191 protein-coding genes and 1 tRNA gene (1 of these 192 cut by a window edge) are annotated in these 230,686 nt (G+C 38.2%); 87 read left to right on the plus strand and 105 right to left on the minus strand.

Annotated elements, in window-relative coordinates; translation table 11 throughout:
* Positions 1-122: 122 nt before the first annotated feature.
* The 4 genes from HDE68_RS17625 to HDE68_RS17640 all read left to right on the plus strand — a co-directional run bounded on the left by HDE68_RS17625 (position 123) and on the right by HDE68_RS17640 (position 5,888).
* Positions 123-578, plus strand: a complete 456-nt coding sequence (locus HDE68_RS17625) for a restriction endonuclease (protein ID WP_183883547.1) — start codon at positions 123-125, stop codon at positions 576-578.
* Positions 579-597: 19 nt separating this feature from the next.
* A complete protein-coding gene (locus HDE68_RS17630) occupies positions 598-1,128 on the plus strand; it encodes a hypothetical protein (RefSeq protein WP_221300786.1) in 531 nt (176 codons plus the stop codon).
* A 30-nt stretch (positions 1,129-1,158) separates the two neighbouring features.
* On the plus strand, positions 1,159-2,550 hold the full coding sequence (locus HDE68_RS17635; protein WP_183883549.1) for an HNH endonuclease: 1,392 nt from the start codon (positions 1,159-1,161) through the stop codon (positions 2,548-2,550).
* A gap of 2,117 nt (positions 2,551-4,667) precedes the next feature.
* Entirely contained in the window at positions 4,668-5,888 is a 1,221-nt protein-coding gene (locus tag HDE68_RS17640) for an alpha/beta hydrolase-fold protein (protein ID WP_183883550.1), read from the plus strand.
* Positions 5,889-5,936: 48 nt separating this feature from the next.
* On the opposite strand, the gene HDE68_RS17645 is transcribed toward HDE68_RS17640, so the two are convergent.
* The 4 genes from HDE68_RS17645 to HDE68_RS17660 all read right to left on the minus strand — a co-directional run bounded on the left by HDE68_RS17645 (position 5,937) and on the right by HDE68_RS17660 (position 8,504).
* Positions 5,937-6,743 carry a helix-turn-helix domain-containing protein gene (locus HDE68_RS17645; protein ID WP_183883551.1) on the minus strand — a complete coding sequence of 269 codons (807 nt, stop codon included), beginning with the start codon at positions 6,741-6,743 and terminating at the stop codon, positions 5,937-5,939.
* 10 nt (positions 6,744-6,753) lie between these two features.
* Positions 6,754-7,149 carry a GlcG/HbpS family heme-binding protein gene (locus HDE68_RS17650; RefSeq protein WP_183883552.1) on the minus strand — a complete coding sequence of 132 codons (396 nt, stop codon included), beginning with the start codon at positions 7,147-7,149 and terminating at the stop codon, positions 6,754-6,756.
* A gap of 59 nt (positions 7,150-7,208) precedes the next feature.
* Positions 7,209-8,000, minus strand: coding sequence for an SDR family oxidoreductase (locus tag HDE68_RS17655; RefSeq protein ID WP_183883553.1), 792 nt, complete (start codon positions 7,998-8,000; stop codon positions 7,209-7,211).
* 219 nt (positions 8,001-8,219) lie between these two features.
* Positions 8,220-8,504, minus strand: a complete 285-nt coding sequence (locus HDE68_RS17660; protein ID WP_183883554.1) for an SDR family oxidoreductase — start codon at positions 8,502-8,504, stop codon at positions 8,220-8,222.
* 122 nt (positions 8,505-8,626) lie between these two features.
* On the opposite strand from HDE68_RS17660, the gene HDE68_RS17665 reads away from it, so the two are divergent.
* The gene (locus tag HDE68_RS17665; protein ID WP_183883555.1) at positions 8,627-9,070 is read left to right on the plus strand and encodes a VOC family protein; all 444 of its coding nucleotides are present in this window, start codon (positions 8,627-8,629) and stop codon (positions 9,068-9,070) included.
* Positions 9,071-9,837: 767 nt separating this feature from the next.
* On the plus strand, positions 9,838-10,977 hold the full coding sequence (locus tag HDE68_RS17670; RefSeq protein WP_183883556.1) for a sialidase family protein: 1,140 nt from the start codon (positions 9,838-9,840) through the stop codon (positions 10,975-10,977).
* Between the two features lie 74 nt (positions 10,978-11,051).
* Here HDE68_RS17670 and HDE68_RS26715 read toward each other — a convergent pair whose 3' ends face one another.
* The 3 genes from HDE68_RS26715 to HDE68_RS17685 form a co-directional block, all read right to left on the minus strand.
* Positions 11,052-11,171, minus strand: coding sequence for a PepSY-associated TM helix domain-containing protein (locus HDE68_RS26715; protein ID WP_183883801.1), 120 nt, complete (start codon positions 11,169-11,171; stop codon positions 11,052-11,054).
* Between the two features lie 50 nt (positions 11,172-11,221).
* Positions 11,222-13,405, minus strand: coding sequence for a TonB-dependent siderophore receptor (locus tag HDE68_RS17680; RefSeq protein ID WP_183883557.1), 2,184 nt, complete (start codon positions 13,403-13,405; stop codon positions 11,222-11,224).
* 163 nt (positions 13,406-13,568) lie between these two features.
* A complete protein-coding gene (locus HDE68_RS17685) occupies positions 13,569-13,955 on the minus strand; it encodes a hypothetical protein (protein WP_183883558.1) in 387 nt (128 codons plus the stop codon).
* A 147-nt stretch (positions 13,956-14,102) separates the two neighbouring features.
* Here HDE68_RS17685 and HDE68_RS17690 point away from each other — a divergent pair, with 147 nt between their 5' ends.
* Positions 14,103-14,624 (plus strand): GNAT family N-acetyltransferase, encoded by a 522-nt coding sequence (locus tag HDE68_RS17690; protein WP_183883559.1) that lies wholly within the window; start codon positions 14,103-14,105, stop codon positions 14,622-14,624.
* Positions 14,625-14,935: 311 nt separating this feature from the next.
* Here HDE68_RS17690 and HDE68_RS17695 read toward each other — a convergent pair whose 3' ends face one another.
* On the minus strand, positions 14,936-15,865 hold the full coding sequence (locus tag HDE68_RS17695; protein WP_183883560.1) for a glycerophosphodiester phosphodiesterase family protein: 930 nt from the start codon (positions 15,863-15,865) through the stop codon (positions 14,936-14,938).
* A gap of 488 nt (positions 15,866-16,353) precedes the next feature.
* On the opposite strand from HDE68_RS17695, the gene mqo reads away from it, so the two are divergent.
* A complete protein-coding gene (gene mqo, locus HDE68_RS17700) occupies positions 16,354-17,853 on the plus strand; it encodes a malate dehydrogenase (quinone) (protein ID WP_183883561.1) in 1,500 nt (499 codons plus the stop codon).
* Between the two features lie 13 nt (positions 17,854-17,866).
* Entirely contained in the window at positions 17,867-18,724 is an 858-nt protein-coding gene (locus HDE68_RS17705; RefSeq protein WP_183883562.1) for a fumarylacetoacetate hydrolase family protein, read from the plus strand.
* A gap of 84 nt (positions 18,725-18,808) precedes the next feature.
* Here the strand turns inward: HDE68_RS17705 and HDE68_RS17710 are convergent, their stop codons facing one another.
* Positions 18,809-19,939 (minus strand): epoxide hydrolase family protein, encoded by a 1,131-nt coding sequence (locus tag HDE68_RS17710; protein ID WP_183883563.1) that lies wholly within the window; start codon positions 19,937-19,939, stop codon positions 18,809-18,811.
* Between the two features lie 217 nt (positions 19,940-20,156).
* Between HDE68_RS17710 and HDE68_RS17715 the strand changes: the two genes are divergently transcribed.
* A complete protein-coding gene (locus HDE68_RS17715) occupies positions 20,157-21,122 on the plus strand; it encodes a GlxA family transcriptional regulator (RefSeq protein ID WP_183883564.1) in 966 nt (321 codons plus the stop codon).
* 52 nt (positions 21,123-21,174) lie between these two features.
* Here HDE68_RS17715 and HDE68_RS17720 read toward each other — a convergent pair whose 3' ends face one another.
* Positions 21,175-23,562 carry an outer membrane beta-barrel family protein gene (locus tag HDE68_RS17720; protein WP_183883565.1) on the minus strand — a complete coding sequence of 796 codons (2,388 nt, stop codon included), beginning with the start codon at positions 23,560-23,562 and terminating at the stop codon, positions 21,175-21,177.
* A 123-nt stretch (positions 23,563-23,685) separates the two neighbouring features.
* On the opposite strand from HDE68_RS17720, the gene HDE68_RS17725 reads away from it, so the two are divergent.
* Together HDE68_RS17725 and HDE68_RS17730 are read left to right on the plus strand one after the other, a co-directional pair.
* Positions 23,686-25,137, plus strand: a complete 1,452-nt coding sequence (locus HDE68_RS17725; protein ID WP_183883566.1) for a sensor histidine kinase — start codon at positions 23,686-23,688, stop codon at positions 25,135-25,137.
* Complete coding sequence (locus tag HDE68_RS17730; RefSeq protein ID WP_183883567.1) at positions 25,134-25,826, plus strand: response regulator transcription factor; 693 nt, start codon at positions 25,134-25,136, stop codon at positions 25,824-25,826. The genes HDE68_RS17725 and HDE68_RS17730 overlap by 4 nt, the downstream gene beginning before the upstream one ends.
* Positions 25,827-25,835: 9 nt before the next feature.
* Here HDE68_RS17730 and HDE68_RS17735 read toward each other — a convergent pair whose 3' ends face one another.
* From HDE68_RS17735 to HDE68_RS17750, 4 genes are all read right to left on the minus strand, one after another.
* Positions 25,836-26,459 carry a carbonic anhydrase family protein gene (locus tag HDE68_RS17735; protein ID WP_183883568.1) on the minus strand — a complete coding sequence of 208 codons (624 nt, stop codon included), beginning with the start codon at positions 26,457-26,459 and terminating at the stop codon, positions 25,836-25,838.
* 54 nt (positions 26,460-26,513) lie between these two features.
* Positions 26,514-27,389, minus strand: coding sequence for a glycosyl hydrolase (locus tag HDE68_RS17740; protein ID WP_183883569.1), 876 nt, complete (start codon positions 27,387-27,389; stop codon positions 26,514-26,516).
* Between the two features lie 9 nt (positions 27,390-27,398).
* Positions 27,399-28,844, minus strand: coding sequence for an adenosine deaminase (locus HDE68_RS17745; protein ID WP_183883570.1), 1,446 nt, complete (start codon positions 28,842-28,844; stop codon positions 27,399-27,401).
* Between the two features lie 90 nt (positions 28,845-28,934).
* Complete coding sequence (locus tag HDE68_RS17750) at positions 28,935-29,840, minus strand: aldo/keto reductase (RefSeq protein WP_183883571.1); 906 nt, start codon at positions 29,838-29,840, stop codon at positions 28,935-28,937.
* A gap of 171 nt (positions 29,841-30,011) precedes the next feature.
* Between HDE68_RS17750 and mug the strand changes: the two genes are divergently transcribed.
* Positions 30,012-30,512 (plus strand): G/U mismatch-specific DNA glycosylase, encoded by a 501-nt coding sequence (gene mug, locus HDE68_RS17755; protein ID WP_183883572.1) that lies wholly within the window; start codon positions 30,012-30,014, stop codon positions 30,510-30,512.
* Here mug and HDE68_RS17760 read toward each other — a convergent pair.
* Together HDE68_RS17760 and HDE68_RS17765 are read right to left on the minus strand one after the other, a co-directional pair.
* Positions 30,499-31,125: a class I SAM-dependent methyltransferase gene (locus HDE68_RS17760; RefSeq protein ID WP_183883573.1), complete on the minus strand. Its 627-nt coding sequence runs from the start codon at positions 31,123-31,125 to the stop codon at positions 30,499-30,501. The two genes, mug and HDE68_RS17760, sit on opposite strands and share 14 nt — an antisense overlap.
* A 107-nt stretch (positions 31,126-31,232) precedes the next feature.
* Positions 31,233-32,108: an AraC family transcriptional regulator gene (locus HDE68_RS17765; RefSeq protein WP_183883574.1), complete on the minus strand. Its 876-nt coding sequence runs from the start codon at positions 32,106-32,108 to the stop codon at positions 31,233-31,235.
* 207 nt (positions 32,109-32,315) lie between these two features.
* Here HDE68_RS17765 and HDE68_RS17770 point away from each other — a divergent pair, with 207 nt between their 5' ends.
* Complete coding sequence (locus HDE68_RS17770; protein WP_183883575.1) at positions 32,316-33,563, plus strand: hypothetical protein; 1,248 nt, start codon at positions 32,316-32,318, stop codon at positions 33,561-33,563.
* Positions 33,564-33,589: 26 nt separating this feature from the next.
* Here the strand turns inward: HDE68_RS17770 and HDE68_RS17775 are convergent, their stop codons facing one another.
* Both HDE68_RS17775 and HDE68_RS17780 read right to left on the minus strand, forming a co-directional pair.
* Entirely contained in the window at positions 33,590-34,144 is a 555-nt protein-coding gene (locus tag HDE68_RS17775; RefSeq protein WP_183883576.1) for a hypothetical protein, read from the minus strand.
* 17 nt (positions 34,145-34,161) lie between these two features.
* On the minus strand, positions 34,162-35,460 hold the full coding sequence (locus HDE68_RS17780; RefSeq protein WP_183883577.1) for a hypothetical protein: 1,299 nt from the start codon (positions 35,458-35,460) through the stop codon (positions 34,162-34,164).
* Between the two features lie 129 nt (positions 35,461-35,589).
* Between HDE68_RS17780 and HDE68_RS17785 the strand changes: the two genes are divergently transcribed.
* Positions 35,590-36,237 carry a hypothetical protein gene (locus HDE68_RS17785; protein WP_183883578.1) on the plus strand — a complete coding sequence of 216 codons (648 nt, stop codon included), beginning with the start codon at positions 35,590-35,592 and terminating at the stop codon, positions 36,235-36,237.
* Positions 36,238-36,487: 250 nt separating this feature from the next.
* On the opposite strand, the gene HDE68_RS17790 is transcribed toward HDE68_RS17785, so the two are convergent.
* Positions 36,488-37,285 carry a metallophosphoesterase family protein gene (locus HDE68_RS17790; RefSeq protein ID WP_183883579.1) on the minus strand — a complete coding sequence of 266 codons (798 nt, stop codon included), beginning with the start codon at positions 37,283-37,285 and terminating at the stop codon, positions 36,488-36,490.
* Between the two features lie 34 nt (positions 37,286-37,319).
* The gene (locus HDE68_RS17795) at positions 37,320-38,000 is read right to left on the minus strand and encodes an ArsR/SmtB family transcription factor (protein WP_183883580.1); all 681 of its coding nucleotides are present in this window, start codon (positions 37,998-38,000) and stop codon (positions 37,320-37,322) included.
* Positions 38,001-38,159: 159 nt separating this feature from the next.
* On the opposite strand from HDE68_RS17795, the gene HDE68_RS17800 reads away from it, so the two are divergent.
* Entirely contained in the window at positions 38,160-38,495 is a 336-nt protein-coding gene (locus HDE68_RS17800) for a hypothetical protein (RefSeq protein ID WP_183883581.1), read from the plus strand.
* Positions 38,496-38,515: 20 nt separating this feature from the next.
* Here HDE68_RS17800 and HDE68_RS17805 read toward each other — a convergent pair whose 3' ends face one another.
* Together HDE68_RS17805 and HDE68_RS17810 are read right to left on the minus strand one after the other, a co-directional pair.
* Positions 38,516-40,210 (minus strand): patatin-like phospholipase family protein, encoded by a 1,695-nt coding sequence (locus HDE68_RS17805; RefSeq protein ID WP_183883582.1) that lies wholly within the window; start codon positions 40,208-40,210, stop codon positions 38,516-38,518.
* An 84-nt stretch (positions 40,211-40,294) separates the two neighbouring features.
* Positions 40,295-42,178, minus strand: coding sequence for a gamma-glutamyltransferase family protein (locus HDE68_RS17810; protein ID WP_183883583.1), 1,884 nt, complete (start codon positions 42,176-42,178; stop codon positions 40,295-40,297).
* A gap of 87 nt (positions 42,179-42,265) precedes the next feature.
* On the opposite strand from HDE68_RS17810, the gene HDE68_RS17815 reads away from it, so the two are divergent.
* Positions 42,266-42,850 (plus strand): PhnA domain-containing protein, encoded by a 585-nt coding sequence (locus HDE68_RS17815; protein ID WP_183883584.1) that lies wholly within the window; start codon positions 42,266-42,268, stop codon positions 42,848-42,850.
* 23 nt (positions 42,851-42,873) lie between these two features.
* Here HDE68_RS17815 and HDE68_RS17820 read toward each other — a convergent pair whose 3' ends face one another.
* Positions 42,874-44,205, minus strand: a complete 1,332-nt coding sequence (locus HDE68_RS17820; protein WP_183883585.1) for an FKBP-type peptidyl-prolyl cis-trans isomerase — start codon at positions 44,203-44,205, stop codon at positions 42,874-42,876.
* 144 nt (positions 44,206-44,349) lie between these two features.
* On the opposite strand from HDE68_RS17820, the gene HDE68_RS17825 reads away from it, so the two are divergent.
* On the plus strand, positions 44,350-45,075 hold the full coding sequence (locus HDE68_RS17825) for an IclR family transcriptional regulator (RefSeq protein ID WP_183883586.1): 726 nt from the start codon (positions 44,350-44,352) through the stop codon (positions 45,073-45,075).
* Positions 45,076-45,159: 84 nt separating this feature from the next.
* Here HDE68_RS17825 and HDE68_RS17830 read toward each other — a convergent pair whose 3' ends face one another.
* Positions 45,160-46,113, minus strand: coding sequence for an aldo/keto reductase (locus tag HDE68_RS17830; protein WP_221300787.1), 954 nt, complete (start codon positions 46,111-46,113; stop codon positions 45,160-45,162).
* A 483-nt stretch (positions 46,114-46,596) separates the two neighbouring features.
* A complete protein-coding gene (locus tag HDE68_RS17835; RefSeq protein ID WP_183883587.1) occupies positions 46,597-47,430 on the minus strand; it encodes an AraC family transcriptional regulator in 834 nt (277 codons plus the stop codon).
* Between the two features lie 88 nt (positions 47,431-47,518).
* On the opposite strand from HDE68_RS17835, the gene HDE68_RS17840 reads away from it, so the two are divergent.
* The 4 genes from HDE68_RS17840 (at position 47,519) to HDE68_RS17855 (ending at position 51,327) form a co-directional block, all read left to right on the plus strand.
* Entirely contained in the window at positions 47,519-48,691 is a 1,173-nt protein-coding gene (locus tag HDE68_RS17840; protein WP_183883588.1) for an MFS transporter, read from the plus strand.
* Entirely contained in the window at positions 48,688-49,431 is a 744-nt protein-coding gene (locus HDE68_RS17845) for a metallophosphoesterase family protein (RefSeq protein ID WP_183883589.1), read from the plus strand. Before HDE68_RS17840 ends, HDE68_RS17845 begins: the two co-directional genes overlap by 4 nt.
* Positions 49,432-49,517: 86 nt before the next feature.
* The gene (locus tag HDE68_RS17850) at positions 49,518-50,666 is read left to right on the plus strand and encodes a helix-turn-helix domain-containing protein (protein WP_183883590.1); all 1,149 of its coding nucleotides are present in this window, start codon (positions 49,518-49,520) and stop codon (positions 50,664-50,666) included.
* 268 nt (positions 50,667-50,934) lie between these two features.
* On the plus strand, positions 50,935-51,327 hold the full coding sequence (locus HDE68_RS17855; protein ID WP_183883591.1) for a nuclear transport factor 2 family protein: 393 nt from the start codon (positions 50,935-50,937) through the stop codon (positions 51,325-51,327).
* 45 nt (positions 51,328-51,372) lie between these two features.
* Here the strand turns inward: HDE68_RS17855 and HDE68_RS17860 are convergent, their stop codons facing one another.
* Together HDE68_RS17860 and HDE68_RS17865 are read right to left on the minus strand one after the other, a co-directional pair.
* Positions 51,373-51,891, minus strand: coding sequence for an N-acetyltransferase (locus tag HDE68_RS17860; RefSeq protein WP_183883592.1), 519 nt, complete (start codon positions 51,889-51,891; stop codon positions 51,373-51,375).
* A 107-nt stretch (positions 51,892-51,998) separates the two neighbouring features.
* Positions 51,999-53,408: a PLP-dependent aminotransferase family protein gene (locus HDE68_RS17865; RefSeq protein WP_183883593.1), complete on the minus strand. Its 1,410-nt coding sequence runs from the start codon at positions 53,406-53,408 to the stop codon at positions 51,999-52,001.
* A 148-nt stretch (positions 53,409-53,556) separates the two neighbouring features.
* Between HDE68_RS17865 and HDE68_RS17870 the strand changes: the two genes are divergently transcribed.
* Positions 53,557-54,774: a BamA/TamA family outer membrane protein gene (locus HDE68_RS17870; protein ID WP_183883594.1), complete on the plus strand. Its 1,218-nt coding sequence runs from the start codon at positions 53,557-53,559 to the stop codon at positions 54,772-54,774.
* A 30-nt stretch (positions 54,775-54,804) separates the two neighbouring features.
* On the opposite strand, the gene HDE68_RS17875 is transcribed toward HDE68_RS17870, so the two are convergent.
* The 3 genes from HDE68_RS17875 to HDE68_RS17885 are packed head-to-tail and all read right to left on the minus strand — an operon-like array spanning position 54,805 to position 57,241.
* Positions 54,805-55,278, minus strand: coding sequence for a hypothetical protein (locus HDE68_RS17875; protein WP_183883595.1), 474 nt, complete (start codon positions 55,276-55,278; stop codon positions 54,805-54,807).
* Entirely contained in the window at positions 55,275-56,936 is a 1,662-nt protein-coding gene (locus HDE68_RS17880) for an ATP-binding protein (RefSeq protein WP_183883596.1), read from the minus strand. The genes HDE68_RS17875 and HDE68_RS17880 overlap by 4 nt, the downstream gene beginning before the upstream one ends.
* The gene (locus HDE68_RS17885; RefSeq protein WP_183883597.1) at positions 56,933-57,241 is read right to left on the minus strand and encodes a circadian clock KaiB family protein; all 309 of its coding nucleotides are present in this window, start codon (positions 57,239-57,241) and stop codon (positions 56,933-56,935) included. The genes HDE68_RS17880 and HDE68_RS17885 overlap by 4 nt, the downstream gene beginning before the upstream one ends.
* A 263-nt stretch (positions 57,242-57,504) precedes the next feature.
* Between HDE68_RS17885 and HDE68_RS17890 the strand changes: the two genes are divergently transcribed.
* From HDE68_RS17890 to HDE68_RS17900, 3 genes are all read left to right on the plus strand, one after another.
* Positions 57,505-58,914 carry a DNA/RNA non-specific endonuclease gene (locus tag HDE68_RS17890; RefSeq protein ID WP_183883598.1) on the plus strand — a complete coding sequence of 470 codons (1,410 nt, stop codon included), beginning with the start codon at positions 57,505-57,507 and terminating at the stop codon, positions 58,912-58,914.
* A gap of 109 nt (positions 58,915-59,023) precedes the next feature.
* Entirely contained in the window at positions 59,024-59,878 is an 855-nt protein-coding gene (gene thiD, locus HDE68_RS17895) for a bifunctional hydroxymethylpyrimidine kinase/phosphomethylpyrimidine kinase (protein WP_183883599.1), read from the plus strand.
* Between the two features lie 12 nt (positions 59,879-59,890).
* Positions 59,891-60,124, plus strand: a complete 234-nt coding sequence (locus HDE68_RS17900; protein ID WP_183883600.1) for a hypothetical protein — start codon at positions 59,891-59,893, stop codon at positions 60,122-60,124.
* Here the strand turns inward: HDE68_RS17900 and HDE68_RS17905 are convergent.
* A complete protein-coding gene (locus tag HDE68_RS17905) occupies positions 60,121-62,559 on the minus strand; it encodes an AsmA-like C-terminal region-containing protein (protein ID WP_183883601.1) in 2,439 nt (812 codons plus the stop codon). The two genes, HDE68_RS17900 and HDE68_RS17905, sit on opposite strands and share 4 nt — an antisense overlap.
* Before the next feature lie 104 nt (positions 62,560-62,663).
* Between HDE68_RS17905 and HDE68_RS17910 the strand changes: the two genes are divergently transcribed.
* The 3 genes from HDE68_RS17910 (at position 62,664) to HDE68_RS17920 (ending at position 64,772) form a co-directional block, all read left to right on the plus strand.
* Complete coding sequence (locus HDE68_RS17910; RefSeq protein ID WP_183883602.1) at positions 62,664-63,584, plus strand: hypothetical protein; 921 nt, start codon at positions 62,664-62,666, stop codon at positions 63,582-63,584.
* Positions 63,585-63,675: 91 nt separating this feature from the next.
* On the plus strand, positions 63,676-64,092 hold the full coding sequence (locus tag HDE68_RS17915; protein ID WP_183883603.1) for an RrF2 family transcriptional regulator: 417 nt from the start codon (positions 63,676-63,678) through the stop codon (positions 64,090-64,092).
* 26 nt (positions 64,093-64,118) lie between these two features.
* Positions 64,119-64,772, plus strand: coding sequence for an NAD(P)-dependent oxidoreductase (locus tag HDE68_RS17920; RefSeq protein ID WP_183883604.1), 654 nt, complete (start codon positions 64,119-64,121; stop codon positions 64,770-64,772).
* Positions 64,773-64,875: 103 nt separating this feature from the next.
* On the opposite strand, the gene HDE68_RS17925 is transcribed toward HDE68_RS17920, so the two are convergent.
* Both HDE68_RS17925 and HDE68_RS17930 read right to left on the minus strand, forming a co-directional pair.
* Positions 64,876-65,463: a pentapeptide repeat-containing protein gene (locus HDE68_RS17925; protein ID WP_183883605.1), complete on the minus strand. Its 588-nt coding sequence runs from the start codon at positions 65,461-65,463 to the stop codon at positions 64,876-64,878.
* Positions 65,460-66,044 carry an outer membrane beta-barrel protein gene (locus HDE68_RS17930; protein ID WP_183883606.1) on the minus strand — a complete coding sequence of 195 codons (585 nt, stop codon included), beginning with the start codon at positions 66,042-66,044 and terminating at the stop codon, positions 65,460-65,462. Before HDE68_RS17930 ends, HDE68_RS17925 begins: the two co-directional genes overlap by 4 nt.
* A 342-nt stretch (positions 66,045-66,386) precedes the next feature.
* Between HDE68_RS17930 and HDE68_RS17935 the strand changes: the two genes are divergently transcribed.
* From HDE68_RS17935 to HDE68_RS17945, 3 genes are all read left to right on the plus strand, one after another.
* Complete coding sequence (locus tag HDE68_RS17935) at positions 66,387-67,535, plus strand: PepSY-associated TM helix domain-containing protein (protein WP_183883607.1); 1,149 nt, start codon at positions 66,387-66,389, stop codon at positions 67,533-67,535.
* Positions 67,536-67,587: 52 nt separating this feature from the next.
* Positions 67,588-67,661 (plus strand) — tRNA-Asp (locus HDE68_RS17940).
* Positions 67,662-68,482: 821 nt separating this feature from the next.
* Positions 68,483-69,061, plus strand: coding sequence for a zeta toxin family protein (locus HDE68_RS17945; RefSeq protein WP_183883608.1), 579 nt, complete (start codon positions 68,483-68,485; stop codon positions 69,059-69,061).
* Here HDE68_RS17945 and HDE68_RS17950 read toward each other — a convergent pair.
* Positions 69,015-70,025 (minus strand): phytanoyl-CoA dioxygenase family protein, encoded by a 1,011-nt coding sequence (locus tag HDE68_RS17950; RefSeq protein ID WP_183883609.1) that lies wholly within the window; start codon positions 70,023-70,025, stop codon positions 69,015-69,017. The two genes, HDE68_RS17945 and HDE68_RS17950, sit on opposite strands and share 47 nt — an antisense overlap.
* A gap of 38 nt (positions 70,026-70,063) precedes the next feature.
* Entirely contained in the window at positions 70,064-71,254 is a 1,191-nt protein-coding gene (locus HDE68_RS17955; RefSeq protein ID WP_183883610.1) for an aspartyl/asparaginyl beta-hydroxylase domain-containing protein, read from the minus strand.
* 834 nt (positions 71,255-72,088) lie between these two features.
* Here HDE68_RS17955 and HDE68_RS17960 point away from each other — a divergent pair.
* From HDE68_RS17960 to HDE68_RS17985, 6 genes are all read left to right on the plus strand, one after another.
* The gene (locus HDE68_RS17960) at positions 72,089-72,727 is read left to right on the plus strand and encodes a phage tail protein (protein ID WP_183883611.1); all 639 of its coding nucleotides are present in this window, start codon (positions 72,089-72,091) and stop codon (positions 72,725-72,727) included.
* 7 nt (positions 72,728-72,734) lie between these two features.
* Positions 72,735-73,760, plus strand: coding sequence for a hypothetical protein (locus HDE68_RS17965; protein ID WP_183883612.1), 1,026 nt, complete (start codon positions 72,735-72,737; stop codon positions 73,758-73,760).
* Between the two features lie 10 nt (positions 73,761-73,770).
* Positions 73,771-80,688, plus strand: coding sequence for an MBG domain-containing protein (locus HDE68_RS17970; RefSeq protein WP_183883613.1), 6,918 nt, complete (start codon positions 73,771-73,773; stop codon positions 80,686-80,688).
* Between the two features lie 22 nt (positions 80,689-80,710).
* Positions 80,711-81,661 carry a type IX secretion system membrane protein PorP/SprF gene (locus HDE68_RS17975; protein WP_183883614.1) on the plus strand — a complete coding sequence of 317 codons (951 nt, stop codon included), beginning with the start codon at positions 80,711-80,713 and terminating at the stop codon, positions 81,659-81,661.
* An 89-nt stretch (positions 81,662-81,750) separates the two neighbouring features.
* Positions 81,751-82,626 (plus strand): helix-turn-helix domain-containing protein, encoded by an 876-nt coding sequence (locus HDE68_RS17980; RefSeq protein WP_183883615.1) that lies wholly within the window; start codon positions 81,751-81,753, stop codon positions 82,624-82,626.
* Positions 82,627-82,733: 107 nt separating this feature from the next.
* Complete coding sequence (locus HDE68_RS17985) at positions 82,734-83,624, plus strand: alpha/beta hydrolase (protein WP_183883616.1); 891 nt, start codon at positions 82,734-82,736, stop codon at positions 83,622-83,624.
* Positions 83,625-83,747: 123 nt separating this feature from the next.
* On the opposite strand, the gene HDE68_RS17990 is transcribed toward HDE68_RS17985, so the two are convergent.
* Both HDE68_RS17990 and HDE68_RS17995 read right to left on the minus strand, forming a co-directional pair.
* Entirely contained in the window at positions 83,748-84,632 is an 885-nt protein-coding gene (locus HDE68_RS17990) for a DMT family transporter (RefSeq protein WP_183883617.1), read from the minus strand.
* Between the two features lie 272 nt (positions 84,633-84,904).
* Entirely contained in the window at positions 84,905-99,568 is a 14,664-nt protein-coding gene (locus HDE68_RS17995) for a non-ribosomal peptide synthetase (RefSeq protein WP_183883618.1), read from the minus strand.
* A gap of 379 nt (positions 99,569-99,947) precedes the next feature.
* On the opposite strand from HDE68_RS17995, the gene HDE68_RS18000 reads away from it, so the two are divergent.
* Both HDE68_RS18000 and HDE68_RS18005 read left to right on the plus strand, forming a co-directional pair.
* The gene (locus tag HDE68_RS18000; RefSeq protein WP_183883619.1) at positions 99,948-100,136 is read left to right on the plus strand and encodes a hypothetical protein; all 189 of its coding nucleotides are present in this window, start codon (positions 99,948-99,950) and stop codon (positions 100,134-100,136) included.
* 38 nt (positions 100,137-100,174) lie between these two features.
* Positions 100,175-100,351 (plus strand): hypothetical protein, encoded by a 177-nt coding sequence (locus HDE68_RS18005; RefSeq protein WP_183883620.1) that lies wholly within the window; start codon positions 100,175-100,177, stop codon positions 100,349-100,351.
* A 56-nt stretch (positions 100,352-100,407) separates the two neighbouring features.
* Here the strand turns inward: HDE68_RS18005 and HDE68_RS18010 are convergent, their stop codons facing one another.
* Together HDE68_RS18010 and HDE68_RS18015 are read right to left on the minus strand one after the other, a co-directional pair.
* A complete protein-coding gene (locus HDE68_RS18010) occupies positions 100,408-101,781 on the minus strand; it encodes a sulfatase (RefSeq protein ID WP_183883621.1) in 1,374 nt (457 codons plus the stop codon).
* Positions 101,782-101,801: 20 nt separating this feature from the next.
* Positions 101,802-102,122, minus strand: coding sequence for a hypothetical protein (locus HDE68_RS18015; protein WP_183883622.1), 321 nt, complete (start codon positions 102,120-102,122; stop codon positions 101,802-101,804).
* Positions 102,123-102,270: 148 nt separating this feature from the next.
* Here HDE68_RS18015 and HDE68_RS18020 point away from each other — a divergent pair, with 148 nt between their 5' ends.
* Complete coding sequence (locus HDE68_RS18020; protein ID WP_183883623.1) at positions 102,271-102,600, plus strand: hypothetical protein; 330 nt, start codon at positions 102,271-102,273, stop codon at positions 102,598-102,600.
* A gap of 8 nt (positions 102,601-102,608) precedes the next feature.
* Here the strand turns inward: HDE68_RS18020 and HDE68_RS18025 are convergent, their stop codons facing one another.
* The 6 genes from HDE68_RS18025 to uxuA form a co-directional block, all read right to left on the minus strand.
* Positions 102,609-104,288 carry a sodium:solute symporter family transporter gene (locus HDE68_RS18025; protein WP_183883624.1) on the minus strand — a complete coding sequence of 560 codons (1,680 nt, stop codon included), beginning with the start codon at positions 104,286-104,288 and terminating at the stop codon, positions 102,609-102,611.
* A 101-nt stretch (positions 104,289-104,389) separates the two neighbouring features.
* On the minus strand, positions 104,390-105,271 hold the full coding sequence (locus tag HDE68_RS18030; RefSeq protein WP_183883625.1) for an inositol oxygenase family protein: 882 nt from the start codon (positions 105,269-105,271) through the stop codon (positions 104,390-104,392).
* 115 nt (positions 105,272-105,386) lie between these two features.
* On the minus strand, positions 105,387-106,763 hold the full coding sequence (locus tag HDE68_RS18035; protein ID WP_183883626.1) for an MFS transporter: 1,377 nt from the start codon (positions 106,761-106,763) through the stop codon (positions 105,387-105,389).
* Positions 106,764-106,804: 41 nt separating this feature from the next.
* Positions 106,805-107,626, minus strand: coding sequence for an SDR family oxidoreductase (locus tag HDE68_RS18040; RefSeq protein WP_183883627.1), 822 nt, complete (start codon positions 107,624-107,626; stop codon positions 106,805-106,807).
* Between the two features lie 15 nt (positions 107,627-107,641).
* On the minus strand, positions 107,642-109,054 hold the full coding sequence (uxaC, locus tag HDE68_RS18045; protein WP_183883628.1) for a glucuronate isomerase: 1,413 nt from the start codon (positions 109,052-109,054) through the stop codon (positions 107,642-107,644).
* Positions 109,055-109,105: 51 nt separating this feature from the next.
* The gene (uxuA, locus tag HDE68_RS18050; protein ID WP_260171802.1) at positions 109,106-110,311 is read right to left on the minus strand and encodes a mannonate dehydratase; all 1,206 of its coding nucleotides are present in this window, start codon (positions 110,309-110,311) and stop codon (positions 109,106-109,108) included.
* A 326-nt stretch (positions 110,312-110,637) separates the two neighbouring features.
* Here uxuA and HDE68_RS18055 point away from each other — a divergent pair, with 326 nt between their 5' ends.
* The 4 genes from HDE68_RS18055 to HDE68_RS18070 all read left to right on the plus strand — a co-directional run bounded on the left by HDE68_RS18055 (position 110,638) and on the right by HDE68_RS18070 (position 118,046).
* Complete coding sequence (locus HDE68_RS18055; RefSeq protein ID WP_183883629.1) at positions 110,638-111,654, plus strand: LacI family DNA-binding transcriptional regulator; 1,017 nt, start codon at positions 110,638-110,640, stop codon at positions 111,652-111,654.
* 470 nt (positions 111,655-112,124) lie between these two features.
* Complete coding sequence (locus HDE68_RS18060) at positions 112,125-115,256, plus strand: SusC/RagA family TonB-linked outer membrane protein (RefSeq protein ID WP_183883630.1); 3,132 nt, start codon at positions 112,125-112,127, stop codon at positions 115,254-115,256.
* A gap of 12 nt (positions 115,257-115,268) precedes the next feature.
* Positions 115,269-116,810 carry a RagB/SusD family nutrient uptake outer membrane protein gene (locus HDE68_RS18065; protein WP_183883631.1) on the plus strand — a complete coding sequence of 514 codons (1,542 nt, stop codon included), beginning with the start codon at positions 115,269-115,271 and terminating at the stop codon, positions 116,808-116,810.
* A gap of 54 nt (positions 116,811-116,864) precedes the next feature.
* Positions 116,865-118,046 (plus strand): hypothetical protein, encoded by a 1,182-nt coding sequence (locus tag HDE68_RS18070; RefSeq protein ID WP_183883632.1) that lies wholly within the window; start codon positions 116,865-116,867, stop codon positions 118,044-118,046.
* A 1-nt stretch (position 118,047) separates the two neighbouring features.
* Here HDE68_RS18070 and HDE68_RS18075 read toward each other — a convergent pair whose 3' ends face one another.
* A complete protein-coding gene (locus HDE68_RS18075) occupies positions 118,048-119,325 on the minus strand; it encodes a condensation domain-containing protein (protein WP_183883633.1) in 1,278 nt (425 codons plus the stop codon).
* A gap of 220 nt (positions 119,326-119,545) precedes the next feature.
* Here HDE68_RS18075 and HDE68_RS18080 point away from each other — a divergent pair, with 220 nt between their 5' ends.
* The 3 genes from HDE68_RS18080 (at position 119,546) to HDE68_RS18090 (ending at position 123,686) form a co-directional block, all read left to right on the plus strand.
* Entirely contained in the window at positions 119,546-120,019 is a 474-nt protein-coding gene (locus HDE68_RS18080; RefSeq protein ID WP_183883634.1) for a lipocalin-like domain-containing protein, read from the plus strand.
* Positions 120,020-120,144: 125 nt separating this feature from the next.
* Positions 120,145-120,486, plus strand: coding sequence for a PadR family transcriptional regulator (locus HDE68_RS18085; RefSeq protein ID WP_183883635.1), 342 nt, complete (start codon positions 120,145-120,147; stop codon positions 120,484-120,486).
* The gene (locus HDE68_RS18090) at positions 120,483-123,686 is read left to right on the plus strand and encodes a DUF2723 domain-containing protein (protein WP_183883636.1); all 3,204 of its coding nucleotides are present in this window, start codon (positions 120,483-120,485) and stop codon (positions 123,684-123,686) included. Before HDE68_RS18085 ends, HDE68_RS18090 begins: the two co-directional genes overlap by 4 nt.
* Positions 123,687-123,787: 101 nt before the next feature.
* Here HDE68_RS18090 and HDE68_RS18095 read toward each other — a convergent pair whose 3' ends face one another.
* Genes HDE68_RS18095 through HDE68_RS18105 form a run of 3 tightly spaced genes read right to left on the minus strand, consistent with a single transcriptional unit; the run spans position 123,788 to position 125,934 of the window.
* Positions 123,788-125,062 carry an MFS transporter gene (locus tag HDE68_RS18095; RefSeq protein WP_183883637.1) on the minus strand — a complete coding sequence of 425 codons (1,275 nt, stop codon included), beginning with the start codon at positions 125,060-125,062 and terminating at the stop codon, positions 123,788-123,790.
* A gap of 5 nt (positions 125,063-125,067) precedes the next feature.
* Positions 125,068-125,292, minus strand: a complete 225-nt coding sequence (locus HDE68_RS18100) for a hypothetical protein (RefSeq protein ID WP_183883638.1) — start codon at positions 125,290-125,292, stop codon at positions 125,068-125,070.
* A gap of 51 nt (positions 125,293-125,343) precedes the next feature.
* Positions 125,344-125,934 carry a TetR/AcrR family transcriptional regulator gene (locus tag HDE68_RS18105; RefSeq protein ID WP_183883639.1) on the minus strand — a complete coding sequence of 197 codons (591 nt, stop codon included), beginning with the start codon at positions 125,932-125,934 and terminating at the stop codon, positions 125,344-125,346.
* 102 nt (positions 125,935-126,036) lie between these two features.
* On the opposite strand from HDE68_RS18105, the gene HDE68_RS26660 reads away from it, so the two are divergent.
* Positions 126,037-129,108, plus strand: coding sequence for an AsmA family protein (locus HDE68_RS26660; protein WP_183883640.1), 3,072 nt, complete (start codon positions 126,037-126,039; stop codon positions 129,106-129,108).
* 90 nt (positions 129,109-129,198) lie between these two features.
* On the opposite strand, the gene HDE68_RS18115 is transcribed toward HDE68_RS26660, so the two are convergent.
* From HDE68_RS18115 to HDE68_RS18135, 5 genes are all read right to left on the minus strand, one after another.
* The gene (locus tag HDE68_RS18115; RefSeq protein WP_183883641.1) at positions 129,199-129,753 is read right to left on the minus strand and encodes a hypothetical protein; all 555 of its coding nucleotides are present in this window, start codon (positions 129,751-129,753) and stop codon (positions 129,199-129,201) included.
* A gap of 236 nt (positions 129,754-129,989) precedes the next feature.
* Positions 129,990-130,928, minus strand: a complete 939-nt coding sequence (gene miaA / locus HDE68_RS18120) for a tRNA (adenosine(37)-N6)-dimethylallyltransferase MiaA (RefSeq protein WP_183883642.1) — start codon at positions 130,926-130,928, stop codon at positions 129,990-129,992.
* A complete protein-coding gene (locus HDE68_RS18125) occupies positions 130,919-131,773 on the minus strand; it encodes a hypothetical protein (protein WP_183883643.1) in 855 nt (284 codons plus the stop codon). The genes miaA and HDE68_RS18125 overlap by 10 nt, the downstream gene beginning before the upstream one ends.
* A 131-nt stretch (positions 131,774-131,904) precedes the next feature.
* A complete protein-coding gene (locus tag HDE68_RS18130; RefSeq protein WP_183883644.1) occupies positions 131,905-132,237 on the minus strand; it encodes a hypothetical protein in 333 nt (110 codons plus the stop codon).
* Between the two features lie 43 nt (positions 132,238-132,280).
* Complete coding sequence (locus HDE68_RS18135) at positions 132,281-133,375, minus strand: MBL fold metallo-hydrolase (protein WP_183883645.1); 1,095 nt, start codon at positions 133,373-133,375, stop codon at positions 132,281-132,283.
* 188 nt (positions 133,376-133,563) lie between these two features.
* On the opposite strand from HDE68_RS18135, the gene HDE68_RS18140 reads away from it, so the two are divergent.
* On the plus strand, positions 133,564-134,388 hold the full coding sequence (locus tag HDE68_RS18140) for an aminotransferase class IV (protein WP_183883646.1): 825 nt from the start codon (positions 133,564-133,566) through the stop codon (positions 134,386-134,388).
* Positions 134,389-134,464: 76 nt separating this feature from the next.
* Here HDE68_RS18140 and HDE68_RS18145 read toward each other — a convergent pair whose 3' ends face one another.
* The 10 genes from HDE68_RS18145 to HDE68_RS18190 all read right to left on the minus strand — a co-directional run bounded on the left by HDE68_RS18145 (position 134,465) and on the right by HDE68_RS18190 (position 149,776).
* Positions 134,465-136,321 carry a DNA topoisomerase gene (locus HDE68_RS18145; protein WP_183883647.1) on the minus strand — a complete coding sequence of 619 codons (1,857 nt, stop codon included), beginning with the start codon at positions 136,319-136,321 and terminating at the stop codon, positions 134,465-134,467.
* Between the two features lie 137 nt (positions 136,322-136,458).
* Positions 136,459-137,367, minus strand: a complete 909-nt coding sequence (locus HDE68_RS18150; protein WP_183883648.1) for a histone deacetylase — start codon at positions 137,365-137,367, stop codon at positions 136,459-136,461.
* Entirely contained in the window at positions 137,368-138,228 is an 861-nt protein-coding gene (locus tag HDE68_RS18155; protein WP_183883649.1) for a bestrophin family protein, read from the minus strand.
* 1 nt (position 138,229) lies between these two features.
* Positions 138,230-139,513, minus strand: coding sequence for a kynureninase (kynU, locus tag HDE68_RS18160; RefSeq protein ID WP_183883650.1), 1,284 nt, complete (start codon positions 139,511-139,513; stop codon positions 138,230-138,232).
* A gap of 107 nt (positions 139,514-139,620) precedes the next feature.
* Positions 139,621-140,610, minus strand: coding sequence for a Gfo/Idh/MocA family protein (locus HDE68_RS18165; RefSeq protein WP_183883651.1), 990 nt, complete (start codon positions 140,608-140,610; stop codon positions 139,621-139,623).
* Between the two features lie 538 nt (positions 140,611-141,148).
* Entirely contained in the window at positions 141,149-142,963 is a 1,815-nt protein-coding gene (locus HDE68_RS18170) for an IucA/IucC family protein (RefSeq protein WP_183883652.1), read from the minus strand.
* Between the two features lie 11 nt (positions 142,964-142,974).
* Positions 142,975-144,345 (minus strand): lysine N(6)-hydroxylase/L-ornithine N(5)-oxygenase family protein, encoded by a 1,371-nt coding sequence (locus HDE68_RS18175; RefSeq protein ID WP_183883653.1) that lies wholly within the window; start codon positions 144,343-144,345, stop codon positions 142,975-142,977.
* A gap of 13 nt (positions 144,346-144,358) precedes the next feature.
* Positions 144,359-146,812 carry a GNAT family N-acetyltransferase gene (locus HDE68_RS18180; protein ID WP_183883654.1) on the minus strand — a complete coding sequence of 818 codons (2,454 nt, stop codon included), beginning with the start codon at positions 146,810-146,812 and terminating at the stop codon, positions 144,359-144,361.
* Positions 146,757-148,298 (minus strand): pyridoxal phosphate-dependent decarboxylase family protein, encoded by a 1,542-nt coding sequence (locus tag HDE68_RS18185; protein ID WP_183883655.1) that lies wholly within the window; start codon positions 148,296-148,298, stop codon positions 146,757-146,759. Before HDE68_RS18185 ends, HDE68_RS18180 begins: the two co-directional genes overlap by 56 nt.
* Positions 148,299-148,660: 362 nt before the next feature.
* Positions 148,661-149,776, minus strand: a complete 1,116-nt coding sequence (locus HDE68_RS18190; RefSeq protein ID WP_183883656.1) for a PepSY-associated TM helix domain-containing protein — start codon at positions 149,774-149,776, stop codon at positions 148,661-148,663.
* A gap of 97 nt (positions 149,777-149,873) precedes the next feature.
* Between HDE68_RS18190 and HDE68_RS18195 the strand changes: the two genes are divergently transcribed.
* From HDE68_RS18195 to HDE68_RS18230, 8 genes are all read left to right on the plus strand, one after another.
* Entirely contained in the window at positions 149,874-152,312 is a 2,439-nt protein-coding gene (locus tag HDE68_RS18195; RefSeq protein ID WP_183883657.1) for a TonB-dependent receptor, read from the plus strand.
* 167 nt (positions 152,313-152,479) lie between these two features.
* On the plus strand, positions 152,480-154,111 hold the full coding sequence (locus HDE68_RS18200) for a thiol-activated cytolysin family protein (RefSeq protein ID WP_183883658.1): 1,632 nt from the start codon (positions 152,480-152,482) through the stop codon (positions 154,109-154,111).
* 202 nt (positions 154,112-154,313) lie between these two features.
* The gene (locus HDE68_RS18205) at positions 154,314-155,936 is read left to right on the plus strand and encodes a thiol-activated cytolysin family protein (RefSeq protein WP_183883659.1); all 1,623 of its coding nucleotides are present in this window, start codon (positions 154,314-154,316) and stop codon (positions 155,934-155,936) included.
* A gap of 143 nt (positions 155,937-156,079) precedes the next feature.
* A complete protein-coding gene (locus tag HDE68_RS18210; protein ID WP_183883660.1) occupies positions 156,080-157,228 on the plus strand; it encodes a thiol-activated cytolysin family protein in 1,149 nt (382 codons plus the stop codon).
* Between the two features lie 5 nt (positions 157,229-157,233).
* Positions 157,234-157,656, plus strand: a complete 423-nt coding sequence (locus tag HDE68_RS18215; RefSeq protein WP_183883661.1) for a secondary thiamine-phosphate synthase enzyme YjbQ — start codon at positions 157,234-157,236, stop codon at positions 157,654-157,656.
* A 115-nt stretch (positions 157,657-157,771) separates the two neighbouring features.
* Positions 157,772-158,902, plus strand: coding sequence for a GNAT family N-acetyltransferase (locus HDE68_RS18220; RefSeq protein WP_183883662.1), 1,131 nt, complete (start codon positions 157,772-157,774; stop codon positions 158,900-158,902).
* A gap of 60 nt (positions 158,903-158,962) precedes the next feature.
* Entirely contained in the window at positions 158,963-161,275 is a 2,313-nt protein-coding gene (locus tag HDE68_RS18225) for a mechanosensitive ion channel family protein (protein WP_183883663.1), read from the plus strand.
* Between the two features lie 81 nt (positions 161,276-161,356).
* Positions 161,357-162,922, plus strand: a complete 1,566-nt coding sequence (locus HDE68_RS18230; RefSeq protein WP_183883664.1) for an MGH1-like glycoside hydrolase domain-containing protein — start codon at positions 161,357-161,359, stop codon at positions 162,920-162,922.
* Positions 162,923-162,935: 13 nt separating this feature from the next.
* On the opposite strand, the gene HDE68_RS18235 is transcribed toward HDE68_RS18230, so the two are convergent.
* A complete protein-coding gene (locus tag HDE68_RS18235; RefSeq protein ID WP_183883665.1) occupies positions 162,936-164,144 on the minus strand; it encodes a glycosyltransferase family 4 protein in 1,209 nt (402 codons plus the stop codon).
* Positions 164,145-164,384: 240 nt separating this feature from the next.
* Complete coding sequence (locus tag HDE68_RS18240) at positions 164,385-165,872, minus strand: PLP-dependent aminotransferase family protein (RefSeq protein ID WP_183883666.1); 1,488 nt, start codon at positions 165,870-165,872, stop codon at positions 164,385-164,387.
* A 67-nt stretch (positions 165,873-165,939) separates the two neighbouring features.
* Here HDE68_RS18240 and HDE68_RS18245 point away from each other — a divergent pair, with 67 nt between their 5' ends.
* Genes HDE68_RS18245 through bioA form a run of 5 tightly spaced genes read left to right on the plus strand, consistent with a single transcriptional unit; the run spans position 165,940 to position 170,606 of the window.
* Positions 165,940-166,545, plus strand: a complete 606-nt coding sequence (locus HDE68_RS18245; protein ID WP_183883667.1) for a hypothetical protein — start codon at positions 165,940-165,942, stop codon at positions 166,543-166,545.
* Position 166,546: 1 nt separating this feature from the next.
* On the plus strand, positions 166,547-167,674 hold the full coding sequence (locus HDE68_RS18250; protein ID WP_183883668.1) for an aminotransferase class I/II-fold pyridoxal phosphate-dependent enzyme: 1,128 nt from the start codon (positions 166,547-166,549) through the stop codon (positions 167,672-167,674).
* Between the two features lie 4 nt (positions 167,675-167,678).
* On the plus strand, positions 167,679-168,311 hold the full coding sequence (bioD, locus tag HDE68_RS18255) for a dethiobiotin synthase (protein ID WP_183883669.1): 633 nt from the start codon (positions 167,679-167,681) through the stop codon (positions 168,309-168,311).
* A gap of 10 nt (positions 168,312-168,321) precedes the next feature.
* Positions 168,322-169,320, plus strand: a complete 999-nt coding sequence (bioB, locus tag HDE68_RS18260) for a biotin synthase BioB (protein WP_183883670.1) — start codon at positions 168,322-168,324, stop codon at positions 169,318-169,320.
* Positions 169,317-170,606, plus strand: a complete 1,290-nt coding sequence (bioA, locus tag HDE68_RS18265) for an adenosylmethionine--8-amino-7-oxononanoate transaminase (RefSeq protein WP_183883671.1) — start codon at positions 169,317-169,319, stop codon at positions 170,604-170,606. The genes bioB and bioA overlap by 4 nt, the downstream gene beginning before the upstream one ends.
* A 42-nt stretch (positions 170,607-170,648) precedes the next feature.
* Here bioA and HDE68_RS18270 read toward each other — a convergent pair whose 3' ends face one another.
* The 5 genes from HDE68_RS18270 to HDE68_RS18290 all read right to left on the minus strand — a co-directional run bounded on the left by HDE68_RS18270 (position 170,649) and on the right by HDE68_RS18290 (position 173,613).
* Positions 170,649-171,524 carry a glycosyltransferase family 10 domain-containing protein gene (locus HDE68_RS18270; protein ID WP_183883672.1) on the minus strand — a complete coding sequence of 292 codons (876 nt, stop codon included), beginning with the start codon at positions 171,522-171,524 and terminating at the stop codon, positions 170,649-170,651.
* A 160-nt stretch (positions 171,525-171,684) separates the two neighbouring features.
* Complete coding sequence (locus HDE68_RS18275; protein WP_068396992.1) at positions 171,685-171,876, minus strand: cold-shock protein; 192 nt, start codon at positions 171,874-171,876, stop codon at positions 171,685-171,687.
* Between the two features lie 78 nt (positions 171,877-171,954).
* The gene (locus HDE68_RS18280) at positions 171,955-172,281 is read right to left on the minus strand and encodes a SnoaL-like domain-containing protein (RefSeq protein ID WP_183883673.1); all 327 of its coding nucleotides are present in this window, start codon (positions 172,279-172,281) and stop codon (positions 171,955-171,957) included.
* Positions 172,282-172,553: 272 nt separating this feature from the next.
* Complete coding sequence (locus HDE68_RS18285) at positions 172,554-173,117, minus strand: hypothetical protein (RefSeq protein ID WP_183883674.1); 564 nt, start codon at positions 173,115-173,117, stop codon at positions 172,554-172,556.
* A 10-nt stretch (positions 173,118-173,127) separates the two neighbouring features.
* On the minus strand, positions 173,128-173,613 hold the full coding sequence (locus HDE68_RS18290; RefSeq protein WP_183883675.1) for a hypothetical protein: 486 nt from the start codon (positions 173,611-173,613) through the stop codon (positions 173,128-173,130).
* A gap of 155 nt (positions 173,614-173,768) precedes the next feature.
* Here HDE68_RS18290 and HDE68_RS18295 point away from each other — a divergent pair, with 155 nt between their 5' ends.
* Both HDE68_RS18295 and HDE68_RS18300 read left to right on the plus strand, forming a co-directional pair.
* Positions 173,769-174,407: a glycosyltransferase family 2 protein gene (locus HDE68_RS18295; RefSeq protein ID WP_183883676.1), complete on the plus strand. Its 639-nt coding sequence runs from the start codon at positions 173,769-173,771 to the stop codon at positions 174,405-174,407.
* 44 nt (positions 174,408-174,451) lie between these two features.
* The gene (locus HDE68_RS18300; RefSeq protein ID WP_183883677.1) at positions 174,452-174,784 is read left to right on the plus strand and encodes a DMT family transporter; all 333 of its coding nucleotides are present in this window, start codon (positions 174,452-174,454) and stop codon (positions 174,782-174,784) included.
* Between the two features lie 8 nt (positions 174,785-174,792).
* On the opposite strand, the gene HDE68_RS18305 is transcribed toward HDE68_RS18300, so the two are convergent.
* Positions 174,793-175,518: a glycosyltransferase family 2 protein gene (locus HDE68_RS18305; RefSeq protein ID WP_183883678.1), complete on the minus strand. Its 726-nt coding sequence runs from the start codon at positions 175,516-175,518 to the stop codon at positions 174,793-174,795.
* Between the two features lie 187 nt (positions 175,519-175,705).
* Between HDE68_RS18305 and HDE68_RS18310 the strand changes: the two genes are divergently transcribed.
* The gene (locus HDE68_RS18310; RefSeq protein ID WP_183883679.1) at positions 175,706-175,846 is read left to right on the plus strand and encodes a hypothetical protein; all 141 of its coding nucleotides are present in this window, start codon (positions 175,706-175,708) and stop codon (positions 175,844-175,846) included.
* Here HDE68_RS18310 and HDE68_RS26370 read toward each other — a convergent pair.
* Positions 175,843-176,700: a glycosyltransferase family 10 domain-containing protein gene (locus HDE68_RS26370; protein WP_221300788.1), complete on the minus strand. Its 858-nt coding sequence runs from the start codon at positions 176,698-176,700 to the stop codon at positions 175,843-175,845. The two genes, HDE68_RS18310 and HDE68_RS26370, sit on opposite strands and share 4 nt — an antisense overlap.
* A gap of 135 nt (positions 176,701-176,835) precedes the next feature.
* Between HDE68_RS26370 and HDE68_RS18320 the strand changes: the two genes are divergently transcribed.
* Complete coding sequence (locus HDE68_RS18320; RefSeq protein WP_183883680.1) at positions 176,836-177,477, plus strand: glycosyltransferase family 2 protein; 642 nt, start codon at positions 176,836-176,838, stop codon at positions 177,475-177,477.
* Positions 177,474-178,196 (plus strand): glycosyltransferase family 2 protein, encoded by a 723-nt coding sequence (locus HDE68_RS18325; RefSeq protein WP_183883681.1) that lies wholly within the window; start codon positions 177,474-177,476, stop codon positions 178,194-178,196. The genes HDE68_RS18320 and HDE68_RS18325 overlap by 4 nt, the downstream gene beginning before the upstream one ends.
* A 21-nt stretch (positions 178,197-178,217) precedes the next feature.
* On the opposite strand, the gene HDE68_RS18330 is transcribed toward HDE68_RS18325, so the two are convergent.
* Positions 178,218-178,928: a hypothetical protein gene (locus HDE68_RS18330; RefSeq protein WP_183883682.1), complete on the minus strand. Its 711-nt coding sequence runs from the start codon at positions 178,926-178,928 to the stop codon at positions 178,218-178,220.
* 40 nt (positions 178,929-178,968) lie between these two features.
* The gene (locus HDE68_RS18335) at positions 178,969-179,688 is read right to left on the minus strand and encodes a glycosyltransferase family 2 protein (RefSeq protein ID WP_183883683.1); all 720 of its coding nucleotides are present in this window, start codon (positions 179,686-179,688) and stop codon (positions 178,969-178,971) included.
* A 130-nt stretch (positions 179,689-179,818) separates the two neighbouring features.
* Between HDE68_RS18335 and HDE68_RS18340 the strand changes: the two genes are divergently transcribed.
* From HDE68_RS18340 to HDE68_RS18385, 10 genes are all read left to right on the plus strand, one after another.
* Complete coding sequence (locus tag HDE68_RS18340) at positions 179,819-180,460, plus strand: glycosyltransferase family A protein (protein ID WP_183883684.1); 642 nt, start codon at positions 179,819-179,821, stop codon at positions 180,458-180,460.
* Positions 180,461-180,537: 77 nt separating this feature from the next.
* Positions 180,538-180,798: a hypothetical protein gene (locus tag HDE68_RS18345; protein WP_183883685.1), complete on the plus strand. Its 261-nt coding sequence runs from the start codon at positions 180,538-180,540 to the stop codon at positions 180,796-180,798.
* Between the two features lie 21 nt (positions 180,799-180,819).
* Entirely contained in the window at positions 180,820-181,515 is a 696-nt protein-coding gene (locus tag HDE68_RS18350) for a glycosyltransferase family 2 protein (RefSeq protein WP_183883686.1), read from the plus strand.
* A gap of 160 nt (positions 181,516-181,675) precedes the next feature.
* Positions 181,676-181,954 carry a hypothetical protein gene (locus HDE68_RS18355; RefSeq protein ID WP_183883687.1) on the plus strand — a complete coding sequence of 93 codons (279 nt, stop codon included), beginning with the start codon at positions 181,676-181,678 and terminating at the stop codon, positions 181,952-181,954.
* A gap of 38 nt (positions 181,955-181,992) precedes the next feature.
* The gene (locus tag HDE68_RS18360; protein WP_183883688.1) at positions 181,993-182,655 is read left to right on the plus strand and encodes a glycosyltransferase family 2 protein; all 663 of its coding nucleotides are present in this window, start codon (positions 181,993-181,995) and stop codon (positions 182,653-182,655) included.
* Positions 182,652-183,344, plus strand: coding sequence for a glycosyltransferase family 2 protein (locus HDE68_RS18365; protein ID WP_183883689.1), 693 nt, complete (start codon positions 182,652-182,654; stop codon positions 183,342-183,344). Before HDE68_RS18360 ends, HDE68_RS18365 begins: the two co-directional genes overlap by 4 nt.
* A gap of 10 nt (positions 183,345-183,354) precedes the next feature.
* Positions 183,355-183,666, plus strand: coding sequence for a hypothetical protein (locus HDE68_RS18370; RefSeq protein WP_183883690.1), 312 nt, complete (start codon positions 183,355-183,357; stop codon positions 183,664-183,666).
* 92 nt (positions 183,667-183,758) lie between these two features.
* Complete coding sequence (locus HDE68_RS18375) at positions 183,759-184,019, plus strand: hypothetical protein (RefSeq protein WP_183883691.1); 261 nt, start codon at positions 183,759-183,761, stop codon at positions 184,017-184,019.
* A 222-nt stretch (positions 184,020-184,241) separates the two neighbouring features.
* On the plus strand, positions 184,242-184,496 hold the full coding sequence (locus HDE68_RS18380) for a hypothetical protein (protein ID WP_183883692.1): 255 nt from the start codon (positions 184,242-184,244) through the stop codon (positions 184,494-184,496).
* 372 nt (positions 184,497-184,868) lie between these two features.
* Positions 184,869-185,123, plus strand: coding sequence for a hypothetical protein (locus tag HDE68_RS18385; protein ID WP_183883693.1), 255 nt, complete (start codon positions 184,869-184,871; stop codon positions 185,121-185,123).
* Between the two features lie 45 nt (positions 185,124-185,168).
* Here HDE68_RS18385 and HDE68_RS18390 read toward each other — a convergent pair whose 3' ends face one another.
* The 6 genes from HDE68_RS18390 to HDE68_RS18415 all read right to left on the minus strand — a co-directional run bounded on the left by HDE68_RS18390 (position 185,169) and on the right by HDE68_RS18415 (position 196,216).
* On the minus strand, positions 185,169-186,644 hold the full coding sequence (locus tag HDE68_RS18390) for a S8 family serine peptidase (protein ID WP_183883694.1): 1,476 nt from the start codon (positions 186,642-186,644) through the stop codon (positions 185,169-185,171).
* A 1-nt stretch (position 186,645) separates the two neighbouring features.
* Positions 186,646-188,391 (minus strand): FKBP-type peptidyl-prolyl cis-trans isomerase, encoded by a 1,746-nt coding sequence (locus tag HDE68_RS18395; RefSeq protein ID WP_183883695.1) that lies wholly within the window; start codon positions 188,389-188,391, stop codon positions 186,646-186,648.
* Positions 188,388-189,242 (minus strand): hypothetical protein, encoded by an 855-nt coding sequence (locus HDE68_RS18400; RefSeq protein WP_183883696.1) that lies wholly within the window; start codon positions 189,240-189,242, stop codon positions 188,388-188,390. The genes HDE68_RS18395 and HDE68_RS18400 overlap by 4 nt, the downstream gene beginning before the upstream one ends.
* A 71-nt stretch (positions 189,243-189,313) precedes the next feature.
* Positions 189,314-190,678, minus strand: a complete 1,365-nt coding sequence (locus tag HDE68_RS18405; protein WP_260171803.1) for a RagB/SusD family nutrient uptake outer membrane protein — start codon at positions 190,676-190,678, stop codon at positions 189,314-189,316.
* Between the two features lie 89 nt (positions 190,679-190,767).
* A complete protein-coding gene (locus HDE68_RS18410) occupies positions 190,768-194,439 on the minus strand; it encodes a SusC/RagA family TonB-linked outer membrane protein (RefSeq protein ID WP_183883697.1) in 3,672 nt (1,223 codons plus the stop codon).
* A 574-nt stretch (positions 194,440-195,013) separates the two neighbouring features.
* Positions 195,014-196,216: a FecR family protein gene (locus HDE68_RS18415; protein ID WP_183883698.1), complete on the minus strand. Its 1,203-nt coding sequence runs from the start codon at positions 196,214-196,216 to the stop codon at positions 195,014-195,016.
* 216 nt (positions 196,217-196,432) lie between these two features.
* Here HDE68_RS18415 and HDE68_RS18420 point away from each other — a divergent pair, with 216 nt between their 5' ends.
* Both HDE68_RS18420 and HDE68_RS18425 read left to right on the plus strand, forming a co-directional pair.
* The gene (locus HDE68_RS18420) at positions 196,433-197,752 is read left to right on the plus strand and encodes a glycosyltransferase family 2 protein (RefSeq protein ID WP_183883699.1); all 1,320 of its coding nucleotides are present in this window, start codon (positions 196,433-196,435) and stop codon (positions 197,750-197,752) included.
* Positions 197,753-198,046: 294 nt separating this feature from the next.
* Positions 198,047-200,386, plus strand: a complete 2,340-nt coding sequence (locus HDE68_RS18425; protein WP_221300789.1) for a family 78 glycoside hydrolase catalytic domain — start codon at positions 198,047-198,049, stop codon at positions 200,384-200,386.
* 21 nt (positions 200,387-200,407) lie between these two features.
* Here HDE68_RS18425 and HDE68_RS18430 read toward each other — a convergent pair whose 3' ends face one another.
* Complete coding sequence (locus HDE68_RS18430) at positions 200,408-200,599, minus strand: hypothetical protein (RefSeq protein ID WP_183883701.1); 192 nt, start codon at positions 200,597-200,599, stop codon at positions 200,408-200,410.
* A 718-nt stretch (positions 200,600-201,317) separates the two neighbouring features.
* Between HDE68_RS18430 and HDE68_RS18435 the strand changes: the two genes are divergently transcribed.
* Both HDE68_RS18435 and HDE68_RS18440 read left to right on the plus strand, forming a co-directional pair.
* A complete protein-coding gene (locus HDE68_RS18435; protein WP_183883702.1) occupies positions 201,318-201,896 on the plus strand; it encodes a Crp/Fnr family transcriptional regulator in 579 nt (192 codons plus the stop codon).
* 316 nt (positions 201,897-202,212) lie between these two features.
* The gene (locus HDE68_RS18440; RefSeq protein WP_183883703.1) at positions 202,213-202,620 is read left to right on the plus strand and encodes a MauE/DoxX family redox-associated membrane protein; all 408 of its coding nucleotides are present in this window, start codon (positions 202,213-202,215) and stop codon (positions 202,618-202,620) included.
* 4 nt (positions 202,621-202,624) lie between these two features.
* Here HDE68_RS18440 and HDE68_RS18445 read toward each other — a convergent pair whose 3' ends face one another.
* The 4 genes from HDE68_RS18445 to HDE68_RS18460 form a co-directional block, all read right to left on the minus strand.
* Positions 202,625-202,834, minus strand: a complete 210-nt coding sequence (locus HDE68_RS18445) for a DUF6965 family protein (RefSeq protein ID WP_183883704.1) — start codon at positions 202,832-202,834, stop codon at positions 202,625-202,627.
* An 82-nt stretch (positions 202,835-202,916) separates the two neighbouring features.
* A complete protein-coding gene (locus HDE68_RS18450; protein WP_260171804.1) occupies positions 202,917-203,417 on the minus strand; it encodes a DinB family protein in 501 nt (166 codons plus the stop codon).
* A gap of 62 nt (positions 203,418-203,479) precedes the next feature.
* Positions 203,480-204,511, minus strand: coding sequence for a helix-turn-helix transcriptional regulator (locus tag HDE68_RS18455; protein ID WP_260171805.1), 1,032 nt, complete (start codon positions 204,509-204,511; stop codon positions 203,480-203,482).
* Positions 204,444-205,088, minus strand: coding sequence for a DUF1269 domain-containing protein (locus HDE68_RS18460; protein ID WP_183883705.1), 645 nt, complete (start codon positions 205,086-205,088; stop codon positions 204,444-204,446). The genes HDE68_RS18455 and HDE68_RS18460 overlap by 68 nt, the downstream gene beginning before the upstream one ends.
* 145 nt (positions 205,089-205,233) lie before the next feature.
* On the opposite strand from HDE68_RS18460, the gene HDE68_RS18465 reads away from it, so the two are divergent.
* A complete protein-coding gene (locus HDE68_RS18465) occupies positions 205,234-205,464 on the plus strand; it encodes a hypothetical protein (protein WP_183883706.1) in 231 nt (76 codons plus the stop codon).
* Between the two features lie 194 nt (positions 205,465-205,658).
* Here the strand turns inward: HDE68_RS18465 and HDE68_RS18470 are convergent, their stop codons facing one another.
* Entirely contained in the window at positions 205,659-206,342 is a 684-nt protein-coding gene (locus HDE68_RS18470; RefSeq protein WP_183883707.1) for a substrate-binding periplasmic protein, read from the minus strand.
* Positions 206,343-206,530: 188 nt separating this feature from the next.
* The gene (locus HDE68_RS18475) at positions 206,531-207,247 is read right to left on the minus strand and encodes a DUF92 domain-containing protein (RefSeq protein ID WP_183883708.1); all 717 of its coding nucleotides are present in this window, start codon (positions 207,245-207,247) and stop codon (positions 206,531-206,533) included.
* A 72-nt stretch (positions 207,248-207,319) separates the two neighbouring features.
* Between HDE68_RS18475 and HDE68_RS18480 the strand changes: the two genes are divergently transcribed.
* A complete protein-coding gene (locus HDE68_RS18480; protein WP_183883709.1) occupies positions 207,320-208,537 on the plus strand; it encodes a BamA/TamA family outer membrane protein in 1,218 nt (405 codons plus the stop codon).
* On the opposite strand, the gene HDE68_RS18485 is transcribed toward HDE68_RS18480, so the two are convergent.
* The 12 genes from HDE68_RS18485 to HDE68_RS18540 form a co-directional block, all read right to left on the minus strand.
* A complete protein-coding gene (locus HDE68_RS18485) occupies positions 208,534-211,095 on the minus strand; it encodes a DUF5686 and carboxypeptidase-like regulatory domain-containing protein (RefSeq protein WP_183883710.1) in 2,562 nt (853 codons plus the stop codon). The two genes, HDE68_RS18480 and HDE68_RS18485, sit on opposite strands and share 4 nt — an antisense overlap.
* A 236-nt stretch (positions 211,096-211,331) precedes the next feature.
* Positions 211,332-212,246 (minus strand): helix-turn-helix domain-containing protein, encoded by a 915-nt coding sequence (locus HDE68_RS18490; RefSeq protein WP_183883711.1) that lies wholly within the window; start codon positions 212,244-212,246, stop codon positions 211,332-211,334.
* A 62-nt stretch (positions 212,247-212,308) separates the two neighbouring features.
* Positions 212,309-213,412 carry an efflux RND transporter periplasmic adaptor subunit gene (locus HDE68_RS18495; protein ID WP_183883712.1) on the minus strand — a complete coding sequence of 368 codons (1,104 nt, stop codon included), beginning with the start codon at positions 213,410-213,412 and terminating at the stop codon, positions 212,309-212,311.
* Positions 213,413-213,466: 54 nt separating this feature from the next.
* Positions 213,467-216,748 carry an efflux RND transporter permease subunit gene (locus HDE68_RS18500; protein WP_183883713.1) on the minus strand — a complete coding sequence of 1,094 codons (3,282 nt, stop codon included), beginning with the start codon at positions 216,746-216,748 and terminating at the stop codon, positions 213,467-213,469.
* A gap of 14 nt (positions 216,749-216,762) precedes the next feature.
* Positions 216,763-218,160, minus strand: a complete 1,398-nt coding sequence (locus HDE68_RS18505; protein WP_183883714.1) for a TolC family protein — start codon at positions 218,158-218,160, stop codon at positions 216,763-216,765.
* A gap of 318 nt (positions 218,161-218,478) precedes the next feature.
* Positions 218,479-219,111: a class I SAM-dependent methyltransferase gene (locus HDE68_RS18510; RefSeq protein WP_183883715.1), complete on the minus strand. Its 633-nt coding sequence runs from the start codon at positions 219,109-219,111 to the stop codon at positions 218,479-218,481.
* Between the two features lie 27 nt (positions 219,112-219,138).
* Positions 219,139-220,047 carry a hypothetical protein gene (locus tag HDE68_RS18515; protein WP_183883716.1) on the minus strand — a complete coding sequence of 303 codons (909 nt, stop codon included), beginning with the start codon at positions 220,045-220,047 and terminating at the stop codon, positions 219,139-219,141.
* Between the two features lie 31 nt (positions 220,048-220,078).
* A complete protein-coding gene (locus tag HDE68_RS18520) occupies positions 220,079-220,945 on the minus strand; it encodes an NAD(P)-dependent oxidoreductase (RefSeq protein ID WP_183883717.1) in 867 nt (288 codons plus the stop codon).
* 3 nt (positions 220,946-220,948) lie between these two features.
* Entirely contained in the window at positions 220,949-221,416 is a 468-nt protein-coding gene (locus HDE68_RS18525; RefSeq protein WP_183883718.1) for an RES family NAD+ phosphorylase, read from the minus strand.
* 8 nt (positions 221,417-221,424) lie between these two features.
* Complete coding sequence (locus HDE68_RS18530) at positions 221,425-221,871, minus strand: antitoxin Xre-like helix-turn-helix domain-containing protein (protein WP_221300792.1); 447 nt, start codon at positions 221,869-221,871, stop codon at positions 221,425-221,427.
* An 84-nt stretch (positions 221,872-221,955) separates the two neighbouring features.
* Positions 221,956-224,532 carry a M1 family metallopeptidase gene (locus HDE68_RS18535; RefSeq protein ID WP_183883719.1) on the minus strand — a complete coding sequence of 859 codons (2,577 nt, stop codon included), beginning with the start codon at positions 224,530-224,532 and terminating at the stop codon, positions 221,956-221,958.
* Positions 224,533-224,544: 12 nt separating this feature from the next.
* The gene (locus HDE68_RS18540) at positions 224,545-225,588 is read right to left on the minus strand and encodes a CobW family GTP-binding protein (protein WP_183883720.1); all 1,044 of its coding nucleotides are present in this window, start codon (positions 225,586-225,588) and stop codon (positions 224,545-224,547) included.
* A 224-nt stretch (positions 225,589-225,812) separates the two neighbouring features.
* On the opposite strand from HDE68_RS18540, the gene HDE68_RS18545 reads away from it, so the two are divergent.
* Complete coding sequence (locus HDE68_RS18545; protein WP_183883721.1) at positions 225,813-227,003, plus strand: aminopeptidase C; 1,191 nt, start codon at positions 225,813-225,815, stop codon at positions 227,001-227,003.
* Positions 227,004-227,077: 74 nt separating this feature from the next.
* Here the strand turns inward: HDE68_RS18545 and rpiA are convergent, their stop codons facing one another.
* On the minus strand, positions 227,078-227,809 hold the full coding sequence (gene rpiA, locus HDE68_RS18550) for a ribose 5-phosphate isomerase A (protein WP_183883722.1): 732 nt from the start codon (positions 227,807-227,809) through the stop codon (positions 227,078-227,080).
* Here rpiA and HDE68_RS18555 point away from each other — a divergent pair.
* Positions 227,808-228,824, plus strand: coding sequence for a Gfo/Idh/MocA family oxidoreductase (locus HDE68_RS18555; RefSeq protein WP_183883723.1), 1,017 nt, complete (start codon positions 227,808-227,810; stop codon positions 228,822-228,824). The two genes, rpiA and HDE68_RS18555, sit on opposite strands and share 2 nt — an antisense overlap.
* A 72-nt stretch (positions 228,825-228,896) precedes the next feature.
* Here HDE68_RS18555 and HDE68_RS18560 read toward each other — a convergent pair whose 3' ends face one another.
* From HDE68_RS18560 to HDE68_RS26375, 3 genes are read right to left on the minus strand one after another with little or no spacing between them, the layout of a single operon-like run.
* Positions 228,897-229,283: an acyl-CoA thioesterase gene (locus tag HDE68_RS18560; RefSeq protein WP_183883724.1), complete on the minus strand. Its 387-nt coding sequence runs from the start codon at positions 229,281-229,283 to the stop codon at positions 228,897-228,899.
* Positions 229,280-229,414 (minus strand): hypothetical protein, encoded by a 135-nt coding sequence (locus HDE68_RS26580; RefSeq protein ID WP_260171806.1) that lies wholly within the window; start codon positions 229,412-229,414, stop codon positions 229,280-229,282. The genes HDE68_RS18560 and HDE68_RS26580 overlap by 4 nt, the downstream gene beginning before the upstream one ends.
* 37 nt (positions 229,415-229,451) lie before the next feature.
* The gene (locus tag HDE68_RS26375; RefSeq protein WP_221300794.1) at positions 229,452-229,610 is read right to left on the minus strand and encodes a hypothetical protein; all 159 of its coding nucleotides are present in this window, start codon (positions 229,608-229,610) and stop codon (positions 229,452-229,454) included.
* A gap of 191 nt (positions 229,611-229,801) precedes the next feature.
* Here HDE68_RS26375 and HDE68_RS18570 point away from each other — a divergent pair, with 191 nt between their 5' ends.
* Entirely contained in the window at positions 229,802-230,164 is a 363-nt protein-coding gene (locus HDE68_RS18570) for a response regulator transcription factor (RefSeq protein ID WP_183883725.1), read from the plus strand.
* Here the strand turns inward: HDE68_RS18570 and HDE68_RS18575 are convergent.
* Positions 230,161-230,686 carry the 3' portion of a tetratricopeptide repeat protein gene (locus tag HDE68_RS18575; RefSeq protein WP_183883726.1) on the minus strand. It continues 389 nt past the right edge of the window, so 526 of the gene's 915 nt are visible here — the last part of the coding sequence; the start codon falls outside the window, past its right edge — the gene reads right to left on this strand; its stop codon occupies positions 230,161-230,163. The two genes, HDE68_RS18570 and HDE68_RS18575, sit on opposite strands and share 4 nt — an antisense overlap.

Consider the following 230,686-nt stretch of genomic DNA (forward strand, 5'->3'; position numbering starts at 1 on the left):
TCTGGCTTTCACTGATTACTGACTTTTTCATCTTCCTGTTTTAAAGTTACGAATTTTCGCCTTTTATACAGTCCGATTTTCTGGGAGGGTTACAAGACCAGCTTAAAAGCCTAATCGAAAAGATGAAGGCAATAGACTCAATTTCATTCGAAAAGTTATCTCCATTGGTATTCGAGGATTTGACATTGGAAATATTGAAGACATTCAACTTCGAAAACATTCAAAAAGAAAGCGTCAAGTTTGACCGAGGAATCGATTTTATGGCAAATCTATATGAAAAAGATCTTTTCGGCAGAATAAATAAACAGACCTGGTTAATAGAAAGCAAATTTTATCAGAAGGAACGCTTCAGCATAAATATCCTTAAAGAACTTGTCGATCGTTACAAATATATATTTAGAGACGACGCCAAACTTTTACTTATTACAAACAGTCTTCTGACTTCGGTTGCACGGGAGTATTTGGCAGAGATCCATCGCTCTAACTTAATCGATGTGAGGGTAATAGACGGAAGTGAACTCAAGGATATTATTACCAGCAACAAGAGTATACATTTAAAGTTTTTTGGCAATGGGTAGCATAGTTAACGCGTTCGTCATGCGACTCGATACGTGCCCAAAAGGCATCACAGGCTGGAAGACATTTGAGATTCTTTGTGTCGAAATCCTTGAGCATCTTTTTGTGCCAGCACTCAACAATAGTGGATCCCAAACTTCCAGCTTTTCAGGAATAGATAGACGTGATGCAATTTTCGCAAATAGAAATATTGCCGCTACAACGGTTCCCGAATTAAAAAACTGGCATACTTTCTATTTGGAGCTAAAAGCCAGGATGATAATCTTCGAATTTAAAAACTATGATAAAGAGGCTATCGGTAAAGAAGAAGTCAATCAAACACGAAATTATATCAAAAAGACCATGGGAAAATTAGCGGTGATAATTTCCAATAAGGTAGTTAGCAAAAGGGCAGTGATACAACGTAACATAATATTCAACGAAGATGGAAAGGTAATCCTTTTTGTTACGAAGGAAAACTTGAAGGAGATGCTTTACATGAAGGAACGTGGTGAAGAGCCATCGGATTTTCTAATGGATCTCCTTGAGCTCTTCTATATACAACATGAATAGCACCGGCGAGTTTAATAATCTGACCTACACATGAACAAAACCTGCATCTATTGCCAAAAAAAATTAGACGGTTCGGACGAACATATCATTCCCAAAAGCATAAATGGAAATCTCCATACCAAAAACCTTATTTGTTCTGACTGCAATAATAGGTTTGGTACAAAGGTGGATGCAGTTTTGAAAGAAAATTTTGCTTTTTTATTGCATCTGCTCGGAGTAGGCAGTATGAGGAGGATGATAGTAGCAACTGACGATGGCACAGAATATATCAGAGATAATAAATCTGGCCAACTAAAGCAGTCGAAACCAGATATCCAAGAAACAAAATTAGAAGATGGAAGGGTAGCATTAAAAATAAGCGGCTCCGATACGGTTGCAACGTTTAGAGCTATTGCGACAAAAGCAGTAAGGCGTTTTGGTAGAGCAGCGATGAAGGCTGAATTTACAGTAACTCGAGAGCAGAAATTCTCTCCTTCAGTTTCTTCCGAATGGAAACTTTCAGTTGACGAAACAATGATCTTGGCCATAAACAAAATAATTACCGAATTTTACTGTTACGTGGACTTGGACAGAAGTATGATCAGCCCACTGATCGAAAAAGTAGGAAACCTTGATACAGATTTTGAGAACTTGATTATCTGCAATAATTCATTTGAGGTAAGAGAGCCTGAAGAAACTGAAATATCACACCTAATTGTTATTCGGTCCGATGAAGAGAGAAAAATCATATACGCTTATCTCGAAATTTTCAATACCCTGTGTGTTTACTGCGTTCTAGTGAAAGATTACGATGGTAAAAAAATAGACAAGGTTTATCATCAGGATGCTCTGACAAAAGAAGTACTGGCCGTTAATATAACACTTAACATTGGGCAGATCGATGGCGCCAACGTAGATTATGCCCACAATCTAGGTGCCCTTTTATCTAGGTATCAGGATAAGAATCTTGTAAATGATGCGGTGCAGGTATGTAAGAAAATAAGAACCGATCTTGATGAAGAAGTTAAGCAAGACAAAGTCACGAAAGAGCAGGCCGACCAGATGTTCATCGAAAGCTCGGTCAAAGCGATGGCTCACCTAATGGTCTACGTTTATCCAGATGCAGTGGATGACTTTACAGAAGAAGAACAAAAGGGTGTAAATTATATACATTCAGTTATCAGAGAAGACAAAATTGAAGAATTCAAATTTTTCTACCAGAATTTTATCGGGCACGATTTCAAATTTGATGATGATGATGTTATATACAAAATGAACGAATTCATTTTTTCAAGATTCAAGATAAAAAATGGCGTGAAAATGATGAAGGCGTACTGTTGTTTTATTTCAACAAATGACGGATCCAAAAAATACTGGCCGGTTTCCGATGTATTCAGAACATTAAACTTGCCAACATATCCAGAAGAATTTTCTTGGCTTTAAAAAAGGTTGCAATTACTTAATTTTAATATTCTGCTAGCTCTGCTAGATCTTTCTAAGCTGAACTGACATCATCCCTTTGTTCCTCGCAAAATAAGTCGCAAAATTATCTCTTGAGTAGGTCTCAGTTCATACTAGCTCAACTTCACAGTTTCCGTATCCAAAATCTGGAATTAAGCTTCTGGGAACGCCCTATCCTGGTAAAAGGAATATTGTATATGAATTCCTTTATTCGCATCGGATTTGACCAACAAAACACCCCAGTTCGTAACTCCAACAAAGAACCCTTATCATAATTGCAAACAGTTCAAAATTCCTAAAATTCAAGTTTGCATCGCGAGTACAATCGCTAGTGGAAAACTAACTATTAATCTTTTTTTAATGATTTTTTTGCAGAATTTCCATTGCTTATTCGTGAAATTTGGTAACTTTAGGTATTAAAATTGTTCTTTCAAAACTAGTCAAATGATATCAAAATAACTGGTGCCTAATTTGGTGCCCACATTGAAATGATGATGTTATAATTTTGACAACTTGCTCATTTATAACCGATTGGATTAATAAGTTATTATCCCAGCGGGATCACTAAAGCCTCAATTTTCATTGAGGCTTTTTGCGTTAAAGAATATTTCTATCTCCTGCTACTTTCAACTTCATTCCGGATCAAGTCATAAACTTGTGGATTAGGGATTAAATTTCAAGTTTTGGGTTTGATATTTTTTGAGTTCAAAGCAGATGGTTACGATTCTTTAATAAGCTAATTACTTCCTGATTTTATAGTTCAATTTATCATTATTAAACGCCCTGATTACTTTGATCAGAGATCGGTCAACGCTTCAGCGGAATTCTTAGAGGGAGAAAAGATCCTGTTTTTTTCGGTTTCCATTGATTGTTGCATTATGCCCGGTACAGAACTTTTGAAACAACCCCTACTCCAGACTGCTGCTTTAAAAATGAAATCACCCAGGATTCCCTTTGAAAATTTACCCGTTAAACTTCCCATAATAAATACCTTTCTACCAAGGTAAGCTATTCGCGTTAAAGATTATCCTGATGCGTAAAAAATGTCCGTAATTGTCCGCAGCTGTCTGCAATTGTCCGCTTTGTCCATGTTCGGGCAAAGGATAATTATAATTTCATTAATCTTCAACGAGTTATACTTTGTTTGTGCCTGAGTGGTGGTCGGTGTAAGAACAGGTTGTAAACAGCCTTTAAACATAGTAACTCTAAGTCATTTCAACTAGTTGTTTTTACCTGGACTTGCCATGCTCTTACGTTACTTTAACACTGCTCTTACCCTAACGAGTACCCGAACAGTACTCAGGCAGTACCCGGCCGATATAGATTGATTATTTAGCTATTTTGAATCTATTTACTAACAGCACGGCCTTGTTTCGGCTGAGTCATTCCTATGCAAATTGAAAGCTTTCAGCGCAACTTCCAGAGGCATAAGAGCATCCGTGATAGCAAAGACTTTCTGTTTAGCGTGTCAAAATTTATGCTTAAAAAGAACCTGCTCCACACTTTATGACTTGATCCTTCATTCCTGTGTGATGATCTATATAAACAACAGGAAGCCTATCATAAATTTGCAGACATCTTTGGGTACCATTAAACTTGGTTATCATACCTAACTGAGATTGTGTAATTCATCGTATCTGTAAATTGCAATATAATTTAGGAGCGATATGAAAAAAGAAACTAAAAACAATCTTAACGAATTTCCAAAAACATGCGTTACCGAATTATCTGATAACGAACGTCTGCTTAAAGATATATTTTGTTCTGATTTTGGGATCACGAAAAGCCTCAATCCAAAATTGAGGCTTTTTGCGTTTATGACGTACTTAATCTACGCATCCCCCATTTAACTACCGCTGAAACTGGCAGTTCTCCTTTTAAAATATCTGGATCTCGCTGTGGTGGATTTATAGCTCTATTCCGATCGTTTAGTAATTCGATATTTCAGGCTTTCAAAATTACCAGCCTATTATTGTTTTTACTGATTCAATTATATTTCAAAAGAAATTCACTATCTTAAACAGAAAATATTACAAAACAATCATTTCCTGAAATTTACGAGTTGTATAATATTTAATAACATAAAACAATAATCTACAATGAAAAAGATAATCTTGCCAGTTCTTATTGTATTTTTCTCAATGTGTGCCCTGGCTCAAAAGGACAATAAAGTGACCATCGGAACAATTGACAGCATTCAATCGAAAATTCTGAATGAACAAAGAAAAATCTGGGTATATGTACCTGATAGTTGGACCGCTGGTTCCAAACAGCGATACCCCGTATTATATTTATTGGATGGTAATTCCCATTTTTCTTCCTCAGTAGGCGTAATTAAACACCTCAGTGAGGTAAACGGTAACACTATTTGCCCCGAAATGATTGTAGTTGGCATTCCAAACACAGATAGGATAAGAGACCTGACACCAACACATGTAAATCCTACCCCACCCTTTACCGACAGTTTAATGTTAAAAACAACAGGGGGAGGAGAACGTTTTGTCTCATTTATTGAAAAGGAATTAATGCCGCGTATTGACTCCTTATACCCAACTCAACCTTATAAAATATTAACTGGACATTCATTTGGAGGCCTGACAGTGATGAATGTTGCACTGAACCATACAAAATTGTTCAACGCCTACATTTGTATAGATCCAAGTATGTGGTGGGATCAAATGAATTTATTGAACAAAACTGAGAAGTCTCTGAGAGAAAAGAATTTTTCAGGTACTACTTTGTATTTAGGAATTGCAAATACCTTAAGAGAGGGCATGGACATAATTAAAGTCCGGAGCGACACATCTAAAGGCACAAGGCATATCCGTTCAATTCTTAACCTGGATCAATTTATTAAAGAGCAAAAGCAAAACGGGTTAAGGTATGAAAGTAAATATTATAGCAATGATGACCACGGATCTGTACCCTTAATCACAGAATATGATGCTTTGCGCTTCATTTTTAGCAATTATCATTTTAAACTTTCTCCTACAGACATTACAGATCCTACAGTAGACTTAGTCAATAAATTCGAAAAACATTATCAGGAAGTTTCAAAAATGCTGGGCTATAAGCTTTCCCCGCCCGAAGATATGGTAAACAACCTGGGGTGTGATGTTTTAGAGCGAAAACAATATGCCAAAGCTGCAGGATTACTTAAAATAAATGTTGAAAATTATCCTCAAAGTTATAATGTCTACGATTCTTATGGCGACTATTTTCTTGCAATTGGCGATAAATCAAAAGCAATTGAATACTTTAAAAAGGCTTTGTCCATAAAAGAAAACCCAGTGTCCCGGAAAAAATTGAATCAGTTATAATAATCAGGAAATAAAATCCATGATTTTGAGTATTGATAAATTTATTTTCTATTTTATTTCCGAAGTGGTTACGCCAAATTTCTGCTTAAATGAGAAATAGAAATGAGATAGATTCTCAAAACCCAAATCCAAATAAATATCAGCAGGTTTTTGTTTCTTGTGCTTAATTCTGTAATGTGCTTCATCGAGACGTTTTTCACGTAACCAGTGTTTCGGCGTAGTACCGAATATCTTAGTGAAATCCCGTTTAAACCCCGAAAGACTGCGTCCTGTGAGTTTAGCAAAAGATTCTACAGGGACATTAAACATATAATTCTGGTTCATAAATTCTTCCAGATCAATTTTATATGGCTCTGAAAAATCAAATAGAATTGATTTAAAATCAGGGTTGCATTGTAGAAGCAGCTCTATCGCTTCCCTGATTTTCAAATCTGCAAGTCTTGGTGTGGCTTCTTTTTGCTTATTGAGATATGGAGTCAATGAAATGAAATAATTCAGCAGAAAATCATTGGGTTCAAAAAACATCTTTTGTTTACCATCATATCTTTTTTCCACCACGATCTTGTTTTCAATCGCATACTGCTGCAAAGTCTCCTTGTCGAGTGTGATAGAAATAAATTGATATTTCCCAATTTTAGATGGATATTTAATAGTGCGTATCAATTGATTTTTCCTAACCAGCACAATCTTGTTTTCGGTGACTACTACATTTCCCTGTGCATGGAATGCATGTGTTTCCCCAGACAGTTGAAAACCTAAAAAATGTTCGGGTATAAACTCTTCATGACCCTGATATTTTTCAAACGCACAAGAGTAAACCAGCTTGTCGAATATTATTTCACTACTTCCTGCCATATCTTATTTTTTAAGAGAAACTGCCAACACTTGCAATTTCTTTATCCTGCTCAGGTGATCCACCTGATGAGGCTATCGCACCGATGATATTTCCATTTTTATTTTTGATAACCACACCACCTGCAATAGTTAGCAAACCTTCATTCGAATTAATCATTCCATATCCATTCAAATCAGCTCCTGCGATGATGGTTCCCATCACATCGCTGTCTATACCAAACATTACAGCTGTTCTTGCTTTCTTAACAGCAAAGTCAATAACTCCGTAAACACTGTCCAACCTTGCGAAAGAGACCAAATGTCCGCCTGTATCTACTACTGCAATACTCACCGGAATACTTAGCTCTTTTGCTTTTTCAATTGCAGTATTCATTACTTTTACTGCTTCGTTATATGTTATGTTCATCTTATTCTAATTTGTAAAAAGAATGCACAGACGAATATTCTGTGCATTTGTCATTGAATTTAGCTTTTTGCTGCCCACGCTTCCTCCTGCAGTTGTTTTACATATTCTTCCGTTTCTTTTGGGTGCACATTTCTAAAGTTTGAATTATCGTCCAATGCCACTTCTACGATTTTGTCTGCCATTGATTGCGGATCTAACTGATTTGCTAATGCTTCTGTGGTACCATCGAATACAGATGAAGGTGTAAAATTAACTTCAGGATTATACCATCGGGCGATAGAATCGACACCACGGTCGTTAAAACCAGTACCAAATACTCCCGGATTACAGGTTGCAATTTTAATATTGAAAGATGCCAGTTCAGTTCTCAAACCTTCTGCAATTGCTTCTAATGCATGTTTTGATGCACAATAAGCTGCAACATAAGGCACCGTCCACAAGCCACCCATTGAAGACGTGAACACAATTTTACCTGCTTTTTTCTCTTCTACAAATTTCTTAATGAAACCCTGCGCCAGGTTTAACGCGCCAAATACATTCACGTCAAACATGTCACGGATCAAATCCAGTGGTTGTTCTGCAATAGGTCCACCCTCCATGATTCCTGCATTACTGATTAATATATCTATATCATATCTTTCATGAATATAAGCAATATCACGGGAATTGGTGACATCAAGTTTGTCAACTGTAAGTTCTATTCCCTGTTCTTTCGCTTCCCGTATTAAGTCACTCATCTGTGGATAAACCTGTGTAGTAGCAATTACTTTATACCCTCTTCTTGCCAATTCAAATGCAGCTATTTTACCAAAACCGCTTGCAGCTCCTGTAATTAAAATTGTTTTGCTCATTTTTTATAGTTTAAATGTTATAAAGTAAAGTTGGTCGAATTAAGTATATGATTTATTGCTGAAAGGTTCAATTATATATTGGTGTAAAGTTCATTTATATAAATCTCCTAACGGCTAGTCGTTGAATTATAATACAAGTTTGCACACCAGGTTATATTTCGGATAGCTGGCCTCCTGCCTGAGGTAAATAAATTAAAATATGAGGGTAAGAAAATGGATTTAAAATGCGGATTTAATCACTCCGCCGTCGGCACGAAGCGCCGCACCATTGGTGGCAGCTGAAAGCGGACTGGCGATATACGTCACCAGATTAGCAATCTCTTCCGGTTTAATAAAACGCTTCAATAATGAAGTACCCCGCATACTAGTGAAAAATACTTCTTCCATTTCTGTATTGCTGAGGCCCTGCTGTTTAGCAGTTTCTTTCATGAAATTGGTAATGGCCTCAGTCGGTACAGGCCCGGGCAAAACGGTATTTACAGTAACTGCTGTACCAGTAGCCATTTCGGCCAGCTGGCAGCCTGTTCTGACCAGGACGCTTATTCCGGTGAAGACAGGCTAATCCAGCAAACTGCATTTATGTTTGTAATAAATTCTTTAAATTCAATTAAAAATCAAATAGAAATATGGCACAAAACCAATTGATCAGAATGGATAATGTCGGCATTGTTGTAGAATCCCTGGACAATGCCATTTCTTTTTTTACCGAAATTGGTCTGAAACTTGAAGGCAGAGCTACAGTCGAAGGAGAGTGGGCAGGCCGGGTTACCGGTCTGGGAGATCAGCGTGTAGAAATCGCAATGATGGTTACGCCTGATGGCCACAGCCGGCTTGAGATTTCACAGTTCATCTCCCCTCCCACTATCTCAGATCACCGTACAGCCCCTGTGAACTCGCTCGGATATCTCCGCGTGATGTTTACTGTTGCAGATATCGATGAACTGGTATTAAGGCTCAGAAAGCATGGTGCTCAACTTGTGGGCGAGGTAATGCGTTATGAAGACTCCTATAAATTATGCTACATCAGGGGATCAGAAGGTCTGCTTATTGGACTTGCTCAGCAACTTTAAAATAAGTTAATGACTTTATTTTCGTCTTTCTATACACCTGAAATTCTGTATAACCTTCATGTAATAGCAGTTCTTTCAAATACTTTCCTATATATTGTTACTGATATTTAATTTTACCTGACATGAATTAAGAGAAATTATTAAGAACTATAGTGCATCTAAGGAAGAATCAATCCTGGAAAACTTCAAGTTTATCCATAACGGTAAAACTGGTTATTATGAATCCCTTGATTTAAATTACGGAAAAAGAAAGAACCTGATCCCCGTATTATATGAGAATTATAGTCCTGCTGATAAAACTTTGATAAAATGGCTGTTAGCAGAGACAAATTGAAAAACAGAAAAATCCTTAAAGCAATTTCTTACTATGAGGGGAAACCCTGATGCACAGTTCAAATCAAGAGCAGAATACATTGAATATTTTGAAACCAGAAAAATAAAGGGAATCAAAATTCTTCATTACAGCTACAAATTTATCCATTTTGGTGAATTAGCAATTGCCAGATGTAAACTGCAGCCGGACACGAAATATCTATTCCGGATCTTAACTCAAAATATTTGACTTTACAGATATAATTATTTATATTTATTATCTTTAATTAAATATAAATTTCTATGAACTTAATTAATCACACCTCTATTTTAAGGGTGCTGTTAGACTAATAGAATCCATAAATCTTAAGTTTACCCTATTCAAATTAATCGCCTCTTATTTTCTGATACATGGATTACTCAGAAATATATTGAGTATAAAGAATATCTCACCTATGAAACTCTCCTCTCTCCCATTGTTATTACTTATTTTATGTTGCACTGAAAGGTTGTCCGCACAGGAAAATCAGGGCTTTAGGAATGCACCGAAAGTGATTAATGATCCCGGTAATTTTTATAAGTATGCTGAACATAGCCGGAAGTTCTCAGGTATTCCAAGTATTACCGTCACATCGAAAGGCACTTTATGGGCCACCTGGTACGCAGGCATGACATCAGGTGAAGATGCAAACAATTATGTAGTACTCGCATACAGTAAGGATCAGGGGCTTACATGGAAGGAAATACTAGTGGTAGATCCTGATGAAAAAGGGCCTGTCAGGGCCTACGATCCAGAGATCTGGATAGACCCAACAGGTAAAATCTGGTTGTTCTGGGCACAGACAATAGGCCTGGAAGGTACTGTTGCCGGAGTGTGGTCCATGACAGCTGATGATCCGGATTCAGAAAACCCACTATGGACTTCGGCAAAAAGGATTTCTGATGGAATAATGATGTGTAAACCAACAGTTTTGTCAACAGGTGAATGGCTTTTGCCAGTTTCTACCTGGAGGTTAACTGATGAGAGCGCCAAAGTAGTTGTGTCTACCGATCAGGGAGTAAACTGGGCTGTAAAAGGAGCCTGTAATGTGCCAAAAGCTGACAGAGAATTTGATGAGCATATGCTGGTAGAGCGTAAAGACGGTTCACTGTGGATGTTGCTCAGAACCAGATATGGAATAGCTGAAAGCTTTTCCATAGATAAAGGTAAAAGCTGGTCGGCTGCAAAGCCCTCAGCCCTGGTCCATACCAGTTCAAGATTTTTTATCCGCAGACTAAATTCAGGAAATTTATTACTGATAAAACATGGCCCGATAGCGGTAAAAACGGGGCGGTCCCATTTAATGGCTTTCATTTCTAAAGATGATGGTAAAACCTGGTCAAAAGGATTGTTAATTGATGAAAGAATGGGTATTTCCTATCCGGATGCACAACAGGCTGCGGATGGCAGGATTTATCTGACCTATGATTACAACCGGACTTTGGATCAGCAGATCATCATGACTGTATTTACAGAAGGTGATGTGCTATCGAAAGATTACGATGAGTGTATAGTTAAAGTATTTAAGGAGAGAAAAATTATTAGTAAGCAATAAATATTTTAAAACTTGCGGAGTCTGAGCAATCATATGATCAATACGATCTATAGAGAGCCCGGAAGATTTAGCAGTTATTGATGTAATTCAGGGTTAAAGTAACGATCAATATCCCCTCTGAAGATCAGTGCAGAACCACTAAGACTATACAGCAGGAAAAAGATTCCTGCTGCCAGTCCGAGCCATCCATGCAGCTTAAAAGCCTGTTAAGTTATCTTTACTTTAAACTTCATGGAAATAACTGCTAAAAATGATATCCCAAAGTGATCCTTACTTCTCTGGGAGGATAAGGTACATAGGCATATAAACCTGTCGCCGGCCCAACGGCTGCCGGTGCCGGGGTAACCCAAGCGCTGCCGTAATTAAAGCGGTTCAGAATGTTATTTACAATACCGGTCACTGAAAATCTGGTATTTGACCAGCCAATTCCTCCGTCTAACCTGAAAACAGGTGCAAGGTTTAAATCTGTTTCCTGTGAATATCGTCCTGCCCTGCCTGCCTGCAACTGATAACCGCCCGAAATAGAAAACCCTTTGATCCTGTTAAACGGCAATTTATAATTGAGCCAGGTATTCTGGATATGTTTTACCCGGTATGGTGAAGGCAAACCGATGTAAGCAGTTTTGGTATCTTTAGAGATATAAGAATCAGTATAGGCATAATTAATCACGGCATTCAGGCCTTTCACAATTTCGCCCTTCAAGTCAAACTCTATTCCTTTAGATTTCGTCTGTCCGATCTGCGTCTGCAAATTAGTTGACGGATCAGTAACGATTATATTATCCCGCGTAATAGCATAAACAGAAACGGTTGTATTCCATTTTCCACCCAGCCAGTCCTTTTTCAGACCAGCTTCGAGATTTTTACCTCGTAAAGGTTCAAATACACCACCTGTCGCACTGATACCGCTTTGGGGTGTATAGGTCTGGTCCCATAAAGCATAAGCTGAAAGATCATTTCTGATCGAATAACTCAGACCAATCCGGGGTGTTAGTACGACATCAGAAACGCTTGAAACAACCGGAATAGCTACACTACTTTTTGACCCGGTTAGTCTGGCTGCCACAGTCAACCTTAATTTATCATTCAACATATTCAACTCATCCTGTACATAACCTGCGTAATATTCAATCGATGATTTATTTGTTGCAATATCAGCTAATGAACCTGTTCTTTCATTCGGATCAAATGTAATACCATATACCGGGTTGTTCACGTCTAAATTGTATAAAGCCGGATTAGCTGTCTTGTCATTATAACCTGAATACGCGAGCAGGTTTTTCTTATTGAAATCAAATCCACCCAGAACCTTGTGCGTGATACTTCCTGTTTTAAATTCACCGTTTAAAAATCCCTGAAATGAATATACATTTGTTCTAAAGCGCTCATAGGTTACCCGTCTTGGTAACAGATTGGGTGTATTCTTGTTATAAGAAGAGACGAAGAAATAGTTACCATCCAGATTATCTTGTGCAAAAGTAGCTTTAGCAGTAAAATCCCAATGCTTACTGAACTGATTGTGATAAGTCAAAAAAGCATTATTTTCTGCACTATTTACCGGCTTTTTATTGGGATCGGCAATACTGAAATCTTTAGGCAAAGAAGCGAAGCCGCCTGGTGAAAAAACCGTCAGCAGATATTGCTCAAATCTTTGCTTCTGATAGAGATATTCTGCGGAAATAAAGGAATGCGCATTGATATTGTATTTAATGACCGGATCGACAAGCACCTTATCATTAAAAGCGAACTTCTGGAATGATTCAGCCTTCTGTCCCACTGCATTAAGCCTGTACTGCCATTTATTTGCGGCATCAAAATGCCCCTCAAGATCAGCTGTAATGCGATATAAATCAAAGCTTCCGGCGGTAAAGCTAATGTTATTGGAACTGACCCCGGCAGGTTGTTTAGTAACCACATTAAATGAACCTGCCGGATCTCCAATAGAATTCACAAAACCTGCAGGCCCTTTTATAAATTCCAACCGGTCAATAATTGCTGCATCTTCAGGTGCAGGCCCATAATAGATCATAGAAAGGTCAACTCCATTGCGTAGCGTGTTGATGGCTGCACCCCTCATAAAAATAAAAGGTCCGTAAAAATCTGCAGTATTGTTCCGCATTGCCCCACTTACATTCCGGGTGATACTTTCATTGATATTAATGGCTTGCTGGTCCATGATGATACTTTGATCAATCTCCTGAATATTCTGCGGCAGTTGCAGCAAAGGTGTTTTAACCTTCAGACTATTAGAAGACTTATCCAGCTTATACTTTTTATAATATCTGGAATTGATTTTCACCTCATTCAGACGATTAACTGAGGTATCAGTTTTTAATGCTATGCTATCTTTTTTAATATTTTTGTAATGCTGAGCCTTTGCAGCTGTCCCCATAAGTAACAGTGCATAGATCATCCATAATTTGTTCATTGTAATTGTAAATAAATTCGTAAGTATGGAAAGGATGATTATTATTCACAACCAATTATGTTTCATGATATAGTAATTACAGACACCAGAAAATAAGACATGGAATGATCCCAGGACATAATCTTAAGTCCGAATTTGAAAATTCAAGAAAAGAGGATGTAAATTAAGATAAATGAAAGGCAGCCGGTGGTGGATGAAGAATATCTGTATTACTCTGGGGAAGATCAAAGCGGATATTTTTGTATGTATTTCTCTTTAAAACACTAAAAAGAGGACTAAATGAGAATCTGGAATCTAAAAATACATCATTCTGAAAACTCTTTTTAAAGTTATTTTCTGCTTGTCTTTTTTCTTTCTCTTCTGCCTGCTTTAACTTTTTGGCCAGATAGCATTTCCCATTGCAGTGCATTTGGGGTTTATCCCTGTTTTCGCACAAAGTGGTAGCGATGTATTGCTGATTCAACTCAAAACTGGTATATACAAAAAGTCGTGAAAAGCCAGAGCTCATCAGCGCAATTAGTAAACCTATAGCAATAATCCGGTTGATCATCCGGCAGCAAAGATAAACATGTATAGGTGAGAATTTCAAATAAATAGTATAGTATGAACACGATTCTGTTTTTTTAATATAGCAAGATCCGGGTTTTTCAAACGCTATGACAGACCGAAATTGCGGATATAAAAAACATATAAGAATATGGAAATTAAGAATTGTTTGATAGCTGATGTTAGAGAAATTTCATCTCTCTATGAATCAGCAAGAAATTTACAAATTCAAAGGAAAATGGTAGTCTGGCCATCATTTGAAGACACTTTCATCATAAATGAAATAAAAGAAGAACGCCAATGGAAAATAGTTTCAGACAACGTCATAGCCTGCAATTGGGCGATTACTTTTGAAGACAGAGAAATTTGGGGCGAAAGGGATAAAAATGATGCGGTATATATTCACCGAATTTGTACAAATCAGACATTAAGGGATAATAGATTTATTGACGAAATTGTAACGTGGTCAAAGAAGTATGCAAATCATATAGGAAAACGATATATACGATTAGACACATTAGGCAATAACACAAAACTTATTGAACATTATACATCAGCAGGATTTGATTTCTTAGGGATGGTTAAATTGACAGATACAGCAAAGTTACCAGGTCACTATCAAAAGGAACCGAATTGCTGTCTTTTTGAAATTGACCTACAAAGTGGAGACTAAATAGTGATTAACACTAAAGTGAGAACAGTGGCGAGAAAATAGAATAACACCATCTTAAAACAGTACTAACCCGGAGTTAGAACTTCGGGTTAGTAATCCTGGCAAGAGTCCGAATTGCCGGTTTTCCTTACCTGGAAAATCATATCTCTTTTCAAAACAGGGGTTCCGCTCCAGCAGATCAGTAATCTGCTGAATATACCCGGCATTAAAATCAGCTTTTATTTATATTCAGTTTCTTGCAATATTGCCAACCGCAAAGTTATTAACTAATTAAGAATTTTAAAGATTAGCCAGTAATCAGCGGCAGCTCATTACTTCAAAAGGTCAGAAAAATAGTTTGGATAATCAGTTATAATGCCATCCACTTTCAGCTTTTTCATTTGCTGCATATCAGCCATTTCATTAACTGTCCAGGGAACAATCAACATCCCTTTGCTATGGCAGGAATCAATCAGCTCTGGAGTGACCATACCATAATAAGGATTATAAAAATCAGGGTTAAATCCCATAGCAGAGAGATTTTCAGACATACTAACTTTGCGATCACCTGTTAAAAACCCTACTGGAACTTTGGGATATTTTTGATGCATTACTTTTAATGGCCGTATATCGAAAGACTGAATGATAAACCTTTTACTTATTTTTTTAGAAGTTATTACCGCCATCATTTTATCTGCCAAAACCTCAGGAACAGGTTGCTCAAAACCATCTGTCAATGGATTAGATTTAATTTCTATCAAATAATTAACCCCGGGAAATTTATTGGTTTTGGTATATGTTTCCACTGAATCAATCAATTCGCTAAGAAGAGGTGTATAACAAGCCATTTGTTTTTGTTGCGGGAAAGACGAATATTTTTTTTCACCAATGACAAACTTGCGGATGTCTGCATAATTCATTTGGTAAAATGTATATTTCTTACGGTCTTCTTCTTTAAATTCCAAACCACCAGGTAACAGCGTATAATCAGGATTAAATGAGTTGTCATGATATACGATGACCTGTCCATCTTTGGTAATATGTATATCAATTTCAATAGTATTGCATCCCAGATCAATTGCTTTTTTCATAGCCTGAATGGTATTCTCTGGCATCAGACCGCGTGTACCACGGTGACCTACAGTATAGAATAATGTAGGTTTCAATCGCTGTGCAGTAGTTTTGAGACTAACAAATATCAGCGCTGTACCAACTGCAATAAATAAGAATAAGATAGATTTCAGATTTTTTAAGTTTCTCATATTTTTGATTTGACGGAGATCTTACTTCGTCGCAAAAGTAATCATAGATGTATTATATACTGTAGAATCGACATTAAGATATTATTAACATAGAACCAGACAGAATTTAAAGCGGATAACCGCCACTCCTGATACAACGTTTTATTGAAAAACTAACCAGTAACAACAGTAATAAAGTCTAAGTATGCAACGTTATATCAACGAATTTCAGAAACAAGTCTATCAGAAAACAACATTTTTATCCATAAAATTAAACATAGATTTGAGCTGTATATGTTCATCATTATCTCTTAAAAATTTATGAAGATGAACATCAACAGGTTTCCTGCCAGAATCAAAAACCTGAAAATAATCCGGAACGATCAGCAAACCCCGGATCTGTTCAAATTACCCGATAAATAAAACTGAAAATAAATACTTTCCGCATTACTAACGGTTCACCGCCAATTATTACGCATAAAACAGATTCAACAAAGGGAGTAAATAATATGACAAGCTTAGATCAAAACTCAAAAATTGTACTAATCGGCGCAGGAATTATGAGTGCCACACTGGGCACACTGCTTAAAGAACTGGTGCCAGGATGCAGCATCCGGATTTTCGAGCGCCTGGACCGGGTCGCCGCGGAAAGTTCCGACCCCTGGAATAATGCAGGAACAGGTCACTCTGCACTTTGTGAACTGAATTACACACCTGAAAGAGCAGATGGGTCAATTGACACCAGCAAAGCCATTCCGATTATTGAAGAGTTTGAGGTCACCAAACAGTTCTGGTCTTATCTGACAGAAGAGAAAAAAATTGCAGATCCTAAGATATTTATCAGAAGTGTCCCGCATATGAGCTTTGTTCATGGAAAGGAAAATGTAAGTTATTTAAAAAAGCGCTATGAAGCCTTACAGCAGTATGAACTCTACAAGGGAATGGAGTTTTCTGATGATCCGGAGGTGATTAAACAATGGGCACCACTATTAATTGACGGCAGAGAACAGCTGGAAGAAGTTGCAGCTACACACATCGGCCTGGGTACAGATGTAAATTTTGGCGCCCTGACCCAAACACTGATCGAAAACATGAAATCGGCCGGGCAGCTAGAAGTACATTTACAGCATGAGGTAGAAAATCTTAAAAAGACGCACGAAGGTTCATGGGAATTAGAGGTTAAAGATCTTCTTTCGGGAGAAAAACATCAGGTAACTGCAGACTTTGTATTTATAGGTGCCGGAGGAGGCGCTCTTCATCTTTTACAGGCATCTGGTATTCCAGAGGGTAAACCGTACGCGGGTTTCCCTGTAGGCGGAGAATGGTTGATTTGTAAAAATCCAGCGGTAGTGAACAGCCACAATGCTAAAGTTTACGGTCAGGCTTCTGTAGGCGCCCCGCCAATGAGTGTACCCCATATGGATACCCGGGTGATAGGCGATGAAAAGGCTATTCTGTTTGGCCCTTTTGCTACTTTCTCTACTAAATTCCTGAAAGAAGGATCTGTATTCGACCTTTTCCAATCGATTAAATACTGGAACATAGCCCCTTTGCTTAAAGTAGGACTGGAAAACTTCGCTCTGGAGAAATATTTAGTAGAACAGCTGAGTTTGTCTTTTGAAGACAGAATCAATACGCTGAAGGTATTTTATCCGGAAGTTAATCCACAGGACTGGGAACTGAGCCAGGCAGGACAAAGGGTTCAGGTTATTTTTAATGACCCTGATAAAGGTGGCGAACTAAAATTCGGGACAGAGATCATCGCTGGTGCTGACGGAAATATTGCAGCCCTGCTTGGTGCTTCTCCCGGAGCCTCTACTGCGGTTCCGATTATGCTGGATTTACTAAAAACCTGTTTCCCTGATGCTGTTTCTGGTGAATGGGGCGCAAAACTTAAAACGATGATCCCAACATACGGCCAGCAGTTAAACGGGAATATGGAACTGATTAAAAAAACACGCGACCGGACCAGTAAAACACTTCAGCTGGACTGGATTCAACCCGATTAGAAAATACACACAAATGAAATTATTCAGACATGGAGCCCGGGGTGATGAAAAACCCGGGGTCTTAATCCAGGACATTCACTACGATGTTACTGCGCTGGGAGAAGATTATACCAACGAATTTATTGGTTCGGGAGGCATTAAACGGCTGGAGCAGCTACTTTTAAAAGATAAGGGTAAGCTGAAAGCCATTGCCCCGGGAGAAAGACTAGGCACACCACTGGCCAATCCGGCAAAAATCGTATGCGTTGGACTAAATTACAAAGATCATATCAGAGAAACCGGATTTGAAGCCGCAGCCGAACCGATACTGTTTCTTAAAGCAATATCAGCATTAAACGGCCCCTTCGATGGGGTAACCATTCCTAAAGATTCCCTGCAAACGGATTATGAAACAGAGCTCGGTGTGGTGATCGGCAAAAAAGGGACTAACGTCACAATCAGTGATGCAGAAGATTATATTTTCGGCTATGTACTTCACAATGATATCAGTGAAAGGGCATACATGAAACTTCGTGGAGGAACATGGGATAAAGGTAAAGGCTGCAATACTTTTGCTCCGGTAGGGCCATACCTGGTAACCAGTGATGAATTTCCAGCAACCAACAATCTGAATGTATGGCTCAAACTGAATGGAGAATTAAAGCAGAATGGCAATACCCGAGATTTTATTTATCCTGTAAATGAACTGGTCAGTTATACCAGTGAGTTTTTCGGCTTGTTTCCTGGCGATATCATTTCTACAGGTTCTCCTTCAGGCTCTGGTATTGGCTGTAAACCACCGCGTTTTTTGCAGGAAGGTGACATTATTGAATACGGGATAGAGGGTCTTGGATCTGCGCGTCAGCAAATGCGGGCATATGTAAATGAATAACCTTGGTTTGTATAACAGCCGGCGATTTCTTCTCCGGCTGTTCTATTTTCTATGGGTAAAAATAAACCATTAATTGATGAAATCCTACGATCTTAAACCAGACAAGGCATCACGTATATCTTTCGCCAGCAGATCCGGGGTTTCTAAGGCAGGAAAGTGTCCACCCCTATCCATGTTTTTCCAGCTCTTTGTATTGAATATCCGTCTTCCAAAAGCTTCTGGAATTTGTATGCAGTCCTTTGGAAATATGGCAAAATATGTTGGCGTATCAATTTTCACCGTTCTTTCAATAGCCGGCTGATGCATAGTCTCATAATAGATTCTTGCGGCAGAACCAGCAGTTTGGCTAAACCAATAAACTGAAAGATTTGTCAATAGTTCATCTTTAGTAAAACTATGTTCAATATGACCATTATTATCACTCCAGCTGTTAAATTTTTCAATAATCCAGCCGGCTAACCCCGCAGGAGAATCGTTTAAGCCATAAGCTAATGTTTGAGGTTTAGTACCCTGTACAGCCAAATAAGCTCCTTCTGTTTTTTGCCATTTGTCAGCAGTTTGCAAATAAGCCATTTCATCTTCACCAAATTCAGCGAAATTAGCAGTGAAAAATAAATCAGGTGGTATATTGGTAAGATGTAACGCTCTTATCTTGTTATCTCCCTGCATAGCCATTTGAGCTGCTATACTCGCACCCCAATCACCTCCGTGGATAGCAAAATTATTATAGCCAAGTGTTTTTTTCATTAATTTATTGAACAGGCCAGCTATTTTTTCAGGGCCAATACCACCCTCTTTAGGAATATCGGAAAATCCAAAACCCGGAATAGATGGAATAACAACATCAAAAGCAACTCCGTTTTCATCTGGATCAGTTAAAAGTGGAATCAATTTAATAAATCTATAAAAGGAATCGGGCCAGCCATGAATAAGCAAAATAGGCAGATTCTTTGTACCCTTACCTTTTTGATAAATAAAATGCAGATTTATATCTTCCTCTTCAGTTTTAAAATGATCGAACTGATTTAATATCTTTTCCTGCTCAGGCCAGGAAAAGTCATTGCCCCAATAATTACATAATTCTTTTAGATAAGCCAGATTTGTTCCATACTCCCAGCTGCTATCTTCTATTTCATCTGGCCAACGGGTTTGAAGCAGCCTTGATTTTAGATCTTCAATCTGGCCAGGGTTAATTTCAATTTTTAAAGACTTCATTTTGATTTGATTTTATTATCAGGTATTTATTGAAGGCAAATTTATTTTGTGATCAGCATAACAACAGGGTGTACATATGGCGATTTAAGGGGTTGTTTGTGCAAAGCAATACAGGTATCTTTGAATTATAAACCCGAAATGATTCAAGTTATTACTAAACCCGCAAGGCAATATTTATTTGAATCATCAAAGGCCCTATCTGAAAAAACATAAATAGATGAAACAAATCAGTTTTTTACTGATCGGTGGGCAGTTGAAACCCTCCTCCTTATTTGGTGCCATTGAAGTATTTGAAAAAGCCAATCAGTTTTTAAAGGAAAAAGGGCAGCCTCCCTGCTACAAGATCCAATTGGTAGGAGAAGAATTTGAGCAGCCCATGCTAAACTCATTTTTTTCACTTCATTCTTTAAAGCGTACCAGCGAAATTAAAAAAACAGATTGTATCATTATTCCAGCATTTGAACCCGAGGAAAATGCTGAAATAAATTATGCAGATACCCTGAAATGGTTAGTTGACCAGTACAAGAATGGAGCAGAGATAGCAAGCCTTTGTTCTGGTGTCTTTTTACTGGCAGCCAGTGGTCTTTTAGACGGTAAACCATGTTCAACTCATTGGAGAGCAGAAGCTATTTTCAAAAAGATGTTCCCTAAATCACTACTGCTAACAGATAAAATAATTACAGACCATCAGGGGATATATACCTCAGGCGGCGCTATGTCTGCCTTTAACCTGTGCCTTTACCTGGTAGAAAAACATAATGGCCGGGAAGCGGCCCTTTTCTGTACAAAACTTATGCAGCTGGATATCGAAAGACATTCACAATCACCGTTTCAAATATTCACAGGCCTTAAAAACCATGCTGATGAAATTATCAGGGATATCCAGAATTTTATTGAACTGAATACCAGCGAAAAGATAACCGTTGATTTTCTCGCAGCCAAATGTAATATGGACAGGGTTAATTTTTCACGAAGGTTCAAAAAGGCAACCCAGCTTCCTCCTGTTGACTATATTCAGCAGATAAAGATAGAAGCTGCAAAAAGGGCATTGGAAACCGGAAGTAAAAATATTAACGAGATTATGTATTCGGTCGGCTACATTGACGCAAAAGCTTTCAGAACTATATTTAAGAAAATAACTGGTCTGAGTCCAACCGAATACAAAGCAAAATTCAGTCATTGATTTAAAATTCAAACTCATTGCTGATTATAGTTATCAATGACATCAAATTGCACTAATTTGCTCTTTTCCTCTCCTCTTCACTCGCAGTAGTCCTTTGACGTGCTGCAGTTACATTTTTACCTAGTTTATAAGAAAAACTTACCGTAAATGTGCGCGTGTCATTTTTCTGATAAATACCGTTATTCTGGCCTTCATTATGAATTGAAATCCGGTATGGGTTACTGTAAAGCAAATCTGCAGCACTAAATTTAATAGTCCCCTGTTTATTGAATACCTGTTTACTGATACCTGTACTTAAATCATAAGTTTTAGCAATCCGCAATGTCCCTTGTTCTACTGCACTATTATACCAGGCACTTAACTCGGCTTTCAACCCGCTGTTTTTATCAATTGTAAAAGCATGATCAGTTCTCAGATAAAAATAAAACTGGCGGTTATTATAAGTATTTCCTGGTTGATCTGAATTTTGAGTCCTCAAATATCCCTGTGCCGTATTATTAATTTCCCACCACGATGCAGGATGGTGAATTGAAGAAAGTTCCGTACCGAGATCTTTGATACTGCCAATATTTTGCTGCGTATCATAAAAAGTCTTGTTTACATTATCCTGAACAGTCACATTACTTGCAAGGTCATTAATTTGAGTATACACCCCAGAGAAAGTATAATTCTGGTGTAAAGTATAACTCAACTGAAAGCTATTGATAATAGCAGGTCTCAGGAATGGATTGCCACTCCAGTAATTATATGGACTTGAATAACTTTTTGCAGGGTTTAACTGTCTGTAATCCGGGCGGAATATCCTTTTTGAATAGTTAAAACCAAACTCGCTGTTTTCTGAAGCTTTATAAGTCACAAATGCAGTAGGAAATATCCGCAGATACTTGTTGACGTTGATAGAATCCAGAGAAAGAGATAATCCTTTGGTTGTTGTATACTCTGCACGTAAACCTCCTTTAAAATTCCACTTACCAAAAGCCCCTGTTATACTCGTATAACCCGCAGCTGTATTTTCAGTATATTTGAACTGGTCACTTTTAGAAGGGTCCAATACGGGAACAGCCCCTGCATTATTGTAAAAATCAAACTGATTTTCACTCACAGTACTTGTATATTTGAGACCAGATTCCATCGACCATATTTTACCGGGTTTATACTCATAATCTATCTTTCCAGACCATATATTTATCTTTTGAGTAGCCGGAAAAGAGGTATGATAAGGAGCAGAACCTAAACTTCCATCTGGCAGATAAGTCAGGTTATTCAGCAGCTGGGTATTATTTCTGGTATAAGGAGAATAATCCATATCCACATTCAAACTTTTGCCAGAACTATCCAGTTTAGCTTTATAGTTCAGGTTAAAACTGTACTGATTGGCATTTCCACCATTGGTACTATTGGTATGGAGTACAGAATCAGGGCTATTATGATAATTATTATAAATATTGGTTAGCGCGGTACTGCTACCAGTATTTACAGAATTATTACCGGTAACCAACACACCAACCACCTGGTTATCTGTTAGATTATAATCTGCACCAGCAGTATAATTATTTACTTTACTACCGGATATACTGATTTTGTTCATATCCCAGTACGCATAAGAAGATGGCGTCTGAAAAATAGTATACTGACTTAAATCGCGTTTAATATCTCTGTCACTATAACTATAAGTACCAAAAATATTCAGCTTATTTTTACGGTAATTAAATATTCCACTACCTGTATACCTGTTTAACTGGCCACGGGTGTAACCAGTATTTAAGCCCGCATTAAACCCATCTGATTTTATTTTTTTAGAAATAATATCGATCACTGCACCACCCTGTGCCTCATATTTGGAAGATGGATTAGGCATTACCTCTATTTTTGAAATATTATCTGAAGGAATACTTTGCAGATAAGCAGCAAGGTCATCCCCGGATAATCTTACTGGTTTACCATCCAGATAAACCGTAACACCTTTATTATTGGCTGTAACCCCACCGTCATTCGTTGTCTTTACACCCGGTGCCTTATTTAAAGCATCCCATGCGGTTCCACCACTGGCTATAATGCTATTTTCTACATTAAAAACAACCCGGTCTATTTTTCGTTCAACTGTGGGTTTGGTATAAGTAATTGCAACTTCTTTCAGTTGCTTGCTATCGCTCAGCAGCATGATATTAAGGCTATCTTTTGGCAGATTAAAAGTACGTAAAGCAGGTTTATACCCCAGCAGTGAAACCGAAAGCTGATATGGGGATTGATTCAGACCGGTTAGTATAAACTTACCCAGATCAGCCAGCTGACTACTGATTACCTGGCCATTCTGCGAAATTGTTATCGTTGCTGCATCCAGCGGTTTACCTTGTTCATCATTGACTATTCCGCTTAATTTCTGCTGGGCAGAAAGCTGAAAAGGAAGGAACATCAGTAAAATATAAAGTATATTTTTCATGGTTATATAATTATACCACAAACCTACCCCAGCGCTTCCTAAACGGAAGTTAAGTTGAGTTAAATAGAGTTAAATCGTATCTTAACAGGACCGTAGCAGATAAATTATGAGGAACTTCACCCTATGAAATGGCTCAAAGCAAAATATACTTATATACTGATCGTACTTTCATTACTGTTGAGTGCCGGGCTTCAGGTCGTATGGCTGCAACAACTTTTTGATGCACAGCAGAAACAACTCAAAGATGAAATAGAACACCTGGTCAGCAGAACTGCACAGACCAATATGTATTACAGTCTCACTATATTTAAAGATCCGGGTAACCTTTTGCTGGCTAAACAACTCTTTCTTTCCCCGCAATGGGAGCAATTGCGTATGGCCTTTGACAACATGAAAATCCAGGGGATGCGTACGTCTACCAGTATCATTGTAGACAGTGACAGCACAGCAGTAGTGATGAGCTTAAACTTAAAAGACAGCATTCCAAAAAATCGCAAAAGGCCTGTAGTAACCAGTACAGGAAGAACTCCGGCAGAACTGAGATTAATTGATAGTCTGTCTCTGGTAGAAATGAAAAAAAACGTGAACACTGGTTTAAAAAAAATTGGGATCAGCTCCAAAGCTTATTATAACATCTATTCCTACAACAAGACAAAAGTATTTCGGAGTGATGTCCCGCCAGGGTTTAAACCAGTATTTACCAGCCGGAGTTATCTCTACAATATCCAGGACATCTATAGATGCCAGTTGAGCCTGGCTTCTATCAATACTGTAGTATGGTATAGAATGCGATACTATTTAGCCTCTTCTATTCTCATGGTATTGCTTACCTGCACAGCTTTCTATTTTATAATAAGACTATTGCGAAGTCAGGAATTATATGCGGCGGCAAAAGCGGATTTTACCAGTAACATGACTCATGAACTTAAAACACCTATTGCAACTGTGCTGGTAGCCATGGAATCGATCAAGAAATACAACCTGATCAATAATCCTGAAACCCTGCAAAGCTACCTTGACATCAGTCAGCATGAAATGCGAAGACTAGATCTGATGGTTGAAAAAGCGTTGAATAGCAATAGTGAAAGTGAATCAGAACAGCCCCTTAACCTGGAACTATATGATGTACAATCCGGATTACAGCAAGTGATCAATTCTATGCAGCTGCAGTTACAAAACAGCAGTGCAAATATCCGGTTCAGTCTTTTAGAAGAACCTTGCTTTGTTTATGGCGACCCGGTTCATCTGACTAATATATTTTATAACCTGATTGATAATGCCTTTAAATATTCCGGAAAGGACCTTCTTTTAGAAATCAATTGTAAATATGACGCTGAAAAAGTAACGTTGAGTTTCAAAGATAACGGACCTGGTATTGACAAAATATATCATAAAAAGATCTTTGAAAGATTTTTCAGAGTTCCGGAACAGGGCAATATACATAACATCAAAGGGTCGGGTTTAGGACTTCATTATGTGAAACAAATCATCGAAAAACATAACGGGACAATCAAAGTTAAAAGCGAACCCGGACATGGAACCAGTTTTATCATTACCCTACCCTTAGCATCATGAGTTTTAAAGTATTATACGTAGAAGACGAACCTTTTTTATCACATATTGTTAGTGATGGACTAAAAAGCAGTGGTTATACAGTTCAGGTTATTGCAGATGGCGATCTGGTGATGGATGCCTACTTTTCTTTAAAACCTGACATCTGTATTCTGGATATCATGCTGCCATCTAAAGACGGCTATACACTTGCAAAAGAACTCAGAAAGGTCCAGGCCGATCTGCCTATCATCTTTTTAAGCGCAAAACTACTTCCCGAAGATGTAGTAAAAGGCTTTAAATCGGGTGGTAATGACTATCTCAAAAAGCCTTTCAGCATGGACGAATTACTGATACGGATGGAAGCCTTATTACAGCGCTTCGGAAAAGACACAATTGGTGAACCAGTTGAAAATAATAACATCTATTCCTTTGCAGGTTGCCGGCTGGATACCGTGCTGCAAAGACTAACTACTTCATCTGGTGAGCATGCGCTTTCTTTTAAAGAATGTGCTTTACTGGAGATGATGATCCTGCGCAAGAATGATGTTTTAGAGCGGCAGGAGGCACTAATCAAAATCTGGGGGGATGATAATTATTACAATACCAGAAGTATGGATGTATTTATGACACACCTAAGGAAATTACTAAAGGATGAACCCGGTATCCAGATCATGAACTTAAGAAGTATCGGGTACAAGTTAATCTGTTAAATCATTGTGCTATTCAAAAAAGTCTACTTTTCCATTGTCCACATCATAAACGGCCCCTATGATTTTAATATCCTTTTGCTGCTCCAAATCAGCTACAATCTGACTCTCATTTCTAATGCGTTCAATTGTTAATTGTACATTTAGTTTAGTGACATTATTTACAAATGAAGGATTTGACCCATTTCTGTCTTCCTTTGTAATTTGCTCACTTTCGATTGCCGGGATTATCTTGTTCAGTAAACCAGTAAGATTTCCCATTTTTACGTGATTACAAGCCCCAACGATAGCACCACATTTAGTATGGCCCAGCACAATGATTATTTTCGTACCAACCACCCTGGTGGCAAATTCCATACTGCCTAAAATATCCTCATTCAGAATGTTTCCTGCAATCCGGATGCTGAAGATATCACCAAGCCCCTGATCGAAAATCAACTCTGCAGAAGTACGGCTATCCATACAACTTAAAATAGTTGCAAAAGGGAACTGTCCGGCAGAAGTCTCATTGACCTGCTGTAAAAGGTTTCGGTTTGCTTTCAGATTATTCACGAATCTCTGGTTTCCTTCTTTTAAAATGTCAAGTGCCAGATCAGGTGTTAAACTACTTTGTGTTTCTTTTGAATGTGTACGCATAATGTTGTCAAAGATTATATCGGGTAAAATAAATATGGACTGATAGGAGCAAGATTATTTTTTGATAGCTGTATTAGGTTTATAAGATGAATACCATTTACCCAATGCTGTCAGATTGCCATTCGCGTCTACCAAAGCAGAAGACCACAGTCTGGCACTGGTTGGTGAGCCCGAAAACCAGCTGTAACGCTGTACATAATCCAGTGCTTCAAGTTTAGGCAATAACCTTTGCATAAAAGCCAGGACCATTTCTGGTGTATATGGGTTCTGGGCCATAGTATTCGCATCATTTGCCGCAGTAGCAAATTCAGTGATCCAGATTGGTTTTTTATACTTATCATGCAGATCCTGCAGGACTTTAACAAATGCTACATCGTCTGTACCTACATACATATGTACACAGATAAAATCAACACGTTTATTTTGTGCAATCGCCTGATCCAGAAAATCGTACATCCATTGTCTGGTTGGCCAGGCCGTTGCCGGACTGCCTAAAGGCAAGCCTATGGACTCTAGTTTAGGCCATGCAGCAAGGGCATCCTGTACAGACATATTTGACTGATCACCCAGATCAGGCTCGTTAAATCCCAGGATAAACTTTGCTTTTCCCTGTACACCAAGCTGTTTCGCATAAGCGATATTGGCATCACTGACATTTGATTTACCCCAGAACATAGGTACAAATTCACAATTTTGAGGGGCAGACTGTAACGGAAGATCTGTACCCCAGGTGTAATACCAGTGGCTTTGAAGATTAATAATATTCCCCCACCACGTACCGTTCTGGTTATTCACATTGAAATCAGCTCCTTTTTTACCACCAGCTACAACGACATTGTCCGGAGTATCCGGCGCTGAATTATTATTTTTACTACATCCCGCAGCCAATGTACAAAACAGAAGAAGTCCGATCTTTAATTGCTTTACCATGAAGCGAAATTAGTGATTATTTTTCTTCGTGTGCTGTGTATTGATAATGAGTTTTTCAAATGCTGTAAAATCACGGTCCAGCTTAACCAGTAATTTTTTCTTCACTGCTGGTTCCTTGATAAAAGAATAATTGATACTGTTATAAATGATTTTTTTAATATCATCATAAGTAAATTCCGGATACCTGCCGGCCAGCAAAACATATTGATCAGTCAGATTAGTTCTCAGCACCCCGGCATCGTCCGAACTGATGACGATAGGTACATTAAATTCATTATAAAGCGTTACCGGATGACGGTTACCCTTCACTTTCAAAATAAATTCGTTACTGAACAGGTTTATCTCTACAGCTATCCCCTTTTCTCTCATGTAGTTCATTAGCGCATAACTATTTGCTTCATAGGGCATATCTACCCCATGCCCGATACGCGAAGCACCTGCATCATAAACAGCCGAACTAATATGCCAGGTTAATTCTTCGGGCTTAACCAGCCCCAATGTAAGTTCGCCTGCATGCATGGTATATTTAACCGCTGGGTACTTTTTGTGACAATAGTTGAACATCTGCATATGCAACCAGTAGTCTCGCATGGCTACGTCATTATTTTCTGGAGAAAGGATGTTCACACCAACTATAAGCGGGTTTTTACTCGCGGCGTCAAAAGCCAGCAACAATCTTTTGAAAACTTCACTGGCTTCTAAAATTCTTACCGTATAGGTCTGGTAGCGCATCACAAATGAATCATCATCGATATGCAGGGAATTATGTAATTTGTTAATCGTGTTTACACTGAAGTTGTCTGCACAGGCAATGATGTTTTTTTTCATGAGCTGACCATAGAGTGTATCCAGCAGCGCCTGACAGTGCCGTTCATCTTTCTGCAGAAGAACGGTGTGAAATTTCGGATCAAACTGTAAACTCAGGTCATCTGTACGCTCACACTTCACAGAGGCAAGCATAGTTTCTATATAGCTGACATGCTCTTTGACTGCTCTGTTTTTTATTTCCAGTAGCCCAGAGTCTAAATCCTTCTCACTTGCAATATCAAAATTCTGGAAAGTCTCAAAGAATTGCTTGTCGGAAGGAATACTCACGTTATCATAGTCTTTAACAGACCACTTCTTTAAAAGTCTGAATTTATATTCACCCGATTGCCCATCTTTTTCCAGAGAACTGAATTTAGTCCAGTTTTTATCATTTGATGGTTTCTTTTCAGCTATTTCCAGTGTTTCCCGGTTTATGAAATAGTCTTTTTTAATAATATAATCAATGAAGCTTTCTGCATAAACGGAGCCGCTGTAATGATGGTGAAGATCGCCCCCCTTTGGCATCTGTGAAAAGAAGGCAGTAAGCTTTGCAGGGTTACTCCTGATTTTTTCCAGATAGTTACTTACCGATTGCGCATGGGCCTGAAATAAAAAAAAGACTAAAAATAATGTTAAACACTTTCTCATTCACATGGATTGTTAGCAGATAAAAACAGTTCGTATCAAATTATTTTCAAACATACTATAGATATTTCAAAAATCCTTTGATTTTCAAGTTCAATTACCTTTTGCAATGAATCCCGGTACACCAGTTTTTACCACTTCATTGAATCTCTTTCTGGTTTGAATCTGATTGATTTCATTAAAGGCGTCTTCCGGCAGGAAAGAAATATCAAAATTCTCCCTTGCGCGGTCCGCAGTTTTGGGGGTAGTCAGTAAAGCCGTTCCCCGTTGTAATGCCCAGGCTAAAAGCACCTGAGCGGGTGTCTTTCCAACTCGTGCGGCTATTGACAAAATAACCGGATCTTCAAGCGGTCCGGATTTTATTCCATGACCTAGTGGTGCAAAAGCCAAAAAAACAATACCTTTCTCTTTGCAGAATTCCAAAAGCTCTGTTTCTGGCAGATAAGGATGTGATTCGACCTGAACAACAGCTGGTTTGATTCTCGCCGATTCATAGATAGGCAACAATTCTTTCAGGCTGATGTCAGATAAACCGATAGCCCGGCATTTGCCACTATCTACCAGGCGCTCCATCGCGTTCCAGGTTTCAGATAAAGTCACCTCCCGGTCGTAAATTACATTGCCATCCTGATCTCTGGGGTCCTGCTCTTCTCCCGGCTGAAATGCAAATGGAGTGTGAATGAGATAAAGGTCCAGATAAGTTAGCCCTAATCTGTTCAGACTTGCGTCAAAAGCTGCTTCGACACGCTCGGGACGATGATTGGAATTCCATAATTTGGTGGTCACAAAGATGTCTTCACGGGTAAGGCCTTCAGCTGCAAGCCCAGCCTGTAAGGCCTCTCCTACCTCACGCTCGTTTCTATATCTTTCTGCACAATCAAAATGTCTGAATCCAGCTTTTAGTGCGTTTCTGGTAGCGTTTATTGTTGCAGCAGCATCGGGAATCAATGTTCCGAACCCAAGCGCGGGCATATTGATGGGATTATCTGTCGTTTTCATTTTTATGATATATTTTAATTTACATCACAAATTACGACAGGAAATTTCAGGTGATTAGGTGACCTGTATCACATTTTTTATCCTGACTCCATTTCTTTATCAATTCACCTCAAAACTCTATTACCTTTACAGTGTCAATCAAAGATTCACTTATAAAAATACCCCTCATCCATGTTAACTGATTTGATTAGCACAGACCTGAAAGTCATTTTTTGCGGGATCAATCCTGGCTTAAAATCAGCTTCAGACGGACATCATTTCTCCGGACGCAGCAATCGCTTCTGGAAAGTTTTACATCAGGCAGGCTTTACGCCTTCTCAAATTGAACCTGTAAATGAGACCACTATTCTGGATTTAGGTTATGGCCTGACTACAGCTGTAGCCAGGGCAACAGCGCGGGCTGACGAGCTTTCAAAAGATGAGTTTAATAATTCTATTGAAATATTTAAAACCAAAATAACCCATTTCAAACCTAGATATATTGCATTCCTGGGTAAAGCTGCCTATATGGCTTTTTCTGGAAAAAAGCAGGTTTCATGGGGCTATCAGCCCGACGATTTTTGCGGAGCGATAGTTTGGATCTTGCCTAACCCAAGTGGCTTAAACCGTGGATTTACACTGAATGACCTGATTAGCCATTATCGGGAATTATACCAGACTATGGAATCCTGATTCCGGCTTTTCGTCCCGCAAACCTGATTACAGAACCTCTTCCAATATGATACTTACCTTCATTTAAAAGAATTTCTTCTTCCTCCAGCATTAATACTTCATAATTTTTAAAGTCAGCCATTATTTCTGATTTGGAGTACAGCATATCTATCTCTCCCGGACCTCCAACTTTTGGATTAAGCTCAATATACTCCAGATGTTTTTTGCTAAAAGCTTCAAAAATAACCAGCCCACCTGGCTTAAGATATGTATGTAATTTGCTGTGAAATGCAGATTTATCTTCTGCTGAAAAATGTGCATATATCATTCCTATAGCATCAAATGCTTCCTTTTCGAACTGAATATTTTTTAAATCAACAACAATATAATCCAGAGTAACACTGTTTTCTTTGGCAAGCTGCAATGCTTTGGTGCGTCCTTGTACACTCAGATCAAATGAGGTAACCTTCCATCCAAGCCGCGCTGCGAATACCCCATTACGCCCTTCTCCATCGGCTGGCATCAATATAGATCCAGGTTCAGATTTTTCCAGCCACTCTTTAAAAAACACATTCGGATCTTTACCGTAAGCAAATTCCTGATTCTGATACCTTTCATCCCATTTCTGACTCATATTTAATAAGATTTAAATGATAATTAATTAAACTGTTATTGAGTTCAAAAATACCCTCCGCAGCAAAATCAGAATAGGACAAAAATGTAGTTTAACAGGATAATATCTCAATTATTTCTAAATGCCTCTGGTGAGTATCCAGTATGTTTTTTGAAAAACCTGATAAAATAAGATACATCTTCAAACCCCAAATGATATGCCAGCTGATTCACCTGATCAGATGTAGCAAGAATGTACCTTTTCGATTCCAGAATAACATATTCATTGATAAGCTGTGAACACGTTTTCCCAAGAGTAGTTTTAGTGATCGTGTTCAACTGATAATTGGACAGGTTTAACATCTCTGCATATTGAGATACCTGCTTATGACTAAGGATATGAGTTTCTAAAAGTTGCAGAAATTCATCAAGTCGTTCCTGCATATAAGGGCTGGATTCTTTAAAAGGAACCTTACTGTACTGCTGCTGCCGCACCATTTCGATAAAAAAAATATTCAGACCAGCTTTTATGACCTCCTGATATCCTTCCTGTTTACTCATATATTCCTGAAAAATATAATTTAACACAACTTGTATCTTTGATGTGCTATCCGCACTGAGCGGGTAACAATTCAGCTTACTTGCTTTACGTAATAACTGATTTGATAACTTATCACCAGAATTATAGAAATCAGGCACGAATTGTATCAGGTATCCGGTACTTTCTGCTTTGAGCAAGAGCGAATGTACCTGGCCAGGGCGCATAACAAAAACGGAATGGTCACAGATTGTATAAGAATTAAAGTCTATAATGTGATCACCTTTCCCTTTCTCTAAAAAAAGAATGTAAAAAAAATCATGTCTGTGAAGTTCCTGGAGCATATCGCCCTCAGCTAATAAACCGCCAATATCACGTATGCTGAAGTTGTCAGAAAAAACCGGTTCTTTCTGGGTTAAATTAACTTTCCGGGTTACATTAATCTGTCTTACTGGAACTTTCCCCATTCACACTTATTCATATTGATGGTTTAATTAAAAATACAGGCGAATTCAGCTTCATCCTATTCAACATGGCATAAATGTACTAAAAAGGACTATACAAAGATTGAAATGCCAGTATGCATAAACTACTGCTTAAAATATAATTTATAAAAATTTTGTAACCTATGACCCTTTTTACGCCAGGTATTAATAGGTAATTTCATCAGATATATGGAAAATGACAGCACGTTAGAAAAGATAATATTCGAAATTGAGCATACTGAATCTCAAACTATAGAGAAGAAATCTGAATATGAAACATTTGAACTATGGCGTGATCCGGTTTTACAATCAAACCTGTCAGGAAATATTGGAATACTCTTTATCAGGTCTATTCTAAAGAAATTGAATATCGATGAGCATCGCGTTTTTCAATGGAGGCTTGAGCACAAATACTGGCAATATCAGGTCTTAAATTACTATATTCCTGGCTGTATGGCTAAAACTATTAGTCTTTCTAAACTATTAAATGAACCTGATGGAGTCCAAAAAATTAAAGAAATATGTGAAGCTGGCTTTTTTATTAAGTCTGCCCTGGGGGATAGCTCCGGCCGGGATAATAATTTTGACAGAACATCAGAATTAAATGAGATTATCAATTTCTATCATAAAAAACATGATCATGATGAGGAATGGATTCTGCAGAAAAGATTAAACTTTAAAAAAGAATTCAGAATTCACACATTCCAGAAAGATCTGATACCTGGTCTTACTTCTATAACTGAAGGCCAGGATTTATCAGGTAGCTATCCTGCAGAAGAGTTTGTAAAAATGATTCTGAAAAAACTACCCAATGCCATTATGAATGGTACTTTAATGGGATGGGATATTGGTCTGACTGATAAAAATGAACATTATGTGATTGAAACCAATATCACAGGATTTCATCCAAAATCTAATCGTGGATTTCAAACAAGCGGATATTTTGGAGATCCTGATTATGGAACAATTATGTCTGCCTGGCTTAATAATTACTTTAGAAATAAGTACAACATTTCTATTGATTCTGTTGAGAATGACTTATCTCTAAGTGATAAGTTTTATACAGATTTTATATTTTATTCCTCAATTTTCAATGATGAACAGTTGCACATTCTCGATAAGGGAACAAAAGATATCAATAATTCAGCTATCATATACTTAGGGGATCATACCGATAGTCGTTTACTTATGGTAGTGAACTATATATGTCTGGCAAATTTCGCCAAAACATCTTACTTAATAGTAAGTGAGAAAAATTTCACAACAATAAGTGATATATTCAAATGGAACAAACTTATTAAAATTTTAGCAGAGCATACATTATTCACAGATGAACAGTACAAATTAATCAAACACCTGAGTTACGAAAGAAGGAAAAAAATCTGTCATTACCACACGCTTCGGCTAATTAAAGAGAATGACTGCTTTACCATATAGTATTTAACCGGAACCAGGATTAATTATTACCTGGTCAATTCCTTTCTGATCTGTTTGACTTTTGCATAAAATCCGATACTTTCTTTATCAATGAGGAAATCCATTGTTTGAGTCAGTTCATCTTTAATCCAGCTATGCTGTATACTTAGATTAGCTAAAATATTCAAACAATGTGATTTGATTGCGACAGGAACCTGCTTGTCAATAAGCCAGCTAAAAGCAATCTCTGCCAGAATTCCAGTATTGGAATCTATTATGATATTTTTTATCTCTAAGGATGCATTTTTTTTGGTCATCAACGCCAAAATCTTACTGTAATGCCTGCGTGCTGACATATTATTTTGCAGGGGAAACTTAGTTAGAAAATATCCGGCAGACAGTAAGAACCTTTCCTGATGTAAAGTATATATATTTTCTAATATCCATGCTGCCCTGAACCCCATTTGCTTATCCTCATGAAAAGTTAAATCAATTAATTCTTCAACTGAAAAGGTTTTACAGGCTGCAATTTCAGCTAGCTTTTCTACCTTACTTTTTTGAAGCGTTGTTTTGATCATTTCGGGCAGCGCACTGTATTGCATAATTTAAAATAGTTATTTTATTTAAACTGTTCTTGATAGCGCTTCGCACCAGGTGTTTCCAATTCGATATTTTTCACCTCGCCAGCACCTTCAAATTCTACACGGAGCCCCACAATCTCTTTCAAATCCTGTTCTTGTGAGGTACTGAAAATCTGTTTATCATTCAAATATATTGTTATTTTTTTATGCTTAACCTCACATCTCAGGTCTTGAAAACTTCCAAAATCACATCCAAAAGCACTCATATCGGTAGTTTTGCCAGTAATCCATTTTTCACCCGCCAGTAATCCAATATCAGCAGTACACCCTATATTAGCCAATGGTATTATAATTGCCTTTCCTTTACCTAAAATAACAATATTTGTTCTTCGGCAAACAGCCTGTTCCAGCGCAGATGTATTTCTCAGTCTTGCACTTAAGGTGAAATTTCTGGCATCAATACCTTCATATTCTTTAACGTTTGAGAATTTCACCCAGGTATTATTAAAGACTACTGTTCCGGTTTTCTGTGCTAATAAAGTACCTGTTACCCCCATATATCCAGGATGCCTGATTTCTTTATCTGATAAATAAACAGGAACCGGATTTTTATCAATAATGCCTTTCCAGCCTTTGGTTTTGATAAAAACAGCTGTTTCTTTTTGAATAGAATCATTCACTATTAATTTAGCTAAAAAATAGCCTGGATGATAGTAAATAGAAGTGTGTACACTATCATTAGAGGATATTTTTTCACGGCGTGCCGGGTCCCATGATTGCTGGATGTAAATACTGTCTTTATCTGAAGCTGAAATATGAAAATTAAATACAACGGAATTGGGCAAATCGTCCGTTAATTTTCTACTTGCAAAAGTGCTGACCCTGGTACTATTTTTATTGCTCAGGCCCCAGAAAAGAACCGTACAAAAAATCAAAAGACCGGCAATACCTAATAGATTTTTATAAGAATAGCTGAATAATGGCCTCAATACACTTTCTTTATTCAATGCAGGCAACGGTGCTTCATTGCTAGCAGTCACCAGTGCTTCACTGATAGGATGATTTAAAACATGGTGTAATTTGAAATCTCTCCAACTCTTATAATCGGCGTAACGTGCCAATGCATTTAAGGTAACCATAGCAGGGAAACTCTGATACCTTACTTTCCCCCAGATCCTTTTCAAGGTGGATATGCTTAATTGTACCTGAGTCTTTTCGAATATTTTAGCTCTAAGTTCCTCATATTCTTCGCTTCCCCAGGAATCACTGTCACCCCAATTTACTAATTGTTCAATTTGTTGTCTGCATAAATGCAAATACTCTTTTTCTTCTTTCATTTAATTTACAGGATAGAACAATTCGGGATAAAAAACATCATTGAATGAACTTGAACCAAGTTGAACGCCTATTCCGCTTCTTTTGTCAATGATTTTCCCAGTTTTGGCTAAAGTTAAAAATCAACACCTATGAACGGAAATTATTACTTCAAAATCTTCTTTATCTTTTTCTTCTCTGCAGGAACTTGTGTTGCGCAGCAAAATATTAATTATGATTTAAGTACAGCACTCAAACAGCATAAATTACTGTTTGATGCTAAACAAAGTGTAACTCTTATTGAAGATCATCCTATGCACGGCGTATCTGCTAATGGAATTGTCTGGCTGGGCGACACTGAGTTTTCAACCGGAACAATTGATATAGATTTAAGGGGCAAAGATATTTTTCAGCAAAGTTTTTTAGGTATAGCTATCGGGCCTGATACCACGACATATGAGGCTGTATATTTTCGTCCGTTCAATTTTCAGTCAACAGATGAGATCAGACGAAATCACACGGTACAATATATTAGTCATCCTGATTATCCCTGGGAAAAACTCAGAGATGAATTTCCTTTGGTTTATGAGCATGCAACCAAACCTTTTCCATTGGCAAAGGACTGGTTCCACGCAAAAATTGTAATTGACAAAGATGAGATTTCAGTATATGTAAATCATTCTTCAGCAATATCTCTCCATGTTAAAAGACTAAATAAGATACAAAAAGGTATGCTCGGATTATGGACATATGGCTTGAAAGGTGATTTCGTCAATTTGAAAATAACTAATACAGAATAATATTATTCTATAAATATTTTTTATGTTTGCTATCTAATAAAAAAAAGACATGAAAGATAACGCAATACCAGCCCTTTTAGGCTTCTTCTACATTGGTGTATGGGCATTCATCGTTTTGGGCGTTTTATTCTGCTCTTAATCTGATAAATTATCCATTTGTAACAACTCGCTTTCCGCTTACAATAGTATTTATATTTAATATTGTAAGCGTATTCAGCAATTGTTAATGTTTATCGGGCAACTCCCCTGCTCAGTTGTTTTGTGCTGATCCGACCGGATTTTCAGTTAAATTATTTCGTGTAAATAACTTTACATCAGTGCTTAGCGCATTGCCGTCAATCCTGATCAATCTATATCCGAATACTGAACTATCAATTTCAATGACATCAGATTCTTTCTCTATCTGATAGGAACATGCCGGGGACGAATACTGCCGGATATTTCCCACTGTTAATTCATCAGTCATATGATAGTGTCCGCAGAAAATGATAATTTCTTTTTCTAATCCCAATAAAACATCCCGTATTTCTGCTCTCCCATTTAAAGCAGCACCAATGCTATCCAGCGGAGTCTTTATTTCCAGAATGGGATGATGTATAAAAATGACTAGCTTTTTTGTGCTACTCAGTTCTTGTTTTAACCAGTTAAACTGACTTTTACTAACAGAATTAGACGAAGAATCAAGATATAGATATTTAAAATAATCGTCTTCCAGTGTATAATACAATTCGTTAGTATGGTTATGTCTATAATATTTGCTGACCTCTGCATAGGTATCATGATTTCCTAAAACCATTAATAAATTGATATCAAAAGAATTAACAACATCAAAGAACCATTGATTCATTTCTTTAGTACCAATATCACCTCCAAATACGAGTTCATTAATTCCATTTTTCGCTATATCTTCCAAAATAAAAGTCAAATGGTCTTTATTTTCCTTTGAATTATTATCGTATCGCATAGTTTGCGAATGAGTGTCCTTTTCGAAAATAATTCTCTGGCCCAAATGGGCATCTGTTAAATAAGCAATTGTTTTAGCAGCCATATATTTTATAAAAATCCCTCTTTCTATATTATTCTTAAATTTTTATCCCTAAAGCCTCATATAAGGCTAATTGCCCTTTTGAAGTAATTGTCAAAACACGTGAATTCCCGACTTTCCGCATCCAGTCTTCTGCAATTGCCTTTTTTAAAATAGCAGTAGCCAATGACCCTGCCAAATGAGATCTACGCTCACTCCAGTCAAGACATGGTCTTGCAAAAGGGCGTTTTTGCCGGAGCAATACATCAGTATCAATACCAAATGCCTTAAAAAAAACAACACCTTTATCTGTTAAATCATAAACCTGATCTTTTTCAACAAGGTATCCGGATATTAATAAGCTGTCCATTATAACCACACCTGCTGTCCCTGCAATATGATCATAGCAGGTTCTGCAATATTCAAAAGGAATATCTTTAATAAGCGGTACTATCTTTTCTTTTTGCAGCGGAACCAGATTTGATATCGCTTCTACTGCATAAGCGACTTCGTCCCTTCCATAACTAAAATACTTATGTCTGCCCTGACAGCTAACCTTCAACAGATTAGCCTGCACCATCTTGCTCAGATGTGCACTTGCACTTTGAGGAGATACATCTGCAAATAAAGATAATTCTGTTGCGGTATACGCCCTGCCATCTAATAATACCCACAACATTTTGATCCGTGCAGGCTCACCTATCAATCCGGCTATATGCACCAGGTTTTCGAGTTCCATTTCCAAAGATAATCTATTGATAAAACACATATTTCATTTTAAAATGAAATATGTGTTTTATTCCATAAGCATATAAAACCTGTCAGAAAAGAACAAGAATTAACAGACAGTTAGCTAATTAAAAATTAAATAATTATCTTTGTTATTTAAGACTATCCAATGATTAAGCTACTGCCCATTTTTTTAATTTGTTCCCTGTTTAGTTCCTGTATAAAAGTAACCGACGGCCCTTATTCTGATTATAGATTTGAAGTTTCCTGCGACAATTGCCTGATTAAGATTCAAAGTGGGTTTGATTTTCAAAGTTACCATGTACGAGGATTTCAGTCAATACCTTATAATCACACTCTTCCTTTAATTACAGTATCATTATGGACTGATAATAATATAGACTATACTACTGTAAAATTTGTAGGCAGCGGTTATAACAGAATCGTGTTTGATGATGATCTTTACTATGATGATCCTGCAGTTGTAGTTGATCTGCGTTTGTAGCACAAAAAAACTTATTGTGATTATTTAAGCAGTTGCCAGCGGTTCAGCTCATCTCTGATCGTTCCCAGCACTGCTTTGGTAATCATTCCTCTGAGCAAAATCCTTGTTCCTATCCATAAAAAGAATTTGTGAACTGGTTTATACCTGACCAGATTAAGAATAAGAGACTGTACTCTTTTTTTCATTGCAGTATTAAATCTGTGAATTACAGACCAGTCTAATGCAGGCCAGTTACTGCCAGAACTGAACGTAAATTCTGGAAAAGTATAATCAACTTCATTTACTATTGGGATAATCTGCCAGTTACGATCTACCCGGGAACGATATTTATCGGCATCAATCCCTTCATAACCGGCCTTAAAAATTGGGTTCTCATTTTTAGCACTATCAGGAATTGTAAAATAATCACGCAAGAATATTTTACAATTATACCGGCCCAGAAAATAATCATGTACTCTGAACTCCTTATTCAAAAAACCGCTGAATCCACCTAATGCACCACATGCAATTGCTTTTTCGCCCTGAGCATGTATGATAGTACCATCGGCTTTCCTGAATTCCCGCGAAGGATCAATCAGGTACTGTCCCGCACAATTTTCATTCATTGCATCCACAACCTGATCAGGTTTTGACCGCATCTGACTGATCATAGCAGATAATGTCAGCCCAATTACATGCATTAGCCGGTCAATTAACTTAATATCCACCGGTTTACTGCCAGGAAAAGGTGCGATCATCAGTACAGTAGAATTAAAAGTATTGAAATTATTATACAATTCGGGCTCTGCCTGTCCGCAGGCTTCACTCAGCACATCTCTGACCTTATCAAAAGGATCATTGTTGATCATCCCCCCATCAATATTTAAAGATTGATAAGGATCAGTATTGATCTGAATCGCATGCAGCATCTTTTGATCAAACAATGGATTATTATTGACGATATCTTTAGGCCGGGTTACCCTTCTGGCTTTAAAGCCTACAGGAAAGGCGCCTGTTGCCATAGCTGCTTCTATAGCCGTCTGCGCATTGATTCCGGCTCTAAAGTTAAGCGGCATCCAGCCAGACTGCTTGTTTGCTGCAGATTTACCATCAGTCAGTTCAAAGCAGGCATAATCCTGATGAACCTGCATATAATAAGGACGCTTTGAGCCTTGCGCATTAAAATTCACATTATAGGTAAAACCGCCAAGATTGGTCAGTGTAGTAAATAATTTCAGCTTTCCTGGAAAATAAGATGGCAATGGCTTCCAGGAGATTGTTTCTGGATTTTCAGGCTTCAGGACCCTTTCTGCTATCTGATCAATAAACGCGCAATTCAGTGCAGATACTACGGTGTTTTTGATATCCTCTGTATCCAGCATTTTAGAAAACATATCCTTGCTGGTCAGGTCTACCCACGAATGATATAAAATATGATCTTTATGTTCTTTCAAAAGATCAGTTCCAGGTTTATCAATCGCATACATCTTCTGCTGTAAGGCAGCAGCAGTAATCAAGGCTGTCATTCCTCCCGCCGAAGCACCTCCCATGACCGGCACCTCCACTTTATGTTTTGGAATTCCAGGCTGCCCTCTAACCTTCTCATACGCTTCCAGGGCTTCTAGTAAATAATCCATGACTCCTGCTGTATAGGCACCTGCAGATACTGCCCCTGCCATACAAATACCCAGATGAAAATGACCAGGTTCTTTTGGTAAATTCCTGTTATCGTCCATAATTGAAATCAGTATATTTTTACACGCTATAACAAAGATAATGAAGACATTACAACAATCATCCTTTACAATCTCTTATTAAAATTACCAGCCTATTCCATAATCTTCTCCATGGTTACTGGACCCTCCCCATAAACTCTGGTGTTTCCAGTCAAAATAAACAGCATTGACCGGCCCGCTGGTACGGGCTCCAAAACTTAAAATATAACCCATTTTCTTCAGCTCATTTCTGGTCGCCTCTGTCGTATTATCATTTAATAATATCTGTCCTGGTTTAGGCTGGCGATCGGTGGTTTTAGTTCCCCCTAATGATAACCAAAGTTGATTTGTATTGAAGTTAGCTGCTTCTGTAGCCTGCTGTACATTCATTCCAAATTCTGTAACATTTAAAAAGAACTGTAAAAGATTCTGATCCTGTGTATCTCCGCCCTGTACAGCAGAAGCTAAAAATGGTTTACCATCTTTTAAAGCCATAGAAGGCGATAATGTTACCCTTGGTCTTTTGCCGGGCGCTACGACGTTAAAAGGGTTTAAAGCAGAGTCTAATACAAAACTTTGCATACGCTGACTCATCCCTATGCCAGTTTTTCCTGCAATACAGGCTGGCAGCCAGCCGCCACTTGGCGTTACAGAAACGACCCAGCCCTCTTTATCAGCCGCCTCTATCGAAGTAGTGCCTAACCAAAGTCTATCCTGATAAGCTGCATCCGGAGAGTTATTGGTCATATCATGCTGAGGAGCAAAATTTCGCCTGCTCAGATCCGGTTCGTAACCCCTGTCCTTAAGCAATTTGATATATGGATTTTTCTTTCCTTCGAATGGATATGGGTCACCAGGGCCAATATTAGGATCATTTTTCTCGTATTGTATGAGTTTGGCCCTTTGTTTTGCATACTCCTTACTTAGCAAACCTTTCATAGGTTCATCGGGTTTAGCATAAGAATCACCATAGTAAAAATCACGGTCTGCAAATGCAAGGTTCATTGCCTGATACAGCGTATGGATATATTTCGGGCTATTATAACCCATACTTTTCAGGTCAAAATTCTCCAGAATATTCAAAGCCTGCAACATCACCGGCCCCTGTGTCCACTGCTGCAATTTATAAACGTCAATTCCTTTATAATTTACCTGCAATGGCTCTTCTTCCAGCGGTTTCCATTTCGCCAGGTCATCCATTGTAATTAATCCACCCTGCTCTTTACCGCTGCGTACAAATTCTTCAGCGATATCACCCTTATAAAAACGATTATATGCAGCCATTATAGCCTGTTTCCTGGTTTTACCTTGCTTTAAAGCTTCCTTTTCTGAGGAAACCATTTTCCGGAGTGTCTCCAGCAAATCTTTTTGAACAAAGATTTCACCTGCCTCAGGGGCTTCACGTTTTTCACCGGGATGTGTCAGAAATACTTTTTTACTATAAGGCCATTTTTCAATATTAGATTTTCCACGTTCTATACTATTCGCGGCCTGCGCTTCTATAGGATAACCAGCAGCCATTTCCATTGCAGGCGATAATACCTGCTCCAGACTTAGTGTTCCATAATTTGCCAGCATATATAAAAGTCCGCCGGGTGTACCCGGGGTTGTTGCTGCCAAAGGCCCATATTCAGGAGGAAAATTATATCCCTTACTTTTAAAGAAATCTACAGTAGCACCGGTTGGTGCAACGCCCATTGCATTAATGGCAATCACTTTTTTAGTTTTTGGATTATAGATCAACGCCTGAGTTTCACCTCCCCAGCTTAATGTGTCCCACATCGTACAGGTAGCTGCCAGCATAGCACAGGCAGCATCAACAGCATTTCCACCTTTTTGAAAAGTCATAGCACCCGCTGTTGCGGCTAAAGGTTTACCGGTAATAGCCATCCAGTTGCGACCATGTAATATAGGTTTTTGTGTTTGCTGTGCTGCTAAAGGCAATACAGAAACTGCAGAGAGAAATAACGCCGATACAAAATGCTTCATAAGGATCTATTAACAGGTAAAACAGGCAATTTTAAAAGAAGCCGCATAAAATATTTATCTTCGCGCTCTTTACTATAACTGAAAGATATGAAATTGGAAGAACAACTATTAAAAAGAAGCGAAAACAAATGTGAATTATGCGAATCTGCTGAAAATCTTACAGTATATGAAGTACCGCCTCAATCAAGCAGCAATGATGATAACTGCATCATAATTTGCGATAAATGTCTGGCGCAAATTGAGAAGAAAGAGACACTGGACAACAAGCACTGGGGTTGTTTAACAACTAGTATGTGGAGTGAAGTACCGGGTGTACAGGTAGTTTCATGGCGCATGCTCAACCGCCTTAGTAACGAAAGCTGGGCAGCTGACAGTCTTGATATGATGTATCTTGATGATGAAAGAATGGCCTGGGCCAAAGCTGCTGGTGGTTTGGATAACGATACTGATACTGTTGAATTCCACAAAGATAGTCTTGGCGCTTTGCTTCAAACAGGCGATACTGTAGTTTTAACAAAATCGTTAGATGTAAAAGGTTCTCAATTGAATGCTAAGATGGGCACAGTTGTAAAAAACATCCGTTTAGTAGATAACAATACTGATCAGATTGAAGGTAAAATCGAAGGACAGGTTATCGTAATCCTTACCAAATACGTAAGAAAACAAGGATAATTTCCGCTATATATTGATATGAATCAGGAGGGATCTGACTCCAGGACCTCCACTTCATAAACCAATGCTGCTCCGGCAGGAACATCCTGGTCCCCTGCATTTCCAAAAGCTAATGAGGCTGGAATATACAATATCCATTTAGAGCCTTGCGGCATCAGCATTACGCCTTCCTGCAACCCGGCAAAGGCTTTATCCAAATGATGTACCCACGGCTTTTTATGCGCATAAGTACTCCATATTTCTTTCCCACTGATCAGTTTTGCCGTATATTGAAGCGTTACTCTGTCTTGCATAGTTGGCTTAGGCCCCTTCCCCTGCCTGATAATTTTATATTGTAAACCTGAAGGCATGACAACCACACCAGGCTGTTTTTTATTTTTCTCCAAAAAAGCAATACTTTCCTGTTTTATCTTTTCGCCAGGATCTTGCCTATTGAAAGCATCATGATAAGATAGATTAGGCTTTAAATAGATTTTTTTATTCGCGTAATCAAGAATAACATTAAAGCGTTTAATAACCTCAATACCTAAAATCCCCAGATAACCATCCTTAGGTTCAGCTTTATCATTGATAGTTAACCTGATGGGCATTTCCCCAAAACTAAACCCATTGAATGACATAGACTTAATCCCAGCCAGCTGATCTTGTGTTGTAAAACTTAATCCTCTGCTCATATTCGTCGTAGTTTCACCCAGTTTACTGTTAAAGTCATGAAATTTACTGAATGGAGGGCTCACAATTAATGTAAAAATACTTCCCGTATCAAACATGACCCGTCCGGTAAAGGTCTCTCCGTTTGCTAAAGTAATTGAGATAGGAAAACGCGGAATCAGCACACCTCTGTTAAATTCAAAAGGAATGCCTGTATATCCAGTGGTATCAACTGCTTTAATCTGATCATAAAGCAATATCTTTTTATGATCAAAATCCAGTTTTGTGACATATTTGTTTAAAACTTCGTATCCTATTATCCCTTCTATCTTTGAGCCGGTTGAGGTAGAAAGCGAAGCAAAATTAATCAAAACCATATCTATGTTTTTAAGCTCAACATCACCCAGTTTTATATTTTGATTTAAAGCCATCACATATTTCTGGACTCCGCCCGATCCTGCAATAGATGCAACTTGCCTGTTATTCTTGCTTATGCCCGCATGTGCTGCAGCCAAAGAATCTATGGTCATGCCCGTAGCTCCGGAATCAAAAACAAAGTTTAAGCTATCATGTTGATTGACTTGTACTTTAATAAAAAGATGTGTTCCGTTAAATTCAAAAGGAATTTGTGCAACCTGTGCCTTTAACCCGGTTTTAACTGTTAATATTAAACAGATCATTAGTATCCTTTTCGCAAATTTCATCTGATTGTTTTTATGTTACCGCGAAGGTATTGAAGGGATAGGGTTCCACTATCCTCAACTGTCTGTTAGCATTACCTTTAAAAAAAGAAACAAATGACGCTATAAAGGATTTAAACCGTAAATTTATTCCATATTAATGAACTTATGATTCAGTCTGTTAAGAGAACTTTTGATATCCTTGAATATATCGCTAAAAATGGCAATATGGTAAGGCTTAATGATATTGCGCAGGCACTTGACCTCAATAAAACTACTGTACACAATTTTTTAGACTCCTTAAAACAACTGGGTTATCTGGAACAGGATGATCTTAGCCCCCGTTATCAGATTACTCCAAAACTGCAATGTCTTTACGCACCTGACATTTCATCAGCTAAATTAAAGAAAGAATTGCGTCCTGTACTGGAAAATATCACTGCCGCTACAAAGGAATCCTCTTATCTGGCCATTCAAATGGGTGCATTTTACAGACATGAACTAAAATGTGAACCCAACAGAGCAGTAAAGATTTCTTTAAAAATGGGTAAGCCTTATGAAATGACTAAGACCGCAATTGGAAAAGTATTTCTGACCTATTCTGCTTATTTACAAGCTAATCAGATCAAATATCACGGCAAAGAACATTTTTCGGGAATGCTGCAGGAAATTAAAGCCATAGAAGATTCAGGTTATGCTTTAGATGTGCAGCAGTATGACCAGGATTTAAACTGTGTAGCGGTACCTTTATTCTATCAGCGTAAAATTATAGCTGTTATTTGTGTCTCAGGGCCATCTTACCGTTTCCAAAAACCTCAATTTGCCGAAGCTATACGGATAATCAATGATGCTTTGAAAGATTTGAGCAAATACACAACCTGTCTACCTGCTTAAAGATAATTAACTGCTTTAAAAATAAATCCTGCCCTTTTAAAAAAGACAGGATTTTATTTGTGTGATAAACTTCTCCTGTTATGTTTAGAAGGCACCTGCTGCATTGAGCAGATCTACAGATGCCTGGTCCAGTGTCAGTTGTGTAGCTCTGATTAAATCATCCAGCTGCCCGATATTTGTTGCACTTGCAATTGGAGCAGTGATAGCCTGATTTGCTAAAAGCCATGCAATGGATACTGCTGCAGGGTTTGTCTTAAATTTTGAAGAGACTTCATCCAGTGCATTTAATATTTTGAACCCACGGTTAGTCATATATCTTTCGACAAAACCACTCCTTTTACTGTTTTGTAAATCTTCAACCTTTCTATATTTACCGGTCAAAAACCCACTGGCCAATGAGAAGTAATTAATTACACTGATAGAATTTGCTGTAGTAACCGGCTTAATATTTTCTTCAAAACCAGCGCGGTCAAACAGATTATATTCTGGCTGAAAGGTTTGATACTGTGGTAAACCATTTGTTTTACTGATTTCCAGTGAAGCTTTCAATCGCTCTGCCGTAAAATTTGAAGCCCCGATAATACGGACTTTGCCTGCTTTAATTAATGTTTCATAGGCTTCCAGAGTTTCTTCAATTGGTGTTTCCAGATCGTCATAATGAGACTGATACAAGTCGATATAATCCGTTTGTAAACGATTTAATGACCCTTCAACAGCCTTAATTATATAAGTTTTACTTAAACCCTTTTTGTCTGCACTCAGTTCTGCCCCTACTTTTGTCGCCAATACGATCTGATTCCTTTTTCCTGACTTTTTCAGCCATCTCCCGATTGCTTTTTCAGATTCTCCGCCTTCCAGGCCATCAACCCATGCAGAATATACGTCGGCTGTATCAATTGCATTAAAACCATTAGCAGTAAAATGGTCCAGCAGTTTGAAAGTCATCTGATCATCGGCCGTCCAGCCAAATATGTTAGTTCCAAATACCAAAGGAGCAATACTAATATCTGAGGCACCTAATTTTCTTTTTTGTATCATGATTAATCATTTATATCTACAGGCCAAATTATAACATTAATAAACAAATGAAGACACAATAAATAGAAAACACACATTTGTTCTGCATTATTGAACTTATTACAAACTGAATGATTATATATAGTATAATTTCAATAACAGATTTTGACCAGATTTTGCTAAAAGGTATTAAAAACACCTGTTAATGAGTCGCTTGTTTCCTGAAAAGTCACTTTATATATTGGCTCAGATTTTCAAAAAAATCATCCTTTTCTTAATATAAATAAAGATTGCATATGGTTAAAAAACTACCAATCCATCTCCTTAAAGGACTCATCAAATTCACCCCCGAACAACTTGAAAAGCATCTCAAAGAACAAGAAGGAAAATTCTTTGACTTAGGTAAATGGAATAGCGAGAGTCACAGTTCAGGTATTTTTATTGACCTTTCTCAAATCAGATAGGTAAATATCAGTGCGGCAACCATACTATTGATCATACAGCTTATTTTTTACGGGAATCCTTAGGGTTCCCGCCCCCCTGATTTTTAAAAAACTTATTGAAATGACTTAAATCTGTGAAGCCAAATTCATTACTGATCTCTTTCATCATCAGGCCGCTGAACTTTAACCTGTTTTCTATCAGTTTGAATTTATAGTCACCAATATATTTTTTAACAGAGATACCCATTTGTCTTTTAAATGAACTGCTTAAATGATTTGGCGATAGATTAAATTGTTTTGATAAGGCACTTAAACGCAAACTTTCAGGAGTTTGAATATTCACATGAATATAATTCATCATTTCAATGAACAAACTTCCGTGAGGTAAATTACCGGGAATCAGCTGATAGATAGCATTTCTTTTAATTATAGCAAAAACACTGCGGATCAAATAAAAAATAACTTCATTTGAAGTATTGTTTTCCTTCCATTCTCTAACAATCATCCATATGATATAATCAATTTTATCAATTTCATCTTCAGACTTTACCAGACGGGAATCATATGTATTACTGATTACTAATAAATGATCAATTAGTTTATTCCATTCATTTTTGACAGACTCATTAGATGTCCCGTCCAGATAAACATTGCTGAATTTTAAAACACTGAACTCTGTTTCTTTGTGAATGATTAAAGTATGGTAATCATCCGGAGCAAGCAAAAACAGACATTTACCCTCATAAGGGTTAAGTTCCCCGTTTAATTCATGGTATCCACTCCCCGAATGAATAAACATCAGCTCAAAATGATTATGGTTATGCACCGGATATGGCCAGGTGTCTGTTTTAAAATGCCTGATAAAAAGAGGCTCATGCTGGATAAATCTTTCCAATTGATATTTTTTACAAATATACTGTTTAAATGTACAATTTGTAATCCCCCACTAAACGTACGTTTGTATTAAGAATCAGAAAAAAAACATGACATCGGAAAAACCAAACTTACATCCTGCTATCATTCCATTAATGGCAGTATCAGCGGGAGTTATAGTTGCAAATATTTATTATAATCAACCTATCTTAAATGAAATCGGACAATCCTTACATGTAAGTGAGAGTCAGATAGGCAGAATATCTATGCTTTCACAGCTCGGATACGGTCTTGGTATGTTTTTTTTACTGCCATTGGGCGATAAACTAAACCGCAAAAATCTGATCCTCCTGCTTTGCGGTTTGCTCATACTCACTCTTGTACTTTTTGCTTATTCATCCAGCCTTACCGTAATATGTTTACTCAGCTTTCTCGTTGGGCTTTTCTCTACACCTGCTCAGATTATTTTACCGATGGCGGCAACATTGGGTAAAGAAAACAGGGGTAAAAATGTAGGAAAGGTCTTTAGTGGTATACTGGTTGGTATTCTCGGTGCAAGAGTATTAAGTGGTCTGATCACTGAGTGGCTCGGATGGAGATATGTATATGGCATCTCAGCTTTTATGGTTTTGACAATGAGTATATTGTTAAAGCTATATCTACCAGAAGTAACACCCAGATTTAAAGGAAGTTATTTAAGTCTTTTAAAATCTACCCTGGCACTGGTCAAAGAATACAGGGTTTTAAGACAGGCCGCCTTATTAGGAGCTTTTACTTTTGGTGTGTTCTGCTCTTTCTGGACCACGTTAACCTTCCATTTAAGTAGTCCTCCATTAAATTACCATACCGGAACTATAGGTTTATTTGGTCTGATAGCTATTGGCGGTGCATTGGTAGCACCCTATTTTGGTAAACTGGCAGATAAAGGGAATGTTTATGGTTCTTTACTGCTAACTGTTTCAATGATTATCGGAAGTATCATTCTGATCAAGATTTTCCCTTATTCCATACCAGTTTTGATTGTCAGTGTTTTCTTTTTAGATATTGGTGTTCAAGCCACACAAATCACCAATTTTACCCGCATTTATAGTCTTCATGAAGATGCACACAGCCGGTTAAATACGATTTACATGACCACATACTTTATTGGTGCGGCCGTGGGTACTTTTTTTGGTCTGTTAAGCTGGAAATTAGGACAATGGAGTCTTTCAACTTCTCAGATGTTGTTATGGAGTTGTATTGCATTGTTGATCGTAATGGTGTCTAAACGTTATAAATCATGAGCCTGATAGCTATTTTTAGTGATGTTCATGGAAATCTGCCTGCACTTCAGGCTGTTTTAAAGGATATTGAAAAAAGAAAAGCCGATCAGGTATATTGCCTTGGAGACCTGGTAGATTTTGCTCCCTGGACCAATGAAGTGATTGAAACCATCAGAGCGCTGCAAATTCCGTGTCTGATGGGCAACCATGATGAAAGAATAGCTTTTGACTATGAAATTATTCCACTGCAGAAACATAATCAGCAAGAGACTAAAGCAAGGGCAGCAGCAATTAATTATACAAAACGTACAATTAAGGAAGAGTGCAAAGCCTATCTGGCAGGCCTTCCGCGTCAGATGAAATTAACTTATAACATTAAAGGAATTCCTGTTAATCTAAGGCTAGTACATGGCAGTACCAGAAGTAACGAAGAATACATTTATGAAAATCACGATCTGAATGATATCTATGAAATGTTAGGTGAGCAGCAGACAGATATACTTGTTATGGGGCATACACATGAGTCTTATATCAGAACAATTGCTTCCAGAACCAGAAATATGGATCAGATAATTATCAATTGTGGCTCTGCCGGCAGATCGAAAGAAGGAAAACCACTGGCAACTTATCTTTTAATAGCTATCAGTGAAGAAGGTATAAAACCAGAACTTATCAAATTAGCATATCCGGTAAATAAAGTGATCAATGGAATTTTAGAAAGTGATATTCCCGACTTTTATGCTGATTTCTTAAAGAGTTAGCTATTATTTCTGGCGGGCTTATATAATATTGCGGGCTGCTCAAATAATATAACTATTTTAGTGATGTTAAAACCAATAACCGGTAAATGAGCAATAATAATTTAATAAGTATCATCAGTCTGATTGCAGTTTTTGTCTCCTTACTTTTAGCATTTTTCCTTTTAACAGTCTCAACAAAAAATAAATTAGCTAACATCCTTCTAGCATCTTTTATCATTCTCAATGCAATTGATCTAAGCGGCTGGTTTATATTTTATATCACAAAAGACTATCCGAATATAGAAGTATTCAGATGGTCAACATCCTGGCTGATCAATCCCCTGTTCTATTTATATGCTTTATCTATCTGCTTTTCTGATTTCAGGTTAAAGATTAAACATCTTCTGCATGCTATTCCTTTCCTGCTTGACAACCTGGTTTTACTGTTCAAAGTTTACGTGGTAGATTTAGCTTCAAAAATCCATTTTCTTGAAAATTACCGGGATAGTGCTATGCGCCAAATCCTTCTTATTGGAGGGCATCTTCAATTTGCATACTATATTATCGCGATTTTTTTTATATTAAGAAGGTATAAAAAGATCTATCAGGAAAACTATACTGATAATACTACGATTACTTATAAATGGTTATTTCAGCTTACTGTAGTCATTGTTATCGTCCATTCTATTGTTATGTTCAAAGACTTTCTAATGTTTAACGGAAGCAATGATGTTTTTAACAAGGCACAAATTATTGTCGGGATTAACGCCGTATTTATTTTATGCTGGTTTGTTTTAAAAGCTTTATATAGTCCGGATTTGTTCAGAGGTATAGATTCAAGAATTCAGCCCGCAGGAAATCTGGCGACCGAAACTGCTGTAAACACCCAAATTGTAAAAGGGATTGTAAGTTTAGAAAACAAAGAAGATATTTTAAGGATTAAGGAATATATGGTTCAGCATGAGCCATATTTAGAACCGTCTCTTACGATACAGGATCTTGCTGATCAAATCAATGTACCTGTCCGGGATTTATCAATCTTAATTAACAACCAGCTTGGCCAGCACTTTTTCGATTTTGTAAATGAATACCGAATCGAAAAAGCAATGAAAATCCTGAAAGATCCCGCAAGAAGTAATCTGACTATTCTTGAAGTTCTGTATGAAATAGGCTTTAATTCAAAATCCTCTTTTAATACTTCATTCAAGAAGCATACAAATCTGACGCCAACAGCATATCGGCAAAAACACTCCTGATAATTTAGGACTGTTTATTATAAATACTGAACAATCAACTCTGAATCTCAGTAACCAAAAAACTATTTTTCTCCAGAAACAGATATAAAATCAAGTATAACCGGTATAAAACAAATAGCATTTTTGGCTGGGTTTTGTAGGGGTACTGTAGGGGTTGTGTTATCTTGAATGATGTAACCTGCTCCAGTGAATAGTCCAAAATTTGCCATTGATCATCTATTGTACGGCCATTTATCCATTGATAGTTTTGCAGGATAAAAAAACAATAATGAAAGATTACAAATCACGCTTAAAAGAGGTTTTCTCAGAGGTACTTGAAAGTTCAGTTTACAATGAGATTCTTGTCAGAAAACACTTTAGTCAGGACTACATTCAGCATGTGGATGGCAAAACATTGCATTTTGATAGCTTCCTTCAACATATGAAAGCTTTAAAACAAGACGGATCAGAATTACTGATTGATATTAAAACATTAGTCCAGGAAGGCAATACAGTCTTTTCAAATCATCTGGTTAACGTAACTACCATAGAGAACAGGAAAACCCAGATACAGGTAATCGGCGAATTTCGTTTTCAGGGAGACCAAATATGCTATTGCGATGAGCTCACTCATTTAATTAGCGGGGACCCTAAAGACAAGGACCTCGGATCAAGAGTTTAGATTTTAAGGGGTTGACTACAAAAAAGTTAACCCCTTAAAAATCTATTAATTTTCTTTTATCATATATACCATTTGTATATCCAGGTCAATTAAATTATTCCCCTCAACCCCTCCGGTAAATCCATTATCCTCAAAAAAAGATAACATCGGGCTCTCTGTCTGTTCAGTTAGCCATAGTGCTTCATATCCCTTTCCAATCGATAAGCATTTATCCAGTAAAGATTGTTTAGCCGCACCTGCAAGGTCAGATTTTAGAATACAAAAATCTGCAATACAGACTGCCTTTTTATCCTTCAGCGGCTCTGGTCTTTTTCCCTGAGTAGTCACAAATGCATATCCGACGGCTTTTTCATCTGCATAAACAACTAACCATTGATTGCCAAAACTATTCATTTCATCAATGATATGTTTAGGGTTATAAATGGTTGAAATATAATTTTCAATCGCCTCATCAGAAACCAGATGAGCGTATTTTTCTATCGTAATCGTCCTGGTAAGGTGTAATAATTCATCAATTGCATCTTCGGTTGCTACTTTGAATTTAGTGATAATCTTATGACTCATAATCTGAAATTTAAAAGCTCAAAGGTAAACCAGGCCATAAATAAATACAGATACACTTTTTTGCTAAATAACAGATACAGCTTTATATCCGGCAATTATTAAAATATTTATTCCAGGTTTTTTCCCGCAAGTTGTAATCTTTCAATTCGTTTTGCAGAATACTGATCAGCAAAAACTATTCTGAAAAATCTTTTAAAGCTATTAGAGAAAGAGAAGGTTACCCCAGGCGTAAATTTCACACCTACCTGTTCGCAATGCAGATAAAAATCATTAGTATTTATACGCTCAGGCAGCTGTACCCAGATATTATATCCTCCCGCAGGTACAATAACCTTTGTCCCTGACGGGAAAAAGGTATTGAGCAAATTAATTGTCCGGTAAGCATTCTTTGATAACTGTGTCCGGAATGTCCTGAGATGTCTGTCATAACTATCTGTGCTTAAAAGCTTGTTCACTGTTTCCTGATAGACAGGAGAAACTGTGCTGCCTGTTGAAAATTTCACCTGCTCTGCTTTCTGAAGAAACTGTCCCGCAGACAACCAGCCAAGGCGTATTCCAGCAGCGAGTGTTTTAGCATAAGAAGAATAAGTCATCACTAAACCACTCTCATCAAATGATTTGATATTAGAAGGTCTTTGTCCATTAAAATATAAATCGCCATAAATATCATTTTCAATCAAAGCTATTCCATATTGCTGTGCAACAGCAAGCAATTCTTTCTTTTGAGCATCAGTTAATAACAGACCTGTAGGATTCTGAAAATTCGGGGTAACAACAATTGCTTTAATAGCTGTTCCGGTGCATGCTTTTTTCAGATAAGCTATATCAAATCCGGTCTGAAAATCCATAGGAATTTCTATCACTTTTAATTGTAAAGTCTTAATCACCTGCAACACAGAAAACACACAGGGACTTTCTACTGCAACAATATCACCAGCAGCACAGACTGATACCAGGGCGATATAAAGGGCCTGAAGGGCCCCATCAGTAATAATTAACTCTCCGGCATTTAAATTCGTATTATAAGGAGCAGCATGTCTGCATATATTGTCTTTCAACTCTACAGATCCCCCGGAAGGATAATATCTTAATAATTTGGCTCCTTGTTCTCTGATGATCTGCTGCATGGTTCGCAGGATCAGTTTTTGGGGTATCAATAAATCCCCCGGAGCAGCAACATTAAATTCAGTCAGGGAATTCCGGCCAGCGCGCAACGAAGTAGTCAATGACAGGTTATGCTCAAATACAGCATCCCTGATGATCACTTTTTTCTCTGCCCCGGGAACACTGATCTGATTTTCAGGCAAATTGGAAACGTAATAGCCGGATTTATGAATACTTTCCACCAAACCTCTGATCATCAGATACTCATAACCTTGCTGAACAGTTCCTGTACTCATAGAAAACTCTTTCATCAATGTTCTTACCGAGGGAAGTTTATGCCCTGATTTATAAATCCCCCCTCTTATTTTTGCTTCAATTGCAGCAGTAAATTTTTCGTACCGGTATGGTTTCATAAACGACCTGTATCTGTCAATTTTCCAATAATCAACAATTATTCAAATGTAGTTAAATAATAGAAATGAACTTTTTTAATAATTATATAAACAATACGGCACGGCATTTGGTTAAGCTATTATTAAATACTAATCATTTTCGCTTATAATGCATAAAACTATATTCCTGCTCTCCTTCTTATTCATTACTTACAAAGCTAGTGCACAAAATGCAAGTGACGCGGTTCTTGTAAAGACTCCTGTCCGTGACACTTCTAATAAACGGGATTTAATAGATATTGCTAAAGTATTATTCAAAATAAAACCTGGTACCAAGACCAGAGAAAAACCTAAGAAAGTTTTCTTTTCCCTGCTCCCTATCGGTGCTAATGTACCCGGTGGTGGCCGTGCGCTGATTACTTCAACCAGTGCAGGCTTCTATTTAGGAGACCGCAAAACAACCAATATTTCCAATGTAACTTTTACGCCTTACTGGAATTTTCAGGGCCGTTTCGGACTTCCTTTAAGGTCTACGATCTGGCTTAAAGATAACTCATGGACTATTCAGGGAGACACACGTTTTCTGGTTTATCCGCAGTATACCTGGGGTTTAGGAAGTGGGCATGAAGACCAGAAGACCCTGGTTAATTATAAATATGTAAGGTTTTATCAAAGTGCATTAAAACAAATCAGACCTTATTTTTATGCAGGTTTTGGTTATAACCTCGATTATTTTGTTAATGTAAGAACACCAGATGCAGGACTCCAAAAGTTTACAGGTTATAATGTTGGAACCGAAGAGGGAAGCAATTCTTTTTCTTCAGGGATCTCCTTCAATTTACTTTATGATACCCGTAACAATTCTATCAATCCATTGCCTGGAAGTTATTTGAATATGACTTTAAGAACTAACCCCAAATTTATGGGAAGTCAGACCAGCTGGAAATCTCTTTATCTTGATGCCCGGAAATATATCTCTTTAAACACTAAACCTCATCAGCAGAATACACTGGCATTGTGGTCTTATTTCTGGACAGGTTTGAACAGCGGCATCCCTTATCTTAACTTACCAAGTATTGGCTGGGATCCATATAACAGATCTGGCAGAGGTATGGATCAGAACAGATATAGAGGAAAAGGTCTGTTTTATATAGAAAGTGAATATAGAAGAGACATTACTGATAATGGTTTACTGGGTTTTGTCGTTTTTGCAAATGCGACTTCTGTAACTGAGCCGGAAAATAATATGTTTAAGAAAATTCATCCGGCAGTTGGAGCTGGTATGCGTATTAAATTTAATAAAGGCTCTAATACAAATATTGCTGTCGACTATGGAGTAAGTAAAGGGTATTCCGGGTTTCAGATTGGCCTTGGCGAAGCATTTTAAGAGTCTTCTGAATTCCGGAAGGCCCCAATTTTACGGCTGTGTATTAGGCATGACCATAACTGTATAACTATCGGCACCTGTTATTGTTTGAAAGATATAATCAATTGATAAATAATAGGTGTTGATTTGCTTATTCTCGATATCCTGTATATCTTTCTTTTCTGTTCCGGACTCTTTAATTTCTTTTAAAATCAAATTATAGGCCTCAGCACCATTAAGTTGATAGTATAACTGATTAACAACTTCATCATCTGCCTGGATTCTGAACCAGGACAATGCTTTTGACTGTTCAGACTGATGTGTTCCATAAGAAAAAGTTTTGTATAACTGTCTTCCCTGTACCCCCGATAATTCAGGTCTCACTCTCCATTCACCATGGATCAAACTATCAGTAACAGAGGAAACCGGCTGACCAATAAATGATTTAAGCTGGCTCAATTTTAAACTCTGGCCTTTGCTGAATAATATAGTAAAACAAAACAGGAAGGTTAGTACATATTTCATAGCAGCAAAGGTAATAAAATGTAAAAAGTAGAGCCCTTATTAATTCTACTTTGTACCCCTATTGTACCTTTGTGGTTTTTAATAATATCCATTGATATATACAGCCCCATTCCTAAACCGCTGGCCATAAAATTCTGCTCATCGACCCGATAAAAACGTTCAAATATTTTATCCTTCTGACTTGCTGAAAGACCAATACCATAATCAGTTACTGAAATTCTAAGCTGCGAAGCTTCTTTAGTAACAGACAATATAATATCCTTATGTAAAGGAGAATATTTAACTGCATTGTTAATTAAATTCATCAATACCTGCTCCAGCCGTTCTACATTTCCGTTTACCTTTGCATCAGTACCGGCTTTATAAATAATATTATAATCCGGAAACATATAAGCGGCATTTTCAGCACAGGTGGAAATCAATGCGTCAACATTCAGCGGACACTGTCTGAAATGTAATTTACCTGCCTGTATCTTACTGACATCCAGCAAATCATTGACAAGAATGTGTAACCTGTTTATTGAACTTTCTGCTTTTACAATAAAAGTTTTTACCTGCTCAGGAATAGTCTCTTTCTTATAATTTGATATCAACTGTAAATAAGCACTCAGACTTGTAAGCGGAGTTTTAAGTTCATGGCTTGCCATACCAATAAATTCATCTTTTTTATCAATAGATTTACGCTGATCATCGATATCAGTTGCCGTCCCCACCCAAAACAAAAGTTCTCCGGTTTCATTTTTTAAAGGAACACTCCGGTTAAGATGCCAGCGATAAATACCATCATTCCGTTTGTAACGATTTTCAATCTCAAATACTTGCCCTGTTTTTATACAAGAGTTGAATTTTTCTCTGGTAGCAGGAAGATCTTCAGGATGAACTATATGCTCCCAGCCTTCTTCAAATGTTGGATCAAATGATAAACCCGTATAGTCATACCAGCGTTTATTAAAAAAATTCAATTGTCCGGATGGTAAATTTGTCCAGGTAATTTGTGGAATACTATCGGCCAGTAACATAAAATGTTCCCTGCTTACTGAAAGATCTTTTGTTCTTTCATTTACTGTATCTTCTAGTATATTATTTAATTCCAGAGCTTCATTTCTTGCTTTTTCAAGCTCTTCATTCTTAATTCTTAAAACTTGCTGTGTCTCTTTCTGATGCGTTAAATCTGTTAAAAGAATACTAAAGGCAGTCCCTTCTTCAAGGTTCAGATTAGTTATAGACATTAAAACAGACATCCCCGAAAAATCAGAACTGATTAAAGTCTCTTCTGTTTTATAATCCGAGACATTACCACTGGCTATGATATGATTAAGTTTATCTGCTGTATACTGATTAATAAACTGATCAAAACGCTGACCAATCACCCTATTTAACGAGAGACCTGCCATTTCAGCAAAACGGGAGTTACAATATAAGATTATTCCATTTTTATTCAGTGTAACCGCCCCCTCTCTCATCTTTTCGACCAGCACCCTAAAGGTCTGATCCGCAGTAGTAAGGGTGTATAATTGATGTCCCTCTTCTCCTTTTACTACGAAAGCATCGGCTAATCCCATCCTAATGGCTTCTATACTGGCATTCGCTTCTTTCAATTGAAGATGCAGCTCTTTGATTTCAGTCATTAATTGTGCTGTTGTATTTTGAGTACTCATTCCTTATCCATAAAGTTAATCCCAAGTCCTCTTAATACCCATTGTATATCTGACAGATCACCAATCAACCTCTGATGAGGTTCTGTCCCTTTATTAATCAATGCCGGTAATACAGTAATTTTCTCCTGATAAGCTATTTCAGGAAATTGATAGACATCAACAATCTCCAGTATATAATTTCCCTGCAAATATTTTTCACAAATAAATTTAATCGTATTGATAGCTCTCACCGAATTGTGCGAAGCACCGGTAATGAAAAGCGTAAGCTGATATTCGCTATTCCTTTTTATCGGTATTTTGCTCATTGATCTGAAATTAAAAATCGTTCTGCAGCATTAATAGCTCTGCTATACATCCATTAACAAAAAAACGACCAAGATTCATTTTATCATTTTAAGATTGATAACAATTCTCTTTAAGATGATATCATTTATTTGTGTAATTATACACTATCTCCCCATAGAGCAATTAAAACGATATTTAAGCATAAAGTAAAACGATAAATTAATATCTTATTAATATTAATAGCCCATATTTGAAGTCCAAAACAATTTTCAAATTTTACAATATGATTTTTAAAAGATTACTAATCTACAGCAGCGTTGCAATTGTCTTAGCAAGCTGTTCAAAGAAAACTACAGAAGAAACTATTATCACAGATCCTGTCGTTCCACCGGCAGTATATTCAATAACTGAGGGTTTTGAAAGTTCCAATAAAGCACCTTATGCAATTGGAAATATCACTTCTACAACTGGAAGCTGGTCACTGGACGATGCACTTGTAGGTGCAACTGATGCCGATTTAAAAAACGGAACAAGAAGTATCAGACTAAGAACAGGAAATGTCACTATGAATTTTGATGTTAAAGGTATGACTATGCTTTATATCAAACATGGTAAATACGGTAAAGACTTAGCATCTACCTGGCAGTTAATGATGTCTACTGATGCAGGTGCAACCTACAAACAAGTTGGTGCTGATATTGTAGATGACAATGCTACGTTAAAACTTGATTCATTTAAAGTTTCTGTGACTACGCCTGTCCGTTTTCAGATTAAAAAAATTGGTACAACCAGGATCAACCTTGATGATATAACTTTCAAAGGAATTGGTGAGTCTGGTATCATTATCGGTACACCGGATACAAATCCTGTAGATACTGCAAATAATATTGTAGCTGCTACCCCACGTGGTATCACCGCTGGTCCAGATGCTCAGCCAGCTGCTGGTGACAACAGTAACTTATTATTCGGTAACCCTTCTAATGCAACTATGGTTAGCGCTGATAACTTCCTGCTTAACCAATCTTACTATGTAGAATCGTACAACAGTACTAAAGGTACACCAAACTGGGTGAGCTGGCATTTAGATGCCAATGATTTCACTGGCGTATCTCCAAGATTAGATAATTTTGCAGGTTTTACAGGTTTACCAGCTGGTGCATTCCAGGTGCAGAGCAATAGCTATGTAGGTTCTGGATTTGACCGTGGCCACAACATTCCTTCGGCCGACCGTACAAGCTCTTCAAATGCTAACAGTTCTACTTTCTTAATGTCGAACATGATTCCACAGGCTCCACAGAACAACCAAAAAACCTGGGCCAACATGGAAAATTATCTTCGTACAATTGCATCACAAGGCAATGAAGTATATATCATTATGGGTAGTTACGGAACTGGTGGTGTTGGTAGCAAAGGATCTGCGAATACAATTGCAAACGGTAAAGTTAATGTTCCATCAAATGTGTGGAAGGTAGCAATTGTTCTTCCGGTTGGTAACGGTGATTTAAGCAGAGTTTCAGCAACAACACGTGTAATTGCGGTTAATACTCCAAATATCAATGATATCAAAGAAGACTGGAAAACATACCGTGTTTCAGTAAGAGATATTGAAAAAGCAACAGGTTATGATTTATTCTCATCATTACCTAAAAACATCCAGGACGCTATAGAAACAACAGTAGATAAAGCGAACTAAAAATTGTATTGACATTAATGTCTATATTGATATTTTTACCTGAATTAATATTCATCTAAAATTATTCAATGAGATCATTAATCAAATCTTTAATAAGATCCGGCAAACCATGGTAAGTACTGAGCGTAAATATATTTACCCTTCAGTACTTACCATTGCAGGATCTGATAGCGGTGGCGGTGCAGGCATCCAGGCCGACCTGAAAACTATATCAGCTTTAGGTTGTTATGGAACTTCTGCAATTACCGTTGTCACGGCCCAGAATACTTTGGGTGTAACAGATCTCCATCATCTTCCTGCAGTTATAGTGACCAGCCAGATCAGTGCTGTATTAAATGATATCAAGCCGCATGCTATCAAAATTGGTATGATAGGTAAATCAGAATTAGTACAGGCTATATCTGATACTTTAAATCAGTCTCTCCCCGTCCCCATAATTCTCGATCCTGTTATGATTTCAACCAGTGGCCACAGGTTAACTGATGAAAATACGATTGGGCTAATGAAAACATTACTCTTCCCTATAACAACTTTGCTCACTCCAAATCTGGATGAGGCAGCAGCGTTAGCCGGAATTGAAATTTCTACGGTGGCACAGATGAAAACCGCTGCAAAAAAGATCCTTGATTTTGGCTGTAGTGCGGTACTGATCAAAGGCGGACATTTGAACGGGAACAAACTCTGTGATATTTATCTGGATAAAACCGGAAGAGAATTCAGCTATGAAAATGATAAGATATTCAGTCAGAATACGCATGGTACAGGTTGTACACTATCATCTGCTATTGCTGCATTTATAGCCAGAGGCCTGGAAATCACTGTGGCCATACAAAACGCAGAATCCTATGTTCATCAGGCTATAGACCAGGGGATGAATGTCTTTACCGGACAAGGGAAAGGTCCTTTAAATCATTTTCACGACCCTATCCCATTAATCAAACTTAATCCGGATCTGAAAAATTAATATATTTGAACCATGGCAGATTTAAAAACAGAATTTTCAGTAGAATTCGAAGGCGAAGAAATTCCGGTGATCATTACCGAGGTTGAAAATGATGAAGATTCAATCTTCATGGTTGATATACCAGGTCATGAGAATTTCGAAATATTTCTCTCGGAGGATGACATGTGGGTAACCAACGATGAAGTAACTGTGGATGAAGATTTTATCTTTCTTATAGGAGATAAATTTGAAAGTCTGCAACCTTAACTTTCTTTATTTTTCTTCCCTACCAGTTTAAATTTAATTTTACCATCCTCTCCATCTGTGGCGAGGATGTGTATAACAATACCTTTCATCCGCCTTTCTTTAATCTCCTGTTTGTCGGTAATATCTTTATCCTTTTTCGGATTTCTAAGCGGTACATCCATCAGGATACTTGTTCCTTTTCCAGTAGTTGCATATACTCCTGACAGGTTAACATTGAGCACACTGGAGTTAATCATCATCGGATTAATAGTAACCAGTTTGCCTCTGACATCAAATTTACCTTTAAGATTATCAAAAGTAATATTATCAAGATTTCTGAACGGGAATGCGAACCTGCCTATATTTTTTACGGCATCAAAACTTACCAGGGCTCCTTTCTTAATATCAAAATCAATGTTTCCATTCATTGACCCCGGGATTAGTTTACCCTGCCCATTAACACTTCCGGTAACATTTGTCCGGGTAGAAAAAACACCTCTCAGGTTTTTATAGCTCGGGGTTTCTATACCAAAGTTATCAAATGAATAAAAGAAATCCCTGATATTTACATTAGAAACTACAGTATTTAACGCAAAGCCATTCAAGCGGCCATTTTGTTTTAAACTTCCATTAAGCCTAATACCTCCACTTCCATATTTTAAACTAATATTCTTCAAATTCAAACCATTTTCAGAGAGAAAAATATCAGCAGTTGCATTGGTACCTGTAAATTTATTATAATATACTTTATCGACTCTGAGGTTAATCTCAGCACTTCCTTTCTCCAGCATGGTATTGATTTGCGTGGCAAAACTGTTGCTTTTACTTTTTGATTTAACAGGGATACTATTTTTTCTATCCCCCAAAAAAGCAAGGAATTCACCCAGGTAAATACTTGGACTGTGCATGCTCCATTTCAATAATATCTTTTCTGGCGCATTATAATAAAGATTAAGAAAATTCTTAACACTTCCATCCATAAAAACAACACTTTTACCACTTTGAAGCCTGATATCTCTGATCAATAAATCAGGTCCCTTAAAATCAAGGGTAATCGATGTATTCTTAAAATTAACACCTCTTGGTACATAACTTACGTCTGCATTTTTAACGCTGATCAGACCTGTTAAAATAGGTTTGTTAAATCTAAAATCTACAATATCTGCACTGTATTGCAATTTTAAATCGGCTGTACCTTTGGTGAAGTTTAAAACATCAGTGCCTAGTACTTTACTGAGTCTGGCTACATCAAATCTGGATTTAAATATACCAGTGGCTACCGGCTTGTCAAGATTATGAATAAATACGGTATCAGCAGTAAAAGGAAGATCTTTATAACTGCCAGAAAAATGATAAAGCTTGATAGCAGAGTTCTCATCTGTATATCCCTTTCCATTAATGAAGTTATTCGTATAAATACCAGCAAAATTGCAACTATCTATTACTCCGCCAAATCCGGTCAGTACATTATCTTTTACACCTGCTTTTACAAAAATGGAAGGGTCACCCCCCGCCCCCATATTACCTTCTATAATTGCTTTGGCTGAAATTGGTTTGTCCAGATTAAACATATTCAGCTTAGAGGTAATATTAGAAGATAGCAAAGCCGATGCGCTTTTCCATAGAATATTCGGGGCATTGATGCTGATTGAAAAATCAACCGGATCTTTTGATATTTTAAATTTTGCACCAATGATAAAAGGATCAGCACCTATGTTTAGCACATTCGGCTTCACCTCAATGATCCCTGCTTTATCACTATAAACAATCTCCATTTTTCCTTCAATGACTTTATCTTTAGCAAAACTTCCTTTTTTAGTATTAAAGGCAAGACTGCGCACCAGCGTTTTTAAATTAACAGCTGCATTCCAGCCAGATGAAGGATAATCTACCTTACCGCTAAAATCTTCAATTGCAAACAAAAACAGTTTATTACCTTTTCTGTTATCCAGGATAAAACGGACATTATTCAGATCAAAACGTCTTATTTCGGCGGGTGCTGAACTTTTATCCTTATTTACAGAATCCTTTTGAGGTTTCTTTTTGAAAATAGAAGTATTGCTGTAACCATTACTATCTGTAAACAGATAAATTTCAGCATCATTTATCGTAACTTTTTTAATTTCAATAGTTCCTCTTAACAGCGCCATTGTATTCACTGCAATATCAAATTTACTTGCTGTAAGTAACGAATGATGATGGACATTCCATAAGCTATCTTTTATCTCTACTTTTTTTAAGGACACTGATACATTAGGAAAGCCCTGAAGGAAAGTCGGTTCAATATTATCAATTGTCAGATTCCCGTTAAGATTTTTATTCAGTTCTTTGGTTATAGAAGCTTGTAATTTCTTTTTATTCGCATTTACATAGATTGCAAGGCCGATAAAAATTAAAATGATTAATAATATAACAGAAGAGAGTATCTGAATTGAGCGTTTTAACCAAAGGGACATATGAAAATATAGTTTCGTAGTAAACGTTTAAAATATGGAAATTGTTTAAAGGTGGTTTTGTTCTATTAAATTGATTATTTTTATACCAATAAATACATACGACAATGAGCACCATAAAATCACGCTATACAACAGCTTTAAGGTTCATTTTTACAGCAGTCGGTATCACTGCTATTTGCTGTACTTCTTCACAGCACGCAAATGCACAATCATCTGCAATTACTAAGATAACTTTTCAAAAGGACAAGTACAACAGAATATTTATACCAGTTAAGATAGACAGGGACAGTATGTCTTTATTATTTGGTACTTACGCGAAACCTTTAAGGTTAGCCCCCTATTTTCAAAGTACCAGGGCACTTTATCCTAGCGGAGATATGCTGACCTTAACTGCTCCAAATGGCCGGCCTCATCAAAGATTATTGTTCTATTCTCCGAAAATTACTGTTGGCGGTCTCAAATTCCGCAGCGAAGAAGCTATAGTCAATTATGCTTTTCCTGACTCTATTATTGCTGGCTCTACAGGAACCGAAATGGTTTATCGTTATAACTGGAAAATTAATAATGATAAGAATGAGATCTCTATTTCTAAACTTCCTTTTAGTCCTTCACAGGCATTTACAACTATCAATTATAAAAACGATTCTTATCCTAAAGTAGCTGTTGAAATTGCTGGTGTCAAAACCAATTTTGCACTTGACTTCGGGTCTGGTGTATGTTTTCAGCTCAATTCAAGATCTGATCTTGGGCAGAAGTTAATTGCCACTTACAATCTTAAACCCATTAAAAGAATCATCTCTGATATCCATGCCAGAAAACTAGCAGATACTATTTACGAAGTTAAAGTCCCTGCCCTCCTGTTTAATGGAATTCAATTAAATGATCAAAAGATACAATTAAGCTCAGCATTTCCCCAGAATATAGTTGGAACAGGGTTTTTAGGCGACTATAATGTGATCCTTAATAATTCAAGAAAACGCAAAATCGGGAATACTGTAATTCTGGAGAAGAGACTTTCAAAATAGCCTTTCCATTCTATTTTACAAAAACAAGATAGAAAAATTCTGCTAAGGAATTCTTTTACATATATTTGTACTGTAACAATTATTATTACAGATGAATAATGCAAGATTTGCCACTGCACTCCATATACTAACCTTACTTGATTTAAGTAAGGGAGAAAGACTGTCTTCAGAAATGATCGCGGGCAGTATCAATCTAAACCCCGCCCTTGTACGTAAAGAGATCAGCAATCTGCGAAAACTGGGTTTCATTTCCAGTAAAGAAGGAAATGGCGGAGGTTGTACCCTGGCCCGTCAATCAGCAGATATTTTATTAGCAGATATTTACAGAGCAGTGAATCAGACTCCTTTTCTTGGACGTACCAATACACCAAATCCCGCTTGTGCTATAGGCAGACAAATTAATCAGCATCTTGATGAACTATATACTGAAGCAGAGCTTGCGCTAACCAGCAAATTAGAGAAAAGCACATTGAAAGAATTCGGTGAAAAATTTCAGTCAGAATTATAAAATACAGGACATAAAATAAGAATCATATGAACATAGCATTAATTGGAGCTTCAGGATTTGTAGGCTCAGCAATATTAAAAGAAGCATTAGACAGAGGTCATGAAGTAACTGCAATTGTCAGACACCCCGAGAAAATCACTCTGCATCATGATCATCTTACCCTTGAAAAAGCCGATGTACTTGATGTTGAGCAGGTAAAAAATGCTGTAAATGGAAAGGATGCAGTAATTAGCGCTTATAACTCAGGATGGGCTAATCCGGATATGTATGCTGAATTTATAGCAGGATCAAAAGCGATTCAGGCTGGTATCAAAGCTTCAGATGTAAAAAGATACATTGTTATTGGCGGTGCAGGAAGTTTAGAGGTTGCCCCAGGGATACAGGCAGTTGACACGCCGGATTTTCCTGCAGCTTATAAAGCAGGTGCTACTGCTGCAAGAGACTATCTGAACATTCTTAAAGAAGAAAAAGAGCTGGACTGGACTTTCTTTAGCCCTGCTTTTGAAATGGGGCCTCATACTTCAGGATTACGTAAAGGGACTTACAGAACAAGCCTGGATACTCCGGTATTTGATGCCGAAGGCAAGAGTATATTATCAGTAGAAGATCTGGCAGTTGCTATTATTGATGAGCTGGAAAATGCAAAACATGTGAAACAACGTTTTACAGCAGCTTATTAAGTATTAAATAAAAATATCCGCTCTCAGATCAGGATGAAATACCCTGGAATTATCTAAATTCCCGATGTATTTCATCCTGGTAAAGAGGCAGATATTTTTATATTTAATCGACTATTTTGATACCCAGGCTATCCAGAAAAGAGATTGCAGCTGGTAATTGAAAAATAGCGCCTTTAATTTTATTACCGGCGGGATCAATCTGATAATTCAGGGCCTCTTTAAAATTGGCAAGCCTGAGATCTGTATTTGAAAATGTAGATCCCATAAAATCCGTACCGCTAAAATCTGCATTGCCCATATTGCATTCTGAAAAATCAACTTCTCTTGCAGTACAGTTAATCAGTTTTATCTTTTTCAGGTTCTTTCCAAAAAAACTGGAATAACTCAGAATACTATTCTTTGCAATGATAGAAAATGGATTCAGTGCATCATACCATAATATACCTATAGCTTTACAGTTTACTAAAGATAGATTATTGATAAAAGTATCTTTAAATTTGATTAACGAGATATCGCTTTCTTCGAAAACGCAGTTATTAAACGTACAATCCTCAAATAAACAACCTTTTATAGTTGACTTGTAAAAAGTGCAGTTATCAAAATAACGGCTAACCAGATGTTTATCTTCGTAGTTTATATTTTCAAAGCGTTTATTGTAATGCGCTATCTGCTGTTCATCGGAATTACTCAAAACCGCACACCAACCTGGAATGTTACACCATGAGGGTTGATATCAAGATCATTTGTACTCATGTGATATCCTTTAAAACCTGCAGCGATATAAGGTGCAATACGTTTCGTAACGGCATATCTCACACCGAAACCACCATAAACATATAATCCATTTTCATTGACATGGGTTGTGACAAGTGGCTGCTCATCAGTCGCTCTGTCGTATTTCACAAAAGAAATACCAATTGAGGTTTCTGCAAAAGGTTCAAACTTCGATTTAGTAGGAATATCGTAGGTTAAATTCGCATATACAGGTAGCACCTTCATTTTATAAAGTACATAACCATTGTCATGGTGTTTGCTGGTAGTTGCATATCCGATCCCGATTCCAGGTTTAAATCCACCTAAAAAATTCCTGGTCACTTTGAACGAAGGTCCATTAAAGAAATTCGAATGGGTAGAACGCAAAAATTCAAAAGCCGGAGAGAAATTATACAAAGGCTCCTTATCTTGAGTTTTAGTTTCTTCTTGTGCCTGTGCAGCAATTGAAAAACCGCACGCCAGCAGGAGTGCTAAGTTAAAAGTTATAATCCGTTTCATATTGTACCACAAATCTAATATATTTTGAAATGCAGCGATATATAATATCCGATTAAATTATCTCTGATGGAAAGGATTTGTTTTCTCATAACTCAAATTCTAATCTGTTTACAGCAGCAAATCTAAAGGATCATTTATTCAAAAATCTTATCCTATCGTAAGTAATTGACCAAGCAACCGCCTTTTTTAATGGTTCCATGCGCTTTCAACCGTTATTCAGAGTCTTTTTATTAAAAAGAGTTGTTAAAAAGTTTGATGTTAAGAGCAAAAATCTGTTGATTTGCGTATTCTTAATGAGTCTAAATAATAAAAATCAGCCTTGCCCTTTGTTTATAAATTCCAATGACCAGATTTCGTAAAATAATTGGCCAGATACATCTCTGGCTTGGGTTGATAACCGGATTGATTGTATTAATTGTAAGTATCACGGGCTGCCTGTTTGTTTTTCAAAAAGAAATATCAGATCTCATCCATCAGAAAACATTTTTTGTTGAACCTCCGGCAGCCGCAGCAACTCTCCCGTATAGTACACTTTTCAAGAAAGCTGAACAGACATTAGGGAAAGATCGTCCAATCAACTTTTCTACAACTTATAAGGACCCGGATCATGCCTGGGAGTTTATGACCTATAAAGCCGGAGATCCAAAAGCATTAACTTATTTTGGAACAATTGATTATTATGAATCAGTTTTCATTAATCCGTATACCGGCGCCGTTACAGGCAAATATGATTATAAATATGACTTCTTTAATGTGGTCAAGTTTATTCATTGGGGCTTATTGCTGAATGATACCTATGGGCAGCCAATTGTAGGATACAGCACATTAATTTTTGTCATCATGCTAATCACGGGTATGATCATGTGGTGGCCTAAAAAATGGAGTAAAACCAACATCAATAAAAGTTTTAAGATTAAATGGAAAGCAGGGTTCAAAAGGGTGGTTTATGATTTACATAATGTATCTGGATTCTATGTTATGCTGTTTACTTTGATTCTGGCTTTAACGGGTATGGTATTCGCCATGAAATGGTTTCAAACTACTGTTTATGTAATTGCTTCCCGTTCTATAACCCCACCTGACTTTAAGCAGGAAAAATCACAAAAGTCTATAGTCACATTCAATCCGATGGATAAAGCTTTTGATACAGCAAAAATACTGCTGAAAACTGCAGATAGAATTGCATTCTCCCCTGCCTCTGGGGCAGACGGTGTAATTTATGTCAATGGGATTATAGGTAAAGAGACTTATTATCATGCTGATGCTTTGCAATTTGATCAATACTCCGGGAAACTGCTTCATAGAAAAAATTACAGCGAACAGAATGCTGGTGAAAAGTTAATAGGAATGAATTATGATATTCATGTGGGTGCAATCTTAGGCTTGCCTGGAAAAATCATTGCTTTTATAGCGAGTTTAGTCGCAGCCAGCCTTCCAATAACAGGTTTTATGATCTGGTTAAACAGGAAAAAGAAAAAAAGTAAAAAATAGATTTGGTTTCTATTTTTTGTTTTCTATCTTTGCAGCCCCGCAAGGGAGAAACGGACCGGTAGTTCAGCTGGTTAGAATGCCGCCCTGTCACGGCGGAGGTCGCGGGTTCGAGTCCCGTCCGGTCCGCAAAAAGCCTTAACTTGAAAAAGTTAAGGCTTTTTTGTTTTTGGGTTCGATCCCCAAATTCCACCTATAGTTGGGAAAAGTGTTTAAGTATAAATTTTGGCAAGCTAAACAGAAAGTCGTTGATGTCACGGATGCTCTTATACCTCTGAAAGTTGCTCTGAAAGGTTTCAATTTGCATGGGAATGACTCAGGCGAAACAAGGCCGTGCTGTTAGTAAATAGATTCAAAATAGCTAAATAATCAATCTATACCGGCCGGGTACTGTCCGGGTACTGTTCGGGTACTCGTTAGGGTAAGAGCAATGCTAAAGTAACGTGAGAGCATGGCAAGTCCAGGTAAAAACAACTAGTTGAAATGACTTAGAGTTACTATGCTTAAAGCCTGTTCTCAACGTGGTGTCACCCCGATCTCTATTCAGGCACAACCAAATCATAACCGGATGAAGATTAATGAAATTATAATTTTCCCTTTGACTAACCCATGGACAATTGCGGACAATTGCAGACAGCCGCAGACAATTACGGACATTTTTTACTCATCAGGATAATCTTTAACGCTAATAGCTTACATTGGTGGAAAAGCATTTATTTATTATGGGAAGTTTAAAGGGTAAATTTTCAAAGGGAATCCTGGGCGGTTTCATTTTTAAAGCAGCAGTTTGGAGTACAGGTTGTTTCAAAAGTTCTGTATCGGGCACAAGAACAAACTTTGTATCCAGCCTAACTTCTTTATCCATCAATATCCCAATGGAAAGAAATACCTTATTTCCCAGGATCAGGAAAATTCTAAAGAGAATATCTTAAGAGAACTAGCCTGACCCTATGGATAACTTAAGGCTTTTTATAGTTGCAGGGCCAAATGGATCTGGCAAAAGTCTTTTTTCCAGCAAACTTACGGAATCAGACTATACAGTCTTTGATGGGGATAAACACTTGACCGAGTTTGCTAAAAAGTATCCAGAAACTGGAAGCGACTTGTTGTCAAATTCGGTCAACGAACAGGTTTTTAAAGTAGAAAAATTGAAAGCCATTACCGAACGGAAAAGCTACGCATTTGAGACGAATTTCAGTGCAGCGAATCCAATGGAAACTGCAAATGAGTTTCGTCATGCAGGATATGAAATACATCTCATTTTTATGGGCCTTAATTCAATCGGGGAATCTATCCAGCGTGTCCAGCATAGAGTCAGGCTAGGAGGTCATAAAGTTGCTGAACCTTCCATCCGATATAATTATGAACATGGCTTCAAAAATCTCTATAAACATTTTCATCAATTCGATTCTGTCACTTTGTATGACAATGCAATTGCCGATATTGCCGAACCCGTCATTTCAGGGGAAAAGAATCCGGCTATTAAATCCATTCCTCAGCCTCAAAAAAACTTAAAGGCTCATATTTAATATACTGCACAAACCTTGGCTTTTGTGAAGTATTAGGACTACTGCCATGTGGTAAAGCCTGGTGCCAGATAATAAAATCGCCGGCATTGGCTGCAATAGGGAAACTACCCAGCGCATGCAGGTCTTCCTGCCTTGCATTAACACCCGCCGGCAGTTCACCGATCCAGCTGTCTATCCTGTTCTGAAACCCAGGAACAACTGTTAAAGCGCCCTGATTCGCTGCCGTATCGGCAAGATAAAGTATCCCCTGTAAACCAAATGGAATAGGTAAACTTAAACTCACATCCCAATGCAGATCGGGTCCTGGAAATCGCCATTCAACTGTTTCTGGCGGATTAAAACCTACCCGATCAGCCGTACACCATAAATCAGTACGTTTCCATAACTGTTCATATGCCTGACGGATCATAGCCGACTCCCTGTTCTTTTGAATTACAGGGTGCTGAAACAACTGCACCATAATTCCCTGTCTGGAAACATGATGCTGATACCATGTTTCGGGCTCCTCCCTCTTTACTTTTATGGACTGGCAGATGATCTCAATCGTTTCATCACAGTCTTTCTTAGAAACAGCATTCTTTAAAATAAGGTATCCGTTCTGATCCCAGAATTTAAGCTGTTCATCACTCAGCACATCCGGGATATCTTTATTTAATAAACCCCTGCCATCAAATTCATGATTATAACGGGCAATATTTTCCGGTGAGGGCATACCAGCTGTCTCAACAATCCAGTCTTCAAACTCTTCAAAACCAGGTGCGGTTTCAAATAGGTAAACAGTAGTCTGCTCCAGCCCCAGTCCTAACGCATACATCAGGATTTTATCAAACCTCCATTCTCCTTTAGGCTCATCAACAATTATTTTCCCTTCTCTTTTAAGTAAAGACTTTTCCCAAAACCTCTTCAGGTGCATGATCTTTAATTTTCCTGTTTCCTGTGATGGCGTTAGTGCAATAGAAAGCATGGTGACTAATTTAAAATATGATTTAGAAATTGTATCATTTATACTGCCTGGGATTCAAAAGTCTGTTTTGTACAAGTCCAGCTTATCATATGCGGAAAAGGTTTATCTCCGGATGCCTCCGCTGTTGACTGATCATAACTCATACCGGACCATTGTAACAATGGTAAACCAATAATATTCCCTGCATTAAAGTTCTGAATTAGATTTTGTCCTGCACCTTTATAGCCATCCTGATGAAATACAATTTCAGGATCTATTTTAAGAAAGACACAGGCTGCATATGACCAGGCCAGAGCCATCATCTCTCCACCCCTGTGCATATCACAATCTTCCAGATTATCATTCATATTTTGTCTGATACTGGGCGGCATACAGGCCAGATGCCCGGCCTCATGCAACACATCGCCAGGATAAAGTAATCGCCTCTTATCGATCACCAAAGCCCCATTCCGTAATTTAAGGCCAGGCAGAAAGGTATCTTCTTCAATTGCTTCCAGCTGATAGGCCAGTCCGATCTTTTGCAAGAAAGCAAGAATCTGGTCTAAAGGCTGGTACTGATTATATTGTCTTTCAAACTCATCTGCCAGCTGATTCGTTGTCATTGTATTCTGTTCTCTTAATCCACAAATCATATCAAGTAACTGCTGCTGGCTATAATCTGGTATACTGCTCATGCAATCTGCAGAATTTATCAATCCCGCTAACCAGGTATTTACCTCACAATCTATGACCAGATGTATCCGCTCTGTTTTCCCTCCATTTGTAACATGATGCCGCAGATTGGCATTCATATACCAGCATTCTCCAGGCAGCATGGTTACGCGCTGATCCTGAACATAAAATGCGACATCCGGATTTGTGATCAGCGGAATATGCAGTCTTGCTTCTCCCTGTTCAAAAGAAAGTTCATGATCGCAATGCGGTTTAATTACTGCCCCGGCAGCCAGATTTAATAACCTTACAGATTTTACCTTACACTGAAAAGTGGCCAGGAATTTCCGGATAGACGGAAACATATCCATATTCGGATGATCCGCGAAAATATCATTTGCTGTCAAACCTGGAATAATAGTATCCAGCCCCTCAACTGACCTTAGTGGTAATACTGTCCAGCTACCCTTATAATTACCGCTATTAAAATGATTATCCCAATGCAGCGAAGCAGATTTAAGCTCCTGCTTCATCAAAGCATACTCCGGGAATACCGATACTTTAGCGTAAACAATCATAGTACATTAACAATTAACCAATGAAATTATAGCTACCAGTTGTGTGCGTACAAGTTAATATTGAAATACAACAATTGAAAATATTATTTCAATATTGTTTATCCTTCATTCAAAAAAACGAATTAACTGTAGGTATTAACCGGATTCCTGTAAAACACAGCTAAAAACACGAACACAAGTCAATGATTACCAGCACAATTCGTTTATTTTGACACATAATGATGTTACATTACCGGATTTATGTGCCAATCGGGCGAAAATAAATATTAAATAATTTGCACTTAACATTGTAAAAATTATATTTGCTTAACTAAACAAGTCGCTCTCAAATGACAATAGTTTTACATAACCATCACACGGGTGTACTCCCGTCTATTGATTGCTACTATCCAAACAGATGGTTTAAGGCAACTATATCTATCCATAGGTTTATTTCGAAAAAACTACGACTAGAAAAAATTTCCAGACAAAACCACTCCTCTTTTGACAAGGTTACACGAAATGAATTAAATAAAGATGTTAATACATTATTCAATCATTTTAGCTTTACCTGCTTAAAACAACTGCGCGCCCATTTCCTGGAAGATAAAAAATTGGAATAAATATTTTTATTGCTGAGGTAACTTTGATATCCCTGTCCCGGTTGAGTGATTTACAGACAAATTGTTTGTGCAGTTTATGTACAGGCAGATTTTAAAGATAAATATTCAACATTTTTTAAAAGCACGATCCCCGATTTTATTATGCTGCCATAAATCTTCTAAAAGAAGACAGATTCGAAACATCATTTTCAAAATAAAACACATTAATTAACAATCTAAAGAACAGAACATTATGGATCCAATGTTAGGAACAATTATTTTATGGCCAATCCCATTTGCACCGGTAGGTTATGCATTATGTAATGGCGCTACATTAGCAGTTCAGCAAAATGCAGCATTATTTTCTTTACTCGGAACAAGGTATGGAGGAGACGGACAAACTACCTTTAAACTTCCAGATCTTAGAAACAGAGTTCCACGCGGGCTGAATAATCCAACCGATGCTACTGCATTAGGTGGAAGTGATGTTTATACTGGAAGTGCGAGTGGGGCAGCTAGTATTACATTGACTACAGCGAATTTACCTGCACATAACCATCCTACAAATGCAGGAACTTTGAGCATTAGCATCCCTGTAAGCATAGACAGCTCAAATAACACAGATACTCCCGGTCCAACTACAGTACTTACCAAAGGAGTAGTTAGTTCAGGTATCAGTTCTAATCCTTCAAAGCAGTATACAACATTGGCTCCAACCACAAACCTGCTTCCTTTCAATACGACAATTCCAGCAGGTAATACAGGTAATACAGGAACAGGAACTCCATTAGTTGCACCGGTTACAATTCCATTAACTATACCTACCCTTCCGGCTTATTGTCCGGTAAACTTTATTATAGCAACACAAGGAACATATCCTTCAAGAAACTAACCAGATTGTGAAGAAAAAAATAGGTCTATTAATACCTTTTTCAGGAGAGTACCCGTATTTAAAACGGGTACTACTGAAACCTTTTGCAGCATATGCAGAGGATAATGGTTGCGAAATCATTAAAGAATTTATTGATAAAGGCACAGATAAAGATGTTTCCAAAGCCATTGATAAATTATTTTATCATGATGATGCAGACATAATTGTCGGATATGTAGGCTACAGGGTAGCCATCCAAATGTTTGACAAGCTCAGAAATAATCCTGAAAAATTATTTATCAATCTGAGTATGGGCGAAATTATTCCCTACACCCAATCCATAATTAATTACCCCCCTAATTATTACCTGGTAAGTTCTAATGCCTGGAAATCTATCGCATTTTTAGGCAACTGGGTAGCAAATGAGTTACCTGCTGAAAACTGCCTGATCTGTACTTCTCTGTACGACGCAGGATATAGCCTCAATGAATCATTCAGAATTGGCTATCACAGCCAGCTGGCTAAATCACTCCAGAGCTGTACTTTAAATAACCCACCCGATGTAATAGATGTATCAGTTTTATATAGTGAAATTATAAGGCTACGCCCAGAGCATCTTCATATCACATTGTGCGGCAAAGAATTATACACTTTCATTAATAATTTTTCCACCTATATCGATCCGGATTATACACCATCTATATCTTTTGCATTCCCTGTAGGTCTAAATGAGGTTAATTCCTTACACCCCTCTTTCAGACATACCTATACCTGTTTAATTGATCATATATATGACAACAACATACAGGATTTAGCAAAAGACCCAATTGCTATAATCTTTAATAACCTTGCAGAAAAAGCCATTTCTATATTAAGAAATGATCCATATAATAATGAATCTGAAATCATTTCTATTCTGGAAATGAATATGACTCAAAGCAATATCAGCAAAAATGCTTTCTCAGGATCAATCTCTGAGTCTCTTTACCCACAGTTTAATTATTCAGCAGAACAGACCTTATCAGCCTGGCAAAACCCTTATTTGTGTATTTAATCATTAACCTATGAAAAAAATTCTACTATTATCGTTCTTCTTTTGCTGTTTCTATTTTGCCAGCAACAAAGTATCCGCACAAATAGGGTATAAATTTACCGGCTCTCAGGCAAGTAACGCAAAATCGGGAGATTTAAAAAATGTGGTCTCTAACCTTAACAGTTTCACTTATGAATTCTGGGCAAACCGCTCAAATATCAGCGGAGCCACTATATTTACCTCTATTGTTTCCAATAATACAGAAGCGGGAGGATTCGGAATATTTAACGGTCAACTGGTTGTTTCATTATCCTCAAATTTTGGAATAGGTTATACAGCATCGACCACTCTGCCTGGCAATAGTGCAAACGTATGGCACCATTATGCTTTTGTTTTCAATGCAGGGAACTGGAGCTTTTATTTTGATGGTGTCCTGGTAGGTGGTAATCTTCCGGATCAGGAAGGATTAGCGCAAACCCCCGCTTACTCAGGTATAGGTGCTACATTCTTTAATGCAGGCAGCCAGCAGAGTGGAGTGTTACCCAACTTTGATGGCAGCATGGATGACATCCGTGTCTGGAATACTGCCCGCACTGCAACTCAGATTAACAATAGCAGACTGACTGAATTAACAGGATCAGAACCTGGCTTGGTGGCATATTATAAACTTAATGAACAATCCGGACAAATTGTTACCGATAGCGGACCAAACGGTTTAAATGGGGTTTTAGGTAGTACTACAGGTGTTGAACCAATAGACCCTGCAATCAATGTAGCAGGCAGAGTTGCTGGTTACCCTTTGGCTACTACCACTGGTGCTACAGCTATAACCGGAACAGGTGCTACATTGAGTGGTACTATTAATGATAATGGAAATGCAACTACTACAAGTTTTGATTACGGCACAAGTGCTACATTAGCTGGTGCAAGTTCTATAAATGCAGCTCCCGCTACTGTGACCGCAGGCACCGGCAATACTGTCGTAAGTGCAACTCCTGCCGGACTCAATCCATCAACTACTTATTATTACAGAAGTAAAGGTGTGAATAGCGCAGGTACAACTTTAGGTAGTATTCTGAATTTTACTACAACGGCACCGACACCAGTCATTACGCTTGTAACCAACGGAGTAACATCCCCTTTCTTTACCTCCTATGGTACAGCATCGGGTTCGAAATATTTTATACTTAGTGGAACTAATTTAACAGCAGGCGTACTTATTACACCACCGGCAGGAGGTTTTGAGGTGAGTACTGATAATGTTAACTTTTCTCCTACTTTAACAGTGGGTGGAGCAGGGAGTTTTGGTCCTTCGGTGGTTTATATCAGAATTGCAGCCAGCGCTCCTGTCGCAGCCTCTATTACTGGAAATATACAATTTTCAAGTCCTGGGGCCACTTCTCCTCCTACTATTGCATTACCTATAAATACACTGGTCACCAAAGCACCTCTAACCATTACAGTAAATGCTCAGACTAAAGTATATGGTGCTTCATTACCTACTTTAACAGCCAGTTATAGTGGTTTTGTGAATGGTGATACTCCAGCCAGTTTAACCACTCCAACTACACTGACCACTACCGCTACAGCAGCTTCTGCAGTTGCAGGAAGTCCATATGCAATCACAGCAAGCGGCGCAGCCGGTGCAAATTATACCATCAGTTACGTGCAGGGTAACTTAACCGTAACTCCTGCACCGCTGACTATTACCGCAACTAACCAGACAAAAGCATATGGTGCCGCGGTACCTGCTTTAGTAGCCAGTTATACTGGTTTTGTGAATGGGGATACACCAATCAGCTTAACAACACTACCTACCCTGACCACTACAGCTACAGCAGCTTCTGCTGTGGCAGGAAGTCCATATGCAATTACGGCCAGTGGTGCGGTAAACACAAACTATAGCATCAGCTATGTGCCAGGGAATTTAACCATAACCACTGTACCACTGACGATTACAGTAAACAATCAGACTAAAACCTATGGCGCTGCTGTACCAGCCTTAACAGCCAGTTATACTGGTTTTGTGAATGGGGATACACCAATCAGCTTCACAACACTACCTACCCTGACCACTACCGCTACTGCAGCTTCTTCTGTAGCAGGAAGTCCTTATGCAATCACAGCCAGTGGCGCAGTTAATACGAACTATACCATTAGTTATGTGCCAGGTACCTTAGCTGTAACTGCCGCACCGCTGACGATCACAGTAAACAACCAGACTAAAACTTATGGCGCTGCGCTACCTACTTTAACAGCCAGTTATACTGGTTTTGTGAATGGAGATACACCAGTCAGCTTAACTACGCTGCCTACCCTGACCACTACAGCCACAGCAGCTTCTTCTGTTGCAGGAAGTCCATATGCGATCACCGCCAGTGGCGCAGTCAGTGCAAATTACACAATCAGTTATGTGCCGGGTATCTTAGCTGTAACTGCGGCTCCTTTAACCATTACCGCAAGTAACAAAACTAAAGCCTATGGCGCTGCTGTACCAGCTTTAACAGCCACTTATGCTGGTTTTGTGAACGGGGATACCCCGGCCGGTTTGATTACGCCACCTACACTAACCACTACGGCTACTGCAGCTTCTTCTGTTGCAGGAGGCCCTTATGCAATAACCGCCAGTGGCGCAGCCAGTGCAAATTACTCCATCAGTTATGTACCGGGTAGCTTAGCTGTAACTGCAGCTCCTTTAACCATTACCGCAAGTAACAAAACTAAAGCCTATGGCGCTGCTGTACCAGCTTTAACAGCCACTTATGCTGGTTTTGTAAATGGGGATACACCAGCCGGTATGTTTACGCCGCCAACATTAACAACTACAGCCACAGCAGCTTCTTCTGTTGCAGGTAGTCCATATGCAATCACTGCCAGTGGCGCAGTCAATACGAATTACGCTATCAGTTATGTGCCGGGTAGCTTAGCGATCACCGCTGCACCACTAACCATCACCGCAGACAATCAAACTAAAGCCTATGGTGCTGCGGTACCTGCTTTAACAGCAAGTTATACTGGTTTTGTGAACGGGGATACCCCGGCCGGTTTGATTACGCCACCCATATTAACAACTACAGCCACAGCAGCCTCTTCTGTTGCAGGAAGTCCGTATGCGATCACGGCCAGTGGAGCAATCAGTGCAAATTATACCATTAGTTATGTGCCGGGTATCTTAGCGATCACCGCCGCACCACTGACCATCACCGCAGACAATCAAACTAAAGCCTATGGTGCTGCGGTACCTGCTTTAACAGCAAGTTATACTGGTTTTGTAAATGGAGATACGCCAATCAGCTTAATCACGCTACCTACACTGACCACTACGGCTACCGCAGCTTCTTCTGTTGCAGGAAGCCCGTATGCAATCACTGCCAGCGGCGCAGTCAGTGCAAATTATGCCATCAGTTATGTGCCGGGTAACTTAGCGATCACCGCTGCACCTCTGACAATTACTGTAAATAACCAGACTAAAGTATATGGTGCTTCGATACCTACTTTAACAGCTAGTTATACTGGTTTTGTGAATGGGGATACGCCAATCAGCTTAACAACACTACCTACGCTGAGCACTACTGCTACTGCAGCTTCTTCTGTTGCAGGCAGCCCATATGCAATCACTGCCAGCGGCGCAGTTAACACAAATTATACCATCAGTTATGTACCGGGTAACTTAACTATAACCGCTGCACTATTAACGATCACCGCAGATAACCAGACCAAGGCTTACGGTGCTGCATTACCTGCTTTAACCGCAAGTTACACAGGTTTTGTAAACGGTGATACTCAGGCTAGTTTAGCGACTGCACCTACACTGACCACTACAGCTACTGCAGCTTCTTCTGTTGCAGGAAGCCCATATGCAATCACGGCCAGCGGCGCAGTAACTGCAGATTACACCATCAGTTATGTGCCGGGTAGCTTAACCATAACTGCTGCACCTCTGACGATCACTGCAGACAACCAGACCAAGGCTTACGGTGCTGCATTACCTGCTTTAACCGCAAGTTATACAGGTTTTGTGAACGGAGATACTCAGGCTGGTTTAGCGACTGCACCTACACTGACCACTACAGCTACTGCAGCTTCTTCTGTTGCAGGAAGCCCATATGCAATCACGGCCAGCGGCGCATTTAGTGCAGATTATACCATCAGTTATGTGCCAGGCAATTTAACTATAACTGCTGCACCTCTGACAATCACCGCAGATAACCAGACCAAGGCTTACGGTGCTGCACTACCTGCTTTAACTGCAAGTTATACAGGTTTTGTGAACGGGGATACCCAGGCTGGTTTAGCCACTGCTCCTACACTGACTACTACGGCTACTGCAGCTTCTTCTGTTGCAGGAAGCCCATATGCAATCACCGCCAGCGGCGCAGTTAGTGCAGATTATACCATCAGTTATGTGCCAGGCAATTTAACTATAACTGCTGCACCTCTGACAATCACCGCAGACAACCAGACCAAGGCTTACGGTGCTGCATTACCTGCTTTAACCGCAAGTTATACAGGTTTTGTGAACGGAGACACTCAGGCTAGTTTAGCGACTGCACCTACACTGACCACTACAGCTACTGCAGCTTCTTCTGTTGCAGGAAGCCCATATGCAATCACCGCCAGCGGCGCAGTAACTGCAGATTATACCATCAGTTATGTACCGGGCAACTTAACCATAACCGCTGCACCATTAACAATTACCGCAGATAACCAGACTAAGGCCTACGGTGCTGCATTACCTGCTTTAACCGCAAGTTATACAGGTTTTGTAAACGGGGATACTCAGGCTAGTTTAGCGACTGCACCTACACTGACTACTACAGCTACTGCAGCTTCTTCTGTTGCAGGAAGCCCATATGCAATCACCGCCAGCGGCGCAGTAACTGCAGATTACACCATCAGTTATGTGCCGGGTAACTTAACCATAACTGCTGCCCCATTAACAATCACCGCAGACAACCAGACCAAAGCTTACGGTGCTGCATTACCTGCTTTAACCGCAAGTTATACAGGTTTTGTAAACGGTGATACTCAGGCTGGTTTAGCGTCTGCACCTACACTGACTACTACAGCTACTGCAGCTTCTTCTGTTGCAGGAAGCCCGTATGCAATCACGGCCAGCGGCGCAGTTAGTGCAGATTACACCATCAGTTATGTACCAGGCAACCTGACCATAACTACCGTACCATTAACGATCACCGCAGATAACCAGACTAAGGCCTACGGTGCTCCACTACCTGCCTTAACAGCAAGTTATACAGGTTTTGTAAACGGTGATAACCAGGCTAGTTTAACAAATCTACCTACATTGACTACCACCGCTACAGCGACATCTCCTGTTGCAGGAAGTCCATATGTAATCACTGCCAGTGGCGCAGTTAGTGCAGATTACACCATAAATTATGTTCCGGGTAACCTGACTATTAATACCTTAGCTGTTACAGTTACAGCAGATACAAAAAGTAAAACTTACGGCGATGCAGATCCTGCTTTAACCTACCAGATTACCTCTGGTACCTTAGCTCCGTCTGACAGTTTTACCGGTACGCTAACCCGTGCATCTGGTGAAAACGTTAATACTTATGCCATCACACAGGGCACATTAACATTAAACAACAACTACGTATTAACTTATGTTCCGGCAAACCTGACCATTGGTACAAAAGCGGTTACAGTAACGGCCAATGCACAAACCAAAGCTTATGGCACTGCTGATCCGGCATTAACTTATCAGATCACTTCAGGTAACCTGGTCGGTTCTGACAGCTTTACCGGCTCACTAACCCGTGCTCCTGGTGAAAGTGTAAATACTTATGCAATCACTCAAGGCACACTGGCGTTAAACAGCAATTATGTATTAAACTATACAGGTGCTAACCTTACTATTACTAAAAGAGTCCTGACTATTACAGCTAACAATCAGAATAAAGTTTATGGTTCGGCCAACCCTTCATTTACAGTAAGCTACAGTGGTTTCTTAGGTGGAGATAATCCGTCTATCCTAACTTCACAACCAGTAATCAGTACAACTGCTTCAACGGGTTCAGGAGTCAACACCTACCCGATCACAGTGAGCGGAGCTGCTGTTGCAAACTATGATATCGTCTATGTACCAGGCACTTTAACTGTAAGCAAAGCAGTTCTGACCATTACAGCAGATAACAAAAGCAGAAGTTATGGTTTAAACAATCCACCATTCACTCTGGCTTACAGCGGATTTGTAAACGGCGATGATATGAATGCATTGTCAGCGCAGCCAGCGGCTACAAGTACAGCCACCACAACAACTGCTCCAGGCAATTATCCAATCACAGTAAATGGAGCTGCTTCAGCTAATTACAGTTTCAATTATGTGAATGGAAATCTAACCATCATTGCAGTAAGCGGTACCAATGTTTCGAATCTAACGACAAGTTCAGGAACACTGTCACCAGCCTTTACACCGGCAAATCACAGTTATACAACATCAGTAGATAACGGATCTGACAACATTCGCTTTACGGTAACTTTCGATCCAACTGCTACAGTGAAGATCAACGGATCAACGGCACCTAACGGCAGTTCTTCGGCAGGCGTTCCGCTGAGTGTAGGAAATAATACGATTACCATCGTGGTAACCGCGCAGGATGGGGTGACAACAAACACCTACACCGTAACGGTATACAGAGGCGAACCGGCAACATCTATTACAGCGACAAATATCCTTACACCAAATGGAGATGGCAAGAATGATACATGGGTTATAGAGGATATCCAGCTCTACCCTAAAAACTCAGTAACTGTTTATGACCGTGCTGGCAGAAAAGTATACTTCAAGCAAGGCTATACCAATGACTGGGACGGTACACTAAATGGGGCACCGCTAGTTCAGGGCACTTATTATTACACAGTAGATCTTGGCCCGGGCTTACCTAAGTTCAGAGGATTTATCACACTACTTAGAGGTAATTAAAAACTTTTGTACAGCGAAAAAGATGAAAAGAATTAAGACCGTTATGAAGAATCAGACTCCACATAAATCAAATAAAACAGCAAAAATCCTGCTGCTAACGCTATTCCTGTTGGGAACAACCTTATACAGTAAAGCACAGTTAACTCCTTTCCAGAACATGTATTTTCAAAATAAATACATCTATAACCCGGCCATGGCCGGGTTAAGCGAAGGCTTAAACATCAATGCAAATTATCGCCAGCAATGGAGCAACTTCCCTGGAACTCCAAAAACAGGGCTGCTAACTGCAGATCTTCATGCCACCGATAAAGTAGGCCTTGGTCTTAATGTAACAGCTGATGAAGCAGGATTAATCAAATCTACCCGCGTAATGGGTACCTATGCCTATCACTTAAAGCTGGCAGGCGAAAACAGGCATTTAAGTTTTGGTTTGTCTTTAGGCGTAAGTGATTCCAGGGTAAAATACAGCTTGATCAATGGCGATCCTACCGACCCGGAGATTGCCCGCTATAACCAGCTTAAAGCTTATCTGGATGGTGATTTCGGAGCAGCCTATACCAGTAACAACCTGTATATCGGCGCAGCATTACCTAATATGAAAAGCACTTTTTTCAAGAATTCTGATGAACGCTTAGACGTAAATAAACCTTTATTTATTGGTATTGTAAGTTATAAAATCCCTGTCGGTGATGGTGGTAATTTTAAACTGGAGCCTCTTGCAGGGCTACGTGTCATCAAAGGGAATACCGATATTGTTGACGTAGGTGCGAACTTCAATATGGACGAGTATGGTTTATTTTTCCAGACTATTTACCATAGCAGCCAGAGCCTTGGATTTGGTGCAGGACTGGATCAGCAAAACTTTGGCCTCAATATTTCTTATAATATTGAAACCGGCCCGCTGACTACTTATACCAACGGAACTTTTGAAGTCGGTATTAAGCTGAAGCTATTTAATAAAAAGGCAAATTAACCCCCCGGTTAAAAACACCCGTTCCTGAAAAGGAGCGGGTGTTTTTTTATTCAATTGCTTATGTTTGCATGATTATCTGATGCCATATCATGATCCCAACCTATAAAATTGAAGACTTCCCTTCTAATAAAGCAATTGAGAATTTATTTAAACTCGAACGATTTGAAGAGCTATGCTGGCCAAAAAATTTAGAGTGGCCCCATAAGCACAATTTTTATCAGCTCATCTGGTTAACTGAAGGCGCATTTACCCATACCATAGATTACCACGATATTGCGGTTCAAACAGATACCCTGCTCATTACTTCTCCCGGTCAGATCCACCTCTTAAATTCGCCAGAAAAGGTGAAAGGTTATAGCATTTCCTTTACAGAACAATTCCTGCTTGCCCACCATACCCAGGAATCAGTTTTTGAATTAACCTTTCTGGATGAAAGTCTGGCTGCCCCCTATTTATGTTTAGATGAAAATGCAAGAAAAGAACTCAAAGCCATTATTGATCCGATCATCGAAGAGCTGAACAGAGGGCAAAAAGCTCCAATAATTATCAATGCACTCCTTTTCGCCCTGCTCAACCGCATCCAGAGATTAATGGCCAAAGCAAAACCAGCAGTTACAGATTCTTTTCAGGTAGTAGTATATAAGAAGTTTAAAAAACTGGTAGAACAATATTATAAAGAAGAATCTGACTTAGCGTTCTATGCTGGCAGGCTGAGTATTTCCTCCAATTATCTGAATAAGATCATTAAAAATGTAACAGGTAAAACTGCCGGGTTGATGATTCGTGACCGGGGTTTGATTGAAGCAAAACGGATGCTGGTCTACTGTAATCTCTCCATAGGTGAAATTAGTGATCTGCTCGGGTTTAAAGACTTTTCTTATTTTTCCCGCCACTTTAAAAAACAAGAAGGGTTTACTCCGGCCGGATACCGCAAACTCATGCACAAAAAATATATCAACAAATAAACCATCCCGGATATCCGGCACAGAAAGTACCAATCCTGAACACTAATGTGCTAACAGATCTGTTAATCTAACCTGAAATTTGCTTCTATTATATGACTAATAAAAGCATGGATAAAAATTTAAAGATTGCCAGGGATTATTTTAAAACTTACCTGGACTTACAAGCCCCTATTCCTGAATTGCGGGTTCAGGCAGATAAAATGTATGCGACATTACCAGTAGCAGATGATATTAAATATGAAACAGTATCCTTATCGGCAGGAAATTTAAAAGGGGAATGGACAATTTCTCCTGAAGCCAGGGACACCCATGTTCTGTATTATATACATGGCGGTGCATTTTTAATTGGCAGTCCGGCCACGCACCGCGGAGAAATCAGTGAACTTGGAAGAGCGGGAAAAATGAGAACATTTGCCCTGGATTACCGTCTTGCACCTGAACATCCATTTCCTAAGCCTTTAGAAGATATTCTGGAAGGATATATATGGCTGCTAGATCAGGGGGTTGCTCCACAAAACATCATCATTTCTGGTGATTCTGCGGGTGGAAATGCAACAATTAATCTATTTATTTCTTTGCGTGATCAGCGCATACCTATGCCAGCAGGCGGAGTAATTATCTCTCCCTGGATTGACTTAGGTCAAAGTGGCGAAACTTATAAGACAAAGGAAGGCATAGATCCAATTGTAAATCTTGCAGCCATTAAAGCACAGACAGCAGCTTATTTAGGTGGTGCAGATCCTAATCTCCCGCTGGCCTCTCCTATTTATGCAAATCTTCATGGTATTCCCCCAACTTATGTAATTGCAGGAGAAGCCGAAGAGATGTTAAGTGAAGCTTTAACTTTCACTCATCATGCAGCGATGGCAGGAGTTCATGTCAGATTTGAAGTATGGCCGCAAATGATCCACAATTTCCCTTTATGGCATTCCATACTCCCCGAAGGGAAAGATGCGATAAAAAAAGCTGGTGAATTTATGATTTCTTTAACTTCATAAGCCTGATAAAATGCCCCAATTATCAAATGGCAATATTTCCAGATTCAAACAATCCGGGAGTTTTGCAGCTGATAAACGGGGCATTATTTAATTAACAGGCCTGTATTTTACCGCTACAAAAACCTATAGCAAAACAGGCTCACTATTTTTGGCTTTAACCCGGTACATCTGAAGGCCCAGGGAAATTAAAATAAATGATAATCCAATATAGAACCCTGTTGAAAGTACTTTATTCTCCTTGTATACTATAATCGCCAACGCTATTGTATATAAAGGCTCCAGATTATAAGTCAGACTGACTGTAAATGAAGATATCTTTTTTAATGCACTGGTAATCAAAAAATACATAAGCACAGTACAGAATACGGAAAGCACTACTAACCAGCCAAAATCATTCATAGACGGAACCAGATATGCTGCCGGAGAAAACAATAAAAATACAGGTAGTATAAAAGTCAGTCCCAGGCAACCACCTATCATTTGATTCAATATAATGGTATTGCTTTCATATTCCTGAACAAGTCTTTCATTGAATATGGTATAAAGGGCAGAAAAGATGGCCGATATGATTCCCAGAACTATTCCTAATCTGAAACTTGCATCCATACCAAAGATTAAAGCAATACCGCAAAGGGTCAGACTGCTTAAAGCTATCTCCTGAAAGGACAATCTCTTTTTATTGATTAAAGGAGCCAGAATAGCATTAAAAAAACTGGTTAATGCAAAACAGACCACACCCACCGAGATATTGGAGTATTTTATGCTCCCATAAAAGAAAATCCAGTGAATTCCCAGAATAAAACCTATGGACCCGATTCTAAATCTCTCTTTAAGCGGCAGATTTTGTTTTTTACCAGTGACTGATAAGTAGATCCACATCACCAGACCCGATATTAATAACCTGTACCAGCTAATCAATCCTTCGTTTAAATTTATCAACCGACCAAAAAGGCCCGTAAAACCAGCTAATAAAACTGCAATATGTAATTGTATATAAGACTTTTTCATTTGAATGAATTATGCAATTTGTTATTTCAAATTGCAAATAGATGAATATTTACTTGCTTGCCGAATTGGCATAATCGTTCCATCCGGATAATATATTATCATCCGTTCCGAAACTTATCTGAGTAAATTTAAGGTGCTGGAGGAGGAAGGCAGCCTTTATTCATCATAACTTTAATCCATTAGTGGAGCCCGAAAATAGGAAATAAAAATTAAAACGCCACTACAAAAATGCAGTGGCGTTTTAATTCATTATGATTCATCAGTCAGTATCATTATGATTCATCAATCAATGTCTCTTCTGCTGACACGAACACTCCTTTTAGTGTAAGCGCAAGCGCTTTGACAAATGGTTCACGAAGCATGCTAAAGTGATCTCCCGGTGTTGTCATCACTTTTACCTGGCGGGAATGCTCTTGCCACCCCAATGCATCATTACTATGCAGCAATGGATTCACAGTTGCCTTCACAATAGTCAATGGCACCTTTACTTTCCCCAAAACACGATAAGGCATTAGCATATTGGTAATATGCAAATCCATAATCCTGAAAATCAAATCCGTATCTTCTCTTTGCGTCACTACTTTATTTCTCAGCAGATCCGTCATACAAGGGATGATATTTTGTTGCATCAGGGTTTCAACTTCCATTTGCAATTCATCAGAAAATGAAGGGCTCATCAATCCCTGCATATTATATTTCCTGATGGCTGTCTGTACAAACTCCATTACCTGGGCCGCTTCAAAAATTTCCTGATCACCCTCCCCTTTCAGATTCGTCGCTGCATCCAGAATAACGGCAATCCCGACATCCTCACCAGACTGCTCCAGCTGTCTTATCATTTCATATAAAACATGTCCTCCAAAAGAGTGACCAATTAAATGATAAGGACCTTTGGGTTGTATTTCCCTTATCCAGGAAACTTGTAATGCAGCGATTTCCTCCATGCTATGCAGTGGCTTTTCGTTTTCCAGCGCGCCCATCATCTGTATTCCGTATAACTTTGCCCAATCTGAAAGTGCATTGGCCAGTTCATCATAACCTTCACTGGTACCATTCGATCCAGGAAGTAAAAAGACCTGCTGCTGCTTCCCGCTATGATTTAATAACAATACGTGTGCATTGACAGATTTTCTCAAAGAAAGCACCTGTTCATCAACCTTACGGTCTTCAAGCAAAAGGGCCAGTCTGATAATTGTACTGTGGCTCAGAATTTCCTGCAATTGAATATCATACCCTGCCTGGCGGATTCTGCCCAGCAAACGCAGTGTGCTGAGCGAGTGACCTCCAAGTACAAAAAAATCATCAGCAGTACTGATCTGTTTGATGCCAAGCAGCTGCTGCCATATCCCAAGCAGCATCCTTTCTATTTCATTAGCTGGTGCAACAGGTTCAGCTATGCCCGGCAAAGGTAATCCCAGGCTGATCAGCGAACGGCGATCGATCTTACCAGACAGGGTTAAAGGCAGTTCATCCATCAAAAACAGATGAGAAGGTACCATATAAGCAGGCAGGCGCTCCCGCAGCGCAGCCTCTATGGCCTCCACTGCCGTACTGGCTGCCGGTACCAGGTAAGCCAGTAATCTTTTATCTCCGAGCTCATCGGTATGTACTACTACAGCAGCCTGCTTCAGATCATCCTGCAATAACAAAACCGCCTCTACCTCAGCAGGCTCTACACGATAACCCCTTATTTTAACCTGATCATCTGCTCTTCCCAGATATTCAAGCTGACCATCAGAACGCCATCTGCCGATATCCCCGGTCCGGTACATCTTTGCTGCAGGGTCCCAGTTAAACTGGTCCGGGATAAAGCGTTCCAGGTTCTGCTCCGGGCGATTCAAATATCCCGGAGACAAACCTTCACCACTGATACATATTTCTCCCGCAACACCGGCTGGCAATAACTGCAGGTCTTCATCAAGAATATAAATCCTGAGGTTAGGAATTGGCTTTCCAATAGGCAAACGCCTGCCCTGTTCTCCTGCAGCATACCGGTAACGGGTAGCTACCACAGTACTTTCTGTAGGTCCATACTCATTGTTAAAATCAAGCCGTTTTCCCCAGAAAGCAGCCAGCTCCGGTGGACATTCTTCACCGCCAACTACAATTCGCTTCACGCTCTCAGCCAAAGAAGACTGTCCAAGGCTTTGAAGGAAACCAGGAGTAAGATCCAGATGGCTGATACTTTTTTCCTGCAATAGCAATCTGAACTTATCAGGGTCCTGTAAAGCTTCTTTTTCTGGTATAACCAGTGTTGCCCCATGAATCAGAGGTAAAAACACAAGCTGTACAGAGGCATCAAAGCTGAAACTGTAGAACTGCAATACGCGTTCTTCTGTAGTAAAACCAATTTCAGGGGCATAATACCAGATCAGGTTCAACACAGAGCGGTGTTTTACAGGTACGCCTTTGGGCATTCCCGTAGACCCCGAAGTATAAATCACATAAGCATTTGAAGAAGGTGAAGGAACAGGAAATGAAGAGGCTATCGGTGTATCGGTCATTGCTGTACTGATCCAGCAGGTTTTATCCGCCAGAAGCAGAGAATCAGGTTGCGCATGACCTACCATAAAACCCGCACCAGTATCTTCCAGTATTCCATTGATTCTCGCTACAGACATATCTGGCTCTACAGGTACATAAGCTGCCCCGGCTTTCATAATCGCCAGCATTCCGGCTACCGTATCTGCCAGCCTGTCTGCCAGCAATAAAACGAACATCCCGGGTGAAACCCCTGCTGCTATTAAACAAGTCGCCAGCTGGTCTGCCCATGTTTTTAATTCTTTGTAAGTATAATTTTTCCCTTCTGCAATCAAAGCTATGTTTTCGGGATAAAGTAAAACAGCCTCCTCAAAACAAGAAATCAATGTAGCATCAGAAGGCAATGCGGCATCCGTATCATTATATTCACGCAAGAGCAATCGCTGTTCCCTGTCCGAAAGGAAAGACTGCTTGCTGATCCTGTCAGTTAACCGGTGCAGGAAACAGTCCAGCACCTGATCAAAATAATGCTGCAGATCTTTTAGTGTTTTATCACTTTGCAGTGTCCGGCCCTGAGAGAATACAACAGCCATCGTATCGCCTGTAAGACTCACAGAACAGTCCAGAAAGGTATTCGAAAGCCCATAACTTACATTAGCAAGCCAGCGCTGATCAATAGATACATCCATCAGGTCCTCTTCCAGTTCATCATAGATATGGAAATTGATAAAATTGAAGATGATGTCAAAAAATGGGTTTTCCTGCGGAGCAGATGCGCCGTTGATCCTTGCAATTTCTGAAAGTGAAGTCAAATCATATGATTTCAGCAATTGCAGCTTATCTTCTACCTTTCTGAAATAACTTAACCAGGTATCTGTCCCATCAGGCATATCAAATACAAAAGGAACGGTATTCAGGAAACAGCCCAATAGCTGGTCCCCATCCTCTACCACCGGCCGGTTATTTGTCACCAGCCCAATGGTCAGCCTGCGGTGATAACTCAACATTCCAATCGTGTAAAGTGTGGCCCCCAGAAATATCCCTTTCAGAGAAAGCCGCTGTTCTTTAGCCAGGTTTTTCAAACTGTTCAGCATCTCTTTGCTATAACCAGCTACTAAATCATTATGATTTTCGGTTGCGGTAAACAAATCCAGCCGCTGATGGTCTTCCATTTCCATTTTCCAGAAATCATGGTTCAGACTGGCTTTACGGCCTACCATATTCTGCACTACAAAATCACGGTAACTTCCTTTAAGGCGTTGCATTGAAGGAATTGCGTTTCCCTTTTCGAGTTGCAGATACAGGTTAAAAAGTTCCGTATTAAAAGCCGCTACACTCCAGCCATCCAGGATAGCATGATGAAATTGCAGGACAAATACAGTTCCTTCCTGCCAGTTTACAAGAGTCGCACGCCATAAAGGCCCATTCTCCAGGTCAAAAGGTTTTTCACGTTCTTTCTCCAGATAGGCTCTTAGATAAGACCGCAGTTCTTCTGCATTGCTGCTGGTCCTATCCAGCAGGATTACTTTTACCGGCATATTTCTGCGTACTGTTTGCAATCCCTGTTCATGCAGATCAGGCTGAAACGTAGTTCTTAAAATTTCATGTTTAGCAACCACCATGCTCAGCGCCTGTTCAAATAGCGCAACATTCATATAACGGGCTACAGGATAAAGAAACTGATCGTGATAAACCGCCGATTCAGGATCACGCAGCGAAGCGTAAATCATACCACATTGAATATCACTCATTGGATAAATAGCATCCAATGGTTCCCTGCCAGATAATAATGGCATAAACCAGGCTTCCAGTTGCTGAAGTTCCTGTTCAACGGCAACCATTTCCCCGCCGTTTCCGCTATAGGAAGCCAGCAATTCTGCAAGTTCCAGAATCGTCCGGGAACGGTAAATATCAGCCACACTCACCTCCATGCCGGTCAGTTTCCGGATTCTTGCAGCTACTTTAACTACCCGGATAGAATCACCTCCAAGTTCAAAGAAATTATCTTTCACCCCTACACGGTCCAGGCCCAGTATTTCCATCCAGATATCAGCCAGCAGTTCTTCTCTTTCAGTTGCCGGGGCCTGATATTCTGCATGATGTTTCCATTGCTGATCTTCCAGACGGGAAAGAAAACCCCGGTCTGTTTTCCCGTTACCGGTCACAGGCATACGCTGTAAGGCAATCAGGTCTGCAGGTACCATATAATCTGGAATAGCAGCCGATAATTCCTGCCTGATCTGTTTCTGCAAAATCGCAGTAATATCCGGGAACAAAGGTATATTGGTAAAAGGAAGTTCAGGGTTTGCCTGGTATAAAGGAGCGATCAAATCCCCTTTAGGCTCCAGTTCCAAAAGCAGTTCCATCTGCAAAGGATCATTTGCAGGCATCATTCTAATCTGGTAACCTTTTTCTACCGCTGTATTCAATAAGAGCATAACTTTTTCGTTCTCTGCACCGGGCTGTTCCGTCGCACGGATAAAATCTCTTACGTTTATTGCGCTATGATTGTTTAAAGCATGAAGCAACTGACGCTCCTTCCATAAACGGGGATTTGGGATTCCGCTGATCGCAATTTCTGCCGGCAAATCTTCAAATAACTGTTCAGTCTTCGCTTTTATCCCATCCCATGCTAACCATGGAACCTCTCTCACCTCTTTTTTCAAGCCTATATGCAAAATAACTGTAAAACGGTAAAGACTGAGTTCGTTCACATAATCTCCTCCCTTCCACCTGATCTCTACATGGCTGATTTCCGGAAATTGAAGCCCAAGCTGATAAAAATAATCAGGAGTAAAACAAAGCTCCTCTTCTTTCATCATTTCCTGATCAACCAGCCATTGGAACTCAGCTACATCTGCGCGTTCCTGTATTTTTGCCAGAGAAAGACGCGATTTGAAGGCATATAGCAATCGGTAATCCCTGACATCGCCTAAAATAATACGTCCGCTGCCCTCCAGACGACTAATATTCGCTGCTATAATTCTGGTCAGATAATCCTCTCCGGGGAAATACTGAATCACGGAATTCATAATTACCGTATCCGTTTTTTCCATTTCACCGGCTTTCACTTCATGCGCTCCGCAAGCGCGTAAATGGGTAACCGGAAACTGTGCTGCATGCTGGCTCACGTGATGCCTGATTTGTGCGATAGAAACTTCTGAAAGGTCTACCCCCGCATAACTTTTGATATGAGGTGCCAGCTGATAATAAATCATCCCTGTACCACAACCAATCTCCAGAACATTTTCTGGTTGCTGAGATAAAATTACCCCGGCAATATCATTCAGCCAGGCTTCCATATCTGCTGCCGGAATCGCCCCTCCGGTGAAAGAATCATTCCAGCCTGCAATATTAAATTCCTCATCGCCGGTATCGGATGCAGAATTTCCATAAGTATCTTCATAGAGTATTTTCCAGTTATTCACCTGATCCTCATACAAGCTCTGCTCCAGTTCTTTAACAATCTCATGATCTGGCACATAATAACAAACAAGCTTTTTATCGTGTGCAGCATCGGCTTTAAGCACAACACAGTTTTCTGCCACCTGAGACAATCTGTTCAGGGCATGTTCTATCTCTCCGGGTTCAATCCTGTAACCCCGTATTTTAACCTGCGTATCAATCCGGCCAAGATATTCAATACTGCCATCTTCCATCCATCTGCCCAGATCTCCTGTTCTATAGATTTTTTCTTCCGGATCAGCGCTAAAAGGATGAGGGATGAAACGCTCCCGGGTTAATTCTTCCCTGTTCAGATATCCGCTGGCCACACCAGCACCTGCAACAAAAAGCTCACCCGGAACACCAATTGGCACAGGCTGAAGTCTGGCATCAAGGATATAAGCATATAATGTAGGGATCGGCTTTCCAATTTTACTACCTCCGCTGTTCATTTCCTGCTCACCAATCTCCTGGTAAGTTACATGCACAGTGGTTTCTGTAATGCCATACATATTGATCAGCTTACATTCAGGATACCACTGGTGCCATCCTTTTAAACGTGAAGGATGTAAAGCTTCCCCGCCAAAAATCACATAACGGAGCGAAAGTGGCTGCGGACTGCCGGATACATATTCCTGCAACACATAAAATGCAGAAGGGGTCTGATTAAGTACAGTCACTTTTTCAGTGCTGAGCAGAGAAGCAAAAGCGATGGTATCTTTTGCTATAGCGCGTGGCACAATCACTATTCTGCCACCATAAAATAAAGCCCCGTACATTTCCCAAACTGAGAAATCGAAACAATACGAGTGGAACATTGTCCAGACATCCTGTTCATTAAAATCATATAAAGGCACAGAAGTCATAAAAAGACGAACCACATTCCGGTGAGGAATAATCACTCCTTTAGGTCTTCCGGTAGAACCAGAGGTATATATAATATAGGCAGGATGTTCTGGCTCAACTGCCGGCAGCAGTTCAGTACTTTCCACATCCTCCAATTGATCAGATAAACAAATCAGTCTGGCAGTGGTCAGACTTTCCAGCACCGGAACGGTATGTTCCAGAACCAGAATTAAAGTAGCTTTAGTATCTTCCAGCATGAAGCGGATTCTGTCCTGCGGATATTCCGGGTCTACCGGAACATAAACACCGCCAGCTTTTAAAACCCCCATAATACCAATCATCATCTCCAGAGCATGACCTGTACAAATTGGTACCAGGCTGCCCTGAGTAACCCCTTCTCTGCGAAGTCTTACTGCCAGTGCATCAGAACGTTTTTCAAGCTGCAGATAACTCAGTCCCTGTGTTTCAAAAGTTAAAGCAATGCGGTCTGGTGTACGAAGAACTTGTTTTTGAAATAAGCTCACAATCGTTTCTTCCACAGGATAATCTGCTTCAGCTCCACTAAAATCCTGTAACAGCTGCCTGCTTTCTTCCGCTCCCAGCATTGGAATATCAGCTATTTTAACCGCTGGATTCAGGACAATTGCATGCAGTAATGCTTCAAAATGTTCCGTTAACCTGCGGATAGTAGACGCCCTGAAAAGGTCACTGCAATAAGCCACATCAGCATATAATCCATCCGCAGTTTCAAACACAGAAAAATGGAGATCAAACTGACTGGTCCGGTAATGACCGGCCGTTCTTTCCATCACTGCATCACCCATTTTCATAGCTGGCATCTCAGGTGCATTCTGTAAAACAAATACGACCTGAAATAAAGGATTACGGCTCGTATCCCGCTCCCCCATCACCAGTTTAACCACTTTCTCAAAAGGTGCTTCCTGATGATCATACGCTTCGAGCGTGGTTGCTTTAACCCTTTGTAAAACCTCAGAAAAATCCGGATCACCACTTAAATCTGTACGTAATGCCAATGTATTGACAAAAAATCCGATCAATCCTTCCAGCTCCTGCTGCATCCTTCCCGAAATGGCACCGCCCACACAGATATCATCCTGCGAACAATAACGATTTAATAAAACTTTAAATGCAGCAAGAAGTGTCATATATAAAGTTACATCCTGTTGTACCGAAAACTGTTTCAGCTGTGCTGTCAGCGTTTTGCTAAGCTTCAGCTTCATCGTTTCGCCACGTACGCTTTGCATGGCCGAACGTGCAAAATCTACTGGTAAATTCAACAAAGCTGTTCCAGCCAGTTTTCTCTGCCAGTAATCCAGTTTTGTTGCTAATGAGGCTTCTCTATTACGCTGCCAGCGGGCATAGTCACCATATTGAACCGGTAATACAGGCAATACTGGTATTTTACCGGCTGCATAAGCATGATAACTTTCTTCAAGTTCTTTAGCCAGGATAGACATAGACCAACCGTCTGCGGCAATATGATGAATATTGGCAACCAGTATATGTGTTGTTGAATTCATGCGGATAATATGTGCACGCAACATATGTTCTTCGGAAAGGATAAAAGGCCGGGTCACCAGCTCATCAATCAATCCGTGTAGTTTTTCGGGGTCCGAAGCTGCAGGATGATCATTTAAAACCTCAGCTTTCCAGGTATCTTTCTCCAGGATATGCTGGTATGGCAATCCGTCTTCCTGCCTGATTACCGTTCTTAAAACCTCATGCCTGTTTACGATATGATTGAAAGCACTGATTAAAGCATTCAGATCAAATACACCGTTGATCTTGAAAGTCACAATGATATGATACTGTATAGAACCATGAAGACGGTCGATAAACCAAAGGCGTTCCTGTCCGAAAGACACAGGAAGATGCCCTTCAGCCGAAGCATCCGGGCTAATGACTTCCAGCAATTGCACTTCATTTCCCTGCAGTCCATTGATATGTGCTGCCAGTCTGGCGATAGTTTTACAACTGAATAACACAGTAGGTGCTACCTCCAGGCCCCATTCATTTCTAATAAAAGCACTTACGCGCATAACCATCAGTGAATGCCCGCCCAATCTGAAAAAGTCATCATGGATACTAACCAAAGATATCTGCAACAGTTCCATCCAGATTTCTGACAACCTTTGTTCAGTTTGGTTACGTGGCATTTCCAATGGTCTGTCTTTAGTTTGTTCAGGGGCAGGTAATGCCTGTTTATCAACTTTACCATTTGCTGTAAGCGGGATCTCATCCAGCACCAGGATATGTGCCGGAATCATATAGGCAGGCAATTGTGTCTCCAGCCAGGTATAGACTGTTTCCTGTTCAAAATCAGGCTCAGCAACAACATAAGCCAATAACTGTAAAACACCTGTTGCATCCGTTCTGGTCAATACAACTGCCTGTTTAATCCATGAAGACTGCAATAAAGCAGCTTCTGTTTCTCCGGGTTCGACACGGAAACCTCTGATTTTCACCTGATCATCCTTCCGGCCTTCAAATGTAATATTCCCATCAGGGAGCCAGCGTGCAAGATCTCCCGTCCGGTATAAACGTTCATTGGTATCCTTTAAAAAAGGATGAGGAATAAAAAACTGAGCAGTCAATTCCGGCTGATGAAAATATCCATCAGCCAGGCCTGCACCACCAACATATAATTCTCCGGTTATCCCTATGGATACAGGGGATTGATTTTTATCCAGAATATAAGCACTGCGGAAACTCAGCGGTTTGCCTACAGGTACCTCTGCAGCCCCAGGTTCATTAAGCTGATAACTTAAAGAAAAGGTCGTATTTTCTGTAGGTCCATACCCATTAAATAATTGTAAATGCGGATAACGTGTCCTGACCATTTTTGCACGCGCAGGAGAGAAACGTTCCCCTCCAACAATCACCGCAGACAAAGTTTCAAACACAGTAATATCTGTATCTGCCAATAAATTAAACCAGCCTGTAGTGAAAAACATCTTGTTCACCTGTTGCTGACGAATAATCTTTTTTAGCTGTGTACTGTCCATCAGCACTGATTTTTCGGCCAGAATAAGCCGGGCACCATTCAATAAAGCGGACCAGTATTCAAAAGTAGCAGCATCAAAAGCAGGAGATCCGGCTGCCAGTATCCGGTCGCCTGGTTCAAAAGGGAAAAAACTCTTTGCTTTGACCAGACTGACTACATTCCGGTGAGAAACCAGTACTCCTTTCGGTTTACCTGTAGAACCAGAAGTATACATAATATAAGCCGGAGAATCAGCACTCAAACTAACTTTAGCTGCTGCTTGTGGCAGGATGATTTCATCTATCAGCACCAATTCAGCAAGATCAAACAGTGCCGCATAATTACGCGTTACTACTGCTACCGGACTATTCAGATCAGCCAGCAGAAACCTGATCCGCTCTAAAGGATAATCCGGATCTACCGGTACATAAGCGCACCCTGCTTTGAGTAAAGCAAGAATAGAAATGATCAGTTCCGGAGAACGGTCTATACAAACTGGCACAGGCATTCCGGGTTTTACACCTTTCTCTATAAGATAAGCGGCAAGACGTCCTGACTGCTCATCCAGCTGTCTGAAAGTCAATGAAGTGACAGCTGTTTGCAGTGCGATATGTTCAGGGTAAAGGGCTGCCTGATCCTTAAACAGAGAAACAATAGTTTCCTGGCCAGTGTACCGCTCCTGCTCATTACTAAAATGCCTGATTTCCTGTATTTCTTCAGCAGACATCAGATTTATTGCTGCAATCTTTGCCCCGGGCTCAAGAACAATTGCTTGTAAAAGATTTTCAAAATGACCTGTTAACCTGCGGATCGCAGACTCCATAAACAGGTCAGTACAATAAGATACTTCTGCAATCAGACCACCAGGGGTTTCAGTGAAAGAAAAATGAAGATCAAACTGACTTGTCCGGTAATTTGGCGAAATACTTTCCAGCCGGGCTGAACCTAGCTTCATCTCAGGCATCTCCGGGGTATTCTGCAATATAAATGCCACTTGAAATAAAGGGCTGCGGCTAGTGTCACGGTCTCCGGTTACGAGTTTAACTACTTTTTCAAATGGCGCCTCCTGGTGGTCATACGCTTCGAGCGTTGTTGCTTTAACCCTTTGTAATACCTCCAGAAAATCAGGGTCAGCACTCAAATCTGTTCTTAAAGCCAGCGTATTTACAAAGAACCCAATCAAACCCTCCAGATCCTGTTGTACCCTTCCTGAAACAGCAGTGCCCACACAAATATCATCCTGGGCACAATAACGATGCATCAGGACTTTAAATGCGGACAGCAAAGTCATGTATAAAGTCACGTCCTGCTGCGCAGAAAGCTGTTTCAGCTGTGCTGTTAAGAGCTCACTAACCTTAAAATTAATAGCGTTACCATTTACACTCTGTACCGCAGGGCGGTTAAAATCCAAAGGCAGGTTTAATGCTGTCGTTCCCGACAACTTTTGCTGCCAGTAATCCAGCTGGGGCTTCAAAGCAGTTTCATGCTTGCGCTGCCAGCGGGCATAATCCCCATATTGTATATTTAATACTGGTAATTCAGGTTCCTGATCTCCCGCATAAGCATGATAAGCAGCCATAAGCTCCTGATAAAAAATCGACAGCGACCAGCCATCCGCAGCAATGTGATGAATATTTGTCACTAACAGCTGTTCTGTTTCGCTGATCCGAATAATATGCACACGTAAAAGATGTTCCTCTGAAAGCATAAAAGGCTTACTCAGCAAGCTGTCCACCAGCTCCTGCAATTTTTCAGGATCACTTGCTGCTGCATGCTCATTTAAGACTTCCGCTTTCCAGGTATTTTTTTCCAGGATATACTGGTATGGCAATCCATTTTCCTGCCTGATCACCGTTCTTAAAACCTCATGCCTGTTTACAATGTGATTGAAAGAACTGAGCAAAGCATCCAGATCAAATACTCCCCTGATCTTAAAAATCAGCGGAATATGATATTGTACAGAACCATAAACACGGTCGATAAACCAAAGGCGCTCCTGCCCGAAAGAAACAGGAAGATTTCCAGCAGCAGCGGCATCCGGACTGATCATTTCAAGTACCTTCACTTCCTTCCCCTGCAGTCCATTGATATGTACTGCAAGTCTGGCGATAGTTTTACAATGGAATAATACAGTTGGAGCTACCTCCAGGCCCCACTCATTCCTGATAAAAGCACTTACCCGCATAACCATCAATGAATGTCCGCCCAGTTTAAAAAAGTCATCATGAATACCAATTAAAGGTCTTTGCAATAGCTCCATCCAGATTTCTGACAAACGTTGTTCAGTTGGATTACGTGGCATCTCTACCTGTTTATCTTTGGTTTGCTCAGGAGCTGGCAATGCCTTTTTATCTGTTTTACCATTAGCTGTTAGCGGAATCTGATCAAGTACCACCACATGTGAAGGGATCATATAGACAGGCAATTGTGTTTCCAGCCAGCCCAGCAGGGCTTCCTGTTCAAAATCAGATTCAGGAACTACATAGGCGATCATTTGCAGCACACCTGTAGCGTCTGCTCTGGTAAGCACTACTGCCTGTTTAATCAGTTCTGATCTGAGTAATACAGCTTCTGTTTCTGCGGGTTCCACCCTAAACCCCCTGATTTTAACCTGATCATCCTTACGTCCTGCAAAAGCGATATTACCATCAGGAAGCCAGCTGGCAAGATCCCCTGTCCGGTATAAACGTTCTCCACTATCTTTAACAAAAACATGAGGGATAAAAGCTTTCGCTGTAAGTTCTGGCTGGTGGAAATAGCCACTGGCCAGACCTGCACCTCCAAGATATAATTCGCCGGTCACACCTATAGGCAACAGCTCCAGGTTCTCATCCATAATATAAGCACTCCGGTAGTTTAAAGGCCGGCCTATCGGAATTTCAGCAAACTGATCATCCTGTTTAAGCTGATAGCTTAAAGAAAATGTGGTATTCTCTGTAGGCCCATACCCGTTATATAGCTTCAAATCCGGATAATCTGCTAAAACCCTGGCTGCACGCTGCATAGAAAATCTTTCCCCCCCAACAATCACAGCCGAAAGATTTTCAAAGACGGCAAGATCCGTATCCGCTAATAAGTTAAACCAGCCGGTAGTAAAAAACATTTTATTCACGCCATAATTGCTGATGATCTTTTTCAGCTCTGTGCTGTCCATCAGCCTGGCTTTATTGGCCAGAATCAACTGACCTCCATTCAATAAGGCAGACCAGTATTCAAAAGTTGTCGCATCAAAAGCCGGAGAACCTGCTGCCAGTACCCGGTCCCCAGGATTAAAAGGAAAATAACTTTTCGCTTTAACCAGACTGACCACATTCTGGTGTGATACAATTACTCCTTTTGGCGTACCTGTAGAACCGGAAGTATACATAATATAGGCTGCTGAATCAGCTGCAATGCTGACCTCCTGTATCAGGGCATGAGACAACCTGAGTTTATCCATTAAAATTAATTCCGGAACATCAAACAACGAAACATAATTTGCTGTTGTAATTGCTATCGGACTATCCAGGTCAGCAATTAGTATTTTAACCCTTTCCAGGGGGTACTCCGGATCTATCGGCACATAAGCTGCACCACACTTCAACAGGGCTAGTATGGAAATAATCAACGCCGGTGAACGGTCTATTCCTACCGGAACCGGTACCCCCGGTTTTACACCTCTTTCCTGCAAATGATAAGCCAGGCGGTCAGACTCCTGATCCAGCTCTGCAAAAGTATATGAAAGGGCCTCTGATTGTAAAGCTACTGCATCCGGACGAATTACTGCCTGCTCCTTAAACAAAGATACTATAGTATCTGCGGAAGCATATTTCTCCTGTTCATTACTAAAATTTTTAAGCAGTTGTAATTCCTCGTCTGGCAGGAGCTGAATACCGGAAACCGGAAGATCTAAGGCACCAGGGAATTGCTCCAGAATGGAGATAAACCTTTTCGCAAACCAGGCGATCTCTTCCGGATTGAAATAAGCATGGTTATAAATAAATTCAATCTGTGCCGGATGGCCTTCTCCAAATTCCTGCCAGAATATTTCCAGTGGTACCCTTTTATGGTTATTTCTGATCAAACAGAAATCAGCCTGAGTATCTGTACCAAAATCTGGTGTAAAATCAAGTCTTCCATAGTTTACAATCACATCGAAAAGGGGCGTTTCCTCACCCGAATTACCAGTTAATGTTTTCAGCTCACTTGGCAGATAATGATAATGCGGGTAATCTTCTCTCCATGTATTTGATAACCGGGCCATCAGTTCAGATAGTGTCTGCTCAGGAATATAATGACCACAAAAAGGTAATAATCCAGAAAACATGCCTACACATTTTCTTTCCTCCCTTGTGCCTCTTTTATGCAGTGAAACCCCTAAAACAGGCTGATGCTGACCTGTTGTCCTTGCAAAATATATAGTCAGTGCTGCAAGCATCAGTTTCTGGATTCCTGCAGTACTACTGGTATTTAAAGTTTTGATGATGGCGTCCTGCGCCGGATTCAGGGTAAGCAGATGTATACCACTGCTCTGCTGTTCTACTGGTTTATATTTTTTATTCAGCAGAACCGGAAAAGCACCCTGAATTTTCTGCTCCCAGTATTTCTTTGTTGCCGCATAAGCTGATGACTGATAATAGTCAGCTGTGGTTTTCATCAGGCTGAGATAAGAATGGTTTTTAGTATTTATCGCCTTCTTATCCGCTCTGAAATACTCACCTAAACTATTCAGCCAGTTTGAAAGACCAAAACCATCCATGACCAAATGATGAAATCTCGAAAAATACCAATAGCTGCCTTCATCGATTTTTAACAAATAATGTTCATGAGCCAGAACATCAGGTTTCAGCCGCATAGGTTTGTCCAGCAGTTCCTGCATCCATACCCGCGCATTTTCTTCGGGATTTGGCCGGGTACTAAAATCTTTTTCTGTTAAAACATCTTTGTAGTCCTGATCTGATGCCAGGGCAATAGGTTCCGGATAATCAAAATCAAACCTGAGCCGGAACACATCATGTGCAGCTAATGCATTCTCCAGTGCAGAAGAAAACCAGGCTTTGTCTAAATGACCTGTCAAAATCAGATAAAAACCCAGATTGTAATCCGGACTATAATGATGCATGAGCTGATCAATATAAATATCTTGCTGAGCGGGATGCAGGGGAAACTTTTTTTCAGTCATAAATTTATTTTTAAAAACTTAGAAATTTCAGGATTAAATAACAGAAGTTTAATACCCCACAAACGCACACATTATCTATAATAGCAACAAATGATTAAACAACGATATTCATAAAGATATATTTATTAATATAGCCACAAAAATTATTTTCACTGAAAACAACCACTATTTGTAATTTAATATTTTATGTAATAATATAATTACATTTTACAGCCATAACAGATAACCAAAATCCTATCTTTTATGTTAAAATGTTATTTCCAGGAGAATCAGATAAAGAAAGGAACTTCAAAATCTCAGAGGATAAATTGTATGGATAAAATTATGACAAACCATTTATACGAACGCTTGTTATAGCGGCAAATCAATATAGGCTGTTATGAAAGTAAAAATTAAAGACAAAGACAAATTTGATCCTGTTAAAGGATTCTCTTATCGCAAACGCGGATATTATTTCCATGCAGATGAAGATTTCAGAGAAGATTGGGATTGGGGAAAAACAAAAACTGAAGGATTAGCTAAAGATCATTTGGTAGAAAAAAAGACTACCGATAGCCTTATCTCTTAATTGATGTCCCTGTAACTAAGAATTATATATAAATCATCATGGAAAAGAAAAGAAAAAAACCATCAGAAATTGATACGCATAAAGCAATGACAAAGGCTGGAGGTTCAAAACCAGAAAAGCCAAAAACAGATGAGCCGCTTGCTGAGAAAGACGAAGTAAAACAAGCTGAAGAAAACATGCGTAAACATGTTACAAATGAGCATAAAGCGCGTTAAGGTAAAGGTGCCAACCTACCTTTATACGATTACAAGAAGATAGGTTGACTATTCCGTTAATTCTCTGTTTGACCAGGATATCGATCAAAAAGCAATTTCATTTGCTCTGCTATTTTCGGATTCTCTTCAATTACATTCACCTTTTCACCCGGATCATAAGCCAGATTAAATAATTCAAATTTACCTGCGGTAATTTTATCCGAAATACCATTGGTTGACTGACCGCCTTTAACTTCTCTGTATTTCCAGTTGTCTTTTCGTACAGCCTCACAAATACCGCTGTTAACTATATAAATCTCCCGGTGTGGAGGATGTTTAATGCCTTTTTGCAGCAGCACATCAGCAATAGCCTCTCCATCAAGTGTTCTGCCTTCAGGCAATGGCGTACCAGCCCATTTAGCCAATGTAGGCAGCACATCCAGATTACTGATCATATCAGTAACAACTGCCCCTTCAGGAGTATGATTTTTCCAGTAGACGATAAAAGGCTCACGCACCCCACCTTCATAACTTTCACCTTTACTTCCGCGAAAGATCCCTGCTGTACCGGCATGCCAGCGTTTTGTAGCCCCATCAGCAGACATCCGGTCTGGAAAATCTATCCACGGTCCGTTATCACTGGAAAAAATAAATATAGTCTGTTCCGCTAAACCCTGCTGCTCTACAGCGGCCCATACTTCTGCCAGACTCGCATCCAATTGTTCTACCACATCTCCAAGCGGCCCGCCTTCAGAACGTCCCCGGTTCTTTTTCGAAGAGGCAAATGCAACTGGTAAATGCGGCATATTGTGCGCCAGATATAAGAAAAATGGCTTATTCTTCTGCTGTTTCTTAATATAGCTTACTGCCTCATTTTTATACAACTCAGTAAGAGATGAATCAGCAGGTCTGATAATTTCAGGTTTACGGTTCCTGAAAATCTTTAAAGTCGTATCTGTTTTCACATAAGGTGCGTGATAATCATGACTGTATAACATCCCATAATAAGAATCAAATCCCTGCGCATTTGGATGGTTATAAACTTCATGATCTCCAAGGTGCCACTTCCCTATCATTGCCGTATTATAGCCCCCTTTTTTCAGCATTTCTGCAATGGTGACCTCCTGATCATGTAATCCTTGCGATGATCCTGGCCCGATGACAACAGGCAAATCCATTCGGGTAGCATATCTTCCAGTTAATAATGATGCCCTGGAAGGTGTGCAGGAAGGACTGGTCACTACATAATTAGTAGCCCTGATTCCTTTCTGAGCCATCTTATCTAAAAATGGGGTCATTATAACCGGATTACCATAACAACTGAGATCAGAATATCCCATATCATCGGCTAATACAAAGATAATATTAGGCTGTTGTTTCTGCTGTGCATAAATATTTCCTGAAATAAACAGGAAAATATAAAGAAAGACATATTTAATTAGCGAATTCATATCATTTTTTGAGGCAGGTTTTAATCTTTTAAATCAGAAATGCTGTAAAGTCCTATATAGAGTATAAAAAACAAAGCAACTAACCCCATCAGCACAAGACCAATAATTGCAATCACTTTACTTGCTCTTAAAATTGAAATAGAACTGCTTGTATATAAGTTTGGATTGGCTTTGTAAATCGCATTCGATTTATTATTTAAAACTACCGCAATAATCCCCAGTACAAAACCTGGCAGCAGATAAAAGAAATAGCCGAAAAGAGACATAATTGACAGTGCAAATATCAATGCGCTATCGTTAATGGGCTTTTTGAAATAGGGTGGTTCAGTATTTAAATACATAGGAACAATGCTTACAGATTAAATATAATTATATATCCTGATAAACTGGCTTAATTGCCCCCTGAAATTGCCGTATTCACCCCCTTATTTTCAAAATTAAAGCGTCTAAATTTAATAAGCAGTAAAAAGACAAATTAAAACAAAGGCTATGAAACCAGTTAGTGACAGAATGTATTCAATTATCGTGTTATATGATATGTATACGAGTTTTTTTTCCAGAGTAATTGATGGAATTTCTGATCAGGATGCTCAGAACAGACTAAACACTAAAGCAAAGATTAAAATCAGTCCGCTATTAAAAGAGATATTATTAAATATCACCGATGAAAAACTTGACAGTCTATTTGAAATGATGCCAGGACAAACCTTCTCCATTTATGAACTCATTACTTTCACCACCTACCGGGAAGCGAGTTGTATCGGACAAATTGCTTTATGGCGCAGACTGTTAAATTATCCAGCTATGAAATACGATTAATTAATTAATTACCAGAAACGTGCATAAATAGCAATAAGCAGCAGCATAATTGAAACAATCAATATAATCGAAGATGGTTTGAGCTTAAACATAGCTGCATCCAGTTCAAAAGCTTTTGGATTGAGACGCGGACCTAATAAACTTGTGCCCACCATCACCAATACAGTAATAATAAATGACCAGCTCAGACAGATAAAAAATGGGATTTCATACCGGCCATCCATATTTGGAAAAGCAGTGTATAAAAGCGTTTCAGGACCAAATACCCGCACGGCAAACTCATTAAAGAAAACGGAGATGATAAAGCCAAAAATAATTCCGGTAAAGGCAGCCAGACTGTTAGTCCTTTTCCAGAACATGCCCAAAATGAAAGTCGCAAAAACACCGGGACTGATATAGCTCGTATATTTCTGAACAAAAGTATAACCTCCTGCCCTGCCAATTCCCAGTAAATCATTCCAGGTAAATAAAACCGCCACGATCATTGATATCACAATCGCTATCCGTCCTATCCATACCATACGCTGCTCGCTTGATACTTCATTGATATGTTTCTTATAAATATCAAGCGTAAAAATCGTAGATATACTATTACATTTTCCAGCTAAAGAAGCGACAATAGCGGCAGTCAGAGCAGCCGCAGCCAAACCTTTTAATTCAGGAGGTAAAAGTCCCAGAATAGCCGAATAAGCACTATCCTTTCCACCTGTTAACTGCAAATGTCCTCCTTTATACAGTACATAAGCAATAATTCCCGGCAGCATGACAATAACAGGCATTAATATTTTAAGTAAACTGGCAAATAAAATCCCCGTACGGGCTGTTTGTAAATCAGCACCCAATGCACGCTGAGTGATATACTGATTACAGCCCCAGTAATTCAGGTTACTAATCCACTGCCCGGCCGCATACATACCTACTGCCGGAAGAATCAAATATTTATTAATATCCACCTGCGAAGCGCCTGCTTTGGGTTTGGCCAGCATCAAATGAAAATGTTCAGGAGCTTCTTTCAGCAACACTTTAAAACCAGCTATAGCATCACTTCCAACGCCAAATTTTTCACCCACAATAGTTAAGGTCATATAAGTGGTTGCCAATCCCCCAATAATTAAAACCCCTACCTGAATTACATCCGTATAACCAATTACGCGCATTCCGCCAAGTGTGATTATAATAGCAAATACAGCCAGGCAGATCATAACGATATGAAAATAATCCCCTCCTATAAGTCCATTAATCGCTAATGCACCTAAATATAGAATTGAGGTTAAATTAATAAAAACATAGAGAAAGATCCAGAAAACACTCATAATCAAAGCCACACTTCCATTATACCTGTTTTTCAGGAACTGAGGCATCGTATATATTTTGTTCCTGATATATACAGGCATAAAGAACACAGCCACAATGATTAGAACAGCCGCGCCAAGCCATTCATATACTGAAACAGCAATCCCGGCGAAGAAACCTTCACCACTCATTCCAATAAATTGTTCTGCAGAAATATTAGAAGCTATAATTGATGCCCCTATAGCCCACCAGGTCAGAGAACCCTCGGCCAGAAAGAAATTCTTTGAATCATTAACCTTACTTTTTTTTCTGTAAACGTAGTATCCATATAAAGCGACAATGACAAAATAAATTACAAAGACGCTAATACCCCCCAGTGAGAGTTTCGAGTTCATAGCTAATAATTAAGAGTTGAGGGCAATCGGATTCATTACATTTATAAAAATCGTTGAAGTAAATGTAATGAATCTAAAAGAAAGGAGCTGTATCAGCTGATTTAAAACCGCAATTTTGCTGGCAGATATTTAGCCACCAGCTGTTCATAATAAGGTTTTAGCTCTTTCCAGTCTGGCGGAACCGGGCTTTTAGAATACAGATCAAATGGATTAAATAAGTTTACCCATTTAAACATTTCCTGATCATGTTCACTCATTAAATGTTCATAGGCATGCTCCCGGTGCTGCGGATAAAATGAATGATAACGAAGCATATATAAAGCTGGTTCCGGCAAATAATCCTTTAATAAATGATAAACATACTCATCATGTCCCCAGGTCATGATGACCTTATCCAGACCACAATTCGGTTCATAGATACCATATTTTGTATTATATAACGGGTTATTAAGATCAGGGTTTTCTGCAAAAAATTCAGAAAAGACTATTTTTTCAGAAAAAGCACAGCCTACCGGATAACTATCTCCCACTACTGCCCACTGCGGTTCACCAAATAAACAAAGGACCTTTCCCATATCATGGAAAAGACCAGCCAAAACCATCCAGTCGGGATGGCCCTGACTGCGAATTGCTTCACTGGTTTGCAGTAAATGCTGAAACTGGTCAAGATCAGTATCCGGGTCTGAATCGTCAACCAGCTTGTTAAGGAAATCAAAAGCTTCCCATACAGACATTTCCATTTTGTCAAACTTTAGATATTCAGTTTTTTTCTGCTGTACAAAGTCAAAAGTCTGGTTGATATGCTGCAACCGGTAAAACTCTTTTACAGATGCCTTTTCAGCATTTTCATAATCTCTGAATTCGGCTGCATCTTTTGCCTGAGAAATAGCATTTGGGTCTGGATAACGTTCTAATAAATCGTCCTCCCATGCCTCAAGCGAACTTAATGGATTTTCCTGATCTGATTTGATTACTTCTTTCATTTTTTCTTTAATAAATATGAAACAAACTCTATCTGCAACTCAGCTGACTATGAAACAATTACAGCAACTGTCTTTTCCCTAATTTAATAAAAATCGGGGAATTATTTAGTTTAAATTACAAATCTGTAATCACTTTATACCTGGGTACTAAGAATTTCATTACCGTCCAGGCTACCACATAAGTCACCGCACAGATCGTAAACATAATGGTATAACCTGTTTGTATATGTCCTAAAGATTTATAATAATCAAAAAGTCCGCCTCCCAGTTTAGACATAAATACCCCGCCTAAACCACCGGCCATACTGCCTATACCAATAACAGAACCTATACATTTCTTAGGAAACATGTCAGAAACTGTTGTGAAAATATTAGCAGACCAGGCCTGGTGAGCAGAAGCACCAATTCCGATCAAAATCACAGGTGCCCAGACACTCAGGTGTCCTAAAGGCTGTGCCAGCAAGACGACCAGTGGAAAAAGGGCAATAATAAACATCGCTTTCATCCTCCCGTCATAAGGCGTATACCCCTTTTTTATAAAATACATAGGAAACCAGCCGCCGCCAACACTTCCGATCATAGTCATACTATACAGCACGGCTAGAGGGACCATAATATCCGTATTGTCCATTCCATATTGAACTTTCAGATAAGAAGGAAGCCAGAACAGGAAAAACCACCATACCCCATCTGTCATAAACTTTCCAAAAGTAAATGCCCAGGTTTGCTTATATCCTAAAAGTTTAAACCAGGAAACTTTCTGATGATCAGCAACATGCTCAGCAACAGGCAGAGCAGATTGCTCATCCGGTTCAAACTGAATATATTCCAGTTCCGGTTTAGCTAAACGTTTCTGTTGCTCAGGTTTCTCATAAAAAATGAACCAGAAAAACAGCCATATAAAACCAATGGCACCGATAATCATAAATGCAGATTCCCAGCCCCATTTTTCAGCAATCCAGGGAACAGTTAAAGGAGCCAGAATGGCCCCTACATTAGCACCCGAATTGAAAATACCTGTAGCCAGTGAACGTTCCTTTTTAGGGAAATACTCTGCTGTCGCTTTAATTGCGGCAGGAAAATTTCCCGATTCACCAAAAGCCAATACAGCCCTTGCACACATAAATCCGAGTACGGAAACAGAAATACCTGTAATGCCCAATACCGCCAGTGCAGCAGACAATCCTTCCCCTAAAAAAATAGCTTTTGCATGCAGGATAGCTCCTAAACACCAGATAATTAAGGCTACTGCATAACCCCATTTAGTTCCAAGGCGGTCAACTATTCTACCCGCAAAGAGCATTGAAATCGCATATACCAGTTGGAAAGCCGAAGTAATATTTGCATAATCACTATTTGTCCAGTTAAATTCTGCCTCCAGCCTGGTATGCAGGAGACTCAGAACCTGTCTGTCAAGATAATTTACTGTTGTAGCAAAAAACAGCAAGGCACAGATTGTCCAGCGGTAATTACCCACTTTTGTTTGGTTCATTATATTTGGTTATTGGTTTAGGTTTAGGTTAATTATATTGATCAGACACCTCCAAAAACAGAGAATCCTCCATCTACACAGATCATTGCTCCGGTAACAAATTGAGAAGCATCACTTAAAAGCCATACCAGGGCACCCTTTAGCTCATCAGGATGACCAAAACGTTTAAAAGGAGTTTGTGTAATGACCAAACCGCCCCTATCTGTATAACCACCATCAGGTTTAGTTAACAAATCACGATTTTGTTCTGTAAGGAAAAAACCTGGTGCAATCGCATTCATTCTGATCCGGTCACCAAAACGATTAGCCATTTCAACAGCAAACCACTGGTTATAGTAATCCACTGCTGCTTTACCCATATTATATCCAAGAACCCTTGTAATAGCCCTTTTGGAATTCATAGAAGAAATATTCACGATACTGCCTTTACCTGTTTCAGCGATAGCAGCACCAAATATTTGCGAAGGAATAATTGTCCCCCATAAGTTCAGGTCCATCACTTTTTTCATGCCCTGCAGGTTCATCTCAAAAATATCTTCTTCCGGCTTTAGTACTCCTTCAGGCTGATTACCGCCCGCAGCATTTACCAAACCATCTATTTTACCAAAATGAGCCAATACTTGCGCTTTACATTCCAGCAGCTGGCTTTCATCCATCACATCGGCTACAAGGGCCAAAGCTTTCCCTCCCGATTGATTAATTGCATCAGCACGTTCGTGGGCAACCTGGGCATTTCTGCCCAAAATACCTACCGAAGCCCCTGCTTCGACTATTGCATTTACAAATGCACCACCTAAAATTCCGGTACCCCCGGTTACTACAATCACCTTATCTTTTAAGGAGAACGAATTTTCTACTGACATATAATTTGATTAGTCTTAATTATTTAATCCAAAATAGTTTTTAGCATTATAATAACAGATGTCCTGGATCATTTTACCTACCCACTTTTCATCATCAGGTAATAAGCCCATTTCCATCTCCGAGCCAAAAAGATTACATAATATCCTTCTGAAATACTCGTGGCGGGAGTAAGATAAAAAGCTTCGTGAATCGGTCAGCATTCCAATAAATGTACTGATTACCCCCATATTGGACAGCGCATTTAACTGCTTCTCGATACCATCCTTCTGATCCAGAAACCACCAGCCAGATCCAAACTGCATTTTACCTTTTACCCTGCCATCTGCAAAATTCCCCATCATCGTTGCGATCATCTCATTATCGGCAGGATTCAGATTATAAACCACTGTCTGAGCCAACTGATCGGTTAAACTCAAATGATTTAAAAATGCCGTTAAACTTTCTGCATGTTTATAGTCACCAATAGAATCAAAACCAGTATCAGGACCTAATTTATGAAGCATCCCCTTATTGTTATTTCTGAGTGCGCCAATATGAAATTGCTGTACCCATCCCTTTTCATGGTACATTTTGCAAAGTTCAGTTAAGACAAAACCAATAAAAGCATCCGGATTGGAAAATACCGCCTGATCCGATTTCAAGAAGATTTTGAATTCTTCTTCCTCCTTTGGGCTCAAAATAAAATGGTTTGGTAAGGTGCTTAAACCATGATCAGATATAGAACACTGATGCAGGTCGAAAAAATCAACCCTATTTTTTAAGGCTGCCAGAAGAGAAGAAATATCTGTAATCTCTACTCCGGATTTCTCAGTCAGTAACTGAAGATATGCTTTAAATGAACCAGGTTTCCCAATAGCAAAAACCTGATCAGGTCTGAAAGATGGTTTTACCTTAATTTCAAAACCATCTTTGTTTAATTGCTGATGATAAATTAAATGATCACATGGATCATCAGTTGTACTGAGCATCTCTACTTTAAATTTTTTCAGTAATCCACGGGAAGAAAACCCGTCCTGGCTCAAAAGCTCATTTGCCTGCTCATAGATCCTGCCTGCAGAATCTGTATTTAAGTATTCCTGGATACCAAATGGATTTTTAAGCTCCATATGTGTCCAGTGAAATAATGGATTTCTCAATGTCGAAGGCACAATATTTGCCCAGGCTTTAAACTTTTCATAATCAGCAGCACTGCCAGTAATCAGATTTTCATCTACACCCAATGCCCGCATTGCCCTCCATTTATAATGATCACCTTTTAACCAGATATCTGTCAGATTAGCAAATTTTTTGTCTTCTGCAATTTGCGAAGGTGATAAATGATTATGGAAATCAATTACAGGCAAATGTTTTGCATATTCATGATAAAGCAAAACAGCCTTTTTATTAGTCAGTAAAAAATCATCAGTAATGATAGTACCTGCTGTCATATCAATTAGTTTTCTGTTTAATATTTGGTTAAAACAAAATATCTTTTAAAGTTATTTATTACTGATTAAGTATTCATTAAGAATACCAAATTCAAGCCCTCTGAGCTCTGCCAAACCCTTTAACCGGCCAATAGCAGAATATCCCGGGTTAGTTTTCTTACGCAGATCGTCCAGCATCTGATGACCATGATCCGGGCGTACAGGTATACTCAATCGTCTTTGCTGCTGCTGATTAAAGATTTCTTTAACCACCTGATACATATCAACGTCGCCTTCCAAATGATTATCTTCAAAAAAATCACCGTCCGGATTTCTTTTAGTACTGCGCAAATGAATAAAATTAATACGTGCTGCAAACTCTCTTATCATTCCCGGAAGATCATTATCTTCACGCACACCGAATGAACCTGTACAAAAACATAAGCCATTGTTCAAAGATGGCACAGCCGAAAATATTTTCCTTAAATGTACAGCAGTACTGACTACACGGGGCAAACCAAAAATTGCATAAGGCGGATCATCAGGATGCACAACCATTTTAATTCCGCAGGCATCAGCTACAGGCATAATTTCTGAAAGGAAACAGATCAGATGAGCAATCAGTTTTTCTTCATCAATTCCCTCATATTGATCCAAAGCCAATTGGAATTGTTCCAGCGTAAAGCTTTCTTCACTACCCGGTAACCCGGCTATAATATTACGCTGCAACAGCTTTCTCTGCGCATCATCAGCATTTTCAAACCATGCTTTTCCTTTTGCTATTTCTTCTTCCGTATAACTATTTGAAGCCCCGGGTCTTTTTAAGATAAAAACATCAAAAGCACATACAGCAGCTTTTTCGAACTTTAATGCCTTAGCCCCACCTGGCAGTTCAAAAGCCAGGTTGGTACGTGTCCAGTCTAAAACAGGCATAAAATTATAAGTCACCGTAGTTATGCCACAAACAGCCAGGTTTTCTAATGACTTTTTATAATTACTGATATAAAGTTCAAAATTTTCAGACTGTGTTTTGATCGCTTCATGCACTGGCAGGCTTTCTACAACATCCCAGCGCAAACCTGCATTCTCTATCAGTTGCTGATGTTTTTTGATCTCCTGAATTTCCCAGACTACCCCATTTGGGATATGATGTAAAGCACTAACAATACCACTGCAGCCGGCCTGTAAAATATCCGGCAAACTCACCGGGTCATTCGGGCCAAACCAGCGCATGGTCTGGGTCATTTTATATATTACTGGTTTTTCTACTCCACTCATTATTTAATACTTTCAATAAAATTATTCTTAAAATCCTTTGTTAGGCTATCGCAATTTATAAAAGGCTAAATGTATATTTCCTATAAAATCTCTGACAATAGCCTGTCAAACGTTTAGTTCTACGTTTCAAACGTTTGAAATAAATCAGGTTTTATACCCCTTTTAATCGCATTTAATATATTATTCAATATCAGATTTATTTAATAATTAAGATCCGGGAATAGATTTTAATTGTTAGATTTTTATCAGAAGACACCTCTATCAGCTATATCAAACGTTTGATATTGTTTATTATCTTTATATTTAGAGGATCGTTAACTATCCTAATGAGTACAAAAACACCAGTCACACTAAAACTTTTAGCTCAAAAGCTTAAAATATCGATCTCTACAGTATCAAAAGCTCTTAACGACTATCCTACAATTAACGCTTATACTAAAGAGAGAGTAAAGCAAATGGCAGCAGAGCTGCATTTTACGCCAAACAAATCGGCACTTAATCTGCAGATCCAGAAATCCTATACTATTGGTATCATTTTACCCGATTTAATGGATCATTACTTTACAAGAAGTATTTTCGGGATCGAGCAGTATGCACGCCAATATGGTTATAATGTAATTATCGGTCAATCTTATGACGACTTAAAGAAAGAAGTTGATCTGGCTAATATGTTATTGAAAAGCCGTATTGATGGATTAATTATTGCAATTTCCAAAAACACCCAGAATTTTGATCATTTAGATATGTTTGAAAATTTGGGATTACCTATTATATACTATGGCAGAAACCCAAGTTTTAATTTAAGCTGCCATAAGGTATTAAGCAATACTTATCAGGGCTGCTACAAAGCAACAGATTTTTTAATTAAGCGTGGACATAAAAGGGTAGCTTATCTGGGCGGGCCAAAAATGATCAGTTTTACGCATGATAGATTTAAAGGTTACATCAATGCACTAAATGATAACCATACTCCTTTTGATGCCAGTCTTGTTGCCTATACAGATTTTGATAAGACAAATACCAATGCTGCAATCAAAGAGCTGTTCTACAATAGTGAAAACCCACCTACTGCATTGGTTGCTTTTAAAGAACAAATCCTTTTTGATGCCATGAAATATCTTCGTTCCAATAAATATGAGAAAATGGACCAAACCGAATTTATTGGTTTCGGTAACATGCCATTTATCAGATACCTGGACAATCCACCTCTTGCATCAATTGAAGAAAATCCAGAATCCATGGGCGAAAATGCGATTAAACTGCTTCTTAAACTAATAGATCAGAAAACAGAAGCTACAGAATACCAGGAAGTCATGGTAGACTGTGAGTTGGTGATGCATTAATACCAATCAGTCAAATATTTTTCAAATCAAGGTTTACAATTTATTTTCTTAACAAAAAATAAATTGTAAACCGTCACGTCCCCGAATTTCGTTTACGAGGTCAATCCAGACCATCATCTTTACCCATACAGGCTTTCATCATACAGCGAAACGCAGGACTCCCAAAGCCATTTAAAAGAGGGTAAGCTTCATTAAGAAGCACTTAAAAGCCTGATTTATTTCAAACGTTTGAAATCAGGAAAAAAGCGTATAACAACCCTATTCTGATAAATTCTATCCATAGGATAATCCATCCTTTTATAAATTGCGATGATGTATCGGATTGTTTTTTATTTATAAACCTTAAATGATTAACATTTTTGAAATCAAATAACCAAATAATGACAATCAAAATCACTAAAAAACAAAACTGCCTCATCTAAACGCGCAATCATTAACTAATCAAATATTAATTTTAAATCCCAAAATGTATGAAAGGAAGATTTACTCTAATTTTCTTAATCACCTGTCTGCTATTTTTCCCCGCAGTATTATTTGCGCAGGAAATTAAAGTAGCAGGAAAAGTAACAGACCAGTCAGACGGGCAGCCGCTTCCTGGTGTTACAATTACTATAGATGGCACCAATAAGGCCACCTCAACAGACTCTTATGGAAAATTTACTATATCCGCTCCTATAGGTGCAAAATTAGTTTTCAAATTAGTTGGAATGTCTAATAAAACAGTGACCATCACAGACAACGGCCTCATCAACGTATCCTTAGCAGATGATACAAGAGCTTTATCGGAAGTTGTAGTGGTAGGTTACGGTGTACAGAAAAAAAGTGTAGTAACCGGAGCTATCTCTGGTGTAAAAGCTTCTGATCTGGAAAACCAGCCTGTTACCCGTATTGAACAATCTTTACAAGGAAGAACATCTGGGATCACCATTGCGAGCAGTTCAGGCCAGCCTGGCGCTGCAGCAACAGTAAGAGTGAGAGGGATCAGTTCTTTCAACAGAGATGGTAATGGTGACAACAATCAACCTTTATGGGTTGTAGACGGTGTTGTGATAGATAACGGAGGGATTGGTTTCATTAACCAGTCTGATATAGAATCTATTGAAGTACTGAAAGATGCAGCTTCACAGGCAATTTATGGTGCAAGAGCTGCAGCCGGTGTAATCCTTGTGACTACAAAAAAAGGTAAATCGGGTGCTATCAAGATAAATTATAACGGATATTATGGCTTATCGGGACCATCTAAAAAACTAAAACTACTGGATGCAAGTCAATATGCCACCATTCAGAATGAGCTCAAAACAAATGCAGGCAAACCGGCTACTTATGCAGATCCGCAATCTTTAGGTAAAGGTACAGACTGGCAGGACCTGATATTTAACAATAGTGCAAAAAGACAATCACAGGAATTCAGTCTGAGCGGAGGTAACGATGTATCTACCTTCTATACCTCTGTTGGATATCTGCAACAGGACGGAATCGTAGCTACGGACATTTCTAAATACAAAAGAACAAGTATCCGTTTGAATTCTACTCATAAATTAGCCAAATGGTTAACCCTGGGACAGAACCTTGGTTTTTCACATGACAAATCATTAGGATTGGGAAATACCAATTCCGAATTCGGAGGCCCACTAAGTTCGGCAATCAACCTGGATCCTATTACGCAAGCAGTAATCACTGATCCTGCAGCAGCAGCTCTATCGCCATACAATAGAACTGATATTGTAAGAGATGCACTGGGCCGTCCTTATGGGATCTCTCAGTCTGTCGTACAGGAAATGACTAATCCGCTTGCCTACATGCAAACCAGACAAGGTAATAACAACTGGAGTGACAATATCGTAGGAAACGTTTATGCGGAATTAAAACCAATCGCAGGCTTAACCTTAAGATCTACCCTGGGTACCAAATTAGCTTATTATGGCAATGATACCTTCACGCCACAGTTTTATCTTAACTCTTCATCAATTAGTACTCAAACTTCCTTTAACCGTAAACTTAACCGCGGTATCAGCTGGAATTTAGAAAATACAGCTTCCTATACCAAGGCCTTTGACAAACATAATTTCAATGTTTTGGTAGGTCAGGGTTTATATTCTGACAATAACAATATCGGTACAGATATAACTTATTTTGGAATTCCAGTAACTACATTTAAAGAAGCATCCTTAAATTTTAAAGTTCCTAACGAAAAGAAAGTATCCTATGGTTCTGAAGGAAACATACATAGAGTAGCTTCCCTATTTGCCCGTTTAAATTATAATTATGATGAAAAGTACATCATTGAAGGTGTAGTCCGCAGAGATGGTTCAACACGTTTTGGTTCCAACTACAAATTTGGGGTTTTCCCATCAGTTTCAGCTGGCTGGGTAGTCTCAAAGGAAGACTTCTTCCCTAAAAATGACGTCATTAACAGTTTGAAATTCAGAGGTGGATATGGTGTGGTAGGTAATGATAACATTGATGATTTCCAATATGTTCAGCTTATAGGTGACGGACGTGATTACACTTTCGGTAGTGATCAGGTTTATAACATTGGCTACAGCCCTCAGACCGCATATGCGAGTCCTAATTTGAAATGGGAAGAGACAAGAGCAACCAATATTGGTATGGACTTAACCCTTTTCAAAAACTTCACTTTAACAGTAGAATGGTATAATAAATTTACTAAAGATATCCTTCAGAAACCACGTATCCCATCTTACCTGGGTTCTGCAAACAATCCTGCTGCAAATATTGCAGACATGAAAAATAGTGGAATAGAGATCGAATTAGGCTATCGTAAAAAAATCGGAGAGGTAAATTTCAGTGCAAATGGTAATTTCTCTTACCTGAAAAACGTAGTAACTAATTTGGGGGATGGTATCGAATTCTTATCAGGAGGCCAATCTTTCAAAGCAACTACCTATCCTATTACCCGTACTATTGTAGGACAAGCATATAATTCATTCTATGGTTTCAAAACCGCAGGCATTTTCCAGACTCAGGCAGAAGTAGATAGTTATGTAGGTCCAAAAGGAAAAATCCAGCCGAATGCAAAACCAGGGGATTTCCGCTGGGTTGATACAGACGGAGATGGTGTAATCAGTGAAAATGACCGTCAGGTTATTGGTAACCCTACTCCTAAATATTCATTTGGAATCACACTGAATGCATCCTATAAAGCATTTGATATCAGCATATTCGGACAAGGGGTTGCAGGAAATAAAATTTTTCAGGGATTACGTCGCCTGGATATCAGTAATGCAAATTACCAGACTAGTGTCTTAAACCGCTGGACAGGACCAGGAACAAGCAATACTTATCCAAGAATTGTAGACGGAGACCCGAATAAGAACTTCACTAATCCTTCTGATTTCTACCTGGAAAAAGGAGATTATTTCAGAATAAAAGTTGTTCAGATAGGTTATAACCTGCCAAAAACTACCATCAGTAAAATAGGAATGCAACGTGCCCGTGTTTACGTCATGAGCGAAAACCTGGTTACCTTCACTGGATACTCAGGATATGACCCGGAAATTGGTGGCGGCGTATTAAGCATTGACAGAGGTATCTATCCTCAGGCAAGATCATTTATGCTTGGTTTAAATATTGGATTTTAATAAAACACAGAAATGAAAAGATATATAAAATATACAGCAGGGTTTTCAATTGTACTTTCTTTATTCAGCTCCTGCAAAAAATTTGTAGAGAGTGATCCGAGAGGCCAGTTTACACAAGAAAATTATTATAGAAATCAGGCAGAGGTATTCAATGGTTTAGTTGCTGCTTATGACCCGCTTGGTTTTCAGGGAGGCGATTATGTAACTAAAGTATCCGCAATGAGTGCAGGTTCAGATGATAATCTTGCTGGTGGCGGAGGTTCCAGTGATTTTGTTCCGTTACAAGCGATCTCCAATTATTCACTGATTCCTGCAAATGGCCCTCAGGACGCATTATGGAAAGGTGGATTTTTAGGTGTATACAGAGTAAATATCCTGCTGTCAAAAATAGATGCAGCAACTATGCCCGACGATATCAGACTAAGATATAAAGCTGAACTTAAAGCACTAAGAGCGTATTATTATTTTGATCTTGTACGTCTTTTCAAGAACATCCCGCTCATGCTTACGCCAGTTGACCCTAAAGATGCTTATAATATATTACAGGTTGCACCAGAGGTTGTTTATGCACAGATAGAAAAAGACCTGAAAGAAGCTATCGCAGAAGACAAATTGCCTAATACTGTTCCAAAAGCGACTGAAGCAGGAAGAATGACTAAAGGTATTGCACATGCCCTGTTAGGTAAAGTATATCTTTATGAGAAAAAGTTCACAGAAGCCGCCACTGAACTTGCTTTAGTGAATGGAGTTCCGGGGCAAATGAATTCAGTTTACGGTTATAAATTGTTAGATGACTTTGCTGCGCTTTGGAAAACTGCGAACAAGTTTAATACAGAGTCAATATTGGAAATTGCCCATACTTCTAAAGGTAATGGAGGCTGGTCTTGTATTGAATGTACAGAAGGAAATTTATTGAATATTATGCTTGCCCCAAGAGCTTATACTGGTTTATTACCAGGAGCACCGGACTATATATCCGGATACGGTGCATTGATAGTTACTAAAAACTTTTTTGATTTTATCCATTTTGACCCACGTAATAAAGCTTCTGTGGCCAACCTGGACAGCTTGAAAAAAGCAGGAATTGCCAAATACGACAACAGTTATGAAAACACAGGTTTTTTCGTCGAAAAATTTGCAGGCAGAGCATCAGACAAATCAACAGGAGGAGGACCTTCAGAATTAAACTACCCGCAAAACACCTATGAAATCAGATTAGCAGATACTTACCTGCTGGAAGCTGAAGCCCTGGTACGTGGTGGCGGAGATCTTTCCAGAGCAAGAGCTTTAATTGCAGCTGTAAGAAACCGTGCTTACAAAGATGGAGCAGATCATTCTGTTGACGCTACACTGGATAATATAATTACAGAAAGACGCCTTGAACTTGCTTTTGAAGGCCACAGATGGTTTGATTTGATCAGATGGGGCAAAGCGGGTACAGTGCTCGCCTTTAAAGGCTTTATAACAGGTAAACATGAAATTTTGCCTATTCCTCTGAAAGAACTTGAAAATACTCAACTTGTTCAAAGTAAAGAATGGGGCGGGACAAAATAAGCAGATTTTAAATATTAAAGCTTGACATAAGGTGAATGTAAAAACATTCACCTTATGCATTTAATACAGATGAAAAAACGGTTATTCTTCACATTGAGTATCATAGGGCTGATTGTAGTTTTCCTGACGCAATGTATGGACTTTAGGAAAGCCGCTCCCGCAAATGAGAAAACATTCGCGGGAGCGGCAACCTGCAGAACATGTCATCAGCAGATCTCGGATTCTTATCTTCAGAACCCGCATCAGCAAACTACCCATTCTATCGGTATTCAAACATTGGGCACACCAACACCTGATACTTATTCTTTTAATGACCATTTACAGGTGAAAATAGAAAAGCAGGGTGACGCCATGTATCAGGTAGCCTATATGGATGGTAAACAAACTACAACCCGCCGCATCGATATCTCAATTGGTTCAGGAGAAAAAGCAATTACCTACGGTACCTGGGAAGGAAATCAGCTAAAGCAACTCCCTCTCTCCTATTTTAAACAAATCAAAGGATGGGCAAACAGCCCTGGCTTCCCACAGCATACTGCATATTTTGGCCGGATCATCGATGCCCGCTGTCTGGAGTGTCACAGTTCTTTTGTTGACCGCAAAATAATCCAGGATGACCCGTTAAAAGTAAAAGAAGAACTGGTTAGCGGATCTCTCGTTTATGGGATAGATTGTGAACGCTGTCATGGCCCGGCAGGAAAACATGTAGAATTTCATTTGGACCATCCTCAGGAAAAAGCGGCAAAGTATATTGCACTTTATCAAACACTCACAAAGAAACAGAAAATGGATGCCTGCGCGGTTTGTCACGGAGGAAACGATATGGAAATATTAAAATCTGTTTTCGCTTTTAAACCAGGTGATGATCTGCGTAGTTATTATACAAATGCATCAGGGAATACGGCTAAAAAAGCACCGGATGTACATGGTAACCAAAGTGATATGTTAGCCGAAAGCAAATGTTTTATTCAAAGCAAAACGATGGATTGCACTAACTGTCACCAGACACATGAAAATTTAAAAGGAAATCTGACCAGCTATTCCAAACGCTGTATCAGCTGCCATGCAACGATTAAACATACGGCCATCACTTTGAAAAATGCTGTAGTCAAAACAAATTGTATTGATTGTCATATGCCTAAACAGAGCTCAGGTGTAATTTCCTTTCAGCAGGCAGGAAAAACCGGTACTTCAGCTTATCAGTTAAGGACGCATAAAATTGGGATCTATCACTAATTCAGCAGTAGATTTCAGGCACACCAGTCATCTCCTTTAAAATACGCATTGCCTGCTCTTTAAGTCCTGTGGCTTCTTCATACTTTAAAAAATATTCATCAGACGTAATTATAAAATCAAGCTGTCCTTTAAAGGCTGAGGCAAATAATGCAGATGGATTTCCAAAAGGAAATATCGTCACAGGCGAATACAATTTCTCAATTTCAATTGGACCATATCTTTCTTTAATACCTACATGCCCCATATTCGAGAAAGTAAAATCATGAGCCCCGGCATCCGATTTAGCATATTTTGCAAGTTTAGGCCCTAAAGATGAAAGGTAGTCGCTAAGCATAAAGATTCTGTTGACATTTATTTTGTTGATTTCCAGCGTCAGTTTATCTTTAAATAAACGTACCTGATCCCAAAAAACAAGCTTACCCTTCTTTTTAAAGCTTAATCCAATTGTTGCGGGAAAAGCAAATAACATATCATTTTGAATTTCCGGAACAAATTTCCGTATATCTGCAGCACAATAAAGCTTGCCATATGATTTGAAAGATGTAATACTATCAAATGCTTTTAAAAACACAATACTTAAAAAAGCATTTATAGAAGCGGCCTCTTCTTTACATTTCTCAAAAATCAGCGCAGAGATTTTCTGATCTAATTTCCACTGGAGTAAATATGGTTTGGTCCTTTCTATCTCTTTTTTTGAAGATATGATCAATAACATCAGTTTTGTCAATTTCTTAACCGCAAAGACTATCAATAGATTTTTTTTACTGCGTTTGGCAGCATCAGGGATAAATTCGTGCAATGAATTAAATGATTCATATGTACCAATCTCTAATTGGGGCTGTGCTAATAAACGAAATGTTTCATCCAAAAGGTTTAATATCCCTCTTCCATCACATATACAATGGTGGCAAACCATAATCAAATCTGAAGCAGCAGGAGAATTAAGATAAACAACCCGCATCAATGGTCCATTTTTCGCATTAAAAGCAGTAATACATTCAAATGTTGTTTCTTTTTTCCAATCCTCATCCGTATACCTTTCAGCAACCCTGACTGGTATCCCGCTTATATTTTCGGATGTCATAAAATAAGGAACGCCAGCAGCATCTTCTAAAACATTAACTTTCAGCAAAGGATGTCTGGCTTGTATTTTACACAAAGCAATATGCAGTTCATCCAGCCGAATATTACCTTTAATTTTAACTGCGGCAACAGCATTTACAGCCGTCTTTCCATCGCCATACATAGTCCCTTCAACTAAGGTCAGCTTTCTCTTCATTCTGTTTATATCTGGTTTGATAAAATTACCCGATATGACTTCAGATTATCAAGCGTGCAACTACGCAATAATTAGCAGAATCAGCACAGTAAAACTACCCTGCATAACGCTTAGTTTAATTTAAATTCAGGATCTACAATTAGATTTACTAGATTGTATCTGATTTAACCAATCAATTAAAAACCTCTTAAATAATAAATTAACCCCTTAACCAAACAACATGAAATTTCAATTATTACTTCTGGCAGGACTAACAGGTCTGGTCGCCTGCAAAGACAAGTCATCAACGATTCCTTTATCCCCGACAGAATTAACTAATCAATCTATTAATGGTACATGGAAACTGGTTTCCAGTAAAGTGACCACAGGTGAAAAAACAGAAGTTACCTATCCTGTAAAAGGCCAGGAAATGATTAAATTATTCAATGGCTCACACTTCGCTTTTTTCAAACATGATTTAGTAAAAGGTGCTACTCCTACCCCCGTTTATGATACAGGTGCAGGGACTTATACACTTAAAGGTGATCAGTACCAGGAACACTTAGACTATTGTAACTATCGTGACTGGGAGAACAGAGATTTTAAATTCACATTGACCCTGAAAAATGATACAATCACACAAAAAGGTATAGAGAAAATTGACAGTCTGAATATCAATCAGGAAATCGTTGAAATATATACCAGAATAAAATAATCTGCTGCTTAAAAAGGCTGCCTTTAAATCATTTTTTTCGGAAACCCCGAAAAGTGTCTGTTAAACGATTAAAAATCAACATACATAATTTTCCTATGTATATAAGAAAATTATATATTTGTATCATGAGTACAGCAAACGGAATGTTAAAAGGCAGCCTTCAAACTATCATTTTGAAACTGCTTCAGGGAAATGATAAAATGTATGGTTATGAAATCACACAGAAGGTAAAAGAAATCACCAGTGGAGAAATTAAACTTACAGAAGGTGCAATGTATCCCTGCTTACATAAAATGGAAGCAGATGGTTTATTATCAACCAGTACAGAGCTGGTAGATAACCGGGTCCGTAAATACTATACGCTTACTACAGCGGGTAAAAAAGAAGTAGAAAATAAGCTGCAGGAAGCGGAGAGCTTTATTGGAAATCTGCAATTACTGCTTAACCTGAAATCTAAACTCTCATGAAGCTAACCGCACAGCAGCATTTAGAGATCCGTCAGCATCTTCTGGGTTTATCACTGACAGAAGATACGCTTGATGAATTATATGATCATCTCATTACTTCACTGGAACAAAAACCAGCCTCCGCAAAATTCAATATGACGCAGGTGCGTGAACTGATTGATACAGAATTCAGTGTGCTCATTAACACACCCGAAGAAAAAAAGAAATACCGTCGTATCAATACGATTGCCGGCTTTATACTTTTTGGCATTGCACTGCTTACTTACTGGTTAACAATGGAGCCTACTGCCAGCTTTTATGACTGCGGAGAATTCATTGCTACTGCCAACAGATTACAGGTTGGCCATCAGCCAGGGGCACCGCTCTTTTTGATGATTGGTAAATTATTCAGTCTGCTTGCGCTGGGCAACACTGCTAAAATTGCTTACTGGATTAATTTCAGTGCTGTTCTTGCCAGTGCTGCCACCATCATGTTTCTTTTCTGGACAATTACAGCCCTTGCCTCAAAAGTCTACAGGAAAGAACGGGTCGGGACAAAGACATTCAGTATTATAGCTGCCGGAGCTATAGGTGCCCTGGCCTATACTTTTTCCGATACTTTTTGGTTTTCTGCTGTGGAATCAGAGGTTTACGCCCTTTCTTCATTGTTTACCGCCGTGACCTTCTGGGCTATCCTCAGATGGGAAAGTGAGACCAATGACCGCTGGCTGGTTTTTATTTCTTTTATAGTAGGCCTTTCTATTGGGGTGCATTTACTGAGCCTGCTCACAATTCCTGCGGTGACCCTGGTCTATTACTTTAAAAAAGCAGCGAAACCAACAATTGCAGGTACCATCAAAGCCTTCCTGATTGGCTGTGTGATCGTTGGAATTGTACAATTTGTACTCATCCAGTATTTTGTTCTTTTTGCAGCACAGGCCGATTTACTGTTTGTCAATACTTTTGGCCTTTTCTTCGGCTCAGGGGCAATTACTTTTATTTTACTTTTTTTCACCGCAATCTGCTGGACCATAAATTATTCGATACGCAAACGCAGATATAACCTGAATATGGGACTGCTATGCCTTGTATTTATACTATTTGGTTTCAGTTCCTATTTAATGATCCTGATCAGGGCAGATGCAAAAACCAATATTAATTTAAGTAACCCGGATATGCCCTTTTCTCTTTATGACTACCTGGGAAGAACAAATTACGGGTCTGCTCCATTGATTTACGGGAATACTTTTGATGCTAAAGCCATAGAAAACAAGGAAACCGGAAATACTTACCGAAAAGGGGCTACAAAATATGAAGTGTCCGGAAAAACCTATAAAACTACTTATGATAAAAACCTTTTCTTTCCAAGGACTTTCAGTCAGAAACAGGGCCATGATAAATATTATCAGCAATGGCTAAACCTGAATGAAGGACAAACACCAACTTTTACCCAGAATCTGAGCTTTTTCACTTCATGGCAGCTAGGGTTCATGTACTGGCGTTATTTCTTATGGAATTTTGTGGGCAGACAAAACGATGTTCAGGGCAATGGAGGTATAGACAATGGGAACTGGATCTCTGGTATAAAACCATTGGATGCCATACGTTTAGGAAACCAATCTGCATTACCTGCAACCATCACCACTAATGCAGCCCACAATGTTTATTACGGGTTTCCGCTGATTCTTGGAATAGCTGGCCTGATTTGGTTATACCGCAAAAATAAGATGGATGGAATAGTCGTATTGACTTTATTTTTCTTTACCGGAATTGCGATCATTCTTTATCTCAACCAGGACCCGTTGCAACCAAGAGAAAGAGATTATGCCTATGCAGGTTCATTCTATGCTTTTGCCATATTTATTGGCTTCGGTGTACTGGCCTTCAAAGAATTACTCTCCAAAATTGCAAAACAGAAAGTCAGTCTGATGCTGGCTACAGGTATATCTTTACTGGCTGTTCCTGTATTAATGGGGATACAGGGATGGGATGACCATAACCGTTCCCAGAAATACACCGCTACAGACTGGGCAAAAAACTATTTAAACTCCTGTGCCCCAAACGCTATTCTTTTCACGAATGCAGATAACGATACTTTTCCGCTTTGGTATGCCCAGGAAGTTGAAGGTTTCAGAACTGATGTCAGGGTAATTTGTGTACAATTTTTACCTGATGCCTCTTTTATCAATCAATTGAAAAAACAGGTCAATAAATCTGCCCCCCTACCGGTTACTATGGGTGAAGAGAAATATGTATCTGGTGTCAGGGACTATCTTCCTTATGTAGATTACGGATTAACTGATAGCGTAGAGCTGAAAGATCTGTTTGCAGTCATGACTTCTGATGCTCAGGAAGACAAAGTACAAATGAACGATGGATCATTTATGAATTTTCTACCCACTAAAAAGTTAAAACTAACCGTCGATTCCGAACAGCTGGTCAAAACACATACCATTACCCCTGCTCAAAAGGCTAATGTTGCCCGGGAGATGGAATGGAATTTTAACAAATCATATGTCAGTAAAGGCGATCTGGCTTTATTTGATATCCTGATCCATAATAACTGGGAAAGACCGGTATATTTTGCTACCTCAGTATCAGATGATACTTATGCAGGTCTTGACAAATATCTTTACCTGGAAGGTTATGCTTATCGCCTGCTTCCATTTAAAACCACGGCAGACGATGTACGGGATAAAAGTGAGAAAACCAATTCGGATGTCATGTATGCCAATGTGATGAACAAAATAGATTACTCCGCATTTAATAAAGCGTCCTTTCTTGATCCTGAATCTAAAAGAATTGTATTTTCTACCTGGGGATTCAATAATACACTGGCAGCCAATCTGATTATGGAAGGCAAGCCTGTACAGGCAAATCATGTGATGCAGAAATGTTTAAAGGACTTGCCGCTAACCAATTATTCTGTCAGGGATACCCTGAACAGGATTTATACCATTCAGAATTTATATGCACTGAACCATATCAAACAAGCGAATCAGCTTACTAAAGAAACTTCTGATTTTCTTGCTCAGGAATTCAATTATGTGTGTACCCTTAACCCCGAATTTCAAAGGACCTATTTACAAAATACCAGGTTAAGCTTATATATTTTAGGCGAACTCAATAAACTGACAGCAGGCTATAAACAGCAAGAAATGAACCGGCTGATTCAAGGTGTATTCAATCATATGATTGATAAATCAGGGATCAGAAGTTAAATATCATTGATTTAAACTGGTCTGATCAGGGATCAGCTTTCCTATCAAAAAAGGGGTTTATCACTATGATAAACCCCTTTTATTTAATGAATACCGTTTGATTAAAACTCAGCCAGCATCACTTCCGGCTCTTCAGCCAAAGGAGCCTTCACTGGTTTCTTTTTAGCCAGTTGATTCACCCTGTACATCAGAAAAATACTGACCAGGGTAACCCCTACTACCACAAAACCTACGATATCGTAATGTTCTATAGGACTGAATTTAGTTTGCTGTACAACGATCATACCTGATACTGCCGCAGCTACCCCACCGGCTATCTGCTGCATGGAAGAGTTGATACTCATAAATGCACCTCTGTCTTCCACATCAGGAATTGCACTCGTCAGCGCAGAAGACGGCACCATTCTGCTCATAATTCCTATCATCATCAATACATTCAGAATAATTACAATCCAGAATGGTGTCGCTGACAGATTCGTATAGGCCACACAAATCAGCATAGTCCAGACCGAAGCAAGACTAAAGATCCTGAATTTACTCACCGTATCACTTAAACGGCCTATCAATGGCATAATTACCAATGAACTTACTCCGGAAACCATAAATAGGACCGGCAATTCTTCGGCTGTTACATGAAGGTTATTCACAGCAAACACACTCCCGAAAGGCATCATCATAAAACCGCCAATGGAAAGTGCTGCTGTTGCAGCGAAACCCACTCTGTAGTTTTTTTTTGCAATAGTATGCCACAAATGCTTAAATGCAGACTTATCCTGTTGTAAACCAAGGTGTTTATTGATTGGCTTGAGCACCGTTACAATTAAAGCAGCTATAATTACCGCCACCGCTGCAACCATAATAAAAGGAGATTCCCAACCCCATTTATTAGCGATATACAAACCTATTGGAATACCCAATACCTGGCTTGCACCAAAGCCCATCTGTATAAAGCCCATTACCCTTCCCCTTTGCTGCAAACTAAAAAGATCGGTAATAATAGCCATAGAGATAGAGCTGATTACCCCACCAAACAGACCAGTGATAATACGTGCAGCCACCAGCAGTTCAAAAGAATTTGCCAGGCTGCATAAAAAGGTTCCGGCGATGAAACCTGTATAAAAGAATAAAAGCAGTTTTTTACGATCAAAACGATCAGCAAAACCTGCAGTTAATAAACCTGAAATACCCGCACTAAAGGCATAAGCAGAAACCGCAATCCCAAATGAGGAGGGCTTCATGCTTAATGATTTGATCAGCATATCTCCAAGTGGAGACATCACCATAAAGTCTAGTATAACAGTAAATTGAGTCATTGCCAGCATAAAGATTACAATCTTTTGATAGCCTGAAAAAGGTGTTGTTCCTTCTGGTTTCATAAAATTTAAGTTAATTCATAGCACATATAGCCATGATTCCGGACCAGTTCGATAACCTGATGATGCTTTAAGCTATAAGAAACAATTCTTAAAACATAATCTTCATCGTCCAGGTCCACATTCCATTGTTCAATACATTTGTTTTCATCCAATAATGGCTGTAGAGCCTGTCTATCCTCTTCAGATTTTATATCTGTTCTAAAAAGCAGGATATGATTGAAATTTTCCATTTTTTGTCATTCTTAAATCTGTTTAAATACATAAATAAAATCATCTGACTTTTATTTCTTCAATCCTTTAACAACCAGATCAAAGGCCTCCCATAACATTTCATCCGTCAAACTGAATGGTTTACCAGCAAGGCTCTGACCTTCATTACTAAATTTAATCAGCGCGTAAAGCGGTGCAAAGGCAACTGACCAGTATACCTCAAAAGGCATCTCCTTTACCTCCCCGCGAGAGATAATATTGTCGTTAAATCTTTTGAATTTGCCCAGCGCATCTTCCATTAGAGTTGAGAGAAACAGGTCCTGGTAAACCGAAGCTCTCAGCTGCTCATTAAACTTACCCAATACCGGGTTATTGATCAGATCCCGATAACGGTTTTTCCATTGCTGGCGCAGCCCATCTTCAAAAGAAGCTTCAGGATCAAAATTGTGCAACATTGACTTCCCCATCATTTTACCATGTTCTACGGCAAGCTGTGAAAGCAGGTCATCCTTGTCCTTGTAATAAATATAAAGCGTGGCTACGGAAATGCTACAGGCTTTAGCGAGCTTATTCATACTAAAACTTTCAAAACCGCCATTTGCGATAGTTTCTAAGGCGATTTTTTTTACCAGATTCTCTTTCTCAATATCTCTTGTACGCATAATTATCAAATGATCCGTCAAATATAAGTGAATATTCATTCATTAATGAAATAATAAATAAAATATATCTTTGCACAACACAAATTTTAATAACCTATCAGAGTGAAAAAAGCACTAAAGATCACAGGAATAAGTATTACCTCTCTCATCCTGCTGATATTACTAGTCCCCTATTTAATACCTGGCACAATATCTCAGGAAATAGAAACCCGGATCAATCAAAACATTAATGGTAAAGCTGAATTTGAAAGTACCAGTTTATCTTTTTTTACCCATTTTCCTTCCTTAACACTGAGTCTTAATAATTTCACTTTAAAAGGATCTGCACCATTTGAAAAAGAGACGCTAATCCACGCTAAACAATTATCTTTTCGTTTAGACCTGAGTACTATATTTTCAAAACAAGTCAAAATTAACCAGATATTTTTAGACCAGGCTAATATTAATGTTCAGGTAGATGAGAAAGGAAATCCTAACTATAATGTCTACAAAAGCAGTAACAGCACTCCAAACCAGTCAGATGGAGCTTCCACAGCCATAAAAATTGAGGGGATCTTTATCAATAAGAGTAATCTGACATATAATGATCAGTCAATCCCAATGAAAGTTAGTGCCAAAGGTTTAAATTATGCAGGTAAAGGCGATCTGAGCCAGGCAATTTTTGATTTAAAAAGTAATGCCAGAATTGACTCACTTGATTTATATTATAACAATTCACCTTATCTCCTGAATAAAAAGATAGACGCAAAACTGGTTACTAAAATCAATACCAACTCGCTCGATCTGATGTTCAATGAAAACGACTTAAAGATAAATACTTTGCCAATTCTGTTTGTTGGTAAATTTTCATTTCTTAAAGACGGTTATGATATCAATTTCAAGACTACTGCCAAAGAAACTGATCTTCACAACATTTTCACTGTTTTACCTCCCTCTATTGCAAACCGGATGGAAAAAACAACAATTAAAGGTTATGCTGAAATTAAAGCTTCTTTAATAGGGAAATATCTGGCAAAACAGCAAATTATGCCTACCCTATCCTTTAATATCAAAGTACGTGACGGAAATATCACAAATCCAAAGGCACCGGAAGCAATCAGTAACCTCTATCTGAATTTACAGATGAAACTGCCCGGCTTAAATCCTGACAGTTTATATATAGATATGGATAGCCTGTATTTTAATATGGGCAAAGATTATATCAATTCTGTGGTTAAGCTAAATGGTTTAAAAAAGCCCACAGTCCATATCAATACCAGGGGATCAATAGATTTAACTAAATGGGCTGAGATTTTTGAGGTAAGTAACCTCAAAGGTATTTACACTATAGATCTGAAAGCAGACGGTCAATTCACTAAAAAAGTAGTTAGAAGTGGTATAAGAAAAGTAGATACGGTAAACGTCATTCCAAAATTTACATTAAAATCTTCACTGCGTGGCGGTTACTTTAAATACCCTTCACTAAATGCCTCAATCGATCAGATCAATTTCAATATAAACGGACATAATACGGACGGAAATTATAAACATACACAGCTTGACATAACTGACATCAATTTGCAGGCATTAAGTAATTATATCAGGGGATCAGCCAGCATACAACCCGGTCAAATGGCCATTGATGTCAAACTGAAATCAATGGTTAATCTTGCTGAAATTAAGCAATTCTACCCTTTAAAAGACCTGGAGCTTAATGGAGAGCTCAATATGGATCTGCAATCCAAAGGTATTTACAACAAGGCAAGAAAAACTTTCCCGGTAACAGCCGCATCTTTCAAGCTGGCAAACGGACGGATTAAAACTGCTCATTTTGATCAGCCTTTAACGCAAATTGTTGTAGACGGGACTCTGACCAATAAAAATGGGACTTTGAGAGGTACACAGGTTAATATCAAACCGATCTCTTTTGTCATGGCAGGCCAGCCCTTTATGCTAAAGGCAGCAGTCCGGAACTTTGAAAATGTTGCTTATAATATCACCTCAAAAGGGACGATAGATATTGGCAAAATGTATCAGTTCTTTGCTGTTAAAGGTTATAATGTCAAGGGTACAATATTTACTGACCTCTCTTTAAAAGGATTGCAGAGTGATGCTACAGCTGGAAATTATCAAAAACTAAATAACAGGGGCCGTCTGATCGTAAATCAGATTAACCTGCAATCAGATCTTTTCCCAAAACCATTCCTCATCAAAAACGGCGTCTTTTCTTTTGCTCAGGACCAGATGAAATTTGAGAAATTCAAAGCCAGTTATGGTCAGTCAGATTTCACTATGGATGGTCAGCTGGGTAATATCATTAATTATGTGCTTAGCCCAAAAGCCAAATTAACAGGAAACTTCAATTTCCAAAGCAAGCGCATATTTGCAGATGAGTTAATGGTTTATAATACACCTAAACCCATACCAGGTGCACCTGCAGGAAGTAATGGTGTCATTCTGATTCCTTCAAACCTGGACGTAACTTTATCTGCCAATGCAGGAACTGTATATTATAATGAGCTGCAGATCAAAAACGCAAAAGGTAACTTAGCTTTAAAAGATGGTACTTTGACCCTGAACCAAACCAGTTTTAACCTGATAGACGCTGCAGTTAATATGGATGCTACTTATAAAAGTATAACTCCTAAATCAGCTTTCTTTGATTATCATATTACAGCAAAAGAATTTGATATAGCCAAAGCCTATAAAGAAATAAAAACGTTCAGAACACTGGCCACTTCAGCATCAAAAGTTAAAGGTATTGTAGGCCTCGATTATCAGTTAACCGGAAAACTTAACCAGGATATGATGCCGGTTTACCCCTCGTTGAAAGGCGCCGGTGTATTGTCACTAAAGAAAGTGAGCCTGAGCGGATTTAAAATGATGAATGCAGTGAGTAAGGCAACCCGCAGAGATAGCCTGAACAATCCTGATTTACGCGATGTAGAGATTAAATCTACGATCAATAAAAACATCATTACTATAGAAAGATTTAAAATGCGTATTGCCGGATTCAGACCCCGTTTCGAAGGACAGGTCAGCTTTGATGGCCATCTGAATATGAGCGGGAGATTAGGTCTGCCCCCATTTGGTTTGATTGGTATACCTTTGACTATTACCGGTACACAGGATAAACCAATTATTAAGCTTAAAAGAAACAAAGAGGCTAAACTGGAAGAAAAAGAGGAAGAATAATTTCATTAAAAAAGGCCGGTATCTTTTTCAGATACCGGCCTTTTTTAATATTTACTTATCTTCTTTTAAAAGATTCTGAGTCTTTTACGATTAAAGTTTAAAACCGTAAGCAATACGTAAAGCAACCTGACCTACGCTTTTATTATCATAAGTATTTGAATAACGTAATGCATCACCTTTACCTGTATTTTCGTATTTAATACCTAAATCCAAACCATTACTCCATGAGTAACCCAGGGTTGGTGCATATAGGAAAGTTGTTTTTGAGTTTTTAGATACGCCAAAAGCAGCACCTACTTCACCCATTGCATATATACCTGAACCAGTTGCATCAAAGAAATACTTTAGACCAGTTTTCACAGGGATGTAAGCATAATCAGGAACAGAGATGTTATTTACAGGACCAACACTGTAAACGCGGTCTTTTGCAAAATAGTGGTTATAACCAGTTGCAATCGGTACAGATAATTGTTTAGTTACGTCAAACTGTGCACGTACATCAATACCTGCAGCTACACTGTAATTGTTATTTGTAGGGATACCGATATTTGCACCAACACCTATTTTTTGAGCACTAACATTCGTTGTGAAGAATATTGCCACAGCAGCTACTGCCGAAGCAAGATATTTAGTAGAATTTTTCATTTGTTGTTTATTATTTTTTAATTGTTATGAAGCTTGTATGAAACATCCAGGCTTCAGCGGGATAAATACAAAATGCATGCCATTCCGGGAGCTCTGCCCTTCACGTCGATACAAAACAGCCCTGAAACCTGTATAAATGGTGTTTTTCAAAACCCAGAATTTTCAGGAGGAATAAAGAAGTCCAAATCGCAATTGTCCGCAGTAAGGAATCATCGGGAAGCTTATGTAACAGCTATTTACCGGAGGAATGACTCGTTATATAATTTGATAACTTGCCTGGTTAAATGTTCTGTTCCCATAGCTGAGTCCAGCCAGTTTATCATAATACCGTCTTTTTCCATTTTTCTGAAAAAGGTCATTTGTCTTTTCGCAAATTGACGGATTGCAATGTACAATTTCTCTTTCAAGTCCGGTAAACTGATCTTATTTTGGAGATATTCAGTGATAAATTTATATTCCATACCATAAAACAAGAGCATTTCTGCGCTTACCCCACGTTTTAAAAGCCCTTGAACTTCTTCGATTAAGCCATGCTCAAAACGTTCATTCAACCTTTTATAGATTCTTGCTCTGCGGGTTTCTACCTCTGCATCTAAACCAATCACTAAAGACCTGAACTGCGGCCGCTCCTGTTCTACTAAAGTATGATCTTGTAAATATGCAGCAATCTCAATCGCTCTAACCAGTCTTTTAGCAGAAGAAAGATCTGCATGTCCGGTAAATCCGGCCGGATAACCTGCCAACAATATCCTTAGCGCATGAATATCATGAACCGGAAGGCCCATTCTCAATTCTTCATTTACAGGAACTGCCGTATACTGATGATTTTGTAATATACTATGAATATACATTCCGGTTCCTCCACATAATACAGGAATTTTATGCTGAGCAGTTAGCTTTCCGAACACCTCATAGAAATCATCCTTAAATGAATTGACATTATAACTTTCACCTGCTTCTCTGATATTAATCAAATGATAAGGAATAGTTTTCTCACCTATCCTGTATTCATGCAGGTCTTTTCCGGTACCCAAATCCATATCTTTAAATACCTGTCTGCTGTCGGCACTAATTACCTCACCATTTAAAGCATCAGCAACGCTGACAGCAAGTTTAGTTTTTCCGGAGGCTGTGGGGCCCAGTATAATTAAAAGAGGGTTCTCGTTTATTGGCATAGTAAGATATACTTCAGGTTTCCGGTATTAAAAACACTGATATAATGTAAAGAATTTAAATATACTATTTTCTCAGAAGTTGCTAATGGAGCAAGATCAGCAATAATTTCTGCCGGCAGGCGATGCGGAAAATAACGGATATTAGTACTCTGATCCAGCCATATTTCTGCAGGTGGCATTTGTGAGACCATTTCAAAACCGAGTTTTGTATATCCTTTCCCATAAGACCAGTCCAGATCTGCGTAAGTCATGACATCACTGGGAAGAATCGTTTTGATTAAATGTTTAATCAGTTTACTCAACCCGCCCTGCACAGTAAAACCATCAGCAGTTGCAAACCTGATCAATTCTACAGAAGTATAATCTGCATGTTTTCTTGTCATTTTACGCTTAGCACTAAAAGTAGCCACAGCCACAAATTGTCCTTCTAAAACCAAAGCATACCTATGTCTTGCCTTAGCGGATCCCTGGAGATGATTTTCCTGAAGAAATCTATCAGCCTCAGGCTGAGTGATCGTAATGATACTTGTTTTTCGACCGTGAATCCTTTTGTTTTTTCCAAGTAGTGCACTGATACGACTTAGAATTTGCACTGGTTTAGTATACCAGATGTCTTCCCAGAGCTGAATTAATTGTTTTTCGGAAGCACTATATTGCTGTTGCAACAATAATGTTTCTGCTGAATCTGGATGTTTTGCAATACTTAGCAAATTAAGATGCAGCTCTTCATTATCCTGAAACTTCAATAAAAGAAAAGAGTCAGAAGTATATAATTCTGACTCAATGCCTATAGCTTGTAATGCTTGTTTAAGCTCTTGTTGCCAGCTTATTTTTTTTATACTCAACTTATTTTTTATTTACAGCTTTCCTGCTCTTTATCTATCTATCCCGGTTTTTATAGTTATGCCAGCTTCCCTGTACCAGATCCTTAACCGCTTCCCTATCGCCCTCTATATGCTTTGCTGCATCAATTTCTCTACACCCAGCCCTGCTCCTTAAATATTTTATATCCTGCAGCGACCTTCTCTTCTATTAAATTCAAAGTTACATCATCTAATTCTTTAATATACATTGTTCTTTCATGCTGAGGAACAGAATCAGGGAGCAGATCAAATGCTACATGATCATCTTTAACTTCCATACTGAGAAAAAACACCTCTGGTTTGTTCTGATCTTTCGCCTCCAATGCCGGAGCAGCCCAAAGATCATATTTTTGATCGCTGTTTGCACCATCATTAAAGCCTAAAGTAGTATAAGGTTGTAAAGTTGCCCTGATAGTTTGAAAAATTTCTATAAGATCCGTTTTCATATGTTTGGTATTTTGAAGTCATAGCTATAACAAGGATTAAAACCTATTGTTTCCTATTCTCTATATTTAACCACCATTTTGTATTTGGATAATCTACTCCTACTTGAAACGTTTCCCCAAGCATAGGCGTCACCATCAACTGTTTAGACTCATCTGCACTTTTTGAAACGCGCAAAATAGAATCATCCCAATCATGCAAAGCTAAAGTAAACTTTCCCCAGTGTACAGGTAAAAGCAGCCTGGCCTTCAAATCTTTTGCAGCTGTTACCGTTTGTTCCGGGAACATATGGATTAAAGGCCATAATTCATTGTACTGTCCGCATTCTAAGATAGCCAGATCAAAAGGCCCATGCTGTTCACCAATAACTTTAAAATGATTATCATAACCTGAATCACCGCCCAAAAACAATTTATGGTCACCAGATTCCAGAATAAAGGAAGACCATAACGTTCTATTCCGTTTAAATAATCTGCCGGTAAAATGTCTTGCTGGCTGGGCGGTAAACTGAAGTCCGCATAAAACAGCCTGTTCATCCCAGGCCAGTTCTGTAATTTTCTCTGCCGGAATTCCCCAGCGAATTAGATGTGACCCTGCCCCTGCAGAAGTTAAAAAATGTTTAGCCCTGTCTTTTAGCTTTAATATACTTTGATAATCCATATGATCATAATGATCATGTGTGATCAGGATAATATCGATTGAAGGAAAATCCTCAGCCCTGATAAAATCAGTGCCTTCATATTGTTTTTTACCAATAAAAGAAAATGGAGAAGGTGTTTTACTGAATACAGGATCAACCAGTATCTTTAAGGCATCTAGCTGTAATAAATAAGAAGAATGTCCAAACCAGGTGACTTTTAAACCTGATATAGAATCCATTACAGGTTTAACATGCGGCAAAATGGCCAAAGGTCTGCTATTTGGATTTCCTTTCAGCATAGCTTTAAAAATAGCTGAATACCCTTCCTCTGGTTCCATAGGGGTTAAAGACTGATTTTGCAGTACATCATCTTTAACATTAGGCAAACGCCTGATCCGGTCTAATCTTGCGCCTTCGGGCAAACGGCCAAAAACCGGTAAATTTAAAATGATATAAAACAGCAAAATTAATGCGCAGATAATAAATAAGGTGATGTACATATATAACGTAGCTAATGATAACAGGTATATAAAAAAATAGCAGGAATCAGCTTAAAAGCTAAGATTCCACAACGAATATAACAATTGGATGAAGTATCAAGCCCAGTAAATTCATTAATATTGCAAAAGCCTGTTTAAATAACAGCTCCTGTAAAATTAAATGATTCCCTGACCTCCAACAGCAAGCAATGCGTACTAATACCGTTTTTATAAACAATACCTTTATAGATGCCGCTCAAGCCTCGATATTAATTACAGATCTTTCCATACAAAGAGGCTATGGAATATTTGATTTCTTTAAAACAGTCAATGGGAAACCTATTTTTCTGGATGATCATATAGAACGTTTTTATAACTCTGCAAAAAAAATGCATCTGCATATTGATCAAAGCCCTGCAGAACTAAAAAATATCATTACTGAACTGATGTTAAAAAATGATTTACCAGATTCAGGAATTAAAATGACCCTGACAGGAGGGTATTCTGCGGATGCTTATGGCCTGCCCGCTACGCAAAACCTGATTATCACTCAATATCCTTTAACCATACCCCAGGGTTTTCAAACTCAGGGAATAAATCTGGTCACTTATCCTTATCAAAGACAATTATCAGAAATGAAAACGCTGGATTATTCTATGGCAATCTGGCTGCAACCCTTTATCAAAGAACACAATGCTGATGAAGTGTTATATCAATATGATAATTTAGTTAAAGAAACCCCGAGAGCAAATTTTTTCATGGTCACTGCTGAAGGTGAAGTCATCACTGCTAAAAATGATGTTTTGAGTGGGGTTATTCGTAAAAACATCCTTCATCTTAAAGATTCAGGTTTCCGGATCACAGCACGTGATTTTACTTTAGAAGAAATGAGCCAGGCCAGCGAAGCTTTTATTACCAGCACAACCAGGAACATCCTGCCAGTTTTAAATATAGACGGCAAAAAGGTTGGTAATGGAAAAGCAGGAGAAATTACAGCAAAATTATATGCCTTACTGCTTGAAAAAATAGGATAAGATTAGTCGTGAAAGAATAAAAAAAAGCCTTATTTACTTTTAAAAGGAGCAAATAAGGCTTGAATTCAATAACAGGTTATACTACAGCCGGATCTTCTTTCTTTGGTACTAATTTTTCAGCAAGACCAGCTCCCGCAGCCAGCAATTCATTGGTAATTGCCCTGGTATACTCTGATATCTCCGCTTTAAAATCTGCAACTGAAGCACCCGAACGGATTTCTTCCAGTCTTTTTTCCCAGGAACCTGTTAATTCTGCCTGGGCAATTTTCTGATCTTTCACTACATCATAAACAGCAAGACCTTTAAAAGTCGGAACAAGGTTACGTTTTTCACGCAGAATGTAATCTCTGGTAATTAAGGTCTCAATAATTGAAGCCCTGGTAGCCGGGGTACCCAGTCCACTGTCTTTCATGGCATAGCGCAATTCTTCATCTTCTATTTCTTTACCAGAAGTTTCCAGTGCTTTCAGTAAAGAGGCTTCATTGTATAAAGGTTTAGGTTTAGTCTGTTTTTCCAGTAAAGCCTTTTCTACAATTGGTAATGATTCACCTTTTTTAACTTTTGGAAGAGAAGGGTTATCTTCATCTTTCTTATCCTCTTCCTTGTCATTTAATACTGATCGCCATCCCGCAGAGCGGATAACGGTTCCATTTGCAATAAACAGAGACCCTGACTCGATCGTTATTTTAGTTACTTCCTTCACACATTCCTGGTGAAAAGCTTCGAGCATACGCCCTACAACCATATCATAAACCGCTTGCTTATCTGCGCTTAAATGATAAGGTGCCTCCCCTGTTGGTAATATAGCATGGTGATCCGTGACTTTCTTTGCATTCACACTCCTTTTATTCAAAGGTACAGTCATCAGAAATTCTGCCTGTTTTCCAAAATCAGGATGCGTAGTTAACTGTGTGATTAGTTGAGGGACACCCGCAAAAACATCATCTCCAATATACCGGCTGCCCGTACGCGGATAAGAGACCAGTTTACTTTCATATAAATTCTGTAACAGGTTAAGCGTCTGATCTGCAGTATAACCTTTACGCTTATTGGCTTCCTGCTGTAAACTACTCAGGTCATGCAATAGCGGCGGCGGTTCTTTACGGGGTTTAGCTTCCACATCAAGGATCTTTCCTCCGGTTGGAAATCCGGAGCCGACATCTTCAATTTTATCAAATAAAGCCTGAGCTTCTTCTTTGACATTGAAATTCACTGTAGAAACAGCTTTAAAAAGCTGTCCGTCTTTATCCAGCTGTATACCCAACTGATAATATAATTGTGGTACGAAATTCTTGATTTCAATAAACCTTGAACAGATCATGGCTAAAGTGGGGGTCTGTACCCTGCCCAGCGAAAGTACCGATCTTGCACCGGCCGAAATACTTAATGCCTGGGTGGCGTTCATTCCTACCAGCCAGTCAGATTCTGACCTGCAATGTGCAGAATTAAACAGCGTATCATAATCAGTACCCGGTTTAAGATTTCTGAAACCTTCTTTAATAGCTTCATCAGTCTGTGAAGAAATCCAAAGCCTTTTAAAAGGTTTTTTACATTTCAGAAAATAATAGATATAGCGGAAAATGAGTTCACCTTCCCGCCCGGCATCCGTTGCTACGATAATCTCTGTAGCTTCATCAAAAAGCTTTTTAATAATATCAAGCTGCTTTCTTACGCCGGGATCTTCGACCAGTCCATCTTTAGTTTTAATTTTCCGGATGGCCAGTTTAAATTTAGCCGGCAGCATCGGCAGATGCTGTCTTCTCCAGCCTATAAAGCCGTATTCCTGTGGAGGTGCCAATTGCAGCAGATGTCCGAATGCCCAGGTAAAAGAGTAACCTTTCCCCTCAATGTATCCGTCTTTTTTACCCGTTGCGCCAAACACTTTAGCTAATTCACGTGCAACGGATGGTTTTTCTGCAATTACAATCTTCATCTATTATCCTTTATTTAGAGACCCTAAATTTCATCAAAATACTTCACATTAAAAAACCAGGAAGCTTCTTTCCTGGTTTTTTAAACGGATAATACCGCCTATAAATCCTGTTTTCTGATAGAAAGCAATCAATTTTCCTATAGGGAGCCTAATAGATCGAGTCCCGTTTTGAACGTATTGCAATGTGCCTCTACAATGTCTTTAATTAATGGAGAATAGCCCCCCCCCATACTTACCTGTACAGGTAAACCATGTTCTTTACAAAACTGAAAGACCATTTTATCCCGCTCTTTACATCCCGCCTTAGTCATTGCTAATTTACCTAACTTATCACTTGATAAGACATCTACCCCTGATAAATAAAAAACGAAATCAGGCAGGTGCTTTTCATATAAATCAGGCAGTGTGTGGGCTAAAAGCGAAAGATAAACCTCATCTCCGGTTCCCACATCCAAACCGATATCAAGATCAGAAACTTCTTTGCGAAAAGGAAAGTTCTTCTCCCCATGCATAGAAAAAGTAAAGATTGCCGGCTCATTTTCCAGAATCTGAGCAGTCCCGTTTCCCTGGTGTACATCTAAATCTATAATCAGGATACGTTTACAAAAACCTCTTTTCAAAAGATAATTGGCCGCTATAGCCTGATCATTCAGTAAACAAAAACCCTCACCCCAGTTAGAACCTGCATGATGTGTACCACCCGCCACATTAAAAGCAAGACCATGCTCTTTTGCAAACAAAGCACCGTCAATGGTTCCCTGGGTAATCCTCAGTTCCCTCTCCAGCAGCTGCGCATTTAGTGGAAAACCAATCCGGCGCTGTTCTCTTTGAGGCAAAGTGAAATCCCTCAACTGAGCCCAGTAAGCAAGCTCATGGGATAACAGGACAATCTCTTCATCAACCCGGTCAGGTTCAAAAAGATAATCAGGGGTGATCACCCCTTCATGTAATAATTGTTCAGGTATCAACTCATACTTTAACATCGGGAAACGATGTCCCTCCGGTAAAGGATGCGCATATAAAGGATGATATGCTATTTTTATCATTTAATTTAAGATCTCTCCCACGTGTTTTTCAATATTATTACAGATCTCATCTACAGGCAGATCATTCGCATCCTCACCAAAAGGGTTTTCTATTTCTTCTGCAATCAGTTCCAGACTGGCCAGAACATATAAAATAAAAGGTACAATTGGGACTACAAAATAACCCAGACTGAATACCCAGCCAAAAGGAAGGGTAATCACGTAGATAAAAAGAAATTTTTTGATAAAAGCACTATAAGAAAAAGGAATAGGTGTTTTCTTAATTCTCTCACATCCACCGCAAATATCTGTGAAACGGTTCAGATCACCACTCAGTACGATCAGCTGCTCACCCGAAATCTTACCCGCTGCTTCCAGGTCAAAAACTCTGGCCGAAAGACTGGCCGCAACCTGATTAGGAATATGTTTACCTCCATCCACTTCAACTAAAAAACTGTTTTTCCCGAAATACTGTTTTTCCCGCAAATGCTCTTTTAAAGCAAAAGCATATTTAGGAATTGCATAACTGAAATATTCATATTCCTCTTCACCCAGTTTAAGCGATTTGATCTTAATGGCCAGGTTACGGCTGATGTTAGTCAGCTCCCCTAATAATCGCCTGCCTTCCCACCAGCGGTCATAAGAAGTATTGGTCCGGAATACCAGTAACATGGAAATCACAAATCCCAGCAAGCTATGCATCATGCCAATATTTTTGACCGTTGCTGTTTGTGATAATTTGAGAAAATGAAGTTCCAAAAAAGCGATTAAACCAGAAAAAACAGCGACACTAATCATCAGCGGCCACAGTTTTCTGAAAGTATCTGCCTTATGGATATGAAAAATAAAGGTGAACCAATCTTTAGGATTGTAATTTATCATATTATATCTCTTTGCTAATTTTTAATAGTAACTCACCTGTCAAAAAAACATCCTCAAAAGAATTGTATAAAGGAACAGGACTTAAACGGATAACATTTGGTTCTCTCCAGTCCCCTAATATATTATTGGCAACCAGTTTTTCAAAAACACCTTTGGCATTGCCCGATGCAATTATAGAAACCTGGGTACCACGGTCATTTTCATTTTCGGGCGTAATGACCTGATACTGCTGATAACCTATTGCTTTATTGACCTGAGCTATGGTCTCTATCAAATAAGCAGTTAACATTTTACTTTTTTCTCTGACCGGTCCCATAAACCCTGCAGATTCAAAGATTTGCAGGGAAGCATGGTATAAAGCCATTGGCATAACCTGCGAACAGCTGATCTGCCAGCCATCAGCCCCCGGTTCAGCTACAAAGCCTTTTTCCATTTTAAAACGGGTAGATTCTTTATAACCCCACCATCCTGCGAAGCGGTCCAATGTATCATCTTTAAAATGTTTTTCATGGACAAATATGCCTCCTATTCCCCCAGGACCACTATTCTGATATTTATAGGAGCACCAGCAGGCAAAGTCAATATCCCAGTCATGTAATTGCACAGGCACATTACCAGCAGCATGTGCAAGATCGAATCCGACAATTGCACCCGCAGCATGACCTGCTTTTGTAATCGCCTCCATGTCAAACCACTGACCAGTGAAATAATTTATTCCACCAAATAAAACCAAAGCCAGTTCATCTGCATTTTCAGCAATACGGGCTACAATATCTTCTGTTCTTAAAGTATACTCACCAGTTCTGGGTGCCACTTCAATGATTGCTGTTGCCGGATCATAACCATGAAAACGCACCTGACTTTCAAGCGCATACTGATCTGAAGGGAAAGCACCAGCTTCCATAATGATCTTAAATCTTTTTTGATTGGGGCGATAGAAACTCACCATCAGTAAATGAAGGTTTACTGTCAGTGTATTCATTGGACAAACCTCGGCAGCAAGTGCACCCACAATCGGAGCCATCAGCTTTTTAAGCTCTTTATGGTAAAACATCCAGGGACTATCGCCTTCAAACCAGCCTTCTACTGCCAGATTTTGCCAGTTATCCAGTTGTTTTCCAAGCACAGACCGCGCAGATTTAGGTTGAAGCCCCAGGGAATTGCCACACAGATATATAAATGGTTTACCATTTTGCTGTGGAAATAGAAATTCTTCACGGAATTTCGCCAATGGGTCTTGTGAATCCATTGTCCTTGCAAATGATAATGTATTTTCAAAGTTCATATTTTTTGTAATTATGCTGATCAGGATAACGCTTTTTACAATTTTAATAAAAAAATGGAGAATCAGACAATCTTATAGCTGTTGTATTACCAATTATCAGCTTAGTTTTAATCCTCTTTTTTTGTAAACTGATCTATAATTTCCATCACAGTAAGCCCGTCTTCACCGATACATGGGTTTGCTGTTTCATTTAAAAAATACCGTACCGTGGCGCCGATCATAGGCTGCTGAACATGCTCAAGTGCATCAAAATTAAACACTTCTGTTTTTCCATCTCTGATTAGTTCTATTTTACCAGGACCAAAAACAGGAAATGAGATCGTGCCTTTCGAGCCAGTAATGATACAAAGATCTTTTTGTGTTCCAGCTGGCATATCAAAACACCAGGTCCCATTGAAAAATACATTATTTTTGAATTTCAGAACTCCTGTAACCAAATCATCAGCCTGATAAAGACCACCCTGATTACCTGAAATACCTATAGATTTTTCAATTGGGCCGAAAAAATATAACATCAGATCTAACTGGTGAGGAGCGATATCATGGAAAAGTCCACCTCCGGCAATTACCGGATCCAAACGCCATTGTATTTTTGGATCAGCAAGTTCTTTGGGACTAAGTGAAGGCTGTAAATATTCTAATGTAACAAATTTTACAGCTCCGATGGCCTGTTCGTCGATTAAAGCTCTGATCTTTTTAAATACAGGTTGTTCTCTGCGATAATGTGCGATGGTTAATTTCCCATTACTTCGCGCAGCAGCTTCAACCATTTGCTGACCTGCAGCTGCATGTATAGCCATTGGTTTTTCAACATAAACCGACTTACCAGCCTTTAATGCTGCAATAGTCAGTTCCTGATGTGATAATGGCGGAGTAGCAATATAAATGGCGTTGATTTCAGGATCATCGATCAATGCCTGAGTATCGCTATACCATTTCGGTACCCGATGTCTTCTGGCATAATCTTCTGCTTTGAAAGCATTTCTACTCATTACAGCTATAAGAGCTGAATTTGGCACTTTATTAAAAGCAGGGCCGCTTTTCACTTCGGTTACATCCCCGCATCCGATCATACCCCATTTTATAGTATTCTGCATCGTAATTCATTTAAGCTGGTAAATATGGTTAAAATCCTGATCCTTATTCAGTGCTATAGTTTAAGTTAATTTCAAAACTATTCATTCTCATGATTACCCTTACCTGAAAACAGCGTAATCCTTATCAGAAACAAGTTGACAGCGTATCAGATTATTTAGTTTAAAACGGGTTTTAAATAGCTTATACAAGCATTATTCAGCAAATCATGGACAAAACCTGAATGAGTCCTGAACAAGTACTGAACAATGTCTGGACAAAGACCTTATAAGACACTTATTACCATCAAGTTAGATAAGATCTAAATCACCTGATTTTTCAGACTGGAATCAATTTTAAAAATAACCAGAAAAGATATTTGAGGATTCAATAAGCGATATAAATATCATTAAAAACAAATCATTTTTATGATTAAGAAATATCAATTTACTCATTTAAAACGATGGTCATCCTTTATATGAAAAAAAATTATAATTAAAAAAGCGCGCTTAACAATCAAAACTGAAGGTTAAGCACGCTATGTTTTTACGGATAGCGATGTTAAACAGTTTGTACTGAATCCTGCATCGCCAATGCTACCGGATTAACCAACGTTCCAATAAATTCTGGTACCGGAACATCTGTACTTTCACTATATCCATGCGTTAGTAAGCGAACACGATTAATACAAACACGCGTAAATTCAGGAATAAATAAGTCAAATTTCTCAAATTTAGCCGCCATTTCAGGATTTTCTTCCTGGAACTCTATAATGACATTGGCTACGTTTTTCCAGAAATATTCTTCGTTCAGGCCAACATAAGAATGGAAAATATTACTCAGGTATCTGAATACAGCATCAAACACCCCTGACAAAATAAATAACGGAGCTAATTCATCCTCAATTTCTCTTAAGACATGAACCAGATCTTCTGGTAATTTTGCTTTCGATTCTTCTGTTAAGACGATTTCTTCCACAAAGTCTTTAATGATAATTCTTTGTGGTATATAATCCTTCATCACTAAAATTGTATTCTCTCCATGTGGGCTAAAAAAAAAGGCATGTTTGTAAAAAATCCTTAAAATAGGTTTAAGGTATGCCTTTAAATAAGCTTTAAGCCATTCATCAGGGGCAATTCCGGATTTTTCAATCATTGCCCCTACCAGGCTTTTGCCATGATCATCTACATAAAGTAAGCTTGCCATGGTCATCATCTTTTCTCCCGGTTGCAGATAATTCTCTGCACTTTCTCTCCAGATGACGCCTAAAAACTCCTGGTACTGATAGGGAGATTGTGGAATTGTACTGTATTGTGGATGGGTATAAGCGGCAGTAGCCACTTCTCCCAATAAAACAACACCGGTATTTTTCAGATAAATATCACCCTCCAGCATATCCTTTGCCCATTGGGTTACTCTTGGTGCAATAGCCAGTTTTTTTGGGGATAAACCTCTGAAAATTGAGGTATTTAATATAGAAATAGCCGTTTTAACATAATGTTTATGCGGATGACTGATATTAAAGAAAGTACGGATACTTTGCTGACACATATACTGATCATTTCCCAAAGCCAGGGGTACAATATATTGATTGGCGATATCATGCGCAAGCTGCAAAACAATCTTATTATTCCATTGCCATTCGTGGACAGGTATAAAAAGATAGTCATCCGGGTTTAAGTTTTTTCCACTTAATATTTCATTAAACTGGTTAATCTGCTCAAAACCTAATTCATCTTTATAAAAAGCCGCCATCTCTATAGATGCCAGAGACTTAAAATCTGCACGTGAACGATGTACTCCTAACCAGGCCAACTGTATGGATTGTCCCGCTTCTGGCGCATATTTACCCTGGTCGGTATGGTTAAACCCGATACGGCCCTTGTTAATGGTAGCCCAGGGATGTCCGTCCATCTGGTGTTCGATGGTCTGATAATCAGCATCGGCAAGCTGATCTGCTGTTAAACGTCCTTTTTCGTGAATAAACGCATCAGCATATAAAGTATTTAATGTTTCTTCTACGAAATGTGCCATTGTAAATGATTTCACACCGAAAGTCTGCTGTGTTTCAGTGAAAAATGCCGGTGCATTATCTAAAGGTACAGCAATTTCATCCACGTATTTACGCAAGGATGCTTTCTGTATATGCCAGTAATCCAGTGCCCGGTAACCCGCAGAAAAAGTATAATAAATATTTTGATGATCTGTATTTAAGCGGAAATACGTCAGTCCGGACTCGTCAGTTCCTGTAATCTCGGGTTCTGCCAGCTTTTCGTGCATTAATTCTACAATGGCTTTAGCGATATAGTTTAAATTCACTTTATCCCAAACTGCCTTTTGAAGTGGTTTGATATGATTAAATTGATTGTAGTTCATAGCAGGTAATTTTATATATTGATATTTGCTGATAGGATGCCCGTCTCAGTTTCAAGAATTTCTTTAAGCGGGTTATTGATTTCATCGGCGGCTGCCATACCAAAAGACTGGAAAGCAATCTTCTTTTCAACCCGGTAGGCTTCTCTGCCCAAAACAGTATTGATGATAGAAGAATTCCGGTAAGCACCCATCCCTAAATCGGGGGTTACAAAACCATGGGTATGCAATTCTGCGTTTTGAACAAAGACCTCATTGTTGTTGATGTCAATAGCGTAATTGCGTCCCACACTATATAAGTTATCTTTGTTACGGGAAATCCGGTGATTGATACCTTTTAAGAAGGCAGGTTCTTTATATTTATAACCTGTAGCTACGACAACAAAATCAGTTTGCTGCACAAATTCTTTTTCTATTTCTGTATGGTAAAAATGAAGATCAGAACGGCCATCTGCGGTGGTGGTGATTCCATTAAGCTGACAATTAGGGCTTAGTTTCACATTTGGCTCCTCACCATCAACACTTAATTCATATAACTTATCAAAAATCTGATTGATCAGATCATAATTGATACCCTTGAACAATGAATTTTGTTTACTTAAAACCTGCTTGCGTTTTTCATCAGGCAGGTTATAGAAATGATCCACATATTCAGGAGAAGTCAGTTCGAGTGTCAGTTTTGAATATTCCATAGGGAAGAAACGATCTGGACGGGTAAACCATTTCAGTTCCAGTCCGTTTTCAGTTTCAGGTAACAGATCACTGAAAATTTCTGCGGCACTTTGTCCCGATCCGATAATACTTACACTTTGCTGCTTTAACAGTTCATTCTTATAATTCAGGTATTCAGAAGTATGAATTACCTTCGGATGTTTTCCCGGGGTTATAAAATCTGGCATTTTAGGGATTGTACCTGTACCTAAAACAAGTTTACGGGTATAAAAGGTTTGTTTTTCCAGATTCCGCTGATCTTCTACAATCAATTTATAATATTGTTCTGCTTCATCATAAGCTGTACTTAATACTTTCTGATTGAACTGGCAGGAAGGCAGCTTATCAATTACCCATTTGCAATAGGCATTATACTCTTTGCGTAAAATATAAAAGTCTTCTCTGATATAGAATTTGTACAAACGATCTGTTTGTTTCATAAAATTCAGAAAGCTATAAGGACTGGTTGGATCGGCAAGCGTAACCAGGTCTGCCATAAAAGGGACCTGTAAAGTAACATCGCTCAGCATCATACCAGGATGCCAGTTAAACACTGGTGCCTGATCGAAAAATATAGCCGACAAATCTTCTAATGGTGCTGCCAGAGCGGCCATCCCTAAATTAAAGGGACCGATACCAATACCGATGATGTCGTAGATTTTTTGTGTTTTCATTTGTTTTAAGAATTTAAATTCCGGCCATCTGACCTGATAGTGCGATCTCTTTACTTGCTGGAAACTTCTCCCAGTACCATTCTCTGTAGCAGAAAGTTAAAGTGGCATCTTTATGCGGCATTTTGATTACATGCTGATATCTATAGCCCAGGCGTGTACCAAACATATGCATGGCCCTGGATTCTACTGCCGCTTCACCGATACATTTGCCTACTACAGGCTGGGCAAAAACAAAGTCAAGCATAGTCTGTCCGGTAGGGAAACTGAATTTCTTATCTTTATCTGTAGGTGCAATCAGTAAATGCGACCCATAATCTGTGGCAAGGGCATCATAATAAGCACCCATCACATCACGCATAGGCCAATAAGGCTCTATCGTGAAATTTGGTTCTCCATTCACCTCTCCTATAAAACTATGGGAAAGATCACCTGGTATTAACGTGCGGTAAAAAGTCTCTAATCCTCTGATCGGCCCATCCATTTTCCAGATAGGTTTAGCATGTTCCTGGTTAAACCAGTCATGCACCATTTCCAGATCCCGGTCAATATCAAAAGGACGCAGGCTGATTGTGACATCTTCTTCAGGGAAATACCTGCTATACATGACCTCTTTAGTTTGCGGCCGGATCAGGTGCTCACAGAAAAAGTATTTGTTTAAAGGATTGGGATAAGCTCTGAAAATTGCAGGGTTTTCACTCGTCGCACTTGCTTCATCTATATTATATAAATTAGTTAACAGGTTACCTTTAACTTCCCAGCTTCTGCTATTGATGATATAATCTACAAAACCAGTGGTATCTGATTCTTCAAATTGTTTAAACTCCAGATATATCAGGTCTATCAATACCCTTTCGTCAGCCAGTCCATTACTGCCTAATGCATTAACAACACCTAAGATATTGTTGAGCAGAAGATAATAAGTATATTTTGGTATAATGAACGATGAAGGTGCAATCGCACCGCTTTGAGCGGCCAGATCTGGCAAATGTTTCAATAAATCTTCGCATTTACCTTCCAGAAAAAAGAAGCCCTGGTTATCTCTGAAATAAAGTTTTGCCGGAAAATTCTGACTATCCAGTTCAACCAGCACATTTTGCTGATGAAATTCAAAAGCCATTCCGTATTTGTTCAGAAATCCAACTATAGGGCCTGCACAGATATGCAGGTATTGTTTAAACCAGTTAACTGCTGTCTGCTGTATAGATTTGTTCTTATATTTTGCAGCCTGTTCAATGAGATGAACGATTCTTGGTTTTTCACCTAATAAACTATCCTGACATAATGCGGCCAGTAAAGTCACATTTTTATCCCCTGCCTCTCCCTTAAATGTATTGTGACGGATGCTGGTATTGAAACCGTCAATGGTCTTTCCTTTATAACTGACCGCAAAAAATGCAGGGTCAGTGATAAATTCTATTTCCGGAAATTCCTTTTTCAGCGATTTCCCGAGGTCTGTTTTTAATAAACGGCTGATATCATATCCCCGGTGCAGCTCGGGGGTTAAATTGATCCTTTCAGAATTGGTAATTTTCACGTGCAGTGAGAACTTATACATCCAGTCACTTTCGCGGTTATATACGGTACGGACAGACGAAGTTGGGGTATAAACAGCTCCCCAGTCTCCTAAACTATATAACAAACCTTCGCTAATCATTTCTTTAACTTCGGGCAGGGTCAGTAGATACTGAGCTTCCCATGGATGCATTGGCAAAACCTTCCAGCTTGCAAGACTTTCTATTATTGCACTAATCTGGTGATCTGCAGGAATAGCAGACAGTAATTCTGCTTTAAAAGTATCCGTAATATCAAATCCTTCTGCATTTTGCTCAATAACGTGTTCAGGAGCGATCAGAAAATAAGATAATTGAAATTCCCCGGCAGTTTCAGGAGAATACCGGAATAACTCTTCATCATTTTTAAAACCGAGCCTTCCTTTGGTCAGCGGATGTGAGTTATGTCCAAGCGCTAAAGATTGCTCTGTTTCAATAAAACTCATCCGCTGCTGATTGACAAGCTTGCCGGTACGGTTAAAATACGCCTGATATTTAGTTAAATTATCAATACTATTTAAAAGACGGGATTTCACGAGATCAGCATTGATATACGGAAATTCATCTTTAGCGAATAAGATAATCAATTCCATAAAACGCAGTGCATCTATAGACCTGATCTCGTCTGTTTCCAGATCACGTTCTATAACCGGAAAATGGAATACGTGTCTTCCACTTTCTGCATAATGTTTAAGAGGGGCAAATACTTCAATTCCAAACTCAGAAAAATCGAAACGCAAGTGTAATTCGTGACCTGTTAGTTTCAGATAGCTGGCTAATGGCTGATCGTATTTAGGGATTCCAAGATAACGGCTCCAGTTACTAAATTCTCTGCAATAGCTATTCAGGAGCGCATTGAAATTAATTTCTCCAGAATTCTGTTGTAGTTTTATTAAACTGTAGGTATTCGTTTCCATGTTTTTTTATGATGTTGAAGATGTTTTTAACGTGATCGACTGTAGTAAGCGGGTTAAGCAATGTAAATTTGAGATAGAACTGTTTGTTGATTTTAGTACCGGCAACCAGTGCTTCTCCTCCGTTAAACATGCTTTTTTTGATAAACTGATTCATTGCACACAGGTCTGCCTTACCTTCTCTTGGATTGTAGCGGAAAACCAGTGCGCTGATATCAGATTCATTCATCAGTTCAAATGATGGATCTGCCTGAAGCATGGCTGCAATTTGTGAAGCAGTTTCAATGATTGTTTCAAAATAGCTGCCCAGTTTTTCTTTCCCCATCATTCTCAGGGTAAACCAGAGCTTCAAAGCGTCGAAACGACGGGTGGTTTGTATAGATTTATTAACTTGATTGGGTAAACCATCAAGGTCATGGTCTTTAGGGTTCAGGTAATCTGCATGGTGCGTGATCAGTCCGAAAAATCTTTTGTCTTTGATTAAAAAGGCCCCGCTGCTTACCGGCTGGAAGAACGATTTGTGATAATCTACGGTTACTGAATGTGCCAGTTCGATCCCATTGATTAATCTGCGGGATTTACTGGTTAATAATAACCCGCAGCCATAAGCTGCATCTACATGGAACCATAAGTCATATTTGTTAGTTAAACGGCCTATTTCCTGTAAAGGGTCAATATTACCAAAATCGGTAGTCCCTGCTGTACCGACTATGGCGATTGGGATATTACCGAGTGATATTTCATGCTGTATTGCATCTTCAAGCAATACGGAGTTCATTCTGAAACTACGGTCTGTTTTAATTTTCACTACCGCTTTTTCACCAAGGCCTAAAAGAGAGGCATTTTTCTGGATGCTGAAGTGGGCCATTTCTGAGACAAAAATCCTGAAACGGGAAGCTTCGACCGGCAAACCGTCTTCTTTAATATTATGGTTTAAATATTTCATGGCGTAATGATCTCTGGCCAGCAGTAAACCCATGAGATTACTCTGTGTACCGCCACTGGTAAAAATACCATCAGACTGAGGACCAAAACCAATCTGAGTATTAGTCCACTCGATTAGTTTCTGTTCCATTAATGTTCCGCCAGCACTTTGATCCCAGGTATCTAAAGAGGAGTTGATCGAAGAGATCATAACTTCTGCTGCAATTGCCGGGATAACCAGCGGACAGTTTAAATGGGCAATATACTCCGGGTGATGAAAGGCAACAGCGTGATTGGTGTACAAAAGCTCCACTTCATCGAGCAAACTGTCATAGTCGGCCAAAGGGGTTTCAAAATTTACATTGGCAAATAAAGGGCGCAATTGTGCGGGGCTCACCCCACTGAATGGTTTTTTGTTATTATCAAGGAAACGTTTGACAGCCAGACTTACTTTGCCTATTGCATCCAGGTATTCTTCTTGATTGTCATGATGGAAAATATCCTTTTGAGGGCTATCTCCAAACAAAACTGATAGTTGTTCTTCTTGTAGGTTGATTGTAAGCATATTGATCTTTAATTATTCATGGTTTTTGTATAATAAGGGTTATTAATAGACGTGTTTGATTTTTTGCCCAAAATTTTAGGTTTGAGCGTTTTTAAATCAGCAGAGAGGAATCAATGAGAGCGAAAACAAAGGGTAAAATCCTCTACTTTATGATGATTTAAATTTCTATACGAAGTAAGATGTTATTTAGAACAATTACAAATTATATTTAGACTAATTATGATTAGTTAGCCAATTTACTGGTTATCAGACATAATTTTAGTATTAAATTTCAAATATTTTGTTAATATTTCTTTAACATAGCAGTGCCATTCAACGAAATCGTTGTTAGATTTTTCAAAAGAAAGGAGTTTAATTGGATGCTATATTGTTTTTGCCAATGCTTTTCTTTTATCCCTCCTTTTCCCTCTCCAGAAAAGGAAACCTGTTACTGGTAAGGTAGCACAAACTAAACTGGACATGAAGGCAATAATCTTCCCCGTAGTCCCTAAAATCTGGCCGGTATGCAGGTCATAGGACATTTCGTTTAATTTTAACCCGTTGCTTTTATCCCGGTGAGCCAGTTCTTTAACCAATGCCCCATTATTGGCATCAAAATAATACCGGTCACTTCTGTAATAAAACAGGGCTTTTTCATAAACGGTGATATGGAGTACTGCCGAACCTTTGGGTACCGGTGCAATCAGGAACATATCTGAGCCCGGTGATCTTTTTACGCTTTCTAAGAAACTATGATCCAGCAATTTGCTGGCGTCTGATAAACTAACAGCCTTTACTGCAGGGACCTTTTCTTCGGATGCATATTGACTGCCCAGGTTTACGGCCTGGTTCACCCCTTTTTTTAACCAGTCATAACTGATGGACAAACCTGTAAAGGCTACAATAAAAGCAATTACACAGGCATAAATTCCAAGTACACTGTGCAGATCGTAATTTACTCTGCGCCATTTACCGTTCAGCCTGATCGTGAGCGCCCTTTTGATTTGCGTTTTACGTTTTGGCCACCAGATGCAGACTCCGGTCATGAGTAAAGCCAGGAAGATAAAGACAGATACACCAACAACCATTTTTCCAATTGGTGCCGGTAGTAAAAGATAGATATGTATAAACTGGACTATGGTGAAAAAATCTTTGCGTAAATTCTGATCATGCAGCACCACTCCGGTATATGGATTGATATGAACGGTATAGAATTGCCCCTTTCCGACCAGAAAAATTATGGCAGCCCTGTCTTTGCTCACATAAACGATCCTGCCAATCTGAAGATCAGGATGTACTTTCTGTGCGATCTGACTAAGCCGGGATGGTAAAATTACAGGTTTGTGCTGAACTTCAATTTTGCGCCAGGGTTCTGTAGCATCCTTTATTTCATCCTGAAACACATATAAACAACCGGTTACACTTACAATAAATACAACCAGTCCGGAAGTCAGGCCAAGCCATCTGTGAACAAGGCGGGCAATCTTTTTAAAGTTCATTTCTGTGATTTGCGTCAAAAATATAAAAATAAAGTATTGTTTGGAATTAATCCAAATAAATCATTGCTTTGCGCTGTAATTATCTAAAAAACAACATATGAGAAGAAATCTATACTTAATTTTACTGCTTACGATTGCTTTTACAGCAGGGGTTAAAGCCCAGACTGTAAGTGGAACTGTAAGTAATGACACCGAGCCATTAAGCGGTGCAAATATCAAAATTGAAGGTAAGAGACTCGAAACCAGTACTGACAAAGACGGACACTTTGAATTAAAACTTGAAGCAGGCAGCTATAACCTGATTATCAGCTACATTGGTTATAACCAGTTTACAAGAAAAATAAGTTTGACCAAAGATCAGCAGCTGAACCTGGAAACGGTACTTAAAGCAACCAATACGATGGATGAAGTGGCAGTGGTTTCTTCACGTAAGCCAGGTAAAATCAGTGAAATCCCTGGAACAGTCTGGATTATCGATAATGCCCGTTTACAAGAACAGATTAAAGGTGGGGTCAGCTTAAAAGAAGCTTTAGGAAAACTTATTCCTGGTCTTGATGCGGGTTCTGAAGGACGAAGCAGTTTTGGTCAGAACCTGAGAGGAAGAAATGTACTGGTGATGATTGATGGCGTTTCTTTAAACAGTACAAGGGCCAATGCAAGACAGTTTGATTCAGTAGACCCTTTTAATATTGAAAGGATTGAAGTGCTTTCTGGAGCAAGTTCTCTGTACGGTGGTGGTGCAACAGGTGGTATTATCAATATTATCACTAAAAAAGGACAGGAAGGCCCGTTAGCCTTCACATCTGAGGCAGGTGTGCGCAGTGGTTTACAACAGAAATCGGATCATGATGTTCGTTTTGCTCAATCAATTTCCGGAGGGAGTGACAACTTCAAAGGAAGAATTGGTATTGCTTATCAAAAAAACAATGCTGCCTTTGATGCAACGAACAAACAGATCTTTACTGATATCACACAAACTGATTTACAGTATAACCAGTCTTTTGATATTTTTGCGAATACAGAATTCAAATTGACCCCCAAACAGACTTTAAAGGTTAATGCACAATATTATAATTCTGGTTATACAGGTACAAGAGATCTTTTCCTGGGTACTAATTATTCTATTTTCACCCCGGGAACCAATCCAAATGTTTTGGAAATGAGAGATGGTTTTACTTCTTCTGTTAAACCGCAATCATCACGTGCATCTATCAATGCAGATTATCATGCTGCTGACATCCTTGGCGGACAGGATTTATATATTCAGGTCTCAAGCAGAAATGAAAAATTCAGCTTCCACCCTTTCCCCGCACAAGTTAGAGACAATATTGTAAAAAGTAATCAGTTCCTTTATAATGGTTCTACGGTTCAAAGTACAAGATACAGTGCTTTAAAATTAGTATTGGCAAAGCAATGGTCAGCGTTTAATTTAACGTATGGTGTTGATGCTGATAATGAAAAATTCAATGGTGATCAAACTATGTTTGATCTGCCTTCATCTTTTGCAAGCGGAGGGCTGACCAATAATGGTATAGCAACCGTTCCACGTTATCCTGGTGTGAATATTAATAGTCTTTCTGGTTTTATGCAGGCACAATGGAACCTAACGACCAGGTTGACTTTGTCCGGAGGTATCAGACAACAAAGAATGTATGTAAATGTCGGTGATATTGTCGGTATTAATGCTCAGGCATCTATTGTATATGGTCGCGGCAAAACGGCAACACCAATACCCGGAGGTAAAAGTCACTATGATGTCAACCTGTTAAATGGCGGATTGGTTTATAAAATCTCTGCTCCGGAACAAATATGGGTTAATTTTGCGCAAGGTTTTAATTTAGCTGATCCAGCGAAATATTATGGCCAGGGTACTTATAAATTAAATGGCACACACTGGGATTTGGTTCAGGGAACGAGTGTAGCGAATTCTCCTTTAACTGGCTTAAAAACAAATCAGTTAGAAACAGGATGGCGTCACCGCAGTAAGATTATCAATGCGCAGGTTGCAGCATTCTATACCTGGTCTGATAAAGATATGCAAACAGATCTTACAACTTTCTCCGTACAGGTAATTGATCGTAAACAACGTAATTTTGGTGCTGAGGGTTCTTTATCTGTGAATTTGTCAAATGGCTTTGAGATCGGTGGAAATGGTCTGTATATTAAATCACAGTTTAAACAGGATAATTCCTGGAAATTACAGACTATTGGCAATATCAGTACCTCAAAGGCGGTAGCTTTTGTTGGATGGAATAGTAAAATTATAGGGTTTAAAGCTCAGGTTTTCCGTTCATTTGATACTAAAGATTATTTAGACAATAAATTTAAAGGGTACACTACATTAGATTTGTTGGGTAATGTTAAATTACCTCTTGGAAGATTATCTTTTGGAGTACAGAACTTATTAAATAAGGAATACCAGACTATCTGGAGTCAACGTGCACAGTTTTTATATAAAGGTTTAGGAGATCCTGCACTTTATTATTACAATGGCAGAGGACGTACTTATAACTTAACTTATACGATTAACTACTAATAAGTATTCTAATCTTTAGAAATTTAAAAGGGAGCTTTAGCTCCCTTTTGTTTTGCTATATTTTTTTTTCATATAAGATAAAAAAACATCAAACACAAAAAAAATAGTTAATGATTAACAATTAAATTATTCATTTTCGCTTTAATCAAACTTAATGAAAAATTAAAATGAAAAGATTTAGTGCATTGCTATTGTTAGTTATAATGATTTCTTCTTCTTGTAAGAAGGAAATTATACAAAGTAAAAGTACTCCGCGTACTTATGATGATTTGAAATCTCCTGAAGGAGGACATATCATGATCACACAGGGAACGATTTCATCCTTTAAACGCTTTTTTAAAGAATCTGATCTATCATCACCCCAACAAAATTCACAAAGATCAAGTACTATAACCAGCAATTTGATTTCTTTTACAGCGATGAATGATAAAGAAACAAATTCTGTGCATTTAGAAAAGGACAGTTCATGGGTTGGAGATAACGCTGGTAGAACATTTTCTGGTTATACAGATGAATTTTTAATGTTACCTGCCTGGTCAGGACAAAGAGATAATTTCTACCTGGGGTCACTGATTAAAGGAAATAGTATTGCTTCTCTTGAGATGATTCCACTTTCTGAACGCCTGGGGCATTATGAATCAAGGCCAATAAGCGCTTCTATTTCTTTACCTGGAAAAGTTGTGACAGGCATACTCAATCCAAATGAACTGACTACAACAGAATTTTACAGCAAACTATTAGTAAACAATGGTTTATCAAACACTCAAAATGCTGCATTTAGCTTTAATTACCAGGAATTTACTTACTATGATGAATTGAAACAAATCTTCGGTTCCAATGCAAATGTGGGTTTACTATTTTTTGGTTCTGAGACATCTAATGGAAATGATCTTCATAAAATATCAAAGAATTCCGGACTTGCCGTGAAATTCACACAAAAGAATTTTTCATTAGACATGGACATTCCAGAAAAGGGAGAGTTATACGAGAATTTAAATTTAGGTGCAGTAGATGGCTACTGGCCTGCCTATGTTAGCACTATTACCTATGGGTCGACTGGCATGCTGGTTATTGAGAGTGCCGAAAATAGTACAATACTAAAAAGCACCTATACTAAGGCTTTCTCGGTACTTGGCGGGGTTATTTCAGGAGGATCAAACCTCAGTTCAGCAGAGATAAACACAATCAATAATTCAACTATGAAAATCTACTTCATAGGTATCAATGGAGCTGAAGCGATTAAGACTATTTACTCTTTTGACGAATTAGTCGCATTTGTTAAAAGGGGGGCTACTTTTACTGCACAATCTCCGGGAGTACCTATATCATTTAAGATGAAATCATTAAAGGACAACAAAACAATAAATAATACTTTTAAAATTGATGTTCCTGTAAAAATAATTTATCCCGCACTTGACTTTGAGATAAATACTTCTGCAAAAACAAACGATCTGTATGTCAAATTCTATGCTGATCGTGAATTGAAAATTCCAGTTGTGGCACCTGCAAGAATAACTTTTAACATTGCAGGTATCGCCAGAAACCTAGTAATGCCCGGAGACATTGAATCAGAAGGAATTTCATGGGCCCCATTTACAATAAACAATACTTCACATAAGACCAGAACTCTTGTTTTTTCAAATAGCGGAATAGGCTCTCCAATGTATAACCCTGCATTTGATACACATGCTTATCTACTAAGAGGGACTGATTATTTTGGAGGAAATGATCCCCAGGTATTGTCCAGATCGATCAATTACTATAGTAATCTGGCTTCTGAGATAATGAAAAAATGGTAAGCATTTTCAACTAAAAAAATTATATCAGAAAAAAAAGGAGCCCCGGCTCCTTTTATGTTTAAAAAAATTTCCAAAAGAGATAAGAACAAGTTCACAATCTGACATTAAACACCAATAAAAGAAATAAAACAATCAAAGATTAACATTAAATAATAATATAATTATCTATTTTCGCTTTAATTAAACCTAATGAAAAATTAAAATGAAAAGATTTAGCGTATTGCTATTGTTAGTTATGATGATTTCTTCTTCCTGTAAGAAGGAAATCATCCAGGGTAAAGGTACCACAGGTACTTCTGGTGATCTAAAGTCCCCTGAAGGCGGACATATTACTATTGCTCAGGGAACCCTTTCGGCTTTCGAGCCCTATTCAGGAAAGTATGATGCTTCAAAAGCTCATCCGAATTCACAGAAATTAAGCGATCTGAATGGGGGCATCTCTATACATGACAGAGAAATTGGCTCTATTCACCGGAATAATGATGTTTTCTGGCTTGGAGACGACGCAGGTATAACATATAGTGGTTATACAGATGAGTTCCTCATGCTGCCCAGCTGGTCAGGACAAAGGGATAATTTTTATCTGGGCTCAATGATCAGAGGAAATAGTATTGCCTCACTGGATATGATCCCGCTATCTGAACGCTTAGGGCATTATGAATCCAGACCCATAAGTGCTTCTATTTCCTTCCCGGGAAAAACTGTGAGCAGTGTCCTCAATCCAAATGAGATGACTACCACACAATTCTATAGCAACCTATTAATAAATAATGGCGTGACTGGTCTTCAAAAGGCAGCTTATAGTTTTGTTTACCAGGATTTCACCTATTATGATGAATTGAAACAAATTTTCGGTTCCAATGCAAATGTAGGAGCCTTATTCTGGAGTTCAGGAACCTCAACAGGGACTGATACCCAGAAAATATCAAAGAATTCCGGCCTCGCTATTAAGTTCACACAAAAGAACTTTTCACTGGACATGGATATCCCGGAAAAGGGAGAATTGTATGAAAATTTAAATTTAAGTGCTCTGGATGGTTACTGGCCTGCCTATGTTAGCAATATTACTTATGGATCGACAGGTGTACTCATTATAGAGAGCACCGAAAATAGTACAGTGCTGAAAAATACTTTTACCAAAGCATTTTCTATACTGGGCGGGCTGGCTTCCGGAGGATCAAACCTGAATTCTACTGAGATCAGTATGATTAACAATTCAACCATGAAAATCTATTTTGTAGGCGTGAATGGGGCTGAAGCCATCAAAAGCATTTTCTCTTTCGATGAATTGAGTGCTTTTGTTAAAAGAGGAAATACTTTTACCCCACAAACACCAGGGGTACCTATTTCATTCAAACTGAAATCATTAAAAGACAATAAGGTAATCAACAATACCTTTAAAATTGATGTGCCTGTGAAAATGATTTATCCTGCTTTTGATATCACATTAAACAAATCGACTAATCTTGAAGATCTGAACCTCAGATTTTTTGCGGATCAGGCTTTAACAATTCCGGTTGTAGCCCCTGCAAGAATAACTTTCAATATTGCCGGACTTAATAAGTACTTCGTCCTGCCACAGGATATTGACATGGGACTATCATGGGGTAACCCACGTTTAAACAATACTTTACACCAAACCTATATCGTTGTGGGGTCAAGACCAATAGAAGATATGCCTGATGCCTGGAGAAACTTTGCAGGATATTCATTTTTCTATTTGCTAAAGGGCACTGATTATTATGGAGGCAATGATTTCCAGGGTCTTGTCAGATCAACAACTTATTCTTCTCCCCTGTCTACAGAAATCATGAAACGCTGGTAAACAGGTTAAATGTAAAAATAGATTTCAATTTGTTAAATAATAACGGGCATTCTGATGGATGCCCGTTATTATTTAAAATTAATTCTGATGTCACCACTTTTAGCTTATATAATTATTATCTTCGGAATATATCTAACTTAACCATGAGAAAATTCAACATACCTTCTGTTATTTTATTTTTACTTATTATAATATCTGCGTGCAGTAAAACAGATCCGCCACCTGTTACCCCAAACCCACCGGTAGTGGTGCCCCCTGTTGTTGTACCACCAGTAACACCAGGTGAGCCTGCAGATCCATATATCAAATTACAGGGACTAGCTGCAACAAGCGGACTTAATTTTTTAAGAGACAGTGTATGGTCCGATAAGGTAAGCCATACGATTGTGTTATCATTCTCCGGTGGAAATACACTCGCCGTTTTACCCTCTTTTGAGAAAAATATTTATCCTGGGGCAATTGTTAAAGGGAGATATCTGGGCAGTAAAATTGAGCCGGAAAAAATCAGTGATTACCTTTTAAATCCAATCACAGTATTAACCAGTATAGTAACTGATGAAACTGACGGTACAATTAAGACCCCGTCTTATAACGCTAACCTGAATTATCTGCAGAAAGTCCTGACCGCAAAATCTAATTTTACCCAAATCAATAGTTTTCTTTACGACAGTTACGAATTTACACATACCAATGAACTGAATCTTTTTTTTGGAGGTAATGTGGACATCAATACCTTATTTGGCATTCCTAAAAGCAATGGAGCCGCTGTGACTAAAATCAAAAGTGGAATCGTAGTGAGGTCCATACAGCTGAATTTCACTGTTTATATGGACCCTTCTTTACCAATTGAATTTAAACAGGCTGTGGATCAGAACCTGTTTAAAAGTGAGAAAATCTCTTTTGTTAACAGTGTAGATTACGGCAGAATGGGTCTGCTGACTATACAGACTGATGCTGAAAAAAATGAACTGAATGTAATTATCAATAAGGTAAGTAAGAGTGAGGCTTTAGATGAAAGACAGACTAAGCTGATCGCAACGGCAGAGATACATACTTACCTGAATGGTTACAGTGCTGCAGGAAAACAGAGTGTAGAAGTAGCATCCGGACTGGATAAAATTCAAAAATTCTATAAACTAATTTCAGGTGAGGGCACATTTTCGGCATCAAATTATGGCAGCCCTTTGTATTATTCTTTACAAAATGCCGTTAGTGATTATGCAGATTATCCTGAACGTGGCCATCTGTTCAGAGTGCATGTAGAAAGAGATAAAATTACCAGTACAAAATAGATTCAATGAAGATTTACCAGCATTCGATCCTTCTTAAAGAAAGAAAAAGAGGTTTCCACCTGATTACGTCAGATATCCTTGATGCCTTTCCTGAGATCAGGCAGATAAAAACAGGGATTTGCCAGGTTTTCATTCAGCATACCTCTGCTTCACTCACAATTAATGAGAATGCAGACCCAACGGTAAGGCATGATTTCGAAATATTTTTCAACAAGGCAGTCCCTGAAAATGATCCGGATTATCTGCATGATGAGGAAGGTTCTGATGATATGCCTGCGCACTTAAAAACTGCTTTGCTGGACACTTCTTTGATGATTCCAATTCGGAACGGCAGATTAGCTCTGGGCACATGGCAGGGAATTTATCTGTGTGAGCATCGTAATTACGGTGGATCGAGAGCTGTTATGCTGACTGCCTGGGGAGAATGATCTGATCAAAATACGGATGAATCATACAATCTATTATGCATTTGAATATATTTGGAGACCGAAAAATAAGATCGGGTTATAAACAGATATCAACCTGTCCATTCAAATTGTTCATATGAAAAAAATAATTGCGGTAAAATCAAAAAAAGAACTTAAAACGTTTATTGATTTTCCCCATGAGCTGTATCAGCATGATCCGAACTATGTTCCGGAATTGTTTATTGCACAAAAAGACTTGTTAACCACACACCCATTTCACAAACACTCTTCTTTACAAGCTTTTTTATTGTATGATGGGGATAAGGTTACCGGCCGGATTGCAGCTATATTAAATAATAACCACAATATTGCTAATCATACTAATGATGGCTTCTTTGGTTTCTTTGATTGTATCAACGATAATGAGAGTGCTTCATTACTGATTCAGGAAGCAGAAAAATGGTTAACAGAAAAAGGTGTGGAAACCATTATCGGCCCTGTCAATTTTTCTACAAATGAATCTTGTGGTTTGCTGATCGAAGGTTTTGATTCTCCGCCGGTAGTGATGATGCCTTATAATGCATCTTATTACCCGGCTTTGCTGGAACAGACAGGACTTTCAAAAAAGGTGGACCTGATTGCATGGAAATGGAATGGTGATAACTATGATGACCGTTCTGTTCAATTGCTTGAAAAACTACAGGAACGTTTAAAACGCAGCAATATCACGATCCGTAAGATCAATATGAAAAAATTCAAGGAGGAAGCAGAAAGCCTTCGTGAAGTTTACAATAAAGCATGGGACAAAAATATGGGCTTTGTACCGCTTAATGATGAAGAGTATGACTACCAGGCAAAAGATCTGAAAATGATTCTGGACCCTGATTTCTGTCTTGTTGCTGAACAGGATGGAAAGATTGTAGGTTTCGGTGCAGCTATACCTGATATTAATGAAATCCTGATTAAAATCAAGAGAGGAAGGTTATTTCCTACGGGGCTTTTTAAATTGCTGATGGGCAAAAAGAAGGTATCCGGAATCAGGATTTTACTATTGGGCGTAGTAGAAGGTTACCGCAAAATGGGTATCGAGGCTTGTTTATACGGCAATATCATCAAGGCTTACAAAGCTAAAGGATTAAAGTATGCAGAGGCATCCTGGACACTGGAACACAATGACCTGGTGAATAATGCAATTCGTGCAATTAAAGGAGATCCGTATAAAAAATACAGGATTTACGAAAAACCTATTCAAACTCAAAAGACATAAATGAACATAGGCAGCTCTTTTTCAACCGCAAAGCGTCCAGGGTTTTTAATCCTGCTGGTGATGCTATTTTTTAATAGTACACAGATTTTGGCGCAGCAGAAAAAGACTGCTAAGAATACCAGTGACCTCTCCTATCTGACAGACTCTACAGTACTGAGCAAGAGTGATTATTTACTCCGGTTAGGGAAAGTGTTTGAGACAATCAACCAGGTAGAGGTCACCACTTCTTCTTTTTATTTGCTGGAGCCGATAGCCGGACATTTAAAACAGGATGAAGCGGCAATAGCCCTAATGAAAAAGCGCTTGTCACAAGGAGACAGGACGCTGAATGTGCAGAATCTGCAAATGTACCAGACCCTGCTTGATGAACTGGAAAACAACAATGTCCGTTGTCTTGCCGACCTGCAGGGTTATGAGAAGAAATTAAATTCGCTTAAAACACAGATCCTTGGTCTCCGTAAGGATACTGTATTGATGAAAATCTTCCGTACAGATTCTTTAAAGAGAATGTTTAAGACGGAATTTGTTGAACTTGGCAAGAAGCGTATTGTCATGGACAGCCTGATTAAATCTAATACAAGTTTAATCAATAGCTTACAGGCACGTACATCGGCCAATATTATCAATATCAGAGAACTGACTTATACGGCAGGTAATCAGTTGTCATCTGTCAGCATCAAAGCTTTTAGTAAAGAAAGACGATATCTATGGGAATCTGTAGATAAGCCGGCAAATAAGAAAGTAGGCTTTCAGCGTTTCATGGAAAGTGAACAGCAGATTTCCACTTATTATTTTGAATATACTCAGGGTACCCGGTTTTTATTGTTATTGCTTGGTTTTGCCTTTTTCTTTTGGGTGTACTTTAACTTTAAGAGTTTAAAGCAAAGAGATAGATTAGAGTCTGTTAAGGGACTAAATCTAGTATTCATCAGGCCAAAACCTTACCTGGCAACCGTAATTTTCATCCTGACGCTGGCCCCCGTTTTCGATCTTTTAGCACCTGCACTTTATATAGAATCCATACATGTACTGCTGGCATTAAGTATTACAGCTTTATTTTTCAAAAGGCTGCCAAGGGACATTTTTTACAAGTGGTGCATTTTTGTCGTGTTATTAATTTTCCCTGTAATTCTTCGCTCTTTAGGCATGCCTGCCCGTTATCAGCGCTGGCTGCTAATTATATTCAGCACTGCGTCATTGGTCTATGGACTGTACAGTTATAAAATTTTAAAAGCTAAGGCAGTAAAATACAGATTACTGAAAAGTGTTGGGATCATTTATATTATATTCAACGCCCTTGCAATCATTTGTAATTTATTTGGCCGTTTTACTTTAACCCAGATTTTTTATAGCAGTGCGGTAAGTTCATTATTACATGCAATATCATTGATAGTCATTGCAGGAATGATCACTGAGGCATTTTTACTTCAGATTAAAAGCAGCAGGATCAGAAAAAATTACCCTGAACATTTTGACTGGGAAACAGTTGTAAAGAGTTTACGTGGCTTATTGGGCATCGGGGTATTTCTGATCTGGTTAACGCTATTGCTGGTGAACCTAAACATATTTGATGGCTTGTACACGTTGCTGGTCTCTATTTTTACGGAGAAACGTAAAATCGGAACGCTTGTATTCACGTTATGGGGCATTGCTTTGTTCCTGATGATTATCTGGGTGGCGAACTTCCTGCAGAAATATATTGCTTACTTTTTTGGTGATACGGGTGATGATTCTCTGGATGACAATAAAGGCGAGCGTTCTAAACTGATAGTAACCAAACTGGTATTGCTTATAGGGGGCTTTTTACTGGCTGTAGCAGCGTCGGGACTTCCGATTGATAAGATTACCGTGGTATTAGGTGCGCTGGGCGTAGGTATCGGTTTAGGGCTTCAAAACATTGTGAGTAATTTTGTATCGGGTATTATCCTGATTTTTGATAAGACTGTGCGTATTGGTGATGTAGTTGAAATCAGTGATAAGAAAGGTAAAGTTAAGGAAATAGGCATCCGTGCAAGCACATTGCTTACGGATGACGGTGCAGAAATTATTATTCCGAATGGTGCTATTTTATCTAATAATATTATCAACTGGACGCTGACTAATAATCAGATGCGTGCAGTGATCGAATTTTCAGTGGGCAATCCATTTCAAAGAGAGGAAATTACGGAACTGATTAAAGGAGTGATCATTTCGCATGATAATGTTTTTACAGGTAAAGAGCCTAAAGTTATTATTGTTCCAAAAAATAAGACCAGCAGCGCGATTAAGGTTTATTTTTGGTGTAAGGACATCTCTATGTCGGAAAATACCAAGAGCAGTATCAATTCAATTATTTTTGACGAGCTGGAAGTAAAAGGGATAGAGATATTGTAGCAGGTAGCTTATAAGACTGTTGAGGATAGTTGCTAAAGATCAGTTTAGTTACTTTAAAAAAAAAACATAATCCTTATTCTTATGAAACCTGTAAGTACATTGTTATTTACTTTAGGCATTTTATTGCTTTCTAAAGTAGTCTGCGCTCAGAACTATGCAAATACTTTAATTCCCAACCGGTTGGTTGAGCAAAATATATTTCTAAAGAAAAAGGCTGATCAAACCCTTCCACCAACATTTGAAAATATTAAGACAAAGCTCCCTGAGCCCTCATGGCCAAACCGACAGGATGTTGTCCGTTGTTACTGGAAGGCCTGGGAAACCGCTTTTTCAAATCTACATGGAGTTACACCAGAGAATCGTTTTCTATCCCCTTATATTGATCCTGCATTTAATCAGCATATTTTTATGTGGGATACTGGTTTTATGGTTTTATTTGGCCGTTATGGACAGCACGCCTTTAATTTTCAATCCAGTATAGATAATTTTTACGGCAGACAAGAAAAAGATGGTTATATCTGCCGTGAGATTTCAGAATTGAATGGGAATAAGCTCTTTGAAAAGTTTGACGCATCAAGTACAGGCCCGAATATTTTACCCTGGGCAGAATGGCAATATTACCTCAATCTTAATGATACAGAGCGATTAAAAAGTGTCTTTGCCCCTCTTCTGGCATACTATCAATGGTTCAGAACTAATCGTTCCTGGCCAGATGGCTCTTATTTTTCTACAGGATGGGGTTGCGGAATGGACAATCAGCCGCGTGTACCAACCGGTTATTCTAATCAATTCAGTACAGCTTTCATGTCGTGGATAGACACAACACTTCAACAGATTTTTGCAGGTAAAACACTGATAGCCATGGCTAAAAAATTAAACCGTCAGGATGAAGTGAAAGATGTAATAGCAGAAGTTGAACTGCTAACCAATTATGTCCAGAATAAGATGTGGTCTGATCAGGATAATTTTTTTTACGACCGTTATCGTGATGGAAAACTCTCGGATGTGAAAAGCATAGCATCTTATTGGGCATTATTAGCAGAAGTAGTTCCAAAAGACAAATTACTTGGTTTTATCGGCCATCTCGAAAATCCTAATGAATTTGCACGTTTACATCGCGTCCCAACGCTTTCTGCAGATAATGCTGGCTTTGATCCCGAAGGCGGCTACTGGCGTGGCGGTGTCTGGGCACCCACCTCATATATGGTGTTAAGCGGTCTGACTAAGTATAAACAGGATTCTATTGCGTATATAATAGCCATGAATCATTTAGATAATGTGGTCAAAGTATTTAATCAGACAGGGTCTTTATGGGAAAATTATGCTCCCGATAAAGTGAAAGGCAAAGACCAGAAGGATCTGGTCGGCTGGACTGGTCTTGTGCCTATTTCAGTACTTTTTGAATATGTATTCGGTCTCAGACCGGATGTACCCGAAAATACAGTCATCTGGGATGTACGTTTAACGGATAAATTTGGTGTTAAAAAGTATCCTTTTAAAGAGAGTGGCCTTATTGATTTCTGGTGTAACTCAAGAAAGAAAAATACAGACAGACCTAAAATCAAAGTTCATTCCAATGTACCTTTTGTATTAAAACTGATCTGGAATGGAGGAAGCGAGATCATAAATATTAAGCCTGATAAATAATTAAGATGTGGTTCTAACTTTCGGACCTGATCTCCGGCTCCCATAAGTCGGAACATCTATTGATATAATCATTTACCATCCCCTGTGAGTAATCTAATATTAAAGACTTCTCACGGGGTTCTATAGGTATATTTAAATGATTATAGATCAATAACTCCAGGCTTCTGACGATTTTATCAGCTCTATAATCTTTTGCCACCTTCCGTTTTGCTGATTCGCCTAAGATTTCTCTTATCTTTTCATCTTCATACAGGAAAGCAAGTACATTGGCAATTTTATTTTTATTACGTTCTACAACAAAGCCAGTCTGCCCATTATCAACTAACTCAATCTGGGCATTATCCCTGTCTGGAGTACTGATGGTTACAACCGGAACCCCGGCTGCCATTGCTTCAGCGATGACCATTCCAAAGCTTTCCCCAATTTTGCTCGCAGCGAGAAAAACGTCTATAGCGCCGTAATACCACATTAATTTATCCAGGTCAGGCGTAGTGTCGAAAACAATTAGTTTGTCGCTTATATCAAGGCTTTTTGCGTGTAGCAGAATTTCTGTTGTAGCTCCAACCAGCAAAAATCTGGCATTACTTACTTTTTTTGCAAATTCTGCAAATCCGTCAAGCGTAATCAAGTCAAACTTTGCGTTATCCACGCGGCCAATTCTTCCCACAATAAAGAAATCCTGTAAATTATTTTTCCGTTTAAACGCCTTCACCTGATTTACTGATGGCAGAAAACTGTTAATATGCTTTACATCTACCGGATATGGAAGTACTTTTCTTTTTGAGGCGAAATTATCTTTCAGATACCGGTCAGCATACATCCGGCGAACCAGAATCATCTTTGATATAAACAGATCATAATCTATAAGGTCATAGAATTCTGAATGATCATATAACCCAAAGACATTCGTCATCAAAACAAGTTTCGGCTTGTTAGCTTTGACTATATTAAAAACAGCTGGATTCAGGGAGCCATCCCCATGCCAATGGAACACATCAGCACCCTGAAGTAACGCTGCAAATCTGGTCAGATCTCCATTTAAAACGACAACATTGATCCCTAAATCCTGAATCAGTTTAACCCTGGCCCCGCCTTCTTTTATGCCCAAAACTGTTACTTCGAAATTCTCCTTGTTTAGAAATTTACTGATCAGCTGAATGGTATATTCAGTTCCCCCCAAGCCTAATTCATTTCCGGCTTCAATGATTTTTATCTTTTTCATCTGGATATTTTTCAGAACAATTTACAGAATTCGAATTGCCCAAAAAGGGTCAGATGTCCCAAAAAAATCATTCAGATTTAACGTCAATCAGAAAGGAGAATATGCTTAATGCGAATAAAACCTTAAAAACATCAATTATACTTTTAAATAAATAAAAATTTTATATAAATCTCATAAATTTATTGATAAATAAATACTTACAAAAGTAATATTATCAAATGATAAGTTCATTAATTATCATTAAAAACTCTCCTTAACTGCCTGAGATAATATACCTACTGCCTCTTCAAGTTCTTGCGAAGTCAGGTTTCCGAAGCCTAACCTCATTGCGGTAAAGCTGTCCGTCTGGTACAATAATTCTTGTGGCAGATGAAGATTTCTTTTCAAACAATTCTTACTGATCCGCATCAGGTTTAATTGCGGATTCCATTTGGTCCACACTGATAATCCGCCGGGCGGCGAAGAAAAACTCAACTCTTCCCCCAACTGTTCTTGCAGCAAATTCACAAAAGTATCCCGGCGCTCCTGATAGATTTTTACTGCTTTTTTGAGGTGACGCTGGATCTCCTTTTCTTCGAGCAATTCTGCCAGTGCCTGCTCCATCAGCATGTCCCCCTGCCTGTCTACCAGCCTGCGGAATTTGGCCATTTCCCGGATCAGATTTTCAGGGGCAATCAGGTATCCGGAACGAAAACCAGGAGCCAGTGATTTACAGAATGACCCTATATAAACCACCATCCCATTGGTATCTGCACTGGCCAGCGGCAATACTGAATTACCGTTATAATGGAAATCATAATCGTAATCATCTTCCAGAATAATGAAACCATAAGTTTGTGCCAGCTGCAATAGTTCTACCCTTCTCTCAGCACTCAGTGTTACTGTAGTAGGATAATGATGATGTGGTGTCAGATATAACATCCTTATCTTTTTCTTCTTGCAGAGTTCACGGATCGCTTCTACGGAGATCCCATCTGCATCCACAGGAACAGAAATAATCCTGCCCCCTGATTGCTGAAAACACATATTTGCAAGATAATAACTCAAATCCCCTACAATAACCAGATCCCCTGGCTCAATCAGCATACTGGACGCCATATAAATACTCATATGTATCCCTCTGGTGGTCAGAATATTATTCTTATTAATATGCAATCCCCGGGTATTATTGAGATATGAAGCCAGTGTTTCCCTGAAATATTCATTTCCTTCTACGTGCGAGTACCCGAAATGCTTATAATTGGTTTTACTTTTCAGAATCCCCCCATAAACCTTTGATAATCTGTCCAGAGGAAGTAATCTGATATCCGGAAGACCATCATTAAATTCGAGCCCTGCGGCCGAACCCACTGTTAATACATCCAATAGAATACTTTGTTTAAAACGATAGCCTGTTTCAGCAGGATAACTGGTTAGAAATTTCTCATCATAAGATTGCAGGGCGATATTCTCCTGTGGCCCCTTATTTCTTACAAAAGTGCCCTTATTTGGTCTGATTTCAGTCCATCCCTGGGCGTCAAGCTCATCATATGCTGCAATAATTGTTTTTCTATGCAATTTCAGATCTTCTGCCAGGCTACGCGTACCGGGAAGCTGAACTCCTGCCAAAAGTACCCCCCGTTGTATGGCATTGATCATTTGATGGGCGATTTGGAGATATACCGGACGATCTAACGATCTGTCGATATGAATAACACTTTGAAAAGGGATTTGAACCGGACTACTCATAAACTTAAAACTGGTACATATTAACTATCCGGCAAGGTAATACTTTTGGCCCAAACAAATGAAATCAATGGAATTAGAAGAGCTTCTTCAACATATAGTAAGCGATGATCACCTGCATGCACGCTTCCTCAATACCCTCTCTTTACAGGAGAATATCGGTGCCAGAAAGATCTCAGCGAATGAACAGCCTGAAACATCTACCTATATGGTTTTAAAACATGCGGCCGAAGAACACCGTCATGCCTTCTATCTGAAAAAACAAATAGCTAAACTCAGCATATCGGCCTGCCCTACTTATGAACCGGACTACCTTCTTGCTCCCTACAGCAGTAAGTACTATCTGAACAAACTGGATTTAATGACCAGCCGCTATTTAAGGGACACCCTCCAATTAGGCGGCTCTGAGCTGAAATTTGCAGCTTATCTCCTGGTAACTTATGCTATCGAAGTACGTGCAGACCTGATCTATCCGGTTTACCAGGGAGTACTGGACCAGAACAAGAGCAAAGTAAGTGTCCGTTCTATCATCCTGGAAGAGCAGGGCCACCTGGAAGAGATGACTGCACAGCTTAAAAATTTCTCCACAGTCTGGGAGACACATGCCGAAAACATAACTACTATAGAGGCCGTATTATATAAAAACTGGATCGATGATTTAGCTAAAACTATATAAGATGAAACACGGCGCTAACGACATGATGTTAGGGAAACTAAACACAAGAAGAGCTGAATATACATTCCGTAGTTTACAGTATGACAATAACTTATACGATTTCAGCTCAAATGATTATTTAGGCTTTGCACGTTCTCAGGAACTGCGCCAAATTACTAATACTGAACTGGAAAAACATCCAAAAATCAGGTCGGGCGCTACAGGCTCAAGGTTACTGAGCGGTAATTCTGAATTTGCAGAACAACTGGAAGAGGAGATTGCCGGCTATCATCATGCCGCAAACGGATTGATTTTTAATTCTGGCTATGCTGCCAATTCAGCTATCTTCTCCTGCCTGCCCCAAAAGGATGATACAATTATTCATGATGAGCTGATCCATGCTTCAATAATTGATGGTTCAAGATTGAGTTATGCCACAAGGTTAAAATTCAGACATAATAACCTGGAAGACCTGGAGAAGAAACTAAAAAAAACTACTGGTATTTGTTACGTAGCAGTTGAAAGCATTTATTCGATGGATGGTGACATGGCTGACCTGGCTGGAATTTCATCGCTTTGTCAGCAGTACAATGCGCATTTAATCGTGGATGAGGCTCATGCTTTTGGTGTAATAGGAACCGGTCTTGTGGATTTACTGGGAATCCAGGAAGCTGTATTCGCGAGAATCGTCACTTTCGGAAAAGCGCTTGGCCTGCATGGTGCAATTATATTAGGAACTGATTTACTGAGAGATTACCTGATTAACTTCGCGCGTCCCTTCATATATACTACTGCCCTGCCCTACCCGCAGCTTATAGCCCTGAAAATTGCTTATAAACACTTTTTATCTCATCCAGAACTACAAAGCACACTAAAACATAAATCGTCACTCCTGAAGGCTAATTTAGCGCCTAAATATCAATTACACTGTAAGGATAACCTGGCCGCTATACATTGCATATTCCTTTCGGGTAATGATGAAGCGATTAAATTTAGTCGTACACTACAAAGAGAAGGCTTTGATGTCCGCCCTATCCTGAGCCCTACTGTCCCAAAAGGGAAAGAGAGATTACGCATTTGCGTACATGTCCATAATACTGATGCGGAAATACTTGAATTATGTCACCACATTAACCTATTGAGTCAATAATTATATGGACAATAAGCCCCTATTTATTACTGGTATCGGTACTGAAGTCGGAAAAACTATCGTTTCGGCCGTGCTAACTGAACAATTACAAGCTGATTACTGGAAACCGGTACAGGCTGGCGACCTTGATCACACAGACAGTGACAAAGTTAAAAAACTGATTAGTAACAGCAGAAGTATATTTCACCCTGAAGCTTTTAAGCTCAGCATGGCTGCTTCTCCTCATCGTGCAGCAAAAAATGAGGGCATTGAAATACGCCCTCAGGATTTTTCCCTTCCGGAAACAAAGAATCAGTTATTGATCGAAGGTGCAGGAGGGCTATTTGTCCCGCTTTCCTACCGCTTTCTGATGATTGATCTTATCCGCCTTTTAGGTGCTGATGCAGTATTAGTGGTTAGAAATTACCTCGGCTGCATCAATCATACTTTACTGAGTATTCACGCATTGTTGAGCAAAGGTATCCCATTGAAGCACGTTGTACTGAATGGAGATTTCGATTTTGATACACTTAATGTCCTGCTTTACCATATTCCAAAAGATTGTACATGGAGCAAATTACCTGAATTCACCATAATTAATAAAGAGTCCATTGCGGATGCTCCCTTTCAACTTAATCCTATTCCGATCACATATTAAATTTTATAGCATGAATAATAATACGACTATACGCAATGACTGGTCTATCCAGGAAATCGAAAATATTTATCATCAGCCTCTGCTGGAACTTGTTTATGAAGCGGCAACAGTACATCGCCAATGGCATAAAGCGAGTGAAGTACAGGTTTGTACTTTGTTATCAGTTAAAACAGGCGGCTGCCCTGAAGATTGCTCTTATTGCGGCCAGGCAGCACGTTACCATACCGGTATTACAGTCAAAGCATTAATGTCTAAAGACGATGTGGTAGCAATTGCACAAAGAGCTAAAGACGCTGGTTCTTCCCGTTTCTGTATGGCTGCTGCATGGCGCGAAGTGCGTGACAACCGCGATTTCGAAAACATTCTTGAAATGGTACAGGGCGTAAACGAGATCGGCCTGGAAGTTTGCTGTACACTGGGCATGATTAATGAATCTCAGGCCGCAAGATTACAGGAAGCAGGATTATACGCCTACAATCATAACCTGGATACTTCTAAAGATTACTATCAGGAAATTATCAATACACGTACCTATGACGACCGGTTATCCACACTGAACAATGTCAGAAAAGCTGGAATTTCTGTTTGTTCGGGTGGCATTATCGGATTGGGCGAAACACATGCAGACAGAATTAATATGCTGCATACTTTATCCACTTTAGCACAGCACCCGGAATCTGTTCCGGTAAATGCACTGGCAAGGGTAAAGGGAACACCTCTGGCTGATTTACCAAAAGTAGACTCGTGGGAAATGGTCAGAATGATCGCTACTGCGAGAATCTTAATGCCTAAATCTATGGTTAGATTAAGTGCAGGCCGTGCCGAAATGACGACCGAAGAACAGTCCTGGTGTTTCATGGCCGGAGCGAATTCTATCTTCACGAGCGAAAGTGAAGAACTGCTGGTTACCCCAAATCCAAGGTTGGATGATGACCGGAAAATGTTTGACCTGCTAGGCCTGAAACCTATGCAAAGAGAAAAATCAAAAAACACAACTACCTTATCATGAGTTCAATAGAACAGGATATATTAAGTTTAACTGAAAGAGATGCAAGAGTTATATGGCATCCTTACACGCAAATGCTTCATGCTATAGTTCCTACAGCAATAGTCAGCGCATCAGGAAGTGATCTGTTTGATGAAGACGGCAAACGCTATATAGATGCGATATCTTCGTGGTGGGTAATTATTCATGGGCACTCCCATCCTTATATTGCAGACCGGGTATCTGCACAAATTAGAAAACTTGATCAGGTAATTTTTGCAGGTTTTACCCATCAGCCTGCTGTTGAACTTGCAGAGAAGTTGTTGGATTTGTTACCAGAAAATCAGCAGAAGGTATTTTATACAGACAACGGATCTACAGCTGTAGAGGTTGCCTTAAAGATGTGTATGCAGTATTGGCATAACCAGGGACAATCCAGAAAAATGGTGCTTGCTTTTCATAATGGTTATCATGGGGATACTTTCGGCGCTATGTCGGTTAGCGGCCGCAGTGCATGGACAGCCCCCTTTGATGCTTATTTATTTGAGGTGATTTATATAGACACCCCTACTGCTGAAAATATAGCTGACCTGAAAAAACAGATATCAGCTATGAGTGATCAGCTGGCTTGTTTTGTTTACGAACCTCTTGTCCAGGGATCTGCAGGAATGCTGATGTATGGCGCTAAAGAGCTTGACGAACTGATGAAACATTGCCGCAAGGAACAGGTATTAATGATACAGGATGAGGTTTTCACCGGTTTTGGAAGAACAGGGAAACATTTTGCGGCTAACCATTTAAATGAAGCACCTGATGTGATGTGTTTTTCGAAAGGTCTGACCGGAGGAACAATGCCTTTAGGGGTAACTACTTGCTCTGAAGACATCTATAATGCCTTTTTATCAAAGGATAAGTTAAAGACTTTGTTTCACGGACATTCTTTTACGGCTAATCCATTGGCCTGCACGGCTGCTTCAGCAAGTATTGACCTGTTATTGATGGAGGATACACAGCGAAATATAGAAAGGATTTGCCGCAGACATGCCGGTTTTATCCATAGAATTGGTGAACATATGCGTGTTGAATCGGCAAGACAGACCGGGACAATTCTTGCCATTGAATGGCGTACTGAGACTGGCACTTCTTATTTTGATGACCTCAGGAACTTATTGTATGATTACTTTTTGAACAAAGGTATTTTAATGCGTCCGCTGGGAAATGTGATTTACATTTTACCGCCGTACTGTATTAGTGACGAGGACCTGGATTATGTTTATGAAGAAATAGAAGGGGCTTTAGAGCTTTATTAGTGATTTAGGGGGAAGTATGTTCAGGCAACCCCCTTTATTATTTTATGAATCATATCGTTTATCAATGATAATTTCTTTCAATTTTTTATAAAGATTATAATTGTTGTAATAAATACCTTTATTAATTTCAGAAACGGGTGCCGGCTCTTCGATAATCTTTTTGATATCTTCTATAACAGTTGGACTATCAAGGTTTATTATCCTGAAATAACGTTCATCATAGATGTCACCGATATTGGGCGCACCGTTGTATATGGGTATGGTATTACACAAAACACAGTCTACAAATTTTTCGGTCACATAATTTCTTTCATTTGAATTTTCGATAGCAACCGAATATTCATAAGGCAGCAAACCCGTGAATTTATACTCAATAGCACCTTTAAACCTCCGGTCATCAATTTCCAATCGCTTTCCATAAATATCAATATCCAGGTCTGAGGCTAATATTTTATTTAAAAGACCAATCCTTTTGTTATAATTTCCTACCGGCTTGTTCAGATAAGAAACAATCATAGATATTTTCTTCTCCTTTTTTGTGTTTGCCACAGTCTCAAAAAAAGCATGGGGCACATGATCATGATAAAACATATAGGATGGAGAAGCGATTACATCACCTCCTATATGAAGATTATGGGTTTTCTCAAATAACTCAGGATCATGTACAATTACATAGTCACTATGCAATAGAAAGTCGATATACTCATGTGCTTTACTCCATGAGGGCTCCTGTATGACGGTGATCACTTTCGCTTTTTTGTTAATTGGTTCGTCAGTACGGTTAAATACCACGGCATAGTCGTAATCATTAGCAATGGTGAAGTCCAGATCATGATCGTAAATGGCATAATTTGCTTTGAATCTTCTTAAAAGATTTTCTGAGCCATCGTAGTTGGAGAGAAATTTGATCTTTATCATAGGTATCTTTTTTGTAGATAACTAAGATAAAGAATGGGAAAAGCAGATAATAATCTCCGCTCATTTTGGGACTTCTGACCTTGTTGCATCAAATTAACTGCATAAAAAAAACCGGTCCGAGAACTCGGACCGGTCTAGGTCAATTATATAGTTAATAAACTTAAACTAACTGAACATTAATTGCGTTAAGACCTTTACGGCCTTCTTCTACATCATAAGTAACTTTATCGTTCTCACGGATGCTAGCCATAAGGCCTGTTGAATGAACAAAGATTTCACTGTCACCATTAGCTGGTACGATAAATCCGAAACCTTTAGTCTCATTAAAAAATTTTACTACTCCTTCTTGCATTGTATTATTATTATAAATATTCACAAATATAATTATATATTTTTAAATATACTCAAAAAGACAAATTATATTTTTTTTCTAAACTAAAATTTGTTTTGTATTACAATTAAAAAAGCGTTCATATACAATCTTGTTTTTCTGAACTTCAAATACCCACGATTCATTTAAAGCGCTTTCTCCTATATCTTTAAGGATAACATTCATTTTTAATCTGAAACAGAAAAATTCGCCTATAACCAGGGGATCTGAAATCTCCATGCCATTTTTGTGCTTCATTTCTCTGGTATATAAGAAACCAGGGACATGATTACTTTTTGTGTCCGGGTAAAATTCTTTGATAGCTTCATCATTCCTACCCTCCCGCCAAAGTTGAATGAATTTGAGCGCAACTTCCTGAGTGTTCATTAGTGATTAATTTAGATAAATTTTTAGTTGACGAATTGAAATTACAAAAGAATTCTGAAGCAACAAATAAATTTATAAATAATAGATAATCAAACAGATACAACATTTTTAGTGTTAGAAAAACGAAGCTTATGCTATTACGTTTTAGAAGTGTTTAAACATGCGGCATATTGTTTTATAGTAATTTTTAAGATTACGTTTTGCACATAATTTTATGTAATAATTCCGACACCTGTTATATCTCCCGTAGTTGAATTTGTTGATATATCCCATTAATATAATCCTAAAGCTACTTCTACCTGATTGTCCTTAATTAAATCCAGACTGTTCAATTGCTGAGCCATGTAAATACTAGTTAATCTTCCTGTTCCTTCTACTGCAACGTATGGACCTACTTTATCTACAGCCAGCAGTGTAATACCCTGCAGTTTAACTTCTTTCTGTTTTAACGAATGATAAATACCACTTACCCTGGGATCCAGATAGGGCATTTCATTAATGTTTTTAGCCGCATCTGCAACCAGGTAAGAGCCATCGGTATTTCTTTCCCAACCCGGTAATTGCAGCGTGTAGATCATATCGAGGTCAGATTTATTAATTTCTAATATGGCCTTATACCATTTGACATATAGAGAGATGGAGTCTACTAAGCTTTGTTTGAATTCCAATACCATATCTATTCCTTCTTTTTCCAAATACCGGTTGCCAGATAAGAGCATTTTCATGGTTTCTTCTCTCCTGGCCTCATAAAGAGGATTGAAGAATTCGGAATATACCTCTCCTATTGCCCATCTTCTGAGGACCTCATGCCTGTCAATTTTTTCTATTAATTTCATTTTGTGTGTTTTACCAGTTAAAATCTACCTTTTCAAAAAGTTTGGGTGTTCCCATTGTAGAGGGTAGCTCAACCACGTTAATAAAGAAATTAGTTTCCCCTATATAAAAGGGTACTCTGAATATGGTTTGCTCTTCAGGCTCTTGCCCCTGCTGAGTTACAGAAGTCACATCAAAAGTTATCCTGCAATAGCTGAGTTGAAATAATCTCCGGTCCCTGCCATAGCCTGCCGGGACGTAATCCAATGAATGTATCCGCTCTGCCAGATCAGGAAGGATCCACCGTATCGGGTTAAAATACAGTACATAAAAGATATCCGGAAGATATAAGAACTGTTGTTCAAAAAAACTGCTGAGGAGCTCTCCTTCTGCTAAGGTTTTTGGCATAAAATATACATATTGAGGAATAGCATTTTCCTCAAAGGGAAACATAATTATACCGTCAATACACTCTAAAATACGGTTTTTGGCTTCTGCATATGCTAAAAAGGATGTCATACTACACATAGATGATCTTTAGTTTACGGTTGGATTTTTCGGTCAGTTCCAAGTTACAAAGAAATCGAAAGGGTAATCTGCTGATTAGTTTTTTGGGACTTTTGACCCTGCAATGAGGGACTAATGATTTTTAAATTGACATCAAATAAATCACCATGGAACAACCTTTAGTTAGCTGTGTTATGCCTACTGCGAACAGGCAGAAATATATTCCCTTTGCTATAGATTATTTTCTGCAGCAGGATTATCACAACGCCGAATTAGTAATTATTGATGATGGAAAAGAGTCAATAGAACCTTTATTGCCAAAGATCCCGAACATCAGGTATTTTTATACAAAACCACTTGGTACAATAGGTATGAAACGCAATTATGCTTGTGAGAAAGCAGCAGGTGAGATTATTGTGCACTGGGATGATGATGACTGGTATGCTTATGACTGGGTCAGTAATCAGGTCAATTTCCTGATCACTTCAGGGGCAGATATCTGCGGGATCAGGCATATTCATCATTATGCTGCAATTACAAATAATTTCTGGCAGGGCGATGCAAATAACAGGAACAATCCGGATTCAAAGCCATTTCTGGCAGGCGCAACAATGGTTTACTGGAAATCTTTTTGGGAAAAACATCCTTTTAAAGACTTGCAAAAAGGCGAAGATGAAGGCTTTGTAGAGACACCCGGGGCTAAGATATTTGCGCATGATTATATTGATGGTTTTATTGCGATGTTACATCCTGATAACACCACAATTAAGCCCTTTGAAAATCAAAATCACAAAAAAAACCATTAATCAAAAGATAAAATCCTTAGGATCTGCGGATAATTAAAGCCTTTATGAAAACATATATCTATTTATTCCTTGCCATTATTTCTGAGATTATCGCAACAACAGCCTTAAAGGCTTCAAATGAGTTTACAAAATTCCTGCCTTCTACAATTGTTGTTTTTGGTTATGCTACAGCTTTTTATCTTTTGAGCCTTACTTTGAGAAGGATGGATTTAGGGATCGCTTATGCAATTTGGTCGGGTGTTGGAATAGTGTTAGTTACAGCAGTGGGTGCTGTGTTTTACAAACAAAAACCTGATATACCTGCAGTTGTAGGTATTCTATTAATTATAGTCGGGGTATTGATAATTAATATGTTATCAAAAAATACGGGACAATAACCAATGGATCACATATTAGTCCAGCCAGCCATGGTGCGGTGGTTCCACTTTTTCTCCAGATAAAAGAACTCAGAGGAGGCAATTGCTGTCTCCTCTGCCTGATTATCAAGCGTACAACTGTCTAAATGATCTACTACAGCTGAAGAAACAAGCGCATGTCTGAGTTTAAGCGCGGCTAAGGTATTTGCATAATCGTTATCGGCACACCAGAACTGATAGTTTTCATCCAGCTTTCCGGTAAGCCTGAAAACATCGCGTTTTAAAAAGAGACACCAACCCGCAACTTCATACCTGCTCCGGTACCCGGTATATATTCCATTATTTATTTCAAATCCAAGTCTCGGATGATGAAGTGAACAAAAAGGGGAAGCGCTGGACAAATCGTAATACTTATGGAAGGCTTTTAATATTTCTGAGGCCCATCCGGTATGAAAACGCAAATCATTATTACACAGACAAACATATTTTGAATAAGTCGAGTCAATCCCTATGTTCATATACCGGTGATAGCCAAATTCTTCATCAGGATAAATAGTAGTCGTTCCTGGATATTGAAAAGGACTCATTTCTTTCTGTGATTCAATAATAACTACGTTGAATTTGATCTCTTCTTTATTTTCTGAAGCTATTAAAGAGCTGATGCACTCTTCAGTAATCAGTTTTAATTCTTCGTTATGCGCAAAACTTAGGATGATCACATCAACTTCTGTTTTGCTTTTTATAAATAATTCCATTTGACTTCTTTTCACAGTTTCTGATTAAGATGATACCTGTATTGATTATAACAAGTTACAAACAAAATTAAAGGGTAATCTACATTCTTGAATTTCGGGACATTTGACCCTAAATATTTAGTTTTTGAGGCCATTATGGTACTTTTGACCCACCCAGCCAAGCGTTCTGTTCCTTAAATTTACCATTATGGAAAGGCTTATAAAAATCATTCTGTATTTGTTATTATTTGCTTTGATTGCTGATCTATGTCTTTTTGTATACAGGGTAGACCGGCAGCAGGCACCGCATAGAAAAGTGAACCCTCATTCTGCTTATCCTGGATATTAGCCGTATATAATTTCTTTTAGTTTCGTGTAGAGATTGTATTTTTTGAAATATATCTCTTTGTTTATACCTGCTCCGGGTGCAGGATGACGAATTATGTCGTAAAGGTCCCGGAGAATGTTTGTACTATCCAGATCTATCGTTCTGTAATAACGGGAGTCATAAACGTCCGCAAGGTTTGGTGCGCCATTATATATAGGAGTGGTATTACATAAAACACAGTCTACAAATTTTTCTGTGATATAGTTCTTTTCGTTAGAATTCTCTATAGCAATAGAGTATTCGTAAGGCAAAAGACCTTCATGTTTGTATTGCAGTTCACCTTTATATCTCCGGTCTTCAATATTTAAGCCTCTTCCATAGATGTCAATCTCAAAATCAGAATTGAGTATGTTCACAAGTACTTCAATCCGCTTATGATAATTTGCCCTGCTAAAATATAAACCCGAAACAATCATTGAGATTTTCTTTTCTTTCTTGATTTGTCCGGTATTGTTATAAAATGAATGGTCTACATGGTCATGGTAAAACATCAATGCGGGGGACTCGATGATTTTTCCTCCTAATTTGATATGGTTCGTTGTTTCAAACAATTCCGGGTCATGAACAATGATGTAATCACTATTTGTTAAGAAATATTTATTTTGATGTGCATCGCTCCAGGATGGTTCCTGGATTACGGTAATAATTTTAGCTCCGGATTTTATGGGGTCATTGGCCCTGTTAAACACTACAGCAAAATCATAATCATCTGCTGTGGTAAACTCCAGCAGATCATCGTCTATGATATAATTTGCTTTGAATCTTTTTAGCAGGTTTTCGGAAACTTCGTAGTCAGAGAAGAATTTAATTTTCATGGGAATAATTATTTTTCAGCTTATTCCTAAGATAAAAAATAGCTTGTTGAATTATGCCAGGAGTGGGATTATGGGACTTTTGGCCCTATCATTAAGAATGAATCCTTTATAAATTGTAATGAAAAAGACAGCAAAATGAATCTACCATTAGTATCCTGTATAATGCCCACGGCGAACAGAGAAAAGTTTATGCCTTTTGCAATTAATTACTTCATGAGCCAGAATTACCGGAATAAGGAGTTAGTTATTGTAGATGACGGAAAGGAATCTGTAGCACATCTGATACCGGAACATCCCAGCATCAGATATTTCTATACTGACCCGATCGGAACTATTGGCCTGAAGCGTAATTATGCCTGTGAAAAAGCAAGAGGCGAGATTATTATTCATCTGGATGATGATGACTGGTATGCACAGGACTGGATCACACAGCAGGTTAACTACCTTTTAAAATCCGGGGCCGATATGTGCGGTATACAACATATCCATTATTATTCTATAATTCTGGGAAAGTTATACACTGTAATCAGACAATATGAGGGCGGGGGTAATCCAATGGACTGGGTAGCTGGCGGTACGTTAGCCTATTGGAAGTCATTCTGGGAAAAACATCCTTTTAAAGATTTGCAGCAAGGAGAAGATGATGATTTCATTCAAAAGTCAGGTGGTAAACTCCTTATACATGACTATAGAGATGGTTTTGTAGCTCTTTTACATCCACACAATACAGTGGTAAGAAGTTTTGAAAATCCTAAACATAAAGCGTTAAAATCATGAAAATAAAATTAACACATCCACTAATTTCCTGTATTTGCATTACGCAAAACAGACCAGCATTCCTGCTTAAAGCAATAGTCAGCTTTGATACCCAGAATTATCCGAATAGAGAACTGGTAATTTCTTACCCAAAGCACGATTCAGAAACAAAAAAACTGATCAATGATATTTTAGAAGTATCTGACCTAAGAGTTGTACAGATAGAGCGTGAAGGAGACGAATCACTGGGAGCTGCAAGAAATCATGCTATTGCAAATTGTAATGGCGAATATATTTGTTTATGGGATGATGATGACTGGTATAATGCCAGAAGATTAGCACATCAATACAACACAATGTTAACCACTGGAAAATTCCGCGAAGCAAGTATACTGACTCGTGTCATGTTGTTTGATGCAAAGACAGAGCAAGGCTATCTCTCCTTTTATTATCTATGGTGCGGAAGTCTTTTATGCAAAAAAGACCATATTTTAAAGCATCCTTTTGAAAATACTGATGTCGCAGAAGATGCATCCGTAATTAAATACCTGGAATCCAAAAAATTGCTGCACTATATTGCTGACAGTGCTTTTCTTTACCTATATGTATATCATGGTGGAAATGCGCTGAATTATTTCCACTTTTCTTATTATTTAAAGAAAAGTGAACGGCTGGATCAGGAAAGTACAGATTGGATGCATAGTTTATTGAATGTCAAGGTGGAGGTTCTACCTTCTTAACAGATTTTATTGCCAGCTTTATCATTTAAGACGGGTTGCCCAGATTGGATAAGGCTGGCCTTCTCTGATAAAATCCAGAAAATACGTTTCGTCAGGAATAACTTCTGATTTATAAGTTTTACGAACAATGCTGAATATACTTTGATCGTGACGATGATCAATAAATTCTGAATTCTGCACAGAATTATCCTTATCATCTGTAAATAGAAGCGGGTTTTCAGATAATACAGTATACCACCTATTAACCATCATAACAGTATGAGGACATTTCTTTAACATGATCACTGTAGCCATTAATTGATTTGAATTGACAAGGTCTTCAGGGGTCTCAAAATAGTCAAAAACCTCTTGTTTAGTATACTCAATTTCTTTATGAGGCAACTCAAAGCTGATGCAACCAGTTTTAGACTTTTTTAATAAATCAATATATTCTTTAAAACGCTTTCCTCCATTGCTATTGATCATACATCCTGCATCACAATAAATCAAAATATCACCATCAGCCAAAGTTTCCAGCACCCGCTTAATAAAATATGGCTTCCAAATCCAATATCCCCCTCCTCTTCTCTGTGTAAGTATTTTTTCAAAATCTTTATTGAATTTCATTTCTATATCTTCAGGGCTGAAAATAGTTATTTCGTTAAAGAAAGAAGAAGTCAGAGCAGTTTGTTTAAAAAACTCTCTTTGTGTGGCATATCGTGCATCGCCATAACTAATCAGTTGTATTTTCATATGATCACTTTTTTATTTAAAAAATTAATAAAATACACAATTACAATAAAACCCATCCATCTCCCGTACGTGGTCTCCATTTTTTATCATAGTAAACAGTTTCATTTTCTGTCAATTCTTCTTGTCTTTCTGCCGTCTGACTCTTCAATGTCTTATTCTCCAGATGATCTACAATAGAAGAGGTCACTAAAACATGTTTTAGTTTTAACATCCATAATGTATTTGAATAATCATTATCCGCACACCAAAAAATGTAGTTTTCATCTAGTTTACCTGTCAAACGCAGAATATCACGCTTAAAAAAAATACACCAGCCAGAAATCTCTTTCCTTACTCTATAACCTAATTTTAGCCCGTCATTTAATTTAAATCCTTCTTTAGGATGATGAATAGAGCAAACTGGAGAAGCACTTGATAAATCGCTATACTGATGAAAAGGTTGAAGTATCTCTGTAGCCCAGTTTGGATGAAAAATCAGATCGTTATTGCACATACAGATAAAATCTGCCGATGTCATAGCTATACCTATGTTCATATATCTGTGATATCCGAACTCCTCTTTAGGATAAACTGTTAAGCCGTGCAAGTATTGATATGGTTTAAGTGTCTTTTCAGATTCAATAACTATAACGTTGAATTTAATTTTTTCAGGATCTTCTGAATTCATTAATGAATTAAGGCAGTTTATAGTCATATCCTTCAATTCATTAGTCTGTCCATAACTCAAAATAATAACGTCTATTTCTACTTTTTTTCCCATTGTGACTATCCGTTTCCGACAAGTTACAAAGAAATCAAAACCTAGTTAAACGATTGTTTTTTTTGGGACATCTGACCCTATTTCATGGACTTAAACGTACCTAAATTAGGTGGAATCAAAATAAAACAAAATGAATCAACCACTGGTATCCTGTATTATGCCAACAGCCAACAGACAAAAATATATCTCTTTTGCACTGAACTACTTCCTGGCTCAGGATTATCCGAATCGGGAATTAGTCATTATAGATGATGGAAATGAATCAATTGTACATTTATTACCTGATGATAAACGGATTAAATATTTCTACACTAAGCCGCTGGGAACTATTGGGGTTAAAAGAAATTTCGCCTGTAATAAGGCAAAAGGAGAAATTATTATGCATTGGGATGATGATGATTGGTATGCAAATGACTGGATCAGTAAACAGGTATATTTCCTTTCCAACTCGGAAGCTGATATTTGTGGAATAGAGCACACTCATTTTTTTTCACCTGTAACGGACACCTTATGGATGGGCACTGCAATGAATAGGAATAACCCTTCAAACCCCGAACAATGGATAAATGGCGCCACTTTAGCTTACTGGAAGTCATTTTGGCTTACTCATCCTTTTAAAGATCTGCAAACCGGAGAAGATGATCATTTTATAACCAAATCAGGAGCCAGAGTTTTTGCCCATGATTACATTGATGGCTTTATAGCTGTTCTGCATTCAAGAAATACTACAACTAAATATTTCGAAAATCCCAGGCACAAGAGGCAAATATAATATCAATTATGGGACATTTGATCCTATTTCACATTTCCTGTTTCATGTAATTTTATCTTAAACATTAAAACTTCGTTATGGCCAGATCATGGTACGCTTTTATTGGAGGTAATCCTATTGAGATCACAAATTACTATAAAGCAACAGTTAAACATAGTTGTCTTTGCGGCGATCAAATTTGCGCAATTTGCGCTGTAGATGCTGGTGCTAATAACCTGCACCCAGCGTTCCCCTTGTCAGATAACATGAAGCAATATATCCAGAATGCTTTAATTACAGGCCAGATACAACCTGAGATTCCTTATAACACAAGAAAATATGTGTATCTAAAACATTAATGTCTTATTTAACTGCTTTTTATGAAATTAACTCATCCTTTGATTTCCTGCATTTGTATTACCAATAACCGTCCTCAATTACTTAAGAGAGCAGTCGCCTGCTTTGAGTCACAAAATTATCCTAACAAGGAATTGGTAGTTTCCTATCCAAAAAAAGATGTTTTTAGCCCAAAAATCATAAGAGATGCACTTCAGAATGAGGAGCTTAAAATACTTCAAATTGAAAGGGAAGATGAGCAATCGTTAGGAAATGCAAGGAATACCGCAATTAATAAATGTTTTGGAGATTATATCTGTATATGGGATGACGATGACTGGTATCATCCCAGCCGCATTTCGTATCAGTTTAATAGTATGCAAATCTCCGGACAGAGGTATCAGGCAAGTGTATTATCGCGTATCCTTTTATATGATTCTACTACTAAAGAAGCATATTACTCATTTTCATATACCTGGGATGGGACAATATTATGCAGAAAAGAAATATTATTGCAAAATCAATATGCTGATACCAATAAAGGTGAAGATTCACATGTAATCACATTTTTATCGGGCAGAAAGCTGTTGTATGAGATTGATACTGCCCCCTTCTTATACATATATATATATCACGGAGAGAATACATGGAATTATGCTCATTTCGAAAATTTCATTAATAAGAGTCAGGTATTAGATAAAGAGGCAAATGATCGCATTCTCTTGATATTAAATAATTAAAACACAACTATAAAATTGTTTTGGAACCTTTGACCCTATTTGCACCCTTATGTTTTAATTAATTTTATTGCTATACTATGGGAGATACCGAAAACCCAAAACAGAGTAGGTGTAATTAAAGTTTTTACTTGCTTTTTGATGTATAAAAGCAAATGTTATCATGTCTAAACGAAGAGATTACAAAAACAAGGCCTGGTATGCCTATGACGGAATAGGAGATCCGTACCATGCAGCCAGTTACCGAAAGATCACGCAAAAACTAAAATGTGAAAATGGAAAACATATCTGTGCCATTTTTGCCGGGCATGGTGATATTAATCCATTTTCACCTTTATCAGCAAATATTCAGCAATATATTGCAAATGGCCTGGTTTCTGGTTTAGCTCAACCGCCTCACTATAAAAAGCATAGCCAATACTATGTTTACTTAAAATATTAATTTTCAGTCACAAGAACACAAAACCTAAACAAAACAATATGAATCAACCTCTTGTATCCTGTATTATGCCTACAGCAAACAGACAGAAATTTATTCCTTTGGCTATTGATTATTTTTTACAGCAGGATTATCCAAATGCAGAACTTGTTATTATTGACGATGGCGTTGAGTCTGCATCAAAATTAATCCCGGATAATCCAAAAATAAGATACTTCTATGAGGAGCCCATTGGTACTATTGGCGTTAAACGCAATTATGCTTGTGAAAAAGCTAAGGGTGAAATCATCATGCACTGGGACGATGATGACTGGTATGCTTCGGAATGGATCAGCCGTCAGGTTCATGCACAATTAACTTCAGGGGCAGATATTACAGGTTTAAACCGCGTAATATTTTATTCTCCTTCAGTCGAAAAAAAATGGATGTATGAGGATTCAGAATTAGACAAACCCTGGTTATGTGGCGCAACAATGGCATATAAAAAGTCATTCTGGAAAAATCATCCATTTATAGATATACAGGTAGGAGAAGATTACGATTTCGTCTGGAATTCAGGAGCTGTTATTTATGCAATGGATTATATGGAAGGCTTTGTAGCTATATTACACGCCCATAATACAAGTATTAAACCAGTAGAAAATCCTAAGCATAAAAAACAAGCCAGTGCCTGGAAAGCACCTACTCAAAATACAGAACCATGAGTAATCATCTTGTATCCTGTATTATGCCAACTGCTAACCGGCCAAATTTCGTTGCTTTAGCAATCGGTCATTTTCTGAATCAGGATTTTAGAGATGCAGAGCTGATTATTATTGATGACGGCATAGAATCAGTGCGGTCTGTTTTACCTGATCACTATCGGATTAAATATTTCCATACTGAGCCTTTAGGAAGCATTGGCTTGAAAAGAAACTATGCCTGCAATAAAGCACAAGGTGAATTCATTATGCATTGGGATGATGATGATTGGTATGCATACGACTGGATTAGCCGGCAACTTAAAGTGCTACAAAATTCTGATGCAGACATTTGCGGTTTGAATGAAATTACTTTTTTCTCTCCTCTTGCCAAAAAATTCTGGAAATATGCAGATAAAAACACAGAACGTCCCTGGCTATCTGGGGCAACAATGGCTTATAGAAAATCTTTTTGGCAAAATCATCCATTTCAAGACCTTCAGATAGGGGAAGATTATGATTATATCTGGAATAATAGTGCTAAAATACTCGCACATGATTATTCATCTGGTTTTATTGCAACTCTACATAATGCAAATACTACGCTAAAACCTTTTGAAAACACAAAACATAAAAAACATGCTGTCGCTTTGATGGATGTTCATTATAAGGGGAAAACCGAAAACCCTAAACAGAGTAGGTATTACTATTAAACTTTTTATTATGCCCTGGTATCAATTTATTAACAATGATCTGGACATTTGCGATCCGGATAGTTACGCAATTCTGGAAAAGGCACCAGATGTAACCGATGGTCCCTATTTAGCTGCCGTTTTTGCAGATGAATTTCCTAATGATCCTGAACGAAGACCGGATTTAGAAGGTACTCCAGGATTATTATTTTATCTTATCCGGGCATTAGCCAAAGGTAAAGGTCAACCTGCCTCTAAATTTCCTCCCGTCCCGTTAGAAGTTAGGATGTCTGCCGTTCCAGCCAATGGAGTTCCAAGACAAAACACTGAGTCTCCTGAGTAAAATTAACGATGATGGGCTTTGCTGAAAACTCATTAACAGACTAAGCTTTAACTTATTTTTAATACATTTCACCTATAAATTATTCTTATTTTATGGCAAGAGCATGGTATGTTTACATAGGAAATGGTCCTTTAAAAGCAACTAATTATTATAAAATCCCACCCGATTCAATAATTGGATGCTTAAATGGTGATTTAATATGCACAATTTCGGCTGTTGATACCGGTGACGAAAATCCAGAATCCCCACTCTCCCCAAATTTGCAGAAATATATTCTGGATGGGCTATCGACTCAATTAGCACAACCTGAAGGCAATAGGGATACTAAAAAATATGTTTACATGAAATATTAGTAAACGTAACTGGATTTATTTGGGTTAATTTAAGAAAACAAATGTAATTATTCTAGAAAAGGATTTAGTGTCTAATGGCCCTGTTAAAAACTCATTTTCATTTATCTTAGTATTAATAATTAGAAAATCAAATTATAACAGGGCCACGCTGAAAACGCAGAATAGAGTAGGTATTAATTAAAGTTTTATGATACTTTTTGATTTATAAAGGTATCCTTATTTATGGCAAGAGCATGGTATGCATATATCGGAACTGGTAGTCCTTTTTTAGCTGCAAATTATTTCAAAGCTACGGTGAAACCTGCTTGTATTAACGGCACTAATATTTGTGCAATTTACGCCTATAATGGTGATTTAAGTCCACAGGCTCCATTATCAATTAGATTACAAGGTTATATCTCAAATGCACTCCTAAGTAATTTAGCACAACCTCAGGATTCTGGAAGTGTTAAAAAATATGTATACCTAAAAGGTTAATGCTTTTAACTAGAAGCTCAACCTCTTTCAAAGTAGCTTTAACCTTAATTAAGAGGTTCTCTAACGGTTAAATATCAAATTATAAAATTAAATATTATGCGACTTCTGACCCTATAAGACACACAGTTTTTGAATTAACTTAGTATTATAGTTAGTTGATCAAAAGAAATTTATTATAGTTACCGGAAGCTATAATAAACAAATCTGGATTTTACGAGAGGACCTACTGTCTGCAGCAGATAGAATTATTCTCGCAAGACAATTAATTACACTACGGCAACAGTAAAAGGGGTACGCTGAAAACCCTGAATAGAGTAGGCTCGAATTTAAAGTTTTCTGATACTTTTTGATCTATAAAAGCATCCTTATATTATGGCAAGAGTATGGTATTCCTATATCGGAAGTGGTAGTCCCTTTTTAGCTGCGAATTATTTTAGAGCTGCTGTAAAGCCTGGTTGTATTAATGGTAGCAATATCTGTGCAATTTATGCCTATAATGGCGATATAAATCCACAGGCTCCATTTTCTACAAATTTGAATAATTACATTTCAAATGCACTGTTAACAAATTTACCGCAACCTCAAGATTCAGGAAACGCTAAAAGGTACGTTTATCTAAAAAGTTAATAATCTTTTTTTAAATCACAGGAGGCATGAACCTCCTGTGATTATTTAATAATAAGTACCAGCAAGCTTTAATGCTTCGTAAACATTGACAACTCCTCCTGAAATACATTTGTCTTTTAGTATTTCTCTTTTTATAACAGAATTCATAATAATATTTTTGACCTGTAACGCACTTAATTTTGGATAATAAGATCTGATTAAAGCAGCCAAACCAGAAACCATAGGAGCTGCCATACTTGTACCATTTTCAGTCGAATATTTTTCGGGCCACCAGGTAGATTTTATTTGAAGGCCAGGCGCAAATACATCTACGGTCTTTCCACCGTAATTGGAAAACCATGGAACTATAGTTTTATCATCAATAAATCCCGACGCTGCAACTTCAATCCATGCTCCTGCTTCCCCTCCACTTAAATATTGACGGCAAGGAAAAACAGTAGATACTTCAACATCCATTCCTGCATTACCTGCAGCATGTACAATCAATACATCTTTATTCATTGCATATTGTACAGCACTATCAACCACAGCTCTATCTGGAGAAGAAGCCTTTCCTGCACTAATATTAATTACTTTTGCTCCGTTATCAACTGCATAGCGAATTGCATTCGCTTCATCTTTATCTAATGCATCTCCTTCAGGTATGGCTAACAAAGGCATAATAAGAGCTTGAGCAGCCACCCCTTTAACTCCAAGTCCATTATTTCTATTTGCTGCAATAATTCCGGCAACATGGGTCCCATGTACTGGCAGTAAACCTTTAACATCTCCATTACCATAATATCTCCCCTCAAATTCAGAATTCCCAGCTCGCGGATCGTAATTTATATTCGACCAATAATTCAACTGATCTTTATATAAGTTATATTCTTCTTCGAATTTCCTCCTATAATCCGGGTACTCTTTCAAGCCCTTTATAACCATAATAAGAACATCTTCTTCCTCTGCATTATTATATTTATAATTCTCAAATTCTTTTATATCAGGATATTTTTTTCCAATCTGTTTACTAATATTATTTAATATTTTTCTCTGTCTTTCTACCACCGTCAGTCCAGATTCAAGAGGAACTCTTTTGTCATCTAACTGGTGTTGTAATTCTTTAGTCTTTGTAGAATTAGGATCTTTCATGATCTCTTTTCTCAATTCACGAACAAGATCAATATTATCAAAATGAAAGCTTCCTTTACCAGACCCCATAAAATTCCAGCCATGTATATCATCTACATAACCATTATGATCATCATCGATCTTATTATTCGGAATTTCATTTTTATTGGTCCAGATAGCCCCTTTCAAATCCTCATGTTCTATATCAACTCCACCATCAATAATAGCAACAGGTACAAACACTCCAGTTCTATTCTTGAGTAATTCAGTATAAGCTTTTTCCGTACTCATACCAAAGACACCATCTTTTTTTAAATCCAGATTCTGCCAGTTACCCTTTGGACTTATAGTTTTTTGTGCCAGTACAAAGTTCCCTGTTAGCAGTAATATCCCAATTATATACTTTCTCATGCTATTTTATAATACCTAATAATTCAATTTCAAAAATCAATGTGCTGTTTGGCGGAACAGTTCCATTTGCAGTATGATCCCTATAAGCTAATTTGGATGGAATATAAAGGATCCATCTAGATCCTACAGGCATAAGCTGTAAAGCTTCAGTCCAGCCTTTAATTACATTCGATACACTAAAGACAGCTGAATCCCCCCTCTCATATGAGCTATCGAAAATTCTTCCATTAGTTAGCATTCCGGTATAGTGAACTGACACCCTACTATTTTCCAAAGGCTTAATCCCATTTCCTTCTTTGATGATTTTATACTGTAATCCAGATGGCAGGACCTTCACGCCTGATTCTTTTTTATTCAATTCAAGAAAAGCGAGATTTTCATCTGCTGAAGGATTATCCAAATCCTTTTGCGCATCTTTTCTAGCTTTCATAGTTATTTGCATATTTGCATCAATCAGCATACCTCCATTCACTTCAGAAAATACAAGTTTATCAACTTCACGTTCTTCTGATTTCAGATCGTAACCCAATGGTCTAAGTATTATACTTAATGCATTAATATCAGCCCATGATTTAATATTTAAATTAAGCACTTCATCTGATTTACTCCCATCAAAAACATAAGGATTTTCTTCTTGCTGATTTAATTTATAAACAAGATCAGAAGGATTATATTTCTCGCCTTTGCTTTCAAGTACATTTTGGCTTCGATTGGGCTGTCCGGTTTTAATAAGGATCCATACTTTCTCATTTCTCTTTTCCCACCTTACTTTTAATCCCAATAATGCATTCAAATCTGAAATCATCTTTTTGTAAATCTGTTCATCTGTCTGCCCCGTATCTGGATTAATAGATTCATAACAAATAGCATTTGCCTTCATCCAATCCTGAAGATAACCATCAGTTTTTCTATGTATATATCTGGATGGATCTTTTACCTCCCAGATTACTTCATTTGAATTAATCAAACCAGGTTTAACCAACATGCCAGGTTTAACTACTCTATTTAATAAGAGCATATAAGAAGTAAAAATCGGTTGATTTAGAAAATAAGTCCGAATATTTTTTTTCTCTTTATTTCTTACAATCCCAGCTCCTCCAGAAGATCCTTCGGAATTAACACCTTCTTTATAATTACTTATTGCAGCATATTGAATCGATGTATTATTCGTGTCAATCTGGTCTGCATCAAAATTAAACAAGGGTTGTTTCCGAGAATCAAAAACATAAAAATCATTTTTCACCGGCCAATTTGTTTTTTCTCCGTTCAAAACTCTTTGTATATTATTCGTATCAACATACTCTGCTGTAGTTATCGCAATTACCTTTTCTTTATAAACCCACACCTCATGTGGTATAGTTTGGTGTTTAAAATATTTACTAAACATTTTGTCATCTACGACTGTTGTCAGAGTAAGATTTTTGGTATATTTATTATTCTTCCAAAAGCCAGTCACTAACTTCGCTGGTTCGTAGGTAACAGGTAAAATTTTGATTTTATCTCCAAATTTATTTTGCAGTGCTTCCATCTTTGATAGAGCTTCCACACAACCTGGACAATTCGTTGCCCAGAAATCTATAATCAATAACCGATTTTTAAAATCAGACGTTTTAATTATTTTCTGGGATGAACCAATGAATTTTGTTATTGAAAAATCAGGTAATCTATCTCCAATATTTAACGTTATATCCTGAGCGTTTGCCGTACCTACGAATAACACTACTGCGATTAATATATACCTTATCATTTATTGTTTAATTCAGTGATTACAAACATTAACACTTCACGTTTCTCTTCTTTTAAATCCAGATCATAACGGTTCAAAGCTTTCCTTACTTCAGCTAGATTAGTCCAGTCTGAAATATTAAGATCCATATCTACCGGTCCTTTGTAATCAGTTTCATCAACCACCGGCGGCATACCAGATTTGTATAAATAATCGCCAAATCTGTCATCTGCAATTGAAATGTTATTAAAATGCCCAGTTTTATCATATGTATCCACTCCTATCCCTTTCGATTTGATTTTATCTTTTTCAGAAGTACGCACCAAAACCAGTGCATTGACCAAACGTTTTTTCAGACCACATTCTACTCCAAAAATTCTTGAAAGCTCATCTAATATGATTGTATTTGAATTGAATTTTTCAATTGGAAGAGCTAGTTCAAAACAATATGCATTTTTACGTAACCATTGCCTTTCTAGTCCTTGTGTAGGATCATAGTGATAATGAGAAGGGTCTTTTACTTCAAGAACAACCCTATTAGACTGATACATACCATAAGTTAGCATATCCTGTATAGAGAGATTATACATATACAATATTCTGATCCCTGAAATTACATCTGTAGTAGAGGCAAAATTAGTAAGTCCCTTGATTGGGACCACCCCTTCACGATATCCTGTAAGTAGAGAAAAACGGAGAAAACGTTTTTTATTAATCAATTGCTCTTTATCCAGTTTAAAAGTTGGTTTAAGCGGATTAAAATCAAAAAGTGGCTTACGATAAGTAATATGAGATGTATCTGGTTCCTGTGCTAAAGTGGCTAGTACATTTATTAAAAAAAAACTCGTTAACAGAATAGTTCTGATGTACATTTTATTTTACTTATTAGAATAAAAAAAGCTATTATCCAAATCTGTTGATCAATGACTGGATAATAGAAAAATTATCGGAGATTTTGAGCAATACTGCTATTATCAATTACTGGCTGAGGAATGAGTAATACATATCTCGGGTCGTTTGGTGGTAAACTAAAAGCATCCAATCCACTTACAATCCTGGTTAAAGTTTTTGCAAACCTGCTATCCTTATTTAACCTTCGTAAATCTGTCCAGCGTAAACCACGCATGATAAGTTCCTTTCGTCTTTCCAATAATATTTTTGCCAAAGCATCATCGGCACTTGTAGCTGTCATATCCGTATAAGTGTTTGTTAACCATCTTTTTCTCAGTAAAGTATTCAAGTCATTCATTGCAGCTGAAATATTACCAGATCTGGCATAACATTCTGCTCTTATCAGATACAGCTCATCTACAGCAAGTCCATCAAAAAAGTTACCGGTAGAAGATGGTTCATAATTACCTTTGAAATGCTTACCATTAGGAATAATAATTGGATTTCCATTTTTATCCTGTCCATTCAGAACATCTACCTGAAAGAAAACCTGACTTCTTAAATCGTTCACATTATAGCTTGCTATCAGATTAGAATCTATTCTAGCTACATTTTGCATCATTGTCTGGCCATTTGACATAATAGCCTGAAAGATAACTTCTTTATTGAATCTTGGAAAAAATGGAGTGCCTGAGGAAACATTCAGAGAATTATAATCAATCAGATCACTCTTAAGCTGCAAGGCTGCATTTGCATTTACTTGTGCATTTGGATAATCTTCCATAGATAAATACACCCTGGCTAATAAGGCATAAGCGGCAACCTTATTTGGACGGGTAGCAATATTGCTGGTTACAGGCAATAATGAAACTGCTTCTTGCAAATCATTGGTAATCTGTGAATAAGTTCCAGCTATACTTCCTCTATCAGATTTACCGTTGATATCAGAATTCAACCGAAGCGGGATGCCAGGGTCCTGTCCAGCCGTAATTACAGAATAAGGTTTAGCATATAACTGAGCTAATTGCCAAAAATATAACGAACGGAGAAATAAGGCAGATCCACGTATTGTATTTTGTGTACTCTGATCAGCCCCAGATGATTTGAGTGTCGGACCGGCCTCCAGTATAAGATTAGTATAATAAACATTATAATATACATTTTTCCACTGGTCACTGGAATTACGAATTGCATTTGTTGCCCAGGTATAAATACTTCTATCTTCGGCAGTAACTGTTGTTGCCAGGAATCCAGGATTGGTTAAATAATAATCGTCAGTAGAAGCTTCTCCATCACTTGGCCCATTATTATTCAAATTATAGTTATCCAATAAAAGCTGACAATCATTAGCATTAGTAATACTTACTTTATTATCACCAGGCTGTATATCCACGTATTTCCTACAGGATGTATTCAAAATTATGAATAGAATAATAGAAACTATTAATATCATATTAATCTTAATATTCATAACTGGTACAGTATTTAATTTCATTTTCAAAAAGATTAAAAGTTAGCACTCAGACCAAATGAGTAAGTTCTTGGATTCGGGAAGTCACTTACTTCCGGGTCGAGCCCCAATTTATTGGCACGCCAGACTACGCCTAAGTTACTTACAGAAGTATAGATTCTTGGATTTTTAATGAACCAGTTCTTTTTACCAAAGGCATAAGAAAAGTTGATTTCCTGCAAGCGGATGTGATCAGCAGGCAATACATTCACTTCCGAATTAAAGTAAAAATTATCCCGATAACTTGGTGCAGGATAAACAAATGAAGGAACATTAGTTTTCAATTCATCTCCGGGTTTTTGCCATCTCTGAGCATATTCTGCACCTTGTAAAGAAACAGTATTTAAATTGCTATATAAAATAAGATCGCTTGTAGGTCTCCTGAAATAATAGCCCAGTTTATATAAAAAGTTAAACGATAATGCCATACGGCCGTAGTTAAAGGTATTACCAAAAGTCCCAAAATAAACAGGCACTGACGAACCAAAATATCGGAGATTTGATTTTGGAGCATTAAATATCGCAGCAGAAGCATCATTGCCAGCCGCATTAGATGAAATTGTTACTATCTGTCCATTTAAATATCCTCTGGGGTCTCCTGTTGCAGGATCCAACCCAGCCCACCTATATCCATATAAACGAGAAAGATCTTTTCCTACTTCATAACCATTGGGATTAGAGATTATATTACCTGCGCTTTGTGATGTATTTACATATAACTTGGTAACTTTTACCCGGTTATAACTAAATAAAAAATTACTATTCCAGCTAAATAATCCTAATTTCAGATTTTGAGAATTCAATTTCAAATCCTCACCCCAACCATGTAAATTGGCTGTATTAATAGCTTGTGTATTAAAACCTGTAGAAGGATCTAAAGTCCCCAATGATATCAAATCTGAAGTCCTTTTGTCAAAATACTCTAAACTTCCCGATAATCTGCCATTTCTTAAACCAAAATCTAAACCAAAATTTAGCATACCAGTCCGTTCAGGCCTTAGAAGACTGTTAGTTGCACCAGCAGCATCAACTGTGTTAGCATAGTAATTGTTAGTAGTAAAATCCGGATTAGTTGAATACGAAATAAGTGGTCTTGCAGAAATTGTCGGGTTTACATTCCCATTATAACCAAAAGTAGTCCGAAATCGTAAAGTAGGCAACCATCCAATATGATAAAAACTTTCATTAGCAATATTCCAACTGCCACCAACAGAATAAAATGGGGTACCACCTTTATTAGTTCCTACCCCAAACTGACTACTTACATCCTTACGCACACTTCCAGACAAAGTATACCGTCCATCATAGGTATAAGAACCATTCGCAAACAAACCATAAGTACGTAACCTTGTATAACTTTGGATAGACTGGCCTTGTATTCTTGAAAAACTCAAACCAGTCTGGTCATCTGAAAACAATAAATAATTTACCGATGAATAATCTATAACCGGGTTAAAATTGGTTGTTACTGTATTATAACCGAAGTATTGATCTTGCCTATAAGTTGTATAAGTGTCATTTGCATCAATACCCATAATTGCACTAATTACATTCTTTTCATTCCAATTCTTATTTATATTGAGTAATCCCCGTAAGGTTTGATTCTTAACTTTACTTATAAATGGCCGATAAACACCTCCTAAAGGAATACTGCTCATCATTGTAAAAGGATTAGTAAACATATCGGTCGTAAGACGCGTATAATAAGAGTCTTTGTCATCCATCTGGATCTGCTCATTATAGCCAAGGCTATAATTATAGGTAATGTTTGCTGAAAACATATCATTCAGCTTATAGTTGGCTGCAGCCTGTAGGTTTACTGTCTGCTGATTTGTCTTGAGGTATCCCTGACTTATATTAGCTAATGGATTATAACTCAAATCCATAATATTTTTACCATAAGTTGAATAAAGTAAATTTAAAAAGGAAGGTCGATAAGTATAGGGAATGGTTACGGGATTTCCATTATCATCCACTAAACGAGTATAAGGATAAAAAGATTGATTAGCCAAACCCACCACATTACTTGGTGATTGATCATTAGTACGAGTCTTGTTGTAAGTCAAATTAGTACTTATCTCTAAATTTTTTAATAGATGAAAGGAGGTGTTATAATTCAAGGAAATCCGATCCTGATTTGAATTTACCGTATTATTCAATGTATTGTTATAAGCACCAGATAGCCGGTAGGCAATTTTATCAGACCCTCCATCAACACTTAATGAATAGTTTTGATTTACAGCAGCTTTTATGACATATTTCTCAATATCCTTTCTAACATCATTTCCCCTTAAGGCATCTAACTGTGTCTTTGCCTGAGCAGCGGTGATTTGCCCCGTCTTTTGCTGATTTAATATTTCATCAACCGGTGAAATATTAAGTTGAGCAACATTTACGTTTGGATCAGGTATAAAAGAAGAAGGATCAGCTGGATTATATTTTGAATTGTAAAAAAAGACCTGAGCATCAATATAATCAGAAGTACTCATTTTCTTTTTATAAAAGAGATTGAGTTTATCAGTTACATTTACATTACTATTGAAAGAAACAGTTAACGGTTTTTTATAACCTCCTCTTTTTGTTTTGATCACAATTACACCATTAGCAGCTCTGGAACCCCATATTGAAGCAGCAGCAGCATCTTTTAAAATAGTAATATTTTCTACATCATTCGGATCAATCTGATCAATAGCATAAGGGCTTGCAACCCCATCGATTACAACTAAAGGAATGCCACCCGAATTTCCCTGCGTCACACCATTGCTTGGCACCAACGTGTTTTTTCCCCTTATAGTTAAATAATTTAAACGTGAAGGTGCATTTATTCCTCTAGAAGTCGGATCTGTAGAAAGATTGGAAACCAGCTGATTATTGAAATTAATACTTGTTGCAATTCCTTCCAAACGTTTCACAAGATTTGGATCATTATTATGTGATAACTGTTCTTTAGTTAGAACTTCAAAAGAACCTGTTGCCCGTTCTTTAGGCAGATCCTGGTAACCATTACTCACTATACCTACTTCACCAAGCAGGTTCTGCCCAGGTTTCATCGATACGATGATAGATTGATCAGGATTCAATCCTGCAAGACTAATTTCCTTCGGAAGATAACTTATATAAGAAAATTCGAGAATACCCTTTTTAAAACTATAAATAGAAAAATCACCATTATCATTGGTTTTTGTAACTTTCTTTCCTCCTTTTACACGAACTGTTGCGCCCGGCATAGGTTTTCCATTTTCATCTACTACTCTACCTTTGAAAACTACCGAGTCCTGAGGTGATGTTATATTTTTGACAGAAGAAATCTCCTTCCTTCTTCTAATTACAATAGTACGATCTTCAATATCAAAATCAAGATTTAAACCTTCAATACAAACTTTGACAACTTTATTAAGAGTAGCTTGATTGAATTCTACATCAATTTTCTTTTCAGCATTTAATTGTCCAGGCTGCCATAATATGTCATAACCCGTTTGTTTTTTTATTTGTTTAAATATTTCTTTGATTGCGATATTTTTTCCCTCAAAACTAACTTTCTGTCCATAAGCATTAGCACTTACCTGCATTACACCAGCAATCAACAAACAGACAATCATTTTCATGATCCATAACAATTTACGCAGACTATCAGGAAGGTAGTCTGGAATTTTAGTATAAAACTTCATATTTTTGTTAGCTTGGTTTAGCTACAAAGAGAGATACTTGCAAATCTGATCTCTTTGTAAGGTTAAGGTTGTTGATAATTTAAATGATTGCGCCTTCTAAAGTCCCTACTATGGATGTCCCAATGTTTATGAGCTTTTTAAAAGCATGTTTGTTATCTGTGTAGATATAAATAGGCTATAACTTCCTCCTTTCAGTTTTGGATTGAACAACTTGTATCAATCCCGATGATAAATATCTTTCATAGATAAAAGGCTCTTCGGGCTCAAAAAACATTTAGATTTGAGAAAAGCACAAAGTAAGTGACAGCGTAACTCAATTTCATTGATCTGTGTATTTAGAGATGCGTATTCAATATAACAGTATAATAAAATTGGACTCTCTCCTATATAATTGTCAAATAACTAATAATCAAAAATTTATATTCAATTATATCATTTCAAAGGCAATAAGAATAGACTTCTAATAGCCTCACCAGGCAATGAAATGGAAAAGCCTAAAATCATAAATAGATTAAAAGATTTAGTATCATTAAGTTCAGGAAGTAAATATTTCCTGAACTTATTAGCGAGAGCATTATTTAGAAGAATATGGAGTGACGATAATTTTCCTCCCTTCAGTTTTAAAATGTACAGATTGTAACAGCTCCAGTTTTTTCAGTACCTGTGAAACACTCAGGTATTTAGACAGAGTGCCACTAAATAACTGATGTTTTAATTCTTCGTTCTGATATTGTATATCAACATCATACCATCTGGATATCTTTCTTAAAACACTTTCGAGCTGTTCACTATTAAACATGAAATATCCATTTTTCCAGGCAACAGCTTCATCCATATCAACATCTTTAACTTTAATAGCCGAATTACCTGTCTTTTGAATAATTGATTGCTCTCCGGGCCGTATAATCGTCTGGGCATTTGTAGACGAATTGGTAACTTTCACACTTCCCTCCAGCAAAGTAGTTTTAATGAAAGGCTCATTTGAGTATACATTTATATTGAAATGTGTACCTAATACTTCTACAACCTGATTATTTGAATGTACTTTAAAAGGTCTGGTTTTATCTTTAGCTACCTCAAAGTATGCTTCTCCGGTTAACTCTACTTTACGCTCATTACCCTGAAACGCTAAAGGGTAACGTAATGAAGAGGCAGCGTTTAGCCAGACCTTTGTTCCGTCGGGTAAAACCAATTGATATTGTCCTCCTTTGGGAGTTTCTACAGCATTATAGGCATACTTATCTGCTGGAGATGAACCGGATTTTTGATAAACCAGCTGACTATCTTTTTTAGTAATGATAGTTCCGGATTGATTGGTTATTTCTCCATTTTTTGAATCAGCTAATATGATTTTTGAACCATTCGATAAAGTCAAGATTGCTTTGCTCCTGCCAGGGACAATTGAGGCTACCTTATATTGATTAATAGACTCAAATTTATTTTGATTTGCCTGATATATATAAACACTGGTAAAAGTCACAAAAATGGCTGCGGCAGCCATATACCAATATTTCATCGAGGAACCAGTCACGACTTCACTTTTTTTTTCCAAGTCCTCCCACCTTGTAATGTCCTGATGAATTCTGGAATGCATTAAATTACCAACATTTCTAGTTTGCATTAGATTATGATATTCCAAAATTTCTTCCAATTCCTCAAAAAGATCAAAGTATTGTTCAAGAAATAATATTTGATCCTCATCTGCAGTACCTTCCAAATAGGCTTCAACTGCTTTTAAAAATTCAGCCTTAAATTTTTTTAACTTCTTTGAATTCATTAAGATTAAGGATTTATAACACTTTAATATAACAGTATATACAAATGAGATATACTCCTATGAATTCATAATTATTTTTTTAATTATATCCATACGAATACGATTTAACCTGAAAAACGAATTTGATTTTCGCATATAACCGGGGATAGAGCTTTTGGGACATTTGTCCATCCTAAGCTCCCCTATTCCTTCTTAAATTTAAACAAACCCTTTATTATGGATTACCCACTTGTTTCCTGCATTATGCCTACGGCAAACAGGCAGATTTTTATTCCTTATGCAATCGATTATTTTCTGCATCAGGATTATCCTAACTCGGAACTAATCATCATAGATGATGGTGAAGAATCCATAGCCTCATTGATCCCCAGACATCACCGGATTCATTATTATTATTTTAAGCCTCTGGGAAGTATAGGCAATATAAGAAACCTCGCCTGCGAAACGGCCTCAGGAGAAATCATAGTGCACTGGGACGATGACGACTGGTATGCACAGGATTGGATAAGTCAACAGGTATCAGCGCTGATCGGATCAGGAGCGGATATCACTGGCCTGAACAACTTGAACTTCTTCTCTACCTTAGAAAATAAAAGATGGAATTATAAAGATATAGAAAAAGGAACATCATGGGTCTATGGTGCAACTTTAGCTTATTGGAAATCATTCTGGAAAAATCACGCGTTCAACAATTTACAAGTAGGAGAAGACAATAATTTCATCCACAACTCAGAAGCTAAGCTATATCAGCATACTTATACAGACGGTTACCTGGGTATTATACATAGGGATAATATAGTCACCAGGCTATATGAAGATCCCAAAGAAAAACTCCAATTAGAAAAATGGTTGCGTAAAATAGAAGTTCCTGAGAAATGCGGGCAGCATTCTATCTTATCAACCAGTTCTGATCTTCCATTAGTAAGCTGTATTATGCCTACTGCCAATCGGCCGGAATTTATCCCTGCTGCAATAGAAAATTTTCTAAAGCAGGATTATATGAATACTGAACTAATCATTATTGACGACGGAAAAGAATCCATAAAAGCTTTAGTTCCTGACAATCCACGTATTCATTATTTTTATTTTGAACCACTGGGCCCAATAGGAACAAAAAGAAATATTGCATGTGAGATAGCAAATGGAGAATTGATTACCCATTGGGATGACGATGACTGGTACGCTCAGGATTGGATCTCTCACCAGGTACAGGCTTTAATTAATTCGAATGCTGACATTTGCGGAATAAATCAGGTACAATTTTTTTCACCAGCACTTAATAGTTACTGGATGACTAAAAACAGTAATTCTAAAAGACCGTGGTTGACAGGTGCAAGTCTTATTTATAGAAAATCATACTGGGAGAAGCATCCTTTTAAAAATCTGCAAATAGGAGAAGATGATGATTATGTAAGAAATTCAGGAGGAAAAATCTTCGCACATGACTACTTTCAGGGATTCATTGCGACGCTGCATCCGCATAATACGAGCATTAAATTCTTTGAAGACCCAAAAGATAAACTTAAACCTGGCTAGTCACCTTTTGTTCATATTTTATTTGAATTAAGGTAAACGCTTTTAATATTTCTAAATCCGGTTTATCAACAAAAAACTATACTAAAGACTAACGTATTTACACCTATTTTTCAAACTAACTATCTAAAATATAAAGATTTATGTAAATTAGCCGCGCTGATTTTCTCATTTATATAAATGTATTGAATTGGTTTTTTACACTACTGAACCAAAACCAAATATATCCACCCGTTTGTATAAACTGAGCTTATGAAATTCAGATTAGTCATTATTATATGTATAATCTTTTGCAAAATGAACCAGGCAGCCGGCCAGGTCCCCACTAAAGTTAACCCTCAATTATTTAAAAGCTCCTGGCCAGCTTTCTGGATCACTACTAATGACGCACAACAACGCGAATACGGAATATACCATTTTCGTAAAGTCTTCCTGCTCCCTGCGTCCGTCATACCTAAATCTTTTCTGATTCATGTCACCGCAGATAATCGCTATCGCCTGTTTGTAAATGGTAAACCAGTCTGTTCAGGTCCGGCCCGCGGAGATCTGTTTAACTGGTTTTATGAAACCATAGATATTGCCCCTTATTTAACAGAAGGAGAAAATACAATTGCAGCATTAGTATGGAATATGGGCACCCTTGCACCTGTTGCACAAGTTTCCAATCAAACCGCTTTTCTGGTACAAGGCAATTCTGCAACAGAAAAAATGGTCAATACAGATGCCAGCTGGAAAGTAAAAAAGAGTACAGCCTATACCCCCTGTTCTCTGGATAACGGTGAAAGATTAAAAGCTTATATGGTGGTTGGTCCAGGAGATCAGGTAGACGGCAGGCAGTATGCCTGGGACTGGGAAAAGACAGACTATGATGACGTATCCTGGAGTAACGCAGAAGAAATCACACATCCCGAACCCATTGGTTATGGAACTGACAACCGATGGACTCTGGCACCCCGGAGTATTCCTTTATTTACAGAGCATTTATTACGTTTTCTAACTATCCGGCGCACAAACGGTATCAAAGTAAACCAAGATTTTTTAACCGGTAAAAAGCCATTAAAAGTCCCTTCGAATCAAAGGTTAAGTATTTTACTGGATCAAAAAACCATGACAGCCGCATACCCTGAATTAATAATTTCGGGTGGTAAAGGAGCCAAAATCAAACTTACCTATTCAGAAGCTTTATTTGACAAACAGGGAGATAAAGGAAACAGAAATGAAATAGACCATAAAGAGATTAAAGGAAATTATGATGTTTTTATACCAGATGGCGAAAATAATAGAAAATTCCGTCCTTTATGGTTCAGGGCATATCGTTATGTCCAGCTGGACATCATGACCGCAGATGACCCATTAATTTTAAATGATATATACGGGATGAAAACCGGCTATCCGCTACAAATGAATGCTACTTTTTCAAGTAACGAGCATTCATTACAGGAAATATGGAAAACAGCCTGGCATACGGCACAGCTTTGCGCAGGAGATCTATATTATGACACACCATATTATGAACAGCTGCAATATACAGGAGATAGCCGCATACAAGCTTTAATTTCCTTATACACTTCTGGTGATGACCGGTTAATGCGAAAAGCTATTCTCGATTTTTATCACTCCCGTACCCCTGAGGGATTAACGCAGGGCCGCTATCCAAGTAACCGTTTACAAATCATCCCTACATTTTCTTTGTTCTGGATATCTATGGTACATGATTATTGGATGCACCGTAGGGATGATGCGTTTGTAAAACAGTTCCTTCCAGCAATCAATGAAATCAATGAATGGTTTCGTTCACGTGTTGATCAAAAGAAAAAGATGCTGGGCCCGCTAACCTGGTGGAATTTTGTAGACTGGGATAATTTCAATGGCTGGGGAACCGCACCTGGTGCAGATGATGGAAACTCGTCCATTCTTACTTTACAATATGCTTATACCCTCAACCAGTCTGCTGAACTATTCAGAGCTTTTGACTTAGCACAACAAGCTGATGCACAAGAGATGCTTGCTTTAGAACTAAGTGATCATACTTACTGGTACTGCTATAACCCATCTAACGGACTAGTAGCGGACACACCTGAACAAAAATCCTATAGTCAGCACGCCGGAATCTGGGCAATACTAAGCGGAGCAGTTCCCTTACAGGAGGCACAACCGCTAATGCAAAAGATTTTGGATGACAAGTCTATTGGCCAGGTGACATTCTTTTACCGTTTTTATCTTACGCAGGCCTTAAAAAAAGCAGAAATGGGTGATCTGTACTATAAAGAGCTTAAACCCTGGCGGGATATGCTTAAACTCGGATTAACGACTTTTGCAGAGAAACCTGAACCTACAAGATCAGACTGTCATGCATGGAGTGCAAGTCCGGATTACGATTTTTTAGCAACAATTTGCGGCATTATGCCCGAAGCATCAGGGTTCAGAAAAATACTCATCAAGCCTGCTTTAGGCGAATTAACAGAAGTATCAGGTTCTATGCCTACTCCATCAGGGAAAGTATCAGTCCAGTTCAAAAGAATTGGAAAGAACGGGATACACGCGGAGATCTTATTGCCCGACCAGGTTTCCGGAACATTTAGCTGGAAAGGAAAAGAGATCAAACTGCGTGCAGGTACACAGATAATCACAATTTAAAAACCAAATTTATGAGATCAATTAATTTAACGGTTCCCACCGTACAATTTCAGACCAGATATCATACCAGACCTCATCATCCACCTTAAAAATGTCTTCGTCTGCAATATAAACACCTTCATGCCAGATACCATGTAGTTCTTCAACAACCACCTGGAATCTTACATACTGTTTATCTGCAGGCAAACTCCTTTGATCTAACTTAATTTCCATATATTATATATTTAAATATTAAAATTGTCTATAGTAAAAAGATGCATACGAAAATTAAGGTTTGCTGGTTTTTACATTATCGGCTTTTTAGCAAAAAAATCATAAAATTCAATCGGGACATTGGTTATTTCTCAGTAGAGTCCAAAACACAGAAAAAAATAATTGATAACTAACAGATTATAAACCACTACCTAAAATAAATGCAAATAATCAGAAAGCCAACAAGTAAAAATTCTTTGAGCAACCAGTATTAATAAATTTCCATTCGTGCTTAATAACAAATGACACAAAAAATAACCGGACGATGAAAAGGATTAAAATCAAGGGTGGTATTTGCAATGTGACAATTAACACATCATCTATATGTGTATAAATGAAAGATTTTTTACAGAATAAATTGTTCAGTAATTTGAAAAAAAATCAGATTAATAAGGTTCCAAGCAATGTTTTGAGTATAAAGAGAATATAAAGTTCTTAATTGACACAGAATTGTTAATACATTTATTTTTATAATAATTAAAGTAAATGATATTTTTCGTATTTTGTTGATTATTAACCTATACCACCGCATATGCACTATAAACTACTGGTCCCTACATAAGAATAAAATATTGAGTTATTTTATAATTGATTTGCGTTAATGCCAGATCCATACAAAATGCAGATCACATTTACAGACTAATTAATAATTCGTGTCATTTTTAAATTATAATATGAAATGGAAAATAAGGAATTGTTCAGACTGCTAGCTGGAAAGAATTCTTTGCGTTTAGAGTTAGAATTAAAACTCAACGACATGATTAAAAGGGAGTATTATACCAAAAGCCAGATTATTTTAAAACCAGGTCAAATCCCTAACCGGGCTTGGTTCATTGAAAAAGGTTCTGCAATGGGATTTGTTTTTAAAGAAGAGAAGAAAGTACCTTTTTGGTTCTGGAATGAGAACGACATTATGGTTCCGCTTAACAGCTTTTTTAATCAGGTTCCCTCAGAAACTTACATAGAGCTACTGGAACCTAGTATCCTGCTTTCTATCTCTTTTGAAGATGTACAGGAAATATTGCTTGGTTTTCCGGAATCAAACGATTATGTACGCAAGATTATGCAGGATTATCAAAAAATGAGTGAAAAAAGAATCCTCGAATTTGCTGCATATACCCCTGAAGAACATTACCTCCATTTGATGAGAGACTGTCCTGCAATTTTCAGAAAAGCATCAGTAGAAAGTATTGCAGCATACCTCGGCATATCCCGAAAAACTCTCAACCGCATCAGATCCAGAACAAGAAGATTTTAGATTCAGCTTAGCCGGTCCTCCCTATTAATTCCTAGACTATTTTATAAGCTGGTATTTTACCGGCCTTTCCGAGCTGTACCCCTTTTGATAGGGTTACAGCTTTTTTTTTAGAAGTAAAATCTATTCGTTTTGGGACATTTGTCCCTTTTTTCCGGCAAAAACCCTCCGTAACTTGCTCATGTCAAACAAGATAGTCAACAACTCTCTTAATTGCAGGCTGACAAAAATACGTCTTTACACGTCTTTCCTTAGAATGACTATTTCGTTCAGTTCTGCAATTAATTGATTTGGATTACAAAACTTAATGTATAAAATTATGAACCCACATCCTTTTATTATCATCATTACCGGATTGCTCATCTTGTTATGGGCTTATGCATCTTTCTCTAAAATCTTTGACATGCATAAGTTTCAACATGCGCTCATGACCCAGGTATTTCCCCGCTGGGTTGGAAAAATACTGACTTACGTACTTCCATTAACAGAAATTGCACTCATAGTACTCCTGTTAATCCCTCAAACAAGATTAACAGGCATGTATTCCTCCCTATTTCTTATGGGAGTTTTCACATTGTATGTAGGTGGAGCAGTTTTTCAGATCTATGAACGTTACCCTTGTGCCTGTGGTGGGTTATTTGCCAGAATGGGCTGGTACAAACATTTTAAGGTTAATATCATACTGACATTGATAGCTCTGGCAGGGGTAATATTAATGGAATATTGACAAATTAGTTATTCTGTGCTTCCAGCTGATCTTTCAATAAATGCAACCGGTGTATAAAAACCTCAGCAGATCTTAAATCACCTTTTAACTTTATATAGTTTAAATGAGATTCAACGAAAAGCGGTAAGTCCATAACCATGACACCACGTTCTAACTCAATTTGTGCAGGTAAAGCCAGTCCTGTGAAATAAGCATCTAATTCTTCTATCGACATGTTGCGAAGTTAAAAGAAATATCTAAAAAAACGGCCTTCCTATATTTAAGAAGGCCGTTTTTTTTTCAAAAACACATAGGGATTAAAAGTTAGGGTCATCAGCACTTGGTCCGTAGCTGCCAGGAAGAGGCACGTCCAGTAAACGAAGATAAACCCCTAATTGCGCGCGGTGATGGACAATCTGGCTCATCGAATGACGGATAAACTCTCCTTTTGTTTTCGACATTAAAACCTGATCACCATGTTTTAATGTCCAGATTGGCAGTAAATCTTCTTCTTTTGCATTCTCAAGAGCTGCTTTTGCTTCAGCCAATGACTTCTCTAAGATTGCCAGTAATTCTGAATCAGTATTCCATACTGGTGATGTATAGGCCTGATCAGCAAAGTTTAATCCCTCAGTTTGGAGAATCATACTTATCCAGCCAGGCAGCTCCGCAATATGTCCTGCCAGCTTATTGACAGACATGCTTTTTTCATGAGGTTGCCAGTTTTGCTGATCAGCAGGAATACGCTGTAGCATTTTACGGGTAACTACTGATTCTTCTGTGAGTTCTTTTAATAAGTTTTGAGTGGTTGACATCATGTTTGCTTTTAAATGTTAGGCCAAAGAAACAACAGGCTTATGACAACCCTATGTCAGCAGCTTTATTTATTAGCCATTTTTTTTGCAATACCATTAAAAATATCCTCTACCCTGATGAGTAATTCCTTTGGCTGCAATACTACAGCATGGTCAGCAAAGGTGATGAACCAGCGTGCAAACCAATCCAGGGAATTTGTAAGAAACTGAATTTCCACACCATCAGAAACCTGATTTTCACCTATATATCCATAATAATACTTTTGCTGACCAATATAAGGATAAGCTTCCTTGTCAACCTTAATAATCACTTCCTGCAGTTTAATATCTTTGAACATATCCCGCAGATAATTTTTTAATGAGGGATGACAATCAGCATATAATTCTGCAAGTAAACTGATCTCTGTAATCCTGTCAAAGCGGAAATCCCTATATGCTTTTCTTTCTCTGCAATAAGCAATCAGATGCCAGTAATTGTCCAGATAAAAGACACCTATCGGCTCAATTAATCTATGGGTATGTGTCTGTCTGTAATAAGCAAAATAGTTTAGCTGCATCACATTTTTCCCAGCAATAGCACTTAATATGGTCTGCATGGGATTGTGATCTGCACGAAGCTCTGGTGAATGAGTAGCTTTGAGGAATTCAATTCTATCATCAAGATGTTCTAAATGATCTTTATCAGCAGTTTTCAAAACAGCTCTTATTTTATAAAGCGCACTGCTGTAAGAATTTCCATTTGTAGTATCTGTAAGGCCAACAACCAGCTTTTCGGCAGTAATGAATGCAATAGCTTCTTCACGGGTAAACATAACCGGGGGAAGCCTGTAGCCATCTGTCAGAGAGTAACCGACACCTGCTTCCCCAATAATAGGTATTCCAGCTTCTTCTAATGACTTTATATCTCTGTATACCGTTCTCAGGCTTATTTCAAAACGCCCGGCAATATCCTGAGCTCTGACTGTTCTGCGCGATTGTAACTGAATAAGTATAGCAGAGAGGCGGTCAATTCGGTTCATAGCCCCAAAGCTACCTATCTTTTCGCAATTGTTCCAGTCTTGATTTCTGATCTGCAATCCGGCTTTCCAGACGGTCATGTTTTTCTTTGGAATGAGGATCTATTATACCTCTGTCAGCATTATGCTGATGATGATTATCTACCCAGCGTGATAACTGATCTTCTCTGAGTGCAACTAATTTTGCAGGTGCAGGTACGAAAGCTTCGTCATCTACATTGATCCGTCTGACATCGGCAGTTAGTGGTTCTAATACAGAATTAACAGGGATTTCCAAATCCTCCCAAACATGAGCGATCAGCAAAGACTTACCATTAGGAATATTCACCGAAACTTTATCCAGATAATCTGATACTCCTTCTGCCCTGACAGTGTCTCCAACAGACCCCGCAACCATCCCCGCTCCAATACCTACAAGAAAACCCAGTGGTCCGGCAAGTAATCCGATTAATCCGCCAATGATCCCTCCGCCTATTGCACTATATCCTTCTGCTTCATCTTTAGCAGAACGAATGGCGGTATTCCCAAGAGCATCTTTACTTAGGATATAAGATTCTCCCAAAGAGACATCTTGTGCTGCGTCTAGCTGCTGAATGGCTTGCATTGCCTTAAATGCCTCTGATTCTGTATTGAACAGGGCCTGAATTATTTTTTCCATAATCAATCGCTTATTTATTCAAGCATGTAATTATAAAAGCAATCAGAAACCAGTTTTGTTTGGTATAACAGGGTATATTATATAAGGCACATACCTTTTGATATAATTTTTTTCAGGATAGTGCCCTTAACTATTATTTTAGATTATGAGATACTTAGCAATTAATATCAACTATAAGCTAGATCAGGATTGGTACTGCAAATTAGGATCTATAAAAGATTGTTATCAATATTTTAACAGTCTGGGGCCGCAACATGGTCCGGGCGTTGCAATATATGATACAGAAATGAAAAAATATATGTGGCTCGACGAGACATACCGGGAGGATAACGCCCGTTTAAATCAGATTATACTGGACGCTACAAAGTCTATATAAGTCTAAAAATGAGTTAACCCAAAGGACAGTTGTCGCAGCGTTTGCCTTTTTTGTATTTCTCACAGCACTCTTTTTTCTTTTTAGACTTTGACTTTGAATGCTTTTTGTCTTTATGTTTTTTCTTATCCACTTTAACCTTACAAACCTCACTAAGAAGAATAAGGTACAAATTTACAATTAATTACTGAAACAGATCAGATAAGCCTGATACTATTAAACCATTTTTCATAGATCGCATCATAAACACCATTAGACTTCAATAAGGCAAGAGTCTCGTTGATTTGATTTTTAAGAACCAGATCACCCTTTTTCATAGCTATAGCATATTCAGACTCCGTTCCTGGCATAAACATGCCTATTTCTAAAGTTTTATGTTTTGCCAGAAAACCACCTACAATCGGCGAATCATCTATCAATACATCTATTTTATGGGCAAGCAGCTTCTTATAGAGTTCATCATTTGTATCTGTATGAACAGTAACATTGCCAGGAAATTGCGCCATTACATATTTTTCTGCCTCGGTAGCAGTACGGATACCAATCTTCTTGTCCTTAAAATCGCTTAAATCGGTCAGATTATTCCCTCGGTTAACAACTGCACATAATTGAAATTGCAGATAAGGCTTACTGAATTCCAGGATCATTTGTCTGGAGGTGGTCATTGTAACTGCAGAGCAGATCATATCCAGCTCTCCTTTATATAATTTTTCGAGGATAGTTTTCCATAATGAAACCTCATATCGTAATTCAAGGTTCAAAACTTCAGCAACCGCCTGGATCATATCTACCTCAAATCCTTCAAAAACAGATGAATTGTAATCGCTGTGTAAGGGAAAAGGGGCTGCAGAATCCAGTCCTATCTTCAATATTTGTTTCATAATTTATTATTTCAATTCTCAGGGTAACATTTTTGTCTCTATCCCTTCTTTTATCCATTTTTCTTAATGGATATTAACAACCTGCACCAACCTGTTGTTTTATCCTGACAATTTTAGTTAATTTTAAGGGTCTTTTTCAATATTTTCCAATATAAATATTTCATTTGACGATCAGAAAATTAAAACTATCAGAAAACACTGATTAATAATAGAGTTATCCCGGCAGCAAATAGCGTACTGAGAAAATTCACCCAGTCATTACTCAAAAAATTACGGCGTTCCAGACTTGCTCCCATCACAGAATCTGATAAATTACCTGCAAAACCTGCAAAAATAAGTATAAACAGATGACTGTCTTTACCAGTAAACAGTATATAGATTAATGAAATCAGTCCTGCTCCAGCCACTCCTATCAGTGTACCTTCCAAACTAATCAACCCATCCAAACCCTTATTTTCATTTTTCCAGCTTAAACAATTATAAAACCTTTTTCCATATAACACACCTAATTCTGAAGATAAGGTGTCTGCGGTAGCAGAAGCAAAACTTCCTGCAACCATAGCCAGTAAAACGATTCTATGCTCAGGAAAAATCATAGCTAATAAAGAAAGTACTGTAGCTACCCCCGCATTAGCAAGAACCTGCCCTGGTTTTCTTTGTACTGAATCACCTGGTTTATCCAGTTGCTGTTTCATGTTTCTTCCCCATACAGTTGCAAATGTACCGGACAAAAAGAAAGCAGCCATTAAAGCTAGTCCGGCATAGCCCGCGCCAGTATAAATGATTGTTCCGCATATTACTCCTGTAATTGCTGCAGCTCCGGTTAATTTTTTAGTATAAAAGCTGAAATAACCACCTGCAATTAGTAAGGCGATAACGGCGAAAGCTGCCGGTTGAATTAACATAGTTAAAAGTAATAAAATTTATGAGACAGCTTTGACAAGATTGAATTTATTCTTTGTAATTTTAAAAAATATATGTTTCGTTATTTTTTCTCTGCCTTATTACTTTTCATAAGTATTTCGTGTGCACTCTATGCGCAAGAAAAACCGCGTTTAAGAGATACTGTGGCTCAGCAGGATGTAAACGATATATTCAAAATATTGTTTAAAAAAAATAAGAAACCCGATACAACTTTCAAGAAAGCCAACAGTCTCGCTATACTTCCTTCCATCGGTTATACACCAAGTACAGGATTCATGTTTGGAGCCGATGTCTCTATTACCAGGATATTTGGTGATCCCCAAAAAACAACAATATCAATTTTTGATGCTTTTGCAGCCGTATCAACCAATCAGCTTGCTTTAGTGCAATTAAAACATAATGTGTACTCCGAAGGAAACAAATGGTACCTGGAAGGAAGCTGGGAATTTGGTAAAACATTAGTTCTTGATCATGGCATTGGTACAGGCAAAGATGATCCGGGTATCTTTCCGATCAAATATACTTATGCAAAACTTTATGAAAATATCTACCGGAAAATATTTGATAATTTTTATGCAGGTGCAGGAGTAGCTTTTAATTATTATACCAATATTGATGATGAACGTGAAAATGGTGCCAAATCAAAAACACGTAATCACTTTTATAGTGTAAAAAACGGGTTCCCAACTTATGGTTATTCGGCCAGTGGATTTCTGGTTAATCTTCAATATGATACCAGGGATCAGCCCTTTCGTCCATATAAAGGAATATATATCAATTTATCGTTCAGATCTAACAAAACATGGTTTGGCAGCGACCGTGATGCTAATCAGATTAAAACAGAACTCAGAAAATACTGGTCTTTATCTAAAAAAAATCCTGAACACGTTCTTGCCTACTGGCTATGGGGTTCATATTTACTGAATGGTGCTATCCCCTATCTGGAATTACCGGGAACAGGTAGTGATACTTATCAGCGTTTGGGACGAGGCTATACAATTTCCCGTTTTAAAGGCCCTTCCTACTTTTACAATGAGTTAGAATACAGATTTCCGATTACAGCAAATAAACTAATCAGCGGTGTGACGTTCTTTAATATGCAAACTGCAAATAACCAGTTCCGTACTCCCTTATTTAAATATTGGGAACCAGGAGGCGGCGCAGGAATACGTATCTTATTCAATAAACACACCCGAACTAATCTATGTCTGGACTATGGGGTTGGTAACGGCTCAAATGGATTTTTCTTAGGCCTCAATGAGGCGTTCTAGAACTCAAACTGTACTCTGGCCCTTAAACCATATTTGGAGATACCCGGATTCTGCAAATAATTAAATCTTCTGACCAAATCTAAACGGATTACTTTAAAGATATTACCAACTCCTATGCTTCCTTCCATATAAGGCAGCTTACCTAAAGAATAAGTCGTTTTAATACCATCACTGTTAACCGGGAATTGCAATAAAGATGGGTCCTGATTTGGATCATTCTCTTTTCTTACCCCGCCATATAAAACTTTAAAAGTAGCATATTCTCTTAATTTCAACTTTTTGATCAGTGGTATTCTATTGAAGAATAAGCCATTGAAATTATGGTCTAAATTTAAACTCACATAATGATCACTTACAAATTCCATAAAATTCATCAGATTATAAGCATAGGTCTGATAAGAATAACTTTGATTAGCTCTATGGATATCCAGTAATGGAAAAGGCACCTTACCAGCGATATAACCACCCTCTAAACGGATATCAGAACGGCCAAACTGAGACAAATAAAAACGCTTATCAATTGAAGCCATGAAATTCTGATAATTATATTGTCCTCCTAATAATCCTTTGATACCAGCAGCATAATTGAAATTAAATACAGGATATTTTTCAATCAAACGTTCACGAAAAGTTTTACCCTGATAAAACTTCTCATGGGGAGCATAACGTAAGTCTAAACTAAGTTCTGAGGTGGTTAACCTGTCGGTACGAACAAGTTGATTGTCTGCATAACGATCAAAAACAAGTGACCCCGCAGCAGTTTGCGTCCACTTTTTAAATCCAAGATTGAAAGAAAAGTGATTACTATATTCCTGCATATATTCCAGTCTGTAATAGTCGCTGTACAAAAACTGATTACTCTCTCCTCGCTTAAAAGAAGAAACAAAGTTATCTTCCGGAATGATGTTCTTAGCACCATCCCCCGGAATTTCTACATCACGCTGAAAACCAGCCCGGATAAAGCTCTGAGGAAAAGTATAAATAGATTTATTGTTAAATGCATAAGCTCCGCTCAGATACCCCTTCCATCTTTCATCCTTAATCCCGTAAGCAACATAAGTATCAAAATAGAACCTTTTACTAAAATCTGTGGTCGTACGGCCACCAATTCTTGGTCTGAACCCTTCCAGGCTATTGAAAGTATAAAAACTATAAAAAGGGCCAACTTCAACCGGACCGTATTTTTTATAGCCGATAAAAAAGAAAGAAGCAATATCCATCATCCGTTTAAAGGATTTCATTTTGCCAAGGCTATCCATATTATGATAGATCTTAACCTTTTCTTTGGCCAGTGTATCCAGACGATTGCCTGCCCAAAACTCATCAGATCTGCTTTCTGCTTCCGGAACTACAACAAGGCTCTCTCCTTTATAAAGTTCATCTGGTTGCGCAACATTTGTTTTATAATCTTTTATAATAACAGTTCTTTCCCCCTTAAAGCCTCTCCCACCATCACTACCAACCCCAAAGTCCATCAGCAGATGACTTCTGCTCAGGTGGAATTTCCCTAAAGAATCCTGTTCAAAATTAAGCTTAACCTCTAAAGATCTGACAAAATTTATGTTTATTCCCTTTCCTGTTTTCAATAAAGCATTCTGGACAGCATACTTCCCATCCATAGTGATATAAATCCGGCCTTCAAATAATAATGAATTTTTATTACGGGGAACAAATGAAAGCTCAATTAAATTAGGCTTACTTGTCTTAATCGTGTCAGTGATAAAAAACTTATAAAATGCAGGCGCACCATCCGCAATAGGACTCAAAAACTGACTATTTGTGAAAATAATGTTATTATCATAAATGTTTACATCAGCATACATTCTTTCAAAATAATTACCGATCGCATTGTTATCTACCAAACCCTGATCAAAATTCACATGTTTATCAGCCAGCATAATTACCTTCTTTTTTTCAGGATCTTTACGGTAATAGTTTTTAGACAACCTTTCACGGAAATAAACAGGCATAATATTTTTCCCGCCAATCTCGGATGAATCCTGTACATCGAACAAGAACTGGTACTTACGGAGAATCTTTTTGTTTTTAAATTTCTCAGAAAGGTTACTTAGTGAAAATTGCATCCAGTCATATTGCTCAAACTCCACATTTTTTGCACTTTCAAGTCTGTTCATTGGCTTATGCTCGATAACCTTTCTAATGAGTTCTACTGCCGGGTTACCTTTATTATGATAAGGAGCTTTTTTGTTTGAACTGATATTGACTTCAACTAAATTTTGGGATTCTTCCTGCAGCTTAATATTCAACACCTGCTCTTTTCCAGCTATTACCGGAAAATAACGGGTCTTAAAGCCGACATATTCAACCTGCAACTGACTATAAGGTTCGGTTGTACTAATTTCATATTTTCCGTTAGCATCAGTTTTGGTAGCTACTTTTGATCCTTTAAACAGGACTGTAACATAAGGTATGGGGCTTTTATCCTTAATATTTGTGATAGCTCCAGAAATTTTAGTACTCTGGGCAGCGGCCTGAAGCGTAAAAAAGAAAACCAGTACTGTCAGTACACAAAAAGACTTCTTTGAGATATTAATCATAATTTAAACGCCGGGCCTAAGTCTTTTTTATTAAAAATAGCAGAAATAATTACATAATCTGTAAAACAGATTAAATTTTGCCATATGATGCTGCAACATATCATATGACAACTCTAATTAACCAAATGTTTATGAATTAAGATGTTAATGTATGTTAAAAAGCGTAATGTTTTTTAATTTGAAACAATAAAATCAAAAAACACAGGGTATATAGTTCTGCTTACAGGAACACAACACTAACTTAAGCTAATTGTTTTCTCTCTGAATGATTTTGGCGCTGCCATAGTCTGGCGCTTAAAGAAAAGATTAAAATTTGCAGGATATTCAAAACCCAGGCAATAGCCTATTTCTGAAATATTCCATTCAGTATGGGTAAGCAGTGCGATAGCTTCATTTGCAATACGCCCGGAGATATGCTCAGAAGTAGTTTTACCTGTTACTTCTTTAACAGCATGGTTAAGGTGGTTCACATGAATAGATAAACGTTCAGCAAAATCATTTGCCGTACGCAGCTGAAGAACATGATCAGGAGAATAGATAGGAAATTGTCTCTCCAGCAATTCAAAAAACAAAGATGCAATACGTGATGAAGCATTATTTGATCTGACCGGGGTCTCAGACGGACGGGTCTTCATGGCTTCATGGATCAGCAGGTTCACATAATTACGGATTAAATCATACTTATACGTATAATCACTTTCCATCTCAGCTATCATTTTTTCAAATATCCTGGCTACATTCTGCTGCTGTTCTTCTTTGATATAAAAAACAGGGTTATCCTGTATCCTTGCCAGCAGGGAATTCTTAAGCGGTTCTGTTCGCTGGCGCATGAAATTTTCAGTAAACAAACAAAAATAACCAGATTGAAATTCAGAAGTTGCTTCCCATGAATATGGAATCGTCTGATTGGTAAACATCAATGCACAACCATCAATTTCTATGTGCTGATTTGGATAATGAAGAACGCCTTTACCAATGATATAAGCGATTTTATAAAAATCCCTCCTATTATAAGGTGAGGGATTTAATGTGCAATAGCCAAACCTTTTAAATACATTAAAATGGCCCGTATGTGCATCAAGTATAGGGTTTGGAATAGTGACGTCTGGTCTGTTGACTGCAAACATCTCATAAAATTCCTGAAGGGACATACTTTTTTTCACGCATTAAAATTGCATAAATTTTAATATGTCCCTATATTTTTTGTGTAATATTATGGTTTGATAACGTCTCCGGGATGAATTTCTTCATTTGCCTGACTAACCAGCACATCTCCCTCTTTTATATCTCCGAAAATTTCTACTCTGTCATCAGTTTCACGACCTTTTTTGACGCTAACTTTTTCAGCTTTTCCATCTTTTGAACGAATTACAAATACACCCTCTGCACTATCAACTATTGCAGTTTTAGGAACAGTAAAAGTACTCGCATTTGCTGGCAGCGGCATAGAAACATCTGCTACCATTCCTGGCAATAGTTTTTTAGTTAGATTGGGTACATCCATCTCCACTCTTTCTGAACGCAAACGCTGATCCAGTGCACCAGACAACCTTTTAACCTTAGCAGTAAATAACATATCAGGCTGTGATTTTACCGTAAAAGAGATATCATCTCCTTCTTTAAGATAGCCGGTATAGAGTTCTGGTACAGAAACAGCCAGACGCAAATGTTTTTGCTGCTGTATAGTAAATAATGGAAATTCAGATCCTTTTCCGGATGGTCCGACATAGGCACCTAAATTCACATTTCTTGAAGAAACGATACCATCAAAAGGCGCACGGATTTCCAGGTAATTCTGAATAGAGCCTACTTCTCTATAAGCAGCTTTGGCTGCATTAAATTGTGCAAGATCAGAATTTCTCTTGGCAATAGCCTGATCCAGGTCATTCTTAGAAATTGTCCCTGGTGTTTTACTTGTTTCAAACAAACGGTCATAGTTCGCTTTACTTGCTGTATAAACTGCCTCCTGAGATTTTAAACGGGAGTCAGCTGCTGCAAGCTGAGAAGTTAGCTCTGGTGCTTCCAATGTCATGAGTAACTGACCTTGTGTAACCTCCGAACCAATATCGGCCTTTAAAGTTTTCACAAAGCTGCTTACTTTTGCATAAAGATCTACCTGCTGGTAAGCTATCAGCTCACCAGGTATTTTCAGCGAAGTAGCCATCTTTTCTTTACTTAAAACAAAAGTTTTAATCTCAGGCTTCTTTTCAGTTGCTTTATTTTCTTTTTTCTCTTCATGATTACAGCTGCTGATCAAGGCAGTAATTACGAGACTGCTTAGAAAAAGGGAAGTTCGGCTGAATATTTTTTTGTTCATTATATGATAATCTATGTACCTGTTCAATTTTTTATTTATATGGTGTTAAACACCTTAATCTTCTTTTAACCCTTTAATATAATGGGCGCTTTCTTCATCTTCCGGATCTAAAGACAACGATTGTGTAGACACTTTACCCTGTACCCATGCAAATACCATTGGCAGGATAATCAGTACAGCAAAAGTTGAAGCGATCAATCCACCGATTACAGCTCTTCCTAAAGGTGAAACCTGATCTCCTCCTTCTCCATGGCCAATTGCCATAGGTAACATACCTGCAACCATCGCCACACTAGTCATAATGATAGGGCGCAAACGTAAACCTGCGGCTTCTCTTGCAGACAGTAAAGCATTTCCATTATGTTTTCTTAGTTCTTCGGCATTGGTAATCAGCAGTACGGCATTGGCAATAGACACACCGACAGACATGATAATTCCCATATAAGACTGTAAGTTAAGTGTTGATCCCGTAATTTTCAATAAAAGCAGTGAACCCAATACAACAGCCGGAACAGTTGCAAGAATTACCAGCGGTACCCTGAAAGACTGGAAGTTAGCAGAAAGCATCAGGAAGATTACGACAATAGCAACCAGTAAACCAGTCTGCAGGCTATTTAATGTTTCATCGAGTACCTTTCCAAGACCAATTTGTTCTACCACAACTCCCCTGGGCAATTCACCCAGATTTTTTATAGCCAGAGCAACGTCTTTATTTGCTGAACCTAAATCTTTATCATTCAGATTTGCAGTTACAGAAAGATATGGAGTAGCACCAAGGTTATCGCTTTCCCCATAAGTAGTATCCGGTTTAATCGTGGCTACATCACTCAATACAGGTCTGCTATTGTTTTTCAATAAAGGGATCTCTCCAAGATCATCTTTACTATTCATCTGATTTAAAGGGACCTGTACCTGTACACCATAGGATAAACCTATTTTTTCATCTACCCAGTTATTTTTATCGGTATAACGTGAAGACGAAGTTGACGCAACAAGTGATTTAGATATATCGGCCAGGTCCACTCCCAGCTGAGCAGCACGCACCCTGTCAATATTGATATTTAACGAAGGATATTTAATAGGCTGTGCAATCTGCACATCTCTCATATATTGAATCTTTTTGAGTTCAACAGCGATCTTGTTTGCATATTCCTCATTTGTCTTTTTGTTTTTACCAGCTATCCTGACCTCAACCGGAGTCGGAGAACCCTGACTTAATACTTTATCAGTTAATTCGATAGGCTCAAATGATAGTTTTACATCAGGGATTTCTTTTTTAACCTCATCACGCAGCTTATCTTTCAGCTCATCCATATTCACATGATAATCTTTCAATGCGATCTGGAAAACAGCTTCATGAGGTCCTCCCATAAATAAATAGATAGGGTTCACAGAGAATAACGCAGGGTGTTGTCCTACATAAACAGAAGTTATACCCACATGCTCAGGACCAACCAGTTTCTTCAGAACTCTCAGAATCAGGTTTGCTTTTTCTTCAGTCCTTTCTAAACGTGTACCATCAGGAGCCCTCATCCTCAGCTGAAACTGACTTGAATTCACCTTAGGCAATACGTCGCGGCCAATATTACTTAACAGCAGGATTGCAGAACTAATAATTACTACCAGATAAATTATAACTACCGGTTTACGGATCAGGAATAACCGGTCTATAAAACGCATAAACCTGTTTCTGAATTTGTCAAACAGTGTTATTTTTCCTTCTTCATTATAACCCTCTCTCTCTACCAGAATCTTTTTCTGATTCAATGTTTCCTGCTCAGATTCTAAAGTTAAACCTGTCTGGTTGAAAGCATCTTCATCATCAGTAATTGTAGCATCAGTCTTTTTATGCTTATGCGGATGTGCAACCATCAGCCAGTTGGCCAGAATAGGCACAAAAGTTTGAGAAAGCAGAAAAGAAATGATCATAGAGAAACCAATCGCCAGGGCTAATGGTAAAAATAGTGCCCCTGGTATGCCTGACATCGTAAATGCGGGTGCAAATACAGCAAGGATACATAACAGAATCAGCAATTTAGGGAAAGCAATCTCCTTACACGCATCCCATATCGCGAGCGCTTTGGGCTTGCCCATGTCAAAATGCTGGTGAATATTCTCTATGGTTACCGTCGATTCATCTACCAGAATACCAATTGCAAGTGCCAGACCTGAGAGCGACATGATATTAATTGTCTGACCAAATAATTTCAGGAATAATACACCTGCGATAATTGAAGTAGGGATTGTAAGAATAACAATTAAGGCTGCTCTTCTATCTCCCAAAAATAACAATACCATCAAACCAGTCAGAATAGCTCCTATAGCTCCCTCACTGATTAAACTTTCTACCGCATTAATAACCGATACAGACTGGTCAAATTCGTAAGATAGTTTCACATCCTCTGGTAATGTATTTTGGATTTTTGGCAAATTAGCTTTCAAATTCTTTACCACATCCCATGTTGAAGCGTCTCCTGATTTAGCAATACTCAAATAAACAGAACGTTTACCGTTAATCAATGCATAACCATTTGTTACGTCCGCACCATCTTTTACACTGGCAACGTCACGTAAATACAAATTCTGAACCCCTCCTTTAAATAAAGGAATATTTTCAAAATCCTTGATCTCTTTAATTGTATAGTTGGTTGGGGTAATATAGTTTTTATCCCCTATACGCACATTTCCTGAAGGCGCAGTCTGATTGTTTATACTGATTGCACTTACAATCTGCTCAACAGTCAGGTTATGCGATCGCATCAGCCCCGGGTTAACATTAATCTCTACAGTACGCGGACTACCTCCAAAAGGTGCAGGAGCCAGTAAACCTGGAATAGCAGTAAAAGAGGCACGGACATAGGTATTCGCTAAATCCTGCAACTCATTATTACTGCGGGTCGGACTACTTAATACCAACTGTCCGATAGGCAGCGAAGAAGCGTCAAACCTGATGATAAAGGGGGGCTGGGAACCGGGGGGAAAGATTGCCTGGGCCCGATTAGACAACGCACTGAGCTCTGATGCCGCCTGCGCCATATTAGTTCCTTCATAATAGGTGAGCTTCATTAGCATCAACCCTTGTGTGTTTTTAGTTTCAATACTTTTTATCCCATTGGCAAAAAGCAAAACATTCACATAGTTTTTAGCAAAATAAGACTCCATTTGCGTAGGTGTATATCCCCCAAAAGGGTGGGCGATATAAATAACCGGCAAATTCATCTGAGGCAAAATATCTACCTTGATACTGGTCATGGCACTAATACCAAAGAACAGTAAACCGGCAACAAACACCATTATAGAAATGGGTTTACGTAGTGCAAAACGTATTAAATTCATATCTGGGTAGCGGCTTAAAATTCGTTAATAAATAGATTATAATCACCCATTGCAGCTGATTTCAACAATAAAGCCTGCCAAACATTAGTATAGGCAATATCACGGTCAGTTTCGGCCCTGTTTAATGCATAAAGAGCCTGCGTCAGATCTACAATCGTGGTTAACCCGTTTTTATACAAGGTACTTTTCTGCAAGTAAGCCTCACTTGCCGCCTTTACCTGTATAGGTGCTTCATTGTAATTATCCATGGCATTTTTAATCTTGGTTTCAGCAAGGGCAAGCTGCGCATGTAATTGCTGATCAACCAGCTCATATTCGTTTTCTAAACCGTTCGATATATAACGCTGTGCTTTAACCTGCGGAGAAGTGCGCAGAATAGATGTTAAGTTCCAGGTTACACCAACGCCAAACAGATAATTCCCGCGGGTTGGATTAATTCCATCGCTATAACTATGCGAATACGCATTCAGGTTATTTGCATAATTAGCATCAAAACCAGAACCTCTGCCCTGAAATATCCCAATCAAAGAGAAAGTAGGATAAGCAAGTTTTTTATAATAATTCAATTGCTGATTACTTACATCTACTCTGTTACGGTAGAATTTAAGAAGCGGATGCTCTTTAAAGTTCACATTGGTATCGGCCAGTAAAATTGCCTGTGGTACATGGTTAATAGATGCCGTATCTACTTTGAAAGCAGTAGCGGTAACTCCCATCAGGATACCCAGCCTGTTGGCCTGTTCCTGTTCAAGATCTATCGCTTTAGTCAGTGCAATTTTAGCATTCGATACTTCAGCACCGGCCAATGAAGAATCCACACCAGCTATCAGTCCATTTCTTGCACGCAGAACGGCATTATCTTTAAAGATTGTTGCTCTTTCAAGATTCTTCTGCTGTGACTTAGTTAACCGTTGTGCTGCAAGCAAATTGAGATAAGCAGCAGACACACGCACTTCATGCTGAAAAACTTCCTGGCTCAAATCATTCACATCCCTTTTAAGGACTTCTTTCGAAACATTGATTTTTTCCCGGACTCTTCCGAAGCTAAAGAAATCCCAGCTGATGTTACTGAGATAAAGTGCTCCAAAAGCAGCATTCCAGTTTTGCTGGGCAAGTACCGGACCAGACGAAGCAGTGCTCAATCCGCCTAAAGCAGAAAGCGGTCCGTTCTGGCCGTTAATTGTACCATAGTCCTGCTGTGCAGCAAGTGTTAAATTAGGAAGGTATTCCCTTCGGGCCTGTTCAACAGTCTGTTTAGAGGCACTTACGTAATTGCTTTTTGCCTTTATAGTTCCATAATTGGCTATTGCGGTATGAATTGCATCCTTCATATTTAAAGTTTGGGCATCAACTGCTACAGCAGAACACAGGAAAGAGGAAAAAAGAATTGTAGAAAATGATATTCGGGGCATTAGATTGATGTTAAATTAAATCGATATTCTACTTAGTGTTTTTTGTACATAACAAAAGTATCTGTTATGACATCAACCGAAAATATTCAGTTCAAATCAATACTTATTAAATTCAAATAATTGGTCTTCAAATCACCTGAAAACTACCTATTTTGATATAAAAATTTCTTATTTAGATAAAAAACAAGCCAAAAAACCACAAATATTCAACTATAATTCATTTAAATGACATTATCCTGACCAGTACAGCAGCTAAGAACATAAAAAGCAGGTTACTTATATAGATTCTGGCTGATCAACCCTATAAATTTACATAATTCAAGTCATTTTCTGATAGATTATAGTTTTAATAAAGCCACTATAATAAAAAGCCTCCTTCAAAGACAGATAATCTTTTTCTCTAAACAGATGCTCCGTATTTACCAATGATTTTGCTTCTACAGACGATATTTTACTAAAAAACAGATACATCGTTTGTAATAATAACCATTGCCACCTCTTTCCTGACTGTCTTGTATAGTAAAAATCAGCAAATAACCATATTCCATCCTTTTTAAGCAACTTATTAAGCTGATTAAAGACAATTTCAACATGATCAGCAGAGAAATTATCAAAGAAAAATGCTGTGATTAAAACATCATATGAAAAATTTGTTTTAAAATCTTCCATTGCCGAATGAATAAACGTTACCGCATTACTTTTCACCTCTCTTTTTTTAGAAAGATCAAGCATTTTTGAAGAGATTTCTATATAGGTAATAGTTAAGCCTGAAGGGTGTATTTTAGCAATTTCTTCCAGAATCCAGCCCGTTCCACCTCCTGCTATTAAAACAGTACTGTTTGCTGGGATTGCATGTAACTGGTCAATCTGTGCTTTTACCTGTGCACGAAAAAAAACCATTCTGCTTAGCACATCGTAATATCCTGCTATACTGTCATAATTATTTTTCATTCCTTTAGCAGTGGTTTAAAATTACAACTAAACAAACTGCATAGCAATGATGCCGCAAATTGCTTTGACCATAATCAGTCCATCAATGACGATAAGATAATAAAATATTTTCTTTCTATTGTTCATTGAATAAGCAACTATTGCAGTAAGCACAAAAGGGATCAGATTAATCAATACTCTTGGCGCCGTGAAATGTTCAGTATAAGCAAAAAACAGTAAGGATAACATACCGGTAATCAAAAGTGGGATCAATACGTAAAATATTGTTTTCTTAAGACCTATCCTGACTACAAATGTTTTAAGCTGACTATTAGAATCAATTGCATAATCCTTTACATCAAACATAATCGCATTTACTGTACAAAACATCCAGTTTTTTATAAAAAGAAAATACCAGAGCGTAGTTTTAGCTACATCTGTATCAGCTTGTATTTTCAGCAAAATCAAGGGTAAGAGGTTTGCAGTAGCAGCCCATACAAAACCAATAATAAAAGGCTTAAACCAGCCGGTATTCCGTAAATTGAGATTAAAGAAAAAGACAGGCACTAAACCATAATACAGGATAGCCATACCTATTACCACTCCGACAACAATCCAGTATTCAAGGGGTAAATGCAGTATAGCTTCAAAATTACTGATCATCATGTAAAAAATAAGCCCGCCGCAAATCAAACTGAGCGTCAGCTGGCTTATCCTTATAAAATCACGATGTTCTGCATACCATGCTGTCCTGGGATTTTGTGTATACTGACTATTTTTTGCCCCCATATATGCATAGGTATAATAAACTATAGGTGCAAAAAATAATAGCAGATAGTAGGTCAGAGAATTGAAAGGCACCTTTAATTGTAGTGTGGATTCAATTGTCAGCGCCACTGCCAGTAAACCGATAAAATAGTTACCGAAAAATATAAACTTTATTAGCTTTAAACTCATGGCGAGATTTTCTGACCTGATATCATTCGTATTAATTTTCAGAGATATATTTTAATACAGCTATCATATCATCTTCACCTAACCCTTTTTGAACCGCAGCATCCAATGTATTGGAAAGTGATAAACCGATTGGAGTATTCAAGCCGTTTGCACCAGCGAGCCGGATATCTTTAGCAAGGAGCTTCAAAGCAAAAGCTGCCTTAAAATCATTATTAATGATATTTTCTGTTTTCATTTTTGTCATTCCACTGCCAACAGCACCAGCATTGATCAATGGCAATAATGTAGTTGCAGCCAGTCCATTTTTTTCTGCAAATACTACTGCTTCTGCCAAACCCTGTACAGTGATTCCAAGAAACAGGTTAATAGCCAATTTAGCTACATTTGCTTTTCCATTTTCACCAAGATAAACCGACGATTTTCCTAAGGCATCAAATACAGGTTTTACTTTTTGATAAACCTCTTCTTCTCCCCCAACCATAATAATCAATTGTGCCTCTTCAGCAGGTTTAACACTGCCCGAGACCGGTGCGTCAAGATAAGAAAAACCATGTTCTTTACAAGTCGCGGCCAGTTGTAAAGTCGTTTCAGGCGAAACAGTACTCATATCAACCGCAGTTATATCCTTGACAGGTTTAATAGATAAAATCCCATTCTCACCTAAAAAAACCTCTTTAACAGCTGTATCATCGCTCAGCATAGTTACAATCACATCAGTCTCAGTAACCAGATCAGCAGGTGAACCAGCCACCCTGATAGCTATTGTTTCCTGTAATGCTTTTGTTTTCTCCTGGTTACGGTTATACACCATAACTTCAAATCCGGCTTTCACCAGGTTTTTAACCATAGGAGTACCCATATTGCCAAGGCCTATCCATCCTATTTTCAATTTATTCATCTTTTAATGGTATTTTTTGAGTATATCTTCTATTCTTTCGTCCGGCACAAGATCCGTTACTGCAACCAATTTAATCCTCTTGAAGTCGGGATGCATGGTATTAAGCACATAATTATTACATTCAGGCATTACGGCCGATGGAACCCTGAGCACAGGAAACCTCAGATCATCAAACCATTGATTGCCCCTGGGCTGACAATGGCTGTAGTCATAAGGATCACGCCAATCGGGGTCGAGTGTACTTTCTTCTACCGTACTGATTAACATATCATCCGGAATTTCAATAAAAACCGTTTTAAAGTCCTGATTGAAACCTACCCCCTGTCTCCTCACCATATTCTCCATAAAGGCCAGCGGGATATTTTCTGCACAATAAATCACATGTTTACCAGCCGAAGCCCACCTTCCATTTACACCTGAGGCAGTAAGCGAGCCGGCATAATTTTTATGCCCTATTCTGAATACAATCATCTGTAAATTTAAACAGCATCACCATAAGCCATTTTTATCAGCTCATCTGCTACCAGGTCTACGCCTCCCGGAGTGGTTAGCCAGTCCATAGGTCGTTCTTTGGAATTCCAGAAAGGTTTATTTAACCAGTAACTGAATTCATCAACAGTACCAAATAGCTCTACCCCTTTTTTATAAAGCCCTATTAATTTAAGCAAATGCTCTCCATAAACAGGCTCAAGCAATTTCTTCTGTTCTTTATAATTGCTGATAGTCCGGGAAGAAATATTAATCAGGTCTGCCAGTGATTTATTAGATATATTGATCGCCTCGGCAAAATCGTAAAATAACCCTGGCTTTAACCCTTGTCTGGCATATTGAAACACCTTCATATCATCACTTACGTCTATTGCACTAAATTTGACGCGAAGTGTTTCTGTTCGTTTGTCTGAAAGTAATACACTTGTAGTTGACATATCTCCGGGTTTTAGAAGACTAATATACGAATATTTTCAATATCAACATTGAAAATATTCGTATATCCATTTAGCTAAGATCTCTTATTTACGCCGCTGTGACGATAATCGTTCAGCTCTGAACAAATTATCAGTTGCCTGCAGGATTTTTGCCTTCAGACGTGGATTATAAGCAGGATGATTTTTAAGAAAATCTCTGACAGTAGCTGCTGCTGCTTTACTTTGATAAGTACTAAAGGTAGCCAGTAACCAGGATTGCGGAAAAAAGATATCACCCGTAGACTGAATCTCTTCTAATAAACCAAGGCTCTTTTCTAAATAACCCACGCTATATTCCTGACGCAGCGGATGATGAAGATAATATAAAGCTGCCAGGACATTTGACTCTTTGGCTCTGTTAGCAGGGAATCTCAAACTGTCAAAAAAATCATCTCTAACACCTTTTTTTTCAGAAACAGCAGGAATAATAAATTCAAAACGCTTCTTCCTGTCAGGGTTAATAATTCTTGAGTCCTGTGTACCTAAAATAGTATCATCAGCATCACCTCTTACAGCTAATGAAAGTGCAAGGCTCGTATAATCATCTTCCGAAAGTGTTATTCCTTCAGGGGACTTCATATTTTTCCAGATTTGATAAAGTCTGTTTCTTGCTGTCTTACTCAGAAAAATATCCTGATAAGCTTTAAAAAGCTGTTTCTTATTGTTACTGCTTTTTTGCAGCAGCATTGCAGACCATAATTTATCTTCCAGCGCAACAGAAGATAATTGTCTTTCTTTAACATCACTAAACTGCCAGTAGATAGTACTTATATAATTACTCAGCAATCTGATATTGAGCTCTTCTTCTTCTTTTGCCAGTCCTTCACTGAAAAGTGTCAGCAAGGCTGCTGGTTGAATAGTTTTACCACTCAGCATTTGCTCATATAATGAAATATAGGCTACAGACCTATGCAAAGGTTTTTCTAAACTAAATAAATACTGCTGAATCAAAGGATCAACCGGCCATTGCCCATAACCATCCCCTGCAGAATTAAATAGTATAAATAATGGTTTTTCCAATCCTACAGCTTCTTTAAGCTCCAGTTTCTCAGCTGCTAAATCAGCATTGATTACCTTAACTAAGCCAGGATAAAATAAAGTAATTTCAAAAGTCTGCGGCCAGATCCTTTTTTCTCCATATTCAGCTTGCTGAGTAACTGTCAGTGCACTGATTTTATTACTCTGATAAGCTATCTGATAGTCAATTACTGGCCTGCCGCTTTCATTGACCCATATTTTATTCCATTTTTCAAGATCAACAGGAGTATGATCATCCAGAATACGGATTAAATCAGGCCAGGAAGCATTGCTATTTGCAAATTTCTTCAGATATTCTCTTACCCCCTGCTGAAATTTATTTTTTCCCATCAATTTCTCCAGCTGCTGCATCATCACAGGGGCTTTATGATAAATAATATTTCCATAAAGCGTCCCTGCATCTTTCAGGTTATCAAGTGGCTGACGGATAGGATTCGCACCCTCAGTACGATCTACAGCATAAGCAGCAGGAAAGTGATCAATAAGGAATTTAAGCGAATAATCATCTTTACTCCCTGATCCTTCTGCACTTTTATCAGCCATAAAATTAGCAAACACCTCTTTCATCCAAACATCCGAAAACCAGTCCATAGTAACCAGATCTCCAAACCACATATGTGCGGTTTCGTGTGCAATAAGGTTATTACGGGAATTTAGCTGATCTTTAGTTGCACCAGCATCTAAAAACAAACTGGCTGCTTTATATTGAATCGCTCCCGGATGTTCCATCCCACCAAACTGAAAATCAGGAATAGCTACAAAACCAAATTTCCGGAAAGGATATGGTATAGCTGTCCAGTCTTCAAAATATTTTAAAGAAGCAGAATGAATATCATATATAGCAGGCAAGCTTGGTTTAAGCTTACCTGTATCTGTTTCCCGGTATAAGAAATTTGCCTGCAGATTATTCACAATACCCTTATACAATTCAAATTTACCAGCAGCAAAAGCAAACAGATAAGTACTTAACAAATCAGAAGTTTTATAATGATACGTTGTCCGGTACTGCTCTTGTACCGAATCTTTAAGTTCAGCATTTGCTATCGCCTTCCAGTCTTTGGGTAAATGAAGTGTGAGTGTATAAGTTGCTTTCAGGTCCGGCTGGTCGAAACATGGAAAAACTGTCCTCGCTCTGTCCGGAACAAATAAAGTATACAGGTAATCAGAATTTCTGTTTAATGCCCCCTCACCTGCTTTGAATAAAATACGCACTTCATTATCACCCTTTTTCAAAAACTCTGGCAGCAGGATCAAGTGTTCCTTATCATGTTTCACAGACGCAGTTTTTCCATTGATAGTCAGCAAACTGATTTTTGAGGGATCCTCTTTAAAATCCAGCTGCAAAGGCAATCTGGCTGTACTCAGATTAAAATTCAGAACTTCATGTGCAGAAATTGCTTCCTTTTTCTGAGCAGGTATATTCAGTTCGAGCTTATAATGAATCTCAGTAAGTACTGATTTACGATAAACAGCCAGTGACCTGCTCACCCCGGTTTCAACAACCGGATCAGGAATGACCTTTCGCGAGGAACAGGAAACAAATACAATAAACAGAAACAAAAGGAATTCAAATCGAAGAGTCATAATGGCAATGTACTATTTTTGTTCAGATCCGGGATACAGACAAGTACGGAACATTTTGTCAAATCCATATACTTTAAGGTCTTTCCCGATCACAACAATCTTGGTTTCTTTGATTTCCTCTGGCAGCCAGGTTTCACCTAAAGTAATAGAAAGAGATTTACCAACAGTCTGTAATACAATTCTGCTTTGAAAAATATGGCTGTAAATAATCCCTTTAATCCGGTATACATTAGCCGATTGGGCAATTAAAAACACCATCATCCGGTGTTCAAGTACTTCAATATCAAGACTTTCTTTATATTTTAAAAGTATAGTCTCAATATCACTATGCCCGTGCCGGTTATGTGAAGCTGCAAAAGCCATTAAACCTTGTTTTTCATTCGTACCGGTTCCTAAACTAAACATCCCTTTAGGAGTGGATACTGGTTTGGGATTACTGTAAAAATTAGCAAAACGCGCTCTGGAAAACATCTTTCTGACCTGAAAATCATCTTTCGTAGCAATCAGAATTTCTGCAAATGGGTTTATAGCCTTTAAAATAGCCTGTAACTCTGTAACATAACGCTCACTAACCTTCTCTACCTTATTTAATAAGATGCTATCACTAAAAGCAATCTGCTGAATTGCCTCAGGACGTTCCTTTAACTGATCCTCTATCAGCTCAGCATCTACAATACAAATCACTCTTTTTAGATCATACCCTCTTTTTACCTGATCCATGGTCAGAAAAGGATGAGCAATATTAGCAGGGTCAGCAATTCCGGTAGCCTCTATAATCAGATGATCCCATGAATCCTTTTTCTCCCATAAATTGTTTAAGATATCGAACAAATCATCATTCAGCGTACAGCATATACATCCATTGTTTAGTTCTATTACATCCTCATCCCCTTTAATGATCAGCCCTGCATCGATACTTTCTGAACCAATTTCATTTTCTATAATAGCGAAGCGGGTATCCTTCATTTTCGAAATTACCGCATTCAGCACTGTTGTTTTGCCTGCGCCTAAAAATCCTGTAAGGATAGTCACTTCTTTTGCCTTCATATATTTCATCAGATTGGTATCATTTTAAATCACAAACTTAAGCTATCAGTACATCTTTTACCAAATAAAATAACGCCTGGCATTTCACTGTGTAAATTTTATGTTGTTTAGCATATTTTCCTTTTAATATTTTTTCAATATTGCCTAAAAGATGTACATTGCGGGACAAAGATACTCAAATGCAATAAAGTTGCGAAAATTAACTACCTGGAATACTAATTAAACACACAATAATGAATAAATCAATATTTAGACCTTTAGTCTTTGCCTCAGGACTATTGTTAAGTTCTACTTTCGGATTTGCTCAGGACAACCTGGTAAATTCATTAAAAAACAATCAATCTGCAAACAGTACTTCAGGTTTCAAATTCACGGATGTGATTAACCTTGAAAATACATCTGTTAAAAACCAGGGTTCTTCAGGAACTTGCTGGAGCTATTCTACAAACTCTTTCATTGAATCAGAAATGATCAGAATGGGAAAAGAGCCTGTAGCTTTATCTGAAATCTTCACAGCACGTAATGCTTATGTAGAAAAAGGTAAAAGTTATGTACGTATGCACGGATCTTTAAACTTAGGTGACGGTGGTGCTTTGCATGATGTAATCAATATGTACAGACAATATGGTACAGTTCCACAAGTAAACTATACTGGTTTAAACTATGGTACTAAAATCAATAAATTTGGTGAGATGGGTACAATTACTACCGCTATTTTAGAAGCAGTAGTTAAAAATAAAACGTTAACACCAAACTGGCAAAAAGCTTATACAGCTGCAATTGACGCTTATTTGGGCCAGGTTCCTGAAAAATTTGATTACAAAGGTAAAAGCTATACCCCGCAGACTTTCGCTAAACAGGTAGTTGGCATTAATCCTGATGACTATGTAGAATTATCTTCATTCAATGATCATCCTTTCTACAGCAAATTCACTTTGTTAGTACCGGACAACTGGTCATTTGATCAGGTTTACAATGTAAAAGTGAATGAAATCACTGACATCATTGACAATGCTTTGAAAAAAGGTTATTCTGTAGCCTGGGCTACTGATGTAAGTGAAAAATCATTCTCTTATAAAAATGGTGTAGCTTATGTACCTGCTAAACCATATGAAGAAATGAACGAGCAGGAAAAAGCGACTATGTTCAGCGAGCCAAAACCAGAAATGGAAATCACTCAGGAAAACCGTCAGTTAGCTTTTGACAACTATGAAACTACTGATGACCACGGTATGCATATCGTTGGATTAGCTAAAGATCAGAATGGTAAAGAATATTATATCGTTAAAAACTCATGGGGTGTAACAAATGACTATAAAGGTTATTTATACGTAACTAAGAATTTTGTAAAATATAAAACTACTGCTTTCTTATTGAACAAAGGTGGTATACCAGCAGCAATCAGAAAAAACCTGGGCATCTAAGGTCCAGATAATCAACAAATGAAGAAGGGGTTAAATTACGTTGGATAACGTAATTTAACCCCTTCTTCATTTAATTATACGGGTAATATAACCCTTGTTCCATTTTTGCCAGCAATGACAGCTTTTGTAGCCATACCATAAAACAAAGAATGATCTACAATACCCGGAATCATTTTAACTGCAATATTCAAAGCCCTCAACTCGGGTAACTCTGTAAAATAAACATCTGCCAGCAAATTTCCATTGTCCGAAATAAGCGCTCCATCTTTTTGATTGCTCATTCTCAATTGAACTGATACCGCAGGATAAATAAGCCTTATCCGGTTCAGCACAACTGGTAGTGCTTCCTGCAAAACTTCGATGACCAATGGATAAGTATGATCCAGTTTTATTGCCATTTTACTTTCATCTCCCATTAATATAAATTCATCAGCCATTGAAGCCAGAATCTTTTCACTGGTATGAATCCCACCTCCACTTTTCAATGCATTCAATGCCGGATCAAACTGGTCACAGCCATCAAAATAGATATCAATTTTTGCTATCGTACTGGAAAACAAAACCTTTAATTTCTTTTCAATCAGATAGGCCCGTGTCTTAAAAGAAGAAGACACAAATGTTATTGATGCAGCCAGTTCTTCTTTTTCACTGATCAGGTTAATCAGATGCACAATTGTACTACCTGCTCCCAACCCGATAATCTGTCCGCTTTTTATAAAAACCAGGGAAGCTTTTGCAGCTTCTAATTTGTAATCAATCATCTGAATCGAATTAGTATCCGGGCTAAATTTAATATATTTATCCATGCAAAAACCTATAAATACAGGCATATTATCCTTTGGAATGTCTGGAAAGTTATTTCACGCCCCCTTCGTAGATGCACATGCTGGTTTTAACCTGTCTGCTGTAGTAGAAAGATCTGAAAAAACAGCAAAATTGCGTTTTCCAGGAATAAAAAGCTACAACTCTGTAGATGAACTTATTGCAGACCAGGAAATTGAACTCGTTATTATCAATACCCCGAATTATACACATTTTGAATTTGCGCAGAAAGCACTCCGTGCTGGTAAACATGTTTTAGTAGAAAAACCCTTTACCGTTACAGCAGCAGAGGCCGATCTGCTTTTTGCAACAGCAAAAGAGCATAATCTTTATATCCTTCCCTATCAAAACCGCCGTTATGACAGCGATTTTCTGGCTGCAAAAGATGTTGTCGATAGTGGTAAGCTCGGCAGGCCCGTAGAAGCCCATATTCGTTATGACAGATACCGTTATACCATTGGTCCCAAGGTTTTCAAAGAAACACCTATGCCAGGCAGCGGGCTATTGTATGATCTTGGCCCTCATTTACTGGATATGGTATTTGCTTTATTTGGTGAACCATTGGAATGGACCAAAACCCTTGGATATTACCGCCCGGATACACAAGTAGATGATTATGCCTGTATCCATTTAAAATATCCTGAAAATCTACAGGTATTTATAACGATGAGCATGCTGGTTGTAGAACAGCAGCCTGCATTTGTAATTAATGGAACTAAAGGATCTTATATTAAACACCGTTCTGATATACAGGAAACACAATTATTAAAAAATATGAGCCCGAATAATCCTTTGTTCGGAATTGAATTACCAGGAAAAGAAGGAGTGTTAAGTACCATCGATACAAATGGTAAAATCACAAAAGAAGTTATTCCACCCGGTAAAGCCTCTTATATTCATTTATTTGATGCTGTTTACCAAACAATCAGAGAAGGGAAACCTTATCCCGTAAAAGAAGAACAGATTATTCAGCAAATCACCATACTGGAAAGCAAATAAATATAAACGGGCCTCATTTATCTGGAAATGAGGCCCGTTTCGAATATTAACCTTTTGAAACCGGTTTAATATTTATTTAATAATTGCTGTAGGCTTTTTATGCTCATCAATAGCTACAAATGAGAATTCACCAGTAACCGCTTTTTCACGATCCTCACAATACATCTGCTCCACATAAATTTCTACCTTTACTTTCATACTGGTATTTCCAATATGGCTTACTGTACCAATCAGTTCAACAATAGTACCTGCAGCTATCGGCATTTTAAAATCGATCCTATCGCTGCTCACTGTAACCATTCTCTGACGGCTAAATCTTGTAGCAGTAATAAATGCCACCTCATCCATCATGTGCATCGCAGTTCCACCAAACAGGGTATCATAATGATTGGTAGTATTAGGGAATACGGCTTTAAAAATCCTGGTCTCTGATGCTTTAATCTTCTCTTCTATAGTCATTTTTGTGTTTTTTGTAATAAAAACAGGTGATCTGTGTGCAGATTACCTGTTGAAGCCTGCAAATCTACTGGTTCTTTTACTGATAACCGCAATTCTTTTGCAGCCTCAACCGTTCCCAATAATTTTTTCATCCCAATGACATGTTTTTAAAACGCAATCCGGACCAACCTATAACCAGGGTGGCCGGAATGGGATTACAGCCTTCACTTTCACCAGCAATTGTAGCATTTCTTGTTTTGATTGACCCCCTGGAGCGTAAATATCATAAACACCCGGTCTTATTTCATTTGAATAATTGAAATCAGCAAAAGCATCAGGCAATTCCATTTGTGAACGTAAACATTCAATAGTGCTCACATCAGCAACAAACTACGCAGCAGACTGATCATAAGTTCAATAGCTTAGAACATCTCAGAAAAATGACGCTCTGATTTCATATAGCTCAGATTTTGTAATTACTTTTGTTTGCAAATTATCAGGTCTCTTAAACAAACCCAAACAGACAGGAACTGACCCTTATGAATAAAAAGATATTAGTATTGGAAAAGAACAGAGATATTCTTGAACTAATTAATATTGTACTTACTGATGAAGGTTATATCATTGATTTATTATCTTCAGAAAATGAAGTTTTTGCGCATATCAGGGACTTTCAGCCTGATGTAATTCTCCTGGATATTATCAGCCCTACCGAAGAAGGGACTGCTCTATGTAAAACGATTAAGGCAACTGAGGGTTACAACCATATACCCGTTATTGTATTATCCACCCATCCAAAAGCAGAAGTAGTGAAAGAGATATGTGCAGATGAAGTTGTACCTAAACCTTTCGATATCTCTTTCTTATTATCAACTATAGAACAACAATTAATCAGCGCTTAAAGCTTATGCTGTGTTTTGAGGTATTTCAGGTATTTCTGATCATCTTCAAAAAGGTCTGCACCTTCCATCTGATAAGCAGCTAATAAATGCTGGTTTGCATTTTCATGGTCACCAAGCTCAAAATAAGTCTCTCCTAACCTAAGTAGTACAAAAGGGTTAATTTCTTCTTCGCTGCTATAGATATCATGCGCCAGAAGCAAATGCCCCAAAGCCTCTTTATACTGACCAGCGCTGAAATAAGCGTCACCACAAGAAGCGGAAACCCAACCTGCAGCTTCCCAGTCTTCTTTAGGCTCTGGCAATACATCCAGTGCCTTCCGGAACCATTCAGCTGCTTTTTCAAAATTTTCAGCATCCATCTCCAGGTTTCCCTGATCACAATACTCTTCCATTAAATCCTGCTGTTCATCGGTAAGTTCTTCCTGCTGTGCAGGGTCAACAGGAACAAAGTTCTGTTTGAATTCTTCGAATTCTATGTCAGAACTTACTGCCATATGCAGAAAATCAGCATTAAAATCATGG

Source organism: Pedobacter cryoconitis, assembly GCF_014200605.1.
GTDB classification, from domain to species: Bacteria; Bacteroidota; Bacteroidia; order Sphingobacteriales; family Sphingobacteriaceae; genus Pedobacter; species Pedobacter cryoconitis_B.

Bases quoted from the DNA above. Each gene is read 5' to 3' on its own strand.
- HDE68_RS17625 (WP_183883547.1), top strand. From the start codon at position 123: ATGAAGGCAATAGACTCAATTTCATTCGAAAAGTTATCTCCATTGGTA.
- HDE68_RS17630 (WP_221300786.1), top strand. From the start codon at position 598: ATGCGACTCGATACGTGCCCAAAAGGCATCACAGGCTGGAAGACATTT.
- HDE68_RS17635 (WP_183883549.1), top strand. From the start codon at position 1,159: ATGAACAAAACCTGCATCTATTGCCAAAAAAAATTAGACGGTTCGGAC.
- HDE68_RS17640 (WP_183883550.1), top strand. From the start codon at position 4,668: ATGAAAAAGATAATCTTGCCAGTTCTTATTGTATTTTTCTCAATGTGT.
- HDE68_RS17645 (WP_183883551.1), bottom strand. From the start codon at position 6,743: ATGGCAGGAAGTAGTGAAATAATATTCGACAAGCTGGTTTACTCTTGT.
- HDE68_RS17650 (WP_183883552.1), bottom strand. From the start codon at position 7,149: ATGAACATAACATATAACGAAGCAGTAAAAGTAATGAATACTGCAATT.
- HDE68_RS17655 (WP_183883553.1), bottom strand. From the start codon at position 8,000: ATGAGCAAAACAATTTTAATTACAGGAGCTGCAAGCGGTTTTGGTAAA.
- HDE68_RS17660 (WP_183883554.1), bottom strand. From the start codon at position 8,504: ATGGCTACTGGTACAGCAGTTACTGTAAATACCGTTTTGCCCGGGCCT.
- HDE68_RS17665 (WP_183883555.1), top strand. From the start codon at position 8,627: ATGGCACAAAACCAATTGATCAGAATGGATAATGTCGGCATTGTTGTA.
- HDE68_RS17670 (WP_183883556.1), top strand. From the start codon at position 9,838: ATGAAACTCTCCTCTCTCCCATTGTTATTACTTATTTTATGTTGCACT.
- HDE68_RS17680 (WP_183883557.1), bottom strand. From the start codon at position 13,405: ATGAACAAATTATGGATGATCTATGCACTGTTACTTATGGGGACAGCT.
- HDE68_RS17685 (WP_183883558.1), bottom strand. From the start codon at position 13,955: ATGATCAACCGGATTATTGCTATAGGTTTACTAATTGCGCTGATGAGC.
- HDE68_RS17690 (WP_183883559.1), top strand. From the start codon at position 14,103: ATGGAAATTAAGAATTGTTTGATAGCTGATGTTAGAGAAATTTCATCT.
- HDE68_RS17695 (WP_183883560.1), bottom strand. From the start codon at position 15,865: ATGAGAAACTTAAAAAATCTGAAATCTATCTTATTCTTATTTATTGCA.
- mqo (WP_183883561.1), top strand. From the start codon at position 16,354: ATGACAAGCTTAGATCAAAACTCAAAAATTGTACTAATCGGCGCAGGA.
- HDE68_RS17705 (WP_183883562.1), top strand. From the start codon at position 17,867: ATGAAATTATTCAGACATGGAGCCCGGGGTGATGAAAAACCCGGGGTC.
- HDE68_RS17710 (WP_183883563.1), bottom strand. From the start codon at position 19,939: ATGAAGTCTTTAAAAATTGAAATTAACCCTGGCCAGATTGAAGATCTA.
- HDE68_RS17715 (WP_183883564.1), top strand. From the start codon at position 20,157: ATGAAACAAATCAGTTTTTTACTGATCGGTGGGCAGTTGAAACCCTCC.
- HDE68_RS17720 (WP_183883565.1), bottom strand. From the start codon at position 23,562: ATGAAAAATATACTTTATATTTTACTGATGTTCCTTCCTTTTCAGCTT.
- HDE68_RS17725 (WP_183883566.1), top strand. From the start codon at position 23,686: ATGAAATGGCTCAAAGCAAAATATACTTATATACTGATCGTACTTTCA.
- HDE68_RS17730 (WP_183883567.1), top strand. From the start codon at position 25,134: ATGAGTTTTAAAGTATTATACGTAGAAGACGAACCTTTTTTATCACAT.
- HDE68_RS17735 (WP_183883568.1), bottom strand. From the start codon at position 26,459: ATGCGTACACATTCAAAAGAAACACAAAGTAGTTTAACACCTGATCTG.
- HDE68_RS17740 (WP_183883569.1), bottom strand. From the start codon at position 27,389: ATGGTAAAGCAATTAAAGATCGGACTTCTTCTGTTTTGTACATTGGCT.
- HDE68_RS17745 (WP_183883570.1), bottom strand. From the start codon at position 28,844: ATGAGAAAGTGTTTAACATTATTTTTAGTCTTTTTTTTATTTCAGGCC.
- HDE68_RS17750 (WP_183883571.1), bottom strand. From the start codon at position 29,840: ATGAAAACGACAGATAATCCCATCAATATGCCCGCGCTTGGGTTCGGA.
- mug (WP_183883572.1), top strand. From the start codon at position 30,012: ATGTTAACTGATTTGATTAGCACAGACCTGAAAGTCATTTTTTGCGGG.
- HDE68_RS17760 (WP_183883573.1), bottom strand. From the start codon at position 31,125: ATGAGTCAGAAATGGGATGAAAGGTATCAGAATCAGGAATTTGCTTAC.
- HDE68_RS17765 (WP_183883574.1), bottom strand. From the start codon at position 32,108: ATGGGGAAAGTTCCAGTAAGACAGATTAATGTAACCCGGAAAGTTAAT.
- HDE68_RS17770 (WP_183883575.1), top strand. From the start codon at position 32,316: ATGGAAAATGACAGCACGTTAGAAAAGATAATATTCGAAATTGAGCAT.
- HDE68_RS17775 (WP_183883576.1), bottom strand. From the start codon at position 34,144: ATGCAATACAGTGCGCTGCCCGAAATGATCAAAACAACGCTTCAAAAA.
- HDE68_RS17780 (WP_183883577.1), bottom strand. From the start codon at position 35,460: ATGAAAGAAGAAAAAGAGTATTTGCATTTATGCAGACAACAAATTGAA.
- HDE68_RS17785 (WP_183883578.1), top strand. From the start codon at position 35,590: ATGAACGGAAATTATTACTTCAAAATCTTCTTTATCTTTTTCTTCTCT.
- HDE68_RS17790 (WP_183883579.1), bottom strand. From the start codon at position 37,285: ATGGCTGCTAAAACAATTGCTTATTTAACAGATGCCCATTTGGGCCAG.
- HDE68_RS17795 (WP_183883580.1), bottom strand. From the start codon at position 38,000: ATGGAACTCGAAAACCTGGTGCATATAGCCGGATTGATAGGTGAGCCT.
- HDE68_RS17800 (WP_183883581.1), top strand. From the start codon at position 38,160: ATGATTAAGCTACTGCCCATTTTTTTAATTTGTTCCCTGTTTAGTTCC.
- HDE68_RS17805 (WP_183883582.1), bottom strand. From the start codon at position 40,210: ATGGACGATAACAGGAATTTACCAAAAGAACCTGGTCATTTTCATCTG.
- HDE68_RS17810 (WP_183883583.1), bottom strand. From the start codon at position 42,178: ATGAAGCATTTTGTATCGGCGTTATTTCTCTCTGCAGTTTCTGTATTG.
- HDE68_RS17815 (WP_183883584.1), top strand. From the start codon at position 42,266: ATGAAATTGGAAGAACAACTATTAAAAAGAAGCGAAAACAAATGTGAA.
- HDE68_RS17820 (WP_183883585.1), bottom strand. From the start codon at position 44,205: ATGAAATTTGCGAAAAGGATACTAATGATCTGTTTAATATTAACAGTT.
- HDE68_RS17825 (WP_183883586.1), top strand. From the start codon at position 44,350: ATGATTCAGTCTGTTAAGAGAACTTTTGATATCCTTGAATATATCGCT.
- HDE68_RS17830 (WP_221300787.1), bottom strand. From the start codon at position 46,113: ATGATACAAAAAAGAAAATTAGGTGCCTCAGATATTAGTATTGCTCCT.
- HDE68_RS17840 (WP_183883588.1), top strand. From the start codon at position 47,519: ATGACATCGGAAAAACCAAACTTACATCCTGCTATCATTCCATTAATG.
- HDE68_RS17845 (WP_183883589.1), top strand. From the start codon at position 48,688: ATGAGCCTGATAGCTATTTTTAGTGATGTTCATGGAAATCTGCCTGCA.
- HDE68_RS17850 (WP_183883590.1), top strand. From the start codon at position 49,518: ATGAGCAATAATAATTTAATAAGTATCATCAGTCTGATTGCAGTTTTT.
- HDE68_RS17855 (WP_183883591.1), top strand. From the start codon at position 50,935: ATGAAAGATTACAAATCACGCTTAAAAGAGGTTTTCTCAGAGGTACTT.
- HDE68_RS17860 (WP_183883592.1), bottom strand. From the start codon at position 51,891: ATGAGTCATAAGATTATCACTAAATTCAAAGTAGCAACCGAAGATGCA.
- HDE68_RS17865 (WP_183883593.1), bottom strand. From the start codon at position 53,408: ATGAAACCATACCGGTACGAAAAATTTACTGCTGCAATTGAAGCAAAA.
- HDE68_RS17870 (WP_183883594.1), top strand. From the start codon at position 53,557: ATGCATAAAACTATATTCCTGCTCTCCTTCTTATTCATTACTTACAAA.
- HDE68_RS17875 (WP_183883595.1), bottom strand. From the start codon at position 55,278: ATGAAATATGTACTAACCTTCCTGTTTTGTTTTACTATATTATTCAGC.
- HDE68_RS17880 (WP_183883596.1), bottom strand. From the start codon at position 56,936: ATGAGTACTCAAAATACAACAGCACAATTAATGACTGAAATCAAAGAG.
- HDE68_RS17885 (WP_183883597.1), bottom strand. From the start codon at position 57,241: ATGAGCAAAATACCGATAAAAAGGAATAGCGAATATCAGCTTACGCTT.
- HDE68_RS17890 (WP_183883598.1), top strand. From the start codon at position 57,505: ATGATTTTTAAAAGATTACTAATCTACAGCAGCGTTGCAATTGTCTTA.
- thiD (WP_183883599.1), top strand. From the start codon at position 59,024: ATGGTAAGTACTGAGCGTAAATATATTTACCCTTCAGTACTTACCATT.
- HDE68_RS17900 (WP_183883600.1), top strand. From the start codon at position 59,891: ATGGCAGATTTAAAAACAGAATTTTCAGTAGAATTCGAAGGCGAAGAA.
- HDE68_RS17905 (WP_183883601.1), bottom strand. From the start codon at position 62,559: ATGTCCCTTTGGTTAAAACGCTCAATTCAGATACTCTCTTCTGTTATA.
- HDE68_RS17910 (WP_183883602.1), top strand. From the start codon at position 62,664: ATGAGCACCATAAAATCACGCTATACAACAGCTTTAAGGTTCATTTTT.
- HDE68_RS17915 (WP_183883603.1), top strand. From the start codon at position 63,676: ATGAATAATGCAAGATTTGCCACTGCACTCCATATACTAACCTTACTT.
- HDE68_RS17920 (WP_183883604.1), top strand. From the start codon at position 64,119: ATGAACATAGCATTAATTGGAGCTTCAGGATTTGTAGGCTCAGCAATA.
- HDE68_RS17930 (WP_183883606.1), bottom strand. From the start codon at position 66,044: ATGAAACGGATTATAACTTTTAACTTAGCACTCCTGCTGGCGTGCGGT.
- HDE68_RS17935 (WP_183883607.1), top strand. From the start codon at position 66,387: ATGACCAGATTTCGTAAAATAATTGGCCAGATACATCTCTGGCTTGGG.
- HDE68_RS17945 (WP_183883608.1), top strand. From the start codon at position 68,483: ATGGATAACTTAAGGCTTTTTATAGTTGCAGGGCCAAATGGATCTGGC.
- HDE68_RS17950 (WP_183883609.1), bottom strand. From the start codon at position 70,025: ATGCTTTCTATTGCACTAACGCCATCACAGGAAACAGGAAAATTAAAG.
- HDE68_RS17955 (WP_183883610.1), bottom strand. From the start codon at position 71,254: ATGATTGTTTACGCTAAAGTATCGGTATTCCCGGAGTATGCTTTGATG.
- HDE68_RS17960 (WP_183883611.1), top strand. From the start codon at position 72,089: ATGGATCCAATGTTAGGAACAATTATTTTATGGCCAATCCCATTTGCA.
- HDE68_RS17970 (WP_183883613.1), top strand. From the start codon at position 73,771: ATGAAAAAAATTCTACTATTATCGTTCTTCTTTTGCTGTTTCTATTTT.
- HDE68_RS17975 (WP_183883614.1), top strand. From the start codon at position 80,711: ATGAAAAGAATTAAGACCGTTATGAAGAATCAGACTCCACATAAATCA.
- HDE68_RS17980 (WP_183883615.1), top strand. From the start codon at position 81,751: ATGATCCCAACCTATAAAATTGAAGACTTCCCTTCTAATAAAGCAATT.
- HDE68_RS17985 (WP_183883616.1), top strand. From the start codon at position 82,734: ATGGATAAAAATTTAAAGATTGCCAGGGATTATTTTAAAACTTACCTG.
- HDE68_RS17990 (WP_183883617.1), bottom strand. From the start codon at position 84,632: ATGAAAAAGTCTTATATACAATTACATATTGCAGTTTTATTAGCTGGT.
- HDE68_RS17995 (WP_183883618.1), bottom strand. From the start codon at position 99,568: ATGACTGAAAAAAAGTTTCCCCTGCATCCCGCTCAGCAAGATATTTAT.
- HDE68_RS18000 (WP_183883619.1), top strand. From the start codon at position 99,948: ATGAAAGTAAAAATTAAAGACAAAGACAAATTTGATCCTGTTAAAGGA.
- HDE68_RS18005 (WP_183883620.1), top strand. From the start codon at position 100,175: ATGGAAAAGAAAAGAAAAAAACCATCAGAAATTGATACGCATAAAGCA.
- HDE68_RS18010 (WP_183883621.1), bottom strand. From the start codon at position 101,781: ATGAATTCGCTAATTAAATATGTCTTTCTTTATATTTTCCTGTTTATT.
- HDE68_RS18015 (WP_183883622.1), bottom strand. From the start codon at position 102,122: ATGTATTTAAATACTGAACCACCCTATTTCAAAAAGCCCATTAACGAT.
- HDE68_RS18020 (WP_183883623.1), top strand. From the start codon at position 102,271: ATGAAACCAGTTAGTGACAGAATGTATTCAATTATCGTGTTATATGAT.
- HDE68_RS18025 (WP_183883624.1), bottom strand. From the start codon at position 104,288: ATGAACTCGAAACTCTCACTGGGGGGTATTAGCGTCTTTGTAATTTAT.
- HDE68_RS18030 (WP_183883625.1), bottom strand. From the start codon at position 105,271: ATGAAAGAAGTAATCAAATCAGATCAGGAAAATCCATTAAGTTCGCTT.
- HDE68_RS18035 (WP_183883626.1), bottom strand. From the start codon at position 106,763: ATGAACCAAACAAAAGTGGGTAATTACCGCTGGACAATCTGTGCCTTG.
- HDE68_RS18040 (WP_183883627.1), bottom strand. From the start codon at position 107,626: ATGTCAGTAGAAAATTCGTTCTCCTTAAAAGATAAGGTGATTGTAGTA.
- uxaC (WP_183883628.1), bottom strand. From the start codon at position 109,054: ATGACAGCAGGTACTATCATTACTGATGATTTTTTACTGACTAATAAA.
- uxuA (WP_260171802.1), bottom strand. From the start codon at position 110,311: ATGAGTGGAGTAGAAAAACCAGTAATATATAAAATGACCCAGACCATG.
- HDE68_RS18055 (WP_183883629.1), top strand. From the start codon at position 110,638: ATGAGTACAAAAACACCAGTCACACTAAAACTTTTAGCTCAAAAGCTT.
- HDE68_RS18060 (WP_183883630.1), top strand. From the start codon at position 112,125: ATGAAAGGAAGATTTACTCTAATTTTCTTAATCACCTGTCTGCTATTT.
- HDE68_RS18065 (WP_183883631.1), top strand. From the start codon at position 115,269: ATGAAAAGATATATAAAATATACAGCAGGGTTTTCAATTGTACTTTCT.
- HDE68_RS18070 (WP_183883632.1), top strand. From the start codon at position 116,865: ATGCATTTAATACAGATGAAAAAACGGTTATTCTTCACATTGAGTATC.
- HDE68_RS18075 (WP_183883633.1), bottom strand. From the start codon at position 119,325: ATGAAGAGAAAGCTGACCTTAGTTGAAGGGACTATGTATGGCGATGGA.
- HDE68_RS18080 (WP_183883634.1), top strand. From the start codon at position 119,546: ATGAAATTTCAATTATTACTTCTGGCAGGACTAACAGGTCTGGTCGCC.
- HDE68_RS18085 (WP_183883635.1), top strand. From the start codon at position 120,145: ATGAGTACAGCAAACGGAATGTTAAAAGGCAGCCTTCAAACTATCATT.
- HDE68_RS18090 (WP_183883636.1), top strand. From the start codon at position 120,483: ATGAAGCTAACCGCACAGCAGCATTTAGAGATCCGTCAGCATCTTCTG.
- HDE68_RS18095 (WP_183883637.1), bottom strand. From the start codon at position 125,062: ATGAAACCAGAAGGAACAACACCTTTTTCAGGCTATCAAAAGATTGTA.
- HDE68_RS18100 (WP_183883638.1), bottom strand. From the start codon at position 125,292: ATGGAAAATTTCAATCATATCCTGCTTTTTAGAACAGATATAAAATCT.
- HDE68_RS18105 (WP_183883639.1), bottom strand. From the start codon at position 125,934: ATGCGTACAAGAGATATTGAGAAAGAGAATCTGGTAAAAAAAATCGCC.
- HDE68_RS18115 (WP_183883641.1), bottom strand. From the start codon at position 129,753: ATGAAAAATTCTACTAAATATCTTGCTTCGGCAGTAGCTGCTGTGGCA.
- miaA (WP_183883642.1), bottom strand. From the start codon at position 130,928: ATGCCAATAAACGAGAACCCTCTTTTAATTATACTGGGCCCCACAGCC.
- HDE68_RS18130 (WP_183883644.1), bottom strand. From the start codon at position 132,237: ATGAAAACGGATCTTATAGAAATTTTTCAAACTATCAGGGCAACTTTA.
- HDE68_RS18135 (WP_183883645.1), bottom strand. From the start codon at position 133,375: ATGTACATCACCTTATTTATTATCTGCGCATTAATTTTGCTGTTTTAT.
- HDE68_RS18140 (WP_183883646.1), top strand. From the start codon at position 133,564: ATGCGTACTAATACCGTTTTTATAAACAATACCTTTATAGATGCCGCT.
- HDE68_RS18145 (WP_183883647.1), bottom strand. From the start codon at position 136,321: ATGAAGATTGTAATTGCAGAAAAACCATCCGTTGCACGTGAATTAGCT.
- HDE68_RS18150 (WP_183883648.1), bottom strand. From the start codon at position 137,367: ATGATAAAAATAGCATATCATCCTTTATATGCGCATCCTTTACCGGAG.
- HDE68_RS18155 (WP_183883649.1), bottom strand. From the start codon at position 138,228: ATGATAAATTACAATCCTAAAGATTGGTTCACCTTTATTTTTCATATC.
- kynU (WP_183883650.1), bottom strand. From the start codon at position 139,513: ATGAACTTTGAAAATACATTATCATTTGCAAGGACAATGGATTCACAA.
- HDE68_RS18165 (WP_183883651.1), bottom strand. From the start codon at position 140,610: ATGCAGAATACTATAAAATGGGGTATGATCGGATGCGGGGATGTAACC.
- HDE68_RS18170 (WP_183883652.1), bottom strand. From the start codon at position 142,963: ATGAACTACAATCAATTTAATCATATCAAACCACTTCAAAAGGCAGTT.
- HDE68_RS18175 (WP_183883653.1), bottom strand. From the start codon at position 144,345: ATGAAAACACAAAAAATCTACGACATCATCGGTATTGGTATCGGTCCC.
- HDE68_RS18180 (WP_183883654.1), bottom strand. From the start codon at position 146,812: ATGGAAACGAATACCTACAGTTTAATAAAACTACAACAGAATTCTGGA.
- HDE68_RS18185 (WP_183883655.1), bottom strand. From the start codon at position 148,298: ATGCTTACAATCAACCTACAAGAAGAACAACTATCAGTTTTGTTTGGA.
- HDE68_RS18190 (WP_183883656.1), bottom strand. From the start codon at position 149,776: ATGAACTTTAAAAAGATTGCCCGCCTTGTTCACAGATGGCTTGGCCTG.
- HDE68_RS18195 (WP_183883657.1), top strand. From the start codon at position 149,874: ATGAGAAGAAATCTATACTTAATTTTACTGCTTACGATTGCTTTTACA.
- HDE68_RS18200 (WP_183883658.1), top strand. From the start codon at position 152,480: ATGAAAAGATTTAGTGCATTGCTATTGTTAGTTATAATGATTTCTTCT.
- HDE68_RS18205 (WP_183883659.1), top strand. From the start codon at position 154,314: ATGAAAAGATTTAGCGTATTGCTATTGTTAGTTATGATGATTTCTTCT.
- HDE68_RS18210 (WP_183883660.1), top strand. From the start codon at position 156,080: ATGAGAAAATTCAACATACCTTCTGTTATTTTATTTTTACTTATTATA.
- HDE68_RS18215 (WP_183883661.1), top strand. From the start codon at position 157,234: ATGAAGATTTACCAGCATTCGATCCTTCTTAAAGAAAGAAAAAGAGGT.
- HDE68_RS18220 (WP_183883662.1), top strand. From the start codon at position 157,772: ATGAAAAAAATAATTGCGGTAAAATCAAAAAAAGAACTTAAAACGTTT.
- HDE68_RS18225 (WP_183883663.1), top strand. From the start codon at position 158,963: ATGCTATTTTTTAATAGTACACAGATTTTGGCGCAGCAGAAAAAGACT.
- HDE68_RS18230 (WP_183883664.1), top strand. From the start codon at position 161,357: ATGAAACCTGTAAGTACATTGTTATTTACTTTAGGCATTTTATTGCTT.
- HDE68_RS18235 (WP_183883665.1), bottom strand. From the start codon at position 164,144: ATGAAAAAGATAAAAATCATTGAAGCCGGAAATGAATTAGGCTTGGGG.
- HDE68_RS18240 (WP_183883666.1), bottom strand. From the start codon at position 165,872: ATGAGTAGTCCGGTTCAAATCCCTTTTCAAAGTGTTATTCATATCGAC.
- HDE68_RS18245 (WP_183883667.1), top strand. From the start codon at position 165,940: ATGGAATTAGAAGAGCTTCTTCAACATATAGTAAGCGATGATCACCTG.
- HDE68_RS18250 (WP_183883668.1), top strand. From the start codon at position 166,547: ATGAAACACGGCGCTAACGACATGATGTTAGGGAAACTAAACACAAGA.
- bioD (WP_183883669.1), top strand. From the start codon at position 167,679: ATGGACAATAAGCCCCTATTTATTACTGGTATCGGTACTGAAGTCGGA.
- bioB (WP_183883670.1), top strand. From the start codon at position 168,322: ATGAATAATAATACGACTATACGCAATGACTGGTCTATCCAGGAAATC.
- bioA (WP_183883671.1), top strand. From the start codon at position 169,317: ATGAGTTCAATAGAACAGGATATATTAAGTTTAACTGAAAGAGATGCA.
- HDE68_RS18270 (WP_183883672.1), bottom strand. From the start codon at position 171,524: ATGATAAAGATCAAATTTCTCTCCAACTACGATGGCTCAGAAAATCTT.
- HDE68_RS18275 (WP_068396992.1), bottom strand. From the start codon at position 171,876: ATGCAAGAAGGAGTAGTAAAATTTTTTAATGAGACTAAAGGTTTCGGA.
- HDE68_RS18280 (WP_183883673.1), bottom strand. From the start codon at position 172,281: ATGAACACTCAGGAAGTTGCGCTCAAATTCATTCAACTTTGGCGGGAG.
- HDE68_RS18285 (WP_183883674.1), bottom strand. From the start codon at position 173,117: ATGAAATTAATAGAAAAAATTGACAGGCATGAGGTCCTCAGAAGATGG.
- HDE68_RS18290 (WP_183883675.1), bottom strand. From the start codon at position 173,613: ATGACATCCTTTTTAGCATATGCAGAAGCCAAAAACCGTATTTTAGAG.
- HDE68_RS18295 (WP_183883676.1), top strand. From the start codon at position 173,769: ATGGAACAACCTTTAGTTAGCTGTGTTATGCCTACTGCGAACAGGCAG.
- HDE68_RS18300 (WP_183883677.1), top strand. From the start codon at position 174,452: ATGAAAACATATATCTATTTATTCCTTGCCATTATTTCTGAGATTATC.
- HDE68_RS18305 (WP_183883678.1), bottom strand. From the start codon at position 175,518: ATGGAATTATTTATAAAAAGCAAAACAGAAGTTGATGTGATCATCCTA.
- HDE68_RS18310 (WP_183883679.1), top strand. From the start codon at position 175,706: ATGGAAAGGCTTATAAAAATCATTCTGTATTTGTTATTATTTGCTTTG.
- HDE68_RS26370 (WP_221300788.1), bottom strand. From the start codon at position 176,700: ATGAAAATTAAATTCTTCTCTGACTACGAAGTTTCCGAAAACCTGCTA.
- HDE68_RS18320 (WP_183883680.1), top strand. From the start codon at position 176,836: ATGAATCTACCATTAGTATCCTGTATAATGCCCACGGCGAACAGAGAA.
- HDE68_RS18325 (WP_183883681.1), top strand. From the start codon at position 177,474: ATGAAAATAAAATTAACACATCCACTAATTTCCTGTATTTGCATTACG.
- HDE68_RS18330 (WP_183883682.1), bottom strand. From the start codon at position 178,928: ATGAAAATACAACTGATTAGTTATGGCGATGCACGATATGCCACACAA.
- HDE68_RS18335 (WP_183883683.1), bottom strand. From the start codon at position 179,688: ATGGGAAAAAAAGTAGAAATAGACGTTATTATTTTGAGTTATGGACAG.
- HDE68_RS18340 (WP_183883684.1), top strand. From the start codon at position 179,819: ATGAATCAACCACTGGTATCCTGTATTATGCCAACAGCCAACAGACAA.
- HDE68_RS18345 (WP_183883685.1), top strand. From the start codon at position 180,538: ATGGCCAGATCATGGTACGCTTTTATTGGAGGTAATCCTATTGAGATC.
- HDE68_RS18350 (WP_183883686.1), top strand. From the start codon at position 180,820: ATGAAATTAACTCATCCTTTGATTTCCTGCATTTGTATTACCAATAAC.
- HDE68_RS18355 (WP_183883687.1), top strand. From the start codon at position 181,676: ATGTCTAAACGAAGAGATTACAAAAACAAGGCCTGGTATGCCTATGAC.
- HDE68_RS18360 (WP_183883688.1), top strand. From the start codon at position 181,993: ATGAATCAACCTCTTGTATCCTGTATTATGCCTACAGCAAACAGACAG.
- HDE68_RS18365 (WP_183883689.1), top strand. From the start codon at position 182,652: ATGAGTAATCATCTTGTATCCTGTATTATGCCAACTGCTAACCGGCCA.
- HDE68_RS18370 (WP_183883690.1), top strand. From the start codon at position 183,355: ATGCCCTGGTATCAATTTATTAACAATGATCTGGACATTTGCGATCCG.
- HDE68_RS18375 (WP_183883691.1), top strand. From the start codon at position 183,759: ATGGCAAGAGCATGGTATGTTTACATAGGAAATGGTCCTTTAAAAGCA.
- HDE68_RS18380 (WP_183883692.1), top strand. From the start codon at position 184,242: ATGGCAAGAGCATGGTATGCATATATCGGAACTGGTAGTCCTTTTTTA.
- HDE68_RS18385 (WP_183883693.1), top strand. From the start codon at position 184,869: ATGGCAAGAGTATGGTATTCCTATATCGGAAGTGGTAGTCCCTTTTTA.
- HDE68_RS18390 (WP_183883694.1), bottom strand. From the start codon at position 186,644: ATGAGAAAGTATATAATTGGGATATTACTGCTAACAGGGAACTTTGTA.
- HDE68_RS18395 (WP_183883695.1), bottom strand. From the start codon at position 188,391: ATGATAAGGTATATATTAATCGCAGTAGTGTTATTCGTAGGTACGGCA.
- HDE68_RS18400 (WP_183883696.1), bottom strand. From the start codon at position 189,242: ATGTACATCAGAACTATTCTGTTAACGAGTTTTTTTTTAATAAATGTA.
- HDE68_RS18410 (WP_183883697.1), bottom strand. From the start codon at position 194,439: ATGAAGTTTTATACTAAAATTCCAGACTACCTTCCTGATAGTCTGCGT.
- HDE68_RS18415 (WP_183883698.1), bottom strand. From the start codon at position 196,216: ATGAATTCAAAGAAGTTAAAAAAATTTAAGGCTGAATTTTTAAAAGCA.
- HDE68_RS18420 (WP_183883699.1), top strand. From the start codon at position 196,433: ATGGATTACCCACTTGTTTCCTGCATTATGCCTACGGCAAACAGGCAG.
- HDE68_RS18425 (WP_221300789.1), top strand. From the start codon at position 198,047: ATGAACCAGGCAGCCGGCCAGGTCCCCACTAAAGTTAACCCTCAATTA.
- HDE68_RS18430 (WP_183883701.1), bottom strand. From the start codon at position 200,599: ATGGAAATTAAGTTAGATCAAAGGAGTTTGCCTGCAGATAAACAGTAT.
- HDE68_RS18435 (WP_183883702.1), top strand. From the start codon at position 201,318: ATGGAAAATAAGGAATTGTTCAGACTGCTAGCTGGAAAGAATTCTTTG.
- HDE68_RS18440 (WP_183883703.1), top strand. From the start codon at position 202,213: ATGAACCCACATCCTTTTATTATCATCATTACCGGATTGCTCATCTTG.
- HDE68_RS18445 (WP_183883704.1), bottom strand. From the start codon at position 202,834: ATGTCGATAGAAGAATTAGATGCTTATTTCACAGGACTGGCTTTACCT.
- HDE68_RS18450 (WP_260171804.1), bottom strand. From the start codon at position 203,417: ATGATGTCAACCACTCAAAACTTATTAAAAGAACTCACAGAAGAATCA.
- HDE68_RS18455 (WP_260171805.1), bottom strand. From the start codon at position 204,511: ATGACCGTCTGGAAAGCCGGATTGCAGATCAGAAATCAAGACTGGAAC.
- HDE68_RS18460 (WP_183883705.1), bottom strand. From the start codon at position 205,088: ATGGAAAAAATAATTCAGGCCCTGTTCAATACAGAATCAGAGGCATTT.
- HDE68_RS18465 (WP_183883706.1), top strand. From the start codon at position 205,234: ATGAGATACTTAGCAATTAATATCAACTATAAGCTAGATCAGGATTGG.
- HDE68_RS18470 (WP_183883707.1), bottom strand. From the start codon at position 206,342: ATGAAACAAATATTGAAGATAGGACTGGATTCTGCAGCCCCTTTTCCC.
- HDE68_RS18475 (WP_183883708.1), bottom strand. From the start codon at position 207,247: ATGTTAATTCAACCGGCAGCTTTCGCCGTTATCGCCTTACTAATTGCA.
- HDE68_RS18480 (WP_183883709.1), top strand. From the start codon at position 207,320: ATGTTTCGTTATTTTTTCTCTGCCTTATTACTTTTCATAAGTATTTCG.
- HDE68_RS18485 (WP_183883710.1), bottom strand. From the start codon at position 211,095: ATGATTAATATCTCAAAGAAGTCTTTTTGTGTACTGACAGTACTGGTT.
- HDE68_RS18490 (WP_183883711.1), bottom strand. From the start codon at position 212,246: ATGTCCCTTCAGGAATTTTATGAGATGTTTGCAGTCAACAGACCAGAC.
- HDE68_RS18495 (WP_183883712.1), bottom strand. From the start codon at position 213,412: ATGAACAAAAAAATATTCAGCCGAACTTCCCTTTTTCTAAGCAGTCTC.
- HDE68_RS18500 (WP_183883713.1), bottom strand. From the start codon at position 216,748: ATGAATTTAATACGTTTTGCACTACGTAAACCCATTTCTATAATGGTG.
- HDE68_RS18505 (WP_183883714.1), bottom strand. From the start codon at position 218,160: ATGCCCCGAATATCATTTTCTACAATTCTTTTTTCCTCTTTCCTGTGT.
- HDE68_RS18510 (WP_183883715.1), bottom strand. From the start codon at position 219,111: ATGAAAAATAATTATGACAGTATAGCAGGATATTACGATGTGCTAAGC.
- HDE68_RS18515 (WP_183883716.1), bottom strand. From the start codon at position 220,047: ATGAGTTTAAAGCTAATAAAGTTTATATTTTTCGGTAACTATTTTATC.
- HDE68_RS18520 (WP_183883717.1), bottom strand. From the start codon at position 220,945: ATGAATAAATTGAAAATAGGATGGATAGGCCTTGGCAATATGGGTACT.
- HDE68_RS18525 (WP_183883718.1), bottom strand. From the start codon at position 221,416: ATGATTGTATTCAGAATAGGGCATAAAAATTATGCCGGCTCGCTTACT.
- HDE68_RS18530 (WP_221300792.1), bottom strand. From the start codon at position 221,871: ATGTCAACTACAAGTGTATTACTTTCAGACAAACGAACAGAAACACTT.
- HDE68_RS18535 (WP_183883719.1), bottom strand. From the start codon at position 224,532: ATGACTCTTCGATTTGAATTCCTTTTGTTTCTGTTTATTGTATTTGTT.
- HDE68_RS18540 (WP_183883720.1), bottom strand. From the start codon at position 225,588: ATGAAATATATGAAGGCAAAAGAAGTGACTATCCTTACAGGATTTTTA.
- HDE68_RS18545 (WP_183883721.1), top strand. From the start codon at position 225,813: ATGAATAAATCAATATTTAGACCTTTAGTCTTTGCCTCAGGACTATTG.
- HDE68_RS18555 (WP_183883723.1), top strand. From the start codon at position 227,808: ATGCAAAAACCTATAAATACAGGCATATTATCCTTTGGAATGTCTGGA.
- rpiA (WP_183883722.1), bottom strand. From the start codon at position 227,809: ATGGATAAATATATTAAATTTAGCCCGGATACTAATTCGATTCAGATG.
- HDE68_RS18560 (WP_183883724.1), bottom strand. From the start codon at position 229,283: ATGACTATAGAAGAGAAGATTAAAGCATCAGAGACCAGGATTTTTAAA.
- HDE68_RS26580 (WP_260171806.1), bottom strand. From the start codon at position 229,414: ATGAAAAAATTATTGGGAACGGTTGAGGCTGCAAAAGAATTGCGGTTA.
- HDE68_RS26375 (WP_221300794.1), bottom strand. From the start codon at position 229,610: ATGGAATTGCCTGATGCTTTTGCTGATTTCAATTATTCAAATGAAATA.
- HDE68_RS18570 (WP_183883725.1), top strand. From the start codon at position 229,802: ATGAATAAAAAGATATTAGTATTGGAAAAGAACAGAGATATTCTTGAA.